This is a genomic window from Reichenbachiella agariperforans (genome assembly GCF_900142205.1).
GTDB classification, from domain to species: domain Bacteria; phylum Bacteroidota; class Bacteroidia; order Cytophagales; family Cyclobacteriaceae; genus Reichenbachiella; species Reichenbachiella agariperforans.
Window position 1 is genome coordinate 348,639 of record NZ_FRAA01000002.1, and the last position, 230,686, is coordinate 579,324.

The following is a 230,686-nucleotide window of genomic DNA, read 5'->3' on the forward strand; positions in this document are numbered from 1 at the left end:
ACACTCGCTCCGAATAATCATGAAAATCTAAATAGGCAACCTCACTTTTTTTAATCTGAGCACCCGAATGATTTAGCACGTCATAATTCAAGTAATAGATGTAATAATTATCCTCAGAATCCTCCGAAGTGTAAAATGAAATGTTGACCTGGTTGTGAATCAAAAAAGCTGTATCGAGTAATATCTGTTCTGGAACCCGACTATACGCACGAATCGTATCCCTGGCCGGACTGATCACTAACATACTAACTCCCGCTATATTCTCTGGCAGTCTGCGACCACTGCCATAGTTGTATATATACCCCGTCTCAGGCTCTACGAATAGACTCTGTCGCAACTCTACCGTGTCTTGATCTATGATATAAACATCAAAATCTAGGGAATAATCCAAAATATACTCCTCGAAAATAGGGGAGACCTCTGTAGCCGTAAGGTTATACAGTTCATCAGGGCGCATATAACACTCCACAAAGTACTGGTCATGAGGTTCGATATAGGGCGTCTCTAATTCTCTATTGAAATCACAAGCCCAGCACATAAAAACCAAAACTACCCAACCATGCCTACTAACCATTTTTCCCTCCTTTCTCGTTCAGGTAAAAAGTAATGGAGAGATAAGGAACAAAAGGCAAAACCATTCTACTCTTGGGGACGAAAGAAACCAAATAGGTGCTGGTTTGCTCCGCTTCTAGATAAATAAAATCGACATTTTTGTGATTGTAGGTGTTATAAGTACCTCCTGAAAATTTGATAGCGTGCTTGTTCTTAACAGGCCGCCTATAGCTAATTCCCAAATCAAGACGGTGACGCGCTGGTAAGCGGTAGTTATAGCGATCACCATATATCGGCACATAGTTAACCGTAGTCCCTGGATTGGTGATGTCCTTGGCCACCGCCACCCCTTCAGGAACAGTCACATAGATACCCGAAGTATAAGTCCAAAAAGCCGACATAAACCAATGTCGATTGAGCGCATAGGACAGACTGACGCCAGCACTAGAGGTAATATCAAAAGGTGGACTAAAAACATCTCCTTCATTGATCTCATCAAACTGTCTTTTTGATTCCAAATAGGTATAATTCACACCAGCTGACAATTTTTGGTGCGTCCATACTAGCTCTGCTTCTACTCCATAGGCATGCCCTTGCCCTTCTACCATTTCTATGTACTCAAATTCCAAATTGGACCGGCTGCTCGCACTGAAATCCTTTATATAATCCAGCCTTTTAAAGAAGACAGATGAAGTAAGTTTTAACCCTTCCAGTAGTTCATACTTAGCACCTAAAGATACCGCATCACAGCGGGCAGACTGGTTGTTATCGCCTAAGGGTACAGGGATATCCATTGGACTTCTAATCGCGAAAAAAGGGAGTTTTTCCTCGTACTGTCGCGTACGTGCATAATCTACCCACAGCTCCAAATCATCTAAGAGATATTCAACCTTCACGCGAGGGGAAACATCATAAAAAGACCTGAGACCTTCATAATAAGTCATGTTAATCCCTCCGGTCAATACCCAGTTTAAATTTGGGAAGACGATCAAATCCCCGTACAGGCTCTGCATGCTATTATTCGAAATGCTTTCGTCCCGTTCGTTTTTCGACAGGCTATAATCATTCCGCTCATAGCTGTAGCCCATATGATAAGCAAATGTTTGGGTCAGAGGCTGATCCCAACGTACGGAGACAGACTGATTGTTCGCCTCTGAAGAGATATATTGGTCATTTGAATCCTGTTCAAATACTGATTCGTTACCATTCACTCCTCCCAGTATTTTCAGCGAACCATTTCTCTTGAGTTTTCTATCCAAAGAAACTACAGCAGACTGTGCGTTCCATTGCATATGCTGATTATCATTTTGGGTTAGTTCGAATGGCAACTCATCTCCTGAGACCAAACCAAAAGCTGACAGGGACCACTTATCACTAATACGGCCATGGTAACTCAAAGAGTAATCTTGAAAACCATACTTGGGCAATGTACCCGTCTTGGACTTACGGTTGTACATTGTAGAGATTAGATGTAGATAGGTCTGTCTCGCAGAAAATTTAATCTGATTATTCCCACCCTTCCCGATAAGAATCGCAACCTTGGCCGATGAAGATATAATCCCCACAGAAAGCTCTGCCTCTACCTCCTCGATCTCAATGGTCTCATTATTCATATCCACGTACCCTGACAACCTCCCATTGTACATGGAGGGAAAACCACTTTTATACACGGTCGATCTACTCAGTACATAAGGATCAAAAGCCGTGACCAAAGAGGTAATATGCGTAGGGTCCGCTATTCTCATGCCCTTCACCAAAAAGGCATTTTCTGTGGTGCTCCCTCCTCTCACCGAAATACCCGCATCAAAAGAATTGATACTAGCGATCCCTGGCAATGTCACGAGATACTTAATGACATCACTTTCTCCGAAGAGCACATTCATCCTGCTAATCTCATGAAGGTCTACTCTATCCAAAGCTACCTTTGACTCATCGACGATGCTAACCTCCTCCAGTTGCCGTGATTTCAACTTTAACTCAACGACTATAGTCTCCTTCCTCTTCCTTGCAACAATGTATTTGCTCTCATAGTTAACGTGAGTAATAGTCAAAAGAGAATCGTTACTGATCGAAAGCACAAAAAAGCCATCATCATCTGACACAGTAGATTGGGTATTGGTGGATATCAATACGTCAGGTATTGCTATCCCTTCATCATCAACCACTCGTCCATTTAGAATCGTCTGTCCCATCATACTTTGAGATGAAAACAGTAACACAAAAGCAAAGAAGAAAAGGCTAAGCTTACTCATGCTATAAAATTAAAAACCTCAACCAAAAAAGGCTGAGGTTTCCAAAGGTTAAATTAGGTACTAATATCTTAAGGATTCTTTTTAACGTATTCCAACTTGTATTTCACAGCAACAGAACCATTGATTGGGATACCAAAATCTTCAAGCTCATCTGTCGCCTCCAAAGGCACATCGCTAGCAGATACCTGAAGATATGTTTTGATCTCCTCAGGATAGCCTCCTTCGTTAAAATTAAGGTACTCATTAAAAGTAGCGCTACCATGACCCGCCCAGCCGATCTCACTAATCGCATTAGACACGTCAAAAAAGGACGTTAAAGGATTAGCTGCCATAAACGTATGATTCATGAAGCTCTTCATATCATAGTTATAAGTGATATTAATCAAAGGGGTATAGGCATCTGGATAATGATACTTTTCTACTACCATCCCTAACGTGGGGTCATACTCATCGTAGGAGTAAATTAGTCCCAGAGATGCCAAGAGTTCGTTATCGATATTCCCCTCAACAGATTGCTCTTCTAATAACGATGGATTAACCGAAAACTCAATTGGATTACCCTGTCCATCATAGCTAACCATAACTATGTCATCAATAGCTTCATAGATATAATCAATAGAAGTTAGTTTATTATCCGTATAGTTAAAGCCTAGCATATCCTCTTTTTCTCCTTCATTAAAGAGTGCAACAGTAACAATTTTACCGTTATCAACAGTCACATAAAAAACGTCCTCTCCTTCGCTATCATCATATCCTCTGAAGTTCTCTCCTTCATAAGCATATACTAGAGAGTAGTTGTCTATCTGGTCACCAGGCTCGTACGTGCTATATGTTTTAAACAGTGTTTTAAAATCTCCCGAGAGTGCATTATCAGGATTTTCATAGTCCCCACTATATATACCTACATAATCATCCACTTTACCAGCAACACTGGTATCGTCTATAGGGTCTGTAATCGCTAATACTTGTTGCCCCCAAGGGTAATAAGTAATAGTCTCACTAGCTCCTAAAACATAGGTGCTACCATCATAATATATCGATCTATAATTATATGCTGAATTAGTGGTTTCGTACGAACCAGACCATTCCTCATTCTCTTCATCATATGGAGTTGTCCATACATATACTCCCTCAGGCCCTACTTCAATCATTCCAAATGGCTCAGTGGCATCAGTTTCACGAACCATGAACTTTCTCACGATAGTTTCACCATTGTCATCAAGTCCCATCACATATATAAGACTATCCTTGTACACGGCATTCCCAGTTAACGACAAATAAAATTCATCCGACAAGGTCTCATCGACTGACCCTGTCAATTCAAAAAACGCGTCTTCTGGAGTCATATTAATCCCTAACTCTTTTTCTGGCCATATTTCTCCTTCTTGAATCGCTTTTTTCTTGGTAGCCCACTCTGTATAGGTTTGAGATTCTATATCACCACCTACAGTGTATTTTCTGTCAATTGATAAGTATTTAACTGGTTGGTTTAACACTGTTGTATAATAAGTAACAGTTTCTAAGCGGTTATCTACAGTATAATCAAACATCACGAACGGCAGGTCTCCATTATAAATCGCAGAAACCATATATTCACCATTGAGATCGTTCAGTTTCACTGCTTTGAGTGTATCCTCATATGACAGAACAAAACTATAGACTGTAGCATCATCTAAGGTAATTGTCAATGTTCCAGAGGTTTGATCATACTCTACGGAGGAAATACCTATCCCATCCGCACCGTCTAATCCATTTGTTCCATCAACACCGTCTTGCCCTTCGGCCTTTATACCAGTATCATCCGTTCCAATCCACCAATTACCATTAGCTCCGACAAATGGGGTATTACCATCAACACCATCTGAGCCATTCGTGCCGTTGGTTCCATCAACACCGTCCTTACCGTCAGTACCATTCGTACCATCCACACCGTCTTTACCATCAGAGCCATTCGTACCATCTTGCCCTTCGGCCTTTATACCAGTATCCTCCGTTCCAATCCACCAATTACCATTTTCTCCAATATAGGGTGTCAATCCATTAACTCCGTCTTTGCCGTTGGTTCCATCCACGCCGTCTTTGCCATCCGACCCGTTTGTACCATCAACGCCGTCCTTACCATTTTGACCATCCGTAACTGCAAAACTCACCCCCGTATCTTCACCACCAATCCACCAATTGCCATTAGCTCCTATGATTGGAATTTCCGATTGTGCTGGAACACCCAAATCAACGGCTCCAATCCACCAATTGCCATTGTCGCCGATCTGTGGGATTTCGCTTTCAGGTAATATAGTGGTGAGCACTTCTCCATTCGCAAAAATAAGTTTCAGAACATTGTCTTCAACCAACACTTGCGAAATACTATTACTCTCTTCCAATAGCGCTTTGAGCGCATCTATCTCTGCTTGTAATTCTTCTTTTAGGTCTGCAATTTCTCCAGAGTTATCTTCGGTGATACATCCAGAAAAGGTCACGGTCATGATGACCAACGCGAGAAGCAATAAATATAACTGTCTCATAACATAAGGGTTAATAGGTTTTTCTAAAATAAATAGCTTCAACAAAGCTAAAAACAAAGCTCACTCAAGTCGCTATCAGTCATCGAATAATCCAGTACGTTCGTCAAAAAATGAAGTGATTTGGCAGGATAAGAAAGAAAAAGGCCATAGAATTTTAAACTCTATGGCCTTTTTAATTTTATAATCGAGTCCAAACTACCAACCCATACCGTAGTATGCTTTCTGGCCATTGCTGTAAATCCCTTCTATGAGGACACCAGATCCATCATTAGTTTGACTCAATGCACGAGACAAATCCTCCACATTGGCGACCGCTCCTCGGTCTATCCTTGTAATAATAAACCCTTCCTTGATGCCAGCGTCTTTCCATATTCCACTTTCCAACACCACCAGTTTTGCACCGCCTTTGATGCCCAACTTAGTCATATCCTCATCCGAAGCATCTTCGAAAGTGGCTCCTTGAATAATGACACTATTGTTAGTCGCAGCGACTGTAGCTGTCGTTCCTAGGGTATTTTGTAGAGTAGCCGTGACCGTTTTTTCCTTTCCATCTCTAAGCAGGGTTACCTTGATCTGGTCACCAGGCCTGTTGAGAGCCACCTTTTCCTGCAACTCAGACGTTTTGTTGACACGTCGATCATTAATGGCGATGATCACATCACCTTCTTTGATCCCTGCTTCTGATGCTCCACTATTGGCATTGACGCCACTGACATAGACCCCTTGTAAAACCCCAAGGTTTTCTTCTTCGGAGAGCTTCGCATTGACATCTTGAATATTGATACCTAACAATGCACGCTGCACGACTCCAAACTCCTTAATGTCTCCAATCACCTTCTTCACGAGATTGGCTGGGACGGCAAATGAATACCCCGCATAAGAACCAGTAGGTGTAGCAATAGCTGTATTGATGCCCACTAATTCGCCATTGAGGTTGACCAGAGCTCCACCAGAGTTACCTGGATTGACAGCCGCATCTGTTTGCAAGAAAGACTCGATCTGAAGTCTATTGCGGTTGCGCAGTATGTTAATATTTCTACCTTTCGCGCTAATGATGCCGGCCGTCACGGTAGATCTAAACTCAAATGGATTACCTACTGCAAGTACCCACTCACCGACCTGAATATTATCCGAATCACCAAACCGAACAAATGGCAATCCTTTCTCTTCTATTTTTAGCAGAGCCAAATCCGTCGTAGGATCCGTACCTATCAACTCTGCCTTATACGTACGGTTATCATTGAGGAGGATTTCTATATCATCAGCATTCTCCACCACGTGGTTGTTAGTCGCGATGTACCCGTCAGGGCTCATAATGACCCCACTACCTGTTCCGACCGAAGGGCGCTGCTGATAACCCTGCCCAGGCGCACCAAAAAACTCTCTAAAATACTGTTCAAAGGGATCACCAGAACGGCCATTGCTGGCCGTACTCGCCCCAACGGTGCTCCTAATATGTACTACACCAGGCGTCACTACCTGAGCCGCCTCTACAAAATTCATCCCCACAGGTGCCGTTGCCTTAGGCATAGTGTTATAGTTCGAAAACTGTACTCCCTGCTCAGACTGCGCATTTTCCTGAGGCAATGCCTCCTCCCTAATCAATTCATAGCCACCTATGGCTACTGCTCCTCCCAAAATGGAAGCAGCTATCATTCCGATAAAATTTTTTCTTACACTCATAACTATTCTTAATTTTTTAAGGAATCCGAACAATTAACGTAATAAAATAGAACTTGATCCAGCGTTTAACAATGTTTAACAAGGAAAACCCCGACCATTCATTCTTGCGAAATCCAGAATCGGGGTTCAAACCAACCTAACCTAAACTTATTTTACTGCTATACTTTTTTGCTGTACTTTCTTTACGTCTTTAGGTACCAAGATGTTTAGAATACCGTCTTCATATTTGGCATCCAGTTGCTCATCGTTGATGCTGTCTGGCAGTTGATACGCTCGCTTAAAAGATCCATATCGGGTTTCTACAGCATGGTAATTTTTGCCATCTTTTTTCTCTTCGAACTTTCTCTCTCCCGACACAGTCAGTACACCTTGATTCAAATCCACTTTAATATCAGATTTTTTGAATCCTGGCAATGCAAATTGCAACTCAAATGCCTTGTCGGTTTCAGAAATATCTACCTGCGGCACGAAACTCTTGTACTGAACGGCGTCTGTATTAAAAAAATTATCGCCAAAAATATCATCAAAGAATCTGTTAACACCTTGTGTTGTAGTTCTTGCTGGGTTGTAATGAATAAGTGACATATCTATAAAATTTTAAGGTTTAATAATCATTTACACCAACCCTATAGAGAATTTTATACCAAGTGTGCATCTTGCATTAAAACATGTCATTATGACTTAAAAATTCAGATCCCACTCTCTTTCGCAGACACTATGTCCGAATTATTCATAAACCATGTACTACAAACAGACACAACACTTACATATTCAAAAAAGATTTACACTTTTTTATGCTCGGATATTGTGAATCTAAAATATAGCTACTAACATTGCATTCCCAAATCGGGGAGGTCATAAAGATGACTTCAATACATTCCTCTTTAGCTCAGTTGGTTAGAGCATCTGACTGTTAATCAGAGGGTCGTTGGTTCGAGTCCAACAAGAGGAGCAAAAAGCTAAAAAAACAAAAACCCGTTAGAATTTATTTTCTAACGGGTTTTTTGTTTTAACACCTCTTCAATTCACACCAAAAACTAGAGAGGATCACGAAGTAAGGTATCCCTAGTCTTTTCCCTCTGAGCAAATGCACCGAAACACTCTCTGGTTTTAGCTTGCTCTGCCTGTATGTATTTTTCTCTCCCAAACTGCACAGCGTAAAACTCATTGATGAAATGCTCATACCTGACACACAGCTCTTCCGTATTTCGTCCCTAAGCAGTCAATAGCACATCACCTGGATCGAGATAGTCTATTGGTGTTTTGGCTAGTATGATGTTCAGCTTTTGGTGATGGGATTCAAAAAACTGTGTCGCAGAGAGGTATTTTGCTTTAACCTCTGCCAGCTCGCTTACTAGCACCTCGTCATGCAGGAGATAAAGTCACTTCAGTTTTTTGTACTTCCCCATGAAAGCAGCATACTACTAATTAGCCTTAAAGACAGACCCTAGCACTGTCTTTAAGGCCCCTGTCACTAAGCACATGAGCAGCAAAGGCAGCTTATGCGCATAAAATCTAATCGTATCTTGATATAAATAGAATCCGATTTGACATTGTACTTGCCACGATCATCGAGATAGGCGAAGTTGATGAACTCCCCCTTGTTTTATTTCACCTCTTATTATTCAAATAATTGTTAGTGCGAAAACAATATGAAAGTAAATCCTAAGAAGAGTCTGGTACAGGTGGAAAAAATCACTTTTTTCGCATTTGACATATTCGCGCTATTATTGATTTAGGTATTGTTAGCAGGATTAGTTGTATCCAGCTAAATTCGACTTTATTATTTACTTTGTCAAATCACGACATTTTGAACGTATTATATTTTCATCAATTCTTCAAAACCCCAACCGAAGGAGGAAGCATCCGATCCTACCTACTCGCTAGAACATTGGTAGAAAACGGGCATGAGGTCACGATGATAACCACACACAATGCACCTAAAACAGTGAAAAATATCGCTGGCATCCGAGTCATCTACCTTCATGTCCCCTATGACAATACCTATAAGTTTTGGAGACGAATCATAGCTTTCCTCAGCTATAGCTATTTGGCCTGTCGCACATCCATGCGGCACAAAGCCATCGACTGCTGCTATATCATGACCACTCCGCTCACCACAGGGATGATTGGACTCTTCAACAAATTCTTCTATAAAAGACCTTATTTCTTTGAGGTGGGAGACCTGTGGCCTTTGGTCCCCATAGAGATGGGATTTATCCGTGCTTGGCCCCTTAAGTATCTGACACGATGGATGGAAAAAACATTTTACAGACACTCGATTGGCAACATCGGTATGTCTCCACCTATCACCTCACACATCCAGTCCATCGCGCCCAGCGTGGCTACTGAAACCATCTACAACATCAGCGACTGTGCTTTCTTTCAACCAACTGAAAAACAGAAGTCAACGAATGAATTTGTCATCTGCTATACGGGCACATTCGGCTTGGCCAACGACCTCTTTCGGGTCATCTCCATCGCTGAGCAGGTTCAGAATCTCCCTATACGTTTTGTCATGGTCGGAGCTGGGGCAGACAAGCCTGCTATCGAACAACTCATCGCTGACAAGCAACTGAAGAATGTAGAGATTCGTGGCTTTTCGGATAAAAAAGCGATGGCAAAGCTCATGGAGCAATCAGATGCCATGTTGATTTCCTTTGCGAATTATAGCAGCCTATTCACAGGCAGCCCTAACAAACTATTCGATGCGCTAGCTGCTGGCAAACTCATCATCACCAACTTTGACGGGTGGATCGCTGAACTTATCTACCAAGCAAAGTGTGGCGTTCACTTTGTCCACGACTCTAGCGATAGCTTCAAGGAAAAAATCACGCCCTTCCTAGACAATCCCGAACTGCTCCACAGTTATCAAATCAATAGCCGTCAACTAGCCGAAAGACAATTTGATCTCAAACTCCAAGCGCCGAAGTTTCTATCATTTGTGGAGCGACTTGTACACGCTAAAGATTCCTAGGTTTGTACCCTGATTGTTGAAATATCTTATGCGCATCAGTCTCTCGCATGAGCTGCTGCAGAGACACATCAGAATTGTTCTCCATATACTTACGAACGATCTGCCAGCCAATCCATGCCCCTACTCGCCCAGGGCATTTCTCATCTATCTCATAGACATTAGGAGCTTCGCCGACAAACTTGTTTTTAATCGCATGATCCGTTTCATAGAGCACTTCATTTTGGATGAAACTCGCCCATATCACTTCTTGGTTTTGTTCTACTAAATTCATCTCCTCATCCGTATAACCAATAATCAATGAATCAGGTTTGCATGGTAGTGTCGTGGAGACAAAGTAATAGGACTTTCCCACGTTAATCATGTCCGCCAATAGCGTCCCATGCTGTGTGTCTATATAGTTGAACTCATTCGATACAAAACTGAGAACTATCGGAGCTACGCTCTCTTTCATGTACCGTTTGACAATGTACATAGGCACATCATTAGGTGGATACTTAGCATTCAATCCCATAAAAAAATCCAGTCCCAGTACAATCAACGAATCAGAAACATAAAGATCGTTGTACTGCCCAGTGATGATGGTCTGTATCCTAGGCATCACTACGTCTGGATAATGATGTTTGATCACACGGTATGCAGACTCTAACTCTGTCAGATTCTCCTGATCAAATTGCTCAAAGTACTCTCCAACCTCCGTAAACAATGTGTCGATATGAGGGTTTCTCATAAGGCCATATAGCCTCTTGGCCAATATCGTATCATTAGGGTATTGATTGGCATCCAAAAAATAGTCAGCCATCACTCGATTCGCACCCAAAAAAAGAACTACTTCTTCCCATGATTCCAGCTTTCCTAATTCGTCTTCTAAGTGCTCTACAGGGATCTCCACGGAGACCTCATTATAATCCTTCCATTGATCACATGCATCCTGCTGACATGCGCTCAACCACACTAAAGGAAGACACCAAAAACTAATTTTAAGAATTATTCGAAATATTCTATTCGTCTTCAATAAGATGGGCTTTAGATTTGTAATTTTATAACTATCCATAAGATCTGATTATCACCAACAAAAGTATTTATTTTATTCTCATGAAGAAATGTCTAGCCCTATTACCGCTCCTATTCTCGTGTGTTATCTGTATCGCCCAGCCTAATATTGGACTGACGGTCTCACCTGGTTTTTCCTTTACCAGAACAACCTATCAGCCTAGTGATGATAGTCAAGTATCCAAAGGGGACATGGCTTTTAGAGCCAAATTCGGATTAGAGATTGATTTTCCTATCACTGAGACTTATGCCTTTAGTACCGGCATCCTTTTCGCTCCCAAAAAAATATCTGTTGTTGCATCTGATTTTGATCAAATCACAACGAGCATAATCAATCAAAAAGAAGAGTACAAAGCACAATACCTTCAAATTCCCGCCACACTTAAACTGTTCACCAGTGAGATTCAGCCTGATTTGCGTTTGTTTTTCCAGCTAGGTTTCATGGGAGAAATTTTGCTCTACGACCAAGCTTTTGACAAAGACTATATCATGATTGAAAAATTCCGATTCTTTGACTTTTCCTTTACTGGAGGTATTGGTGTAGAGTATGGCGCAGAAATCAATACGCGGCTTTATGCCGGTGTGTTTTATGACCGAGGCTTGGTCAATGTTGTTCGTGATCAGAATGACGACCTAGCCGCAGACCTATCCATACGTATGGATATGCTGCATCTCAAGGTCGGCGTAAAATTTTAAGCAAAAAAAAGATCGCACTTAAAGTGCGATCTCTTCTCCTAGGCTATTGATGAAGTTGTACTCCAAAATCGCCATTGATGAATCTTCTACCACGTTGATCCAACGCTTGTACTTAAAGTACCATTTCCATTGTCTTGAAAACAAGCCTTTGGTATAGTACGCATACAAATATGGATGTAGGCTGATAGTTAGTTTCTTTTCATTCTGTTTAGTCATGATGTGCTCGACATCCTTTTCGATCTGATCAGTCACTAGAATAGACGCAGTGACTTTCCCAGTACCATTACAAGATGGGCAAACTTCCCTAGTCTTGATGTTTAGTTCAGGTCTTACACGCTGTCTGGTGATTTGCATCAAACCGAACTTAGACAGAGGCAGAATGGTATACTTAGAACGATCCGTTTTCATCTCGTCCTTCATCTTAGAGAAAAGAGCTTTTTTGTTCTCTATTTTTCTCATATCGATAAAATCGATAACGATGATACCACCCATATCACGCAATCTCAACTGCCTGGCGATCTCCTTAGCAGCATCCAAGTTCACCTTTAGTGCGGTGCTTTCTTGATTATCCTCTGCGTTAGACTTATTACCACTGTTGACATCTATGACATGCAGTGCTTCAGTATGCTCGATGATGAGATATCCCCCTCCATCTATGCTTACAGACTGTCCAAACAAACCTTTCAGTTGTTTTTCTATTCCGTAGGCTTCAAATATTTTGGCTTTACCGTTGTAAAGCTTTGTAATTTTCTCCTTATCAGGAGCGATTTCTCTGATGAAATCTCTGACATCATGGTATAGTGCTTTTTCATCAACCACTATACTATCAAACGATTCATTGAGAACATCACGAAGAATGGAATTAGCGCGATTCATCTCGCCAATCACCTTTTCGTTAGGCTTCACCTTCTTCAGTTTCTCCATTCCCTTCGACCACTTGTCTACCAAGCTGGTCAAATCTCTGTCGAGTTCAGCTACATCTTTACCTTGTGCAACTGTTCGAATGATGATTCCAAAGTTTTCTGGTCTAATCGAATTGATTAGACGAAGCAATCTTTTACGCTCAGCACTATCTGCTATTTTCTTGGAAACACTTACTGAATCCGAAAATGGTACGAGTACTATATACCTACCAGCAATTGACAACTCACTGGATAGTCTTGGCCCTTTTGTAGAAATCGGTTCTTTTACAACCTGTACGAGAACTCTTTGGTTTTTTGACAAAACCTGGTTCATCTTCCCTAGCTTATTAATATCAGGTAGTCGTTTAAAGCCGTTCAGATTTTTTCCGGCCATTTTGCCAGAGAGAATCTGTTTCGTGCATTTATTCAACGACTGAAGCTGGGGTCCGAGATCCAAATAATGCAGAAATGCATCTTTTTCATACCCAATATCAACAAAGGCGGCATTCAGCCCAGGCACAACTTTTTTCACTTGGCCTAGGTAAATGTCACCTACGTTGAACTGATGTCCATCATCGTCTTGATGAAACTCGGATAATTTTTTATCTTTTAAAAGGGCTATTCGACATCCGTTTTGAGTTGAATTAATTATCAATTCGTTACTCAATTCCTAAATGTTTAATATGAAAACTTGATTAACTCAAATAACCCAAGAAAGCACAATTACTTCTTCTTGTGTCTGTTCTTTCTTAGTCTCTTTTTTCTCTTGTGAGTAGAGATCTTATGTCTTTTTCTTTTTTTACCACACGGCATAACAAAAAATCTTTAATGTTCTAAAATTCATTTAACTCTTTCAAGTATTGATCTGTCGATGAAAGTATCGCTGGATCAGTACTAGTACTTTTTATATTTTCAAACCATTGCTTTGCCTTGTCACGCTGCCCAGTCTCAAAATAGCTAGTTGCCAAAAGAAAGGCTGCTTGCTGATTCGTCGCATCAATAGTCATCAATTTCTCAAATCGCCCTATGGCCTTGTCATATTGTCCAGATTGAATGGACAGCATACCGAGACTATATAGTGCTGTAGTATTGTCGGGATACTCGTCTAGTATCTCACGCAACATCGATATACCCTGCATCGGATTGTCAGAGATCACCATCGTCATGGCTAATTTCGCCTTGGTATCTGGATCTTCTTTCTCTTCGATTACTTTCTGAAAACACACTTGAGCCTTGTTAGCATACTTTGCTAAGTCTGCCTGATTCAGTGATATTCCAAAGAGTTGGAAGTATATCTCTCCTGCTTTTTGCTGTCCTACAATCGACTGATCATACTCCAAAATCACATCTGCGAAGTAGGAAGCACTGTCTAATTGATTGTAGCCCAGATATAGTCTAGCCAAAGAGTCGGCAAAGATAACACTTTTTTCTTTATCCGCATCAGCGAGCTGATTCTTCAAAAAGTCACGTCGTTTTTGATCCGCCTCCGAGATAGAAAAACCATGAGTCCCTTCCACGGGTGCCGCCGTATCAACTATCTCTGTATCTATGGCATCATTGTCCACCACGACCTTAGGCAAACTAAAAAGCACAAAGATCAGCGCAATCCCGCCAATCAAAACTAGCCATCGGTGTGTAGACATACTATACTTACCCTATTTTACCACTTGATTTGATTTTCTCTACAAACACTTTAGACGGCTTAAAACTTGGAATATAGTGCTCGTCTATTACCATTGCTGTGTTTTTCGAAATATTTCTTGCAATCTTCTTTGCTCGCTTTTTATTAATGAAACTCCCAAAACCACGTACGTAGATATTCTCTCCGTCTGCCATTGAACTTTTCACTACGCTAAAAAATGCTTCTACTGAAGCTTGGACATCCAATCTGTCAATTCCTGTTTTCTCGGCGATCTCGTTGATCACATCTGCTTTCGTCACGTTGAATCTAATTTATATGTAGTAGAAATCTTGTATATGGGCTATTTTAGCCGAACTGAACTTCCACGAATTCAGAAGCGCAAATAAAAACAAAAAATCCCTCACTTAGAAATAATCTTCTGGATTGAAACCTAAAACAGACCGTAAAAGACAAGACAAACTGAGTCGTAGACTACTCGATTGGTACAGACTGAATCACAGAGATTTACCATGGAGGCAAACCAAAAACCCCTATACCGTATGGATGTCCGAAATCATTCTACAGCAAACAAGGGTCGCACAAGGCACTTCCTACTACCTCAACTTTAGTCAGACCTACGAGACAGTTCAAGATTTTGCAACTGCCCCCTTAGACGACATTCTCAAGATGTGGCAAGGGCTCGGGTACTACTCCAGAGCGCGCAATATGCATAAGTGCGCTGGTCATATAGTAGAAAAACTAGAAGGTGAATTTCCAAACACTTATGACCAGCTCATAAAACTCACGGGTATTGGAAAATATACTGCGGGAGCCATCGCATCCATATGCTTTGATCAGGCTGTCCCTGCTATAGATGGCAATGCTTTTAGAGTCTATTCTCGCGTGTTTGGTATCTATGAAGACATAACGCTCTCTTCTACCTTTAAAACTTTCTTTGAACTGGGCAGTCAAATTATCCCTCATGATCAGCCTGGTGATTTTAACCAAGCTGTTATGGAGTTAGGTGCCACGATATGTCTGCCTAAAAATCCTCAGTGCAATAGCTGCCCTCTCGAAGCGATGTGTTATGCCCGTGAAAAAAAGGAACAAACATCTCTACCTGTCAAAACAAAAAAAATAAAAGTCAAAAGCCGGTACTTGGACTATATTCTCCTACATCAGGAAGGACAAGTACTCGTCAAACAACGAGAAAAGGGAGATATATGGCAAGGCCTATTTGATTTTCTCCTAATCGAATCAGATATGCACTCAAAAAGCAGTATTTTTGAACTTGTAGAACAAAACGACTGGGGAACACCAAGTGTCTTGTACAGTTCGGCAGAGTACAAACATCTCCTGACTCATCAAAAACTTCACTTGTATTTCCACGTTCTTGATATACCAAAAAGAGAGGATTTTAAATTAATTTGTCAGAATAATAAATTGAAAAGCCTGCATATTAGTGACTTAGTAAACTTGGCAGTCCCCAAACCCATTGAAAAATTTTTGGAAGCCGAGTTGCCTAATGTGTTAAATTTTCAATCCTTAAAACCTTAATTATGGCCGGAGTAAACAAAGTAATTTTAGTCGGAAACTTGGGAAAAGACCCAGAAGTAAGACACTTAGATAACGGACGTGCGGTGGCAAATTTTTCTATGGCTACCAGCGAAACTTACAAAAACAGAGAAGGTGAACGCGTGACGACCACCGAGTGGCACAATATGGTGCTATGGTCTCCACTCGCAGAGATCGCCGAAAAATACCTCAAAAAAGGAAGCCAAGTGTACATCGAGGGAAAACTAACCTCTAGGTCTTATGAAGACAAAGATGGAGTAACTAAGTATATCACCGAAGTAGTAGGTCGAGAGTTGACCATGCTAGGTGGGCGACCAGATGGCGGATCATCAGGTGAGTACAATGCGCCAGCGGCATCCAATCAAAACCAAGCTACCAAAACAGAAATCGTTGATTCTACAGTAGAAGAGAACAATGAAATTGACGATCTTCCTTTTTAACATTAACAAATAACAAATGGACGACCCTTTTCCGGGAACCTACCTATTAGCAGCACTAATATCCGGCCCTGAGATTTCTTTTTTAGCGATTAACCTCGCCTTGATCATTCTACTTTTTATAGGATCGGCTCTAGTCTCAGGGTCGGAAGTTGCATACTTCTCACTCTCACTCGATCAGGTAATCAGTGAAGGAGATGATTCGCCTCACAACAAGCGAATTATCCATCTACTCACCAACCCCAACAAACTATTGGCAACCATACTGATATTGAATAACTTCATCAATATCAGTATCGTCATGATCACCACCTATGCAACACTGAGGCTGACAGCACCTTATTTTTCCCCCGAGACGGTACTAGGTATACTGACCATTACGATCACCTTTTTGATCGTATTCATCGGTGAGATTGTCCCGAAAGTATATGCCAACCAAAACAACTGGTCATTCGCACAAAAAACCTCCAAACTACTATCCATCTCCAACGACATCTTTAGCCCACTATCTTGGCTACTGATCAAAGTCAGCCATGTACTAGAAACACGAATCGAGCGGAAGGGCTACAACGTCTCTGTAGAAGAACTTAATGAAGCGTTAGAAATCACCACCAATAAAGAGACAACAGAAGAAGAAAAAGGAATCCTAAAAGGGATCGTAAACTTCGGAACACTCTCCGTAAAACAAATCATGAAATCTCGAATGGATATCACAGCACTGGATATACAAACTGATTTTCATGAGCTCATGAACCAAATCAACAAAACCGGCTATTCGAGAATTCCCATCTATAAAGAGACGATCGATAATATAGAAGGCATCCTATATATCAAAGACCTATTACCTAATATCAACGGGGATGAGAACTATCAATGGCAAGATTTACTCAGGCCCGGTTTTTTCGTTCCAGAGACCAAAAAAATAGATACACTCTTCAAAGATTTTCAGGAGAGGCGCATACACATCGCTATCGTCGTAGATGAATATGGTGGCACATCAGGATTGATCACTATGGAAGATGTCATCGAAGAAATCGTAGGGGAAATCAATGATGAATTTGATGAAGAAACAGATGCTGAATTCAAAAAAATCGATGCAAACACATTCATCTTTGAAGGAAAAACATCCATCATGGATTTTTGCAAAATCACCAATGTAGACCACCGCGTATTCGAAGAGGTGAAAGGTGAAAGCGAGTCACTCGGCGGACTCTTGCTGGAAATAAATGCAACACTACCTTATGCTGGAGAAAAAATCATCTTCGACCGCTATACATTTGTCATCACCTCGGTCAACGAAAAGCGAATCAAAAAAATAAGAGTTGTAATCAAGAGATAAATGAGAATATTAGTCGGCTGTATTATCATCGTATCACTCCTCACAGGATGCGAAACCTCTACCTTTGTACCGAAACCCAAGGGCTACAACAGAATAGAGCTTAGCCCTTCGCAATACGTGCCCTTGCCCGATTCCTTCCCTTATCAATTTGAGTACCCTCAAGCTACCACTATCATCTTAGACAAATCATGGATCTCCGAGCGATATTGGATAGACCTCCATTATGAGCAATACAATGCCGACATCCAAATCACCTATAAACGCGTCAACAATTCTCGAGAAACCTTAGTAGAGCTATTGCAAGACTCCTACAAACTTACTTCCGAGCACGGTGTAAAAGCTTACTCGATCGACGAGAGTGTACTACGACTCCCTAGTGGCATGAATGCCACACTGATGGAATTGTCTGGCGAAGTACCTAGCCAGTTTCAGTTTCATGTTACTGACTCCACCAAGAACTTCCTACGTGGGGCACTCTACTTCAAAACCTCGACAGCCAACGACTCCCTGCGACCTGTCATAGATCATATCAAACTCGATATGGTTCATATCCTCAACACCCTGAAATGGGACGAATAAATACGGATGGCTTCTTTTCTCGAGACCAAAATAGAATTTCTAAAAGGCGTAGGCCCATCTAAAGCCAAGGCCCTACAAGAAGAACTGGGCATATTCACCTTCGAACAACTCCTCAATCACTTCCCCTTTCGCTATGAGAACAGATCTAAGTTTCATCAAATCAAAGACATAGTAGATGCAGAACAGGGCGTTCAAATCAAAGGAGTCATCACTTCCCTTGGCCTAGCAGGAGAACCCCGAAAACAAAGATTAACAGCGCAATTCAGAGACGAAACAGGCACCATAGAGCTTGTGTGGTTCAAAGGTGCGAGCTGGATGCTCAAAAAGCTAAAAACAGGCTTATCCTATGTCATCTATGGTAAACCTTCCGTTTTCAATGGCAAGTATTCTATCAGTCATCCAGAAATAGAAGTCATCACACCTAACAACGAGCAAAAAAGCACTCAATTTGTCCCCGTTTACTCCACGACAGAAAAACTAAAAAAACGCTACCTTGACAGCAAAGCGATAGGCAAACTAGTTAAAGAAGTTATCAACAACCCAGCCTTTCGGGTGACTGAAAATATAGACCCAGAAATTCTTCAAACCAACCATATCATTGGTTTGAAATCTGCACTGACATGGATTCACTTTCCCTCTAGCCAAACACAGCTAGAGCAGGCACAGTCTCGCCTCAAATTCAACGAACTATTCTTCATTCAGATAAAAATCTTTCAAGAACGAGTCGAAAGGCAAGACAAACACCGTGGAGTAGTCTTTAACAAAAGCCAGCTAGTCACGGAGTTTTATACCAAACACAAACCTTTCGAATTAACAGAAGCACAGAAAAGGGTCATTAAAGAAATCTATGCCGATCTACAATCAGGCTATCAAATGAACCGACTCCTCCAAGGTGATGTAGGCAGCGGCAAGACCATTACTGCTTTTATCTGCATGTTAGTCGCCATTAGCAACGGCTATCAAACCAGCATCATGGCTCCCACTGAGATCTTAGCCACACAGCATTATCATGGTCTGGCAGAGTTCAGTGAAAAGCTAGGACTCAATACTGCACTAGTCACAGGGTCTACAAAAAAAAGCCTCAAGATTGCCAACTTGGAAGCCCTTAGAGAAGGACGCCTAGACATCATCGTGGGCACTCATGCCCTAATAGAAGACAAAGTAGAATTCAAGAACCTCGGTCTAGCGGTGATCGATGAACAGCATCGCTTTGGTGTAGCTCAACGAGCCAAGCTCTGGTCAAAAAATGACCACTACTACCCGCATGTGCTCGTCATGACTGCAACACCTATCCCGAGAACATTAGCGATGACACTATATGGAGACTTAGAGATTTCGACCATCGATCAGCTACCTCAGGGAAGAAAGCCTATCAAAACAACGCATCTCACTGATTCAAACCGCCTAAAATTATTTGGCTTCATTAGAAAACAAATAGATGAAGGTAGGCAAATCTACATCGTCTATCCTCTTATCGAGGAGTCAGAAACACTCGCCTATAAAGACCTCATGGATGGCTATGAAAGTATCTCTAGAGCTTTCCCTCAGACACCCATTAGTATTCTTCATGGAAAAATGAAAGCCACTGATAAAGAGTTCGAAATGAAGCGTTTTGTGGATAACAAAACCAAAATCATGGTCGCCACCACTGTCATAGAAGTAGGTGTCAATGTCCCAAATGCCACAGTGATGGTTATTGAAAACGTAGAACGGTTTGGACTATCCCAGCTTCACCAACTCAGAGGCAGAGTAGGCCGAGGAGGAGACCAATCCTATTGCATACTTATGAGCGGCAGCAAAGTCTCCAAAGAAGCTAGAGAGAGAATCAAATGTATGGTTGATACTACCGACGGGTTCAAAATTGCCGAAAAAGATCTAGAACTGAGAGGACCAGGAGACCTAATGGGTACGCAACAAAGCGGAGTACTCGATCTAAAAATTGCCAATATCACGAGTGACGCCCACATCCTCAAGCTTGCCAGAGACCAAGCAAAACTAATCATAGAACAAGATCCAGACCTAAACCAACCCCATCACCTCTTACTAAAACAATATCTCGACACGAGTAAACGTCACCTACTATGGAGTAATATTTCTTAGGCACAAAAAAACCCTAACGATCCGCTAGGGTTATATTATATCTTAGAAGAGAACTTAAGAAGCTACCTCCTCAGTATCTCTTAATTTAGCGATGCTAAACGATTTCTTCTCTTTATGTCCACAGTATCCACAAGTAAAGAATTTAACCAATTCGCCTTCCTCAGTAGTGGTTGGTGATTGGACAATTTCTTCCTTATTCACTTTGAGTGTTTGGTAATTACACTCTGAACATTTTAACGCATGCAGTCTACCGTTATATTTTTCAATCTTAGTAAACCCTGACTCTTCATCTATCCATACATCATAATCCACAGAAAAAGCATCTTCTTCAGCCTGCATACCTTCGTCTAGGTAGACATCTTCTTCTTCCTCACTTAATAATTTCATCTTTCTTCCGTCAGGTGAAATTCTTGGTGTAAAACGAAGGTGCTTCAATCGCTTCTCAATGTAGAAAGGGTAGTAAAATTTAAGAATGTTTTGAACAATCACGCCAGCAATAATAGCGAACATAGTACTCACGAAAAGTCTAACTACGAACCACAATATTCCAGACTCTGTCACCAGTGTGTTAGCATACACTGCTCCTGCTATAATAATCAACAAAGCACTATACCAAAGCAAATTGATTTCATACATGTTGATGTAATCATATTTAACCTTGTACTCCTTGGTAATCAGAAGCTTAAGATAGTGACTAATGAGGATTAATAAGCCCACACCTGCAATCGCATATGAAACGTAGTGACCATACATGTTCCAAGTGTCTAGTAGGCTTTGATCGATTTTATTCATAGCGTTAAGCTTTAATTAGTAGTATTATGTGTTAAGGTTTATTGTCTAGATTCCTTTGCAAAAAGGAAATTAATCAAATATATACAAAATGCGTAATTCCCTTATCGGGGCATTGTTAAAATTACACAAAAAAACTTTACTCGAATCGTATAAGCGCTAGCTGAAATGAAAACCAAAAATAGTTCAAAATAAAAAACCGACACCTATAGATGTCGGTTTTTTAAAACATTATCCGTTCATTGAGATCAGAAACTCTTCATTGTTTCGAGTTCCTTTCATCTTGCCAAGTAAGAATTCCATGGCTTCTGCTGAGTTCATGTCGTCCATGAATTTTCTCAAGATCCAAATCTTAGCCAACTCGTCTTTGTTGATCAACAAGTCTTCTCTTCTCGTACCTGACGCTGGTATATCGATAGCAGGGTATACTCGCTTGTTGGATAATTTACGATCCAACTGGAGCTCCATGTTACCTGTACCTTTAAATTCTTCAAAGATCACCTCGTCCATTTTAGAACCCGTCTCTATCAGTGCTGTAGCTAAGATGGTCAATGAACCACCGTTTTCCACATTACGTGCTGCACCGAAAAATCTCTTTGGCTTGTGAAGTGCATTAGCATCCACACCACCTGATAGAATCTTACCACTAGAAGGCACCACTGTGTTGTGCGCTCTAGCCAGTCTCGTTATGGAGTCCAAAAGAATGACCACATCGTGACCACACTCAACCATACGCTTGGCTTTTTCCAACACGATGTTTGCTACTTTCACATGCTTTTCAGCTTGCTCATCAAAAGTAGACGCAATCACCTCCGCCTTTACGCTACGCGCCATATCTGTCACTTCCTCAGGTCGCTCATCGATCAATAGGATCATTAGATATACCTCAGGGTGGTTCTCAGCTATAGCATTTGCTACATTTTTCAAAAGTACCGTCTTACCTGTTTTAGGCTGAGCAACGATCATACCTCTTTGCCCTTTACCAATCGGTGAGAACATGTCCATTACTCTTGTAGAGTAATCACTCGGCTTATAACTCAAGTTTAGTTTCTCCTCTGGGAACAATGGAGTAAGGTACTCGAAAGGCACTCTGTCTCTAATTTCCTCAGTGGTTTTACCGTTAACGGTTGTCACTTTGAGGAGCGCAAAATATTTTTCTCCGTCTTTAGGAGGTCTGATCTGACCTATTACTGAATCACCAGTCTTTAGACCAAATAACTTGATCTGCGACGGGGAAACATAGATATCATCTGGACTCGCGAGATAGTTGTAATCTCCTGATCTCAAGAAACCATATCCATCTTGCATCATTTCGAGAACTCCACCATTTTCGATCACTCCGTCAAACTCTTTGACGTTGTTGTTGTATTCGTTTTTCTTGGTGTTTTTTTCCTGCCTTTTGTTGTCACGATCATTTCTTTCACGCTTTTCAACAGGCTTATCCTCATTTTTCTCTTTAGAAGAAACGGTCTCTTCTTTAGGCGCTCTTTCCCTAGATTCGTTTCTTGAGTCTCGTTGTCTTGGCTCCTTCGCTTTCTCGTGCTTTACAGGCTCTGCTTTCTTTTCCTTTCCTGATCCATCCACATCCAAATTGAAAGACTTCAATACATCATCAGCATTTTGATCAGCTTCCGTTTTCTTTGGTTTATCCTCAGACTTCTGCTTGTTTTCAGGTCTCTCCTTCTTCTCAGGCCTTGGTCTATTTTCTCTTTCTTGTCTAGGAGCTCTCTCCTGCTTTTCTTCTTTTTCGGGCTTATCAGCTCCTTCGGTCTCTTTTTTAGCCTTTGACTCTTGGGCTTTGATTTGCGTGGCAGGTTCTGGGTTGACCGCTTGCTCATCAAGGATTTTGTATATAAGGTCCTTCTTCGCGGCTCTCTTATAGTTTTTGATTCCCAGGTTCTCAGCTATTTCTTTTAGCTCAGACAATAACCTGTCATTCAATTCTTCGATGTTATACATAACTATTATTAAAAAGATCTGTGCTTAATTCAATAAGCCTATTTTGTGATGTGTATTGTTTGATAAAATACGGTAATGACTGTCTATCTAAGGGACTGCTCGAGAAGCAGAATAGATCAGACCACGTTTGATGCTGCCGCAATAATATGCTAACTGCCGCGTATTCACAAATATAAATTATTATTTCATCTAGGCATAAACTAGTTTTTATTAAGCTCATAATGAGATGATGCCTTAAATTTGCCGCTTCAAATTTAGAATACAGTAGATTATGTTATTGGTTTCAGAAGTAGTTGAACACAAAGATAGATTCGTAGCGGGCTTAGTAAAAAGGGGGATTGACAATGCCGCTGAACTACTAGACAACATCATAGCGTTAGACGACAAACGAAAAAGCACTCAAGCACAACTTGACGAACTGCTTTCAGAATCTAACAAGCTGTCCAAATCTATCGGTATGTTGATGAAGGATGGGAAAAAGGAAGAAGCCGAAGCTGTGAAACAAAAAACAGCAGACATTAAAGCACAATCTAAAGACCTAACACAACAGCTCGAAGACACTAAAAATGAGTTGCTCAATGAACTCTATCAAACGCCAAACATCCCTAACCCAGATGTCCCTGCTGGCAAAACAGAAGATGATAATGAGGAGATATTTTGTGTAAAGACTTTGCCTGACCTTGGAGAAGACGCAAAGCCACATTGGGATCTGATAAAAGAATACGACATTATAGATTTTGATCTTGGCATCAAAATTACTGGCGCAGGCTTTCCTGTGTACAAAGGCAAAGGCGCACGTCTACAGAGAGCCCTTGTCAATTTCTTTTTGGATGAAGCCGAAAAGGCGGGGTATCAAGAAATTCAACCACCAGTAGTTGTCAACGAAGCATCAGGTCTAGGCACAGGACAGCTACCTGACAAAGAAGGGCAGATGTATCATCTCTCTGACACAGACATGTATCTAATCCCAACCGCAGAGGTACCGCTAACCAATTTATATAGAGACGTAATTTTGGACGAAAAAGAGCTTCCTATCAAGAATGTAGGTTTCACTCCCTGTTTCAGAAAAGAAGCAGGCTCTTGGGGAGCACATGTGAGAGGTCTAAATCGTCTCCACCAATTTGACAAAGTAGAAATTGTTCAAATCGAACACCCAGACAAGTCTTTTGACACCTTAGACCAGATGGTAAAACATGTAGAGGGACTTTTGAAAAAATTGGATCTACCCTATAGAATACTCAAGCTCTGCGCAGGAGATCTTGGTTTTACTTCCTCTATCACCTACGATTTTGAGGTGTACTCTGCAGGACAAAAGAGATGGCTTGAAGTAAGTTCTGTTAGTAATTTCAAAAACTATCAGGCCAATCGTCTAAAGTTGAGGTATAAAGATGCAGACAATAAGAAACATCTTTTGCACACACTCAACGGCAGTGCTTTGGCATTACCGCGCATCATGGCTGCCATCTTAGAAAATGGTCAGAAGGCAAACGGGATTGAACTACCTGCTGTTTTGAAGAACTACACTGGCTTTGACAGAATAGACTAATGAGTGACTACATTATACGGCCTGGAGTACGCGCAGACCTTCCAGAGGTTCTAGATTTAATCAAGGAACTCGCTGTCTATGAAAAAGCACTCCATGAGGTATGCAATACGATTTCCATGATGGAGAAGGATGGCTTTGGTGACAACCCAGTTTTTGGTTTTTTTGTAGTACAGTCTGCGTCACAGCAAAGACTTGTTGGGCTAGCTCTCTACTATTATCGCTATTCTACCTGGAAGGGAAAAAGACTGTACCTCGAAGATTTGATTGTAACCGAGTCTGAACGAGGGAAAGGGCTCGGTAAAATGCTCATGGATGAAACCATTGCATTTGCGAAACAACAAAAATGTACTGGTATGATGTGGCAGGCGCTGGATTGGAACACGCCTGCTCTTGATTTTTATAAGACCTACGGAGCTTCATTTGACGAAGAGTGGGTCAACTGCAATCTCGATTTCTAACCTATGTGCTGATGCACTTGCTCTAACATTGTTCTAAATGACATCACCTTGTCCCCATATCGAGAAACAACTTCCATTTGTAATCTAGCTCCATGTTCTTCTTGATATTTTAGGACATCCTCATATGCATCTGCAAAGTACTGAAAAGCATAAGTGGTTCCCTGCGGTTCGTCGCTTATCAGTTGAAAGACTTTACAATCCACAAAGTACCCTGTCTCTATCACATTTTTGATATGAATGTCTTTCATCCACTGAAACCAATCTTTCTCAATCCCGCTATCCACGTTCATCGTTACATTATAAACTACCATAATTTGGCTATTTTATTTAAGCAAAAAATTCATTAGTCCACGTAATCATCAAAGTAATAGATTAATTCCCAGCATTCATCGAAGAAATCAAAATTGTCATTGTACAAAGATTAAATTTACTGACGTGCTGGATCATGCAGAATTATTAATAATATGGGATATCAGAGAATAGAAAGAATAAGTGAGGTTTGGAAAACCATAGAGGGCTTCTCCAACTACGAGGTGTCTAACCAAGGCAGTATCAGAAGAAAAGCAAGAAAGACGTGGCACGGCGGATCAAAAAAAGACATCTTTCTCAAGGAGAAAATAATGAGACAACGGTGGAACAAAAGCTGCAAATGTTACTTCCTTGACTTGCTCAACGACGAAAACCAACGCAAGACAGTGTATCCCCATAAAGAAGTCGCTAAAGCATTTTGCATCAATATCTTGCCAGAGGAATACACAATGATTGTTCACTTAGATAACAATCCAAAAAACAACGACTCCACCAACTTGGAGTGGGTATCTCCATCGGAGCACATGTCTTTCCAATTCGAAGTAGGCAACAAGAACAATTTTGAAGTCTGGAAAACCAGAAAAAAAAGATACAAAAACGGATTCAAAAGCCAACCTAAGGCTAATTTAAAAGTTGCCGAAGACACTCGAAAAACGGCATAATAAAAAGAGAGAGCTACTCTTTAACTAACCTAAACTTCTTTTTTACTTCCCTATCAGCACAAATGGAGACCAATAATATGGATGGGCAAACTGCCCCCCTTGCTGGATCATATTCATTTTAGCTGATTTGAGAGCATAGGCATAGCTGAGACTCTGGTGTATATCTTGCGGGATTTCCTGATCTAGAAAATTGTTGTAGTATGAAATCATCAATTGCTTTGTTGATTCATCAGACACCTTCCACAAAGAGACCGTGATATTCTTAGCTCCTGCATAAATCAGGGCTCTCGATAAACCTATAATTCCTTCTCCACTTTTTATTTTCCCAAGCCCTGTCTCACAGGCTGACAATGTCACAAGTTCCGCATTCAAGTTGATGTTATACACCTCTCCCGAAAACAAAATACCATCTTCCACTTTGGTTACAGAATCTCGCGTCATGAATATACCTGAAAACTCAGGCTCTTCCTGATTCACAAATCCATGTGAGGCAATATGAATGTAATTATATTCATCCATGGTTCCTGCCTTTGCTATTTCTTCCTTCGCGTCGTAGTACAGATACCCGTCTGCTTTCTTTCCATTGTCTGCAAACATCTGCTCTAGCGTTTTAGACTCTTCTTCAGTACCTGGCAAAGCAGGAATTTCATTTTCAGACATGGCGATTCCCTTTCTCAAGTTGAGTGCCATATCTGATTCTTCATAAGATTTTGCCTTTGCCTCTCTCAAAGCCTCCAGTGCATTGTCAAAGTTGACAGGAGCGATTACCATTCCATCCTTGCTTGCTTTGGCTCGAATGGTTTTTTCGTTCATGAAAGTTTTATAAAGCAGGTTTGCAGAGAAGGTATAGGAAATATTATAGTCCTTAACCAAGTAAGGTAAGGATCCATAGTCCATATTATTAACATCTACGTCTGCAGTGAGTAGCGCTTCGAATGGAATCGTAGACATAATCCCATCTTGTACAATAATCAAATTCTTGATATGACTAGGAATCTCCATAGGAAACAGCTGCTCATATAACGAACGGGCATAGTGTCCATATACACGATCACTTTTATAAAGAATCCCTTTTCTAACGGCCTTTACTGACCTTTCATAATCACTATCCTTAGACACTTTATTGATACGAAAATCGTCTTTTTCTATCTGAGACACATAGATACTATCAGAGGCAATATAATAAGAGACCATCATCGTAGAGTCATCCAAAAATGACTGTACGTCTGCCAAGGAAGTGATCTGAATGTCATACTTCAGATCGTAATATTTTGGATAATCATTTTCGAACTGATAGATCAAATCCTCATATTCCCGATTTGCCGCAAATAGCTCTCTTTGGTAAAATTCCAACATACTGCTGTCTGGGTTCGCAGCTAACTCTTGGGTATAACTATTAATTAGATCTTTGAGCTCGCTCTCCTGATAAAGCAACGTCTCGGGGATACCTCCAAAAGATTTGGCATTAGACTCAGCCAGTGAGGAAAATAATATGGCTCCCTTGTCCTTTTCTGTAAAAAAGAAAAACCGATCTTCGTACTCCTTTTTCTTCTCCTTAAATGACACATTAGCGCCTAGGTACTTAACATTCTCTTCATTGAGCAACCGTGTCAAGGAGTAAGAGGCATTGATAGAGGACTCGTATATAGAACTAGCCAACTCTCCCAACTGAACTTGATCTCTACGATCTGTGTAAGACTGTCTAATCTGATCTACGAGACTATCACTCAATACGAAACTATTTAGAGAAATATCCAATCCTTTGACGTTTTCACTCCTTCTAAAGCCCTCTTCGAGCAATTCTCCTTTATAGCTCAGATAATAGAGTAGATCCTTATTGTCAAAGAAGTTCACCAAAACAGGGTTAATAAAAACGTTTTGATCATCAAAATCAATGATACTAGAATTGATAGCGAACTGTATATACTTCAAAGCCGTCGGAATATCTCCCCTCTCTCCGTACACTCGTGCCAAGTTGTGATATGCATTCGCGACATTGGGGTGTTCGTTTCCATGAATAGCGATATCAATGTCTAGGGCATTGGTAAAATAACGCACAGCCAAATCAAAATCCCCAAAGAAATAATAAATACTTCCAAGGTTGTTATTAGCAGCGGATGAATTCACATGATTGGCTCCCACCAGTTTAAAATTGATATCAAGCACCCTGTTATAATACACCAGAGCCTCAGGGAACTTCTCCTGATACATATAAGTGTTGCCAAGCCCTAAATAACTGCGCACACTACTTTGGTGTTCTAAACCGATAGTTAACTCGAACAAATCCAGAGCTTCTTGATAATATTTCTCCGCCTCTAGATAATCTCCTTCATTCTTACTGACATCAGCAAAGCCCAAATAGATCGCTCCATACTTAGGGTTCTTCTCATGTAGGAACTGCTTGTATATATATAAGGCCTGACGGTAGTACTGCATCGCTAGATCATAACTCCCACTATTTTTGTAGATATCCGCCATCCCTACATAGGTAGTAGCCACATCTGGATGATTCTCTCCAAACACCTTTTTATTAATTCTAAGTGCCTGTTCGTAGTATTCTGTAGCTAGGTTGTAGGAGCCTTTATTTCTATAAAGATTCCCAAGACTCAGGTAGGAGTTAGCGACATAGGGGTGATCCTCTCCCAAAATTTGAATATTGGTCTCAAGAGCTTTTTGAAAATGCTTAAACGCTTCTTCGTATTGATTCTTACCAAAATAAACGTTTCCAATCCCTAAACTAGAAGGTGCCGAGAACAAAACGTCCTCATGAAATTCGTGATTGGCAATCTCTAATGCTTTCTCATATTCGGTTAAAGCCAACTCGTGCTGACCTGTGAGGTAATGAATGTTACCTATATTGTTAAGTGCATTAGCCTTCTCAATATCCCATTCTCCCAAGTGTACATCTCCTTGATCAAATGCTTCTTGTGCCAGCTTCATCGCACGCTTGAGATCAAAAGTCCCACAAAGGTTCTCTGCGATTTTATTATCAGACGCAATAATACCTCGCCAATACCCTTCTTTCACATATAGTTCCCGCGCCTTTTCAAAATGATAAATGGAACTATCGTGTTTATTGAATAACAAAAACGTATCCCCCTTATGGAAATGTTCATCTCCTAGCGCTTTTTGAGAGAAAGCAGAATTATAAATACAGAGTAATAAACAAGCTTGTACGAAAACAATTCTTAATTTCACTTTTAAAATTTTCTTTTGAAAAGACCCCTCTATAAGTCTGTTTTGTTCGTTTTTTTTTGATATTGCAGATGCAATGTATTTAATTGATTCTGTTATCTGAAAGTAAAAATAATTTATTATTAGTTATGAGAAAGGTTTTTACGATTCTTCTGTTCTGCCCCTTTGTTATTTTTGCGCAGGAAAAACAGAAGGTTGATGCCAACTACTATGTGGGGGAAGAAGGCAAGTTGTATTGGCACGGAAAAAAGCCTGTATATTTATTCATAGCAGACAATCCTGAAGGTACTAATGCACACAAGTTAGAAAGTCAGATTCACCCACAATTCACTAACCCACTCTACCTTGACACTGAAGGGATCAACTATTTTAGATCTAACTGGGCAGCGGATTCTACGCTCACCCAACATGTCCCTAAAGTAGAAGTACTCTTCGAAGTATACCGTGACAGCAACGCTCCTGAAACCAAAGTTAGTTTGACAGGTGCTCCAGTGTACAAGAATCAGGATGGGGTTCAATTTTTCGGGTCAGGACTAAAACTTAGCGCTGTTGCGACAGACCGCCACTCTGGCGTTCAAAAGACATTCTACTCTATTAACAATGCCCCTTTTAGTACTTACGCCAATGAAATAGATCTTGCTTCTGACAAGAAATACGATGTAAAAATCTATTCTGCCGATAACACAGGCAATGTCGAGGCGATCCAAATGTTCAACTTCAAAGTAGACCTAACCAGCCCAACCTCTGAATATTCAGTACACAACGACCGTAGTGGTATGGTTTTCTCTGAAAGAACATATTTGGAACTAAAGTCAGTAGATACAGGATCTGGGATCAGTAAAATTGCCTATCAAATTGATGGTGGAACTGAAAAAACCTACGGTAATCGAATCAACCTAACGGGACTCTCTGATGGCCAACATACCCTCAAGTACTATGCCTATGACAATGTAAAAAATCAAGAGACTCCCAAAACGGTAGATTTCTATCTAGACAAAACCGTTCCAGAAGTAGAAGCAACTATCGTCGGGGATCAGTACCAAAACAGAGGTCGTGTATTTATCTCTACCCGAACCAAAGTAAAATTAGTTGCCCAAGACAACAAAGCAGGAGTGAAGCAGATCAAATATTCTATCAACGGTTCAAAACCGCAGAATTACTACGAGCCTTTTGCACTCAACAAAGACCAAGGAAACCATACCGTTCTATACTTTGCCTCTGACAAGGTTAACAACACCTTTGAGGGTAAGCTAGAGGAAGCAAACTTGAGCAGAGCATCCCTAGACATAGACATGAAAGCGCCAGAAATTGCCCATGCATTTGGAGGCAAGCACTATACCTCTAGAGACACCACATTCGTCACCAGTACTTCCGAAATATCGCTGACCGCCGAGGACGATGATAGTGGGATCAAAGACCTAGGTTACAAAATCAACGGAGGTCAGGGTCAAACCTATGACGGCCCGATAAAACTAGAAGAGGAAGGGTTCTACACCATAGACTTCTATGGAACAGATCAAGTCAACAATAGGAACACAAAGTCATTCTTCTTTGTAGTAGATAATACTGGGCCTGCTATTGAGCATATCCTTAGTATGGAACCCATTGGCACCATTGCTTTGGATGAAAAAGAAGGTACACCGATTAACGTCTACTCAAAAGGTGTCAAATTGTTCCTAGCAGCCACTGACAAAACAATAGATACTGACAAAGTATTCTACATCATAGATGACCAACCAGAACTAGAGTATGTCAAGCCTATCAAACTTAACAACAAAGGCATGGTCACCTACAAAGTACGGGCTACCGATAAGCTCGGAAACGAAACCCGATCAGACACCTATGAAGTTTTCTTAAAATAGAAAATACCACAAAGTCATTACAAAAGAGCCCGACATCATGCTGATGTCGGGCTCTTTTGTGTAATACTCTAAATAGAAAAAAGGCTGGGTATTCCTTAGGTACTAACTGTCGAAATAAAAAACGGCTTCAATACTTCATTAAGCCTTTTTTAGAACCAAATTCAGATTACTGGTAATCTTTAAGACTTCATCATAAACCATTTGGCCAGCGTCTTATAGTTGACCTTCGTACCATGCATAAAGATTCCCACTCTATATATGCGACTTGCCAACCAGGTCGTAAATATAAAACCTCCAATCATGCTCACCATCGACAAAGCAATCTGCCAAACAGGCACATCAAACGGGATTCGCATCATCATAATAACTGGAGAGGTAAATGGAACGAGTGATAGCCAAAAAGCCAAACTCCCATGTGGGTCATTGATGACAGCTGAGAGTACTACCACCGAAAAGATCAGCGGTATGGTCACTGGAAACATAAACTGCTGAGAGTCGGCATCACTATCTACGGCAGAACCTATCGCAGCAAATAAAGCCCCATAGAACAAGTACCCTGCGAGAAAATAGAACACAAAACACGACAGCACCAGTGGAATATTGATTTGTCCGAGAGCCCCCATGGAATTCTCAATCGCAGCTTGTGCCTCTGACTGCTGTGGTGATGGCATACCTGATAATTGATCCACCTGCTGCATCGCTTCTATCTGTTCTGGGGTCATATCTGACGAAACCACCGCAGTGATACCCGTCACGATCGCACTGGATAGCGCCACCCACAATAAAAACTGAGTCAAGCCTACGCCTCCTACACCTATGATTTTTCCCATCATCAGATGAAAAGGCTTAACCGACGCAATAATCACTTCAATGATTCGATTCGTTTTCTCCTCGATCACCCCACGCATGATTTGCGCTCCATAGAGGAAAATGAAAAAGTAAATCAGAAATGCTCCGATATACCCTACGGCAGTAGCCGCTCCTGTGCTACTCTCACTCTCGCTCCCAGAGTCGGACAAGTTCACCGTCTGTATGGCTACATGTGATTTTAACCCATCCAAAAACTCCTGATTAAGACCAGAATTAATGAGTTTAATGTTTTCAATTCTTTCTCGAATTTTCTTTTCTAAATCTGCCTTTAGACCGAACCCAGGGTTCTGAGTAGAGTAAAACTTGACTCCCTCAGGTGCCTCAATCGTCATCTCAGGTATATAGAGCAGCCCAAAAACATTGTTGACTGCTAGGGCTGACTTAGCGGTTTCTAAATCCTCCGCTACATAGACATAGGTCATGTTGTCGGCACTAACGAACTCTTCGGCAAACAAACCCGACTCATCGATCACTTGAATGACTTTTTCGTCTCCACCACGAGTCGCCAGCCAGATCGGAACGATAAACAAACCCGAAAATAATATCGGCCCCAAAACAGTCATGATCAGAAACGACTTCTTCTTCACACGAGAGATATACTCCCTCTTGATGATTAGCAATATCTTATTCATGGCCAGATGGGTTTACAGTGGAAATAAAAATATCGTTGATAGATGGGATCTTCTCATTGAGCGAAACTAAAGTAGACTGAGAAGTAATATGTGTCACTAGATCATTGACGCCAATACCTTCGTCCAGTTTAAGCTCTGTTTTAACTAACTCCCCTTTTTTGAGGACAGACAAAACCTCAACACCTGCAAGAGGTCTCAATTCATCACCAATATGCTCTGTGATGAAAGTATTATCCCTGTACTGATTTTTGATATCTCCTTTCTTTCCAGATATAACCAGTTTGGAGTGATTTATCAGCGCTATGTCATCGCATAACTCCTCCACGGATTCCATTCTATGTGTGGAAAAAATAACCGTTGCACCTTTCTCTCTGAGTTCGAAAATTTCATCTTTGATTAGGTTTGCATTGACGGGATCAAAACCCGAAAACGGCTCGTCCAGTATGATCAGAGATGGTTCGTGTACCACTGTAGCGATAAATTGTATCTTCTGCTGCATTCCTTTCGAGAGGTCTTCGATGGCCTTGTTAGACCAAGAGCTGATTTCCAGTTTCTTTAACCAATGCTTGATCTTCGTAACCGCCTCCCTCTTTTCCATGCCTTTGAGCTGAGCCAAATAGAGCAACTGCTCGCCTACTTTCATTTTCTTGTAAAGCCCACGCTCTTCGGGAAGGTAGCCTATCTGCCGAATATGTTCAGGATCCAGTTTTACTCCATTAAAGAGCACTTCGCCCTGATCGGACATGATAATTTGCGTGATGATTCTGATGAGTGTCGTCTTCCCTGCACCATTCGGACCGAGGAGGCCAAAAATGCTATTGTCGGGAATAGCGAACGAAATATTATCTAAGGCCTGATGATCTCCATAGCGCTTAGAGATGTTTTGGATGTCGATTAGATTCAAGTGTAGTCAATTAAGTGATACACGAGTTTAGTATCATTTGACTAGAAATTATTACAGGAACGGAATTATTTAACGTATTCGAAGGTGATATTACCTAGTGCCACATCTACCACAAACTCCATAAGGTTTTCTGCATTTTCGTCATAGCCTTTGCTGACATAGACATCTGTATCGATTTTTTTAAAGCCTTGCTCCAAGGAATACTTGCAGAGCGGTGAACTTTTGAACCGAATGATAGCTGCAAAGTTGGACTCGGGAACGCGGACCTTTAACGTACCCGCTCCTATGCTGGCATTCACGTTACATTTTTGATTCACTCCCTTACTAAAATCCAAAACCGCTGTACCAAAACCCACTTCGGCGATTACGTGTTTCGCTTGAGATAAGTGCATACGCTCCGCCACCAATGTGCCCAAATCCACTACGACTGAAAAAGTGTCCATTTGGCATCTATTCATTCCTCCCTCATCATAGTTGATGTGGACATCAGCACTTCCAGATTCGATTTTGATTTTGGCAACTGCGACGTTAGACAAGTTGATGTAGGAGTCTCCTACCCCGTAGGATAGGTTAAGGTTGTAGATTTTTTCGTCGGTGAGATAGACCTTCCAGAAGTCTTTTTCTTCTTCATTTTTTTCACCTCCGAATACATTGTAGGTGATGGCGTGACTGAGGCCTTTTTTATTATAATCTTCGAGCTCTAGCTTGACGAAGTTGGTCGTGCTACGAATGGAGGATGTAAAAGTAGGATTGACCTCCGAAAGAGAAGGATTGCCATAAATGGTCAGCGGGTCGTTGTGATGAGAGGGCTTGACAAAGCACGTGCCTGATGTCGCTTTCATGACGAAATCGACTGTATCATAAGAGGCGTGAGACTTGACTGTATAAAACTTCTTCAGTTGACAATGCCCCTCCAACCCACACATACTTGCTGCCAGTGCAACCAATAAAATCCTTAACATGAGTGTAGTTACGGAAAACAAACTTTCTGGTTTGATTCAAAACCCGAAAATATAACGAAAGGCCTAGAATCAAAAATTCTAGGCCTTTCTAATCTCTGTTTTGGGAGTATTCTACTCCTAAAAGAACTCTTTGATCTTTTCAAAGAAGCCCTTGTCTGTTTTGGACGGGTTCGGCGCGAAGTTTTCAGACTCACGCATGCTTTCTAGCTTTTCGCGTTCGTCTTTGGTCAGCGTCTTTGGCGTCCACAGGTTGACGTGTATCAACTGATCTCCTTTGCCATAGCCGTTGAGGTCTTTGATCCCTTTGCCTCTGAGGCGAAGAATCTTGCCACTTTGCGTTCCTTCGTCGATCTTGATTTTCACCTTGCCATCGATCGTAGGTACTTCTACAGAAGTCCCAAGTACTGCATCGATGAAGTTCAAATAGAGGTCATAGACGATATTATTTCCGTCCCTTTTCAAGGTCTCTTCTTCTTTCTCCTCCACGACGATCAATAGATCACCTGGTACACCTCCACCGGGTGCTTCGTTCCCTTTGCCTGACATAGAAAGCTGCATCCCTTCTACAACACCTGCAGGAATTTTGACAGAGATAACCTCTTCCTTGTAACTCAACCCTGAGCTATCTACTCCTGGAGGCTTCTTGTCGATAGTCTGTCCGGCACCATTACAGGACGGACAGGTCGATGCAGAGACCATCTGCCCGAGCATGGTGTTGACCACCTTTTGCACCTGACCAGAGCCTTGGCACTGTGGACATGTACGGAAGGTCACGCCCTCTGCCGCCACGAGACGGTTGACTTTGATTTTCTTTTCTACGCCGTGCGCGATATCCTCTAGGGATAGCTTGAGTTTGATGCGTAGGTTCGAGCCTTTGCGTCGGCGCTGGCGACCACCGCCTCCACCGAAGAAGCTGTCAAAACCTCCGCCCCCACCTCCGCCACCGAAGATGTCACCGAACTGTGAGAAGATATCGTCCATGGACATACCGCCACCGCCGAAACCTCCGCCACCGCCAGATGCTCCGCCCATGCCTGCATGACCGTACTGATCGTAACGCTGCTTTTTATTCGCATCGCTGAGTATCTCGTAGGCTTCTGCTGCCTCTTTGAATTTCTCTTCTGCTTCCTTATCGTCTGGATTTTTGTCCGGATGATATTTGATGGCCATCTTGCGATAGGCCTTCTTTATTTCTTCTGGGGTGGCAGATTTGCTCAGCCCTAATATTTCATAAAAATCTCTCTTCGCCATCTTACGCTCCTGTTACTACTTTGGCAAATCGGATCACTTTGTCATTGAGCTGGTAGCCCTTTTCTACGACATCTACGATTTTGCCTTTCAAATCATCGGTAGGGGCTGGTATCTGTGTGATCGCTTCATGCCTTTCGAGATCAAAGTCTCCTCCAGCTACTGCCTCTACTTCTTTTACTCCTTTCGCCTCTAGTATGCCTTTGAGTTTGGTGAATACCAAATCCACACCTTCCTTGACAGATTTCACATCTGCCTCTTCGGTCATGGATTTTTCAGCTCTTTCGAAATCATCTACTACTGGCAATAGTGCCTGCAACAGGTTTTCGTTGGCATTGCTAATGAGCTCAAGTTTCTCTTTAGACGTACGTCTTCTGAAGTTCTCAAACTCTGAGTATAGTCTCAAGTATTTGTCCTGAGCCTCTTTTACTTCCGCTTTCAATTTATCCTCTGCAGAGAGTTCTTCTTCCTGCTCCTGCTGCTCTTCTGGTGCTTCAGTATTTTCTACTTGATCTAGCACTTCTTCTTTCAGTTCTTCTTGAGACTTATTGTCAGCCTTCTTTTCGCCTTTTGCCATTTTTGTCAAAAATTTTATGCTCCCATACTTTGGCAATTACTCTGCCAATGTCAGGATAGTGTCATAATGTCTTAAAAGTGAGTCAATTTGTACTACGCATTCAGTTTTTCCCAAAGCATGTCTTTGAGCTTGTCCAGATTATAATGTGCTACACTAGATATGAATATAGCAGGGACACCCTGGGGTAGTTCCTTGGTCATCTCGGTAATCAGATCCTCGTCGAGCATGTCTGCTTTGGTGACGGCCAGCATGCGCTGCTTGTCCAGCAACTCGGGGTTATATTTGGTGAGTTCCTGAAGCAGAATCTCATAGTCCTTTTGGATATTGTCTGAGTCTACTGGCACCATGAACAGAAGCATAGAGTTGCGCTCGATGTGTCGCAAAAACCGAATGCCTAACCCCTTGCCTTCTGAGGCTCCCTCGATAATCCCTGGGATATCGGCGATCACGAAAGACTTGTTGTCCCGGTAACCTACTACGCCTAGATTCGGCACGAGTGTGGTAAACGGGTAATCCCCAATCTCAGGCTTGGCTGCTGACATGACGGAGAGCAAGGTCGACTTCCCTGCATTGGGGAATCCCACCAACCCGATATCTGCCAGCACTTTAAGCTCTAACACAATCCACTGCTCCTGGCCGTCTTCTCCTGGCTGTGCATAGTAAGGGATCTGATTGGTCGCCGTTTTGAAGTTGTCATTGCCTAGTCCTCCACGTCCACCAGGTGTTAGGATTACTTCTTGTCCTTCTTCGAGGATTTCTACGATTTTCTCTCCCGTCTCAGCATCCTTGGCAATCGTCCCGAGTGGCACTTCGAGGATTACGTCCTTTCCTTCTAGCCCTGACCGGTTACCTCCTTCGCCGGGGTTACCATCATCTGCGAGGACGTGCTTTTTGTATCTCAAATGAAGCAAAGTCCACAGCTGCCTATTGCCTCGGAGGATGACATGACCACCCCGTCCACCATTGCCACCGTCGGGACCTCCTTTGGGTACGTGCTTTTCTCTACGAAAATGAACTGACCCTGCGCCTCCCTTTCCTGAGCGAGAACAGAATTTTACGTAATCAATAAAGTTAGATGATGCCATGGGCGATTGTTAAAATAGTTACTTGATATTCGTGACTGCAAAAGAACGCAAAAACATCCCCTAATCCCGATTGAAGTGCGGTTATTTCACCTGATGGTGAAATGACAGACGCTTTGGTCTCTTACCTCTGACCAATAATCCTTTGTAAAACAAAAAAGGTTGTCCCAAAAGACTTTGCTTTTGAGACAACCTCGTGTCATTATGTGGTGAAGTACAATTAGAACTGATCTACGACTCCTCTAATCTCAGAGAATATACCGTCGATCGTACCTACACCATGAATCTTGTTGAATTTGCCTTGCTGCTCGTAAAACTCCGCTACGGGCAAGGTCTCGTTTTTATACACCTGGATGCGGTTATTGATCTTCTCTTCGTTTTGATCATCTGCTCGACCTGAAGTCTTTCCTCTCTCCAATAGACGAGCCTTCAACTCTTCGTCTGGCACATCTAGCGCGACCATACCGCTGATGGTCGTCTCGAACTCGCCCAACATCTGATCCAAAGCCTCTGCCTGAGGAACCGTCCTAGGAAACCCATCAAAAATAAACCCTTTGGCATCTGTCGTAGAAGCTATTTTGTCTTTGACCATGTCGATCACCACTGAGTCTGGGACTAGGTTGCCATCGTCCATGTATTTCTGAGCCAGTTTGCCGAGCTCGGTGCCTTCGCCCAAGTGTTTTCTAAATAAGTCTCCTGTCGAAAGGTGAGCCAAATTATATTGGGCTATTAACTTCTCACTCTGCGTTCCCTTCCCTGCGCCGGGAGGGCCAAATAATACTATGTTCAGCATGTTATATCAGTTGTGCTTAAAGCGTAAATCAAAAAGGGGTCAAATATAGCAAAAATCCTTTCAGATACTTAGCCTTCCTGCTGATAGACATCTGGAAGTGTTCTCCCGTGCCCGTTATAGTCCATACCATAGCCCACCACAAAGTCGTTCGGGATGGCCTTGCCCACATAGTCTACAGGGATATCCTTTGAATAGACTTTAGATTTGAAAAACAAGGTTGCGATTTTGACTGACTCAGCTCCCTCGTTCTCCAATGCGGAAATGATGTGCGCGAGTGTGTTGCCTGTATCCACGATATCTTCGATGATCAGCACATGTTTTTGATCCAAGTCCTCATCCAGACCGATCAGGTCTTTAACCTTTCCAGTAGACTTACTCCCCTCATAGGACGCCAGTTTCAAGAAACTAATCTCAGGGTCAATGGTCATCTTTTTGACCAGATCAGAGAGAAACATAAACGAGCCATTTAATATCCCTAACAGTACCAGAGGTTTGTCCTCATAGTCAGCACTGATCTGATCAGCCATCTGACTGACGATACCTTGTACCTCGTCGGAAGTCAGATAGGGAACAAATTTTTTATCTTCGATTTGAATCATAATGCATAAATATTAACGGGTGAATTTAAAGGTTCTCCATGAGATATCGGTACATATCGATCATCGCCTGTATGTCCTTTTTGTGAACTTTTTCGTCCGGAGAGTGGACATGGTCCTCGGGTGCACCGATGAAACACCAATCTATCGGGTAGGGGGATGATTGAATTTCGCGCCCATCGCTCCCTCCGCTACGCTCCACTTCGATCTGATATGGAATACCCGAAAGCGCTGCCAGCGACAGCACTTTGTCTATATATGATCTACGCGGCACGCTCATGTCTCGCATCGAAATCGCTACACCCTGACCATGCTGTACGCCTTCGGTGACCCACGTGATATCGGAGATCAAAGCCTGTTTGACACGGTGGTTTTCATAGATGTACTTGCACAAGAAAGGCACCGTACCCCCTCCATGCTCTTCGCCACAGGAGAAGACGATCAGCCCGTCCTGTAGGGTCTCGGCTAGTTTGAGGACGTTGTAGATGCCGAGGCGATTGTCCAGATAGCTAGACTGCACATAGTCGTCTGTCTCTCTAAAGTCACACTCGAACACCAGCTCTGTCCCTGACTGTATCCCTCGACCAAAATCGTAAAACAAATACCCATCCTCTTCCTTGAGCCGACAGGCGATCGGGCCCATGCCGTCCTCGCCGACGAGGTGGTAGCCCGTCTCAGCTTCTGGGCTGCCGATAGGCACCAGTTGGTTTTCGTAGCGCACCGTAAAACCTATAGAATCCATGTGCGCAAACACGGCTGTGCGCGGCTCGCCAAACTTCAAGATCAGGCAATCCTGAAAGGCTGGACCATGAATCAAGTCGGGGCGGCTCTTCCATTTGGAACTATTGGCCTCCACATAATCAATCAAAAATCGCTTCATCGCTACTTCGTTGCCCGATGGGGCAAACACCTCACACAGGTCTCGGAGCAAATCGAAATCAGTATCTTTCATATTGTTTGTTTTCAGGACACAAAATTCATGGTTTTTCGTTGAGATCAAACAACATTCTTACTTTACTTCGCAGATTCAATGGCAACCGAAATCATCAAATACCTCACCGTCTATCTCAGCAGCACCATCAAGGTCATCTTTGGCTGTTTGCTAGGGACGGGCTATGGACATCACTTCCTCATCACAGGTGTGCTCACCACACTGGGCATGATGACGAGTGTCTACATCGTGACCTATTTTGGCACGAACATTCGTCATGCGAGTCAGGCGGTGCTGCGCAGAAAGCAAAGGAATATCTTTTCACGAAAGTCACGCCAGTACGTACGGGTTTGGCAAAAATACGGCATGCCGGGTATCGCCTTTTTGACACCACTACTCTTGATGCCCATCGGCGGGGCGGTGATCGCCAATGCCTTCGGTGCGAAGAAAAAAGACATCTTCAAGTACATGTGGATCAGCTGTACTTTCTGGGGGTTTGTACTCAGTGCACTCGTCAAGTTCGCTGGGCATTGGATTCCCTTTTTGGATTTGCCCTGAGCATGAAGCTTAGGGGTTTGAAAGTAGCACATCATACTGACGTCCAAAGGGTGATTTATCATCAAGTGACTATGTAGTAGACCCAGTGGATATTGAGTGAAGGAACATGCACTTACCTTGGGAAATCTCGAACTCTATGGGTTAAAGTGTATGCCTGGAGTCGCACTCGGATGGGAGGATGGGCAGTAACCCAGAGTCCTATCTTGAGAACGACCATTACCATCCCTAGACTTAAGAAAAGAGGCTATGAAAGTCTGGCTGGATGAACCGCCCAGTACAGCCTGTCCCGTACTTGATACGGGAAAAACCGTACGCTGGGTGGTGTGAGAGGCGCACTGGCGGTCATTTGACCGTCAGCCGTCTACTCGATTGGCAAACGTCATTAACACATCCAGCTCCAATATCTATTATTTATTAAAAAATCACGAAAGGTTATTTGTTGTATTTTTTCACCTTCATCTTTAATATAAAACTTTGATTCATTGCGATTCCAACCCAAAATCAGCTCATTTGTTTTTAGTTTACAATAAAGATCATAAGTATTTTTTAGCTGAATTAAATATTCTCTCATTTCTTCCATTGATTTAAAGCGGCTATCATCAGTTCCAATTTCTTTTGAAATCAACAGGTTATCCGTTGGTGAAATTTTATCAAATGAACCATTCAATAAATAATTAATCGTCTCTATATCTGACATTTCTTTCGCTACATCTCTAATTCCATATAGGTATTTATGATGATTTTCTTGTTGATATTCAAAGCAAATTAAATTTACGCCTTTAGGAAACAACCCAAATGGTATTAATTCAATTTTAACTTTTGTATCTGTTCCAATCCTTGGGATTTCAATTCCGAGAAAAAAAACTGAATAATCCATGTCGCTTTTAATCGGCTCTGATGTGAAATTGTTAATTCCAAAACCATCAGGCAAAATCTCTATAAGGTCATGATTTGATGAAATTCTTCTTTCCCAACAACATTCAACTTCGTCTGATTGAAGAATTATATAAGAGCCACTACTGTTTTTAAAGGCACCCACTTCTGAACTACATGAACATCCGCAAGTCGGCCAACTTCCTGAGATTTTTAAGTATCCATTTTTTGAATCGTCAATTTTATTAAAATCTGGAATCCCATCATCGTCCATGTCTTCAAACATTGAGTAACAACTATTCACTCGACTCCATAAAATTTCACTTAAAGTTTTCTGTGATTGTCCAAACCCTATTGCTGGAATTAGGATAACGAGAGTTAATATTATATTTCTCAAAACCTGAATTTTTCGGTCTTTAATGTTTGCCAACGTCACTGTATCAATCATGGCATGTGATTTAGTTTAAGTTTCGGTTACAAGATAGCCAAATCGCTGATTTGCGCTATTACTTTTTCATTCAATAGTGCCAATCTGAGATATGGCGGGACTTCCAGAAAGCAGAGAACTTTCGTTTACAGCTGAACCGCCATGATTTGATTACAGAATGTTAGCATTTTTTTCATCTCTGATAGTTCTTAATTGCCTTAAAGTGAAGACTGATGTGTTCGTCAATTTTAGCGCTTAGGCCTTTCAAGAATTTATTCGTGTCAATAACACTTTTAAGACTTGGGTTGAAATTTCGGTCTCCGTGTCCAATTGAATTCCTATTTGCCCTAAGATTATGAAATGTCTGGTTGTCATCTTCAGAAAGCTCAAAATGAAATGTCTTTTTCAAAAAATCAGGAATTTCATTTGCTTTTAAGTCTCCGTTTTTATTCTTAAGAAGTGTTAACATAGTTGATAATAATAGGTCTTCGGGTGGCTTGTAGCCTCGGCTATTTAGCTGGGTTGAGAATTTTTTATATCGATCAATTTTTCGTGGATCAAAATCCTTATTAAGTGTTTTAATATTCTTTTTTAAGTCTGAATTTACCTTTAGATTATCGAAATATTGTTCTGTGTTCAACCTTTCAATGGCATCAATAATCTCCATCACTAAATCTGAAATAAACGCTTCAAAATAGGAGAATAGTGAAAAGTATAAATATGATGATAATTTAGACTGATAATCAGTTGTACAATCTGAGATGTTGTTGATATAATTAAGTGACTGCCTTCGAATTGTGTTTCGGTGTTTTTTATAATGCTCTTCGCCAATTACATCAACCACAGTTTTTTTGAATTGTGAATGGCTAATTGGAGTATCAACTATTTTTTTAAGTTCTTCAATTTTATCTACCGGCAGTTGCTCTTCTGATAAGGAGGCTATTGTATCAGCAGTTATCTCGTAAATTACAGATGGCTCAAAAAAATCAGGTTCAGGAATTCGTGAAATAGTACCCTTTTTAAAAAGGTTTAAGCTCTGTTTAAGAACAGGGACGCTCGTCGTAACTAGAACGGCAAAGTTAAAAATCTCTTGAGTTCGTTCCTTAAAGGATAGATAGGCCTGTGATTGTGTCATTATAAGTAGGAAGATGCAGGACTCGAACCTACAACTTGGGCATTGACACAAGAACATATAGTTCACACGTCAGTGCCCTAGCTTTACCCGTTAAGCTAATCTTCCGTTTTTAAAGGTAATAGATTTATATTTCTTTATCATAGTACAATTTTCAAAAATCTTGACTAAACCACTATGGACCGAAAGCACCATAGGTTTAGGGGAGAATGAAATGCGCCAACTTCGTATGTAGTGAACTCGTCACAGAAAACACCCTTATTTATTGCGGCTTCTTTGCCGTCACGACCATTTTGTAGATATAGGGTTTTTCTTCATACAATTCAGGATATTCCTTTTTATCTCTCCTTCGTGGTGTGTACGAGTTGTTAATGCCGAACCCCAAGAGAAAAATTATTTTGGATGGTACAGGCCCAGTTTCTATCGCAGCGGGTATCCAGATGGGTGGCGCTGCTTTCAATAGGCCCAACAGTTCTCTCGCAAACCATCCTTCTTCTGATTTGATGATTTCAAAATTTGAAACCGCCCCTTGTTCATCAATCTCAAATGACACGGCAGCCTGCCCTGTCTTATTATTCGCTAATGGCACAGGTGGGTATGTTAGATTCTCTCCGATAAAAGAAAAGAAATCCATCTTGCTACCAAGATAATGTGGTGGGTTAACCACATGACTAAGCACCCAGTCACCTTCTTTTTTGATCAAGTATTTTGACGTGTCTTTTTCAAAAAAGATAATCTTACCAGTGGAGTGGTTCACCATTAACGACAGTTTGCCTGGCTCATCATAATATTGCCAGTTTCCCACTTTCTGATTATTCTCTAATTTTCCCCAGCTGGTTTTATTCTTAACCTCTTCAACTTGAGCCATCCCAAATTGAGAACAGAAAATCAAATGGGTCAGTATAATTAGTTTGTTCATTATGTAGGTATCCAGCTTATTTCGCGATTCGAGTTAAAACTAATTATAATAAGTTTGATGTCGAAATTACTTTACCACTCGTGAAACCATGACCACTGATTCCGTAGTTGTTGACCACTACAATACTAAAGAGCTAAGGCTCGTTTCAACTTATCCAATATTCTTTTGCATCGATTTAGACTCACGAGTATGATTCGTCTGTGCATATGAAATAATTCCAATGCTGTAAATTTAATTTTCGTCTCGTAGGATTTATGGAGAACCTAAACGCTGTATCACTGGACATTTGATCCTCTTGCTGGATTTTCCGACAAAATAGGCTCTTGAAAAACAGCTTACTTATACACACTCTGCATTGGTAAGGTTAAAGATCATTTCATCTACATGTTTTGGTATCGGGCTGCTTTTCTTATTAGTTTTAAACAACCGAGAACTACTATGAAAAATACCCTCCCTTACCTCCTCTTCTTTCTTTGGTCTGTATTCGCTCAGGCACAGTGTCCTGACGGCTACTCTTCTGGCCCCAACCTTATCAAGAATTCAGAATTTTGTATGGGGGATCAGCAGTTCGACTCTGATTACACCTTCACACGAGAGTCAGGAGGAGAGGCACTCTTGCAGAACGGACGTTATGCTACCGTTACCAATCCTAAATATGCCATGGGACTATATGCGTCCTGTCGAGACCATAGCTCTAACGGAGGCATCATGCTGGTATTCAATGGGTCCACATCCCCAAATGATGATGCTTGGAGCCAAACTATCGAAAACCTAAAACCTAATACAACCTATACTTTTAGCTTTTGGACTGCTTCGCTACTCAAATACTCACCTGCAGTCCTGGAGGTCTACATCAATGACAATGCCGTAGGATCAAGACTCACACTGGATAGTGCTCTATGCGAGTGGAAAAAACACAGCGTCGTATGGGATTCGAAACAAAATACGCAAGTCAAACTATCCGTTCGCAACACCAACACGGACTGTGTCGCTGCACATTTTGCCCTAGATGACATGTTCTTCGCTGCTTGCGAAAAAAGCAACCTGGGTCATCAACTGGAAAATGCCAAAGTCGGTCAAGTATTTCAGTTGGAAAACATCTACTTCGAGACCGCCAAATACATCCTCAAGTCCGAATCTTATGAAGAGTTAGACTTGCTCCTAGAGTTCCTGTGGAACCATCCCAATGCAGAGATCGAGGTAGCAGGGCATACGGACAATGTAGGCTCTCAGGTCAATAACCAAATTCTATCTGAAAACCGTGCACAAGCCGTAGCGAGCTACCTAGAAGAAAAGGGTATTAAACAATATAGATTTACCGTAAAGGGCTATGGCGAAGAACTACCCGTAGAAAAAAACACTACTCCAGAAGGACGTCAAAAGAATCGTCGGGTAGAATTTAAAATCGTTAAAATCTAAAGAAATTATACTACAACTTAGATCATCAACTACTAATACAAATACATTATGAAACAAATCAAATTGATCCTATCTATCGTGCTGGTCATCTGTGTCATGTCCACCGTGACCAATGCACAAGCAACACTCAAGCGCATCATCAAAAAAGGTGAACTCAGAGTAGGGATCACAGGCAATCAGCCTCCATTCGCGATGAAGGCCAAAACAGGTGAATATATAGGATATGAAATAGACCTGGCCACTATGCTAGCCGAATCCATGAGTGTCAAACTAGAGCTCGTACCTATGGATTTTAACAAGCTCATCCCTGCACTAGAAGATGGCGAGATTGACCTCATCATGTCAGGGATGACCATCACACCAGAGCGAAACATGCGTGTGGCATTTGTAGGGCCATATATGGTCTCTGGAAAGTCCATCCTAACCAAATCAAGGTTGTTGTCTAGATCAGAATCTACTGATGACATCAACCAGAGCCCCAACATGAGAATCGCTGTACTCGAAGGATCTACCAGTGAAATTTTTGCGAATGCCTACATCACCAATGCGGACATCTCACCTGTCAAAAGTTATGATCAGGCCATAGACATGCTCCGAAACGATGTAGTCAAAGCAGTAGTGGCAGACTACCCGTTTACCTTGGTATCTGCGCTCAAGTATAGCTACGAAGGTATCGTATCGCTAGAAGAGCCATTAACCATCGAGCCTATAGGTACCGCTCTAGCACAGGGCGATCCATTGTTCTTGAACTTGGTTCAGAACTATATGAACTCCATAGAGCTAGCGGGTATCTTCGATGAGCTGAACCAGAAGTGGTTGCAGAATGGCATGTGGCTGCTACAGGTCGAATAAGCTATCCCCCAACATAGAAATAATCTAAAAATGATGCTGCCCTGTGCGGCATCATTTTTTTTATGCTACAACCTTTCTTCCTAGATTTGGCTCAACTTTACTCCTATGAAAAGAGACGTCACACATCTAAAAAAATGGCAACAGAAAATACATGAAGTCATTTTCGGCTATGAAACCACAGCCGGAAAGCTATTTGATGTCATCTTATTGGTCGTAATTCTGGCCAGTGTCATGGAGGTCATGTTAGGCAGTGTCCCTCAGATCAAGCAAGAGTACCTGCTCGTCCTCAACATACTAGAGTGGATATTCACCATTCTCTTTTCTCTAGAATACATCGCAAGACTGGTATCTTCTCCAAACCCACTCAAGTATGTGTTTAGCTTTATGGGGATCATCGACCTGCTCTCGCTCATTCCTACCTATCTCGGACTATTTATTGACGGGACGCATGCGCTCTCTGTGATTCGTTCGATCCGTCTGATTCGTGTGTTTAGAATCCTCAAACTGACACACTTTATGGGAGGCGCCGAACAACTCGGCAATGCCCTGTGGAGCAGTCGTCACAAGATCATTGTTTTCCTTGGCACGGTACTTTGTTTGGTCGTGATCATCGGGACGATGATCTATACGATCGAAGGAGGAGAAAATGGATTCACCAGTATCCCCAAAAGCATCTACTGGGCTATCGTGACCATCACGACCGTAGGGTATGGTGACCTTGCTCCCGGCACATGGCTAGGACAGACCCTCGCCTCTGCGCTGATGATCATTGGGTATGCCATACTCGCCGTACCTACAGGTATAGTGACCAACGAGATCATGAGAACAGAGCTCAGCCGAAACTCAGGAAGTTGCCCAAACTGCAAAACAAAAGACCTGCCCCAGCGCTCCAATTACTGCCTACACTGTGGCGTAAAGCTCCCCTAACTGTTGAAATAGAACCCTTTAATAAGACAATCAATTGTAAAATGTAGCCAGTGTAATCACAAGCCATGAGCCCAATAGTAGCGGCCAATAGGCAAGTTTTACGATGAGGTTGTCTTCATAGGCCAGCAGATTAGTATCCTTTGCTTTGGCAAATGCCACCACGTTGACCGCCAATAGACCTATCATGATGTACATCGTAAAATAGAAAGTCTCCATATAGGATATCTCTGGAGTAGAAAGTCTTCGGCGAAGATCGATGTGTGCCACCAGCAGCACGAAAAAGAACCCTGCACAACTCTGCACTACGCCCATCATACTTACACCTGTATTGCTATCCTTTCGTTTGGAGTTACTGTAGAAGATCAAGAAAATCATAGATGCCACGACGAAAATCGGAATGATATTGATCACAAAAGCATTGAGAAAACGACGCTTTAAGCTGACATTGAACTCCATCACAGGGTACTCATCATCTCCTTTGAAAACAGGGTTACCAAAAGAGGTCTGATAGTTGAGCCGCTCAAACGAAAAGAAGGTAGATTCCAATACTGCTTTGGGGAAGTAAATGTCACGATTGATCCCAGGAAAAGCCGATGGGTTCAGCACCTTATAACCTTCTAAATCAGGTGTCAGCCATATTTTAGACTGAAAATCTGGGTACGCCAGTTCTATATTGATATCTCTCGAGTCAAAGGGGTACTTAGAATACTTCAGCGCCAGTTTGATAGTGGCACTAAACTGCCAGAGGTAATAATTTTCACCTGTTTCTTCATTGGTAGTCTTCGAGATCAACTCCTTTCGAGTCCCCCAGATCGGTGACTCCTGTACAAAGGCAAAATCTGGCTCGAACTCTTCATCCAGACCAATGGGCCATTTTTGCCATACACGACCTTTTACACTCAGGCTATACGAATCACGTATCGCAATCTCCTCCACGAATATCCCTGTACTGATAGTCATGTAGGGATCATAGCCTAGCTGCATCATACGGGTATTCTCATCGAGCACATATCTAAACAACTCCGTCTGATTCATGATCTTGACAGAGCTGTTATCATCTGCTGCATAGCCCATTTTGATATTGAGATACCAGACCACGGCTATATTGATTAGTATCAACACGGATGTAATCGTCGATATGATCCAAAATTTCTGATTAGAACTACGCGAAATCCTAATAAATACTGCCAGCCACATCAACACCAAAAAGGATCCCGCCAGACTAATGTTAACGATCTTGTTACCCAACTTGGCAGGACTACCCAACAAGTCATTCGTAGCAAATACAACCATGCACTTCCAACCACTAGTAGGTAGCGTCTCGAAAAACAAGTAAGAATCCGTCTCGGTATACAAACTCTTGTACTCCAAATACCCACTATCCTGCTCTAGGATAGTAGGCGAAAGTTTCGGGATATCAAATACTTCGCCCATGTCCTGAAGACTCACATTGAGAATGTACTTCGGCGTAGGGTGAGCGATGATTGTTCCTTTCGTAGATGCTAAAAATGAATAGCCTGTGTTTCCAATCGAAATGGAATTCAATGCCTTGTTTAAACTTTCCAGAGCAATCGTCAAAGTCACCGTCCCGACAATCACCTGCTCACCATCCCTAACGCCATACATCGGCACGCCAAAATCCGATACGATCTGTTGTGCTCCCTGTGCAAAATAAGGCTCTGACCAAAGTCCCGAGTCTAACTCGACCACCTTCGTGTACCACTGTGCTGTGGACAAAGTCGAATCAGTATAGTCATACACATCCGCTATATCGATGAGCGTATTTTGACGTTTGTCATAGTATGGCGCATACAACGGGATAGAGTCGCTGAACTGATACGGTTCGTAGGCAACGGTAATCCCGAGAATGAATTCAAACGCTCTACTCTCACCCTCGATCACTTCGACGAGTTGATCCTTTGTCATATCATAGGTCTCTAACAGTCCTTTGATACCATGCGTCACCTCGGCCACCTGTCTGAGTACTGAATCAAGCGAATGCGTGATCTGCTCATTGGATTCAAAACCAATTTTTACACTTTCTTTTTCCCGCTCTTGGGTATAAAAATACAAATCGGTCAACAGCCAGGTCACCAAAATCAGTGAAAAGACAGCAACCATGATATACGTTGATCTCTGAAAAACAATATTAGACATGAAGAAGTAGTTAAGTATAGTTAGTATCAAAAATAGCTGATACAACTCATCCATATCTAACAGACTGGCGAATTACCCAGTCAGTCAAAATCAAGTCCTAAATCAACTATTTGCTTGAATATAAAACTAAAATCGAAATTATTAGTTAACTAATCCAAGAATCCTATTTGTAGATTTTTGTAGAATGGGATGGACTAAAAAATAATGTGATATTTTTGTTTCTATTCTAGTCCGAAAGGTTCTAAATCATGCGAAAAAAAATCATCCTTTTATTAATGTTACCGCTACTCGCAGTAGGGCTTTGGTCATTCTCTAATGACGATCGCTACTTCGAGCTTGCCAAAAACATCGACATCTTTGCTGCCCTCTATACAGAAGTCAACACCTACTATGTAGACGAGATCAATCCGAACACCCTCATCAAAACCAGCATAGATGCCATGCTCAAAAAGCTGGATCCATATACGGTTTACATCCCAGAAGATGATATAGAAGATTTTCGTACCAATGCCACTGGGCAGTATGGCGGGATCGGCATCATGTCCAATAATATCAACAACCGGCACCTCGTACTAAACCTCTACAAAGAATCTCCAGCACAGGAGGCAGGTATCAAAATAGGTGACGAGATCGTAATGATCGACGGCAGATCCATCAAAGGCATGAATGATGACGAAGTAGGCAAACTCATCAAAGGCCAGTCTGGCACAGAGCTACTCATCGGCGTAGAACGAAACAAGAAAGACTACATAGAAATGGTCGTGAAGCGCAAAAAAATCACCATCCCAAACATAGCCTACCAGACCATTTTAGACGAAAACGTAGGTTATTTTAAACTTACAGAGTTTACGCGCAGTGCCTCCGAAGATGTCCAGAATGCTGTCACGCAGTTAAAATCAGCTGGGGCAGAGTTCCTGATATTTGACCTAAGAGGTAACCCTGGTGGATTGCTAAACGAAGCAGTAGCGATCTGCAACATGTTCGTCCCCAAAGGGTCGGTCATAGTCGAGACACGTGGCAAAACGCAAGCGCAAAGCATGTCCTACACTGGTCAAAATGAAGCATTAGATTTAGAGATTCCTATAGCCGTCATCATCGATGGAGGGAGCGCATCCGCTTCAGAAATCGTGTCTGGGGTCATCCAAGACTATGATAGGGGTGTGATTATCGGACAAAAGTCCTTCGGAAAAGGGCTCGTCCAAGTGACTCGACCTTTGTCCTATAACTCTCAACTCAAAGTGACCACTGCCAAGTATTACATCCCCAGTGGACGGTGCATTCAAGCGCTAGATTACCTCCACAAAAACGCTGATGGGCAAGCGCAAGAAATCCCAGATTCACTCAAGGAGGCATTCTTTACTACCAACAACCGCATCGTATATGATGGGGGAGGCGTAGACCCAGATGTAAAAGTACCCATGACCAAAGTATCTGCCTACACCGAAAACTTAATCAAAAGCGGATTGTTATTCGACTATGCTACTCGCTACTACTACCGTCATGACAGCATCGTAGAGCCTACTGCTTTTCAGCTTTCAGATCAGGAGTACAACGAATTCTCACAGTGGGTAGACAGACAAGAATTCGAGAACAGCTCCGAGATAGAGCACGCCATCAAGCTCCTCAGCGTGGCAGCTGACGAAGACAAGGTGTACAAACAGCTGACCGAAGAGATCAACACGATCAGCGAAGAGGTCTCCCGACTCAAAGCAAACGGGCAGACGCATTTTAGAAAGGAAATCAAAAGAAGACTTGAATTAGAAATCATCCGTCGATACTACTATAACCAAGGCGTATTAGAGGCTACACTAAATAGTGACGAGAACATCACGGAGGCACTCTCAGTGATCAGATCGGATGTTAATTACGCTAAGCTTTTGAACAAATAATCTTCTTAAATCGCATATATTGCGCGCTGACTATCGCTGATATATGGAAGAAACGTTGGATCATGTTGTCTTGAACTTTAGCAAAGACTCCCTTCTTTTGCTCAATGCATGTATAGCCATCATCATGTTTGGTGTAGCGCTGGAGTTGAAATTGGAGAGCTTCAAGCTACTATTCAAAGCGCCTAAGCCTATTCTTGTCGGTCTGGCTTCACAGCTAATTTTGCTGCCTTTTTTTACTTTTCTGATGGTACTCTTGATCGAACCTGCTCCTAGTATCGCACTAGGCATGATGCTCGTCTCTTCATGCCCTGGAGGTAATGTATCCAACTTCTACAGTTCCATTTCTAAGGCAAATGTTGCACTATCGGTTAGCCTGACGGCCATTACCTCATCGCTTTCTTTCCTCGTTACACCTCTTAATTTTTCAATATGGTCTAGCTTCTATGAACCCACCGCTCAGATCATCGAAAAAGTGCACCTTAACATCTGGGACGTCATCCTCAACATGATTACGATACTAGTCATACCGCTAATTGCCGGAATGACCTTTAGACATAAACTCCCCAACACAACCCAAAAGATATACAAACCCATTAAACGTTTGTCGATCGTATTGTTCGGTAGTTTTGTCGTATTTGCGCTCAAAGCCAACTTTGGCTACTTCCTAGAGTACATACATTATATCCTTTTCATTGTCTTTGCACACAATCTCATGGCGCTGTGCATAGGTTTCTTTTCTGCCACCGCTGCTAAGTTGGATCAACAAGATAGACGCTCTGTCACCATAGAAACAGGTATCCAAAATTCAGGACTTGCACTCGTGATCATCTTTGATTATTTCAACGGGTTAGGCGGTATGGCCTTTATCGCAGCATGGTGGGGTGTATGGCATTTGCTATCCGGGGCTGCGGTCTCTTGGCTTTGGTCAAAAAAACCAACAGAAGTCCCCGCTTAATATTCCACCGTGATCTGATAGAATCCTTCAATATTGAAACTGATTTGACTATTATTGTATAGACGATCCCACACCACCTGAATGAAAACTGAATACATCTGGTACAATCCAGCAGAGAAAGAATATCAATTTGGCGATAGGCAGACTTACTTAGCCATCATCAAAAACAGCAATCAGTCTCAGAATTTTGTAATCCTAGACAGCTTTGATGGCATCACCGCAGCCTTTAGACAAAAACTTATTTCCCGTTTGAGATTCCTTAATTCACTGCGTAGAAGCGATATTTTCGAATTCATTTAGGCTTTTTTCAAGGAATCACTCACTCCTCTCCGCTTTTATCTCCCAATTTTCGTCATCGATCAGTCCTACAACCCTACTCGTAGAACCACCTATAGAATCCCTTCAATGGTCGACACTTTAACTCCATCAATCGAATTAAATATTTAGGCTTAATTATCCCTGTTATACTTGCCTTGTCATCAACGCTTCAACCAGCTTAGATGACGGTCCTCTTGGACAGGCTTTCAACCAGCCACCTACGAGATCCCCAGCTATGATGAATATCAGGTTGTATGAATGTAACTAGCACTTCCCCCACAGGAAGTGCTTTTTTTATCCCTTCAGAATCTGAGCAGCCTCTTTCGCAAAGTAGGTTAGAATCACTTTAGCGCCTGCTCGTTTGATACTTAGCAGTGACTCCATCATGGCACGCTCACCATCGATCCAGCCCTTTTGTGCTGCAGCTTTAACCATCGCATATTCTCCAGACACATTGTAGGCCGCTATCGGTACATCAAAATTGTCTCGGAGAAGTTTAATCACATCCAAATAGGCCAAAGCGGGCTTCACCATCAAAAAATCTGCTCCTTCTTCCTCATCGAGCTCGGCTTCTATCATCGCTTCTCTCAAATTAGCAGGGTCCATTTGATAAGTCTTCTTATCTCCAAATTTAGGTGCAGAATCCAAGGCATCTCTAAATGGCCCATAAAAAGCACTCGCATATTTGGCACTATAGGACATAATAGACGTATCTTCATACCCACTCTCGTCCAACACTTCTCTGATAAACTCTACTCTGCCATCCATCATATCAGAAGGGCCGATGATGTCAATACCAGTCTCTGCCTGTGCTAGTGCCATTGATCCTAATATTTCAAGGCTCTCATCATTTAATATCTTACCATCCTCATCGACCAACCCATCATGGCCATCCACAGAATAAGGATCCATAGCAACATCCGTCATGATGCAAGCCTCAGGAAACTCTTCCTTTAACTCTCGGAGAGCTTTGAGATAGAAAAAATCAGGGTCATAGCTATATGTAGCTTCCTTGTCCTTGTATTTCTCCGCCACCACGGGAAAAATATCGAACGACTTCACGCCCAGTTCTAAACACTGTTCGATCTCCGCTCGCATGTTATCCTGTGAAAATCGATAGATACCAGGCATAGAATCTACTTCGACTTTTTTATTCTTTCCTTCCAACAAAAATAGTGGGTACATAAAATCTTTGGTGGACAAGCGTGTCTCCTCTATCATTCCTCGGATTACAGCCGATTTCCTGTTTCTTCTTGGTCTTCTTAGCATGATGCATGTGTTTGATGCAAAAGTAAAAATAACCACCTGATATCTCTAGAACTATCGTGACAAGTCGTCTCATCGCTTACGATACTACTGATTATCAAGTATCAGTAATAAAAATGAGCGATTTTATTCGTATATTAATAGGGAATGACACGCACTAGATCGTTTAGTGTTCAAAAGGGATCAGATGAAAAGAGTATTGACTATAGGCATCATATTAGTCATGGGGATTATTCCTTATGATGATGGTGCACTATGCCAGCACGTCGGTTTTGATCTCCCTGACCATGCCAAGCGAGTTCGAATAGATTTCGAGCTGCATAATAACCTGATCGTCATCCCTATCACTATCAACAATTTCATCAGGGCTAATTTCATATTAGATACTGGAGTACAGTACCCCATCCTCACCGAAAAGGCACTAGCCGATTTGATCGGTCTCACATATAGCCGTAGGATCATCATCCAAGGACCAGGAGAAAATGACTCGATCACTGCTCGTGTCGCCCTAGATGTAGACTTAGAATTACCGGGAGGTGTCCGATCTGGAATGAACCAAGCGATGTTGGTCATGGAGCAAGACCACCTCAACCTCCGGGAGACCATGGGTGTAGATGTTTATGGAATCATCGGGTATGACATCTTTAGTCGGTTCATTGTCGAAATCAACTATGACGACCGTTACATCGTCCTACATGAGCCAAAAAAATACAAACCAAGAAGAAGATATAAGAAAGTCGACATGCGCGTCTACAACACCAAACCGTACGTCGATGTAACTGTGACTAACAACCGTGGGCAAACCAACGTGATGAGCCTAATGGTAGATACAGGAGCCAGTCACTCCCTCCTCATCGACAACCCCGACGACAGAAGCATATTACCCACCTCTAATATTTCCTCCATTATAGGTCGAGGACTAGGAGGAGAAATAGAAGGAAAACTGGGGCGTGTCAAAAGCATAGAGTTCAACAAGTTTGAGTTTGAAAACCCAATTGTATCCTTCCCAAAAGAAGGTTCTTATGGAAGTGGTGTAAAAAGAGGTAGTAGACAAGGTACTGTCGGGAGCGAGTTTATCAACCGATTCAATGTGGTGTTCGATTATTTCTCTGGCACACTTTATATCAAAAAAGGCAATGGCCACTCTCGTGAGTTTGAGTACGACATGAGTGGTATGACACTAATTGCAGCTGGCGCAGATGATTTTGACCAATACCGAGTCAACTCCGTGCGCTACAATTCTCCCGCTTACTTGGCAGGGGTCAAACCAGGAGATATCATCCAATCCATCAATGGATTCAGCTTTGAGGATCTGAGACTATCAGGTGCTACAGCCATGCTGCGCAGCAAAGAAGGAAGAAAAATCACACTAAAAATTATGCGTGGTGATGAGGATTTCAAGACCTCCTTCAAATTAACGCGCTACATCTAATCATTCAGCGAAAATTCTCACCCTTAACATCCCGAAAAATATACTATCACTGTTTTTTCATCGAACCAATGTCTTAATTGGATTTACACAGCTTCTAGGAAGTAAGAACAAAGTAGCGAAAATTTTATTTTATCTACTTTTGGCGAAACTATGATGAAGACTATGCCAGATCAGGTACCACAGGTATATACCCCACAAAATCACATTCGAATTGTAACTGCTGCCTCTCTTTTCGATGGCCATGATGCCGCCATCAATATCATGCGTCGAATCATTCAGGGTACAGGGGTTGAGGTCATACACCTCGGTCACAACCGATCTGTAGATGAAATCGTCAACTGCGCTATCCAAGAAGATGTACAAGCTATCGCCATCACCTCCTACCAAGGTGGGCACGTCGAATATTTCAAATACATGTATGACTTGCTAATCGAAAAAGGGAGACCCGAAATCAAAATATTCGGAGGAGGAGGGGGCACCATACTTCCCGCTGAGACCGAAGCACTACATGCACACGGGATTAGTCGCATCTACAGTCCCGACGATGGTCGATCTATGGGACTACAAGGCATGATCAACGACATGATCTCTGCCTGTGATTTCCCTATCGGGGAAAAAGAAAACATACCGCTTGATCAGCTCTCTTCAAGGAACATACTTCCGATTAGCCGCCTAATCACTACAGTAGAAAACTACCCAACCCAATCAAAAGACCTTATCCAAAACATAAACACACTAGCAGCTAAAAAGACGACACCCATACTAGGAATCACAGGAACTGGTGGTGCTGGAAAATCCTCTCTAGTAGACGAGTTGGTCAGAAGATACCTGATGGATTTTGAAGACAAAACCATTGCGATCATCTCTGTAGACCCGTCCAAACGAAAGACAGGCGGTGCACTCCTCGGAGATCGCATTCGGATGAACGCTATCGACAATCCTCGGGTCTATATGCGATCGCTCGCTACTCGACAATCCAACCTTGCGCTCTCCAAACATGTACAAGAAGCTGTAAACATCGTCAAGGTCGCTGGATATGATCTGATAGTCCTAGAGACAAGTGGTATCGGGCAGTCTGACACAGAGATCACAGATCACTCCGACCTCTCCCTCTATGTCATGACACCAGAATATGGTGCCGCTACCCAGTTGGAAAAGATCGACATGTTGGATTTTGCGGACATCATCGCGCTCAACAAGTTTGACAAGCGTGGAGCACTCGACGCACTTCGAGACGTCAAAAAACAATACCAGCGCAACCATCAACAATGGGACACACCCACAGAGCAATTGCCCGTGTTTGGGACGATTGCTTCACAGTTTAATGACCCGGGCATGAATGCCCTATATGGCTGTATTATGCAACAGCTAACTACGAAAAATTCATCGAGTTTCGAACCCCACATAAAACTCGCACAAGGGAGTTCCGAGAAAATCTACATCATCCCACCAAAACGTGTACGCTACCTCTCCGAGATATCGGACAGTATTCGCGACTATGATCAGTGGGCTATCAGACAAAGTACAATTGCCCAGAACCTATACAGTATCACCAATACCAAAGCACTGAGTGACGAATCACTACACGCTGAGCTAGACAAACTCTACGATAAAACAGCGTTAGATTTTGATCCGAAAAACCAAAAAATCATCAACGAATGGTCTGACAAAAAAGCCAACTACGCAGCAGACCAATACACCTACCACGTCCGTGGAAAAGAGATAAAAGTAGAGACCAAAACCAGCACACTTTCTCATAGCAAAATTCCCAAAGTTTCACTTCCCCGATACGAAGCGTGGGGCGACATCCTCAAATGGTCGCTGCAAGAAAATGTCCCAGGAGAATTCCCTTTTACAGCGGGCGTATTCCCGTTCAAACGACAGGGAGAAGACCCTACGAGAATGTTTGCTGGTGAGGGAGGTCCAGAGCGCACCAACCGACGGTTTCATTATGTATCTATGGGACTGCCAGCCGCTCGGTTGTCTACAGCCTTTGATTCGGTGACCTTGTACGGAGCAGACCCTGCAGTACGACCCGACATCTACGGCAAGATCGGTAACTCTGGCGTCAACATCTGCTGTCTAGATGATGCAAAAAAGCTGTACTCAGGTTTTGATCTGACAGCTCCTACGACCTCCGTATCGATGACCATCAATGGTCCCGCTGCGACGATATGTGCCTTTTTCATGAACGCGGCTATCGATCAACAGTGCGAACGGTACATCCATGCCAATGGTCTGGCCTCAGAAGTCGAAGCAAAAATCGACCAGCTCTACCAAGGACATATTCGTCCACACTACCAAGGCGAACTACCTCAAGGAAATGACGGTCTGGGACTGATGCTACTGGGTGTGACAGGTGATGAGGTGCTGCCTACGGATATCTATGCACAGATCAAATCTGAGACGCTCAACAAAATCCGAGGCACCGTCCAAGCCGACATCCTCAAGGAAGACCAAGCGCAGAACACCTGTATTTTCTCTACAGAGTTTTCCTTACGAGTAATGGGCGATGTACAGCAGTACTTTATCGATCAGAAAATCCGCAACTTCTACTCCGTATCTATCTCCGGCTACCACATTGCTGAGGCGGGTGCCAACCCGATCACACAGCTAGCACTCACACTTTCCAATGGTTTCACATTCGTAGAATACTATGTGTCTCGTGGCATGGATATCAATGATTTTGCTCCGAACCTATCCTTCTTTTTCTCGAATGGGATAGATCCAGAGTATGCCGTGATCGGGCGTGTTGCACGCCGCATTTGGGCGAAAGCCATGAAACTAAAATACAATGCGGATGAACGCTCCCAAAAACTGAAATACCACATCCAAACCAGTGGACGATCTCTGCATGCGCAGGAGATCGATTTCAACGATATCCGTACTACGTTGCAAGCACTCTATGCGATCTACGACAACTGTAACTCACTGCACACCAATGCGTATGACGAGGCGATCACCACCCCGACAGAAGCTTCCGTTCGGCGCGCCATGGCGATACAGTTGATCATCAATCGGGAATTGGGATTGGCCAAAAACGAAAACCCGCTACAAGGATCATTCATCATCGAAGAATTAACTGATCTGGTAGAAGAAGCTGTCCTAGCAGAATTTGACAAAATCACAGACCGAGGTGGTGTCCTCGGTGCAATGGAAACCATGTACCAGCGCAGCAAGATTCAGGAAGAAAGCCTACACTACGAACATCTCAAGCACTCTGGAGAATACCCCATTATTGGGGTGAACACTTTTTTGTCATCCCAAGGCTCACCAACCGTCACGCCTGGTGAGGTGATTCGTGCCACACCTACAGAAAAAGAATACCAAATCAGTATGCTCTCTGTGCTACATCAGCATAAGGAAAAACATGCAACACAGGCTCTAAAAGCACTACAAGAAGTGGCCATCCAAAATGGCAACATCTACGAAGCGCTGATGGAAACGACCAAGCACTGTTCGTTAGGTCAAATCACAGAAGCTCTATACGAAGTGGGTGGTCAGTACCGAAGAAATATGTAAAAGGTCAATGCTGTATTAAAATCCGTATGCTTCAAAACCTGAAGAAAACTCATCTTCGTTAAAGGTGGGGTTGAGTTCTATGTCGAAGTACTCATAGAGTTCAAACAACCCTTGGTCATCGAAGATTTTCATCATGACTGGCAGGTGAGTCGTCTGATCTATGTAGATAATCATGCGAGGGGAATAATCTGTCGGGACGGAAATCGTCATTCCTGGTTGTACTTCGTCATAGTCTTGATCCAGGTTGTTTTTCTCCAAGATCATAAAGCCACTCAATTTCAAACTATCCTCGATGGATGCCAAAGTCTCCCATTTTTGGACTGTATGCTCACGGTATTGAAAATATGGATTGCTCAATTCTATGGCATCACAAGCGACCCCTCCAAAATCCACTGGGTCTAGTTTGGAGATCATGGTTTTGGATTCCTCTCCATATTTATCTACCAAAAATTTTAAGATTGACATCACATAGGTATATCCGCCATCACGAATCGTATGATGTTGGCCTTTTCGCATCAAGCTACCCATAGGGTCTAGTCTCAAAGTCACCCATGGAAAACTGACTGGGTTGATCAGTGCGTTTCCATCGTTTTGCCCTTCGCAGTAGAGTACCTCTAATCCCTTGTCTGGCGACAGTTGATTTGAATAAATCTTATACGGTGCTACAGATAACTTGGTGGCACTGACTTGTGTAATGAGTACTCCTTCCACGCGCTCGGTTTTCTGCATTGTGAACTTCATACTAGTAACCGACTCTGCAGCTGCAAACATGGATTGAGCCAGTTCATACCCCGTTTGCCCCATACTTATCGTTGAAATACAGCTCAACATCCCTAGGAATAAAAGCCTCTTTTTCTGTCTAGATAACAAGAAGGACAACACATCAAATTTTTTCATCCGTGCAAGATAGTTAAATGAGCCATGAGAGGATGATCCAAAGGTAAAAGACAAAAAAAGAGCAGCTCATGCTGCTCTTTTAACCTTACATTAATCAATCCACTATTATCGTCGGACCAACAGCTTTGTTGTTGTGGTAATATTTTGATCCGTGATTTTCATGAAATACAGTCCCGATTCTAGATGACGGATAGATACCTGATCAGATCCGAAAGACTTTTCTACCCAAACCTCTTGCCCTCTTGCATCAAATATTTGAATCTTAACATCTGCTGATTGTACCCCTTCTATACTAATTGTACTCGTTGCTGGGTTAGGATAGACCTGGAAAGAAACCTCATTTTCCGTAGCTAATACTGACGTACCTTTCTCGGTCACCTCGAAACTAACGGCTGTCTCTGCTGAATTATAATTGTCATTCCCCGCCTGACTAACCGTTATAGTCACTACACCTATCGTACCATCTAAAGTGATCGTCGTACCATTGATAGTCGCTGGACCAGACACTGTATAGATCAATGCCAGAGAAGAAGTCGTATTCGCGATCACCTCAAAATCCAAATCATCAACTAGCTTGTTTTCAATAGCTGTCACAGTAATGGTTTGATCTGCTTTCGCTACAGTGAAACTTTGTGTCACCTGAGATGCTGCATTGAATTGATCATTGCCCAACTGATCAGCAGCAATCTCAACCGTACCCGCACCAGTGATAGAAACGGTACGGCCAGCTACAACCGCAGGACCACTAATAACCGAGTAGATCACGTCTAACCCCGAACTAGCTGTGGCAGTTATATCAAAGTCTGCATCTCCAAATACCTTGTCTGAAATGGTCTCAAACGTGATGGTCTGATTAGTTTTGGCTGGATCTGAGACATTGAAAGTAGTTTGCTCACTCGCAGCGTTGAAATTGTTATTGCCTGCCTGACTAACAGTCACCGTGATCACGCCTATCGTACCGTCCAAAGTGATCGTCGTACCGCTAATGGTAGCTGGACCAGACACCTCATAGGTCAGTGCCAGAGAAGAAGTCGTACTGGCTATCACATCAAAATTCGAATCTCCTATCAACTTGTTTTCAATAGCCGTCACAGTAATGGTTTGATCTGCTTTTGCTACTGTAAAACTTTGTGTCTCCCGAGGTGCTGCATTGAACTGATCATCGCCAAGCTGATCGGCAGCCAGCTCAACCGTACCTGCACCTGTAATAGAAACGGTATTGCCAGTAACAGTCGCTGGACCACTAATGACCGAGTAAGTCACGCTTAAACCAGAGGTTGCTGTAGCAGTGACGGCAAAGTCCTCATCTCCAAACACCTTGTCTGTGATCGAATCAAACGTGATCGTTTGATTCGATTTGGGTTGGTCCGAGACATCAAAAGTGATTTGCTCACTCGCTGCTTTATAGTTCTCATTCCCAGCCTGAGAAACGGTCACTGTGACCATGCCGGCTGTGCCGTCTAATGTGATTTCAGAACCAACAATCCTCGCTGGGCCATCTACTGCATAGGTTAGATCCAATCCAGACGTGGTACTAGCGATCACATTAAATGGGTCATCAGTCGTCAATTTATCCTCTATCTCAGTGATACTGATCGTCTGCTCTGCGCGATCTACCACCGTCACTACAGCAGTAGCAGTAGCAACATTGCCTTGAGCATCCATACCAGTGAGTGTCACGGTATTTGCACCTACATTAGCAGTGGTAAAACTGTCGACATCCAAACTCAAAGTGACATCCCCGCAATTGTCAGAAGAAGCATCGTCTACATCAGCAGGCGTGATCACGGCAGTGCCATCTGTTGACAGATTAACCGTAATATCCTGAGTCGCCATCACTGGAGCCATACTATCCTCCACAGTAACTGTGGCTGTAGTCGTGGCTAGATTGCCAGACTCATCTACTACCGTCAAAGTGACGGTGTGCGCTCCTAGTTGTGTGCAATCAAAATATGCTTGATCTAAAGCCAAGGTGAGATTTTCTGATTCAGTACAGCTATCACTTGAACCATTGTTGACATCTAGTGGACTGACTACTACATTTCCAGTGCCATCGAGTTGAGCTGTAAAATCCTGTGCGATTGCCGTCGGTAAGGTCGTTTCCTCTACCGTTACAGTAGCCGTAGCAGTTGATTGATTGCCAGACGCATCTTCTACAGTCAAGGTCACCGTATTAGATCCTACGTCAGCACAAGTGAAGGCCGTATGACTCAAAGTCAACACCAAGTCGCCTGTGGCGGTGCTGTTGTCTTTTGATCCATTGTTGATTTGAGCTGGAGTGATAGCAGCATGGCCGTCAGCATCTAGTTGAATCGTTAAATTTTGAGCGATCGCTGTGGGTAGCAGATTGTCTGTGACCGTGACAGTAGTTTCTGCCGTCGATTCATTGCCGCTTGCATCAGTCACGGTGAGTATCACTGTATTTTCGCCCAGATTTGAACTGACAAACAACGTTTGGTCTATGCTCAACTCAAGGTCTTCATCTGCTGTGCAATTGTCTGAAGACCCATCGTTGATGTCGATGGCAGAAATAATAGCCTCACCGTTTGGATTGAGGCCTACTGTAATATCTTTCGCTACTGCTGTAGGTGCTGTTTCATCTCCAACAGTCAAAGTCACCTCCTCAGTCATTTGGAAACCACAGCCTGTTCCGCACGAAAGTTCTGGCCCTTCTGCCCAGGCCATTGCTTCATCGAAATTCACTAAAGCACCATTTTTACCAGCTTTTATTTCTGTCAGTTGCGTTCCTTCTCCATCCTCAAAATTGAAATAAGCTGACAGTCCACTTTCTGTTCCTCGCAAACAGTTATCCATCTCCTCAGAAATCTCTGCCGCGGTTTTGGCTACATTCCAGATTCTGAATTCATCCATTTTTCCATCAAAGTACTTAACTGGGCTTGCTCCGCCATGTACGCCTAGGTGCACAGGCCTTGAGCTACCAAGAATTCGAGTGACAGATGGGTTATTTTCAGAGGCTACTTCTGTACCATTTACCAATATTTTAGCCACCCCATTGTCAAAAGTCACTGCAATGTGATTCCACTCATTTAGTGTTAAGGATTGGTGAGCGTACAATTGGATATCGCTAGCCTCACCGTCCAAAGTAAATCGTACGTTTCGACCATTGTCAAGAGTCCCATCAGTATCCACAATAAAATCTCCTGCGGTTGACCCTAGACTGCTATAGTTCATGTTGGAAAACAGTCTACTCGAAGATGTGCCTCTTGGAAAAATCCATGCTTCTAGCGTGAATGTGCTCGTGGTTGACATGGTATATGTCGTGGCAACTCGATCATTGGTGCCGTCAAAATCCAATCCTCCCGATATACTGTTTACAGGAGGCACTTCTCCGTACACATTGAAAGTGGTGTTCTCAGTGACCGTTCCAGTATTGAAATCCAAAGATTCTCCTGTTCCCAACATTGGCCCATCTACGATGCTGTTGTCCGCACTATTTCTTAGAAAATAATTAATACCACTGACCGAACTGCCTGTTGTGACCGTCGTGCTCATTTCGTCACAACCAGTGTCTTCTGCTATGGTCACAGCTTCATCATCGATATTGGAAGTCACCGTGACGATGGCCTCTGCGGTGGCGATGTTTCGGCTGGCATCTTTCACCGTCAAAGTCACTGTATTAGCGCCCAAATCCTCACAGGTAAATATGGCTTTGTCCAAACTGAAAATCAATTCATTATCCGCTGTATCGTCATCAGTAGAGCCATTGTCGACCTGCGAAGCTGCTACAGTAACTTCTCCGTTGATTCCGAGCTCCACCGTGATATCCTGGGCAATGGCAGTCGGCGCTACGAGGTTCCTAGGTGAAGAACCACTTTCATACGCACCCATGTCAATAGTACCAGCATGGATTCTTTTGTTGCCCAAAATATCTCCAAACAAATCGCCGGGTAGTTGGTCATTGCTACCTGCATCTATCGCCGGAGAACCTGTGAATAAGGTGAAATCCTGAGAAATGGCATCCGTAAATAACGGGTCTTGATTGATGTTGTCTGAAACAACAGGCGCATTTGCTTTGGTACTGAAATCCGTTTGATTGGAAATGTTATACGTGAAAGTCAGGCTGTTTAGCTTGTTGGTAGGTCTGTTCATAAAACCGATAACTTGTTCATTCACCACCACTGGCGAACTCAGGTTGTTGTAGAAGATATTGTTGTGAAGTGTCGCGTGCGCTTTTGATGTTGCATCGTTGTTTAATCTTCTGATGACTATCGTCCCTTTGTCGTTGGAGGTATTGGTGCCCAAGTCCTTATTGTCAGTAAAAGTACTGTTGATCACTGCTACATCTATTTGTCCAGCATTGACCGCAAAGTACAAGCTACTTCCAGCAAAGCCATCTCCACTAGCTACATCTCCTGCCACATTCTCAAAGAACAAAGAATTGTAGACTTTCGCATCCAAAGTAGCGCCATTTTCCACAGAAGCAGCAAAACCACCACCATAACGTGCAAAATTGTTGTTGACGATACAGTTTTCAACCCTCAAAGTATTGTCGGCACCCGAGGTAAAAAGCACATGAATATTGCCTTCTCTGTTGGACACATTTTTGCGAATGATGGTGTTTTTTATCGTAAGGTTTTTAGCATCCGAGCTTTTGAATATTGCAGCTCCTCTGTTGTAGTCATTGTTGGCTGTATTGTTGGCTTGACCGCCTGTGATGATGACTCCATCAATCAGCGTATTGTCACCCGCTACATAGACTATTCGATAGGTGTTTTCGCTTCTAAGCGCATTGGTATAGGAGATGTCATTGTCATCATCTCCATTTAAGTCTCCAGACAATATTGTTGGGTTTGCTCTCCAGCTTCTTTCTGAAAGTTGCGTTTCTGTACCAGCAAAACCGCCAAACAGCTTCACGCCTTTTTGAAGCAAAAAACTGGCGGTCCGATCTGAAGCATCTGCTTTGTAGGTGCCTTGAGCGACCCAAATAGTATCTCCAGAGGCAGTGGCATAGTCTGTTGCGGCTTTCAAACTCGTATAAGCATTCGCCCAAGATGAGCCATCATTGTTTCCACTGGCATCACTTTTTACATAGATTTTGGCATGAGAAGTACGTTGGTTATAGATGGTAGTGATCTCTGCATCTTCTAGCTTCTGGGTGTACATTCGAATGTCATCAATTTGATCTTCATAGCTGAATTCAGCACTTTGATCCTGAATATTTCCTATAGACAAAGGAACGGCATCCACCGTGCGGCCTGTGCCTCCTGCAGTTGGGATCTCTACAGTGGTAAGCTGTTGCAGCACATTGTCGACATACAGCCGATGGCTTACATTGGGGAAGCTACCGTTGAGTGTGGCACGTGACCATGCAGACATGGTGAGCACTACATGGTGCCACTGCCCATCGGCAATGGTGCCTCCTGCTGTATTGATATTATTGGAGACAAAGTGTATGTTTTGATTGTATACATAAAATCTCCCGAATGCGCGTAATTCACCGTTTTCTAAAATGACACGGTAGCCGATTGGGCCTTTTCCTCCAGGGTTTCCACCCCACTGATCCAAGATATATCTTGGATTGGCGTCATTGGTACTGGTCTTGATCCAAAAACTGACTGAAAAATTAGTGCGGTTGACTCCACTTTGCTCCTGCAGTACGTCTCCATTCAGTGAGATTGCACCATTGGCAAAACCGTCCCGGTCTTCAGCTCCTGTAAGTGCATCCCCAGTTTGGGTGAGGCTATTTTCCGTACTGCCAGTATTTTGTAAAGCCCCATCTACAAAGAGGTATTCGGAAAATGGATTTTGTGCGTTGGTCGCTGCAGCGAAAATGAGCACAAAGAATAGTGAAAGGTATAATTTCATGGTTTTGTGTTTTGATTAATATCAATTCAAAACTATGACTGACTCTACCTTGATTCTTATGGTACTTTCTGAAATGGGGGTTTGAGTTGCTAAAGCATGTAAGTTGGTTGTTAAGCCAAAAAGTTAGATGTTTTGCATCAACTGCATGAACTCATCGGTACGGTCTTTTGAGATGGATACGGATCGGTCATTGTCCATCAATATATAGCCTCCGTCTGATTTGACGTACTTTTTTATAAACATGAGGTTGACCAAATATGATCGGTGAGGACGGTAGAAAACCTTGACATTTTGTAGCAGTTCTACGAAATGTTTGAGGGGCTTGCTGATCAGCATTTCACCATCAGTCGTGAATACTTTGGTGTACATGCCGTCAGCTTCGAGCATGATGATATCCTCGAAAGCGACGAACTCAATTCCGTCATTGACCGGCAGACCGATTTTTTTCAAAGTCTGGGATTTGAAAACTTGTTTGAGTTCGTCGAGTCGTTGATTGATTTTGGACTTGCCTAGAAATGTCAACGCTCGTTCCACAGCCGTCTTGACTTTGGATCCACTGATCGGCTTGAGTAAATAATCGATGGCCGACAATTGAATCGCCTGTATGGCGTACTCGCTGTACGCCGTAGTGAAGATGATCTCAAAATGATAGTCTTCCTTGTCGATAAAATCCAAAATTTCCAATCCAGAGTTGCCTGGCATTTCTATATCCAAAAACACCAACTGCGGCTGTTCTGACTTGATCAGCTCGACTCCTGACAATAGGTTATCCGCCTGATAAATTTCCGTAATGTTCTTACAGTTTTCTTGAATCAGCGTCTGCAAGAGATTTCTTGCTTTTTGTTCATCGTCGATGATTAATGCTTTCATGGTTTTTATATCAAGGGTATGGTCAATATGACTTGAGTTCCCAATGCTTCTTGATTATCTCCTAGTAGGTCTAGGGTCTCAATCCCAATTTTGTTTTTACTTTTCTCATTGTACAATTCCAAACGGCTGGCAATAGCCTCCATGGCAAATGACTTGTGCGTGTTTCCTTTTGCTTCATTTCGCTTTTTGGCATTGGCTCTGCCTATGCCATTGTCCGTGATGATACACTGGATCAAGTCCGTTTCTGGTTTTGTAAATGCAACCGTCAGTTTTCGATCACCAGACTTGTGAAATAAGCCATGCTTGATGGCATTTTCTACATAGGGCTGAATGATCATCGTCGGGATTTGAAACTCTTCTGGGTAAATCCCTTCATCTACTTGCAGGTCATAGCTAAAGGTATCTTCGAATCGCAGTGTCTCTAGCTCCAGGTATTTTTCGAGCGTGTCTACTTCGTCTCTGAGGCTAATCGAGCCACTGTTACTAAAATGCAGGTAACTCCGAATCAGCTCAGCAAACATCGACAAATAGTCGCTTGCCAAGTCTTTTTTGTTGAGAATAATAAATTCTTGAATCGAATTGAGCACATTGAAGATGAAATGCGGATTCATCTGTGCTTTGAGTGCTTTTAACTCACTATCTCTGTATTGTTTTTCGAGAGCCAGTTGCTTTTGGGAGGCGATCAACTCTAGCTTTATCAATTCCGCTTTCTTGGCTTGTTTGAGTTTGGAGAAGTAGAACATAGCAGAGATGATGATCAAAAAAGTGCCTATTACAGATGCGATAAATAAGGATCTGTTTTTTTCACTTTCTGCTTCTGCTATCTTAATTTGGTTTTCTGCTACTGCTTTTTCTCCTTTTAATTTTTCGGTCTCATACTTTATCTCCAGGTTTTTGATTGCTTTGATTTTCTCCTCGTTCAGAAATTTATTTTTCAGAGCAGACAATTCATCTTTCTTATTCAAGGCTTTTTCATATTCTCCTGTCTTACGAAAGACATCTACCTGATGTCTTAGAATTTCGATTCTTGCCTTTTCGTCTTTCTGTGCAAGTAAATACGCCTGTTTCGCTTGATTTTTTGCGGTGATCATTTGGCCTCTGTTGTAGCTGATTTTTGAAAGCAAGAGGAGGTACTTGATTTGAAAGGTTTTATTCGTACCATCATAGTAAAGCTTTGCTTCATTGAGATAAGTTAATGCACTATCGTAACTGGCTTTTTCTACAAACACTTCGCTGATAAGAACAAGTACTTCTCGGTAGCTGGAGGTTGGATCAGCCTTGGAAATATTTATAGCCTTTCGATAGTAATTGAGCGTAGAGTCAAGCATTTCTCTTTTAGCATAGATCGTTCCGATATATTGATAATTCCATGACTGCAATTGAAGATTATTGATAGTATCTGCATATTGAAGTGATCTTCGAAAATATTCTTCGGCCTCCTGATCATCGTTCATTGCCAAATAATTGCTCCCAATATTCATCATTGCCATTGCTTTATTGTAGCCTAGATTTTCATCTTCTGCATAATCAATCGCCTTTAGCAAGTACTGAATGGCCTTTTCATAATCACCTATATCTTGAAATATTTTCCCATAATTACTCATCATCCCAGTCAAGGCTCTTGTCTTTCTTAGGCCATCTGATTGTCTATTAACAATTGTCTCGGCTTTATTTAAAAAGAAAAGTGCGGAATCATACGCTCCTTGCCATCGTTTAAGAGATGAAAGCTGAGAGGCCGCTAACATCTCTCGTATCTCATTATTACCCTTAAGAGCAGACTGATAAGATTTTTTTAAATAGAACTCTTGTAGGCTATCACTTTCGAAAGTGTAGGTGTCAGATAATTGATAGTAAATCTTTGATTGGGCTGAGAAATCAACAGTTGTGTCTAGCTGATGTAGATATGCTTTTCTCAAACTATCAACATCGATATTCTGAGAAAACAATATTCCATTTGATAAAATAGAAAAAAGTAAAAGAAATATCTGTTTTAGGTTTGAACTCATCATACTGACGAAAATACAATGAAGAATTAACTCTCCTATGGAGAAACTTGCTGAAAGTATGATTTAAGTTGCTAAAGGTGAATTTGGTAGTCGTCCACCATTTGGATTTACCTTCTCCGTCAACACCACTCTTCCCCTAAGATCAAACAAGGACAATTGTAGATCCTTCACTACCTTTGTGCCACAACAAACCCCAAAAATAATGTGTTTTCTATTCGATAGTTTCGAAGGATGGAAGACCTATAGCCAAACTCATAATCAGCAGCTACATGAGGTAGTACTGGACTATGAGAAGGAGCAAAAAGGTGCTTCCGAATCTGACATCTGGTCGGGCTTAGCCAAAGCCTACCAGGTCATGAAAGATGCCGTCCATACCGGTACGACAGAGGAGATGAAATCCCGATCAGGCATGATCGACAATGGTGCCAAAAAAGTCGCCAACTCTGACATCACAGTCCTCTCTCCCGAATTCAAATTATTGATCTCCAGCGCTCTAGGTGCCAAAGAGGTCAACTCCTGCATGGGGCGAGTGGTCGCAGCACCCACTGCCGGTGCATCGGGCATCTTGCCGGGCGTGTTCACCACCCTACAGTCCATACATCATCTAGAAGATCAGACGATCTACGAAGCGTTGTTGATCGGGGCGGGCGTTGCTTTGATCTTGGAGCAGAAAGCTTCGCTGGCTGGAGCCGTCGGAGGGTGTCAGGCAGAGACAGGCAGCGCAGCAGCGATGGCTTCTGCAGGGATCGTATATTGCCTCGGTGGATCGACTGATCAGATCTTCAATGCCGCGGGCATCACCATCCAGTGCATGCTCGGACTGGTCTGCGATCCCGTCGCGGGACTCGTAGAAGTCCCTTGCGTCGTACGCAACGCCAGTGCAGCGGCCATAGCCAACTCATCTGCGCAGATCGCACTCTCTCACGTCAGCAGCGTGATACCTGTCGACGAATGTGCAGAAGCAATGGGAGAGGTCGGTCAGAGCATGGAGTCCCGCTACAAAGAAACTGCACAAGGGGGGCTCGCCGCTACCAAAACAGGCCAAGCGCTTGCCAAAAAGATATTGATTCAGGATATAGAAATATTGCCTTCTCAAGACGCTGAAGAGGATTAATGAGTTCTTTTATCGCACCTCTGTTGGTCAATTTCCAAAATGAGCCTTACGTACCAATCATTTCTCGGGCGTTTAGGATGAGGTTGCACTGAATGAGGGCGATTTTGAGTTCCTCGAACTCTTCTCGGGTGAGGTTGATCTGGAGGTCTGCAATAGGAGTGGATAGCAAGATTCGCTCACGGTTGTCAGGGAAGAAAACGGCGTGCTGGTTAAAATCTGTCTCGCTAACGCCGCGGATGAAGGTGTAGAAATCTCCTTTTTCGAACCCCATCAAGATGTTGTTGAAATGGAGGCCAAATCGATCGCAGTTTTTGCATTGGCTGATGTGATAGTTGGGGCCTTCTATGAGGGCATTGGGTTCGCACTTACTCATGATTGGTAGGGTTTTGGGTAGATGAAAAAAGTAAAGCGGATGCCCGTCTGGCACCCGCTTTTGACTCAATTTAAAGCACTAAGCAATTGATCGCTCTTTAAGTGTTTTTGGATGACTTCCTTGATTTTGGATTGTGCCAGTTCGGAGTTGTATGGGCTCACATCCATCATCTCTTTTTCTAATCCAAATAAACGCTGATAGAGAATTTTATCCTCTACTTTCATGTTGATGGCTATGTCCTTTTTGGTGGCAAATAATTCGTCCCAGACGATGCGTACATCGTTCCAATAGCTGGCATTGGCTGTCCACCATTCTTGAGCCACTTGGCATTGGCTGTCGTCTACTTTGGTATAGGTATTCCATCCTTTTTCCTCTGCGATCAGTGTTTCGCTATCCTCCTCGCGCAGGACTTTGTCATTGTCCTGCTCATGCAACCAGCCGTAGGAGGTGATCTCTTGGCGGTTGGTTCTGGTCATGACGTTATAGTCCTTTCGTTTGGTACGGTCTCTACGTGGCAGAGGAGCATCGGCAGTGTTTTCCCAGTAGTGACGACCATCGTAGTGCACCCAAGTAGCAGAGCCTTCGTATCTGGGGCTGTCATCTACTTGATACACTTTTTGTGTCCATTGCCCTTTGACCTCTTTGGCAGGTAGACTAGTATAGATCCACTGGCTGTTTTTGTCATAGGTATAGAGGTCGGTGTTTTCGTAGAGCCAGTCCTGTCTCCAGTGCTTGATGATCATGGTGTCACCGATGACAAGGAGATGTTGAAGGACGATTTTGTCTTTCTCTTCTTCCACAGGGATCACATATTCTAGCGCACCAGATCTATAGTTGTCATAGTAGGCGTAGTCCGCATTGGGAGAGAAAGTCTCAGCGAAGTTGAACGAGACTTTGTAGCAACCACACATGGCAGTGATGGCATCTATGTCTTGTTTCTTTTTGTTTTGTGCGATAGCCGTACTGGTCACGAGGATGAGTACAGCAGCGATTAATTGCTTCATGATTTAAATTGTTATTTGGATAAAAAGATCAATTTCAGTTTTGGATAGTCATAGGCGAGTAGACAAAGATTGGCACCTAGATAGAGACCGGTCATCATCAGTTCGCCCACTTCATGTGGTTCGAGAAATGCATGAAAGAGAAAGATGTTGAGTGTAATGGGTACCGACATGACGGCACCCATTAAGGAAAACACTTGACTGATTAAGAAGAGACCACATAGAATCTCACTCACACCGAGAAATGGCCAGAAGTATCCACTCTGTTTCATTCCTCCGATGAGGGCTTTGATCTTGACTACATGATCCGGCAAATCTTGTTTGACCACACTGGATTCAGCTTTTGGGGCTTTAGGGACGAACTTGGTCACGCCACCGTAGACCAACAGCACACCCAGTGCGATCCGAACAACAAAAATGATTATAGACTTCATGTCCTTCGATTTAGAGTAGCTCGTAGACAAACTGAGAATGTCCTCTTTCTCCCTCGTCACTGAGGAGTTTGGTGAACTTGAGCTTGAAGTAGTTGTTTTCGGTATCACGTATGACGAAATATCGATCATCTTTGGCTATCCCTGCACTACTGTCCCTCCACTCACTACCGATGATGGCTCTGTTGTCACTGATCAGACTTGCTTCGTCCACATCACTTAATGAGAAAGAATCGTATGATGGGACGTCATGAGTAGTCGTGACCCCTTCAGAATCCGTGGTATAAGTCGTCACCTGATAGAGCGCAGTACCGCCGAGAGTGTTATGCAAAGCATAGTCCGAATAGGTCAGTCCAGCACCAAACCCAAAATCAAAACCATAATAAGAGTATACACCGCTAAAGTTGATGTCCCATTGACTGGCACTAGGCTCCACCGCTACTTCTTTTTGGTCTACTATACTGAAGTAGGTATGGTTAGCGCTGGTATTCTTACTGAAGATAGCTTCCGAAATATTTGTTTCGTCAAGTGGTGCATACTGTAGTTTGTACTGGTCACCATCTAATAGTACTCTGATCTTATAGAAGCCTCTGTGGTCTCCTGTAGTTGTTAGTCCACCTTCTAGGTTGTGCTCTTCTGGGATTTCGCTACCTAGAGAGACTATATATACTTTGTTGTCTTCATCAGTTGCCGAGATTTCAGAAATAGCAGTACCCTCTAACGTACCTTCTTTGATATCTGTGTATGGGCCATACATACTATAACCAAGCTCTAAGCCTCCTAATAATTCTTCGACATTAGATACTGTCACGGGCTGGCCGAAAGAAGATAATTGAAGTGGCGTATCAAATACTGTTTCGGAGCTGACGATAGCTAGATCATTGTGCTCAGAAATTTCTACCGCTGTTACCAATAATGCTGCGTTGAGGAAGACTCTATTTTCAGCACCAGAGTAAAAAGCTAATTCCCATTGGTCCCTACGAACCGCCGTTTGTGCAAAGTTGCTGAGGTCTATGTAGCATTGGTTGGGCATATTTGAGCCTCCCGTCAACAGATCTATTGTGCCTCCTTGGGCAATCACCTCCTCGAATAGGACAGACACTGTAGTCGTACCTACGAATTCGGGACTTTCTTCTCCATCAATCGCTGCGAGTGTAGCTGTGAGGTCATTGCCTGAGGCGATGAACTCTACCAACCTCGTGATGCTGAAGCTGGCACTTTCTGAGCCTGCAGGAACGGTAACCGTCACTACGCCATCCGTAGCAGTCGGAGAGGTACTGTAGTCTGTCCCGTAGACTACACCATTTTCACTGAGGTCTATCGTTACAGTTGTTTCAGTCACTGTAGGGATAGAAAAATTGACTTGCAATATCGCTGTTTCGTCCAGCTGAGCCAGTCCTACCGTACTCGTCTGAAAAGAAGCCTCGAATATTCGTTCAACTTCGTTCTCATCGCAGGCAGAGAATCCCACGACAATGGTGAGCAGTAGAAGACCCGTTAATTTGTTGATATAATGTTTCATCGTTTTATGATAAATGATTTTTGTTATTTGTTATTTTTTGAAAGTGTAGGAAAGGTTGATGAAATAAGATCGTCCGTAGGCGAAGACCATGCTAGATGGTGAGCTACCCCCATGTGCCGAGGCAGAGGGTAAACCAGAAGCATTGACTTGCACCACATTGAGTAAGTTTCGTGCGCCTAATTTGATTCTAAAGGCTTCATCAAAAAAGCTCTTTTGGATGCTCATGTCCATCAGTGAATACGGATCCATGAGGACTTTATAAGCTCCTTCGTCATCTTGGTAATACCGTTCGCTCGACCCATTGTATTTGAAATTGACCGAAAACTGTGTTTCCAGCGGTCTGAGTAAATAGCTGAGGCTAGCTGTACCCGATAGCGTGTATACATAGTCTTCATTTTGGTTTTCGTTTTGTTCGAACTGGCGAGCACCGATGTAGGATGCGCCGATTTGGGCTGACAAAGCACGGTAGATCAATTGGTGGTTTGTAGAGATACCTATAGTTTGGTATTCGTCGATATTGAGATAGGTAGATCGCTGGATACTGCTCGGTGCATCAGGGTTTTCTTCAGTGATGATAGCCATACCAATTTTGCCATGAATGTCAAAGTATGATCCTTTGATTTCATTTTTGAGTAGTAGCTCACCGAGACTACTGGACTTGCTCAGATTGAGCACGACAGATATCCCGTCCTCTGGGTTCAAATCCTGATTGCCAGTCACGTCATGGTTCGCATCTACAAAGTACCGGAAAAGCTGTGTATAGGTAGGCGTCTTATAGGCCGACCCTACTACCAGCTGGGCGCTAAACTGTTTCGGTGCACGCCATAGCGTCGATACGGACCAGATCATGTGTTGATTATAGGCAGAGTTATGATTGAGCCGGAGACCTGGCGTGATACTGATAGCAGCAGTAGGCGTCCAAGTTGCTAAGGCGAAAGCATCTAGGTTACTCAGGCTTTGTTCGGCGATATCGCTGGAATAGGCTCCACTAGCGACTGCATCGTACCCTGTCTGATAGTCGGCTTCATAGCCCGCAGTGATCGACAACCACGACAGTTGATTCAGTATGTTTTTGAGTGTCCCTTTACTATACAGGTAGTCACTTGATTGTTCTAGGTTTAGTCCTCCTGACGAGGTTTTGGATTGTCTTTCTAGATCGTAGACATATTCTTCTTTGGACCGAGATTGCGCTTGATAGGAAAAGAACAAATTCATGGGCATGGAATCAAAGCGGTGGTTAATACTCAAGCGGTGGGCTTGTCTATCGGTGACGTATCGATTGTCTTGCGCTTTGTACTCTGGCAGACCATCTATGCCTACTCCTCCAATTAGAATCGTATCATGAATGAATAATTCTTCATGATAGTAGTCATACCCATAGGTTAGGATAGTTTTGGCAGAGAGGCTATAGTGCAGTTGCCCACCTAGATGGATCTGTTCTTTTGGATTCCATTCATAACCTCTGACTCCATCAGAGCCATAGTAGTTGACTCCTTGATGATCATTTTTGAAGCCTTTGAAATCATTGTGGTTGGCATTAGCAGTGACATGAAGCTTGCTACCGAGATGGCTCTTGACCGTTAAACGCTGGATGTGCCTGCCTTCGTCAGACCAGTTGTATTCACCACCTACCGTTTCTTCTTGGATGGCTGCTTGTATACTGAACCGCGTATCACCACCTTTTTTGGTGACAATGTTAATCACTCCTGCGACTGCATTCGAACCATAGAGCACTCCCATAGCTCCTTCGGATATCTCGATGCGCTCTACCTGATCCAAATTGATCTGTGTAATATCTATGTTGTTGCCAGCTCCATTGTCACTGACCATGGGGACATTGTCTATGAGGATCTTGACATACTCCCCCCCTAGACCAAACATGTTGACGGTTGATCGTCCAGTACTCGGATCAGGCATCACGTTGATATTGTTATTGAAGTTGAGCACATCGCTCAGGTCATTGCCTCCTAACCGCTGGATAGATTGACTATCCATCTGATCCACGACGAACAGTGTGGTATTGAGCGAACTACTTTGTTCGGTAGCGGAGGTGATAGTCACATCTTCTAGCAGGTCGCTACGTTCGGTGAGGTAGAGCGTGTGATTGTCAGATTGATCCAGACGCTGGCTGAGCGGGTCAAAACTAATGTGCTGTGTCTCTATCGTCAGCGGATAGGCGACCGAACCGAGCCTGACATGACCGTCTAAATCAGAGACACGTTGAATGGCTTTTGACTCACCATGAGGATAGAGTAGTACCGCAACACCTACGATGGGTTCGTTATCACTAGAGAGGAAACGCAAAGACTTTTCTTGCCCAAAAGTCTCCCCGAAGAGTAGGGTCAACAGTGCACATGCTAGTGCAAATATGTAAATGAGTTTTGCTTGCATTATTTAGATTAGTTCTAAATAATGCAAATGTGGGATGAGAAATGCTCCCTGTCAATCACTACAGCTAGTGATTCGTATCGCTAGTTCTAGTGAAATATTCTAATTTGAGAGGAAACACAGGAAATTCTTATGGTTTACTATCCCTGAATAATCTCGAAACTATGTGTCATTTCGATCTCTGGGGAGAGCGAAGAGGCCACACTACAGTAGCTTTCAACTGCTAGGTTGATGATGCGTTCGGCCTCTTTATCCGTGAGATCCGGAGAGGTGATAATGAATTTTTTGTGAATCTTGGTAAACTTGGCTGGGTGGCCTTCGGCACGTTCAGCGACAGACTCCACTTTGAGGTCTACGAAAGTTTTTCTTCTTTTTTTGATCATCGATACGATATCCACAGCAGCACACCCTGCCAGGCCAGAAAGTACTAAATCCATCGGGGATTGATTTTTTTTCTCTTCCTGTGGATACATGTCCATTTGGATGGTATTACCTGCCTGATTGGTTGCTTCGAATTCTTTGTCTGCTCTGTAGACTAATGTGGATGATATCGCCATGGTTACTTTTAAATTATGATCGTGATGCAAAGATAGTTGGCCAACTGAAACCATTGTAGCAGGCCATGAGAGATTATACGGTGAGACACAAAATTTATCCTTAACAGATTCAAATTATTGGTTCTACTTTCGTATTTTCATACGATTTTGTAACAAAATAATCTAACATGAACAATTTAATGAAAACCACTATAGTGGCCTTTTTTGTGCTTTTCGCATTTGCAGGGTATTCTCAAAAGCTGAAAGTAACCTCTGGTAAGCTCAAGGCATTGTCTGCTTACAAATCTTACAACATGGAGTACACTTACCATGAGGATTTGAAAATCGGAAAGAAGTCCGAAGAAGAATATCTATCAGAAAAACAAACGGACAAAAATGAGAAGGAAGCTGGATCAGGGGATGCTTGGGTAGCTGCATGGCATGAAAACAAAGAAGGCGGAAAATTCTTTGAAAAATTCGAGACTTTGTTCAACGATGTATTATCTGGTGATGGAGTCACTGCCAGCAGAGACAATGAGGGAGCAGACTGTACCCTGAAACTAGAAGTCTATTTTTTAGACCCAGGATACCACATTGGAATTTCGTCTAAACCAGCCTACGTCAGTATGACCGCTACATTCGTAGCAGATGGCCAAGAAATCGCAGTAGTAGACTTGAGCAAAGCGCCTGGTCAGGGAGCTGGAGGATACGATTTCGATGCAGCCTATAGAATCTCTGAGTCATTTGCCAAAACTGGAAAAACACTAGGCAAAGAACTTTCTAAGCAAGCGTACTGATACGCAGTGTAGTGTAAGAAAGTGAAGACCCTGATTCACCAAGAGTCAGGGTTTTTTGATGTTCAATTTTGCCAGACATCTCCAAACATTTTTGCTTTAGATCAGTTGAACTCCTTAACAAATAAGAATAACCCATGAAGAATTTCGAACTATACAATCCAACCAATCTAGTTTTTGGCAAAGGCCAAATCGCAAAAATAAAAACCCTCATCCCAGCAGATAGCAAAGTACTCATGCTCTATGGGGGAGGCAGTATCAAAAAGAACGGCTTATACGAACAGACGCTAGCAGCATTAGAAGGTCATGAGGTAGTAGAGTTCGCAGGGATAGAAGCAAACCCCGAATACCAGACTTTGCTCAAGGCATTGGCAGTAATCAAGGAAGAAAAAATTGATTTTCTGCTCGCAGTAGGTGGTGGTTCGGTGATCGACGGGACGAAATTCCTCTCGTCTGCGGCACTGTATGAGGGAGATTCGCCATGGGATATCTTAGCGAACAGAATCCGCACGGTCAAGGGCATGCCTTTCGGAACGGTATTGACACTGCCAGCGACAGGTAGCGAAATGAATAGTGGCGCGGTAGTCAGTCGCAAAGAAACCCATGAAAAGCTAGCGATGGGTGGGCCGGGGTTGTTCCCTCAATTTTCGATCTGTGATCCAGAGGTCGTGCGTACCATTCCTCAGCGACAGTTGGCCAATGGTGTAGCAGATGCTTTTACACATGTACTAGAGCAGTATATGACTTACCCGACGAATGCTCACCTTCAGGACAGAATATCAGAATCTATCATGCAGACCTTGGTCGAGGTAGCGCCTAAAGTGATTGCTGATCCGTCGAACTACGATGTAGCAGCCAACTTCATGTGGTGTTGTACGATGGCACTCAATGGCCTGATCCAAAAAGGTGTACCGACGGACTGGTCCGTACACATGATCGCCCACGAGATCACAGCACACTACGGAGTAGATCACGCTAGGACATTGGCTATTATTTTGCCAAGTGCCTATCATCATCAGTTTGATAAGAAAAAGGAAAAGCTGGCACAATACGCCGAACGCGTATGGAATGTGACCGAAGGTACCGTAGAAGAAAAGGCCAAATTAGCCATCGAAAAAACGGAACAGTTTTATCAATCTATGAACATCAAAACTCGGTTGAGAGATTATACCGAAGATTATGAGGGCTTTGCTGGTAAAGCGGCTCAAAGTCTAAAAGATCACGGTCTGGCTAAACTCGGTGAGCATGGAGACATCACGCCAGAAGTTGCCAAGAAGATCATCGAGATGGCTTACTAGTAAATTAAGAACGTCTAGAATGAAAAATCCCTCCTTCAAATTTATTGAAGGAGGGATTTTTCATTCATTCTATTGGTTTCAGTTCATCAGTATTCCTCTGATCAAAATATCACACAAACGGGTTGTGATATTTTGATCTCATTGCCTGTGAAGTGCATCATTCCCGTCGCATCATCTCGCTCAAACACCGTGATGTTATCAGATTTTTGGTTGGCGACCAGGATATGCTTATTGTCTGGAGTCAGGCAGAAGTTCCTCGGCCAATCACCTTGCACGGGCTCATTGGCGATACGTGCCAAAGCTCCTGTTTCTTCATCGACTGAGAATATGGCAATGCTATTGTGTCCGCGGTTAGATGCATAGAGGTATCTACCATCATCCGATATATGAATGTCGGCACAGTAGCTGTCTCCTTCGATATCTTCTGGTAATGTACTGATTTGAGCGACGGTTTCGAATGTACCATCTTCGTTGACCTGTGCAGTGGTCACCGTGCTACTCAGTTCACTGATCACGTAAACTAGTGCTTTGGTAGGATGAAAAACCAAATGTCTCGGCCCGTCTCCAGGTTCCAAATAGAGTGCCGTTTTGCCCGCTCCGATTTTACCTCCTGTCACAGGATATTTAATCACCTGATCTATGCCCAAGTCTATCGCATAGAGTTGGGTTCCGTCTTTGGAATATTGAGCAAAGTGTGCGTGTGGTCCTTCTTGTCTATCAGGATTAGTCCCTGTTCCCTCGTGCTGCTGAATATCACCAGCTGTAGCGATGACCCCTGACTTATCTATCGGGTAACTGATGACGTTGCCTGTGCCATAGTTCGCGACAGAGACTAAGGTTTCTGATGGGTTGATCGATACGTAACATGGGTAGTCTCCTTCACTGGCTCTGCGGCTGACCAGCTTTAGTTTGGATTTGTTTTCGTCCCAAGCAAATGAACTCACACCTCCATTTTCGGTTTCATTGACTGCATATACTTTTTGTTTGTCCTGGCTATACGCCAAAAATGACGGACTAGTCGTCTCTACGAGCAGTTGACTTTTGGACAGCACTCCTGTACTCGGATCGAACTGCACACTGTAGATACCATCACTTCCTTGACCTGTGTAGGTTCCGACTAAGAGTGTGAGCATTTCTGTAGCATTTTCTGTGGTGGAATCAACGGTTTTTTCTTCCGATTGGCTGGTACAAGCAAGTAGACTGCACCCTACTAGTAGTGATAGTAACTGTAGTTTCATAGTATTAGTTTTAGCTGGGTGCTAAACTAATGAAAGCCATTCGATATTCACCATTCTATCGCTGAGTGCTGGCCTATCATCGCTAAACCGCAAGAGTTAGCATATCGTCTACATACTACCAATCCAAACAAAGGCTAAACCAAGAAGGAGAAAAACGAAAGGAATAAAAAACAGAAAAAAGCTAAATGAAAAATCATAGTAATCCCCTGTATCGGTGACTTGTAGGAGATGAGGTTTCGAAACTTCTCCTTGGAGTGCAGTAGGTACATAGCGCACCATTTTGGTATCCCCGATTTGTGCACAGGAGGTTTCTTCTCGTTCATATTTGCTATGACACCAGCAGCATACTGTCGTCACATTCAGGACTCCTGATCTATTAAATTCTATATCCATCTGCACCTCGTAGGCCTTCCATGCTTTCACTTCTGACCGGTTATCACTCACTTCAGTCACACGACCTTCCACGACCACACTTTTGCTTTTCATTTCAAAATAATCGAGCATGTGTACCGTAAAATTGTAGCCCAGCCCGAGCCCTATGAGTATGAACAATATACCAAATCCTTTCATAACCTATCGTTTTGGAAGACTATATGGGCTACCAAACCACAAAGTCAAATTCTAAATTTTCTCTTCTACTGGTGGGGTGCTGTTTGCCATGGGTGAGTTCGGTCACTCGGTCAAATACATAGTCTTTGATCTCAGAGACCTGTACCTCCCCATTGCCATCAGCGTCTGACTTGCCAGACTTTAGCCCTTCGAGTAGTGCATAGGTGAATACGCCGTTGTTCCATTCGGGACTCTCGTAGGCGAACTCTACTCCAGAGGCAGAGGAGATGACCATGGCACCTGTGCCGCGTCGCAGGTCAGCAAATAATTCTTGCATGAGTTCGAAGGTATTGTTGATCCCGATGGGCTGTGGCTTTTTGGTAAATCCTCGGGTCGAAACATTGGAAGACGAGACGGTAGAGGCGATGAGTTTGGTGTCCTCCTTGTCTACTTCTCCGGAGTGACATGCATCGATAAGCATCAGTTTTTTGCGAGCAGGAATGGCGTCTAACAGGCCTTCGAGTTCTTCATATTTTAATCCACGTGCTGCGGGGTTGTTGAAGTCTATATCCTGTGTCGCAAAATAGTAATCCAGTTTGTCATCCAACAACCCATGCCCAGCCATGAAAAGAATCACTTCATCCTCCACCTTAGTTTGTAGCAGTTTGTCTTTGACTGCCAATATTTGTTCCCGCTGTGCAAGTGCATCGGTGAAACGGTGGATATGAATCTGGTTGTATTGCTGGTGATGACCAAAAAATAGGTTGGCAATATCTGTCGCATCCTTGCTCGCATAGGTCAGGTCATACTGGCTGTCTTTGTAGTTGGATACGCCGATGGTGACCACATGTAGATCGGGCTTGGGGCTCTTCCCGTCGTAGAATATCTGTACGGTCTCTTTCAGGGATTCGATACCCGAGACATTCATAGCGGATACTTGAATTTTGTTTCTCCCCTCTGTTAGTTCTATGGATAGGGCTTTGGTGATCTGCTGACGGTTTTTTTCGTTTTGTACCGAGAGCCCGTGAATACCGTAAATGGGTATGTCATTGACATAGATATTGATACGGTCGAGCATGAGTTTTTCATCATGTGCGAAGAGTGTCAGGTCATAAAACTTGTCTGAAACAGTCTGACTCGCACCAGAGATTTCTACCGTCGGCAAGTTGAGTTCTCCCGACATATCCTCTTCTTTCAATCCCATCTTTTTGACTCGTTTTTGATAGGCTTTGTAGAGCAAGTTATGAAGTTGATCGGTACCCATACCGAGGATTTGTAGGACTTGATCGGGACGGTTGTATTTGAGATCAAAATTTTCGAAAGGGTAGAATTTGGCCTCTGATCGGAAACCTTGATTCTGATGAAACCCAACATACTGCCCTCCTCTGGTAGATGACATGTAATAGCCCTGATTGGTCACGACGATCCATTCGCCTTCTTTGCTAAAGAAGCAAGTTGCCGTAGGTTCTAGCTTTTCTTGTTTCCCTAATTTTTTGGCATCCCAAAGTCTAATACTCTGGTCGTGAGAACCTGAGATGACCCATAGACTATCTGTAGATAGGTTGACGGTGAATACAGCGTCTTCGTGTCCTTCTAGTCTAGTAACGACCTGTCCACTGAGATCATAGGCGCGCAAGTAACCGCCTGTCCCTCCGACTAAAAGTAGCGAGTCAGGTGTGAAAGCAAGTGCATATTTGGTGGCGTGATCTGTGATAGAGACAGGAATCTCTCCGAACTGTAAGTCTTTGAATCTACCTTTGGGTTCTATCCGATCCAAGGATGGATCAGGTAGGTATTTGACAAAAAAGGAGTTGCCGTTTTTGGAGGCTCGTAAGCCACCCAGCGTTTCTACAGGCACTTTGTAATCATATTTTCGCCCCTTGAAAATAGACGTTCGTTCGGTGAAGACTCCTCCCATAGTCGCTTTGAAGATGTTATTGGCTTTTTCCATCTGACCATATTCTCGACTAACCATATTGAACCCATGAGAAAAATCGACATCCTTGAGCCCCGCAATATACCCGCCAGGTTGACTCCCCGTCGAGAAGGCCAACATGTCACCGTTAAGCCCCGCACCCCAGACTTTTTGGGTACTACCAGCGATATTGGTCAAGCTATCGACACCTCCTTCATGGAGTTGGTAGACGGCTATGTTGCTCTCTGTCCCACCTGCACTAAAGATTCGCTGATCTGCTGTGATGGCGATACCTGCTACAAACGCCTTTTGATGCGGCTGGTAGCTCGTGAGTTGGGAGAGTTGTCCTTGATCGAATCGGTACACGGTGATACTCCCGTTGTTGAATCCTACGAAAACGAATTTTCCACTGGGGTCAAAGGACAGCGCCGAGGGCACCTCATCCAAATACAGTGCGCTCAAAAACTGGAGGTCAGCATCGTAGACATTGACTTGCATATCGTCGGCACCAGAGACAATGAACTGTCCTGTAGGGTCAAAAGCAACCCGGATGATAGCCCCGACATGGTCGTAAGAAGTGTTTAGTATTTGATCTGTCCGTTTATCATACAGGTAGAGCATATTGTCCTGAGAGGCACTTACGATTTTGTCTCCAAAGATGTCTGCACACCAGATGGCATCTCCATGTCCAGTGAGCATTTTATCTAATTCAAAATTTTTCACATCCCAGACTCCAACCTTCTGATCACTAGATGCAGAAATCAAATACCGACTATCCCGACTCCACCGAAGGTTGTTGATAGATTTATTGTGACCATAAAATGTATGTACAATTTGTTGAGTCTGGAAATCGTAGACTCTAATATCTGCGAGTGTTTTGTAGTCTTCACTATCCCCAAAGTATCCAGCAGTGGCGATGTATCTTCCATTCGGAGAGACACGCGCCGTGTAGACACTACCGTGTGCTTCTACACCGATATGCCCTAGTATCTCCCCTCGTTGTTCGTAGCTATTTACGTCCCAAATTTTGACGGTTTTGTCACGACCACAGGTGATAATCTGTGTACCATCGGGCGTTATACTCAGATCCTGAATGAGACCTTTGTGCCCTTTTGGTTTGAGCACAAAGCGTAGCTCATGGCCGGGCTCTTGAGCTTGTGCTACCAAAGAACAGATTCCAATCCAGAAAAAGCCACAAAGACCAAACAATCGTCGCATGTTCATAAATTAGTTGCTTCGTGATCTACAATAGTCTACAAATGGCTTAAGCTCGGTGCTCAATGAAGGGTTGATGGCTAGTGCTTTATCATAGCATTCGAGTGCGTTGGTATAGTACCCTGCGCTATATGCAGAGTGGCCTGCATATTTGATAGAGACGATGTCTTGGTCATCAAAAGCGAATGCTTCATAATAGAAACCATAGGCTTCTTCGTATTTTTTGGCAGAGTAGGCTTCTCCTCCTGCGGTTCGACAGAGGTAGGTGTAGAAGCCTATAAGCTGGCTGCTTTTGGGGAATTTGCCTAATCCCTCCTGACATACACCTAGAGCTGATGACATACCATATTCGTAGTAGTTGGCGAGTGCGAGTTCGGTATACATCCACCCTGTAGGATAGCCTGTTCCGATTGCCATGGAGGCAAAGGTCATGGCGCCCCTGTGATCTTTTTTGAGGTTCTTGACATGTGCTACGTTGACCCATGCCGTTGCTTTGTTTTCATTGTCGTTTCGGTCTCGGTATAGATCGCCTATCTCGATGTAGAGATCATTAGCTTCTTGATATTTTTCTTCTTTAATATATTGCTCTGCTTCGGCTGTTTTGGCTTGTATGCCTTGCCACTGTACGTCTTTGGCTAGTGCTGCTTTTTGTTGTTCGCGGTAGTCTATGTCGAACTCAGACTGTAGATAATAGATGGCACTGCTTGCACCCAGCTCGGCCATTAGTTTTAGGTCAGCTAGTGCCTTGTCTCTTTCGTCAATTTTGAGGTAGGCACTCGCACGGCGATATAGGTTAGCTACGTTGGGAGGAAACACCTCGATGGCCTTGGTGTAGGAAGCGATGGCTCCCTGCGTGTTGCCATTACTACTCATTACATTGCCACGGTTGGAATAACCTACGGACAATGCCTGCTTGTCATCAGGCCTGAGCTGTATGAGCTTGTTGTAGTTTTGGAGGGCTTTGGTGTAGTCTTTCAACTCATGATAGATGTTGCCTCTACCAGACAGAATATCATAGTGACTATGAACATTAGTCTCAGCAGTCATGAGTGCCTCGGCTTTGTCATAGAAGGCAATCGCCTCTAACGTACTGCCGTGCTGGATGGCTTTGAGTATGCAATCGTTCGTATCGAAACAGTCCTGAGACCGTACCGAAAAAGACACAAGAAATAGGATGAACAGGAGGATAGATAATGATTTGAGCTGCAGTTTCATAGATTGAATGTTTAGATAAACAAAACAACCTATTAACCCCAATAGATACTATCGGGGCAAAAGTGTATTTGGACATACCCACCAGCACGGATAGCACGAACTATCTTACTACTTATAACCTTACTGATTCCAAACGACTCGCTGTAGGGTTCGGTGTGTCTTGGTCGTGACCTCTACTAGGTAGATTCCTGAGCTTAACTGACCCGTGGGTGACCAAATAAACTCGTGAATACCCACAGATTTTTGTTCATCACATAGTGTATCGAGCGGCCTGCCGTATAGGTCTATAACCTGAACTTGAAGTGGGCCATTTGATGTCATCTCTACCGAGACGGTCACTTCGTGAGTAAATGGATTCGGATAAGCGAGGACATGAAAGTCCATAGGGTCTCCCACAGCTAACGTGACACTATTATCCTCTCCGGGGTTGCCATTGTTTCCAAGAGGATACCAGCTGCTTGCTTTGGTGTTGTCGTAGTTGGGGTTTTGGAGTGCCAGCGAAGCGCCTTTGCCATCGGGTGAGGAGGGCCATGGGGCTACCGATTCGTAGCATACCTCCTCAGCGAGGTTGCCGTCTGCATCGAAGATTCGGACACACTCGGCTTCATTGCCCAATCCGAAATCAAAATCCCCCACTGTAGGGATATTGCCCTCGTAGTGGGCTGAGAAGTTTTCTACACTGCGGCAGAGTATCAAGAAGCCTCCCGAGGCTAGTGTTGTTTGATCTGGAATCGTAAAGATGTGATCGTCCTCTCCATCCTTCATCATCCAGCCACTGAGGTCTAGGGTTTGGCCACCCTTGTTGTACAGCTCTACCCAGTCCTCTATGTCTGGATCGTCTGCGGATTTGTAGAATATTTCATTCACGATCAGGTCATTGAGCGGATTGTCTACCTCTTCGAATACCGCAGTAATTGTTGTGCTCTCGGTCAGAGTAATGTGGGTTTGCTCGTCGGTCTCATCTATCCCCTCCCATCTGACAAAACGATGACCAGGTTTGGCAATAGCCGTCAGAGGAACAGGTACATTTCTGAAATACTCTCCTGTCCAGTTGGCTTGATCGATGGTCAGCGTGCTGAGCTGGACAGATCCATAGCTATTGTTGTTGATCTCAACAGTGACCGAAACGGATTGACCGACCGAGAGTGTAGAACTGACGATATTTTTCATCACAGCAGGTCGCTTCTGAGCAAAGTCACGCATGACATCCGCACGCTCCTTCCAGTAATTGTAGTCTCCATACCACCGGTTCATGTGGGCTTGGATTTCGTTTTCGATAGTGGCGATTTTCGCTTCCAGATTTTCACTGATATTGGCAGGGAGCCAAGTTGTGTTGAGTTGATCAGCGATGGTATTGACGAACTGATGCTTAAAGCTGTCGTTGGTCATCAGCCTGCGGAGGATGAGTGTAGACCAGGGGGGATTGGGCCAGTCTGGTCCGTTGGAAGCCAGTGCAAAACTCAGCGTATTGTTGCTGTGATCATTTTCTTCCCAAATGCCAAAACCAAAATCAGTATCATAGGCAATCCATCGCCATTTGGCTGTATCATTGGCTTCTCGCCAATATTTGATGTTGTTGCCGGGCCAGTCCGTATTGTTGATGAATATGTTGGCACTCTGATAGTAGATGAAGTTTTGGATATCCATCTGAGTGGCGATATAGGCTAGATCTTCATCTGTGATGGTGCTGTGGTTTTCGAGGTATTGGACGAGTGCAAGGTAGTGCGCTTCGTCCCCATGAACAGGTATCCCTGAGGTTTCGAGCATTTCGATCTCGTCACTGTCTACATCGTGGTTGTCGGCGAGGAAATGTTCGTTGACTTTCTCACGCATGTTGTGGATGCCCCAGTACTCACCGTTGATATAGAGCACTGCAGGTTGGTAGCCTTGTTTGTCTACACTTTCGTGAAAAAGTGACGTGTTGAACCCATCTCTTAGCATGGTGTTGTTCCAGTCGTTACCGGAGTTGCGTAGAACGATACTTGAAAATTCGTCCAGATCTTTTTGATCGAAGAGCTCGTACTCGATAGGTCCGTCTCCGTAGGATTTTCTGAAATGTATGGCGAGGGACTTTTGTTCATTGCCCCGGCTATATGCGCCGAATATTTTGGCCCCTGCATGCGCAGAAAACGCAATGTCTCCGTCGGTATCGATCATAGTGAGGTGTACGGGTTTTTCCCAGTCCTGCCAAAAATTCGATCCAAAATAGGGAAAGTCGTTCTCTGCGTTGGGGCCTTTGACATACATGCCCGTCGTGGGATCAAAGAAGTCGTCATGATCCACGATCAGGGATAGTACGGGTATCTCATGGCTGATGTTGATCATATAGGAAGCCGACGAGATCGGACCCGCCAAGGTGTTAGGAGCCAGTACTCTGGCACGGATGACGGTACTATTCGATACGGTGATCGCGGTGCTGTAGATAGCATCGGTACCCGTCGGTTCGCTACCGTCTGTCGTGTAGTAGATCGTGCCTGCCACGTCCTCGGTGTTCATCTCTACGGTGACATTGCCTTGGTAGAGGCCACTTGGTTGAGCGAGTATCACCTCGCCCGCGATGGCATCATAGGCGGTCGTGTTGTTTTCTGTTCCAGGTGTAGCTTCTGCAAAATAGTGTAATTCGTCAGATCCTGATAAGCGACCGATAGAGATCCCAGCGCGGAGCGAACCGGTGTAGAGCGTATCGATGATTTCCTGTACACTGTTGCGTAGAAACAAAGAATCGCCCGACGAAGAAATTTTGAAGTCCGTATGAAAACTGTTTTGGTAAAGGGAGATGTCGTCGGAGATCACTCCGGCATGTGCAGCGGCTGTACTGCCCAGCGTTAAGATAGGAATGATCGTCAGGTCAGAAGATCCCGAACCAGCGTTGTGCAGTTGGATGGCCAGGAGATTCTCTCCCTCCACCAACAGATCGCTGTGATCGGATACATCGTAGCGTTCGGGTGCTCCACCGTGGTACATGGTCGCTTCGCGCAACGCTGAACTTTCGTCAAAGGCTGGCGGAGTACCTGTCAGTCCTGAGCGAGCGATCTCTGTCCCATTGAGATAGGCAACAAAACCATCGTCATAGTCAATATCAAGGAGTAGACGGTCTATGGATGCAGCCCCATCTACTGCAAAGGTCTTGCGGAGGTAAACAGCGTTAGTCGCCTCGATGATCGTCTGGTCGTCATCGTCTCCATAGCCGATACTTGTTGGGCCTTCTAACCACCCCGATGCATCGAAGCTATCGCTGGTCCATTCGCTACTCGGTTCTGCAGTCGGGACGAAGTATTGCCAGGTGTCTCCCTGATCGATCACGGTGCGCCAGTAGGTCGGAGGGGTTTTGCGGTCTTTGTCTGAGGCAAATACCACCAAGTAGCCCCCAGCTGCGAGTTCAAACTCGGGGAAGGCCCAAAAGCTATCAGGGGCGGAGCTATCTGAGACTCCGTAGCCCGAGAGGTCAATAGCAGCATCGGTCGGGTTGTAGATCTCGAACCAGTCTGAGCTTTCGCCATCTTCGTCGTAGATGGTCTCGATGTTGGAGGCCATCGCTTCGTTGAACTGTAGCCCTTGGGCAGAGAGGGTCTGTGTCGTGAGTAGAGCGAATCCTGTTACTATCCAAAATTTAGTCATAGCTATCATGTTCTTTTTAGTCGAATCAATTGCGGTTGATTATAGGTTGGAAGTCTCGGGAAAGGTAGTTGATCAGAGGGCTGTTGGCAAGTAGGCCTTTTTGGTCGAGGTATTCGATGAAGGCGATCCTAATTTTCTTTTCCAATTGGGCCAGCTCCATGTCCAAATCCAGGTGGTAGTTCTTCAATTTAGACAATTCGGTCCAGTCTACTGCTATGTTGGCATTGACCTGGATCTTTTGTGCAAGGGCTTGGCGCTGGCGCAACATTTCGTATTGTGCTATCCAAGCGTCTAGTTGGAGGGTGTTGAGTTTGGATTCGTTTTGTACGAGGCTTTTGGTAGCCTCTACTTTGGCCGCTTCATCGATGAGCTTGACCCGGTCGCGGTTGAGCTTTGGTTTGTCTGGGTTCACGATAGGTAGGCGTATCCCCACCTGAAAGCCCAAGTGGTCGTTGATGTCAGTGCCACGTTCGGTATCGATGTTGCCTTGGATGTAGCCAATGTTGCTGCGGGCTTCTGCTTTGTCGATTTTGAGCATTTGCTGGTTGAGAGCAAGCTCTTGTTCTGCTTCGATAATGGCTAGATTTTGATGGTCGGCTAGCGCAGTGCTCGTGAGGTAGTCTTTGATCTGAGCTACTGTGATGAGATGATCTGTATCTATCGTGAGGGTGTCGGAGATACCATAGTCTAGCCCGATGTAGTAGCGTGTGACGAGGCTTTGTGTTTTGATTTCCTCGTACTGAAGGAGATGCTTGGTTTGGTTGGATTGGAAGACGATGATGTCTTTGAGCTCCATGCCTTGTTGTGCGTTGTTTTGGAGGATTTTTTCTTCCAGCTGGATGCGTTCGCTCAGGTATTTTTCTTGCTGGGTCAAGTCTATCAGGTCAATGACCATGAGGTAGCGGTTTTTGAGCGCTTCGTTGAGGACGATCTGGTGTTTGGTGGTGAGGCTCTCTAGATGTTGATTGTAGTAGATTTTGTTGGCTTTGATCTCAGCGGGATTGGTGGGTGATAGGCGTAGACGGTACTCGTTGAGTGAAGCGTTGGCGTCTTCACTACCGACGCGGAGTTCGACACGGTTGAGCCAAGGCGATTTGTAGTTGTTGTCGCTGAGGAACTGCTTCTGCGCTTGGTATCGCTCCAATGCCTGATCTTCTAGCGCCGTGGCTAGGTAGCCTTCTATGGAGAAGGTCATTTGGCCGTGTGCCTGATAAGTGATGGCGTACATACCTATCAACAAAAGAATCAAGTAGTGCATCATTTCAGTTTTACGTAGACTTTTTCCCCATGGAGGAAATTACTTTGGTCGGGGATTTTGATGAAAATCTCTCGACCGTACATCGGTAGTTCTTGGTTGATTTTGAGCCGTGAGGGATACTCGATGATGCGTGATCCGATCTCGGAGATGGTACCTGATACGTGGTAGGCTCGGTTGGTTGACTCGACAATGACGGATTGACCGGTGTTTAGTTCTGCATTTTGACGCTCGTTGATCAAGGCGCGGATCACAGAGGGGTCGTGTGCATAGATGGTCATCAGCGTGGTGAAAGGCGAGGCGAGTTCGTCCTGCTCGATGAGGATGTTACCGACCGTACCGTCTTCTTTGGCGACTTGGTAGAGTTCGCTTTCTTCTTGCTGGAGCAGCACCAGTTGATCGTCGTATTGCTTCATTTCATTTTCGGATTCTTTGATTTTGAGCTCATAGAGTGTGTTGAGTTTTTTCTTTTTCAGCTGGTATTGCTGTTTGGCATGGCTGATTTCTTCGCGGAGCACTTCGATACGGAGTTGGACATAGGAGCGGTCTGTGGAGGTGTTGCCACTTGGGCTGATATTGAGGCTTTCGATGCTTTGGGCGATCTCTGCTTGCTGCTGCAGGAGGAGTTTGAGGCGCTCGATTTCGGCCTGATTGTCACTGGTGATTAGGTCTACGTCCATCTGTGCCAGGTCCATCTCATGTTGTTTTTCGATCTGATAGATGGAAATCTGTGATTGGAGGCGTTCCAGATTATTTTTCATGTTATCCACTTCGAGGAGGAGGTCTTGGCGCTCGACTTTGAGTAGGGGGTCACCTTTTTTGACTTCCTGGCCTGGAAGGACAAAAATTTCTTTGACGCGCACCGCTTTGTGGTAACTGATGGCGTGTTTTTGGGGCTCGACCTGTGCTAGGATGGATGTCGTAGAGTTGTAGGATTGAAACGAAACCAAAGCCAACAGTCCACCGATGACAACCCAAAGGACGTATAGGAGATTTTTTTTGATCAAACTCATAGCTGTGTCAGGTTATCACTTCTTTCCAACTTGATGCTTTCGAATCCCTCTTTGGCTTTGAGCTCGGTGTAGAAGGTGTCCTTGCTGTGTCCAGTGCTCAGGGTCAAGAAGAATTCGTAGCGGTCGCCACGGCTTCTGCTAGAGACGGAGAGCATGCGGTAGTCTTGGCATTTTTCTTTCAAGAAATCATGCATGGTTTTCTCAGACGTTTCCGTCAGGAGGAGAAAACCAAGGCTGAACTCCTGATTGAGTTGTTTGCTACCATAGGGGGAGAAATAGAGAATGCCAGCGATCACACAGTAGACCAAAGTCCCCGCTATGGCAATCGAATAGCCATAGACCCCAGAAGCGATCCCGACGGAGAGTGCCGCGAAGATGAATATGATGTTTCGTGGGTTTTCTATCCTGAGACGAAAACGCACAATGGCGATCGCTCCCATGATACCGAATCCAGCTGCGACGTTGTTGCCCACAGCCATGATGACCATACAGGTCACGATAGAACTCAAGATCATGGCTTGGATAAAATTGCGCGAAAGCGCAGTCCCTTGGCTGGTCAAGTGATACGTGAAACTAATCGCGCTACTCAGCACAAAGGATAGCAAGATAGAAAAGAGTGCTACCTCAAAGGAGGGGAATTCATAGAAGTCCCCGTCAGTCAATACATCAAACATGCCCTTAGTAATTATTTTTTGGTAGGTATATCTCTACCCACCATTCACAATGTTAACAAATTATGATGGATAATCTAATTTGTTAACATTTTCGTAACTGACTGATTTGTCGCCGTACGGACGTGTACAAAATAGACCCCCGGTTGAAGAGCAGTGAGTGTCAAGGTGGCCGAGGGACTATGGGGCTGCATCATGAAGACTACCTGGCCGTTGAGGTTGGTGATGTGGAGTTCCGAGATGTCTTCTTGGGCTTGGACGTGGATTGATCCTGTGCTTGGATTGGGGTAGAGCAGCACCTTGTCACTGCTTTTTTTTTCACCCGTCGATAGCGGCACAAAGTCCACGTCCTTGGTACGTATCCAATTACTCGCGACATTGTTGTCACTGTTGGGATCACTGAGCTCTAGGTAATAGCCACTGCCATCTGCATCAGGCCAGTCACCTTCATCGCTGTAGATCACTTCGTCGATGGTATTGCCGTAGGCATCTAGGAGCTGGATACGTTGACCGCCGTTGGATAGGCTTCTGTAATACTGATCGTCAGCTGCCGAGCCATATTTTTGCTCGTAGATGCTGGCGTTGCTAGCGAGTGTGGTGGTAGCTCCTGCTGCGAGTGTACTCTCTGCAAACTGATAGACGAGCCCCGTCCCTCCAAAGTAGACGCCCGTCAGATCGACTGTTGTGCTGCCGTTGTTGAGGATTTCGATGAACTCTAGTTCTTTGCTTTCCACCGGGTCTTGGTCTTCGGGATTGTAGTGGATTTTGGTGATGACGAGTGGAGGAGTGGTGACTGCTGCACAGGCACTGTAGTCGCCCAACTCTGTGGTCATCCAGGTGATTCTCTCGGAGAGAAAATCTTTGATCTGTGTGATGTGCTGGTCATGATCGACTATGGTGCCCCAGCGTGCCTCTTCGCGAATGGTAGCCTCGCTGATTTTTGCTACGATTTCATCGATACGGGTATTGAGGCGAGTCTCGTTGAGTGGCTGGTCGGGAGTAGTGAGTTCGTTCCAGCGTTTGGATAGGTAGCAGCGGTAAGTGTCGTCCTCGTAGAGATCAAGCCAAAACTTGGAACCGACATTGTCTCCATTGTCAAACTGCCATATATCTGGTTTGCTTCTGTCCAGTCCCCAAAAACGGAGATCATTGTCGAAGGTCAAATTCAAATCCCAGATCGGTCCTGCACGTAATTTCCCCATCTTGTCCTTGTGAAAGTAAGTGCTGTACTGGTAGGTATCCGAATTGGACGACAGCTCATTGATCAGCATAAAGTCGATGAATGAAGGTATGTCGATGAGAGAGGGGTAACCGTCGGCCTTATCGCTATTTTGATTGCGAGAGGTACTCGCCAGTTGGATGAATACTGATTCGATGTAGGAGGTCTGGGTATTGGTGGCGTCTTCGGGTTTGGGTACGACATGGACATAGTCTACGTTTTGACCTGTGTTGGTAGACATACTCCATGCGAGGGGGTCGTCATCTGCTCTGTCTGCTTGGGTGATATAGCCACCACTGAGGTCAGGTTGTGTCGCAGCGGATTCCTCTATTTGGTCTATGTCTACCCGGTTGTCATCTGCTTTGATTTTTTCCATCAGGATGTATAGGCCGTTGTAGGATCCGTTGAGGATAAGCTCGCAGTATCGCGTGCGGGGGGCGTAGTTGCCCAGCTGACGAGAAAGCTCGTAGCAGAGGTAGTCTCGGATGAGCGAACTGTCATAGGCAATCCCGCTCAGGATCCAGTCGTTTTCTTTGGGCATATCGAGCAGGCTGACATTGTCTTTGTCTGAGCCATCTATAGTATAGGTGGTGAATCCGTATTGCTTTTTGGGGAGCTCTTGCGAGCTAGAGCCTCGGATTTCTATTTTGATTCGACTATCAAAGTCTAGGTAATCATCCGTGTTCTGATCGTTGAGGTAGTTTCTTTCTCCCTCGCCTCGATAGATGATTTTCATGTCTGCCCAGACTTTGGGTTCGTCGGGGATCGTCTGGTCATTGTCGGTATCGACAAGTACGATGGGGAGGTTGCTGTCGGTGAAAGTCTGCGCCATAGTAGTACAGCACATCGCCCATACGGCGAATAATAGTAATGTAAATCGTTTCATGCCCTTAATCTTTGTCCCGAATCTACGACGAACTATCTAGGATTCAAATGATGCGGTAGTTGGTTCAGTGGATTGGCCAGCATTAAGATTTGTCTATTTGCTCCTCATGTTCTAAAAAGAAAGAACCAAACGCACAGTACGCTTGGTTCTTGATTCGTTATTTTCTTATACTTGGTTTACTCCTCCGAAATATTCCATATTTTGTCGTATCCCATTTCTATTTCTTTGGCACGCATGGTGGTGATACCGGCTTTGAGTGCGTCTAGGATGACTGGCATACTACATACTCTGGCGAGTTCGTTGGGGTCGGATTTAAGTTTGGATTCGTTGAATGATTCGCCTGTTTTGCGGGTGATCTGCCCATCAAAATACTTCCCTTCTCTATCGTCCCTTGTTTCGTCTCTACCACTGATGGAGATGGTAAAGCTGGGGTACAGCACCACGTTTCCATCCTTGTTGCCTCCGACCATCAGATTGATGTGCATGGATAGGAGTCCATCTATATCTCCGGCTGCCTTCATCATGTTGACACGTGGATTGTCTGTAGTGATGTTAGAACTGGTTGATCCTAGGATTTCACCTATCGTACCTGGCGTAGATCGTTTGGTGCCATTGTAAGATTTCATGACTCTCTTGGCGTTGTTTTTATCTGCCGCCGCGAATAGGTCGTTGTACTGGGGTGTCCCAGTGACAGCTGCCACTGGGACAAACTCCACGTTATACTCTGATTTGAAGAATGCCACGACCTCTTGGTAGATCTGATCGAGGGCAGTGTTCCACGTCTCATCGGATAGTTGCGGGAACTCATAAGTGGTCGTCGTGGTGGTGGTCTGGGTATATTTGGTATTGCCTACTGTCCATGACTTGGAGTCAGTTTCTACCTCACGCTTGTATGTACTGGCCTCCATGGTGAAAGAGACGAGACCAAATTTGGATGCTTTGGATAGTGGGATACCGTAGGTTGCATTGGGCTTGTAGAAGGCGTACCCTAGGGTTTTGTCTGGAGTCTCTGCTCTCACGCGTAGTACCGTCATCACTCCTTCGTCCTGTTTGCCTTTGACGATCACGGGAAATGAGGCATAGTTGCGTGTGTACAGTTCTGTAGCTATCACTTTTCCAGGGCTTTGATCTGTACCAAAGTCCTCTTTTACTTTTTTGACTTCCCGCTCAAGGATCAGGTAGTTGTCACCTTTGTCAAAGTTGCCCATGTTGAGATCGCCAGCTATCTCCGGGTTGGCGAGTGCTTCTTTGGGAATCGTGACTTTGACCTTACCAGGTTTGGTGACTTTAAAATCTGCAAAATGATTGAAGGCTCTTACCCCCATAACCTTGGTCAGCATGGAAACTTTGATAGTTGTACCCTCTGACCCTGGTGGGTTATAGTACTCTAGTGTGATGTCCTCAGATAGGTCTAGTATGGGGAGTGCTGTTTCGCCATTGACACTGAGTATCTCTACATCTGGGATAGGCTGAAAGGTGTAGTGGGCTTTGTCTCCATTCTTGGCAGTGATGTCGATCTTGATCGGACCAGCGGGTGGATAGTTGTAGAATCTCCCGTAGGAACCAAGACCATAGTATTCCATGGGTTCACCGTCGGCGAGTACTTCTCCATCTGCGAGTTCGTACATGCCTACCCCTTCGTTTTTGAAAAATGAGATGAATACCACATAATCCCCTTCTCTCGCTCCGGGAGGAAAATACTTCGCTTCGGTTGTCTCGATATCCGTAGAGTAGAGACCATTGATGTAGTTGGCCTTGACGACTACTCCTTCTAGGGTTTCGGTTTTGCCTGTCATGAGATTGCCTGTGACGTCCCCGATTTTTTCCATCAGGTTAAATTTCTTTTTTTTCTCTTTGCCCTCCCCACTGTCTTTCTTCAATAACTGACCGTAGGAAGTACTTAGCACAAATGCCATGCATAGGAATAGTATGGTTTTTTTCATCGCTTTAGATTTTATACAGAATCAAAATTCAACTTTATATCTCAAATGGAATATCCGTGCTAGTGGGTATTTATCCATGACTTTTTGATCGGGTTGGCTTTTTTCAAAAAAAAGATCACAGATAGTGCAAGTTTTGGGTATAGATATTCATCTAACAGAAAAAGTAAAGAATTATGAATAAGAAAATATACCTATTTCTCATCATGACGATGAGTTTGTTTTACGTTGAATCCCAAGCCCAGCCTGGGGGACGCATGAGTCCTGAAGATAGGGTCATGCGTGAAAAGCAAAACCTATACAGTAAAATTGATGATCTATCTGATGATCAAACCATGATCATCGACGGGATCTACGACGAGTACGCTCAGTCGATCAAAGAGAGTTTTGAAGAGATTCGAAAGAATAGGAATTGGGAGGAAATGCGGGCCAAAATGGAAGCACTCAACGAAGAGAAAGACGGGTTGATGTTTGACATTCTCAGTCAAGAGCAATACGTCATCTACGAAGAGATGACGACCGCTCAACGTGAGCGTATGAAAGAGAGACAAGGAAACAGAAAGCCAGGAGAGGGAGCGCAATAATGAAAAGAATCGCATTAGTCATCATCAGTATGACCATCGGCTGGGCCACTTATGGTCAGGAAGTCATCAAGAGCAAAGTATATGGTCGTCTAGTAGACAAAACAGACGGGCCAATGCTGATCGGCGCGACTGTGCAGCTCTTTAATATTAAGGATTCAACAAAATCTCGCTATGCCGTCACAGATGTGGAAGGCATCTTTTTGATAAAAGATGTCGAGAGTGCCTTTTACAAAATGAATATCAAAAGCCTCGGATACAAACCATACTCACGTACCGTGCGGATCTCGATAGAGGAGATGAATTTTGGAAACATATTCATGGAGCAGGATGAGAAAGTCCTAGAAGGCATAGAGGTTCAAGGAGCGGTCGTGGCGATGGAGGTTAAAGGCGATACAGTACAATACAACGCAGATGCCTACAAAGTAAACCCGGATGCGAGCACCGCAGATCTCGTCAAAAAGATGCCAGGAATCGTCATCGATGAAAACGGTGTCAGTGCCAACGGCGAGACGGTCGAGCAAGTATTACTGGATGGAAAACGGTTCTTTGGACAAGATCCTTTACTCTCCCTCAATACGATCCCAGCCGAGGTAGTACAAAAAGTAGAAGTATTTGATCAGAAGAGTGAAAGATCGCAGTTCACAGGCTATGACGATGGCAACACGACCAAAACCATGAATGTCGTCACCAAAGAAGGCAAACGCAACGGACAATTCGGAAAAGCCTACGCAGGCTATGGCACTGATGACCGATACAAAATAGGTGCAAACGTAAATTCCTTCAAGGATGATCAACGCTTGACCGTGATCGGAATGACCAATAACATTAACCAGCAGAACTTCAGCGGTGAGGATTTGGCAGGTATCAGTGGTGGAGGCGGTGGGTTTCGTCGCGGCAACAACAGTCTCATGACAGGTACGCAAAGCGGGATCACCCAAACCAATTCTCTAGGATTAAATTTCACTGATGAGTGGGGCACAAAGGCCAAGTTCGAGGGGAGTTATTTCTTTAACCAAACCAACAACAGCCGAGACGAAACGACCAACCGCGAGATCTACAACGGAGACAGCATTCAGTACTATGATGAAATCAAAAATGCCGATACCGACAACCTCAACCATCGTCTCGATGCGAGGATTACCTATGACATCAATGATGACAACAAGCTAACGATCCGCCCAAGAATCAGCTACCAAAACAATGAGAGCCTGACCTTCACCGACGGAGCGACAGTTAACGGGGCAGGAACGGAAATAAACCGTACGGAAAACAACTACCGCAGTAGCAATGAGGCGTTCAATATCGACAACTATATCAGCTACATGCATAAGTTTGACAAAATCGGCCGTACTTGGTCTCTAGAATTAGAGACCAACTATAAAGAGACTGATCGTGAAAACTACTATGAAGACATCGCACAGGACTCTATCACACAGTACCTGACTGATGAGACTGACTATACTATAGAAAGTACGCTAGGCTATACCGAGCCTATTGGAAACACCGCACAGCTATCTGCAACATACGAACTCAGCTATAGAGAGAGAAATTCGGATAAAAACACATACAATATCAACCCTGATTCTGGAGCGAAAAATTTCAACACACAGTTGTCCAATCATTTCGTGAGCGGATATACCCAGCATAAAACAGAGGTCTCACTAAGCAACCGTTCAATGGGAACATTCTATCGTTTTGGACTAGCGTATCAATATGCCGAATTGGCAAATAAGCAGATTCAACCTGAGACGGGAAATTTTGTCAATAGATTCAACAGCATCTTGCCCTTTGCCATGGGACGCATCGAGCTAGGTAGCGAAGCAGACGTGTTTATTAGGTATCGTACGAGCACCTCTACTCCATCTATCAATCAACTCCAAAACGTGATCGATAACAGCAACCCTCTTTTTATCTCCACGGGTAACCCTGAACTAGATCAGAGTTATTCACATTCGTTGATGATTCGGTTCAACAAACCAAACCCGGACAAGAACCGCTCGATAGCCAATTTCACCCGTGTAGAGACCACCCAAAACTACATCACCAACGAAACCACTTACGCACCACAGGACTCGGTCTATGCGGGGGGAATTATCGTGCAGCAAGGGGCACAGGTGTCCAAACCGATCAATATGAACGGCTACTGGAATGTAAACAACAATACTACGCATAGCATCTTGATCGAAAAGCTAAAGTCTAATTTCAACACCTCGTTGGGGTTCAACTACCGCAGGCTGCCCGGCAGGACCAATGAGCAAACCAATATCTCCAGTACCTATTCGGGGAATATCAAGTTTGCCCTTGCCAGCAACTTTAGTGAGAACTTCGATTTCAATATCTACTACGATGTGAGTAGCAACTTGGTCAACAACTCCATCGAGTCGATTGCCAATACCAACTACACGACCCAGACAACGGGTGCCAAACTCAACTGGATATTTGGTGGAGGGTTTGTCTTCCGAAACGATATCTATTATCAGAAGTACAACGGGATCGAAGACTCCTTCGATAGCGAGTATGTCCTCTGGAATATGAGCGTCGCACGTAAATTCTTGAAAAATGACGTGGGAGAATTGGAGCTGTCAGTGTTTGATTTGTTGGGCCAGAACCAAAGTTTCTCTCAGAGTGTCAACCCTGCCTATGTGGAGGAAGTACGTACCGAAGTACTCCAGCAGTATTTCATGATGACCTTCACTTATCAGCTCCGCAGATTCTCTGGAGCGAAGTAGGCTTGCTAATTTAATTAGACAGAAAACTATTAATCGGGAATCAAAGGGGGCTTAGAAAGTCCCCTTGAACTGATTGAGGAATCGCACGTCATTCTCAGAGAAGAGACGCAGATCATTGATTTGGTACTTGAGCATCGTGATGCGCTCAATTCCCATTCCGAATGCGAACCCTGTGTATTCTTCAGGATCGATTCCACAGTTTTTGAGGACGTTCGGATCGACCATCCCACAACCGCCGATTTCCACCCAGTTGGTATATTTGCAGACGTTGCAGCCCTTGCCATTACAAATGAAACAGCTGATATCTATCTCCGCACTCGGCTCGGTGAAAGGAAAATAAGACGGACGGAAACGAATCTTCGTGTTCTCACCAAAAAGCTGCTTCACAAAGTGATACACCGTCTCCTTGAGGTCTTTGAACCCGACGTTTTTGTTGACATACAATCCCTCTACCTGATGAAAGAAACAGTGTGCTCTCGCAGAGATCGCTTCATTTCTAAACACACGCCCTGGCATGATCGATCGGAAAGGAGGCTTTTGTCCTTCCATCAATCGAATCTGCACATTGGAAGTGTGCGTACGGAGAACCTTGTCTGGATCTTTTTCGATAAAAAAAGTATCCTGCATCTCACGTGCTGGATGATTTTCTGGAAAATTCAACGCAGTGAAATTGTAAAAATCTTCCTCGATCTCGGGTCCATTGGCCACATTGAACCCCATACGCTCGAAGATCTCTATGATCTTGTTGGTGGTGATCGTCAGTGGATGGATCGAACCCGTCTCGTTGGGCACATTGGGCAGGGTCATGTCCAAGCCAATATCCGCTGTGCTGCCTGACTGATCCGACAGCCCGTCTGCGAGCGCCTGAAACTTCTCTTGAGCAAGGTCCTTGAGTTCGTTGAGTGCCTGACCAAAAGCCTTCTTTTGTTCGTTAGGAACATTTCTGAAATCATTGAACAGCTCAGTGACGACACTTTTCTTGCTGATAAATTTCATTCTGAATTGCTCCAGTTCCTCTGCAGCTTTCGCTTCAGCAGATTGGATCATGGCTTTGTACTCTTCTACTTTCTCAAACATATCTCTTGGACTTGAAGATGCGAATTTACCACGGGCTAAATTAAAATGGAACTTTTGAGTCGGAAATGGAGAAGCCCTAACTAAACGAGCTTTTCAAACCTGTTTTGATGGATCGACACATTCTAAAAACTAAACATTATAGTTTATACTAATTATTGTAGTATTTTTGTTTCCTCAATTTACTTTTATGGCACACGAAAAATCAATTGTCCACATGGACTTAGATACGTTTTTTGTCTCTTGTGAGCGCTTGCATGACAAGCGCCTGCACAACAAACCCGTACTTATTGGCGGTACTTCGGATCGGGGAGTGGTGGCGTCATGTAGCTACGAGGCACGTACTTTTGGCGTACACTCTGCCATGCCCATGAAACTAGCCCGACAACTCTGCCCTGAGTCCATCATCATCAAAGGCAATGCCGCTACCTACAGTCAAAAGTCCAAAGAGGTCACCGAGATCATCCGAGAGTCCGTCCCGCTCTTTGAGAAATCCTCGATCGATGAGTTCTATATGGATCTGACAGGTATGGATCGCTTCTTTGGCTGCATGCAAATCGCCAGCGAACTGCGCCAACGCATCATCAAGGAAACCAAACTCCCGATCTCTTTTGGTCTATCCGAAAATAAAACCGTCTCCAAAATCGCTACTGGTGAAGCCAAACCTAACAACCAAATGCAGATCAATTATGGTCAGGAGAAGCATTTTCTAGCTCCTCTATCGGTCAAGAAGATCCCTATGGTCGGCGAAAAAACCTACCACACATTACAGCAACTAGGCATCCGTTACATCAGCCATTTACAACAGATGCCTCTCGACTTGGTAGAAAGTGCCTTCGGCCGGCATGGCACCAAGATGTGGCAAAAAGCACAAGGCATAGACCCTTCTCCAGTCGTCCCCTACCAAGAGCGAAAATCTATCTCCACCGAGCGGACTTTTGACAAAGACACCACCGATACGATCAAGCTCAAAAGTATCATGCTCGTCATGGCAGAAAACCTCGCCTTTCAACTCAGAAGAGGGCAGAAGCTCACCTCTTGTGTCACGGTCAAGATTCGCTATTCTGACTTCAATACTCACTCGCTACAGTCCAAAATCTCCTTCACTTCGGCAGATCATATTTTGATCCCCAAAATCATGGAGCTCTTTGACCGACTCTACAACAAACGACTACTCATTCGGCTCATAGGTGTACGATTTAGTCAACTGGCCGAGGGCAATTACCAAATCCACCTCTTCGAAGATACCGAAGAGATGATCCGTCTCTACCAAGCACTCGACACCATTCGTGACAAACACGGCGACCGAAAAATCCTACGTGCAGCAGGCATAGAGGCCAAAACCATCAGCCGCTTCAATCCCTTCTCTGGAGAACCGCCACCTCTGTTGCCCAACCGACGCAGCTGATTTTCCCTTTAGACTCATTCACGATGTTTCTCAATACACACTCCTTTTTCAGTTTTCGCTATGGCGTCATGCACCCAAAGTCGCTCCTACAAGAAGCCCAGCGACTCGGGTTGACAAGCCTCGCCCTGACAGACATCAACAACACCTCCGGGTGCATGAACTTTCTGCGACTAGCGCCTGACTATGGTATTCGTCCACTGGTCGGCGTGGACTTCAGGAATGGTATCCAACAGCAATTTGTCACTATAGCACAAAACAACGAAGGCTTCCGTGAAATAAACAACTACCTCTCACCGCTCCTCCATGCCAAAACAAAGGTGCCCGCTGTTGCCCCAGCCTTCCAACACGTATTTGTCATCTACCCTTTCTCTTCCCAAAGGGCTTATTCCTTACGGGAAAATGAATACATAGGCGTCAATCCTCGAGATGTTTTGAAAATCCCATTTTCAAAATCCAAAGACCAAATCCATAATATGGTCGTGATGCAAAGCGGATCCTTTCGTCATCAACTCGACTTCAACATCCACCGGCTACTCCGAGCCATCGACAACAACACACTACTAAGCAAACTACCCAAGAGCGAACAAGCGTCCGTAGACGACCAACTACTCTCCGAAGAACAACTCACCGCATGTTTCAAGGACTACCCACAACTGATCCAAAACACCCAGAACATCCTCGACAGCTGCTCCGTCAATTTCGAGTTCGGTACCGAGCATCCCCACAAAAACATCCAGTCCTACAACTCCTCTCCTTCAGAAGACATCCAGCATCTCCGCAGGCTTTGCCTCCAAGGCATGCCTTACAGGTTTGCTCAACCCAGCATCAAGATCTACCGAAGGCTAGCACTAGAACTAGACATCATCCAAAAAAAAGGTTTTGTCTCCTACTTCCTTGTCAACTGGGACATACTCAAATATGCACGCAGCAAGGGCTACTTCTATGTCGGTCGTGGGAGTGGTGCCAATAGTGTCGTAGCATATTTGCTACGCATCACCGACGTAGACCCCATCGAGTTGGATCTATACTTTGAGCGCTTCATCAATCTCTACCGTACCAATCCCCCCGATTTTGATATTGATTTTTCTTGGCGAGATCGAGAAGACGTGATCCGCTACATTTTCGAACGTTTTGGGGCAGAAAGAGTCTGTCTGATCGCCACATACAGCACCTTCAAATTCAAAGCCATCGTTCGGGAGCTTGGCAAAGTCTTCGGCCTACCCCCCCATGAAATCGACAAGATAAGCGACAACCCAACCCAACCTTCCGACCATGTCACCCAACTGATACTCAAGTACGCCACCCATATGGATGAGATCCCCAGTCACTTGAGTGTCCATGCAGGAGGGGTCATCATCTCCGAAAAACCCATACACAGCTACACTGCCACCAACTTGCCTCCCAAAGGCTTCCCTATCACGCACTTTGACATGGTGGTAGCAGAAGACATCGGTCTCTACAAGTTTGACATCCTCAGCCAAAGGGGGCTGGAAAAAATCAAAGATGCGATTGCCATCGTCCGAGTCAATCGCCCCAATGCCCCAACCATAGATATCCACGACACCAAACGGTTTTTTGAAGACGAGAAAATCAAACACCTTTTACGCAACGGACAGGCCATTGGCTGTTTCTATGTCGAATCTCCCGCCATGCGTATGCTCCTCAAAAAACTCAAAGCAGATACCTACCTAGGTCTCGTAGCAGCAAGTTCCGTCATTCGTCCTGGAGTCGCCAAATCAGGCATGATGCGTGAATACATCCTACGGTTTCGTATGCCCGAAAAACGAAGCGAAGCACACCCCATACTCGCCCAACTCATGCCGGAGACCTTTGGAGTCATGGTATATCAAGAGGACGTCATCAAAGTCGCTCACTACTTTGCAGGGCTCGATCTCGGTGAAGCAGACATCCTTCGTCGCGGCATGTCTGGCAAGTTTCGGTCAAGAACAGAATTTCATCAGGTCAAGCAGAAGTTCTTTCACAACTGCATCCAAATGCATCGTGGAGAAAAGCTCACCCATGAAGTCTGGAAGCAAATTGAAAGTTTCGCTGGCTATGCATTCGCCAAAGGCCACTCAGCCTCCTACGCCATCGAGAGTTACCAAAGTCTATACCTCAAGGCACACTACCCACTCGAATACATGGTAGCCGTCATCAACAACGGGGGAGGTTTTTACAGCCGTGAAACCTACATCCACGAAGCACGACAACAAGGTGCCATCATCCAGCCTCCCTGTATCAATACTTCCCATCAACACACACACATCATCGGAGACACAATATACCTCGGCTTCCATGTCATCCAACAACTCAGTTTGAAAAATGCAGCACGAATCATCTCCCACCGCACAGCTTTGACAGCCTTTGACAGTCTGGAACAGTTTCTAGAAACCGTCCCCATAGGTATCGAGCACACCAAAACCCTAATTCGTATCGGCGCATTCCGTAGCATCGAGCCCAACAAAAAAAAGCTCCTTTGGAAGTTTCTCTTCCTCACCAACCAGCATAAAAAACCCAACCAGTTGTACCCTATGTTTCCTCCCCAAAACAAAAAAGTACAATTGCCTGCACTCTTCTACGACAAGCGAGAAGACATCTACGATGAATTAGAAATCTTACATTTTTCACTAGAAAGTCCATTTGATTTGGTCAATCAACGACCTATTGACCTCATCATCTACGCACATGAAATAGCACAGTACAAAGGAAAAATCGTCACCATGTTGGGCTACTTGGTCACAGCCAAACGCACCACCACCAAATCTGGTACACGCATGTACTTCGGAACATTCCTTGACGAAAAAGGACAGTTCATCGATACGGTTCATTTCCCACCAGTAGCCAAGCAATACAGCTTCAGGGGTCAAGGTATTTATGAATTGACAGGGAAAGTAGTAGAAGAATTCGATTTCCTCACACTAGAAATCATCACCATGACCCGCAGCAGCTACGCCAACATGGAAGACGTAATGAAAGATGAGTTGCTAAATAACCGCTAATAGACGTTTTCTGTCTCGAAAATGATAGAATAAATCGTCAAGAAGATAATCTTGATATCAAACCAAAGACTCCAGTTCTTGACATAAAACCGATCGAGTTTTACACGTCCATACATTTCACTAAAGCGCGCCGTTTCTCCACGATAACCCTTCGCTTGTGCGAGTCCAGTCACACCTGGTTTCACTGCATGACGCTGGATAAAACGATCAATTTTTGGGGAGAACTCATTGTTCAGTTTGATCGGGTGAGGTCGTGGACCTACTACAGACATGTTGCCCAAAAAGACATTGATGAATTGTGGCAATTCATCCAAACTGGTTTTTCTAAGAATCCCTCCAATCTTAGTGATACGTGCGTCATTCTTCGTCGCTTGCTTAGAATCCGCTTCGTTGTTGACCACCATCGTCCTAAACTTCCAACATGGAAAATACTTATTGCCACGCCCATGTCTATTCTGAATAAAAAACACAGGGCCTGGAGATTCTAACTTGATCAACAAACCTATAATAGGCACCAACCAAGAAAGAATAAAGATCATGACTAGAGAAGAAAAAGCAATATCGAATGCTCGTTTCAATACTCTGTTATAAATCCTATCCAATGGGATATTACTAACGTCTAAAACTGGAATATTCCCATATCGCTGAACTTGTAGGTTTTTGTTGGATACCTTGCTAAAATCAGAAAGCAGTTTGATCTTAATTAAATTGTTCTCTGCAAAATCCACCAACCGCTTTACATCATCATCATACAGCTTAGGCAAACAACAGAAAATAACATCAATACTGTTGTCCTTTGAAAATCCCTCCACATCCTCAATAGACCCTGCAACTGAGGGGTGTTCTACCTTATGATCAAAAAAACCTTTGAAAACATACCCCATCTCTGGGTTTTGAAGAAAATGCCTCTTCAAACTTCGACCAATCGGGCCATATCCCACTATAGCTACGTTTCGAAGGTTATAACCTTTCGTACGATAAAATCTTAGAAGATTGATAAATCCAACTCTCCACCCAATGACGAATACTGAGAAAATAAGATAGGTATAAAAAAGATGCTCACGCGAATAAAAATAGGCTCGTGTAGAAGCCCACATCGCAAAAACGACGGCCAGATTAATCGTAAGCCCTAAAAGAATTTGAGAAATGTAATCAACAATGCTTTTTTCTCGCTCAACCTTCTCCAGCTTCGTTACGAAAAAAATGACTACCCAAGCGACATTCAAAAAAGCAAATAAAAATGGATACCGATCGCCATGAAACCAAAAGGTATCAAAACGAATATAATTTGCCACCACAAACCCAACATTCAAGAACAAAAGGTCTATGAAAAGGAATATGGCAGGAAAATACTTAGAAAACCTCTTCTTTTGCATGTGTTAAAAGCTAGGTAGAGTGCGAAGATAGGGAAAATATTCTGATAATATTTACCACTCTGATTTATCCACAGCAGCATAAACTGCTTCAACACCTTCTTTCAACGAAATCTTTGCTGACCAACCCAAATCATTGATTCTTTCGCTGCTCATCAATTTTTTAGGTGTTCCATCTGGCTTATCCGTATTAAATACTAACTCCCCTTCAAAGCCCACTACATATTTTATTGTCTCAGCCAACTCTTTAATAGTCAAGTCTGACCCATAACCAATATTTATTGGTTGCCCCTCCGAATAATTTTCCATTAAAAATGAGCACGCTTCTGCTAAATCATCCACGTGTAGAAACTCCCTCATAGGGAAGCCAGTGCCCCATATTTCCACTTTTGATTCGTTATTAACTTTTGCGGTATGGAATTTTCGTATCAAGGCAGGTAATACATGAGAATTATTCAGATCATAATTATCATTTGGTCCATATAAATTCGTAGGCATCCCACTAATGAAGTCCACTCCATACTGATCCCTATAAGTTTCACAAAGCTTAATGCCAGCAATCTTAGCAATCGCATAAGGTTCATTAGTCTGCTCCAATGATCCAGTTAGCAAACTATCTTCATGAATAGGCTGACGGGCTAGTTTGGGATAAATACAGGAGCTGCCTAAAAACAAAAGTTTCTTCACCTTATAGACATAAGAAGCGTGAATCACATTGGCTTCTATCATAAGGTTATCATACAGAAACTCCCCTCTATAAACGTTGTTTGCATGAATACCTCCTACTTTTGCCGCTGCTAAAAAAACAAACTCTGGTTTCTCTTCTTCAAAAAACTTATTAACCTCTCTCTGATTTTTTAAATCTAGCTCTTTGGATGTCTTATAAATTATTTTAGAAAAACCCTTTAGCTCAAGGTTTCTCACAATGGCAGAGCCAACCATTCCTCGATGGCCAGCCACATAAATTTTCGAATCTTTATCCATTTTACTCTGCCTGCTTCAATATTTCGTGACCACCTTCGAGCAAATATTTATCTTTCTGAAAAAGTTTCAAATCAGATTCCATCATCTCATTAACTAGTGCCTCCAAATCATACTCAGGCTTCCAACCCATTTTTGTGTTGGCTTTAGTCGGGTCTCCAATTAACAAGTCTACTTCAGTGGGTCTAAAATATTTTGGATCAATTTTCACCACTGCCTGCCCCACTTTAAATGCGAAATCAGCGTTTTTAGAAGACTTCACGATTGCTACTTCGTCGATACCCTCACCTTTGAAATCCAACTCTACTCCTACATAAGAAAAAGACATCTTAATGAAGTCACGAATAGTAGTCGTTACGCCTGTTGCCAAGACAAAGTCTTCTGGCTTATCCTGCTGCAACATCATCCACATACCTCTTACATAATCCTTTGCATGCCCCCAATCTCTTTTAGAATTCAAATTACCCATATAAGTGCAATCTTGAAGACCCAAAGCCATCTTAGCCACAGCTCTCGTAATTTTTCTTGTCACGAATGTCTCACCACGTAATGGGGACTCATGATTAAAAAGAATCCCATTACAAGCATACATATTATACGCCTCTCTATAATTAACTGTAATCCAATAACCATACATCTTAGCCGCCGCATATGGAGACCTTGGGTAAAAAGGTGTCGTTTCTTTCTGAGGCACCTCTTGAACCAAACCATACAATTCAGAAGTAGAAGCTTGATATACCCTTGTTTTTTCAGTTAACCCTAATAATCTTACAGCCTCAAGCAATCTTAAGGTACCTATACCATCAACATTAGCCACATACTCAGGCGTATCAAAACTAACTCTCACATGAGACATGGCTCCAAGATTATAAATCTCATCTGGTTGAATATCTTGAATCAACCGAGTCAAATTCATAGAGTCCGTCAAATCTCCATAATGCAATATTAATTTAGCATTGTCCACATGAGGGTCTTGATATAAATGATCTATTCTATCTGTATTAAATAATGAAGACCTTCTTTTTATTCCGTGAACTTCATACCCCTTATCTAAAAGGAGCTCTGTTAAATAAGCTCCATCTTGCCCTGTTATTCCTGTTACTAAAGCTTTTTTCATAAATTTAATACTCACTTAATACGTCAAATTCCTTTCAATTTCCAATCAACAAGGGCAGTTTCCAATGTATATTCAAATTTATACCCACTATCAATAGCGTTTTGTGGAAATATATTTGTAGAATAATATAATTTTTGAATCCTACGATGATGCATCGAGTTTTTCAAACCAATAGAATCCATTATTTCAAAAAAGTAGGCCAGTACTAGCATAAACCTATATGGCAGTACTGGTGTATATACTTTCAACTCAAACTCTTTCTTAAATAAGTCAATAATGTTTGATAATTCACTATTTTCAGGAAAGCAAAAATTAAAGACGTCGCTTTCATTTTTTGTTTTCAATAAGAATGCGATAAAATTAACTAATTCAAGTACATATATATTCGCCTTCACAGTTGATTTTCTTCCAATATAAGGGAAAAATCCTTTTTTTAATTGAAACAATAATTTGGTGAAATTCCCATTTTCATTCTCTCCAAACACTACAGCAGGTCTAACAATTTTGAGAGTTCTTCCTTTCTCCTTTTGACTCCAATTCTTCAATTCTTTTTCTGCCAATAATTTTGAAATCCCATACGCAGAGTCAGGCGCAGTTAATGAATCATCAAAATTCTTTTTGTCACCTGCTTTAAACACCATCATTGTACTGGTAAATAAGATTTTCTCAACTCCTTTATCTTTACATAGTCTTATTACATTTTTAGTACCCAAATAATTAGTATTAAAATACTCGTCCCATTCAAACCCTGGTTCTTTACAAAGTGCTGCAAGATGAATACATGTATCTATTTCAAAAGGCTGTAGTGCAGTCACCATTTCTTTATAGTCACGTATATCAGCAATAATATTTGTTACCCCATTAATTCTGGAGGGTTTCAAATCTACATTTATAATCACTACATTCTCGTAACGTAATCGGAGCAACCCAACCAAATGGCGACCTATAAAACCCGACCCTCCAGTTAATAATATGTTTTTCATCTCCAATATGATTTATTCATCCCTATTCTAAGTTTAGTTTTTCTTGATAATACTTGTTCAATCATACCTAACCTAAACGCTGCAAATTTTGCTATTACACGGCAAAATGCATAAGGTATCAAGTAAAACAAGTTACTTTTTAGCAAAAAACGAATTTCTGAGATAACGAACTTTAAACCCTCACCTCCGGCACTACCAAAACTCTCCCTGATCCAACTTTCCCTATTATAAAATACCCCTACATCAAAATATCTTCTAAACTCCTCAATAATAGTGTATGAGTGGCTGTGATACACAGATGCTTCGGCACAATAAGCTACCTTATACCCTTTCAGTAACATTTTTGCAGCTATAGACATGTCTTCAGCAAAGATCGTGTCATCAGGAAAACCGTTGACATCTTTATAGGCCATATAATTGTATGCTGCAAATGAGTTAGACATAAAAGCTGTTTTTATTCCATATCTAAGAATGTCCTCTTTCGATTTAATTTTAGATTCCGTTGAATAATTAAAATACCTAGCATGAGCCTCTAAAGGTTGAGCATTGACATGAGGTATCTGCCTACCACACACTGCACCAATTTTTTCATCAATTAAGATTTTAACCAAATTACCCAGTGAATTGGGATTGGCTAGTACCGCATCTTGGGTCAGAAAAACAATGAATTTAATATTCTTCGAGGATCTAATCACATAATCCACACCTAAATTACGAGTTGCCCCATGGTTAAAATCTTTTTGTGAGATACTTATACATTCAAACCCTGCATCTTTACTAGCCTGAAAGGTATTATCCTTAGAACCAGAATCAATAACAAGTATTAACTTAGGTCTAAGTTTCTGCATCAAAAGCGACTCAATCACTTTACCCCATAATAATCCTCCATTATATGTTGGGATTACTACCGCAAAACTATTACTCGAAACTAAAGACATAAATTAATTTTATAAGAGAATAAAATACCGTAATATTTTTGAACTTGTAATTCATATATAACTCATTCTTGGCAGACATAATTTTCCATTTCTTATCCACTGTTTTTCTGTCCTTATTCCATCCCCTACAATGATAAGCCCATAGTTTATCTTCAATTAAATGATCCAGTCCCAAATTTGTAACTCTTATGGATAGGTCAATATCCTCCTTGTACATAAAATAATTAGAATCAAATAACTCATCATCATTTTTAAGGTCGTCTACCAATGACATTTTCATTACCATCAGAGCACCACATACCCCTGCTACTTTGATATCCTTTTTTACTCTATTTTCAATAGTTTCTCCTTGACCGATATCGAACCATTTGCCATAAACTGTTTTTCCTAAACCTAAACTATCATACTTTCCAGTAGCTCGAAGCTGTTCGATATCATACCCCAATAAAGGACCTGAAAGAATACCAAAATTGACATCCGACATTAATTTCTGCTTCAATACGTAAAGCCATTCATCCCTTAAAAAAACATCATGGTTCAAAAAAACTATATGAGTAGCACAAGTAGATTTTTCGTTTAGCCCTAGGTTATTAGCTCTACCAAAACCCAAATTATCTTTTAAATACAAAATACGAATATTATCGTTATCCTCCGACTCAAGATACTTTTTGTCGGTTGAGTTATTATCAACCACAATGACTTCAACGTCCGGTACTCCTCTCAAAGGTTTCAAGCATTTAGCCAAGAATCTCTCGCTATTATATGTAACGATTATTATAGAAATGAATATTTTCATAACATACCTGGGTTCTCATCCAAAAGAACTTTTCTAAACTTAAATCTCAATAATATAGGATAAACTAACTGAAGACTCATTCCAGAAAAAGAAAACATATTATCAAATATTAGGAAACAATACAAAGAACATACTATTGCCGATGCAGTTGAATAGTACTCACTTCCTTTCTTAATTAACCCAAAATAAAAAACGGGAAAATAGAGTAAAAAAACAAACATAAAAACAATGCCGAACCAACCAAAGTACATAAAACTTTTAGTGTAAACACACCCAACGGTAAGGAAAGGTAAAAATTTGAATATCCCAGTTTTTTGTACTCCTCTTAACTCATTTATTCTTTTGGCAATAAAATCAAAATTTAGCTCATTTGTGACGAAAGTAATGAAAGTGTTCAAAGAACTACCTCTTGGTTCCCCTTGGTTAATATTATGCTGGAGATTTCCTATAGGAGATCCAATATATAAATACGACCAAAAATATTCATCCGGAATAATACTTTTCTTGAAAGATGCATCTGCTTTTCCAATTTCTAATATATAATTAGTTTCCACGCCTTTATACATATTAGTAGTTCTAACATTTCCCAAATAGCCAAAGCCAAAAAGAAGGGTGAATAAAAAAACCATCGCAACACACTTCTTATAAAACCTAAGGCCTCCTTTAAATTGATAGTAAACAAAAAAACAAGAAACTGTATTAATCATAAACATTCCTCGATTAAACAAAAGAATAGGTATAAAAAGTAGAAGTATAGAGTATAATAAAATTTTTCTTTTCCCTGTAGATAAAAAAATACTAAAAAAATGGACCGTTAAAAATGAAGTATAAGTAACTACAAACACATGAAATGTAGGTATTCCAAACCGAGTATAATCATAATCGGCCCCACTTAATATTAAAACCAAAGGTATCCCTTTGTTGTAAATAAACTCTATGCTCCATAAGAAAAGAGAGAATATAAATAACCATTTTTTATCACTAGAGATTGTAATTATTTCGTATTTGATTACATTTTTTCTCTGAAACCAAAAACCGAATAATCCAGTCAAAATAAAAGTAAAAAATAAAAATACTAACAGATTTGCTTTCAACTCAGGAAACGCACTTGACCAACCAAATTGACAAACTATCAGAGAGGCTCCAAACGCTAAGCAGTAGATGTAATAAGGATTCGCCATTTATAACAGCATTTTTTTTACCCACATTACAGCGAACTGCTTGGTCTTAAACATTTTAGACAACTTAAGCATGCGTATAAATGTAACCACAATTAATAGTACTCCACTTTTTTTATACAAAGAAAACTCCTTGGCACCTTCACAATAGAATTTAAACCTAAACAACCTACTCTTAAGATTATTATCGCTATCATCCGAATAATTTTGAGAAAGAATCAAGTTTACAACAACAAATTCTGAAAATTTTGCTTTTACTTTTTCAAAAAAATAAAAATCACTGAAATCCAACTGAATCTTTTCATTGTAACCTCCCACTAAAAAAAAAGCATCCAAGTCAATTAAACATCCACTATTTATCAATGACCTGCCTTTAAAACTCATTAAACCATCTTTCACTCTATTAAGAGTAAAACCACGATTAAATAAAAATCGACAAGGAGATATTATCTCCTTAGATTTAATTATAGGAGCATATATAGCTTGTAATGGATACATTTCAACTGCATCAACATAGGCAGATATAGAATTAATTGGGAAAAACGTATCTTGATCGGCTATTAACAGCCTGCTCTTTTTTAAAATGTCCTTTGCGTATCTTGCTCCTATATTGTAGGCCAAACTAATACCTGAATTAAGTGGGTCTCCAATATATTTTATTCTCCAATTTTCAAATTCTTGTAGTCCAACATTCAATTCTGGTGAATTATCATAAACAATGAGATCCATTTTACAATCAGTTCCCTTTAAAATATCAGAAAACGAATTAAAAGTTATAGATTCAACAAGTCTTGTTTTATACAATACAATGATAAGAGCATTTTTTTTCGAAAATTCAAATATGTCATTCATATAATATATCTAATTATTCATGTTGATTTTTTCGATCAAAAATTGAAAGACGTAATAACAAAAAGCCAGCCCCGTAAGATAAATTCCGTAGTTATGCCGGACTACAGACAAAGATTCTTTCCAATTAAAATGATGACTAACTCCATCAGGTATGGCAGACGCCAATAAATTTGGACAAGAAGAAAAAACAGCTCCCGACTTCAAAAGTCTTTGATTCAAATCAAAATCAGCATACGTTTTGAAATTTGTATCAAAAGGAGATGCTTTCAAAAGACTCTTTTTAACCAATAGGGCTTGATGATGTAAGGTATTTCCCAATTTCAATCTAAAGTCAGCCTTAGAGATAAAGGTATATCTGCCTTCAAGAATCACATTGCCATATAAAACATCTGAAAATCTCAAAACAGATTCTTTAGGTAATTTCAGTATTTTATCTCCAGCACCAAGATATAAAACATGACTGTTTTCACTTGCCATATTCCATCCTTTATTGAACGCATCATAAATTCCATTATCCTTCTCACTAATCCAAGAATTAATAAAGTCATCATGTCCTTTTATAATGTCTAATGTACCATCATTAGATTTCCCATCTACTACTATTAACTCAACCTTTCGATTTAGACTCTTAACACTTTGGATGGTTTGGTTCAACTCATCCGCTTGATTTAATACAACACATATGATTGTTATCATAATTCTAATTAGTTCACAATCGATGAATATAAATCTATATATTTTTGTACAACTACACTTCCATCAAAAACCGAATTAGTTTTTTCTAAACATTTCTCTTTGATACTGCTACTATCATTTGCCAACACCCATGAGATACCAGTTGCTAAATCCATCGGATCAAAAGGAACAGCCAAATACCCATTCTCCTTATGGTCGATAATATCTTTATTCCCTCCTATATCAAACGATACAACCGGTGTTCCACAGGCCATCGACTCAACAATCACATTAGATAAATTCTCTTGTAAGGAGGGAACGATTACGACATCAGCCGCACTAAGCAAAATAGCCATTGTCACATCATCATTAATTTGCCCAAAATACTGAATATTATCCCATAATATATCAGGCCTCTCTGGTTCTGAACTACCAAAAACACCTAATAATAGATCACTGGAACTTAATTGATTAAGCCCAAGAACTAATTGGTCGAAGCCCTTTCTCTTATCTCCAGTTGAATTCATGGCTCCAAACACAACTAATTTCTTATTCTCTGGTATCCCTAGTACGGATCTTGAATATTGCTTATCTAAAGGCTTATAAATATTACTATCAATAGGGTTTGGTAGATTAACAATTTTTCTTCCTTTGAAAAGAGAACTATCTATAGCACACTGTGCAATCCACTTACTCAAACCTACTATGACTAATTTTTTAATATCAACATAGTCCTTAGCCTTTTTCGCTTGTGATCTACTACTTAGATCAATGTTTTTTGTCGAACCCAAAACTTTACAAGAACCGCAATTTCTCTTGTATTTTTCACATTCTTCAGTATAATGGCATCCACCCGTAAAAGGCCACATGTCATGCAAACTCCAAACTACTGGCTTATTTAGCGCAGCAAGTTTACGTATTTCAAACATGCCAGGAACCCAATGCAAATGAATAATGTCAATGTCATTATCCTCAACAATTTTCCTAACATTGTTAAAACTAACGATAGGCGCACTAAAAGTAGTTTGCGATCTTTTTGAATACCTGCTTATGGCATATGTGTTTAGCCTATTAGTGAATACTTTAGAGAATTTGATAATGTCTCTTGAGTCAGACACTACGGTGTGATCGTCACTACTTTTGGAATTCGCCCAAAACAGCGAATCAATATCCCTTTCAATTAATGATCTATGAAGTCTATATGCAGCCCTTGCTGCGCCTCCAACCGTATCACTTTCATTTATATGAAGAACTCTCATTATTTTTATTTAAAACAAAACGACTGGTCTTTTGCGACATCTTGTAAAGAATACATAAGATCTAAATTATTATGATCGTCTAATAAGGCCTTGATTTTTCCACCACCTGTGTAGTCAATTGCATAAAACTCAGTCTCAAGTGTTTGAGCAAATAGCACTGAATGGAACCTCATGCAAAGGTTAACCTCAGAACTAACCATCCCTTCCAAAACCATGTCAACTGTAGAAGGCCTCTTTTCAAAGTCATATTCAATTCCTTGAAAATGTTCAGACAAGAATCTTCGATAGAAAACCCTGTCATCTCCACCTATATGAAAAGTGTGCATACTATAAAACTTAGGTTTAAGCCCTCGTTTTTGACACACTTTTTTTATCCCATTTGCCAAATTTGTTTCAAAGTCCTTTTTCTGCTTTTCAAATTCCTCTTGAGATAAATCTCTAGCATATTCATAACTCCAATCCCTTAAAAAACATGCCAATATTTTGTCTTTTTTTTCTGCCTTAAAGTGAGTGGACTGATTAATAACATAATTATAAGCTGGATCACCATTCAAACTAACACTCTTGTTTGGCACCAATTTATTGGCCAAAGAAACAGATTTACTATCCCGGAGCTTAATTACATCAGCCAAAGATAATATCTTCTTAACCACCTTTTCATACTTCTGGTTGAATATTGGACCTATACCACAACCATACACAATTGTCTTTTTGCCATTCTTTTTAGCTAAAAGAAATGCATTAAGAGGTATATTTAATGCGTCCATTTCCATTAACGGCCCTCCACCCATCACTACTTCATCAACATTAGATGCATAAGTCACGAATTCTCGTGAATAAAAAGCAATCACCTTCGCTTTCATATCTAACTCTTTCATCGTACGAACGGTAATAAAAGGGTTTAACGAGGCAATAATAATGTTTGTCTTTTTATCAATAGCTTTATAATCTTCTATAATAGAAGCCAAAATTGCTTTGTCGCCTACAGTTTCTGTACCATACCATCCTACAATCAAAACTGATTTTTCATTACTTACACTATCAGCTATCTTGCCTCTTTTAAAAAATGGTACAGTATATTTTGAGATTTTCAAGCTTAATAAAGCATTCCACTTCCATCTATTAATTATAGGTCTATACTCTTCTATCGTTGGCGGTGCATGATAATCATGCACACAAGTGTCACAATTTTCACTTTTTATTCTTGATCTTTCATCCAAATTTTGGTCATAAATTGACCGCGCTGATACCTTAAGGGTAGAACCTAATTCTTTTGACTTTGGTGCACAATACAATAATTGACCTTTACTGTCTAGAACTACTCCATCTTCATGGTATGGACATCCAATTGTTCTAGACCCACCATTTAATACTGAAATAATACTGTCATAGGTTCTTTTAAACATTGGAGATGTTTCGTAATCATACCTTAAGCGATGAAAAAAGCAACTCAGGTGATATGTTTCATCTTCATTAAAATTTCTAATCTCGTCTAATAGCTCATTATTGTACAAACGAGTAATAAATTCACCGACTCTAAAACGACCATACAATTTTTCCTCTATCATCCAATCCAGAAGAGCATCCACTTCATAAACATTGGATTTAGTGATAGTGCATCCAATAGCCAGAGGAATATTGGTGTTGTGCCTTATGTGGTTAATAACTTTAAGGGCAGATTCAAAGTTACCTTCTCTTCCCCTATGTTTATCATGGACATCACCATATCCGTCTAAAGAAACCATAACAGAGAAATCCTTACCGTACCCAGACAGTACTTCGTTAACTTTTTCAATCTGTTCTATCACATGCTCATCTTTTATTGCATTAGTGATAATACTCATCCCCCCCAATTTTGGTAGACTCTCACAACAAGCCTTATAAAGCTCAGGTAGGTCATCTCTCATAGTCGGTTCACCTCCGGTAATACCAACACCTGTAACTTCACCAAACAAAGGGTCCTTTAATAGTTCCGTTAATTCAATCGGCGTAATTTCAAAATCAAGCTTTTGCTCCCAAATATTACACATTGTGCATTTGGAATTGCAAATATCATTTGCCAGAAGATTAATAACATTTGGATAAGACTTTTTGTCAGTGCCTTCATTTCTCGTAATATATGCTCTTATAATCTCCTTTAAGTAAGGGGATTTAGAACTATACTTTGACTTTATTAATCTTATTAAACCCATCTTTCTTTTTCTTAAATATTCGATAACCTATTACCCACCTTATTTATAAACTTTTTAAGCAAGCTTTTATTTATTATGCGAGGGGACGCATTCTTATATGCTTTTGGTCTCCCTCCTGATAATACAACAGGTACACATCGAGGAGAAAATAATTGTTTAAATCCCTGTACGGAAAATCTGTATGCTCTTCTAGGCTCATCAACATCCACCAAGTCACTGCTATGAATAACCAAATGATGAAAAATCAAAACATCTCCAGCTTCCATTTCCCCGTGTATGTAATTATCCAAATCTACACCGTCCAACTTAAGCCTAGTATGATGTGTTTCCCCTTTCACCTGAAAATAAGGAAGAAAACCATTCTTATGTGAGCCAGGAATAAATTTCAATGCCCCATTTGCAATTGTCACATCATCTAACGCGACCCAAATAATAAACTTTGAAGGCTCATCCGTTCTATTCATAAAATCTTGATGCCAAGGAACAGCGTTCTTCTTTCCTTTGGGCTTATAGACTAAAGAATTCTCATATAGAAAAAAATCTTCCCCAACAATCTCTCTCAATGCCCCAATAACACCTTTATGGGTTGCCAATTGCTGAAATTCTGGATGACGAAAATACAAATCATATAGAGTACCTTGATCAACTCTATGATTCATAAAAAACTGATCAAAAGGATCAGTGTCCGTATGATCAAAGTAATCAATGATATCCTCAGTAAGATCCTTTGCCTGCTCTATTAGGTCTGTGCTTACAACATTTTTTAAAATGACGAATCCATCATTATTGAATTTTTCCTTCAAATTCATAATTAAATTATTTTATAAACAAAAAACTTTTCAGTTTGATCCAAAACAAACGTCGAGATCTTGATGAAATTAAATCAATTAGAAAGAATGCGACAAAATAGGAAGCCAAGCTCGTGAATGCAGCTCCAATTCCCCCATAAATTGGAATGAAATAAAAATTTAACGAAACATTTATAGCAACTCCAATTAAATTACGGTAAAGATCATACTTATTCCATCCTTCAGCAATTAACCACCTCCCACTCGCAATACCTTGAAAAACAAAAATTGAACTAAAAGCATGGATTCTCAGAATTACAGCAGCATCCATATAATCGACACCAAATAATAATTCGATTAAGTAATGAGATGAAAAAAGCATGCCTAATGCGAAAACAAATGACAAACCATTCAACAAAATGAATAAGAAAGAGAGCCTCTTATAATAAAAATCCTTTGAGACTTTTTTAGAATTGATTATAGATGGAAAAACAGAGTTACAAATAACAATACCCATCGAATACCAAACTTCACTCAATTTTATTGCAGATGAATACAACCCTACTTCTCTATTTCCAGATATTGATTGGATCATGACTTGATCAATTCTCATATACAACGTGTTCAGAGCAGCAGCAAGAATCAAAGGCCAACTTTGAACTATCAATCCTTTTCCAATTCTCCAATCAAATTCCCACTCTTTAACTCTGTTACCACTTTTTTCATACAAATACAAAAATGTCAAAACCAAAATAAACGTATCAAGAGCTATTGTAAATGAGAAACTAATCAAAGGAGCATTAGATACTACTAGCCAAAATTTGACAAATGAAGAAGTTACCAATGAGACAATATTTGCTATAAGGATATATTTGTTTTGTATTGTACTTTGAAAAAAAAGATCTATTACATTGAAACTCTGGAAAATTAAGGACGAGGAAATAATGAATACGAAAAGAATCTCAAATGAATCCTTATTAGATAACAATAAGAAAATATAGAGTATCAAAACAACACTAAAAGAACTCACCAATTTAATTATAAATGCAGTCCCTAGATACCTGTTCTTATCTTCTGGATTCTCAATCAAATGCTTGGTAATTACTCTATCCATCCCAAGAGTAGCAAAAGTCCCAAAGATCAGTACCAACGACTGAGAATAATTAAAAAAACCATAATCTTCTGGCCCAAGGTAACGTGCAACCCAAACACCAACCAAAACGCTCGAAATAATTCTTAATAATTTTTCCAGTAGCAACCATGAAGTATTGAAAAAGTATTTCTTTATTCCTTCTGCCGGTAATTTCTGAAATATTATTTCTTTGAAATTATTAAACATCAATAAAATTTCTTGTATTGTTAACCTATTGATCCAGCATCAAGTTTTTAACACATTTAGCGAGACTATTATCCCAGTCAACAATTTCAATACCCAACTCTGATCTAATTTTTGATTTGCTCAACACACTATATTTTGGCCGAGTAGCGGCGGAAACATATTCAGAAGACGAGATAGGCTCAACTGTAACATCCAACTGTGCTAAGTTGAATGTTTTCTTGGCGAATCCATGCCATGATGTTTCTCCATTATTACTGAAATGATAAAGGCCAAAGTTAGAGTTTCTCGATGAAATAATATTCAAAATAATTTCAGCCAAATCTGACGCGTATGTTGGTGTTCCGAATTGATCACTAATCACCCTTAATTTATCATTATCCTTTCCTAATCTAAGCATGGTTTTTACAAAATTATTGCCATACTCAGAATATAACCAAGAGGTTCGGAGAATAAAGTAACTCTCAAGCTCCTTTTTAATTGCCTCCTCACCTTCAAATTTGGTTTTCCCATAAACAGATAAGGGATTCACTAAATCATTCTCATTCAGAGGCTCCTTAACGCTTCCGTCAAACACAAAATCTGTTGAAATATGAATCAGCACTGTTTTTTGAGAAGCGCATATTTTCGCAAGGATAGAAGGTATTCCTTGATTTAGTAATTCAGCATTTTCAATATCGCTTTCAGCCTTATCAACATTAGTATAAGCGGCACAATTGACAATATAATCATACTCATTCTCCTTGAAAAATAATTCTATGGCATCTAAATCGAAAAGATCTAGTTCCTCGATATCGATAAACTCAAAAGTGACTTCATTAAAAGCTGAAATCATAGCTTTAATTGATGAACCCAATTGTCCTTTAGCGCCTGTAACTAAAACCTTGATCATTTTATTGATTTAATTTTGATAACTTTTCATCTTTCTCAGATAACTTCACATCAAGCGGGTCAAATTTCCAATCAATGTCCAAGCTTGGATCATTAAAAATCACTCCATCATCGTATTCCTTTGAGTAATGATTGTCAACCGCATACATCAATTCTGCATCATCTGTAAGTGCCACAAAACCATGTGCAAATCCTCGTGGGATGAAGAATCTTTTTTTATTTTGCGCACTCAAATACTCTCCATGCCATTGGCCATAAGTCTTAGAATTTTTCCTCAAATCTACGGCTACATCCCAAACCTCACCATTAATTACACTAACCAATTTCGCCTGAGCTTGAGGTGCTCTCTGAAAATGCAACCCTCGCAACACTCCTTTCGAAGATTTAGAAAAGTTTAATTGGACAATCTTAAAATCTTGATTAGTCAATTTATTGAATTGCTCCTCATTAAACCCTTCAAAAAAATAACCTCTATCATCTCCAAAAACAGCAGGCTCAATGATAACTGCATCCAATAATTTTGTTTTTACAATCTTCATTTCAATATGTCCATTAAATACCTTCCATAGCCACTTTTCATCAAAGGTTGGGCCAGCGCTTTCAGTTCATTATTGCTAATAAAACCCATCTTATAGGCAATCTCCTCTATGCAAGCTACCTTAAGTCCTTGTCTCGATTCTATGACCTCAACAAAAGTACCCGCCTCCATAAGAGAACCAAATGTACCAGTATCCAACCACGCTGTTCCTCTATCAAGGATTTGAACGGATAAACTTCCCCTGTTTAAATATTCATTATTAACAGAAGTAATTTCCAGCTCTCCACGTTCACTAGGTTCAATTGATTCGCTTATCTCCACCACATTATTATCGTAGAAATACAACCCTGGTACAGCATAATTTGACTTTGGCTTTTCAGGTTTTTCAACAATTGAAATTGCTTTATTATTTTTATCAAATTCAACTACTCCATACCTTTCTGGATCAGCAACATGATATGCAAATACTAAACCACCAGTCACATTAGTGGCACTTTGAAGTTTTTCTGATAATCCTGAGGCATAAAAGATGTTATCTCCTAAAATTAATGCTACTTTATCTAACCCAATAAATTCTTTTCCTATGATAAAGGCTTGAGCTAACCCTTCTGGCCTCTCTTGTACTGCGTAAGAAAATTTGCAACCAAGGTTCTTCCCGTCACCAAGTAGACTTTGAAACAATGGCAAGTCTCTCGGAGTGGATATAATTAGAATTTCATTAATTCCCGCCAGCATCAAAGTTGCTAACGGGTAATAAATCATTGGCTTGTCGTAAACTGGTAGCATTTGTTTGCTTACGGACAAAGTAAGTGGGTGAAGACGTGTCCCTGAGCCTCCTGCTAAAATAATTCCTTTCATGATTAATAATTATTTTTAAAGTAGTCCAAATATTCCCCTGTAGTAATATTATTCAGCCATTTAGAGTTAGACAGATACCAATCCACCGTTTTCTCCAGCCCTTCTTCAAATTGCAAGGAAGGTTCCCAACCCAATTCATTTTTAAGTTTTGAAGCGTCGATCGCATATCTTTCATCATGACCTGCTCTATCCTTTACAAACGTTATTAGTTCTCTTGATGAACCTTTACTTCTTCCAAGTTTTTTATCCATAACATCACAAACCAATTTTACTATGTCAATATTCATCCATTCATTAAATCCTCCGATGTTATATGTTTCTCCTAAAACGCCTTTATGGAAAACCACATCAATCGCATTCACATGATCCTCAACATATAACCAATCCCTGATGTTCTCTCCTTTTCCATAAATCGGCAGGGGCTTACTGTTTTTGATATTATTAATGCATAAGGGTAATAATTTTTCAGGGAATTGATTAGGCCCATAGTTGTTTGAACAGTTAGAGACAACAATTGGTAAATTGTATGTGTTTGCATACGCTCTAACAAAATGATCAGAGCTAGCTTTCGAAGCGGAGTAAGGTGATTTGGGGTCGTAAGGTGTCGTTTCCTTGAATAACCCTTCATTACCTAGTGAGCCATACACTTCATCAGTGGATACATGATAAAAAAGCTTGTTATCGAATTCATTTTTCCAAGTAGCTATCGCTGCATTAAGTAAATTCACAGTCCCAATTACATTTGTTATTACGAATTCCATAGGGTTGGATATTGATCTGTCTACATGTGATTCTGCCGCCAGATGAATCACACCATTAATTTTGTACTTAACAAAGACGTCTTTCACAAAATTTTCGTCGCAAATATCGCCCTTCAAAAAAGTGTAATTTGCACTACTTTCCAGAGAATCAATATTTGCCATATTACCTGCGTAGGTCAATTTGTCAAGATTATAAATATCATAATTAGGATATTTATCTACCATCAATTTAACTAAATGGGAACCTATAAAACCTGCTCCTCCAGTTATAAGAATTTTTCTTTTCATTTTCGATTTAAAATATAATGCCTAAAAAAAACATGCGTACACCCCCATATAACACCTAAAATAATAAATGAAACAAGTATTACGAATCTCTTCGGCTTACTTTTATCCTCAGGAATTCTGACTGGCTCTAATACTGTAAATACCGGCGTTTCCTCCTTCAATTTTATTTTGGCCTGTTTCACCTGAGAAGCTAATCCCTTATACACTTCAAATGCCACATTGTATTCATTCTCAATTCTGCGCAATTGAATCTGAGCCGTTGCAGAGTACACATTCATATTTCTATCGGTAGCTCTTGCCAACCGCACTTGTACCTCTTCAAATTCCGTTTTAGCCTCTTCGAACGTCTCAATTACGAAGGAAAGATTTTCTTTTGCTTTGTCTGTTTTATATTTAATAACTGATGATGTCACTTCCTTTTCAATCCTTTTTGTAATTTGTGCTGCTGCATAAGCGTCTGGCATCTCTACCTCTATTGTAATTAAACCATATTCCTCATTTATACTCAAAGAAATCCTTTCTTTGAATTTTTCTACAAGTTTCCATTCATCCTTAGTCAAGCGATAAAATCCTTGATTTTCTCTACTTTCAGAAACCTGTTGACCTCCTACAATAGCCTTTTTGATTAACCCTGGTATACCGATCGTATATCTTATCACATAACCTAAAAATGAAGGCTTCGCTATATTATCAAAATAATCAAAGGATGTTGTTCGAACATTCAGACTCTCAAAATAAATGGTGTCATTCATTACAGCCAGAATAAAAGGCAAGCTATTGACAATTTCTGGGTATAGCTGAGTGGAAAGCACCCCACCACCACCACCACCTTTCATCCCACCAAGGTCAATTCCTGCTAAACCTGCTAGACCACCAAGACCACCTAAACTCGGAGAAGCCCCCTCTGTAGCCTCTGGCAAGAGCTTGGTCGACGCTTCATACTCCACTGGGCTAGTAAAAGCCACGATTAAACCAATGATGACAAACACACCTGTTACTTTGGCAATAAACCAACGCCCAGCCCAAATCGTTTTGGCCAGTTCTACCAAATCAATTTCATCATCCTTTATGATTTCTTTTTCAGACATCTATTTCGCGTTGTTTATGATCTGCGTAATTACTAATGCCAATGTCGCTACACCAGAAGACAATGCTATCCAGCCCTGTGCACTCATTGGTGTTTTATTAGGTTTCTGAGGAATTACAATCTCCGCCCCGGGCTCTATCTTAGGGTAATTCTTTATCCATAGAAAACTACTTGTCTGTGCTGCGGAACCATTAGCATAAATCACGTAGGACTTAGATTTCTTAGCCCTCTGGTCAAAGCCCCCAGCTAAGCCTACATACTTTTTAAAACCTGACCCTTTATTAAACCTGATATTTGAAGGATATAAAACACTTCCTCGTACTCGTACCGTTTGAAGTTGTCTTGGTATACTAATAATATCACCTTTCTTCAAAATCAGATCATATTTAGAACCTGGGTCAGCCATGATTTTATCCAGCTGTATTCCAATCGCCTCCTCTTGTTTAAATACTACTGCTTCATTTGTAAACAAGGTGTCTCTTTTAAATATTTCCGTCAAATCCTGCTTTCTCACACGTATCGCATCATTAGCATAGCCCGGATCACTCACATTTTTTTTATAATATTCTGATTTTCGAATAAGTGTAGCCCCTTCAACATAGGAGTAATCAGATACTCCACCAGCTCTTTTCAGAATAGAAGATATCCGCTCATCCTTTCTCTCGATTACATATTTACCAGGAAACTCAACCTCCCCCTCTATCTCGACGGTCTCTTGTTTAATGTAGAAAGGGCTCTTACGAATAACCACCAAATCAAATGGTTCAAGTTCAAACTTAGAATCCTTCTCCGATATATCTAACTTTTCGCTTATTGGGAAATTGAAAATTTCAGCCGAGCTGTTTTTATCTGTTGTACTGTCTGGGTCTATCCTTCTGGCTACTTCCACAAAAGACTTGGCTGCAGATTCTTTGAATCCTCCAGCAAGAAAGATTAAATCTTTCACCTTCATCCCATCTACATATACAAACTCTCCTGGCTTTTGTACTTCTCCCTCAATCATCAAATTATATCGTTCCCGCAAATCATAAATGGACTGTAACTTTATCACATCATTACTTTGTAGAACTACACTCTCTTCTCCGTTCAGTAACTTTCTAGGGTTAAATGAAATATTAGCTAATGAAAAGTCCTCGTTTTGACGGATAATTACCCCTCTCTCCATAAAAGTATCTCCACGAACACCGTCCGCTAACTCAATCAGAGTAAGCAAAGTCATCCCTTCTTCTAACTGATATTCACCTGGGTTCATTACAGGCCCTTCTATTGTGACCCTATTGATAAACTCATTCGTGATTTTACCAACTTCTATTTCATCCCCGTTGTACAATTCGAATTCTCCTGCTTTATCAATTTCAAGAGAACGCACTGTTTTAAAATTTTTATCAATTCGACGTAGACTAACCACGCCCTGATATGCCATATTGGTCAAGCCTCCAGAATAAAACAATAAATCCTCAAATGTTTCTCCTTTCGTTAATTCATAAACCGCTGGGTTCTTGACTTCACCAGTAAATTTTACACGGCTGATATAAGGTCTTACTATTATTACATCCTGATCTTGTAAAGTAATGTTCTCTCCAGTACCACGAATCATAAATTCATATGCATCCAACGTTGAGATAAGTTCCTTTGCTCGATAAACTTCAATCTGACGCAAAGAACCATCTTTAGATGGCCCACCTGCACTGTACAATGCATTAAATGCTGTCCCAAAAGAGGATAAGGTAAATGTGCCTGGTTTTTTAACTTGACCAATTACATGTACATTGATCGAGCGTATTTGTCCTAAAGTCACATCAGCATTGGAACTTCTTCCTATTGTACTATATATCCTTTTCAGTCTGGAAATAATTTTGACCTTGGCCTTATCCATGGTTAAGCCCGTAATGTAAATAGGGCCTAAATTAGGTATGCGAATTGCCCCTTCGGGCGAAACGACAACTTGATAGGTTTTTTCTGACGCTCCCCATATATCAATAATCACTTCATCTCCTGGTCCTATTACATAGTTTGCTGGAGTTGGCATATTGAGTCCCGTTTCAAATGATAAAGAGCTGTTTTCAAAAAAACTTTGACCAAAAATCGTCAACCCATCGATAGAATCTGGTTTTTGATATTTAACTACATCAAAAGGATCAAATGCTCCTCCATTTTCTTGAGATCCTTGACTTTGGTTTGTATCTCGCAAGCGATCAATATTTGCAGTTTGAGAATTATTTGACCCTGACTTCAAATCGCTTACTCTTTTTCTGAGTTTCTGTATTTGTAACTCACTCATACCACGAGTCTTGGCCATCATCATCAGTTGATCCTCAGAATAGCCACTAGACTCTGCCTTCCCTATGAACTGCTTTATTTGTTCATCTGATAAATCATCTACATTGACACTACTGATGTTTTGTAAACTAGGACTCTGAGCTAGAGTTTCATTGCTCAAAAACAACACTGTTGTGACCAACAGCATACACGCTATATGCCTCATAGTTAATTTAAATTTTGCGCAAGGTAAAAAATTCTATCGAAGGGATTCGTCTTTTAATTTGAAATTAATGTTAAAGCTCCGCTCTACCGCCTCAGCTCTTACATCACCTTTTTATGGTACAAGAAACTAAGAAGTGTGGGTTCAGCAAATCTTCTTTATTGTAAAGCACTGACTGTACACTTTCCTTGATTGTCACTACACCCCCAGCGGCTTCCACTATAGCCTGTGCTGCGGCAGTGTCCCACTCCATGGTAGGGGCGAATCGTGGATATAGGTCGGCTGCTCCTTCTGCCACAGCCAGCAACTTGAGAGAGCTCCCCATACTCACGATCTCTGGATGATTTAGTCCATCCATAAAGACCTGTGTCTCGTCCGAAAGATGCGAACGCGAAGCAACTACTTTCAAGCCTGAGTCCTGCAGGTTGATTCTATTTACTTTTAGTTCGGTTGTTTCATTGTTTAGTTCTTTGAAAGCCCCTTTACCTTGAATTGCAAAATACAATTCGTCCTTTACAGGTACTTGTACTACGCCAAGAATAGATTGTCCTTGGTGAATCAAAGCAATATTCACCGTGAACTCCCCATTGCGCTTGATAAATTCCTTGGTTCCATCCAATGGATCAATCATCCAGAAATAACCCCAGTCCTTTCGTTCACTGTATGAAATAGCTCTGCCTTCCTCGCTTAAGATTGGCAAACCGGTCTTCTCCAGATGTGCTAAGATGGCAAGGTGTGAGGCTTTGTCTGCTTTCGTCAAAGGAGAGTCGTCAGACTTAGCTTCTACGGAGAAGTCCTCTGTTTCGTATATTTTTAAAATCTCAACAGCGGCATCTTTGGCAGCTACTTTGGCGACTTCTAAAAGTTGGTTCAAATCCATAAGAATAGAAAAACCATTGACTACTTGAGTCAATGGTTCGTTAAGTATTTTCAATTCGATTAAACAATCATCCCTGCAGCGACAGTCTCATTCGTCCCTTCGTCTACTAGAATTAAACTTCCCGTAATTCTATTTTTGGAATAAGAATCTGCCAACAAAGGCTTTGTGGTTCTCAACTGCATTTTACAAATGTCATTTGCACCGACTTCTTTGTCCTCCTCATTTCTATGGAGTGTACTGATATCCAATTTGTAAGTGATGTCCTTGATCATCGCTTTCACCTCTGAAGTCGTATGTCTCAGGATATACTTTGCGCGAGGTTTTGGTCCTTTGCCATTGAGCCAGCAAACCATCACTTCGATGTCTTGTATTGCATCTGGTTTGTTGTTGGTACGAACGATCATGTCGCCACGTCCAATATCGATCTCGTCTTCCAACTGTATCGTTACTGACATAGGTGCAAATGCTTCATCAATTGCTCCATCATAAGTGTCGATGGATTTGATCTTGGAACTAAAACCAGAAGGCATCACTGTGACTTCATCTCCAGCTTTGAACACACCACTAGCGATACGTCCGGCATAGCCTCTATAATCATGGTATTTGTCGGTCTTTGGTCGGATGACATTCTGCACCGGAAAGCGACAATCGATGTGGTTGTGATCACTACCAATGTGAATGTTTTCTAAAGTATAAAGCAACGTAGACCCCTCATACCAAGACATCTCCTCACTTCGGTTCACCACATTGTCGCCGTTGAGCGCAGAGATCGGAATGAAACGAACGTCCTTCACCTCTAGCTTTGACGCAAAGGCTTCATAATCTTCTTTAATCTGCTCGAATACCTCGTTGCTGTAATCCACCAAGTCCATCTTGTTGACACACACGATGACGTGCGGTATTTTCAACAAAGAAGCAATGATAGAATGCCTTCTGGTTTGCTCGATTACTCCTTTTCGGGCATCCACCAACAACAGTGCACAGTTGGCAGTAGAGGCTCCTGTTACCATATTCCGAGTGTACTGGATATGACCAGGGGTATCGGCAATAATAAATTTTCTTTTCGGTGTAGCGAAGTATCTATAGGCCACATCAATGGTGATGCCTTGCTCTCTCTCGTCTTTCAACCCATCTGTCAGTAGGGCCAAATCTGTATGATCGAGACCTTTTCGCTCACTTGATTTGGCTACTTGCTCTAGTTGATCGGCAAATATCGATTTTGAATCATATAGCAATCTACCGATCAGGGTACTCTTTCCGTCATCGACACTACCTGCAGTAGTGAATCGGAGAAGTTCCATGTTCAGGTAACCTTTGTTATCGTGAGGTGTTGTTTTTTCTTGTGTCATAATATTCTATTCACCGTTAACTATTGACTGTTAACTTTAACTATTATTTCAAGGAATTTCTTAAACCATTTAATTGTTTGCCAATCGAGTCTAGTGCTAAAATGCTGTTACTGAAAGCTCCTTTTTCAAGAAGGTCTAATTTGTTGGCAATTATCATTTGTGTTTTCAATTCAAAAGAGGATCCTAGTGAAAATTCTAAGAACCTAGAGAATTCTTTTTCTGAAGATCTACTTGACCCTTCGGCAATGTTTGAAGGAATTGATACAGCTGCCCTCCTCATCTGTGACACCAATCCGAATTTTTCTTCTGACGGAAATTTTTGGGTGTTTTGATACACTGAAACAGCAAAGTCTACAGCTTCATTCCAGACTTGATATTGCGAATAATCTCTCATCTTAAATTCAGGTTAGTTAGTGGTTAAAAGTTAGCGTTGCTTAAAAATAACCCTGCTTCTTTCTGTCCTCCATGGAGGTTTCTGAGCGTTTGTCATCCTCTCTGTTACCTCTTTCGGTTTGTCTGGCAGAAGCTACCTCGTCTACAATTTTCTCCAATGTATCCGCATCTGATTCATCTCCTCCGGTGATGGTAATATCTCCCAAGGTTCTGAATCGAATTTTCTTAGTAACTACTTCCTCGTCATCCGCTATCGTGATAAAGTCAGAGACAGGCAACCACGTATTGCTTCTGCGGATGACTTGTCGCTCGTGCGCGAAGTAAAGCGATGGCAAGGCGATGTTTTCCGACAAAATGTACTGCCATACATCCATTTCTGTCCAGTTGCTCAATGGGAAAACTCGGAAGTTTTCTCCCTGATGGCATCTGCCGTTGAAGATGTTCCATAGCTCTGGTCGCTGGTTTTTAGGGTCCCACTGACCAAACTCATCTCTGTGTGAGAAGAATCTTTCTTTGGCACGGGCCTTTTCTTCATCCCTACGTGCACCGCCAATACAAGCATCAAACTGATGCTCTTCGATGGTGTCGAGTAGTGTGACCGTTTGAATGGCATTTCTGCTGGCATTTTTACCCTTTTCTTCTGTAGCAGCACCGTCATCGATGGACTTTTGTACCGATCCTACAATCAGCTTCACACCAAGTTCCTCAACATACTGGTTTCTAAATTCCATTGTTTCTGGGAAGTTGTGCCCAGTGTCCACGTGTACAAATGGGAAAGGAATTTTGGCAGGGAAGAATGCCTTGCGTGCTAAGTGAGCGACACAGATCGAGTCTTTCCCTCCTGAAAACAGGATCGCTGGATTTTCAAACTGTGCGAAAACTTCTCTTAATATATAAATCGCTTCCGCTTCAAGCTCTTTGATATGCGTAAGATTGTAGTTACTCATGTATGTTGATTTTTTCTTTTACAATTTTATAAATAGCCTCTACGCCCTCGGCAATAGATACCTTGTACGATTCCACCACGACATCAGCGTTGATCGGCTTTTCGAATGGAGAATCTATGCCCGTGAAGTTCTTGATTTCTCCTCTTCTCGCTTTGGCATAAAGTCCTTTGACATCTCGTTTTTCACATTCTTCCAGCGGACAATCCACAAACACCTCCAAATAATTGTCTGAACCTACCAATTGCTTGATTTTCTCTCGCTCTTCGGCAAAAGGAGTGATGAATGCCGTCAAAACCACCGTCCCCGCATCGACAAACAATTTAGACACTTCGGCGATTCTTCTGATGTTCTCTTTTCGGCTTTCGTCCGAAAAATCTAAATCTTTATTGAGACCACTACGAATATTGTCGCCATCTAGAATATAGGTGTTTTGTCCATCCGCAAATAGTTTTTCTTCGAGAGCGCTGGCAAGTGTTGACTTTCCTGAACCAGACATTCCTACAAACCAGATCAAAAAAGGTTTGTAACCCAGTTTTTTAATGCGATCCGCTTGAGTGATCGAGTGGTTGTGTGGAATAATATTTTCGGTCATGATGTTGCCTTATTTTTTTCTCTATTGTCTAGGCCCAAATTGATGCGATACCATGCTTCTTCGTGCCCATAATAAAACAACAACTTAAGTGCTGATTCTATGAGTGCTATATAGGTTGCTTTTTCCATCGCATCATCATGACCTCCAAATATTAATAATGCAAGTACAAATGTAGTAGCAGATGCAATGACACGCCAGGTAATCGCCTTGGCTATATGCCTCATTTTGTTATTAAGCTTGGTGCTAACTTTGAACCAAACTCGCTCGTGCACATAATAAATTGCGATTTTGATCGTGGTTTCTGCTACTGTGAGCCATGATGCCATGGCAATTTCAGCTTTGCCAAAAAAGATAAGTGTTAATGTAAAAGTCGTTGCTGACGCAATAACTCTCCAAGTTATACTTTTGGCAATATGCCTGACCCTACTGTCCATTATTCGTATGATATTATTGTGAATTAAATTGAATTTTAAGAATTGCGCATGAATAGGTTATCAACAACAGAGTGTTGTAGACTCATGGTACTTATAAATGCAATTCTTCTTCAAAACAGTCCTATTTGCAGGGTTAAATGCGCCGCAAAGCTAGCAACAATAATTGTATTCTTAAAATCTATTCCCTTCCTACAAAAACCCGGAAACCAATCCTCGTGGCAAAATCCCTTTCACATCATAGATAAGGCTACTTTCAGATTGTTTCTCCCAATCAATTTCCGTAAATTCTTGGTGAGCTACAGCCAATATCTGAGCACTATATTTTCCTGAAGCATCAGAAACCAACTCTATTCCATACTCTTCTTTCACTTCTGCAGCATCGGCTAGCGGATCAAAAACCTCTACTTGGATGTTGTACTCCTGTAGCTCTTCAATGATATCAATGACTCTAGTATTGCGTACATCAGGACAGTTTTCTTTGAAGGTAATGCCATATACCAGCACACGAGCATCCACCAACTCCACACGATTCTTTGTCATCAGCTTGATGACCTCCTGTGCGACGAACTTGCCCATGTTGCTATTGATGCGGCGACCTGCCAAGATCACTTCAGGCAAATAACCTACACTCTCTGCTTTGTGCGTCAAATAGTAAGGATCCACTCCGATACAATGCCCACCGACTAACCCTGGTTTGAATGGCAAGAAATTCCACTTGGTACCTGCGGCTTCTAGTACCTCAGCCGTATCGATATCCAGTCGGTTAAAAATTAATGCGAGTTCGTTGACAAAGGCAATGTTGATATCTCGCTGAGAGTTCTCGATCACTTTGGCTGCCTCAGCAACCTTAATAGAAGACGCACGGTACGTTCCTGCCGTAATAAAAGAGGCATAAAACGCATCGATACTAGCGGCAATTTCCTCCGTACTGCCACTTGTGACTTTCAAAATTTCTTTGACACCTCGCTCTTTGTCTCCAGGATTGATGCGCTCTGGAGAATACCCTAGATAAAAATCTTGGTTGAAAATCAAACCAGATTCTCTCTCCAATATCGGTTTACAAATCTCATCTGTACATCCTGGAAACACTGTGGACTCATAGACTACTATATCTCCCTTTTTGAGATACTTCCCTACCAAAACAGAAGCTTTCTCCACCAACGAAAGGTCTGGATTGTTGTTTTCATCTATAGGTGTAGGAACGGTCACTATATAAAAGTTGGCAGATGCTAAATCCTGTGCTTCCGCACTAAAACGTACTGAAGATGAAGACAAGCCTTGCTGACTCACCTCACCTGTTCGATCATGACCTGCCACCAATTCATCGATACGCTTTTGATTGATATCAAAACCAATCACCTCGTACTGTTCTGCTGCTGCGACTGCTAGCGGCAAGCCAACATAGCCTAAGCCAATAACGCCAACTTTTATATCCATTTTATTTCACTTTATCCTTAAAATACTCCAAAGTAGGCTTCAAACCTTCACTTCTTGAAAATTGCGGTGACCAACCCAAAAGCTCCTTTGCTTTGGTGATGTTCGGTTGACGCTGCTTCGGATCATCTGTTGGCAATGGCTTATAGATAATCTTAGACTTGCTACCCGTCAATTTCAAAATTTCTTCCGCAAACTGATTGATCGTGATTTCATCTGGGTTGCCAATATTGACAGGGTCAGCACAATCACTCAATAGCAATCGATAAATCCCCTCTACTAAGTCATCAACGTAGCAGAATGATCTCGTCTGCGAACCATCACCAAATGCGGTCAAATCTTCGCCTCTCAATGCCTGCCCGATGAATGCTGGCAATACACGACCATCGTCCAATCGCATTCTTGGACCATAGGTATTAAATATTCTCACGATACGAGTCTCGACACCATGGAAAGTATGATACCCCATTGTCATGGCCTCTTGGAAACGCTTCGCCTCGTCGTATACTCCTCTTGGCCCGACAGGGTTTACATTACCCCAATAATCTTCCGTCTGTGGGTGAACCAAAGGGTCACCATATACCTCTGAAGTAGAAGCAATGAGCATTCTTGCTCCTTTAGCCTTAGCTAACCCTAACAAATTATGCGTACCCAAGGAACCCACTTTCAAAGTCTGAATAGGCATCTTCAAATAATCGATCGGACTAGCTGGCGATGCAAAATGCATGATGTAATCCAAATCTCCTGGTACATGGACAAACTTCGACACGTCGTGATTGTAAAACTCGAAATCCTCTCTGTGAAACAAATGTTGAATATTGTCCAAAGAACCTGTAATCAGATTATCCATGGCAATCACGTGACACCCTTCCTTCAAAAAACGATCACAAAGATGTGAACCAAGGAATCCCGCTCCTCCTGTAATAAGTACTCTTTTCTTAGCCATTGTATTGAAAATTAAATGTTCTTTTAGTTAGTGGTTCGTATAGTTTATCCTTTTCCGAAAGGATAATTTCATTTTCTGGCAACTGCCATTCGATACCGATAGAAATGTCGTTGTACATAACCCCACACTCGTGCTCTGGTGAGTAGTAGTCATCTATCGCATAAAAAATTTCTGCTGTCTCAGATAACACCAAAAAACCGTGAGCAAAACCCTTTGGCACAAATAGTTGATTCTTTTTCTCTTGACTAATCACCTCCGAATAATATTGACCATAGGTCGGAGAGCCTTCTCTCAAGTCTACAATCACATCTTGAATCTCTCCCTGAGTCACGCCGACTAGTTTAGCTTGGCTAGAAGGCATTTCTTGAAAATGAAGCCCCCTTAGTACCCCTCTCACCGATCTAGAACTATTAAACTGGATAGGCTTAAAGTCAACCCCAGTTAACTTTTTAAAGTTACGAGCATTGAACCATTCGAAGAAATATCCCCGGTTGTCATTAAACAGTTTCGGTTGTAGAGAATACGCTCCCTGTAAATGTAAAGGCTTAATCTCCATTCTTTCAATTCAATAATTTCATCAAATACTCTCCATAACCACTTTTAACCAATGGAGTTGCCAATTGCTCTAGTTGAACCCCATCTATATAGCTCATCTTATAAGCCACCTCCTCTATGCATCCAATTTTGAGGCCTTGTCTATCTTCTATCACCTGTACAAAGGAACCCGCCTGCATCAGCGATGCAAAAGTACCCGTATCCAACCAAGCAGTCCCTCTGTCCAATATCTCAACACTCAGCTGATTTTGTTTCAAATATTCATTATTGACCGATGTGATCTCTAATTCTCCTCTTGAACTTGGTTTGATCGACTGGCTAATTTCTACCACTTGATTATCATAGAAGTAGAGTCCTGGTACTGCATAATTAGACTTAGGTCGCTCTGGTTTTTCGACAATCGATATCGCCTTCTTGTTGTCATCAAATTCCACCACTCCGTAGCGCTCAGGGTCATTGACATGATAAGCAAATACGAGCCCTCCGGTGACATCACTTGCCGCCTGTAGTTTCTTAGAAAGGCCTGAAGCATAAAATATGTTGTCGCCTAGCACCAAAGCCACCTTGTCCTGTCCAATAAAATCTTTGCCAATGATAAATGCCTGTGCTAACCCTTCAGGCTTTTCTTGCACCGCATATTCAAACCTACACCCCAAATTCTTTCCGTCTCCTAGCAAGTCCCTAAATAAAGGGAGGTCTCGTGGTGTAGATATGATGAGAATCTCTCGAATCCCCGCCAACATCAAAGTAGACAAGGGATAATAAATCATTGGTTTATCATATACAGGCAGTATTTGCTTGCTAACCGAATAGGTCAAAGGGTGTAATCTAGTTCCTGAGCCCCCCGCTAGGATAATTCCTTTCATAGTTAGCGTTAGGTTTTAGGCCTTATAATATTCTTTGTACCAATCAATGAAAGCTCCTATTCCTTCTTCGATCGTGGTATTAGGTTTATACCCAACATCTTTCATAAGAGCGTCCACATTGGCATAGGTATCAGGTACATCTCCAGGTTGCAGCGGCATCAAATTCATTTTGGCTTTGATACCCAGTTTCGCTTCAATCGCTTTGATGAAATCCATCAACTCTACCGGCTCGTTGTTGCCAATATTATATACTTTGTATGGAGCATAACTGGACGAAGGGTCAGGGTGAGATCCATCCCAATCTCTATTCTTCTTAGCTGGTTTTTTTAATAATCGATAAACCCCCTCGACAATATCTCCAACATAAGTGAAATCTCTTTTCATTTTTCCCTCGTTGAAAACATTGATTTCTTCTCCTGCCAATATCGCTTTGGTGAATAAAAACAGAGCCATATCTGGTCGACCCCATGGGCCATATACTGTGAAGAATCTCAGTCCCGTCACTGGCAGGTCAAACAAAGACGCATAGGAATGCGCGATCAACTCGTTGGATTTTTTTGTTGCCGCATATAGAGACATCGGATGATCCACATTGTCTCGTACCGAAAAAGGCATGTTCTCATTGGCTCCATATACCGAACTCGAAGAGGCAAACAGAAACTGCTTTACTTTATGATTCTTGCTAATTTCAATAATATTGGCAAAGCCGACCAAGTTAGCATTGACATAGGCTGCTGGATTCTCAATCGAATACCGAACCCCAGCTTGAGCAGCTAAATTAACGACATAGTCCACTGTGTTTTCAGTGAAAACTTGCTCCAAACCAGTTTTGTCTTCTAGACCGATTTGATAAAAAGAAAACTGATCGTACGCTTCTAATTGAGCTAATCTTGCTTTTTTCAGATTGACATCATAGTAATCATTCAGATTGTCTACACCGATGACTTTGTAACCATCATCAAGCAATCGTTTCGAAAGGTGGTAGCCGATAAATCCGGCACTGCCAGTTACGAGTATAGTTTCCATTTATTTCCTTATACTAAATAAACACAATGCTAAGGGGATTGACCCGCAATCCAAAGCTTTAAATTATCAAAGTGAAAAGTTATAGCAAATCTTGCTCTAAATTTGCGTCCTGTTATGCTCAAAGAGATCAAAGCACTGCTGTGGAAAGATATCGTACTCGAATGGAGGCACAAATATGCCCTCAACGGCATACTGCTGTATACTTTTTCTACGATCTTTATCTGTTACCTATCCTTCGAGGTGCTACATGCCAGAGTCGATCAGTTCAGCTGGAATGCGCTCTACTGGATCATCATCCTGTTCACCTCCATCAGCACAGTCGCCAAAAGCTTCATCCAAGAAAAGGAAGGTCGGCAGCTCTACTACTTCAACCTAGTCCGCCCACAAAGCATCATCCTCTCCAAAATCATCTACAACTCTGGCTTGCTAGTGTTACTTGCTGTTTTGGCTTTCGGTGTGTTTAGCCTTGTGCTCGGCAATCGTGTCCAAGACCCCGGTTTCTTTGTACTCATCATATTAGCGGGTACGGTTGGGTTCGCCACGACACTCTCGCTGATGTCTGGGATCGCCTCCAAGGCCGACAACAACGGCATGCTCATGGCTATCCTTTCCTTCCCAGTCATCATTCCAGTCTTACTCATGATTATTAAGCTTTCGCGAAATGCAATAGATGGGATTGCACGCTCCGAAAGTCTCGATGAGTTACTAACTTTGCTCGCAATTGATATGATCGTAGGGACGCTGGCCTATCTGCTGTTTCCCTACTTATGGAGAAGCTAATATGTTTTCAATTAAAAAATCTTGGTGGAAAATCTTGGGTGTGCTGCTCACGGCCTACGCCCTCTTGGGCGGGTTACTGATGGAGGTTCCCCGTCTTGCCATCCTCAACGAGACCATTCGAAACCTGTACTACCACGTCACCATGTGGTTTGGGATGATCATCCTGCTGACAGGATCCCTAGTCTATTCGCTCCGATACCTGTCGAGCAAAAATGAGCACTTTGACATCCGAGCCGAAGCGTATGCCAAAGCAGGTTGTCTATTCGGTGTGCTCGGTATCGTGACTGGCATGGTCTGGGCTCGATACACCTGGGGAGAGTTCTGGAGTGGAGACCCAAAGCAAAACGCTTCTGCGATCGCACTGCTGATCTACTTTGCCTATTTCATCCTCCGCAGTTCTTTCGAAGATCCCCAACAACGCAGCAGAATCTCTGCGGTCTACAACATCTTCGCGTACTTCGCGATGATCCCGCTGCTGTTCATTCTACCACGCCTGACCGATTCCATGCATCCAGGCAACGGTGGCAACCCTGGTTTCAACTATTTTGACCTAGACGGAAAACTAAGAATGATATTTTACCCAGCCATCATCGGCTGGACACTCATGGGCGTATGGTTTGCCTCGATCAAAATCCGTATTCAAGACATTCGCCTCACACAAGACCTTTGATGATCACATGAAAAAATTACTTTTTGTACTCCTCCTCACACTGAGCCTGCAGGCTGCAGCCCAAGATGAAAAATACCAAGTCACCGAAGGCGACTACACCAATCAACGGGTGGAAATGGCGGATACCATGCGACAAAGCGGTAAGATTTACGTAGTAGTTGCGGTGGTAATGACCATCTTTGCAGGCATGGTGATTTACCTCGTCCGTCTGGACAAAAAAGTCACCAAACTCGAAGACGAATTGACAGAAGCAAAGCAGGATTGATATGAAGAAGTCTCATATTTTTGGAATCGTAGTGATCGCAGCAGCCATCATGGTGATCATCTCTACCGCTGGAGACGCCAGTACTTATGTCGGATTTGACGATGCACGTGCCATGGCAGAGGATGGTGACAGCAAGAAAATCCACGTGGTAGGTCAGCTCAAAAAAGATGCGCACGGTGAGATCGTCGGCATCCAAGATTCTCCCAACAAACTGGCCTTCTCTTTTGTCCTCGTGGACAACAACAACGAAGAACAACGCGTATATTTCAATGAACCCATGCCAGCGGACTTTCTACGATCAGAGCAGGTCGTGGTAGTTGGCAACTTCCAAAACGACCATTTTCTCGCATCTAAAATATTGATGAAGTGCCCTTCCAAATATCAGGAAGAAACCATCGAAGTGAACGACGTTTAATTTTCCCCTATGCATTATTTCATTGGCTCTCTGGGTCACTTTTTGATCATCGCTGCATTCGTTAGTGCTTTGGTGTCGGCCTACGGCTATTTTCGTTCTGTACAATCTACTGAGATTGCAGACAAAGACTCTTGGATGCGTTTCGCCCGGATAGCTTTTTGGGTACATGGCGGCTCGGCTCTTGGGGTCGTCGCTACGCTCTTCACCATCATCAACAGGGGTTACTTTGAGTACCACTATGCCTACAGCCACAGTTCGACTGTCCTCCCCGTCTACTACCAAATCTCCGCCTTTTGGGAAGGGCAGGAGGGGTCTTTTCTCCTTTGGATCTTCTGGAATGTCATCCTAGGGTTCGTCCTCATCCGTACCAACAAATTTTGGGAAGCCCCCGTGATGGCCATCTTCGCTATCGTACAGGGATTTTTGCTATCGATGATCCTCGGTGTGGTTCTTTTCAATCTCAAAATCGGCAGTTCTCCATTCATCCTCCTACGTGATGCGATGGATGCACCGATATTCAAAACCAGCCCGGATTTCATCCCCGAAGACGGCTCTGGACTAAACCCGCTACTCCAAAACTACTGGATGGTCATCCACCCTCCTACCTTGTTCTTAGGTTTTGCGACGACTCTGATTCCCTTTGCATACTGTATCGCTGGGCTATGGTTGGGCAAATTCAAAGAATGGATCAGACCCGCCTTGCCTTGGTCGCTATTCTCAGCAGTCGTCCTAGGCGTGGGGATCTTGATGGGTGGCTACTGGGCCTACGAAACGCTCAATTTTGGCGGCTACTGGAACTGGGATCCTGTAGAAAATGCCGTCTACGTACCTTGGCTCGTTCTCATCGCAGCGATCCACACCATGATCGCCTTCAAGAAAAGTACCACTGCACTCAAATCAGCCATCATCCTTGCGGTATCGGCTTTCTTGCTGATTGTATATTCTACATTCTTAACCCGAAGCGGCATCTTGGGTGATTCGTCTGTTCACTCCTTTACAGACTTGGGGCTCTCCGGACAATTGCTCGTTTATCTTCTGGCCTTTGTCCTTGGGGCGCTCTTTTTGATCATCAGATCATGGAAAAAACTCGAAAGCGACGAACAAGAAGTCTCGACCTACTCTCGTGAGTTTTGGATATTCATGGGTGCAACTGTACTCTGTCTGATGGGATTCCAAGTTATCATTCCTACATCCATCCCTGTGTGGAACGCCCTCGTGGGGCTCGTCGGGATTGACTCCAACATGGCTCCTCCTGTAGATCAAGTGGAATATTACACGCAGTATCAGCTTTGGGGAGGCGTATTGATCGCTCTTCTATCGGGTACGGGACAGTTTTTTTGGTGGAACAAAATGGACAAAACCAAACTCAAAGATGCACTACTGCTACCCATTGTGCTCACATTGGCCATCACTGCAGCGATCATCATCCTTTTCAAAGTCCAGAACATCACCTACATCCTCGTACTGACAGCAGGAACCTACTCCATCATCGCCAATGCCAAGATTTTATTGAATCGATGGAAAACCAATATCAATTTGTCAGGTGGAGCCATCAGTCATATCGGTATCGCCATGATGCTCTTGGGAGTATTGTTCTCCTCAGGCTACTCCAAAATCGTCTCGCTCAACCAAACAGGACTGGTATGGAGCAAAGAATTTCCAGACGAAGTGAACCAAAAGAATCTATTGCTCTTCCAGAACGAAGACCGCCAGATGGGAGAGTACTCTCTCAACTACAAAGGCACACGCAAACGCATCGAGGGATTCCCTGGCTATGTCAACATCCATGACATCAATCAAATCAACGAAACACAAGCCATCGCTGGAGTTGACTTATCTTCAGATGAAGAAGTTGTTTTCCATCAGGGGGACACTCTCACCCTGATCACACCTGAGACGAGCTACTTCGAAATCGCTTATACCAAGGAAGAAACATCATTCGACCTCTACCCGACGGTGCAGATCAATGAAAAGATGAACATGACGGTCTTTTCTCCTGACATCAAGCGCAAACTAGGGTTTGACCTTTACACGCATGTGCGAACCTTCCCAGACCCAGATCAAGAGACAGACTGGAGCGAAACAGAAATCATCACGACTCAACTCGACGAACCCTTCTTTGTCAATGATTTTGTAGCCACACTCGAAAAGGTACAACGGGTGACCGAACTGGACGGGCTGACACTAGGAGAAGGAGATGTCGCCATCAAAGCAGACATCCGAGTGAAGGGCAGTGATCGAGACTACCTCGCAGAGCCTTATTACATCATCAAAGACAACCAAGCAGGTCTGCTCTCTGATATCATCCATGACCTAGGCGTCAAGCTCACCATCACGGAAATCGACCCCAAAAGCAACAGTTTCAAAATCGGGGTAAACAAAACACAAAAAGACTGGGTGATACTAGAAGCGGTCGAAAAACCAATGATCAATGTGCTCTGGATAGGCACCCTCGTGATGGTGATTGGGTTCATCATCGCGATCACTCGACGCTATGGTGAGTTCGTCAAAATGAAAGAGAAAGGACTCGAATCCTAAGTGAACAAAGAGAAGGTAAATTACACCTTCTCCATTTCTACACGTACTTTGCAACTATTAGACTCAGTATTGAGTTCTATAGTCATACTATCAAAATCTGAATCAACAACAGGTACATCATAGCAATCACTCTCTAGTTCGTAAGGACATAGTTTGATCTTTCCACTTGAGATTTCGTACTCTCCAGCCTCTGCTATGGTAGCCCCTCCGTCTAAACTCACATTCAACGTGTATACATCTGTCTGACGCAAATTTAAGGTAACACATGCTGTTGTACTACTTGTGCGCGGACAGCTCACAGGGCCATCGTTGGACTCTAAGTCGCAACCAGATCTAACCACTCCGTCTTCCTTGGCCAGCCAAAGACCTGCTTGAGCCGTGTGATCATCATCATCTCCACAAGACAATGTAAAAGGAACCAGTAGAACGAGCAATAATTTGTTTATCGATTTCATGATGTAATAGTTGGTGAATTTTAGAGTTCAAAGGTAAATCACAAATTGCTTTTCATGCGCATGATTCTCTCATAGGATTTTTTGATTCGCTCCTCAGATATTTCACCACGCTCGACATAGTCCTTTATGATAGCATGTATGTCTGTTGCAGACTTCTTTTCATTGTCAGGGACATTACCCGCGAACATGACGACATCCACCCCTGCGTCGATCGCCAAACGAACTGACTCAGCTATACCATAATTCTTCGAGATAGCATGCATCTGCATATCATCCGAAAACACCACTCCGTCATAAGCCAACAAACCGCGTAATACTTGCTGAATAATCACTGGAGATAACGTAGCAGGATAACCACTCGGGTCAAAGTGCCTATTAACAATATGTGCGCTCATGATGGCATCCACCATGCCCGAATCCAACATGTATTTGTACGGCATTAGTTCGCTCATCTCCCAATACTTTGTCACGTCTGCTACCCCCAAATGTGAATCTGCATGCGAACTACCATGACCCGGAAAGTGTTTGAGTACAGTCAAAACCTGATTCTCTCTGTGAGTGCCTACTACCGCACTCGCATGTCGAGCTACCTGATAGGGGTCAGCCGAATAACTTCGACCAATTTCACCAATCACGGGGTTTTCTGGGTTCACGTTTACATCTACATCTGGTGCATAATTCAGGTTAAACCCTAACTCATGCAGCGTATATGCTGTCGCATTAGCATAGAACCTAGTACTATCTAGGTTGTCAAGCTTACCAAGGTATTCTGCCGTCTTAGTTTCTGGAAAACCATATTTGGGTTTCAGTCGGTTGACCCTTCCTCCTTCTTCATCGATACTCACGAATAGAGGGATGTCTGCTTCCTCCTTCAACATCGTGATAGCACGTTTGAGCTGGCGAGCAGGACTTTTACTATTGATATTTTTTTCAAAGAAAATCACCCCTCCTACTTTTCCTTCTTTGATTTCATCCAAAATAAGAGCATCAGATTCTAAATAAGATTGATCACCTATTCCTGTCATGATCATTTGGCCAATCATCACATCTAAACTCACGGCAGCCTCTTTGGATAAACTGTCTGTCTCACTCTGCTGTGCCATTGTCACAGAGCCAACCAATTGAAGCATAATGAGAAACAATATTCTGTATATCATAATTTGAAAATTTGAAGTTGTAAATTAAATAACTTATTCTGTTTATTTTTGCTCCCCCAAAACCAAATGCTCCAATATAAGGTACATTTTTGGCGCTTTGGTTTTATCATCTTAGATTTAAAGTCATGCAAGTAGAGCCGGGAAAGTTGTTAGCAGGAATCGATACACCTGACGACATGAAAGACCTAGATGCTGTCCAATTGGTGCAGTTATCGTCAGAATTGCGCCAGTATATCATCGATACGGTTTCGGTTTATGGCGGACATTTTGGGGCAAGTTTGGGCGTGGTAGAACTCACCGTCGCACTGCACCACGTATTCAACACGCCGGTGGATCAGCTCATCTGGGATGTTGGGCATCAGGCCTATGGACATAAAATACTGACAGGGCGAAAAGAAAATTTTCATACCAACCGCGTATATGGCGGTCTGTCGGGATTCCCAAAAAGAAAAGAAAGCGAATATGATGCCTTTGGCGTAGGGCACTCTTCTACCTCTATCTCCGCAGCACTAGGCATGGCCGAAGCTTCATTCTACAAAAACGAGACAGACAAGCATCACATAGCCGTCATAGGCGATGGTGCGATGACAGGAGGAATGGCATTCGAAGCGATGAACCACGCTGGAGTTTCTAACTCCAACCTGCTCATCATACTCAATGATAACTGCATGTCTATCGATCCTAATGTCGGTGCACTTAGAGACTACCTGACAGACATCACTACCTCTCACACTTACAACAAACTACGGGACGAAGCGTGGAAAGTCCTTGGTAAAATCAGTAAGTTCGGCCCAAATGCCAGAGAGATCGCTGCGAACTTTGAAAGCAGTATCAAATCGTTTTTGCTCAAACAAAGTAACCTCTTTGAATCTCTCAATCTAAGATATTTTGGACCGGTCGATGGTCATGATGTCAACCACATGGTCAGCGTCCTAAAAGACCTGAAAGACATCAAAGGACCCAAAATCCTACATGTCCTCACCAAAAAAGGAAAAGGCTACTCACTCGCCGAAAAAGACCAAACCAAGTGGCATGCACCTGGTACCTTCGACAAACTCACTGGTGAGATATACAAAAAAGTGTACGAGACACCACAGCCACCCAAATACCAAGAGGTTTTTGGGCATACGCTCGTGGAGTTGGCGGAGACCAATGACAAAATCATGGGAGTGACTCCAGCCATGCCTTCTGGGTCATCACTCAATATCATGATGAAGGCTATGCCAGAACGTGCCTTTGACGTAGGTATTGCAGAACAACATGCCGTGACCTTCTCTGCAGGCCTTGCAACACAAGGTTTAGTTCCGTTCTGTAACATCTACTCGACCTTTATGCAGCGCGCCTATGATCAGGTCATTCATGATGTAGCCATCCAAAACCTACACGTGGTCTTCTGTCTCGACAGAGCAGGGTTTGCAGGCGCTGACGGACCTACCCACCACGGATGCTATGATATTGCCTATTTTAGATGCATTCCTAACATGGTCATCTGCGCTCCAATGAATGAAAAAGAACTCCGCAACATGATGTATAGTTCTCAGTTGCCAGAGAATGCTAGACCTATCTCGATCAGATACCCGAGGGGCAATGGTGTGATGCCAGTATGGAAGTCTGCTTTCGAAAAGATAGAAATCGGCAAAGGTCAAAAAATAAAAGATGGTGACGAACTAGCTTATCTAACTTTCGGACATGTGGGCAACTACGCCATAGAAGCTACTCAGCGTCTCTCCCAAGAAGATATTGCTGCAGCGCACTATGATATGCGATTCGTCAAACCTTTGGATGAAAAACTCCTCCACGAAATATTCCAAAAGCACAGCCATGTCATCACCGTAGAAGATGGATCTTTGCAAGGTGGATTTGGCTCGGCGATCTTAGAGTTCATGGTAGACCATGGCTATCAATCCAAAGTCGTGAGACTCGGAATACCCGATGAAATCATTGAGCACGGTACGCAACTCGAACTACAGCGCGATTGCGGATTTGATCCAGAAGGGCTTTACCTATCTGCCAAAAAAATGTTAGACACCGTCCCTGCTTAAACCATGAATATCAAAATATCTGGTTCTGGAACGAGTATCGTTTTCCTTCATGGGTATTGTGAAACGCATGCAATCTGGAAAGACTATGCCGAAGCACTATCCGAACACTATGAAATAGCTTTAGTAGACCTCCCAGGTCATGGTTCTTCCTCACTAACCATAGAAGATTTTAGTATTGACGACATTGCAGATCTCGTACATGAAGAACTCTCTATGAATGGGATCGACGAATACTTCGTCATCGGTCACTCACTCGGAGGATATGTAGCACTATCCTTAGCAGACAATTATGCTGACAGCATCTTGGGGTTCGGCTTGTTTTCATCCTCTACTTATGCCGACGATGAAGAAAAAAAGAAAGTCCGAGACAAAGTCAAAGAATATATTCTCGACCATGGTGTAGAAAGCTTTATGAACTCATTCGTGGACGGTCTATTCGCGCCTGAAAATCGCCAACGGCTAGCCAATGAAATCGAAGAGATCAAACAAGCAGCCTGCAAGACTCCCGCCAAAAGTGTCATTGGTTATGCGATGGCCATGAAACACCGGCCTGACCGCACCTCTATTCTAGCCACGTCGGACACGCCTGTATTTGTCATAGCAGGAGAACGAGATATGGCAGTACGGCTAGAAACATCCCAACAAATGATAGATCTGATCCCGCAAGGAGATTCCATTATTTTACCCAAAGCTGGCCACAACGGATTCCTTGAAAATAAAATTGAGAGTATAGACTTTATCAAATCCTTTATAAATCAGTACCTTTAGGCTACCTGTAAGTTTATTGTCCCATAAACTTCAACCTTTCACTGATATATGAAATTTAACTTTATACCCCTTCTACCTCTATTTTTCCTGTTCTTTTTGGGCTGCCAAAGTCCTAACAATCAGTCCACCGATTTGGAAATCCAAGAGATTGATCCCGATGGGGCTATAGCATTCGATCTAGCTGCAATCAAGGAGCGAGGCTATCTCACAGCCATCGTAGAGAACAGCTCTAGCGGAATGTTCCTATACCGAGGCGAACCCATGGGGTATGAATATGACCTCATGTCATTGTTCGCTAGTTCCATAGGCGTAGAGCTCAAATTCAACATCACAAGAGACATAGCAGAAAGTTTTCAAAAACTAAACAAAGGGGAAGGAGACGTCATCGCTCGTAACCTAACCATCACCTCAGGACGAAAAAAACACATCGATTTCACCGAACCACTGCACCTCGTTAGACAAATGCTCGTACAGCGCAAGCCTGCCAACTGGCGAGACATGAAACTACATGAAATTGAAAAAACGCTGATTAGAAACCCTGTTGAACTCAAAGACAAGACCATACACGTTAGGCCAAATTCTTCATACATCCCTAGATTAAAAAACCTATCGAATGAAATCGGAGGAGATATCAAAATCGTCATAGAAACAGAAGATTTGGAAACAGAATCCATCATCGAGATGGTAGCAAACGGAGAAATCGCCTATACAGTAGCAGACGAAGATATTGCCCAAGTCAGTGCCAGATATCATTCTATACTCGATGTGGAGACCGCTGTGAGTTTCCCACAAGAAATAGCATGGGGTGTGAGAAAAACTTCTCCCGAACTCCTAAAAAGTATCAACGACTGGCTAGTCAAAATGAAAAAAACCAATGACTACTATGCACTCTATGACAAGTACTATAAAAACTACTCTGTCAATAAAGTCATCGTCAACAGCGCCTACTACTCTACAGATAGTGATAATCTATCTCCTTACGATAGCCTGATTAAGCACTACGCCGATAAAATCAACTGGGACTGGAGACTATTAGCAGCACAGATTTCTAAAGAGTCACGCTTCGATCCAAGTGCCAAATCATGGATAGGTGCCCGCGGCCTATTACAGATCATGCCTCGAACTGGAGCCGCTTACGGTGTATCTAATTTGTTTGATCCGAACCAAAACCTCAAAGCAGGCACGGATCACCTATTATGGCTAGAGGAAAAGTGGTACAAGATTCCAAACCCTGACGAACGTGTCAAATTTGTCCTAGGCTCCTTCAACGTAGGAGATGGACATGTCCGAGATGCTGTCAAACTAGCTAGAAAATATGGTGCTGACACCCTCCTTTGGGATGGAAATGTAGCGAAGTATTTAAAACTCAAATCAAAGAAAAAATACTTCGAAGATCCAGTCGTCACCTTTGGGTACTGCCGAGGTAGTGAGCCTGTCGAATACGTAGAAGACATTCTCTACCGGTACGACCGCTACTTGCAAATGGTGCCACTGGTAGACAGCCTGACCGCATCCGTCGAATAAACCCGCTATACAAACGTAATAATGGTGATTTTAATTAATTTATGCTCAAATCAACAGTTACATGGACGAGCAAATTCACCAACTCTACAAAGAGTACATTCACAATCGTAGAATCAATATCCCCAAAGATCAGTTCGTCTACCTTACCAAACTCTACCCAGCACTACTCGTCTGCATGAGCGATGGAGTGTTAGATAGAGAAGAGTGGGACGGCATCATCATGGCGACTAGAGGACTTGCCGCTGAATTCGTAAAATCCCCGAATGACGACCGGGACATGATAGCATTATCCTTTCGCACAGAGATTCGGTATCTTCTAGATAATGTAGACAAATGGAAGAAAAAATTCCTCAACGCTCTACATCATAGTATTAAAGAGAGTCCATTAGATCAAGAGTTTGTACTAGAGACTATGTATCTCTTTGCAAACATTGCAGATGGCATCTCAGAAGAGGAAGAAAATGCAATTCAAGATTTGGCAAGACGGTTGGATATCAGAGCCTAAACCCATTGTGGTAATTTGATCTGATCGAGATAAAAACCTATCGTACTGCTCTGGTAGTTCAGAGGTGTGATTTTTTTGATTTGAACATCTTTGTGAAACACAAATACCTCATAATATACCCCTTCTAGTAAAAACAAATTGATCTTGTACTGGTAGTATCGAATATCAGTTACAAAACTAGCATTCTCATACAAATGTTGAATCTTGTCTTCTAAAGAGAGATTCATAAACTTCACTAGTGCCATACGCGTAGGTAATCGTGTGACTATAAGTTACAAAAAAAACCAAAAACCTACTTCTCTTACATGGAAATTTAGGCTGCCCCTTTTCAGGCTTGATCCATATCTGTATATTAACATAAACAAGTATCTCAATGATCCCAATAGACATCATAGACCTCCAGTTCAAAAATCTAGATCACGCTATAGCAGCCTATCTAATCCCTACCACGGATGGGCCAATACTAATCGAGACTGGGCCACATTCTACTTTTCCTGTTTTAAAACAAGCCATTGAGGCAAAAGGCTTTCGACTAGAAGACATCAAACACGTCCTACTCACCCATATTCATTTAGACCATGCGGGTGCAGCATGGGCATTTGCTGAGACAGGAGCCAAAATCTATGTTCATCCATTTGGCGCTAGAAACATAGAAGATCCCAATCGTCTCATGGCATCAGCACGCCAAATCTATCAGGATCAGATGGACAGCCTTTGGGGAGAGATGAAACCCATCGCTAAATCACAATTGGTAGAAGTAGACCATGACGAAATGCTTCAATTCGGAGATACACAAATCAAAAGCCTACACACACCTGGACATGCCAAACACCACATCGCGTGGCAACTAGGAGATAATATATTCACAGGAGATGTCGCGGGCGTCAAAATCGGTAACGGTCCCGTACAGCCTCCCTGTCCTCCACCAGATATCAACATCGAGGACTGGATCGATTCTATTGCTATTATCAGTCGACAGAAACCCAAACGGCTCTATCTGACACACTTCTCCTACATAGAGAATCCCGAAGAGCATCTGGGAACCCTACACAAAGTACTCATGAGCTGGTCGGAGTTCATTCACGACAAATGGAAAGAAGGTCTGACCAACGAACAAATCATTCCTCTATTTCAGACCTACACGACTAACCAGCTCAAAGCTGCTGGTCTCTCGCAGGTAGAAATCGACCAATATGAAGCGGCTAACCCTACTTGGATGAGTGTCGCAGGACTAGTTAGATATTGGACCAAAAAATCACAACAAGCCTAAACCCATGCAGAAACTAACCAACCACCAAAACATCATCTTCCTAGATATAGAAACCGCCTCTGCTGCTGATAATTTTGGCAACTTGGACGAGAAACTCCAAGAACTCTGGGTTCGGAAAGCTGATCAGCTCAACCGTAACCAGGATTACGACCTGGAAGCTTTCTACTTCGAACGTGCAGGCATCTATGCCGAGTTTGGCAAAATCATTTGTATCTCGGTAGGTATGCTCTACCACGACAAAGAGGGTCAACTCAACTTCCGTGTGAAGGCATTAACCTCCGAAAACGAACATGAACTATTAGAGACTTTCATAGAACTATTTTCATCCATGGACCAGAGCAAAATCCAACTCTGTGCGCATAACGGAAAAGAATTTGACTTCCCTTATCTCTCCCGACGCATGCTCATCCATCAGTTACAACTGCCACTTTATCTAGAACTATCAGGAAAAAAACCTTGGGAGGTACAGCATCTGGATACACTACAGATGTGGAAGTTTGGGGACTGGAAAAGCTACACTTCCCTAGATTTACTCACCAAAGTTTTTGATATCCCCTCTCCAAAAGGCGACATAGACGGTAGTGATGTCAATAGAGTCTACTACGAAGATCATGACCTAAAACGTATCGGACACTACTGCAACCGTGATGTGATCGCTACCGTTCAGGTTTTTCTAAAAATGAAAGGGCTAGAAATTATTCCAGAAGAGAAGATTACTGAAGTGACCTAAAAGGCATAAGTCAACCGCATCCCATGTGCTCCTTGCTTGTTGAAATAAGAAGCACTGAGATTATCCAGTTTACGCATATAGGACTTTTCCTTATAGTTACCAATGATGGCCAGCGTCGTGCCTCCTGCTATCAAAGGAATCCCAGCATAAACTATAGCAATAATGCCGTAACCTGCGTTCGAACTATCCGTATAGTACTGTCCAGTATAGGGATCTTTTTCCCAATCTGAGCTGGCGATCAGCCCTGCACCTATTAGACTGGCTAATACACCACCACCCAACATTGTAAATCCCGTTCGTTTCAGTTTACTATATTGTTCCACTTTTCTTACGGCATGTTGCTTTTCGGGGTCTTCCATCTCCATGTATTGTGCATGAACACCTAAATGCAAACTCAATGATAAGAAGAAGGTCAAGATCAGTGATTTCATAATAGTTGGAATTTGAGTCCCAAAAATAGAAAGATTTGGTGGAATCCACATTCCCTTGAAATATTAAAGCATTGTGTGGCAAGCTGATTAGATTTACCTATAATTATATACAACAGCCCTTATGGCAAAAAAGAAAAAAAGCCTACGAAAATCTTCCCCTAATGGAAGAAACCCCAACGTACCGGCAATCAGAAGAACTATCCAAGAACTATTTGAAGCACAAGGAGACAACAGTCTCTCGGTCAAACAGATCTTTGCAAAAGCGGGTATCCGCGATAAGAACAGTAGAAGAGAAACCATGACCTTCCTCCTCGAACTCGAGCATGAAGGCCTACTCAAACAACTGCAAAACGGACATTTCGTGAATACCGATCCAGCTAGTGCAGCAGCAAGTAGCGGCCTAGTCGGTAGAGTAGATCATGTCAACAAACGCTTCGCATACGTGGTACTGGACAATGATACCGATGAAGAAATCGATGATGTCTGGGTCAAAAGTGAAGACCTCATGAACGCCATCGATGGTGATCGTGTAGAGATCAAATTCAAAAGAGGAGCCAGTAGAGGTTCTAAACCAGAAGGAAAAGTCATCAAAATCATCGAACGTGCTCGAAATGAGTTCGTCGGAAAAATAGAAGTACTGCCCAAATACGCCTTTGTCGTCCCAGACAATAGAAAAATCTATGTCGACATATTCGTCTACCCAGAGAAAATAGGTAAGGCCAAAACTGATGACAAAGTACTTGTCAAAATCAAAGAATGGCACGGGGGAAAAGCCAAAAACCCCGTCGGCCTAGTGACCAAAGTTCTGGGCAAAGCGGGAGAGAACGAAGCAGAAATTCACTCCATCATGGCAGAGTTCGAACTGCCTTTCGAATTTCCTAAAAACGTCGAAAAAGCTGCTGAAGCCATCGATACAGAGATCACCAAGGAGGAAATCAAAAAGAGACAGGATTTTAGAGACATTACGACCTTTACGATAGATCCAGATGATGCCAAAGATTTTGATGATGCGATTTCCATCCAAAAACTAAAAAATGGCAACCATGAAATCGGTGTGCACATCGCAGATGTCTCCCACTATGTACAGCCAGGCAGCACCCTCGATGAGGAGGCCATCAACCGTGCCACGTCCGTCTACCTCGTAGATCGTACGATACCCATGCTCCCAGAAAAGCTATCCAACGGCGTCTGCTCACTGAGACCATATGAGGAGAAACTCACATTCTCCGCTGTATTCGAAATCGATGATAACGCCAATATCAAGAAAAAATGGTTTGGACGCACCGTCACATACTCTGATCGCAGGTTCACCTACGAAGAAGCCCAAGAGCGAATAGAAAGTGGCGAAGGAGACTTCCATGAAGAAATCAACCTCCTCAACGGACTAGCTAAAAAATTCAAAAAGAAACGCTTTGACAAAGGCGCTATCAACTTCGAAACAGTAGAGGTCAAATTCAAACTCGATGAAAATGGCAAACCGCTTGGCATCATCCCGAAGGAAAGAAAAGATGCACACAAGCTTGTGGAAGAGTTTATGTTACTCGCCAACAAACACGTAGCAGAGTATGTTTTCAATCTCAATGGCGGCAAGGACACGTTCGTCTACAGAACGCACGACAACCCTAACCCCGACAAGTTGGAAAGCTTTACCAAATTCGCCGTGAAATTCGGTCATAAGGTTACAGGCATCAATCATGATGTATCCTCCGCACTCAACAAGCTGATGGACGACATCCAAGGCAAACCAGAGCAGAATGTACTAGAGTCTCTCGCGATTCGCTCCATGTCCAAGGCGGTCTATATCACAGACCCCAAAGGCCACTTCGGACTGGCTTTCGACCACTATACGCACTTTACCTCTCCGATACGGAGATACCCTGACGTGATGGTTCACCGGCTACTTCAGCACTATCTATCCAAGAAAAAATCTCCTAAAGCTGAGGAATACAAAGAAATCTGTAGACACACCTCCGAACGAGAAAAACGTGCCTCTGACGCAGAGCGCGCTTCGATCAAATTCAAGCAAGTAGAGTTCATGCAATCTGTCGAAAACAAACCATTCGAAGGGGTAATCTCTGGCGTGACGGAGTTCGGCATATTCGTGGAGATCACCGAGACCAAGTGCGAGGGCATGGTACGTGCTGCCAGCATGACGGACGACTTCTACGAGTTCGACGAAAAGAACTATTGCATGATTGGCAAACGCAATAAAAGAGTATTTACTTTGGGCGATAAAGTGACGGTAATGGTAGTTGCCACAGATATAAATCGCCGTACGATTGACTTAGAGTTTGTTGAATTAGATGACTGAAGAAATAAAAGCTTATCAAAAGAAATTGAATGAGGCCATTGCCCAGATTGATTTTGATAAGCAACCCACAGCGCTATATGCGCCACTTGCCTACACGCTAGATTTGGGAGGCAAAAGGATGCGCCCCATCCTAGCGATCATGGCCTATTTGATCAAAAAATCCGATTGGGAAAAGATCATAGTGCCAGCTCTATCGATCGAGTTATTTCACAATTTTACTCTCATCCATGATGACATCATGGACGAAGCGCCACTTCGAAGAGGTCGCGAAACGGTCTACAAAAAGTGGAACAAGGATGTTGCTATTCTGTCCGGCGATGCGCTCATGATCATGGCGTATGACCTCCTACTGGAGGCGGAGCACGAGGATTTCAAATACATCGTCCGTCTCTTCAACAAGTGTGCGATAGAGGTCTGCGAAGGACAACAGTTCGACATGGATTTCGAAGCATTACCGACAGTGACCGAGGCAGCCTATATCAAGATGATCAGGCTCAAAACTGCTGTACTCCTCGGATATTCGCTAGAACTAGGCGGACTACTCGCTGGGATGACCAAAGAAGAAGCGATCCATCTCAGAGACTTTGGGGTCAACATAGGCATAGGCTTTCAGCTCAAGGATGACATCCTAGACGTCTATGGTGATGCAGACAAGTTTGGCAAGCAGGTCGGGGGCGATATCATCGCCAATAAAAAAACCTTTCTGCTCCTAAAGGCCATCGAAAAGGCAGACGGAGAAACTGCCGAAAAATTGAAGTACTGGCTAGCACTAGAAGATTTTGATGCACAAGAAAAAGTCACTGCCATCAAAGAAATCTATGCACAACTCGACATCCACGCGATCGCTGAGACCAAAATGAATCATTACTTTGAATTAGGATTTAAACAACTCGACGAGCTAGATGCCGATACCTTGAACTTAGATCCCCTCAAGGCTTTTACACAAGCACTGATCGCAAGAGATCACTAGTCCTATGATATACATCACGCAACTCATCTACATCAAAGCAGGCAAGGAGCAAGAATTTCAAGAATTTGAAAATCATGTCATCCCATTGATGGAAAAGTACACAGGCAAAATAATTCAGCGTATCAGACCCACTGTAGAGAGTTTTGTCTCTGGAGAGGAAAATCAACCTTACGAAATTCACTTTCTATCCTTCGATAGTCAAGAAAAACTGGACGAATACCTCCGCGACGATAGCCGTCTACAATACATCCATCTCAAAGAAGCATCCATACAATCTACCCTTCTCGTAAAGGGGACCAAAATATAAACATTCATGTCGATCACTCTTATTCTCATAGTCATCACGGTAGGTATCAGCTATTTTGGATTCCAGAACCCTTCGCTACAATACCGCCTCATGTTCAACCCTGTACACATCGAACAGAACAAGCAGTGGTATAGACTGATTAGTTCAGGTTTTGTCCATTCGAACTGGGTACACCTCGGTTTCAACATGTTTACTTTCTACTTCTTTGGGCGGTTTGTGGAGCAGATTTTTGTCTCCATCAAGGGTTCGGCGGGGAGTCTTTACTTCATCGGATTCTACATACTCGCCATCATTGTTTCTGATCTTCCTTCACTAATCAAGCACCGAGGCAATATCAACTACAACTCTCTCGGCGCATCTGGTGGCGTATCGGCCATGGTCTTTAGCAGTATTCTATTCTTCCCGATCAACCCGATCTGCCTCTATGGTTTCGTCTGTATCCCGGGGTTTATACTCGGCGCACTGTACCTAATATATTCGTACATGAAAGGGAAAAACATGTCAGACAACGTCAATCATAACGCCCACTTGTTCGGGGCAGTCTTCGGTCTGATCTTTAGTGTGCTCATCCGCCCGTCGGTATTGATGGAGTTTGTGCAACAGATCGCCAATTGGCAGCCGTTTAGTTAAAACTATACCCCTCAAAAGTATCTAGAAACTCTACCTCTTTAAATCCAGGGTTGAGCGTCACGTTTTTGAACTCGTATTTCTCGAAAAGACCTACTTCATCGTAGATATCGATACGGAGAGGGATGCGTCTATCTACGTCTATGTAGAGTGCCATCTTAGAAGCATAGTCGGTCGGTAGTTTGATCACACTGCCTTCTTGGAGTTCATCCATATACATGTCTCTGTTTTTCTCTTTGATCATATACTCACTGAGACGGTATTTTTTGGCAATACTCGCCACAGTCTCACCGCGCGAGACAGGGTAGTTGATATACTGAAACGACGGATTTTTCATCACGACTAGGTCGCACGTTCTACCATCATAGAGCGTGAGCCCTTTGTACTCGACTAACTCATCGAGCTCATTCTTGTATTTATAGAACAAATACTCCACCACTGAAATCACACCATCATAGCCCGCATCCAAAATAGAATAATGCTGGTTTTTGGTCATCAAATCACCTCTAGGGTCCAGTTTCATATTCACATAGGGAAAGCCGTTAGGATTGACCAAAGCTTGGCTAGCATCTTCTGGGTGAGGATATAGCACTTCTAGCCCCTTGTTGGGAGAGGCCTCTCGGTAGTAGATTCTAGTTGGCTTCTTCTGCATTTTGATGAACGCTGTATTCTCGTACATCTTGCCGTTGATACGCTCGTGTCTCACGAAATCATAAGACATACTACGTATCTCTTGGGTCGATTTAAAAACCGCTTTGACTTTCTCAGTCACCGATAGTTTCACTGCTCCATCAAATGAGGTCAGGATAGCTAATATCCCTATGGCTAAAACGAATTTTATTTTCATGACTTGGGTATTTGTCTATTTGATAGTCAATAGATTAGTTTGGTCAATCACCTAAGTGACAACCAGCTAGGCTGTCACCCCCAAATCATTTATCACGTATGTCGTGCGTTGTACATCACGAAGCGAACTGATACCTAACCCTTTCGGTATTTTTCCTGTGGATTGTTGGCCCAGATAGCGGCTATCGTCAGTCCAAAGAACAGTGCCAAACACACCCATCCAGCTCCCTCATAGTTGCCGAAATATGCCAAGGATTCGCTAAACAATATCGGTCCTATCGCACTACCCAATACCACAAAAGTAATCGAGCGTCCAGAGATCGCTCCCAAGTGCGTCCGACCATAGAACCTAGGCCAGGTTACAGACAAGATGACGCTGTACAAACCCATCATGATGCCATTGCCCAGTATCATAGTACTCAACGAAACATCGATAGTGCCCAGTAACCAGATGTCTACATGCCACTGACCCAAATAGATCATCCCGACCAGTGCAATGCAAGCACTAGTTCCCATGATGTACAATAAATATTTCAGTTTGATAAAATCACTCAAACTACTCACGGACAGGGTCACGACGATGGCGATAACCGAGGATGGTAAAAAAATAGACACAGCCGTCTCACGATCATAACTCGCGTGCTCAAACAACGACACGATATTAAAAGTCACACCCGTCCAATACAAAGCCTGCATAGCCAGCATCATCGAAAAGACCCAAAACGCAATTGTCCGCTGCGCCTCAGGGAGGCTATATTCCTTAACCACTGGAAACCGATTGGCTTTGCTTTTGGCACTTTCAATATAATGGCCATCGGGTTTTAATCCACTGTTTTCAGGGCTGTCTCTAAAGAAGGCCAACACAAAAAATGGAAAGACCACTCCCGTGATCACCGCCAGTATCATCCAAGCCCCATCCCAGTCATATCGCTGTATCAGAATCTCGAAAAACACTGGTGCGGAGGCAAAAGTCAATGAGGTCGCAACATTGCTAAAGCCCATCGCAAACCCTCGGCGCTTTTCGAACCATTTCATCATCATGTTTCGGGAGACCAAAGTCAACGCGCCCTGACCTGAAAACCGCAGGGTAAAAAAACCAAAAGCCATGATCGCAAAGTTCATCACAACTGTGGAAGTATTACCTCCTAGGTAAGATTGGATATTGTCTACCTGACTGAGATAGATCAGTACGATACCTAGCCCAAGCGTTGAGATCAGTGCAACTCGTCGCGCACCGTATTTGTCATATTTTCTACCTACCCAAGTCAGCATAGATGCACTGAGCACCGTGCCACACATATAGGCAAAACTGAGTTGGGTGCGACTCATACCCATCACATCGATCAGGCTATCGGTGAATGTCGATACACCCATCGTCTGACCTGGGATACTCATCGTAATCCCGAACGTCCCAGCGAAGATGATCATCCATCCATAATAGAATGGCCATTTGTTAGGGTTAAATGGCCAGTTACCTAATTTTTTGTGATCTATCATGTGGCAAAACTAGCGGTTTATGATGGGTTTAAAAGAAAGGCGAACTAGGATAACCAGATTACCTGACTATCGTCTGGCCTTGTCGAGTAGCTCACTGAGTTGGAGGGATTCATCCTCCGTCAGACCAAAATGCTTTTGGCGCACTTTGTCCATTTTTATGGTTAATTTTTTGAGGATGGTCTGCCCGAGTTCGCTGATAGTAATATCCATACTTCGGCGGTTTTCGGCATTGAGACATCGGTCGAGTAGCCCCATATTGACCAGCTTGTCGATGAGTCGTGTGATATCTGGCCCTTTGTCGAGCATGACTTTCTTGATGTCTCCGGGGCAAGTAGGTTCGGGATGTCTACCATTGACGATACGCAGGACGTTGTAGTGCTGAGGCAGTAATTTGTCTTCCTTCAAGATTTCTTTGTTCAAATCTCTCAGCCAATTGGCCGTGTACATCACATTGACAATCGCCATGTGGCTGTTGTCCTTGAAGTTTGTTTTTATCTCGTCGCTTATCTTCATACCATCATTGTTGCAACAAATATACGCTTTGAATCCCAATTAGTTACATCTTGCAGATAAAGCTTCGTTGAGGGAAAATGAAAAACCATTTGATCCAAACACAGTATAAGTAATCTCAAACCCTATACAAACTTTCCATTCATGACAGAACCTTTACTACTCGCTCCCTTCGGTTTTCTATCCCAACTCCGACAACACAATGACCGTGACTGGTTCAATGCCCACAAGGACCAATACCTCGCGGTGCATCAGCAGGTCATCAAGCTGGCTGATCGAGTACTCGAAGGCCTGACCATACATGACGACCTAGAAACTCCAACAGGTAAAAAAAGTCTACACAGAATCTACCGCGATGTAAGGTTCTCCAAGGACAAAACACCCTACAGTACACACTTCGGTGGGAGTTTCAAAAGAGCGTCGGCAGAACGTCGGGGCGGATACTACTACCATCTCGAACCTGGTAATACTTTCGTAATTGGCGGTTTCTGGAGCCCAAGTGCTGAGGATCTACTACAAATCCGCAAACAAATCCAACAAGACCCTGAACCGCTCCGAGACATACTAAATTCCAATGCATTTCAGAGCCAGTTCGGTGAGCTTCTCGGCACACAACTCAAGACCTCTCCAAGAGGGTTTGACCCAGAGGATAATGCCATCGAACTACTACGTTACAAACAGTTTCTTATCCAACATAAGTTTACCGATGAAGAAGCCATGCGTACAGATTTTGACCAACTGATCGTCGAACAATTCACGCACATGCGCCCTTTCTTTGACTACATGAGTGAGATACTCACCACTGATCTCAATGGAGAGTCTTTGTTATAAATAGTTGAAAACCTCAGCTTAAGAATTTAATCTTTGATGCGTTGCATTTTGATTTTGAGTTCCTTTTCGAGGAAACGAATGGTCTTCTGCTCTTTCTCCTCAATGATACAAAGCGAGAGTCCCTTCTTACCTGCACGACCTGTTCGACCCGCTCGGTGTATGAAATACTCCAGATCCTGTGGCACCTGATAGTGCACCACATAGGCCAAATCTTTGACATCTATGCCACGGGCTGCTACATCCGTCGCGACCAGTACTTGCACTGCCTCATTTTTGAAAGCACGAAGCACTTTGTCTCTCTCTTTTTGCTTCATATCGCCTTCTAGTGCCGCTGTCTGAATGTTCTTAGCAAGTAGCTGCTTGGACAAAGTCTGTGCGACAGCTTTGGTATTACAAAATATCAGCCCACGGTTGGCCTGCTGTGAGTTGAGGAAGGATAGCAAAACCTGAAGCTTCTGTGGTACTTCGGTGACCACATAGTTATGTTCGATGCTCTCGTTGACGAGGCTTTTCTTTTTGAACTCCACTTTCATCGCTTTTTGAGATAAATAGGTGGAAATAATTTTTTTCACATCAGGAGACATGGTCGCCGAAAATAACCAAATGTTTCGCTCACCAGCAGTTACGTCTAAGATCTGATTTAATTCTTTTTTGAACCCCATACTAAGCATCTCATCTGCCTCATCCAGTACGACAGTTTGAACTTGACTCAGATTGATCGCGCCTTTCCCGATCAAATCAACCAATCGGCCAGGGGTCGCTACGACGATCTGTGTCGGTCGACGTAGACGACTGATCTGCTCGTCGATCTTAGCTCCGCCATAGACCGATTCTATGAACACCTTGTCGGTGTACTTAGTGAATTTGAACAGCTGTTTGGCGATCTGCTGACATAGTTCACGCGTAGGGGACAGGATGAGTGCCTGTACCTTATCGTTTTTGGGGTCAATGTTGGACAGGAGGGGAAGACCAAAAGCAGCGGTCTTGCCTGTACCGGTCTGTGCCTGACCAATGAAGTCCATGGGTGTTGAGATCAAGGCTGGAATAGTTGCCTCTTGGATTTCGGATGGAGTAATGATGTCTAGTTCTTTCAATCCCTTCACGAGATCCTTAGATACGCCTAATTCTAAAAATGTAGCCACTGTACTGTTGTTTGTGAATGGCAAAGATAGGTTTTAAAATAACGAAGTATGGACAAAAAAATAGCCGGTATAAAAACCAGCTTCCTTAGGGCGTCCTATTGGTAAAACCCTGTTCGCGACTGTCTGCATTATACTTGGCCACAGCCGCTGTGACTTTGACAATGGACTTGCCATTGTTTTCTGGATGTAATAACGGCAATATCAATACTAGAGTTAGCGCTTCAGTATTATCATACGGTTAACAAATAGATCAGGTCTCTACCAGATTCTCCAACCAATCAATCAAATCTTTGGCCTCTAACTCGTCCGACTTGTAGTCTGAGATATACGAAAACACCGTCAAAACAAACCCATCTTTGAACAAGACATTAATTTCACGCTTGTACTCCTCGGTCGTATCTCGATCCGAAGAGGCATACCCACCGATATGCTCGGTCGTACTCACTACACTAAATACCCCCTCGAAACTATAATTGGATTCCTTCTTGCCATGCCTAAGCTGAAATCTCCGCTTATCCATATCTATAAGCAGTTTTCGGACATCTCGCTGCCTACGCCCTAATTCTAGTAAATAAAGGATCAAAGCTAGAACCGTAAAGATGCCAACTGCCATAATGTTCATAAAATAGAACAAGAAAAAAGAGATGAGAATTAAGGCAAAAATAATCGACCCAAAAATGAGATGAACACAGCCTGCTGTTCCCGACTTATGTCTAATCATAAAAAAGGAATCCCCTTCGAATATCCGGTACCCATGCTTGTCCAAGAACTCGTTCATTACTAAAAATATTAATTTTTAGGGACTTACGCTAGACAAACTTCCGTTACACAGAAAAAATAATGGTTTTAGGGGAGAGCAATTATCGCAATCGGGACTCCCAATCTCTCGCCACCCGTTGCTTTTTGATGTAGTCGAGTTGATCTCGGAGCACCTCGTTCATCGGTCCACGAGAAGTAAAATGATAAGAACCACAGTCATCACATAGGTAGATATTCTGCGGGCCTGCATCATCACTATGATGGTAGCGAATTCTGTTTTCGATCAAGGCTTGCTCACCCTCGGCCTGAGAATGGTAGCAGTTTTTTCCTGTCACACAAGCGCTCATTACTTTTTAGACTTTTTCTTAGTCGGACCATAGGTCTCTTCCATGGTAAAGAGACTCTTTTTGAAGATTTCCCAAAGTAGGTTGAGGCGATAGTGATTTTCTAGAGGAGCACCTGTTATCTCATTTTGCAGCTCCATTTTCCTAAACTTACTGACGAGCTTGAGATAGATTTCTTCTCCTAGACGTGTCCTTTTGGTGAATCCCAGTGGCATCAACCCCATCATCACACTAGGAGACCCGTTCAGCATTTCGATATTATGATCCTCGATCAGCCCATGAGACTCCAGTCTTTCTAAAATCTCATCGATGAACGATCCCACCAAACTCTGATGCTCCAGTACTGGATTATTGAACTTAATACGAGAGGTGTAGAATAGCACAGACTCCAGCGTTGCGAGCATCCCCTCTATCCCTAGTGCTCGGTTGTTCCATCGCACTTCGTTTTTGGTCATCAATGAATTGAGCGATAGCTCGATAAACACCTTGATGTCTTCATTGGACAGGTCTGTAGATCTAATAAGATGAGACAGCACAGGAATCCAAAAATAAGTAGGCTTAGAAGTCATCACAACTTCTATTTTGTTGTTCAGCTCGTCATCCAGATAGAAAGAATTGGTGAAACACAATATTCCAAATTCTTCCATGGAGAGCATCTCCGCATGTTCTAGTTCCTTTGCCATTCTTTGCTTTTCTGGTCAATATTATCCGATAGGTAAAATTAACCCAAAGTGGTTGACTTATACCTACATCCTAACAATCTAAGGCTATTTTAAAATAAAATCACGTGATAAACTGATAAATTACTAGCAGGAAACACTGATACACCGAATCCATGCAAAGCAAAGCAAAAACCGTCACAGAATACTTGGAAGAACTACCAGACGATCGAAGGGAACAAATAAGTGCCGTGCGAGAGACGATCTTAGAAAACCTACCTGCCGGCTATATCGAAACCATGAACTGGGGCATGATCTCCTACGAAGTGCCGCTCTCTGTCTACCCTGACACCTACAACAAAAAGCCCCTGCTTTATGCCGCACTAGCTTCTCAAAAAAACCACATGGCAGTCTACCTAAACGGTATCTACTGTGACAAAACATTAAAAGAACGTTTTGAGAAAGACTACCTCGCTACGGATAAAAAACTAGACATGGGCAAGTGCTGTGTGCGTTTCAAAAAACTAGAAAATCTCCCGCTAGAGGTAGTCGGCCAGGCCATCGCGGCACTCCCCATGGCTGACTATGTCCAGTTCTCTAAACAGAGTCAAAAAAATAACAAGAATTTAACCTCTAGTAACGCAACCTTTTCTTCCCTTTTTGCATCTTAATAGGGAATCAAAGTTCCGTGTCTTTACACTTTGATTCTGAAAAGACTATCTAAATTCGCATTTCATAACCTATTCATTAATCTGATCTCAGAATGAAAAGACTTCTATTGGCTCACGTGCTAACGCTGTGGGCGCTAGTTAGCCATGCTCAAGATTATTCCATCAGTGGATATATCAAAGACGCCAGCAATGGCGAAACGCTCATCGGAGCAACAGTCCTAATCCAAGGCACCTCCAAAGGGGTCGTGACCAACGTCTACGGTTTCTATTCGCTCACTCTCCCAGCGGACACCTACCAGATGGAAGTCCGCTACATCGGCTATGACAACACGACGCAAATGGTAGACCTGACCCAAGGCAATCAGCGTATCGACGTAGAACTATCCAGTGGTGGTCAAGAGCTAGAAGAAGTAGTCGTCAGCGCAGATGCTGCAGATGCCAATGTCACAGACATGCAGATGAGTAGCAACAAGCTAGACATAGAAACCATCACCAAAATCCCTTCCTTCTTAGGCGAAGCAGATGTGATACGTAGTTTGCAACTCGTCCCGGGTGTCAGTACGGTCGGTGAGGGTGCTTCTGGGTTCAATGTTCGTGGGGGTAGTGTTGGTCAAAACATGGTTTTGCTAGATGAAGCTCCAGTGTATAATTCCTCTCACCTTTTGGGATTCTTCTCGGTGTTCAATCCAGATGCAGTCAAAGACGTGAACCTGATCAAAGGGGGGATTCCTGCAAGGTACGGTGGACGTATCGCCTCGGTATTGGACATTAGGATGAAGGAGGGAAACAACAAAGAATTTCATGGACAGGGTGGAATCGGAACCATTTTTAGCCGACTGGCACTAGAAGGCCCCATCGTCAAGGACAAAGCCTCCTTCGTCATAGCAGGCCGTCGCTCCTATATCGATGTGCTTGCTAGGCCGTTCACCGATGTGTTCGATGGGGGTGCCGCGCTCAACTTCTACGATCTCACTGCCAAGGCCAACTACAACATCAATGACAACAATCGTGTCTTTGTCTCAGGATACCTCGGTCGAGACAATTTCAAATTTGATGAGCAACAGGGTTTCAATTGGGGGAACAAAACCGCGACCATTAGGTGGAACCATATCTTTGGTGACCGATTATTTGCCAATTTCACCACCTTCTTCAGTGACTATGACTACCTCTTGTCTTTTGGTGAGGATGCAGACGATCAGTTCGATTGGAACTCTAGAATCAGGACTTATGACTTCAAGCCCGAATTCAGTTTTTTCTTGAATCCCAACAACGAGCTGGCATTTGGTGGAGAAATCGCTGTACAGCAGTTCGATCCAGCAAACGCTACCATCGTGAGCGAAGGGCAATCACAAAACATTAGTTTAGACCCCAAGTATGCCTTCGAAACAGCACTTTACCTATCGAACAACCAAAAAATAGGAAAGTCACTCCAGGTCGAATATGGTATCCGGTACTCTAACTACTCGCTAGTCGGTCCAGGTCAAGCGTACTTCTATGGTGACACCCTCGCAGGCAAGCGAAAACCACTAGAGGAAGTAAAAGAGTATAACAAAGGGGAAATCATCCAAAACTATGACAACTTCGAACCAAGGCTCTCTGCCAAATACCTGATCAACTCGCAAAACAGTATCAAAGCCAGCTACAACAAAACCACGCAGTACATCCATCTGATCTCAAACACAACTGCCTCGAACCCGCTCGACGTTTGGACGCCTAGCAGCAACAACATCAAACCACAGATCGGTCATCAGGTAGCGATAGGCTGGTTTAGAAATCTCGGTCCAGAAAACAACTATGAACTGTCCATCGAGAGTTACTACCGAAAAACCAAGAATCAAATCGACTACATCGATGGTGCAGAATTGCTCATCAACGAAGAAATCGAAGGAGACCTACTGAGTGGTGACGGCCGTGCCTATGGACTAGAGCTGATGCTCAAAAAGAATACTGGCAGACTCTCTGGATGGGTTAGCTACACACTAGCAAGGACAGAGCTACAAGTGGATGGAATCAACCGTGGCGAATGGTACGCAACACGCTACGACCAACTGCACAATTTCAAAATAGCAGCATTCTATGACGTCACCCGCCGTGTGACAGTTTCTGCCAATTTCACTTTCCTATCAGGTACACCGACAACCTACCCGAACTCCAAATACGTGATCCAAGGGTCCTATGTCGTACCACACAACAACAACGACGAACGAAATAATGTCCGTATACCGAATTATCACAGACTGGATTTGGGCGCGACGATAGAACTCGGAAAACTAGTCAAGCAGAAGAAATTTCATAGCGAACTCGTCATCTCAGTCTACAACGTCTATAGCCGCAGAAATCCGTTCTCTATCTACTTTACCCAAAGTGATACTAAACCTCAAGCCGGATCATTGGCAGAGACGCAGGCTAGACAGGTCTCTATCGTAGGCAGCTTTGTTCCATCTATTTCTTACAACTTTAGATTTTAATCCCGATGAATCATATAATCAAATATAGCCTCGTACTCCTCGCTTTAACTTGGGTATCCTGTGATGATCAGATCTACCCGACACTGGAAGACAAAGATCCGATACTAGTCATAGATGCCTTCATAGACAACAAATCGTCGGAGCAACAGATCACGATATCTAAAACACAACCCTATTTTGATGAGACCAGAATCGTGGGGGTAGATGATGCGATCGTGCAAGTGTCCTATGGTAGCCCTGCGACAACCGTCACTTTTACTCATACAGAAGATGGCGTCTACACCTATCCCGCAGGTTTTGGGCAGGTAGGTGATGATTTTGTACTCACGGTGAGCGGAGAGGGAGAGACTTTCACTGCGACCTCTCGCATGAACCGTGTCCCAGTCATCGATAGTGTGACATTCACGTATGATACCTTCAGTGGATTTGGGGAGGAAGAGGAGTTTTATCTCGGCGAATTCTGGTCCACCGATCCCGTAGGAGAGGGAGACACGTATTGGATCAAAGCCTACAAAAACACGGAGTTTCTTAGCCAACCATCCGAAATCAACCTTGCGTATGATGCTGCGTTCGGCTCAGGAAATGGAGACGGAACGCCTTTCATCCAGCCGATCAGGCAGGCCGTCAACTCCTTCGGTGATGACGATGCTGAATTCGAATCTCCCTATGCAGATGGGGATTCTTTGTATGTAGAAATCTATTCTATCTCCAATGAAGCCTTTGAATACCTGCAGATTCTGATCTCAAACACCAATATCCCAGGAGGTTTCGGCGCACTATTCGCTGGGCCACTCAGCAATACCTACGGCAATATTCAAAATACAGACGAAAGCTCAACGGAAGAAGCTCTCGGTTTTTTTAGCGTCTCAGCAGTAGAAGCCAATGGCAAAAAGCTAGATGTCTCGCAAGTGCCTAAGGAAGAGTAATTCCTTGGGCACGGTAGGTTTCTAGTTTGTAATTGAGGATTACATCGATTTGTTTGTATCGGGTATCGAGCAATTTTTGATGCCAAAAATACTCCTTGCGCTTCAACGGGTCTACCTTTAGCTCATCGTCTATGGTACGTGCACTGAGGTAATAGTTGATTCCCTTCACTGCAGCACGAGCACCTACTTTGGCTTTCTTCTTTTTCTCAGGCTTGAGCAAATCACTGACACTTACACGCAGGTTAAACCCTAGGTTGACTTCATTGTTATGATAGCCCATGAACTCGATATTGGTGACATTAGATGAGAATACAGTGCTCGGCACAAGGATTTCATCATTGTGAAAAAGCACATCTATCTCTTGGTTCGCCATGAAAATGGTATCCAGCGTAGATTTTTTGAGAAATTTCAGCGAATGGGTAATTGGTTTAAAATCAATCAACTCACCATCATCTAACTTCAGTTTTATACGACCTATCATATCCTTTTGCTGATGTACTAGATTCTCATCATAGCTCAAAATCAGCAAACCATCTACCTCCAGTATGCCTTTGACATGATCTGCACTTATCATGTTTTCGGTATTAGGTAGTGATGCCACCACTTGACTCGCATGGATGTTCTTCGCTGATAGTCGAGCAGTACTCATGACATGTACGGTGTCACTATGTTCGAGCAAGCCAGTTAGCTTAAACTCACCACCAAACAATCCAAAATTCGCCTGGGTCAGTTTCATGTTTTCATTGTATAACACTAGGTCTGTAACAAAATCTGTCACAGCTATCTTTTTGTGTCTAATCATCGGCGAACTCACATGGATGTCAACATCCTTAATCTCAAATTTTCGCGCTTTTTTTTCTTTCGCGCTATCCTTCTTAGGAATCAGGTCGGCATAGTATGCTCTCATCGTGATAATATCCACCGTGTCAAGTGTCAGCCGAGCATGACCGTCCAAAACCGGTTTAGTATCAAGCTCACTGATCTTCCAAGCCGATGATAGTCTCCCAAAATCAAAGCCCACATTGATATGATCTATGTTTAAGTTATGCCGTTTATAGGTTGCCATGAGATCAATATGATTAAAAACTTTCCCATGGTAAATGAGTTTGTCCACATCGATATTAGCCAGTAAGTAGAGATTCTCTGGAATAGAAAATCCTTCTTTGGGTTTGGCAGACTTGGGCAGTGCCTGAGTCATGAGCGTGTCGATATTGAGATAGCGAAAGTCTGCATCAAAGGACACTCCGTTTCTCACATTGATGCCATTCTTGAAATGTCCAGCGCCTCTCATACGAATCTCACCATTGCGAAACCAAAAATGGAACCTCCGCAGCAACACTGAGTCAGCGTTCATCTTCACGCCCATCGTGACGCGCTCGATATTAATATCTCCAAAGCCTATTCGCTTAGAGCTCAGTTTCAATCCTAGGTTTAGGTTTTTAGGGAAGAAAGAATAATCAAAGCCCAACGTATCTGGTATTTGATCAGGTTCTTTGAGTGTCTTAGGGATATCAAACTCATCCAAGTCAATCACTAAATCTGCCTGCGATATATTCGCTGACGAATCATTGATCAACGGAAAAAAATTGTCTACCAGCCCATTCAGACCAAAAGTTGAACCGTTAAGTTTTCCGCGGATGTGATCGAAACGAATGTTCTCGTTTAGCACTTCGACCTTACCATTCAAATCATTCATCACAAAAGTCAACGAATCTGCCGCACCATTCACATTAATGAACTCAATCAGCCCATTAAAATGACGCGTACTCATGTCGGTGAAATTTTCTCTATCCGATAGCTTCCCTTCCAAATCCATCTTGACACGAACCAACCCCTCCAGATGAGCTACCTTAGGTAGTGTAAATATTTCATTCAGTTCCTTTAGGTTCAGTTCGGTCTGCAAATCAAGGTCGATCATCGGATCCTCAAAATTCACCAAGCTCCCAAACAACTGCACAAAGCTTTCTTCTATGCGCGCTTCACCGTTTTTGATCACGAGATAACTCGTCTTAGGCCCTTTTTCCTCCCCATTAGAGTAAGCTCCATTGATATAGACATCTCGGATGACATAGGGGCTGCCCACTTTGGCGAAATTGGCATAGTTGAGTTTAAAATCCATATCCATACTAGGATAAGACACAGGATCCACATAGCCCGTCACCTTTAATCTAAATGTAAGCCTCGCGTCTGGATTAGTCTGTTTAAAATGGAAAGATTTCATGTTCGGAATCAACGCCAGATAGTTGTTCAGATCAGCTTCAGCACCTTCTAGAGTGACGTCCATGATGTTGCCATTAGAGACTGGCTTGAGCACCCCGTCGACTTTTACATGTGCTTCGCCCAGCTTGAGTACCCCGTCGAAGAAATTTCGTCTATCTACTTGCCCGATCCTAAACGCCGAGTTCTCTGCTGCTACTTTCACATCCGTGACCATCAGTTTCCCCTTGTTAACGAGCGTGTCTAAGGTGCCTAATGCATCCCCTTCAAAAGAGATCAAATCACTACTCGATCTCATGTTGAACAACCCCTCATCGATAGAGATTCTCATATGGTTCTTTTTGAACGCATTCGTTACGATAATGCTAGCATTTACAATGCTGATCTCTGGTATATGGAGCATAAACGCTCTGCTCGCCTTATCGGGATGAGCCGTCCCTTTGATCATGTGCTTACCTCCGAGAGAGTCTATAAAGACATTAAACTCCGCCCCGTCCAACTCGACACGATTAAAAATATAATGCTCTTCCAAAAGATCGAATAGATTCAACTGTAAGGCGATTTCACTAGCACTCAATATACGATGACTACCCTCGCTGATCACCAAAGAGTCCACGGTGATGGTCGCCGTAGGAAAATTCCTAAGCGTAGAAAGCCTCGCATCTTTAAAGCTAACCTGAGACTCGATATTCTCATTGAGTAGCAACTCTATTTCTGTGAGTATTCTATCGTGAAAAATAACGTTAACCACCCAATCTTGTAGAACCACTACACCGACGAGAATGACTAAAATTATCGATATGACTTTTACAGATTTTTTCACGTTGAATCGAAGGTAGATATAATCTGTCTTTTCTGTAACGCTATTAGTTAATCACCTCAAATTTTAATGCTAAACTTTGCCCTTCCTCATCGAGTACATAGAGGGTATGGTCTCCAGCCTCTGCGACAATACCCATCTGGTGGGGTACAGTTGTCTGTCCTAGATAGTCTCCATCCATATGCCAATAGACCTGCTGATGGATATCCTGATGCGCGATCTCAAAAATGGCCTGACCTTTCTTCCCGTCGATTTCATTGGGGATATAAATTTTGGACTGGTCTTTCGGATAGATAAATGACATGTGCTTTCGGTCGTCGGTCTCTTGACACGCAGGCATAAACTCAGGTACTGCCCGATAGTCTGAGTGATACCTACGATAATACCACGCCTGCACTGGTGGCAAAATAAACCAATTGCTTTGTACCATATTCTGTACCGAATAGCAAGCGCTATTGACTTGATACCTCTCAGTACTATCTAGATGCAGTTGTTCATGGTAAGGGCATATCTCAGATTGTCCAACTGATAAGGGTACACTCTCAGCGCGTGTCGACTCACAATAGTCCCCCGCACGATGACCACTCAAAATACAGATTTCTGCAGCGATCGTCTCATGGGTCGGTGCAGAAAGATCCAACGTCCCGTCCAACGCTTCGAATACATCAAACATCAAAGGAGCAGCAGCCCGCACACCCACCAAACCAGATCGGCCTTCCCCATCAGCATTGCCTACCCATACGCCTACCACATATTGGCCATTGATCCCTATCGACCATGCATCTCGAAAACCATAGCTCGTCCCAGTCTTCCATGCCACATCAGATGATCCATTCAACCGCTCCCAGTTTTCGAAATCCTCGGGGCGGTTCAGGTCAGTCATTGCTGTAAGTGCCGACCAGATACCTCCAACACTCAAAGGTGACGTACGAACATCCATATAGCGATTCTGATCTACCTCTGTATCGTAGCTCAAAAGACCATAGTCACGACTATCATAGGTGCGTGTGACAGGTCGTGTTTTTCCTCCATCATATACTCTGTACATATTGGTGTACATATTGGTCAACTCCCAGAGACTAGACTCTGAGCCACCTAATATGATGGACAACCCATAGTGGTCTGGACCGAATCTCAGACTAGACATACCCAGTTCCTGAAGCTTGTGGTGAAACCGCTCATACCCATAGTCGATGAGTAGGTTGACAAAAGGCAAATTGAGCGATCTCCTCAAAGCCTCATCTGCAGACACTGCCCCGCGATACTTCTTGTCAAAATTCTTGGGAGAAAAACCTTTGTGAATCAATGGGTAATCTTTGGTGAGTTGGCGGGGCGCAATCTGACCATCATCGATAGCCGCCGCATATAGAAATGGTTTTAGCAAGCTACCCGTACTACGCTGTGCCGTGATCACATCTACATGTTCTCCATGTAAATGCCCCGCATCCGTATTGCCAAGATAGGCTTTGGCCTCTCCCGTTGCGATCTCCACAACTAGTACCGCAGCATTGTGAATGTGGTTTTCTACCAGTGCCTCCATGTGCTCATGTGTCTTTTGGTAGACATAGCGCTGTAGCCTCGTGTCTAACGTCACAACAGTCCGCTGGCCGAGTTTCCCATCCTTGATCGCACGAGTAAGAAGGTGAGGAGCCAACTGCGGAAGAGGCTTTGGTCTCCCAGGCAACTCCTCCACGAGAGACAATCGGTAGGTCAAAGAATCAATGATCCCACGGTCTAAAAGCTTAGCCAACAAGAAGGCTCTTTTGTTTTCCAGCAACTCATCATTTCGTCCTGGGAAAATCAAGGCGGGACTATTCGGTAACACCGCCAGCGCGGCAGCCTCTCCCCATGACAACTGATCCGCCGATCGACCGTAGTAGCGCCATGCCGCAGCATCCAGTCCCACGACATTGCCACCGAATGGAGCATGTGCACTGTACATCACCAGTATCTGTTCTTTAGAATAAAGCAACTCCAGTTTCAGCGCCATGAAGCTCTCCAGAATCTTCTCCCCAAACGTCCGAGCAGGATTGTGACGAGACATTCGTATCACCTGCATACTCAGTGTACTACCTCCACGGCGGATACTGCCTGCACGTATGTTCGAAAGTAGCGCATGAAATATCGATACAGGGTTGATTCCTGGATGATAATCAAAATACTCATCCTCGAACAGCCGAATACACTGAGCAAAACGATCAGGTACTGTATCCCGCTGCGGAAACCTCCACTGTCCATCATCCGCTATAATGGCTGCTAGTAACTGTCCATCACGTGTCTCCAGCGTCGTAGCATAGTGATCTTCGAAGACCGGATCAGAGAGAGGGACGACCCAAAAGAAAAACAACGCTACCAAAAAGCACAATGCGAGTGCCTTTTGGTAGCGCTTCCACTGACTGATATGGAGAATGATTTTATTCCACATTGACCCAACCACCAGCCGTATTGGCGTAGATATTGTCATCGTACATCGCTTCTACTACGACAGCTGGCATGTAGTACTTGCCTTTGTAAGCAGAGTTCAGCTTGATCTCAAAGGTCTTTTTTTCTTTTTCTTTCAGGTCAAAATACAGCATTACTCTATCATCACGAATGTCCGCATACTCTGGTGAATCATAACCAGTATTGATCAACTCACCGTTTAGACGTTCATTTAAGATTTCCCATCCTGAGGGGAAAATCTGTGTCAATGCGATCTCTTCATAGTCCCCACTCAGACCCGTATTCTGAACTGAAATGATCGCTGAGAAATCAGTATTCTGCGCGATATCTTTTACTTTGACAGGCGTTCCTTCCTTGCTCACATATTGGATATCAAACGCAATATTTCGCTGCTTGGCTTCTTCATCGCCTTCTAGTGGCACGCCTTTTCTGATCAAGCGCACATAGATAGGCGAACCGCCCTTGTTGTTGACATAGAGCGGTTGCTGCTTGTCTACATTCTTTAGCTCCACAGTCGTGACATAGGTGCCTGGGTTAAACTTCACATTGGCTCCATCTTCTTTCACCTCGAAACTCACATGACTCGCATCCATATCTTTGGTATAGCTTTGGATACCTATCAGACTAAAAGCAGTGGTCTGAGTACTCATCCACTGATTCTTATTAGACATTTTCTCCGCTATTTTTTCGAGGATAGGAAAAGCTTCTTCCTTGCGCCCTAGATATGCCAACGTCTCCAAAATCATCGCACGATCCCTGATCCCAGATCCATAGGTATAGGACATCTCTCTATAGTCCTCTACCTCTGTCGTAAGACCTTTGATCAACTCATTGGCGACATCAGGAAATCCAGCTACTGCGTAAGTCAGTGCTAGTCTCCATTTAGATACGGTAGACAATTGATCCGTCTGCTTCAGTCTGTTCATTGATCCGACGACCTTCTCGCCGGCAAGTGCTAAACCATAGAGTCGATAGGACTGCACCAAATCACTCCTACGTCTACCCCCAGATGACCACTGGTTCGCCTGTCGCTTCTGATACTTGACCCAACTGGTCAGCATGTTCTCTGGCACGGCATAACCGGCTTTCTTTGCTTCCAGCATAAAGTGTCCGGCATAGTTGGTGCCCCAGTCGTTCTCTTGTACCTGACCTGGCCAGTAAGCAAAGCCGCCATTGGTGGTTTGGAAAGTCCTCAATCTCTGAATAGCTGCATTGATATTTCGCTCAATCGCAGTACGACTCTCAGCGGTGATCGCCGTTAGCTCTCCCAGATATAACTGTGCAAATACGGATGATACCGTCTGCTCGATACAGCCATGAGGATACTGGATCAAATACTGCATGCGCTGCTCCAAGTTGAGCGGGGGCAAGGTACTGATTTCTAAGGTCGCTTCATTCGTACCCAACATACCCAGTGGGTCATAAGCCATTTGCCATTTTTCACCCGCGTTGAGGAACTTGTCACTGACATCTGTCATCGGAGGATTCGGTGCGCGTAGGTTCATCTCCACGTCATACTGTGCGACATGCTTTCCTGCTTTGGCAGTGACACCTAGTTTGGCTATCCCAAAATCCCTCGTCGCTTGGGCTTTGAAATACACGACTTTCTCTCCATTCTCTGAAAAGGTTACCTTTTGGCTACTGCTACCGATCATGCGTAGACCTTGCTTGCTTTCTAAACTAACATTGACCGATTTGACCGAAGCGTCGTTGACAAACAAAGTCACTGGAATACTGATCTCCTCATCAGGACCGACTACTCTCGGCAGTGTCGCTAGTACCATGACTGGCTGCTTGACGGGAGTCGTCACATCAGTCGATCCATAGGCACCGTCATAGGCCGCCACTACCATCGTCCGAACGCTGCCCACATACTGCGGCATTTTGATTTTGTGCTGCGCCGTCTTGCCAGCTTCGAGTACGAATGGCCCGAGGTATTTCACGACAGGTTTGAATCGGTTGGCGGTGAGGTTTTTCTTGGCTGCATCATCCAGACCACCACCTCCTCCTACGGCAAGTAACCTTTCGATTTTGCCTCCATAAGCGCCAATCACCTCATCATACACATCCCACGTTTTGATCCCAAGAGACTCCTTGGCATAGAAACTAGACCATGGCGATGGTGTTTTAAATTTCGTCAAATCCAACAAACCATCCTCTACCATAGCAATGGTGTAGGCCATTTTTCGGCCTTTACTTTCCTTTACTTCGATAGTGAACTCTTGCTCGGGTCTTAGCTTTTCGGGCATTTTGATTTCTGGATGCAAAACCGTCGCAGGATCTGTCACCTTGATGGATTGGAGCCCATAGAGTCTAATCGGTAGGTCGTTGGCACTTTGGGCATGTGGCTGGATCAAAGTCACGTTCGCATAGAGATTGGGCGCCATATCAGCGGTCGCTTCGAACGCCAATGTCGTAGACTCCTCCTCGCTATCTACCCAAAACGATTGGATGATGCGGTCGCCCGTTTCCAGGCTCACCAAAATCCGCGAACCTTTGCTGCTTGGGATGTTAATTTTGACTTGCTCTCCGACTTTATATTCTTCTTTTTCCAAATCAAAACTGAGCATATTCGCTCCGCCTCGATCACCACCTTTGGCTTTTCCAGCCCACCCGGGCCAGTCTACATAGACAATCTTACCGCCACTGTGACCAGATTCTGGATCTGTCACTCTTACATAGTATCTACCCCAGCTCGGATGATTAATTCTCAACTTCCACTCGGCACGTCCGTTTTCACTATCCACTTTGGCTGACTTGATCGGTCGCTCGTAGGACGACCCTATATAGTTGCTAACCTGGTTCGCGGACTGATCCCACCACCATTTCCACTCTAGTTTGTACAGTTCTACTTCCAAATCATCACGGCTGACAGGCCTGCCCTCTGCATCTACAGTTGCGATTTGTATGATGTGATCCTCATCCGTCAGTAGCATGCCACGCTTGTCCCCTTCAGGTGCTTTCACCCCGACGAAAGAAGCGTAAGGGTAGTAAGGAATAGATACCTTATCGATGCTAAAGTTGCCACCTTCTTCGTAGACCTTGCCAGTAAAAACAGCCAATAGCGCACCTGGCGCATCCTCTTGCTCACCCATGGTGACATTGACCTGAGCATACCCTTCACTGTTAAGGTTACCAGAAAAGACTTCTTCGGTTCCTGAATAAAACTGCTTGGACTGGTCATCAAAACTGTAGTTGGGGAATTTGTCAAAGCTCGTCGTGATAGGATAGACTGTCATGTCAAACTCAGCCTTGAGCCCTTTGGCTACTGCACCATGCAGCCATTTTACCGTCAAGTCACCGGCTATATTTTCGTCCAGTGCTGTAAGCCTTTCCTGATGAAAATCTAGATCAATTTTTAAGCGGTTGGGTTTGACCGTCTCGATACGAATGTCCTTGGTGAACTTCACGCCACTAGCCGTGACCGTGGCACTCCACCTCCCAGTGGGTGCATCAGGGTGCGTCCTCACGGTGAAGTCGAACATACCCTCTGCTGATTCCGTTTTGACCAGTTTTTTGACTAACTGCCCTTGTGGGTTTCGTAGCTCCATCACCACAGGGTATCCCTCTGGCAATTGCTTTTGGCCGTCTTCTAGGATGAATGAGAGATGAATATCATCCCCAGGTCTCCAGACTCCACGTTCGCCATAGATGTAGCCTTTGATCCCTTTGCGAATGTCCTGCCCCGTCACGTTGAAATTACTCAGAGATAAGGAGGATGCATCGTTGAGTTTGAGATAAGCGTACTGCTTTCCTTTTTTGGCCATCAGGACAAAAGGCTTTCCTGTTAGTTTGATCTTCGCCTCTCCTTTGCTATTGGAGATTCCTGACCCCACGAGCTGCTGTTGAAAATCATACACCGCAAAATTAACCTCTGCCATGGCTTTGGTATCTAAGATATTGTTGGCATAGACGTAGAGCTCGCCCTGATCTGCACGCTTGGCAATCAGTCCTATATTCGAAGAAAAAACAAGCTTGCTCGCCTCATCTCTGTACATATAATAGGAGACATGACAAGGGTTTTCTCGCTCTCGCCAGTCATAGTCATTGCTATAAAAATTCTGATACGAATCCCAGTTGCTGCCCTCTTCGAGTTCTTCCCAAGTTTCTTCTTCTATGACTACTTGATTGTTCTGCTCATCTGCATTGGCACAAAAATAAATCGAGTGCTGCGGTCTAAAACCGATGCGTACATCATACATGGCTCCTGGATCGATCTGAAAAATCTCGGCTAGATCTAGAGTATAGCGGTTCCAAGCATTGAGATCCGTGACACCTTGGCCTCTGAGGTTAATCGTCTTTTTGATGACGGGCCGACCGACACGATTCATTTGACCACTCGACCCTAGGTCGTTGACCTGTAAATACTGGAAGATGTTGTCTTGAAAAATCTGCACGACTGTCACATCTACAGCACTCAAGCCCACCGCCTCAAAGGGCAGTATCAGGTTTTTCGAATCGGGAATGATCACACCTGAGTTTGCTACGATCTTGACATCTGGCTTGGATTGCGTGAGAATGAATGTAGTGGTATAATCCTCTTTGAGACTAAAACCTGCTACATTTTTCACTTTCCTAAATATCTTCAACTCTACCTTGCCTGACAGTTCTGCCGTAGGGTAAACCTTGAGGACATTTTTGTCAATCACATGACGGGGCTCATTGTTATCTATCGTGATGAATCCATCCAAATTCTGCTTGGCCATCAGTGGGTCACTAAAGACCACCGAGATATATTTGTCTCCACCACGGTTCAAAAACACATTGGTCACCTTAAAATCATTAAGTGCTGGGATCGTATAGTCTTCGTCTCCATCACGATCCACACCTATCGGTTCTCCTTTCCACAGTATCTGCACCTTAGATTCCTCATTGGCACGTCGAATATCCTGTATGGTAAAACTGTAGTGTCGCTTGGCAGCATCATGATTCCATTGGATTTCCAAAGACTTACCAGCTTGGGATGCGCTCAGGATTTTCTCCACCGATTGGCTCTCGGCGATATCTGCCGTCTGTATCACACCTTTTAGCTGGACACGCGTCAAGTCCTCTACATCATAAGGCACGAGCTCTTTGAGTTCTACTTCATAGTTCTGAACCAGCGTTACAAAGCTAAATTGGAAAACTTCTTTGTCTGCTGGTGTATCGAGGAGATCTCCTATTTTGAATGACACTTGGTAAGTCTGGCCTGATTCGAGCCTACCCTCTGGCTCAAACACAACGGTACGATTATCCTCCCAGAGCACGGTTCCTTCTATGGCTGGATTGAACTGAAACAAACCCGCTGATCCTACATCTCCTGCTTTGATACTATCGAGTGCTTTGGACAGTTTGATTTTGATGGGAGAGGAGGTGCTAATCACCTCTGAACTGTACTCCGATATATAATCTACGAATAGACTTTTAGGACTATCAAAACTAGGTTCATTCTCTTTTTTGGCATGGTCTGCGCAGGCAGTGAAAAGCAAAATGCCTATCAGTAGGATTGCAAGGTTTCGCATAGGTTAACAGGTCTGAATTAATTCGAGTGGTTCAATTTTACACAAAAAATCATCCTCGGGACAAGCCCATAAGAGGTATTAGTTTTCTAATCGACAAACATAACCCAACAGGCTATCTCTCTGAGATTAAAAACGAAAAGTTAATGGTTAATCTTCTGATATAATAATGTAGCAGGAATGTTCCTTACTTTTTTGGGACTCCCAAAAAAAATAAAAATGAATGTGCTAAAACCAAAAAGAGGAAATGCATCATGCATTTCCTCTTTTTAGTTTTATTGCCTTTAGTTAATTAATGCAAAGCCACCTCGAATATCCCTGCTAACAACTCTGACGCACCGATAAAAATACCCACACCATAAGTAATATGTTTGGCGGATAAATTCGCGATCGCAAAAGGAATACCCACAAGATTGATTAACGCAAAACCACTTGCCACGATTACTCCAGCAAACAACGTGAAGTATAGGTTAGAAGTAGCCATAATACAAATAGACCCCACAGCGAGCAATACGAAACTAATTACAATCACACGCTGAAGCCCCATCTGGACTACTTTCTTACTCAGTGCAAATGCCATAATCGCAGCGAAAGCCAATAGTCCCAATGAAAAATATGCTCCTAAGCCCTCATGATCTGGGAAGTTGAGCGCGATGTACTCTGGGTAGTACTCTACCAACACCGCCTTACCAGCACCAAGAATAAAACCTACACCGATAATCGCTACATAGGTAGAGATGCCTACTGGCTTTTGGACATTGGCTACAGCATCCTTTCTGTAATTGATGACTTTGGACGAACAGATTTTGTGGAAGAAATAACCACTCACTGAGATCAGCACACCCCCTACTATAAAAGTCAGCGTATCCCCAAAGAATCTAACCAACGCCACTACCACAGGCTCTAGCGCATAGATCAGCTCCGTCACCAAGAACAAGAATCCCACTACTACTGGGAGTTGTTTAGCTGGCGCAAATGCCTCGATCATAGAATATGCAGGACTGATAAACAGATTCATAGATATCAACCAGAGTAAAATCATATAAGGCAGAAACACCCGCATCTCGTTGGCTGGACCAGCACCGATGATAGATGCCACGATCATAAAAATCATCGCAGTAGCTCCAATACCGACTGTAAAGACGACAAAGAATTTTCCGTTTTTCTTCAAGAAATAATCAGCCGTTAACCCTGCCAACGGAGGAATAATGACCAGAACGAAAGCCTTGGCCACTACAAGAAATGAGGATAGTTCCGTAAAATTAAAATTCTCTAATACGACAGGTTGATACTCGTGATAGGCTATCCAGCTGATCACCAGCGCGACGTTCAAAGCAGCCAAGCTCAAAATCTCAGGCCACTTTACTTGATTAGTTTGTTCCATGTTTTAGTTTTTTTATTAATCTCTTGTCCTATGTACGACTATCTGTAGCTACATAGATTTTCTACCTCTTGAAATATTTCAAGTTTTATTTAAAATGCTAGTTGAAAGGGCTTAATTCTGTTTTAGAAAGGCTACTTAAATTGGTTAGTTTTTTTCAAAATATATGGCACATCAAATGATTTGACAATCAATATATTACATAGCCAAGTATAGTAAGCTAATCATAAGCTCGACCAACTGAAACTTTATGACATTCGTTTAATCCCTATATTTGTTTTATCCATTTTAAAAAAACACTGATTTGAAAGTTACAGGACGTCTATTTACACTGGTTGCGATGCTGGCTATTTTGAGCTTTAACTCATGCAAATCCTCACAATACCCTCAAGAACGAAAAGCTCGAAAAATCAAGAAAGGTAAACCAATCCCTTGCCCAGTCAAAGACTGTTGATACACCTAAATCACACAAACAATCCCACTCATGAAAAAAATCATCATTGCCATAGATGGCTACTCAGCCTGCGGCAAAAGCTCCACTGCCAAACAAGTCGCATCAAAACTCAACTATAGATATGTAGATACTGGGGCGATGTACCGGGCGGTCACGCTATATTTCATGGAAAACTATATAGACAAGACCAATCCCAAATCAGTCGAAAAGGCACTGGACAAAATAGAAATCACCTTCCACCACAACGAGCATACAGGTCAAAGCGAGACCTATCTCAATGGCCTCAATGTCGAAAAAAGAATTCGTGAGATGGAAATCTCCCAAAATGTCAGTGAAGTCAGTGCTATCAAAGCAGTCCGCATAGACCTAGTCAAGCAACAACAAAAAATGGGACGATCCAAAGGTCTAGTCATGGACGGCAGAGATATCGGCAGTGTCGTGTTCCCAGAGGCAGAGCTCAAGATATTCATGACAGCAGACTTTGATGTACGAGCAGAGCGCAGACAAAAAGAACTCTTCGACAAAGACCAACTGGTAGATCTCGATGACGTCAAGGCCAATCTCAAACAAAGAGACACCATTGATACCACACGAGCCGAGAGTCCACTGACCCGTCCCGAAGACAGCGTAGAAATCGACACCACACACATGTTCTTCGAAGAGCAAGTAGACCGCATCGTGCAACTAGCAGATAGTAGAGCTATTAAGAAGTTGTGAAAACTATCCTAATACGTTCATTCATCACAAGCGATTTTGACTAGTCTGCCTTATATACTTGTTTTTCCTCAAGAAGCACTCTCTGCCTTTACCAAATCCGTAAAACCTGTTAATAGACTAATTTTATTTGTTTTAATTTTGCAATAGCACTTAGGCAGTCGCACCATGAAAATAGAAATCGATAGCAATTCAGGATATTGTTTTGGCGTGGAGTACGCCATCGAGATGGCCGAGGACGAGCTCAATGAGAACGGCACCCTCTACTGCCTCGGTGATATCGTACACAATCACATGGAGGTCGAACGCCTAGCCGCCAAAGGACTCAAAATCATCGATCAAGAGGATATGAAAAATCTCCACGATTGTAAAGTCCTCATCCGTGCCCATGGCGAGCCGCCAGAAACCTATAGGCTAGCCATCCAAAACAACATTGAGCTCATCGATGCATCCTGTCCAGTCGTACTGAAACTCCAAAACCGAGTTAAAGGATCTTTCGACCAAATGGAAGAGATAGCAGGTCAGATCGTTATCTATGGCAAGCCTGGCCATGCAGAGGTCATCGGCCTCACAGGCCAGACCAAAGAAAAAGCCATCATTGTGATGGAAGATGAAGACTTGGAGCAAATTGATTTTTCTCGTCCCATCACCTTATACAGTCAGACAACTAAAAGCACCAAAGGCTTCTATCGCCTCAAAGCGATGATAGAAGAACGCATCGCTGCAACCAAAGGAATAGAAAACACCAGCCTAGAAGTCACCGATTTCAAAGCCAATGACAGCATCTGCCGTCAGGTCTCCAATCGCGAACCAAGCATGGAGAAGTTCTCACAAAAGCATGATGTCATCATATTCGTCAGTGGTAAAAAAAGTTCTAACGGACGAGCACTTTATGGTGTTTGCAAAAATTTCAACGAAAGGAGTTATTTCATCGGGAGCGAAGAAGAACTAGACCTAGACTGGATCAAAGCAGAAGACTCAGTCGGTATCTGCGGCGCAACCTCTACGCCCATGTGGCTCATGGAACGGGTAAAAAATTATATCGAAGCACAATTCAGTGCTGCAGCTATATAATAACTACCTCCCATTCATCACCACTCCTATAGATATCTCCAACCCCTCCAGCATCAGATTAGCATCTGAATAGTCCACGGGGCGGGTTTCTATCATGCCCCCATAGCTGCCTCCACTATAGTCACCTTTCAGAGTCATTCCAGATTGGCCAGATAGATACTCTACTTCTGTGGTGATAGAAAATTTTCGATTGACATGAAAGGCTAGTTCTACACCAGCCATCCATCCAGCGCCGAGTTTACTCTTCATGTCCACATTAGCATTGGCCACATCCCAGCCTTCATAGTCCGCAATCGCCCTATCCAGATTGCCATAGTTGAGGCGCGGACTGATGTGCCACATGCCAAACCCTCCTGCCAGCAACTGAAACGACATACGATCACCCTCTATGCCCAGTGTGAGCTGCAGTGGCACGAGCACCGACCAAAATGGTCCTGCCAGTGGCTTATCAGACTCGAAGGGAAGACCAGACATCGGTAGTCCAGGCATATTATAGAGTGAGGCTCCCGTTGCGAAACCAATCATTCCCCATTTGTATCCCAAACCCCGCACCGAAAGCGGACTAACAGGAGCAGAAAAATATCCATCTTTAGGGATGATAAAAGACATAGACACCCCCTGCCCAACAGCAGGCATGACAGAAACTAAAGCAAGTACTAGGATCAATATTTTTGGCCTCATTTTCAACACTTTTAAGCACAATTTAGGGAGGAAAAATTGATTTCAAATCAGAGCCCTTACCATTCGATTCCAGCCCTGTGAATTACTTTTATCTATAATTCTACGTATTCCCGCATTTGATCAATTTTTTGTTACTTTTGCAAAGTTTTCAAAACAAGATTTATTGCACTAAAATATGTCTCAGAATATCAAGCTTAAGAAAGGTTTTGACATCAACCTTGCTGGAAAAGCTGAAAAGAAAATCGCGGAGCTCTCTCAGCCAGAGACTTTTGCTATCAAACCCGTAGACTTTGTTGGGATGAGCCGAGCTAAATTGCTCATCAAGGAAGGAGATACTGTCAAGGCAGGATCACCGATCATGATCGACAAACTCGTGGAGGACGTCATGTACTGTTCGCCTGTCAGCGGAGAAATAGCAGAGATCGTTAGAGGAGCGAAAAGAAAAATTTTGGAAGTCCGAATCCTTGCAGATAAGGAAGTGGCCTTCGAATCTTTCGAAAAGCACACAGATGTCAGCGGTATCTCACGAGAAGCTGCCATTGATCAAATGAAAAAAGGAGGCGTATGGCCCAACATTATCCAAAGACCGTACGGCATAGTAGCCAATACGGAGGATAAGCCTAAGGCTATTTTCATCTCTGCATTTGACACGCACCCCTTGGCACCAGACCTGAACTTTACACTTCAGGAAGATGCCAAATACTATGAGGCTGGTGTAGCGATCTTGTCAAAGCTCACAGAAGGGAAAGTTCACATCAACGTCAATAAAGACAGTGCGGACTTCTTCAAAAGTGGAAAAGCGCAAATCAATACTGTTGACGGTCCACACCCAGCAGGAAACGTCGGGGTTCAGATTCACCACATTGATGCAATCAACAAAGGCGAAGTAGCCTGGACCGTATCGCCATACGGTGTAGTACAGATCGGAAAACTCTTCCTCGAAGGAAAATACGACGCATCTAAAATCATCGCATTGACTGGGTCGGAAGTAAAAGCGCCACAGTACTACAAAACCTACACAGGTGCCGCTATCAACAAGCTAGTCGATGGCACAACCAAAGAAGGTCACATCAGATACATCTCTGGTAACGTACTGACAGGAAAACAAATCAACTCTACAGGGTACATCGGGTTCTATGACAATCAAGTCACGGTAATACCAGAAGGTGACCACTACGAGTTCTTTGGTTGGATCACACCGACCACTAAGAAGTTAAGTTTTCACAGAGCCTTTGGACTTCTGTCGTTCCTAGGAGGAAAAAACAAAGAATATGTACTCGACACCAATACCAAAGGACAACACAGAGCCTTTGTACAGACAGGTGCTTTCGAAAAAGTGCTCCCAATGGACATTTTACCGACACACCTGATCAAAGCGGTACTAGCAGAAGACTATGACGACATGGAAGGCCTAGGGATATACGAAGTGATCGAAGAGGATTTGGCTCTTTGTGAATTCATCGATGTATCTAAGAATGACATCCAGTCGATCTTGAGAGAAGGAATAGATTTAGTAAAAAATAGTTAAGAGCATAGATGAAATTTATAGAAGACATTTTTGCAAAAGTTCGCCCTAACTTCGAAAAAGGAGGCAAATGGGAGAAGTTTTACTATATATACGAAGCACACGAGACCCTGTTTTTAGTCCCGAATAGCACAACTGGTGCGACTGGGGTACAGGTACGTGATGCGATCGATATGAAGAGAATGATGATGACCGTGATCATCGCCATGATACCTTGTTTACTTTTTGGTATCTGGAATGCAGGTCATCAGCACTACCTAGCGGTAGGAGAAGTAGCAGCACTAGGGGATAAGCTGTTGACAGGAGCGATACTCGTCGTGCCTATCATCGCAGTATCTTATGCAGTAGGGCTAGGCATAGAATTTACCTTCGCTACGATCAACAGACACGATGTGAATGAAGGCTTTTTGGTGACAGGGATGTTGATTCCATTGGTCATGCCAGCTTCTATTCCATTATGGCAAGTAGGGTTGGCTACAGCATTTGCCGTGATTATTGGCAAAGAAGTATTCGGCGGTACTGGGATGAACATCCTCAACGTGGCATTGACAGCAAGAGCCTTTTTGTACTTTGCGTATCCATCACAGATATCTGGTGATGTATGGTCATACATCGGAGACGGTACTGCAGTAGCAGGTTTTTCGGGAGCTACACCACTAGCAGTAGGTGCAGCGGCAGTAGAAGGTACTACACCGATGGTCGAAATGCTCAACAATAGTTGGTCTACCGGCTTATTTGATTTCTGGAATATGTTCCTCGGTATCATGCCAGGATCTATCGGAGAGACCTCTACTTTGATGTGCTTGATCGGTGCAGCGATATTGATCGGTACAGGCGTAGGTAGCTGGAAAATCATCTTCAGTGTATTTGCAGGAGCCTTTGTCATGGGAACTGTATGTAACCTAGTCGGAGCTAATGAATACATGCTACTCCCTGCACAGTACCACCTCGTAATTGGTGGTCTAGCATTCGGAGCGGTCTTTATGGCTTCTGACCCTGTGACTGCTACACAGACCGAAACAGGCAAATGGATATATGGTTTCCTCATCGGGATACTAACAGTAATCATCCGAGTATTTAACCCAGCTTACCCAGAGGGAATTATGCTGGCTATATTATTAATGAACGTATTTGCTCCACTAATCGATTATTACGTGGTAGCAGCTAACAAGAAAAGGAGGTTGAAACGTGCAACGGTCTAATTTATACATCATCATTTTCTCTGCAGTATTGACAATCATACTCGGAGGTTTGCTATCTGGAACATCAGTCGTCTTGAAGCCACTTCAGGACAAGCAAGTAGAACTAGATACAAAGAAAAAGATTTTGGGAGCCGTGATGGACATTTCTGACATCAAGGATTCAAAAGAAATCTTAGCACTATACAAGGAAAGAGTTACTTCGACCGTCGTTGATATCAATGGCGAACCAATGGAAAAAGATGCCAAAGGCAATCCATTGGTTGCGGAGAAAATCGATTTCGGTAAGAATCACAAAAAAGATCCTCAAACGAGACCATATCCTGTATTCATGTTCATGAAAGAAGGAACAGAAGAGGTAGATTCTTACATTTTACCCATGTTTGGCGCAGGTCTTTGGGACTGGATTTCAGGTTTTGTAGCTTTGGATAGTGATCTTAACACAGTCAGAGGGGTAGCTTTTGACCACAAGTCCGAAACACCTGGTCTAGGTGCTAGAATCACAACATCTGTCATTCAAAGCAGATATGTCGGCAAGAAGATCTTTGATGAGCAGGGCAACATCGCTTCTGTCTCTATGGTCAAAGGTGAAAAAGGTGAGCCACTAGATGATCACCACGTAGACGGCATGTCTGGAGCGACATTGACAGGAAAAGGTGTCAACGCCATGCTGAAACAATACTTGACTTTCTACGCTGCCTACATCGAAAAGGTGCAGTCAGGAGACAAAGCTCAGGCAGTAGCAGCACCGGTAGAAGAGGCAGCAGTCACTGAAGAGCAAAATATTTAATTGATATTTACTTGGGTCTAACCCATCAAAATAGATAAAGAAATGAGTACAGAAACTTTGGAACAACCGATCGTCAAGGAGCCATCGGAACCTTTACTTTCCAAAAGAAGAAAGAAATTCATTACTGACCCGCTGAACGATGACAACCCGATCACCATACAGGTATTGGGGATCTGTTCTGCACTGGCCGTCACAGTCAAGATGCAGCCAACACTCGTCATGTCCATCGCGGTAGTGTTCGTAATCGTATTTTCTAACCTCATCATTTCGATGATGAGAAATATCATTCCAGGTCGAATCAGGATCATCGTACAGTTAGCGATCGTTGCTACGCTCGTGACACTGGTAAGTGAATTCCTCAAAGCCTATCTCTTTGATATGTACAAGGTACTGGGTGCTTTCGTAGGACTGATCATTACCAACTGTATCGTCATGGGACGTCTAGAAGCATTCGCCATGGCCAACAAAGCCTACGACTCTGTACTAGACGGGCTAGGTAGTGGTTTTGGTTATGCGTGGATCATCTTGACGGTAGCGTTCTTTAGAGAACTATTCGGGTCAGGGTCAGTGTTTGACTTTCCAGTATACGGAACTATCGAAAACCTCACTGGTTTCGCCATCCCTACCAATGGATTGATGGTCGATTCGATTGGCGCATTTATGGTGTTGGGTATCATCATTTGGATACAAAGAACTAAAAACGGATACGTAGAACATTAAGAGACATGGAAGCAATTAATATATTCATAAAAAGCGCATTTATTGACAACATGGTCTTCGCATACTTCTTAGGTATGTGTTCGTTCCTCGCTGTGTCAAAGAAAGTATCTACCGCACTGGGTCTAGGTGCAGCCGTGATTTTCGTATTGACAATCACCGTGCCGATCAACTGGCTACTACAAGAGTATGTATTGAAAGAAGGTGCACTAGCTTGGCTAGGTAGTAGCTTCGAGACGATAGATCTGAGTTTCTTGACTTTCATCATGTTCATCGCGATTATCGCTGCGATGGTACAGTTGGTTGAGATGATTATCGAAAAAGTATCTCCTTCATTGTATGGATCACTGGGTATCTTCTTGCCCCTGATCGCAGTGAACTGTGCGATCCTCGGAGCATCACTCTTTATGGTTCAGAGAGACTATACAATTGTCGAGGCTACAGCTTATGGCTCTGGCTCTGGGTTCGGGTGGTTCTTAGCGATCATTGCGCTAGCAGCTATTAGAGAAAAACTGAAGTACAGCAACGTACCAAACGGACTGAAAGGTCTCGGGATCACCATGATCCTCACAGGTCTCATGGGTATCGCCTTCAAATCCTTTATCGGTATCGTACTGTAAGTACAAAAGATAAGCATGATTACAGAACCTCAGTCGGATGGCTGAGGTTTTTTTGTGTCTATAAATTTGTATAACTAAGCTTTTAGTTTTACCTTCATTCTGCCGTTGAGACACATCGGCATTTTTTAAACCCCATATAACTAAACAATTAGTTATGAAAGAACTTACTAAGGCCGAACAACAGGTCATGCAAATACTTTGGGATTTAGACCAAGGATTTGTACACGACATCATCGAGAAAATACCCGAGCCAAAACCCGCCTACAACACAATCTCCACTATTGTAAGAATTTTGGTCAAAAAAGATTTTGTGGGTTTCACAGCTCACGGCAAAACACATGAGTACTATCCCAAAATTTCAAAAACTGATTACAGCAAACAATTTCTACAGACCTTCATAGGCGGGTACTTTGGCGGTTCTTTCAAAAACCTAGTTTCATTCTTTGCCAAAGAAGAAAACATGGATATCGATGATCTAGATGCACTCATGACACACGTGAAACAAAACATAGCAAAAGATGAAAATAGCACTGATTAACTATCTGCTTGAGGCCAATTTCATACTGATTACCACAGGTATCATATACTATGTCTTCCTTCACAAGGAACACAGTTTTCAGCTGAAACGAGTATACATTCTTATGAGCACCTTAGCTGCATGGGGCTTACCATTCGTTCGGCTCAACTACGACAATAATACAGAACCAGCACTAGCTGATACAATACCTATTCTGCACCTGCCTCCTATACAGATAGGAGAATCACAACACATAGTAAATTCAATAAGCTCAATCGATGTAGGACTTTCACTCTATGTTATCGTTAGTTGTATTACGCTAGGAGCATTTCTTTATCAATTGCTTAAAATCATTCAACTTTCATTCCATGCCAAACGGCTAAACGAATACCCCAATTCAGCAGTTTTCATGACCGAATTGCATCCGTCCTTTTCATTCTTTCGGTTGATATTCATAAACAAAAGTGAAGTAGAAGATTCAAATGACAAACACCAAATCATAGCGCACGAAAAAGTACATAGCCAACAATGGCACAGCCTCGACATGATGATACTCTATCTAACTAGAGCAGTGTTTTGGTTCAACCCAATCATATGGCTGTACAAAAATTCCCAGCAAGAAACCCACGAATATCTCGTGGATCAAGAAATAATAAAACGTGAAGACAAATCAAGCTACCAACAACTATTGGCTCAGATGACCATTCGAACCATATATGCTAGTGGTAACTACTTCGCAAAGAGTCAAACTATAAAACGAATAAACATGATGAATGAAAAACTAAAAAAGACCCATTGGTTAAAAACCAGTACTGCCATCGCAGGTTTTACGCTACTAAGTCTGATGGTTGCCTGTAACGACGACTTAATAAACGTAGTAGATTCTGCCGAAATGGTAGCTGATATTCCAGAAAACGCGCAAATGGAACTGGACAGACTCAGAGCTGAATATCCAGATCAAAAATTTAATTACATCCAAGTCGACGCGCCTTCAAAAAGTATAGATATGGATCAAATAGGAATTGACCCCAACACCGTACAATGGATGGATGTCAATAAAAATGAAAACAAAGTTGGACTAATACTAGTCGCCAATGATGATTTTGCACAATTGGTAGAGCACAAAAAAGTAGCTGATGATGTATTCGATATCGTAGAAGACCAGCCAACCCCATCAGGAGGAATGAAAGCATTCTACGAATACATCGGCATAAATCTGAAATACCCTATCGCAGCTAGAGAAGCAGGAGTAGAAGGCATAGTATTCGTCCAGTTCGTTATTGATACTGAAGGAAATGTAACTGAAGCCAAAGTTGTGAAAGGTATTGGAAGTGGCTGTGATGCAGAAGCGCTGAGAGTTATTCGAAACAGCCCCAAGTGGAAACCAGGAATGCAAAGAGGAAAAGCAGTCAACGTAAGAATGATTTTGCCTATTACGTATTCATTAGGAAATCCTGCAACAGAAGAAAGTCTAGATATTAAAGTGGAGAAAATAGATGAAAATGTAGAAGTAGACGAAAGGAAAAAATAAAATTTTACCTCGTATAACTAAATAATTAGTTCAGGTTTCAATCACGGGTTGAAACCTGAACTTCACCACAAACCATTACCTAAACTCTATTAATTCTGGCCCCTCCAAATCAAAATCCCTAAAACTCAACCTATTGTTGGTTGAGAGTTCATACCAGCTAGAATTCGCATTGAGGGGGAGATTAGGGTAATACCCCAAACGCATAGTGATTGTAGAAATCGCCAGGTTGTCATTGCTAAAAGTCAACCCTACACCCACACCGGCATATACGTCAGTATCAAAAAAATCATTGACTGAATTACCTACCATGGTCGCTTCTCCATAAATCAAAGCAGCCATACGAAAACTGAGAACATTAAAAGGGGTGAACATCAACGCTTCATACTTGACATTTAACTTACTCGTACCTTTCAGATAAAACCCTGAGACGTTTCTAATCCCTAACTCATTTTGTCCCCGGATATAAATATCCTCTGAGGGATTAATCGCTTGTGAATAAGCAATATCCACAAACTGCCGTAGACGAAACGAGCCCACCCGCTGTAGAGAAGTGAAATAATCGAAGTTCGCATTGAAAGCCCCGTCTTCAATATGGTTACCATCCAAAAATGCTCCTAAGGAAAACTTGCTATTCAGATACCCAAACCCATGAATATAACCCCCTCGACTGTAATTACCGCCTACAAAAAATCTATCTACAAACTCTCTACGCTGAAATCCTACCACCAAACTAACAGCCGCTCCGGACGGAATATCTTCCGTACGACCGTAGTTAATTACATATTTATCCTTGTAGTAGTTCCGTGAGGACAAGCCCACCTGCATCAGATAATTATAGCGATCTTGAAAAATATAATTGCTATCCGTACTTACAAAAGGCTTGTCATAAAAGTCCTGCATATCCAAGCCAGCAGACACGACAAAGTTCGTACTATTAGAAAATCCTAACCCTCCTAATCTAAAATCTACGGGTATAGCATGTCCAAGCCACAGCATCGCACGGTTAACACTGAAGTGAAAAGTCTCTGTAAAATCAGCTATAGGGTCATACCTATAGTCACCATAAATGAATTTACTAAGCTCCATACCTCCTGCATATCTAATGTTCTGCGTCAAGAAACCTCGATAGCCCGTAACACCAAATCCCTGCTTTCTAAAATGATACGACCAATCAAAGCCTATATCAATATACGTCGCAAAGAGGTTGTTGATATCATAGTAGATTTCACTCCCTCCATCAGATATATAATTATACTCCAGCTTATGCCCTAAGCCAGCGATGTTGACATTGCTCAGCCCCACCAAAGCCCCATTGCCATTATTAGGACGTATCGCCAGAGCAAATGGGAATACATCTCGCGTGACAACATGTACCTCCACACTATCCTCACCATAGACAGGGTTCAACATGATACGAGAGGCTCTAATAAAACGCCTAGAACGAAGCAAACGCTCCGAATCTACCAATGCCTGTGCATTGATATAATCCCCTTCCTTAAAAGTCAACATACTCCGAATCACCCATTTTTGGGTATGGATATGGGTTTTGTTGATGAGATTAGTATACTTGTCAACTTTATTCCTCGTGGTATCGTTAAAACTCGACCCGAAGATATTGATGTGCTTGAATTTAAGAGGTGAAATAACCTTATCCTCATAGGCTAAGAAGCGAAATTCACTCATTCCGTCATCGTATTGTCCGCTTTTTCCATCCTTAGGGTTGACAAAAAGAGCGTCATAAACCATACTAGACATCTTAGATCGTGACATCTTAGTCTCTATAGAATCATAGAAAACCTTGGAACGGTCAAGATCTTTTTTTCGAATATAATAATCTGTAGTATCCCAAATCGGAATTATTGTATCACGACGGATATAAAACACCTCGTCCCCCATGAACAAAAAGCGATCAGCTTTGATCTTTACAGAGTCTACGTCATCTCTAGCTGATGATTTTATAATTTGAGCATAGGCGGGAGTCATGCTCCATAAACAGCAAGAGAAAACCACCAATCTCCAAAAAATGACCCTCCTACTCACACAGTTCCTCTGATTACTTCTCTAACCTAAAAATGATACCTCCACTAAACTCCCCATGCACAATAGGCACTGCAAACGATGAACCACCACCACAACCAGAGCCCGAAGCACAATAGATGCCCACTCCATCGAATAACAAAGGCATAAACATTCTAGCTTGCATTTTAAAACCTATTTTCTCTGTTGGAAAAATTTTCACTCCAGCTCCAAGTCCCATCGAAAAAAACACCCGTGTCTCATAGCCCTGCTCCTGCGGCGCATAGCTCGTGAGACCGAGACCAAACACCCCATAAGGACGAATAACTTCATCGCCACCCAATGACTTTTCCACGCCAATATGAAAGTTTTCCATTTTGAGCGTGAGGTTATGATAGGGATATAGAATCGCATCGTAATCCACTGTCTCCGAGTCCGCAGAACTATTAGTGTACAAAAACTGCACTTGGGTACCATTCCCCATATCATAGCCCAAGGTTAGACCCCAGACTCCTGTATTTTTAACGTCCACCTCTCCGCGGTAATATTCAGCTTTGCCGCTGAGCATATACCCTCCATAGCCTGAAAACTCAATCGCTTGAGCGTGAATAAATAAAGGTGTTAACAGAACCCCAATCAAGGCAATCATTGATTTCATCATAATTCTTCTTTTAGGTAAGTGATTGTATAAACTTAATAAATATCTGTGTTTCGAATCCCTATACCCTGACTAGATTATAGGACATGTTTTACAAAATAATGAGTAAGTTAAATCCAGAAACGCTAAAGCCTGTAATCTTCAACCTTGATTAACTTAAATTACACTAAAATAAGATTCATGCGTATCCTATATACACTATTCCTATTGTTGACGATGACCACTGTGCTTCATGCCAGCGATGGCGACAGCACAACTACGAAGAAAGATCGAAAACTCTCCATCATCCCATTGCCAGCAATCGCATCTAACCCGACCAATGGCTGGATGTTCGGCTTAGCACCAGGGGCTAGCTGGTATATGGGAGACCCCGAGACAACACACATCTCCTCAGGGCTAGGGACGATAATCTATACCACCAAAAAACAATGGATCATCACCGCCAAAACCAATATGTTCTTAGCCAACGACAGTTGGAATCTGCTCGGTGACTGGCGCTATTTTATCACCTCGCAACCTACCTATGGTCTCGGTACAGGTCCTCAGTCTGCCAAACCAACCAATCCTGGAAGTATTACCTACGACCCAAGCCTATTTAGCAGCCCTATACCAGACGAACAAATGATGGATTTTCACTATTTAAGAATTCACGAAACAGTCCTCAAACGGTATCAAAGCACTCGTTTCTATTTTGGTCTCGGTTATCACCTCGATATGCATGCACAGATAGAAGATAGGCTTCTAGATCTTGATAGTATACCTCCTGTGATTACCAGTCACTATGCTTATAGTCGTTCCAAAGATTTCTCTCCAGAAAAATATACTACTTCAGGCATCAGTCTCAATACCCTCTACGACAGTCGTGACAATGCGATCAACCCCTATCATGGTCGGTATGCCTTCGTCAACCTTCGCGTCAATCCAGCGTTTTTAGGAAGCGATCAGTCCTCCAGCCTACTCTGGATGGAGTATCGTGACTATTTTAACCTGAGTCAAAAAAGACCCAGACACATGATCGCCGTATGGACGTATGGCTGGTTCGTGACCTCTGGCAATGTACCCTATCTCGATCTCCCAGCAGTCGGCTGGGACCAGTTTGGCCGATCGGGACGAGCTTACACTCAGGGACGTTTTAGAGGTGAAGATCTCGTCTACGGCGAGATAGAATACCGAGTGCCCCTACAGCGAAACAAAGAAACTTTTGGAGCCGTCGTATTTGTCAACACCACTACGGCAAGCTATCGAGATGGTGATATATCGTTGTTCGAATATTTAGATTTCGGGTTCGGTACAGGTCTACGTGTCATGATTAATAAAAAATCACGCGCCAACTTAAATCTAGATATAGCCTGGGGAGAAGGGGGTGCGTCTGGTTTTTATTTCGGGATAAATGAAGCATTTTAGAAACTATGAAAACTTTACTAATCACCTGGCTATTTTCCTCCGTGTTTTTGTTTGACGTCTTCGGTCAAGAAATCGTACAGCCTACGAAATCATACAAAGGTGGAGAAATCATACTAGCACCTCACTATGGGCTACAATTAGAGATTCCATCTCACTGGACAGGCTACCTCTCTAGAGGCACTGGTATTTTCACCCTGTATAGCGACTCTACCAATGAAGCAACTGCGCTCTATTTTGTCAACGAAACGAGTTTAGACAAAATCAAAAATAACTGGAAATCTGGGTTCGAGTTAGCTCCTCAGTTAGATATCCAGCTTCGCGCTAAACCTACCATGACAGAAGACCTTCTCATCGCCCCCGTTCAAACAAATACGAACAATATGTACAAAGGCTACTTGATAGCTAAATGTGGGCCATACGGCTACTGTGTCACCGTGCTCATGTACACCCCACAGCAATACATATCTGAGTTTGAAAACAAGATCGAGCCCCTGCTCAACCAAGTCTCATTCACCAAGCCAAGGGTCACCGATGCGAATCAAACGTTCGATTGGCGTAAAAACCTGACGGGAAAAATGATTTTCACCTTTGAAAGAGAAGAAAGTTCCAGTCAAGAAAACAAAATATGGCTCTATTACGATGGTTCGTTTAAAAGCAAAACCAAGCGTACTGGAATATTCATAGGCTCAGCAGGCAAATACCACGGCACCAAAAAAGGGAACTACACCATCATCAATACTGAAGGGGATAAACCAGCTACCTTGCAACTAGATTTCTACAAACAACCCGCATTGACTCTACCACTACATATCGTAAACGATCAGTATTACATCAACGACCATCTAGTCTACTTCATGGAGCTAGACTAGACTATTTAGACCTGACCGTCTCGTCGATCACCACCGTGTAGCTATCTATCAGTCTTTCTATTTTTATCTGATTCACCCGTGCTACTTTGATCGTCTGTAGGTCTTGAGTCACTTGATCGGCTACCTCCTCATAGTTTGGATACCTACCTTCACTTCGAGCAGTGAGCATGATCAAATGGTATCCCTTGTTAGACGCATACGGCCCAGTCCAATGCGTATGCGAAATAGGTGCCTTATCGATTTCATTCACAAAATCCTCTCCGAAATGATTGGCCACATACTGACTATTGCGCTTGGTATAAAACGTATGGTATTTAAACAAATCACCACGACCCGAGGCATCATCAAAGCCAATATCGTTTTGATTCAAATCTTCACGCTCCAGATGAGCTAGTTCCATCGCATGCTTCGCTCCGTGCTTTTTGCTATCAAAAAACACATGCGCAAAAGTGTAATTTGGTAAAATGAAATAGTCTTCTTTGTTTTCTTCAAAGTGTGCCCGTTTTTCGTCCTCAGTCATCACCACTCGCTCCAGCATCATACCATGTACCAACAACTCCATCTTCTCGATTAACCAAGCGCGTATCACAGAATCCTTCTCGCCCAACTCTCGATGGTTGGCCTCTCTAAACATCACCTCATCCCGCACATAATCTGCCACCAAGTCATCCAGATGCTCCCCATCCAAATGTCCCAAACTATCATTGAAACTATCGTGCTTCGTACCATAGCGAAATAGAGAATGGTAGTACAGCGACTCCTTGTCCACAACGATCGTCTTATCATCAGTCACTTCCTGATGAATAAAAAAGTACATCACAGCAGCACCCAGACAGAGCAGTACAAAATAGAGAAATATATTTTTGACAGAAAACATAGAAGAGTGGGTTTGGTTACAGATTGATTCTATTCAAAACTACTTAACTGATCGGATTAAATAAAAATGATTTGACAATTCTCCTTCATCCTTGACAACTAGAAACTAAAAGCATGCAGTTATCAATATTTCACTATTACCATGTTTTTTCCTACCGATTTACAACAATATGTGAAATAGCAGGCCTTCTATTTAATAAAATCAAAGCATGCTTACCTATATTGCAATCAGACAGAACCGCAACGAGCAGATGACCGATACACTACCTAGTCCTCTTGACCAACTGATGCCCAAAGGGGAGATAGTCATTCGAAAGAAGGGAGACATTCTCAAAAAGCAATTCAGCAAAGTAGATCAATTTTATATCCTACTAGAAGGCACGGTACACTTCGATCAGAGCCTACACAGCAATGACAAAGAGCTGCTAGCCGGCATGAGTCAGTCCAAATATGCCCCCATAGGTATGGATGCTTTCATCGCACCCTACCGAAACGAAACCACTGCACGTGTCGCATCGGATGAGGCTCGACTGATTATGTGGCAAACCAAGGACTTAATCACGTTACTCGATGATGACATAGTACTCTCTATTGCTTTTTATACCTTCCTCAACATACAGTCGCACAAATTCGTCGAGGATACCAGTGAGCTATTTGCCAACACCTCCGCGGCATTACAGTCACTGGCGACAGAAACATCATCCGAAGGCTATCTGGCACAACTCGAACGGGACGAAATCGATAAAGTGATATTGCTGCTACAGTCTCCTTTCTTCGAGGCTTTTGACGAAGAGGATTTGGCTGTACTAGCTCAGTCCATGCAGCGCCGAGAATATCTCGTCAATGATGTCATCATCAAACAGGACGAAGAAAAGAAAGGAATCTATCTACTAGAGTCTGGAGAGGTACAATACTCCCGTATGAACTTCAGTATCGAAACCAATAAACCCTATAAAGTCCCCTTTCGGTCGATCTCTACACCTGGCTACCTCATCAGTTCATCAAGCATGCTAGGCATCAAAAGTGCCATGACCTCTCATGTCACCAAGGATGCTATTGTCCTTTATATCCCAGAGGACAACTTGGAAAAGCACTGTGAGCAGTATCCCAAATTCGCCCTCAGTTTTCAAAAGCGCATCCTCTGGCTGATCAACAACCAGTTGCGGGCAGTTCGCACGCGACTCATTGCTACACAGTTCAACGAAGAGCTGCTAGTCGCCAGCACACTCATCAACAGCAACAGTACCAAACTCATGGTGCACTCTCCGCTCCATGCGGTACCGCTACTGCTAGAGAACAAACTAACCATCCCACACGCCATCGAAATCCTCCACCGTACGGAGCTCAAAGGAATCGGTCCCGAAAAAAACCTAGCATCACTCTGCCTAGATAACCTTCACCAGACACAGCGAGAGTCCAACTTCTACCGTGCACTACAGGACATCTATAGTAGTGTAGCCGAAAACACGGAGGGAAAATCAGTAGACCAAATACAGTTAGATTGTGTCAAGGCGAGTAAAAAAGCATTTTCTATCCCATCCATCTACCTGAAAGGGTTAGAGAATATGCCTACGGAACAAGGTTGCATATTTATCTACAACCACCTACTCAACGAGCCCTACTACACGCTACCCAACCAGTTTCAGATCACGCTCGACTCTCACTACCTCAGTGCACTCGTCTATGAACAGTATGGAGCACATGCCCAACGCATCGTGAGACTAGGTAAATCTGAGGAATACGCACATGAAAACTACTACGACAACCTCGGGTTCATCAGTGTAAGTACAGCCGATTCGGAGGCACTTGTAGAAACAATAGAAGAAAAAAAGATTCGCCACCAGAAATTCTACCACCAGATCAATGATGCCCTCAATGAAGGGAAAAACATCATCATTAGCCCCGAAGGTAGCTCTCACCCGACAGAGCACTCGCCTAGTCATTTCAAATCAGGCTTCTTCAAAGTACTACAAAAAGTCAAGAAAGAACCCCTGATCGTACCGATCGTCATGGCCAACTTTGACAAACGAATCACTGCTTACAAGTTTGCATGTGAGATCAAGAAGCCCTTCAAGCTCAGTGAAAAAATGAAGGAGTATGGTTGTACTGAAGTCAAACCCTTTCTACGAAAGTATCAGATGGACTTCAGAAACGACACCCAGCAGCTAACCAACGATATCTCTAACGAAACGAGTGTCGAATTTCTCTTTGAAGATGAAGTCGATGCATTGATAGAAAAACTAACAACACATGACGAGCAAGACTGTATCTCTTTCTATGGTAGCAGCACGATACGGCTATGGGATACTTTGGAAAGTGATCTCGCAGACAAAAAAGCAATTAATCTCGGTTTTGGAGGTTCGTCCTATCAGTGGTGTTTGTTTTACTTCGACCGTTTGTTTGAGAATTTTCGTCCTAAAAACTACGTTCTCTACGGTGGAGACAATGACCTAAGCAATGGGCAATCACCAGAAGATATCCTCATGAATTTTTCTCTCCTAACCGAGAAAATAAAAAATCATAACCCAGCAGCACAGATCACTGTAATCTCCATCAAGCCTAGCCCTAGTCGTGAATACCTACTAAGCAAAATCATCGAAACCAACGAACTTCTACGTACACACACTGAGGTCAATGAACACATGCACTGGATAGAAATCTACGAGCACATGCTGACACCAGACGGCAGACCAAGGACGGATCTATTCGTAGATGACATGCTCCACCTTAACCCTAAAGGATACAAAATTTGGAAACAGCACGTGCGTGATCAACTACCATTCTAATCATCGGAATTTTCATCAAAATACGGCCTCTCTGAAACGACCTTAACAGTGCCTTTAATAGAATCTTCATCCGCTGGCAGCCCGTTCAGAATTTTGAGAAGGTTGGGGGAAAGCACATTGTTGGTCCGAGCAGTTAGCTCAGCTATAGATTCTGCATCTACAGACTCTACTAGAGTTAGACGTTTTTGGTATAATCTCGCTTTTTCGGATGGTGTCAGCGGATGCAGGGATAGACTAGCTTGTTTAAGTCCCTCTTTGAAGTCTTCACTCCTGATCGCAGTGATCTTAAACACCTGATCGCCATACTGTATCCAGATAAAGTGTACATGCATCTCCTCCCCATCTACCTGCTCCACAGTAGATATTAGGAATGCCTCTCTGTTGTTGACCTGTACCGATTCACTTTTCACTTTTTTGTTCAGGTTGTGCGCTCTTTCGATCACTTCGATACCATGCTGCTCTGGTGATTTGACAGTGTCTGCTAGCATCAGAAAGAGAAAAGCATCCTTGGTTTCATTCATTGCCCCGACAGCATTATGCTGATTGATATATGTCCATCCTGATGGGAAAACCATGCTAAAATCCATGACGGGATGCAAAAACAGACTATCGAAAAATATTCCCTTATCAGGATTCTCACCGAAGGGCAAGTCTGATAAAACCTCCAATATCGACTGCTGATGCATCTCATTTAACTGAACTGTCAAACCTGCTGTGGCATCATTCAGGTTCTGAATCCGGTCGGGAGTATAAGGGTGACTACTAAAATAATTCTTCTCCTCCACACGCTCGGTACGAGCCTCCTCCCATTGCGTTATCCTTTCCAAAATCGGGCTAAGGGCATTAGGATCGAAACCTCCACGTGTGGCGAGCTGCACACCCAAATCATCCGCCTCCGTTTCATGCTTTCGACTATACTTCGCCTCAAAAAAACTCGATCCCACAGCGATCGGAGTATTGATAATCTGACCTACATCCTCTCCCGCTACTGCTCCAATCAAAAGCCCTGGTAGCTGTAAAACTGCTGGCCAGAAACCCCTTTTCATCTGCCTCACACTATGCCTGCGATGCACATGGATGATCTCATGACTCATCACACAGGCCAGCTGATCCACATCGTCTATCAATGCTAGCAGCCCACGTGTCACATACACATACCCGCCGGGCAGAGCAAAGGCATTAGGGATGGGCTCGTCTAAGATGAAAAACTGATAGACAAAAGGATTATTACTTAGCTGCCTGGTGAGACGATTGCCTACCTCACTGACATAGGCGGTCAACTCTTCCTCCTCATAGAGGCCGATTGTCGTAGCAATCTGCTTTGCGCCATCTTCTCCGAGTTTTTGATCATAACTCGGTGGCTGTGCAAAAGTGAGAGTTGTAACACCAATCCAGATCAAGCAGATCAAAATTTGCTTTTTCATTCCTGTATCTCCTTTCTATTTATATCTAAATAAGTGACCTTTATTGATTGATAACTACTTCCTTCATAACCATGAAACTTTCTATCAAACCTCTCATTGTCATTCTATTATTCTCTAGCCACTTATCCTACGCACAGGCAGAAGAAGAAACTGTAGAAACGGAAGAATTCAAACGACATAAACTTACATTATTCGCAGGTACTAGTTGGATACCCGAGGGCAGAAATGTAGAAACAAATCAAAAAGAAACGACGCTGGCGCCTACTTGGGGGTATGCCTACGAGTACTGGTTAGGCGAAAAATGGGCCATCGCCAGTTATGGTGACATAGAACTCGTCAACATCAAAGTAGAGGACAGTGATGCCAACCTCATCGAACGTGAAAATGTAATTGTGTTCACACTAGGAGCCACCTACGAAATCCTGCCCAAGTGGACAGCCTACCTCGGCGCAGGCTTAGAGACAGACCCACACGAGACCATCGCTGTGGCTCGATTCACTACAGAATATGCACTCATCGAATCTAACGGATGGGAAGCCGCGATTTCAGGAAGTTATCTACTAAAAGATTTTTATGATGTTTTTTCTATTGGTCTGGTGATAGGAAAAAGGTTTTAAGCCAATGGTTAAGTGTTTATCTGCTCTCTATTAATTTTAGCAAATGAAAAAATATGTCTTGCTCCTGCTAGTGCTTTCTATGTGTCAAGGACTAGCCGCACAAAAGATCTTCACCCGACACCAAGGCTGGACAGACCTGACGCTATGGTACAAACTGGGGGAAAACACCAAGGTAGGAGGGGACTTTGGCTACCGAACCTCAATGGGCGACTACAAATTTCATCAAATGTACTACAGACCTACGATCAAGTGGTCCAACAATTCCTTGTACAATCTCTGCTTCGCGATTTCTAATTTTCAAACCTTCAATACCGAATCCTCGAACCTCAATGAACTTCGTTTTGCTCAAGAAGCCATGCTATTTTGGCCCAATACCAAAATCCTAAAATTCAACCACCGCCTACGATTTGAGGAGCGCTTTTTCTATATCAACGAAAACAAAGAAAACCAAACTCGAATGCGCTACCGCTTAAGTCTAGCCCCACCAAATTTCACCCTCTTCGGCAAAGAAAACTTCTATGCAGAGCTCACATGGGAGACCTTTGTAACCCTCACCAACAGTATACAATACTCACTAGGAAGCCAGCACCGCTGGGAGGCAGTCTTGGGCAACAAAATCACCAAACGGTTCAAAATAGGCCTCCACTACATCTGGCAAACTGTGCGAGTGACAGATTACGACTATGGCCTCAACGACAACATCATACGAATCCGGCTCAGCTATACGCTCAACTAGCTTCGTAAAAAATTATCTATAAAAATAATTTTAAACACTTGTTTAAAACAAACATTCAAATTACGTTTGCTGTCCAATAGATACTATGTCCCAAGAATCACTCGATAGCACCGAAATAAAAATCAAAGAAGCAGCACGTGAGCTGTTTTCAGAGCTAGGTATGAAAGGGGCAACCATGCGAAAAGTAGCCGAAAAGGCCGAGGTAAACGTCGCACTCGTCAATTATTATTTCAGAAGCAAAGAGAAGCTATTTCTGTCCATTTTCGAGGAGAAATTCAGATCCTATACCAAAGACGGGCTGAGCATCCTCAACGATACCTCACGCGACTTACTAGACCGAATCAAAACATACATCGATCGGCTCAATCATCAAATCAACAATGATCAGGGCTTACCCATATTCATACTTAGCGAGACACACTATAACCCAAATCTGCTCGACATGCTCTCTGACCTCAACAAAGAGCAAGCGGCAATAGAAACACAGCAGCTACAAGCGACCTTAGACTTAGATTATCACAGCGGCAAGATTCGACCAATCAAAGCCATTGACTTTCAGATGGCCCTATTTTCTATGATTGTCTTTCCTATTATCTCCAAAAAAATACTGACGAAAACAGGAAAACTAGCAGCGGCTGGATTTGAAAGCTATGAAAGCTACGAACCACACTGGAAAAACACCACGCTCAGCATCATGGAAGCATTTTTGAAACCCTTGTCATGATCTAAAAAAATTTATTCCTGAGTTAAACAAACGTTTAAAACAATTAATCAAAATGAAAATCAACATTGCAACATTTATTATGCTACTGACGCCACTGCTAAGTCACGCGCAAAAAGTCTACACACTTGACGAATGTGTAAGCCTTGCTCTGGAGCAAAACCTAGAAATAGGAAACAGCCTCTACGACCAGTTGCTCTATGATGAGCAGGTCAAAGAAGTGAAACGCACCGCACTACCAAAAATAGGTTTCGGGGCAGAGTATGACCTATATACCCAGCTACCCACCACGGTGATCCCGTCAAGTGCCTTCAGTCCAGAGGCAGAAGGATATGCCGCTGCAAGTTTCGGTACGCCACATCAGTCCACCTACGCACTGCAACTGGAACAGGTAATTTTCGACCCTAGTCTCAACGTTGGCATCAAAGCGGCCCAGACCATCAACGAAATGGGAGAAATCCAATACGTACAGACCAAGGAAAATATCACGTTTCGGGTAGCATCTACCTACTACAATGCACAGGTAGTTGCCAAACAAATCGAAATGCTGGAAGACAACAGTCAATCACTCGATACGCTCATTGCTTCTACGCGCATGATGATGCAGAGCGGACTAGTCAATACGACCGATGTAGATCGACTCGTCATCAACAAGTCCAGCTTGGACAACCATACCGCTACACTACAGGCTGATTACATCTACCTGATCAACTCCCTCAAACTCCTGCTCAATATGGATACCGACGAAGGATTGACGATCGAACATCAGCTGAACCCAGGTTTATCTGCACTCAGTTTTCAGGATGCATTCCACTACGAAAACCGTAGTGAAGTACAACTACTCAACAAACAAAAAGAAGTCCTAGATCTACAAGAGAAGCAGATCAACTCAGGCTACCTGCCACACCTATCGGCTGTCGCATCCTATGGAGTGATGGGCTATGGTGACCAGTCCGAAAACTACTACGAGCACTATGACTTTAGCTACGTGGGGCTCAAACTGAACTGGATGTTATTTGACGGCATGGTCAAGAGCTCTCAAAAAACACAAAAGAAAATAGAAATGAAACAACTCAACGCACAATTGGAAATGACCCAGAGAAGCATTGAAAACGAAAGGATCAATGCCCTCTCTAAGCTCAAAGTCCACCAACGTGAGGTTGCCAATCAAAAACAGTCCATGGAGCTCGCTACCAACATCTACCAAAACATCCAGATGCAGTACAGTGAAGGAGTCGTGGGGGTGCAGGAGATCATCGAATCAGAAAATGAACTTACAGAAGCACAAACCAACTATCTCAATTCATGGGTACGCCTCCAGCAAGCCAAACTAGACCTAGCCAAAGCAGAAGGTCACTTATTAACCCACTACAATTAAGTCTCATCATCAAGTCAATCATAAAGAAATGGAAATCCAAAAATCTAAAACAAGCAAAATCATCGTCGCAATAGCGGCAGTCACACTACTCGGAGGGTGGACCATCTATTCGCTACTAGGCAACGCTGAAGAAGTCAAAGCACGCGTGTATACTCGGGATTTCTCGATCAAAGTGCCCGTCAAGATCGCCAAAGTAGAAGAAACCCAACTGGAAGAAACGAGAAGATACTTGGGAACCTTTGAGGCCAATAGAGCCATCACCATCACCTCTCAAACACAGGGAGAAGTACTGGCCATCTCTGCCCAAGAAGGAGACCAACTGCCCAAAAATGGATTGATCGCTACCGTGGATTCTGAACAAATACGTTTTCAGCTCATCGCAGCAACCGCTGCCTACGAAGATGCCAAACGCGAATACGATAGGTACCAAAAACTAACAGACAACAACGCAGTAGCCAAAATCAATCTGGAGAAAGCAAGCTTACAACTGGCCAGCGCAGAGAGCAATCTCAAATTGCTCAACAAACAACTCCGCAACACCAAAATCAAAGCCCCCTTCGCTGGTACTCTAGCTACGCGCACCTTCGATGTAGGGTCAGTACTCGCGCCGGGCAGATCACTCGGGTCACTCATAGACATCTCCCATCTCAAACTCGTCATCAGTGTACCCGAAGATCAAGTGATGGATTTTGAAAAAGGCAAGCAAGTGACGGTCAAATCCGATGTATACCCTACACACTCCTATACGGGTACCATCACTATGGTCAGTGATCAAGCAGACGAAGCACACAAGTTTGACGTACAAGTCAAAATCCAAAACACAACAGAATACCCGATCAAATCAGGGATGTATGGATGGATAGAGCATACAAGCCATCCTCACGGCACAAGTCACACCATCCCAGCGACCGCCATGATGGGTTCCTCCAAAGACGCCAAAGTCTACAAAATCATAGAAGGCAAAGCCATCCTCCAACCCATCAAAGTCGGCATGACCTCTGAGCAAAAAATAGAAGTCAAAGAAGGCCTCACCCTAGACGACATAGTAGTAACCAACGGTCAAATCAACTTGAGCGATGGTGTCGAAGTATCCTACTAATCATAACTCAAAATACTGAAACATGAATATTGCAGAATTTTCGATCAAAAGACCGTCATTCATCCTCGTGATCTTTTTGCTCACGTCGATCGCGGGGCTTTTGTCATTCAACAAAATCGGCTATGAACTCCTCCCAGAGATGTCTCGCCCTACCTTGACGATCACGACCATCTACCCTGGAGCGGCACCCTCAGAAGTAGAGTCCTCGGTCTCCAAAAAAATAGAAGATGCCATCTCCGAATTGGACAATCTCGATGAGATCAATTCCAAGTCCCTCGAGAGCGCCTCGATCGTGATTGTCAACTTCAAAAGTGGAACAGATCTAGACCTGATGATGCAAGATGCACAACGTGAAATCAACAACGTCATCAGTGATCTACCAGACGATGCAGAGAACCCATCGATCTCCAAAATCTCACCCAACGATCTACCCATCTTGCAGATCAGTGCAACTTCCAACATGGACGGCAAGTACTTCTATGCCCAGATGGATGACAAACTCATCCCTCAACTCCAGCAGCTCAAAGGAGTCGCATCGATAGACATACTAGGAGGAGAGCAGCGCACCATCAGCGTGAGCGTAGATCCCGAAAAACTTACGTACTACAATTTGTCCCTACTGCAGGTCACTCGATCGATCTCTTATGCCAATTTGGATTTCCCTACAGGGAAAGTCAAAGGAAACGGAGAAGCGGTGACGGTACGGATCTCGGGCAAATTTGCCAATGTAGAGGAAATCCGAGAGCTCATCGTCTCGACCACCGAAGACGGCGGAACCGTACGGCTCAAAGACCTCGCAAGAGTCACCGACGACATAGCAGATGCCGAAAGTATCGCCCGACTCAATGGAAAAAGTGCCATCCTACTTCGCATCAAAAAACAAGGAGATGCAAACACGGTAGAAGTATCCGAATCCGTACTCACCAAACTCGAAGAACTAGAAGCGCATTACGACAAACAGGACCTCCACTTTGCCGTCGCACAAAACGACGCAGAATTCACCCTCGAAGCGGTCAATGCCGTCCTTCACGACTTAGAGATCGCCATTATACTCGTTGCGGTAGTGATGCTGCTCTTCTTACACAGTTTTAGAAACGCACTGATCGTCATGATCGCTGTACCAGCGTCCTTACTTGCGACAGTTGCCTTTATGTTCGCCATGGGATACACATTCAACCTCATGACCCTACTCGCCATGTCACTCGTGATTGGAATCCTCGTGGACGACTCAATAGTAGTGTTGGAAAACATCTACCGACACATGGAAATGGGCAAGTCTCCCAAAAAAGCCGCCATCGATGGTATCGCAGAGATTGGATTGACAGCAGTGTCTATTACTTTGGTGATTGTCATCGTGTTTATTCCTGTCACCATGGTCGAGTCCTTTGTCGCAGATATTTTCCGTCAGTTTTCGTGGACGATCGTTGTAGCGACCTTATTCAGTCTCTTGGTCTCTTTCACATTGATTCCATGGCTGATGTCCAAGTTTTCTAAAATCACTCACCTCAATCCGAAAAACCCATTTCAATGGATCTTGATCCAATTCGAATCAGGACTGACCTGGATCAACGATGGATACAACAATTCCCTGAAATGGATCATGAACAAAAAATGGGTACTCTTTGCTATCCTCCTCGCTCTATTTGGTATGACAGGATGGATCGGAAGTCTGGGAGTGATCGGATCAGAGACTTTCTCATCTGGAGACAAAGGTGAATTCAAACTCAACCTCGAATACAGCAAAGTCACCAGTATAGAAGCCAATAATCTCCGTACTCGTGAAATTGAAAACTGGATCGCCTCCAAACCAGAGGTCAAGATGATCTTGACCAACGTAGGCGGGCCCTCTTCTGGAATCGGAGGCACGGGACTCGGAGACCCCTACAAGTCTGAGCTCAATGTCATATTGGATCAAGAACAATTCAAAAATGTGAACACTGAGGCATATATGATCGAAACAATGAACCAAATCAGAGCGCAATATGCAGGTGTCAAAGTAGGTGTTTCGTTGGTAGGCATGGTCAACATGGGGACTGCACCAATCGACGTATCTGTCGTAGGCGAAAACTACGACGAAGTGATAGAGGTAGCGCATCGCGTCAAAGATATGATCGAACATACACCAGGAGCCAATGACGTCAATGTATCCGTAGAAACAGGCGTGCCCGAAGTAGAAATCAAAATCGATCGAGACAAACTCTCCATGCTCGGACTAGATGTCGCCACAGTCGGTGCTACGCTACAAAATTCGCTTCAAGGCAATGACGACAATGAGTACCGAGAGGACGGTCTAGAATACCCCATCATGATACAACTCACCAAGTTTGATCGCAAAAATGCCGAGGATGTCAAGCAGATTCCTTTCATCAACACCAAAGGTCAGCTAATCACCCTGAGTCAGTTTGCCGAAGTGAATCAAAGTACATCAGCCTCTATGCTGGAACGAAAAGATAGAATCAAATCAGTCGGCGTTACAGCCTTTGCACTGGGAGTACCGGTCGGCAATGTCACCCAGTCTATCCAACAACAAATGGCTGCTGCTGATTTTCCTGAGACTGTGAGTTTCGTATGGGGTGGAGATGTCAAAAACCAAGAGGAAAGTTTCGGTGCGTTAGGTGGTGCTTTTGGCATTTCTCTATTGCTAATCTACTTCATCTTAGTCGCACTCTATGACAATTTCGTCTACCCGCTCGTGGTACTACTTTCCATACCTGTAGCCGTGATCGGTGCGATGCTTGCCCTAGGTTTGTCAGTCTCGACGATGAGTATATTCACCATCCTAGGTATGATTATGCTCCTAGGGCTTGTCGCCAAAAATGCTATTCTGATTGTGGACTTTGCCATCAAGCTCAAAGGAGATGGCCTATCCACTCGTGAAGCTGTCGTACAAGCAGGCAACGATCGATTGAGGCCAATCTTGATGACAACCATCGCCATGGTGATTGCGATGATTCCGATTGCAATCGCCGCAGGTGCTGGTGCTGAGTGGAAAAACGCCATGGCTTGGGTGCTCATCGGTGGACTGATGTCCTCTCTCTGCCTGACGATCTATCTTGTCCCTGTAGCCTTCGAGATCGCAGACAAAGCCACGGCATGGGTACAATCCAAAACAAAAACAACTACTTCAAATTCAGCGAAAAGCGTCGAACCCGCTTAACCAGGTTCATTATTTCTTTCACGATAGCATGCGGTAGACGACTGCATGCTATCTATTTCTCTTTTCTCGCTAGAGCAAAAATCATTTAGCCAAACTTATAAAACGGAAGAGAGAAGCCCACCAAAAAGCGCCAACGCTCCCACAGCACATCAACTCTTTCATCTGGGTTAGAATTATCCCCTGGCAGATTGACAATCTTTCCAATAGACTGAGTTCCTCTGGAATAAGTAGTACCTAGGGTCACCTCTATTTTATTGAAGTTCAGCATAAAACCACCCCCATAGTGGTAGATGTTGGCCGTGAAAACCGAGTTATCAAAATTATCTGTGACTACACCTGATATACCTGTTTCGGGCTGATCCAGCGTAGAATAATCAGACGCTACACTCATAAAACCTTTCAGTCGCTTGACCAAACTCAATTCCAACCCCACGCCCCAGTTGATGACCGAATTTCGCTCATCGTAGAGCCTGTCCTTGACTTCAAGTTTTTCTTCTCCGTCCAACAAGTAATCAGGAACCTTCTGCGCATAAAATGGTGCTGGCACCATGACAGCATAGCGGCTGACCTTGTCAAACCACTCAGCACTCACATGCACCTTGACAGGGCCAAAATCATACGCAGAACCAATACCAATTGAAAATGGCGTTCGGTATTTCACATCCACGTCACTGGTAGTGTTTTTCATCAAACGACCATCATCGTCATATTCTCCGTCCTCATCAAAATCAAACCCACTCAGTACTTCGTCATACTCTGTGCCTCCGCTCGTTTTGAATACGAGATAAGGAGACGTGACCGTGATCCCAAGGCTAAAGTTCTTTGTTTCATAATTTCCCGCAGCCTTGAGGACGATACTAGATGCACTAAATTTCTTAATGCGCGTCCTTTCAAAAGACGCTACGGCACTACTATCATTACTCAGTCCATCTTGAAATAAAGTGTATGATCTTTTCTGATTGAACACAGAGTAAAAACCTGAAAAACCAACACTAAATCGATCCGAAATAGCGTAGGCCCAACTACCTCCCATCCAATCATCCTTGACGGTCTTGTTCACATTAAAATCTATGTACAAGGTCTCCTCACCCAGCCATGTATCATTGAACTCATACACCATCTCAGAGCGCGTACCTAAATTGTAATCTACCTGCTGCCTAGACAAAAACGCATAAGCAAATTTATGATTGGGCAAAAACGGCACTTCAAAACTCCCAGCAGCCAACGTCGGCGCATTCCCAAAGGAAGACTCGTTGAGGTCAGCCTTTTGTACGCCGTCCTTAACCCCCAGCGTAATCAACTGATACGCCTGCGCACTAATCAAAAAACTCGGATCATCCTGCAATGCTAAGCGAGCAGGGTTATAAAAAGTAGCGCCTAGATCATCGACGCTACCGATGACATTGCCACCGAGTAACATAGATTTGTTTCCGAATTGTTCCGTCCAGTAGTGAGCATCTTGCCCATAGACAGTCACTATGGCAAGCCACATTACACAGATTGTTAGGTTGATTTTTTTCATAATTTCTTATCTACGGCCTCTGCTCATACCACCACCAGCAGGCCGAGACCGCTGATAGGTTTGTGCTCTTTGCGTGCCCCGTTGTCTGTTTTGATAACTTTGATTCATTTGTCCATTCGACGGACGTTGCGAAGGTGCTGACCATCCATTGTTGCTACGCTGCTGCCACCCATCACTTGATCTCTTGTACACATTGCCTTTCTTATCGCCATACACATCGTTATTTCCTCTGCCAGCCCCAGTAGTCGCAGGCCGAGTTTCAGGTCTATTGGCTGGTCTAGTAGCTGGAGATGTCGTTCTACCTGGTTGAGTCGTCGGTCTCGTACGGTTTCCTGATTGTGCGACATCTTGACGGTGATTATAAAGGTTGTTGCCGCGAGGTACAGTCGCAGGTCTCGTGTCTGGTCGATGCTGTGTTCCTCCTCCTGGTCGATTGCCTCCGCCAGCAGGAGGTCTGTTGCCATGTGGGGGACGCTGATAAGGAGGCCTGTGATGCGGTGGACGATAATATGGCGGCCTATAGTATGGAGGGCCATACCAGCCTCTGCCACCATACCAACCACCGTATCCTACACCAAAACCTACACTCCAACCCGCATAAGTAGAATAGTGTACCGAAAAGCCATAGGTCACAGGACGTGGATAATAGTAGCGCCCATACCAACCAGGATAATAAAAGCCGGTACCATAAATAATAGTAGAACCATACACATAGCAGCCTACATAACCTGGCGTATAGCCCACATAGATTACCTCAGGTGTGCTCTCATAGATATACACATACTTCACATTATAGTTCGGGTTCTCAGATGGCAACTTGTCTATGTCAACGGGCCTCACGTCAGATACGACCCATGGCCCAGTGGCATTTTGTGAATTGAACCAAACGGCATTGTCACAGAGAAAGTAAACATCCTTGGACTTGAAAACTGAACTCGCCGTATTCACTCCATAGGACAAACTCGTTCCCTCTATTTCTTTGAATATCGGATCTCCATCGTACGTCACACTAGCCGTGGCGGTCTTGCGATCAATAGCAGCTGTCTGTGGAATATTCGCATCTAGCACAGCCTCTCGTGCTGCTGCTGTACCAGGTACGCTCGCTAGTACGTCTCCTTTAGATGACTCCTCAGGGATATTTTTGAACTCTTTAGAAATCTGATCCGCTGGCACATAAGCCCATACACCATCCAATGACTCAGTTCTGAACCATCGACCTGAGATCAGTAGATAAAAGTCCTGAGTCTCCACTTCCATAAAAAGATCTGCGGATGTATTATCCACATACATCAGTCCACTACTCGGAATAGGGACCCAATCCATCTCACCTTCGGTCACAATCAATTCAGTAGGAACTGTCACCACGATAATTTCTGGGTCTTGCTTTTTGTCCTCAGATTCAGAGATCGTATCATCTGCAGTTTTATTGTATTTTTTTTCTGTAGCACTGAGGCTCGTCGGTGGATTTTTGATTCTACTCCATTTACCCTTTAACAAATCGTCCGTTTTGTACCAATCATTACCTCCGTAGAGAAAAAATTTCTCCTTCTTTCTGAGGAGAAAAACTGGCGTATTGACCAGTTGATCATAACCCTTTTCCAATTCATTGTATTTGGGATCACCGTCTATCATCACCAGTACGGCGGGTTGAGATCTAAATAAAATAGTAGGGGCTTGATGCTGAAAATCGTCTGTAACCTGTCCCTCCACCTCTTCCAAAGTCGCCAACAAGCCATCCAAAGGGAAGGTCAAATGCCAATTAGGAATCTCTGATTCGAGAAAAGCTTTAAATTTTTGAATCTTAAGAGAATCTACTGCATCTGGAAAACGAACATCTCGTACCTCCGCTGAGGTGAGGGTAACCATTCTTTCTTCTCGGTCAACCTGTAGGTAACTCGTCACCCACATCACCCCAAAGGTCGGTGCAGCAGCTTCGGTGGTCTTAACTGAAAATGCTGCTCTCGACTGGAGCACATCATCTTTTAGGGATTCGGATTGGGGTTGGTAGATGACAATTTTTCCCTTGTCAGTCTCTATCACCTTGGGGAAAAATGAATAATCACTCTCCTGCGCCACAACTGAACCCAGCAAGCCAAAGACTATGGCGATCAAAACGGAATAAATTTTCATAGCAAAATTGTTTAGGAGCAGAGTCCTGCCCGCCTAAAATTAATCAATAATGTCTAAGACAACAGCAACCATGCCATAGGGCTTACACCAATTTAGTTTGAATTTGATCGTTTTTCTTTTATCATCGCAGCGATTTACTAGACCTTTTTAGATTCTAACCTTAACCGATCGAAACAGTGAACTCGAGATCATTTACACATGGAGCTGTATTGCTCATACTTTCCCTTGTCAATGCCTGTAGCTCCAATACACCCTCAGCGACACAAAGTGAACAGCACATCGAACAAAAAACAACTGTCACACAACAGCAAGAAAAACCCGAGAACAACCGTAATCTAGGCTCTACTGAGTACCCGCTTAAAATCTATCTAACTCCATCTCGAACCAGTGAGCTCGTAGAAAAAACTGGTGCTACCCTAGTATCTTTCCTAGAAAAAGAAACTGGGCTAAACTTTGCGCTACATGTCCCAGAGAGCTACGAAGAGATGATAGATGCCTTTGCCTCCCAATACGGAGATATCGCCATGATGAATTCGGCGAGCTACATCAAAGCCAACCAACTCTATGGCGCTACTGCCAAACTAAGAGCGGTACGATATGGCAAGTCCAATTATTTTGGACAGATAGTCGCGAATACTAATAGTGGTGTTTTGAGCCTATCTGATCTGAACGGAAAATCCATCGCCTATACGGATTCTCTATCTGCATCTGGCTACCTCTTTCCAAAACACATCTTAGAGCAGCAGGGTATTTTGCCTGGTCACATGGCTTTTGCTGGGACACATGATCGTGTCATCAAAATGGTATACAAAGGAATCGCAGATGCTGGCGCAACTTTCTACTCTGAACCCTCTAGTGATGGTGAGATTCGTGATGCCCGTTCGCGCCTTGTCAAAGAATACCCAGATGTCGCAGACAAAGTAAAAATTATAGAAGTTACCGAGCCAATACCTAATGATCCTGTCGTATTCGGTCAGCACATCAGCAAGGATATTTACTACCCTGTTTCGTTGGGTATTATCAAGTTTTTGGAAACCGAAGAGGGAAAAGCAGCAATGAGTGATTTGTACTCTATAGAAGGGTATGTACGCTGCAAAGACTCAGATTATGATGGCTTGCGAGCGGTTCTGAATTGAACACGCTCACAAGCCTCCAAACCTTAATTGAACCTATTAATTAATCAGGACCTTTTGGACCTGCAGAGTTTCTCCTTTGTCCGTTTTGAAGTTCATGAGGTACATACCTTTTTTGATCGTAGTATGAGTCAGATCTAGTCTAAGTTGCCCAGACTCAAGATCGCTAGACGCTACCTCTTCCCTCACTACAAGCTGACCAGAGGTGTTGCGCAACTCTATAGTCAGCGCACTTCGTATAGGCTCTTCCCATTGTAGGTTAATCATTCGATCCGTCACTGGATTAGGATATACCAAAATAGATGACGATACCGTATTCGAGCTCGTTCCTAAAACTTCCTCCGCCTGTATCACCAAATTGTCTATTGCCCAACCCCAGCCATTGACAGACGCGTTGCTATTCAATCGAAAACGGATCAAGACCTCATCTCCAGCCTGAAAATGATCTGTCAACACAATGCTTTGCGCTCTATAGTTATCAACAGTTGGAAAAGAAGTCGTCCCAAACAAACTGTTCCATGCTTCATCCATAGACGCATCAAACCTCTCTGATATCTCTACCCAAGTCTTGCCATCTAATGAAGCTTCTACTACTACATAGTCATTAGCAGGTTCAACAATCACAACCTGATCAAACTCGACCTTGTTGAGCTCGGGATCAGACGAGACAATGATTGGGCTACTTAGTGTGTAGACATAGTTAGCATTGTCTTCATAGCCATCTAAAGTCACAATAGACCTACTTCCCAAGCCAAAATTAACAATGGTAAAGCCAACTCCAGAAAAATCACTGGATGTCGTTTCAAAGTCATTCGAATAACTATCAACAGGCTCGCCATAACTCAATACTTCTGGTGTAGAATATTGAGAAACATATTTTTGACCTCCGCTATAAGCAATCACAGCAATTTCAGAACCTGTAGCCAATGGCTCATCCGACACATATTCATAACTGCCCAAAGTCTTCGCTGTCTTATCCGTGTACACCAGTTCTCCTCCAATAGTTACTTTAACAGAGTCAACATCCATTTCTAGATTATAGTTGACACTAGGACTGCCATCTAACGAGAACCCTACATAAGTAATGACGGGATTGAAACCCTGTGTGGGTAGTTCGTTTATGGTCACTGACCATATTCCTCTACCATGCGTCCCGACAACCACTTGGTCATCTATATTTCTCAACTCCCAAACGGATACCGCTGGAATATCACCGTCGAGCATGTGCCAAGATGCACCAGCATCAGTCGATTCGAAGATCCCGATTTCAGTTCCTGCCCAAATCGTAGTAGTCACATGCGGCATCACTAGAAGGTCATACACTGCCACATCAGGAAAGCCATTAGTACTCACAGCTCCAGTTCCAAACCCAGATAAATCAACCCAAGTCTGACCCAAATCTTCTGTCTTTAGAATTTTTGGCCCTTTGGCAAAGGAATAAATAACATATGCCGTAGAGTCTTCTGTAGGATGTGTCGCTAGACCTGAAATCTGCCCCAACGTCACTTCATCGTAATTGCTCGTCGCAGCAAAAGTCTGTCCCCTATCTATCGATACATGCAAGCTTTCGCTGTCCGTCATGGCTCCTCCAGCCCAAACGATATTGTTATTGGCTCTAGAGATTTTTACATCCATAAAAGTCCTCAGAGCCCACTGCTCACTAATAGCACTGAGGCTCCATCTTCCTCCAAAATTAGTAGATTTCCATACTCCGCTAGCACCAACTGCATAGACCAAATCTGGGTCTGATTTTACATTTTCAATTTTTGTATTGAATGGGGCGTTCGTCTCATCCGAGTCACTAAGCCCTGTAGTCGCGTTAGAAAAAGTAGCTCCTCCATCACTCGATTTTTCTATTGCATTATAGTAGACAGAAGTCAACAATAAGTCTGCGTTCTTATAATTCCAAGCAACACCGAAACCATCGCCTCCATTTGCTCTTGCATATAAAGACGTAGGACTGCCCTCATCATTTTGTTGTGACATCCAAGATCCGTTATCCTGAGCACCTGCAACGTATCTACTCTCTCCTCCCATCTTATCCACAGCATAGAACTGAGTCGTATTAAAGCCGAGCCCTGAGAAGGTCCAATCTCCCTCTTCAAACCCAGGGTTTGTTCCTACTGCTGTTTTGTACAAGCCTCCATCACCTGTCAAGATGATTTGGAACTCTTGGGCAGTAGCATCAGAAATGACAGCAGTCAAACTATGGTTGTCAGGGTGTACCCCTTCGGTAGCCGTAGCTCCTTGTGTCTGTGAAAAACTATTTTTACCACCATTCTCCCCGTATGCATCTGTGATCACATCACGCTTTTTGTATCTCTTGACCAACTGACCATAATAAAGTTCAAAAGTAGAAGTAGGCAAATTCGTATCATCCCATGTAGCTCCTTCTACCAAGAATGGCCAGAAGAAATACATGTCTTGAAACTCATGGCCACCATTGACCGCAATACTCGAATTAGCAGCAGCCCCATCATAGTTGACTTTGTGTACATAAAGATACTCTCTAGACTGGACTGAAGCATCACCCTCAGAATTTTGTGCTAACAAATTGAATTTTCCGTCTCCCTGTTGATCACGGAACGAAACCATGAGCTGTTGGTCATTGTCCGTGTCCCACACTTCAAATGGTACATCGACATAATCCTGATAACTGTAATCCCCAGCACCCACACCAGATGTTGCACCCTCTGGTACTTCGAATCGGTGAGCCTTTTGACTCAGGCCAGCTCCAAAACGAATCTCTATCGAAACAAACTCAGACGCATCAATAGACCCAAGAGCTATTTTGTTTCCATATACTTGTCCACTATCAAAATTAACCAGTCCCATAAATGCATCCGTGCCGTTTTCATTCGCACCAATAAACTGCGGTTCACCTTCGATCTGCCCGTCTTGGATAGTAAACAAAAACAAATTCACTCCTCCGACATACACTTTGTCCTTATCAAAAGGGTGTGCCAAGACCGTATTGTCATACCATCCCTGTCCACCCAAGAACTCTAAATCTTCACCATCCTTTTCTGTCAATATAGACCAATTGGCTCCTGCATCATCACTTAAATATAAATCAGCTCCTGTCCCTGACACATCACCAACCACCGAAGCAAATAACCTGTTTGGGTCTACAGGGGATACTGCTATCTCGAGACGGCCATTAGGTAAAAGCCCCTTGCTGCTACTGACCCATGTATCTCCTGCATCAAGGGATTTATAAACACCTACTCCTCGTACGGATACATATTGCGTATTAAAATCACTAGGGTCTGCGACGATTTGCTGAGCATATCCGTCAGTGCTGAGTACTTTCGTCCAGTTAGCACCCCCATCCGTAGACTTCAAAACACCTGAATTAAAAAATTTGGCATACAATGGGTCATTGCTGTTCGCAACTAGCAATACATTTTCGTCCTGAGGGTCAACGATCAAACGGTTGACCATTTGAAAATTATCATTGGCAGCAGTGGCTGCTATTTGTTCCCATGTCTCTCCTCTATCAGTGGATTTATAGATCCCACTTCCTTTAATCATTCCTCCAGATGCTCCCCAGCCTTCACCTGTACCTGCGTACAGCACATCGTGATTAGATGGTGCCATGACCATGCATGAGATCGCAAGATTGGTCAAACCTGTAGACTTATTCGTCCAAGACTGTCCTCCATCTATTGTTTTCCAAATACCGCCACCAACAGCTCCAGCGATCCATACGTCCGCATCATCTGGATCTATCACTACCGCTCTTGTTCTACCTGGTACATTGCCCGGCCCTCTCTCATCAAAATCATAACCAGCAACGGCCTTTGTTCTAGCCTTTGACAAAGTTAGGCTGCTCTGTACTTTAGCCTTAGTTAACTCGACCTGCTGATAGTTTGATCCATATCCTGTCGTCGTTTGTCCTTCTCTTGTCATCAACGCATTTTTCAGCAGGATATACTGGCTTGGCTTATCACTTTTTTTGTAGCCTTCTTTTTTATGCTTAGCCACTTTGGCCTCATGTTCCTCCTGCCATTTTTCATGACCCGTTTTGGAATCGCTCTGATCACTACTGACAACTATGGTAGTAACTGGCGCTAGCTTCACAGTCTGCCAAATGCCAATCAGGGCAATAAAAGCAACTATGCTAATTATGGTTATTGTAGAAGTTTTATTCATTGTTATTCGGGTTATATGTTGTTTTAACTTTCTTTTTCAGGTCATACTTATAGGTAAAGTTCGGGTTAGATGCTTCTATAATTCCTGGGGTATCTTTATATACTATCTCATCAGCATTAAGCCACTTGACATAGCCATCCTTGACTGTTCTTTGATAGAGGATGGCCTCTGATTCTTTATCCCAAACTAAAAATGTAGTCATCAAGAGACCCTCTCTATCTTCTTCTGAAAAAACAAGAATGTAAGTTTCGTCCTGATTAGGGAAAGTTTGAAAATCATCACCCAAGTGTTGTTTAACGACCTCTTGAAAAGTCGATTGATCAGACTTTTGAGCTGGGCGACAGGAAAAAAGAGTCAACAAGAAAAGTGGTAAATAAAAGATTGGTTTCATGCTACTAATAGATATAATGAGTTACAAGAAATTCAAAAATAGAATTATTTTAATATAAATACGCTTCGATTAAAATAATTCCACTCTATACCAACACTTTACATTCAATACCACAGAATATTCTGCGCTAGCCCATATCCTCCCAACGTTTGATGATCGAGTAAGTATCCATTTGAGCATTATAGAGGCGCTGACCCTGCTTGACCTTGATTGGGATATTATTGATGTTTTGGTCTAGCATCACCGCTTTGGTATTGTCCTTTAGCTGTACTCGGAGTAGTTCTTTGACTTGATTTCGGAGCTCTTTGTCCTTGATCGGGAATTTCACCTCTATACGACCTTTGAGGTTACGCTTCATCCAGTCGGCAGAACCCATGAAGAGTTCATCTTTCCCGTCATTGTGAAACCAAATGATACGCCCGTGCTCCAAAAACCGCCCAACAATTCGGCGAATCGTGATGTTCTCACTCATCCCTGGTACTCCAGGAATGAGGCAGCAGATACTGCGGATGATCATATCAATTTTCACTCCTGCACGGCTCGCTTCGTAGAGCTTGTCTATCATACCTTTTTCTTCGAGATTATTCAGTTTGATGATGATATAAGCTTCTTTACCCTGACGTGCATTCGCTATCTCACGATCGATACGAGAGACAAATCCATCGATGATGTTGAACTGAGACACCAAAAGACTTTTAAACGCTCCCGGATCTTTTCTCTTGTACAGATATTTAAACAAGTCATCAAGCTCTTCACCCATTTCTTTGTCACAGGTGAGCAAACCGTGGTCCGCATACATCGAGGCTGTTTTCTCGTTTAGATTTCCTGTCCCAAAAAAGCAATAATTCTTGATCATCCCTGTCTCAGTCTTCTTTTTGACCAAAGCGACCTTAGCATGTACTTTCAATCCAGGAATACTGTAGATGATCTTGACACCTGCTTTTTGCATCCGCTCGGCCCACCTTAGGTTATTCTCCTCATCGAATCGCGCTTTGAGTTCCATAAATACAGTGACCTTCTTTTCATTTTTGGCAGCACTCATCAGTGCATTTCCGATCAATGAATCTGATGCCATTCGATAAAAGGTCACTTTGAGTTCACTCACGTGGGGGTCAATCGCCGCTTGATTGAAAAACTGCAAGATGTAATTATAGGTGTGATAGGGAAAATGCAGCATCTGATCCTTCTCATCTATCGCTGAAAAGATCGACCTATGCCTATCTATCCGCACATTACGCAAAGGTGTCATAGGTTCAAACTCAATCGATTTACCAATCGGGTTGGGCAGTTGAAAGAAATCAAACAAACTATGGTAGTGCCCCCCAGGCACGAGATCCTCATCCATTAGATCAAATGCACTTTTGAGATAACTCAATAAATCCGCAGAGGTAGTCGTGTCATATAAGAAACGGGCTGGAACACCTACATTCCTCCGTTCAATTTGCTTCTGAATTTTCTCCACAAGGTCTCCGCTAAACTCGTCCTCAATATTCAAGTCTGCGTCCTTGTTCATTTTGATACTCTGACATTCGAGGATGTCATAATCTGGAAACACAAAATCCAGATTCATCCGAATGATGTCGTCCAAGAACATATAATGAAACTGAACATTAGGAGAGGGCAGTTGAAAAAATCTAGCAACCCGATTAGATGGAATATTCAAATAGGCAAAATCAATGTTACCTGAAAATTTGTTTTGAATCCGTAGCGCAAAATACAGCTCACGGTTGTTAAGAAACGGTTCTCGGCTAGAGTAGCCGAATATATAAGGCTGTAAAAACGACAGCACCTTTGTCTTGAAAAAGTAGAGACAAGCAGCTTTTTGGTCTTCATTCAGCAACTCAGGAGCAAGTATGAACACGCCATTTTTCTCCAACTCTACCAATACCTTCTTACGGAGCGTCTCACCAAACTCGATCATCTGATCTTGGACACGCGCATGGATATTGGTTAGAAGTGCCTTTGGGTCATACTCCAGTGCCTTGTTGATCTTTTTCTTATCCAACTTGATATAGTTGCGCAGGTTAGCTACCCGAACACGAAAAAATTCATCTTGGTTAGAGGAATAAATCGCAAGAAATTTGAGCCTCTCAAAAAGAGGAACATCATTGCTCTGCGCTTCTTTGAGCACGCGATAGTTGAATGTCAACCAACTCAAATCTCGGTCAAAGTATTTGTTCGTTACTTCTGTAGTGTCTAAAGTTTGCTCTTCCAAATGATAAGGGATTATAATATTATGGGTGAATTTATCGAAAAGACGATTGATAATAAACAATGCGAGATTATCATTTTATCAAGTTGCCAAACAAGCTTGATTTAATATACTGCTCTTAAAATTAGATGTCGAAATATTAAATTATTTAGTCTTATTCTAAATAAGGCTTTTCATTCTCATTGCTTAAGTTCATATTTGCATCTATTTATAACAAATCTAAATAATTCTGTTTTTGAGACGGTTAAGGATAGCAGTGAGTTGCCTGTGGTTGGTATTGTGTGTAGGGGAGGTCGCTTTAGGGCAAACATCTGATGGGTCAATAGTATTTGGCAAGGTGAAATCAGCCGGAGGAGAGGCTCTGCTAGGTGTCACGATCATCATCGATCACGGTACCACCGGGACAATATCTGATGAGGATGGTCGCTTCGAGATCACCAATATTCCCGCTGGTACGCATACGCTAACGGCCCAATTTTTAGGGTTCGACAAGCAAACAAAAACGCTAACACTCAAACCCTCGCAAAAGACAGAAGTCAACTTTACTCTCAAAGAAAACACTGTAGAAATGAGTGCCATCGAAATCGAAGGAAAATCCATGGCACGAGAAATCAACGAACAGGCCTACTCAGTCACTGCCATTTCGGCTAAAGACCTACTCAATACAACTTCTGACGCACAGACCATGCTCAACCGAGTAGGGGGGGTACGCGTGATGCAAGACGGAGGGCTTGGCTCTACGCTCAACTTTTCTCTCAATGGCTTTTCGGGTGATCAGGTCAAATTCTTCATGGACGGCATCCCAATGGACAACTTCGGTTCTTCGCTAAGTCTCAACAACATCCCCGTCAACATGATCGAACGCATCGAAGTGTACAAGGGAGTCGTCCCCGTATGGCTCGGTACCGATGCGCTCGGTGGAGCAGTCAATATCATCACCACCAGCAAGCGCAACTACATGGACATGTCCTACACCGTAGGCTCATTCAACACCCACCGGCTATCTCTCAATGGTGCCTATACCAACAAAAATACGGGATTTACAGTCCGTACCAATGTGATCGGCAACTACTCGGACAACAACTACAAAGTCTGGGCTCAAATCCTCGAAAACAACGCCATCGTAGATACCACCAATGTAGAGCGCTTTCATGATCGCTACCGATCGGGGACACTCAGAATGGAAGCTGGTTTTGTCGACAAGCCTTACGCTGATCAGCTCCTGATCGGGGCGATCCTCTCTGGCAATGACCAGCAAGTACAGACAGGAACTACTATGGAAACGGTCTATGGCAAGATCATGCGAAACAGTCGATCGGCTATTGCCACTTTGAAGTATGCCAAACAAGATCTATTCGTCAAGGGATTAGACCTGAGTCTATACAGTGCCTACAATCGCACGCACAGTGAAGTCATCGATACACTCAGAGGCTACAATTACAATTGGCTGGGCGAGGCAATCCCTAATCCAGGAAAACTCGGAGAGTCGTCGCTCACCCAAAGCACACTCGACGACCAAGAGCTATCGAGCCAGCTCAACCTTGGCTATGAGATAGGAGCAAAACAATCCTTGGCTCTCAACTATTCGTTGACACATTTTACACGTGAGACCTTTGACAAGGAAAATCCCAACCGCATTGCCAATCAGTTTCCCAATACCCAAACCAAACAGATCGTAGGGCTAGCTTACAAAATCGACCCAACGAAAAAATGGAGTGCCACGGTATTCGGCAAGTACTTCTTCTTAGGTGTCGAAAGCTCCAAACAGCTCGACTTTGGACTCTCCACACAGCGAACCGAAGCAGTAGAAAGTCACAAAAAGAACTTCGGATACGGGATCGCATCCTCATACTACCTACTTCCCAACCTAGAAGCCAAAGCCTCCTATGAACACACCTACCGTATGCCATGGGCCAACGAAATCTTCGGAGACGGGCTATTTGTGCAGCCCAACCCAGACTTAGGCCCTGAGCAAAGCGACAATTTCAATTTTGGATTGGGTTATGATTTCAAACTCCGAGAAGTCAACAGGTTTCACTTAGAAAGTAGTTTGATCTATCGAAAATCCAAAGACCTCATCTACCAAGTAGTAAAAGGAGGCAATCCAGAAACCAACTATGCCAACCTCAGCGAAGCACGCAATATTGGGATCGAAGGAGGAGTCAAATACCAATGGAAAAACATCCTAAACCTCGGCGCAAGCATCACCTTCCAAAACATCACGGATCAAGCCGACTCTGTCTACAACGAATCCTACACCAACACGGGTTGGCAAAAAAACTACCAAAAGGGCTTTCGTCTGCCCAATACCCCCTACCTCTTTGGCAATGCCCATGCTGGACTGACCTTCAGTGATTGGATGCCGTCAGGCAGTTCTTTGAGTATCAACTACAACTTCAGCTATATAGAGCAGTACTTCCTAGACTGGGCGGAGCTCGGGTCCAAGGACAACAAGAAAGTCATCCCAACCCAAACCGCACACAATGCCGAAATATCCTACGGTCTCAAAGAGGGCAAATACAACCTGACTCTAGAATGTCGCAACCTCGCCAACGCCCGATTGTACGATCGGTACTACCTACAAAAACCTGGAAGAGCTTTTTATCTCAAATTGAGATTCGTCCTCTAAACTGAGGGCAAGACGATGTATTAATTTTTAAAAATGAAACGTAATTATATGAATCTGATCAATCGTGCCAGACTACTGTCTTTGGCTATTGCAACATTGGTATCTGCGAGCATACTGAGCTCATGTGACGAAGGAGACGATGTCTCTCCAGCAAAAGGTGACTTTGCTGTAACTCTTGCTATTCAAGGTAGTGAAGGTGGTTTTACCTATTACACCGTTCCCTTTTTGGACGTGATGACCGGTACTCTGAGCGCTCAAAACACTGAAGCGATCGAGCAACCAGGATACTACGACTATACTCAAATCGATCGCACGCTCTATAGCATCGGTGGATTAGGTGCTACAGATGTACACAGCATCATCCAAAACCAAGATGAATCACTAAGCGAAGTAGGTTCTGCTACCTTTGCAAACAGTCTCTCGGATCTCGTGAGAGCCGATGACGACAACTTGCTCGCTGTATCACTCAGTAGCGAATCGGATCAAGTGGTTTTCTACACCATTGACAACAACACGATTTCTGTCAAAGAAACATTCTCTAGCCCTGCCTCCAACTTGACTACAGAGTATGTAGCAGCCTACTCTGGTCTCGCTGTGAGCGGAGACCACGTGTTCCTCAGCTACTACATCAGTGACCGAGACACCTACAACACCCCGTATACGGACAAAGCTCAAGTAGCAGTATATAGTTATCCAGAATTGGAATTCATCAAAGTAATCGAAGATGATCGCGTAGGTCCATTGGGTGGCTTCAATATCAAAGCAGGGCTATTCGCTGACGAAGATGGGAATATATACGGTGTGTCTCACTCTAACCCTGCCAACGGATACAGCCAATCTACCAAGCCCGCTGGCATCTTGAAAATCAACAAAGGAGAGACGGAATTTGATGCAGACTACTTCTTCGACGTGGCAGCTTTGACAGATGGAAAAACCATTTCTCACCTCAAATACCTGGGTGATGGCCGTGCTTTTGCTCAAATCAATCGTGATGAAAGAGCACAACAAGGCCGCTGGTCAGACAGTCCTTTGGAGACAGCAGTTGTCAATCTAGAAACGCCATCCGTAGCCTTCATCAGCGATGTGCCTGAGCACTCTGGAGATGGTCGTAGACTCGCTGTACTACACAACGGAGACTTTGTCTATCAGTGTATTCCAGAAGACACCGGGATCTATGTATACAAAATCGATACAAAAAACTTGACTGCCGAAAAAGGCGCATTGGTTGAAGCCAACTTCGTCGCTGGATTCTTCAGGTTCGATTGATAACAAACTTAGTAAGCCAATAGTCTCTCGACTATTGGCTTACTTTATCACCCTAATTACATTACCCATTGATGACAATCGTCCGATGAAAAACAAAAAAAGCACACTCCGCCAGCTAAATGATTGGTTACACCTCTGGCTAGGACTAGTTTCAGGTTTGGTTGTATTCATTGTCAGCATCACGGGCTGCATCTACGTTTACCACGACGAAATAGAGCGAGCGCTCGGTTCAGAGCCTTGGAAATATGTAGAAGTACAAGACAAAGAATATATCCCGCCAAGTGTCGTTCTCGAAACCGCCATGGCACAGATGCCTGACAGCAAACCTACAGGGCTCACCTATGCCAATAGAGATGGAGCAGCAGCAGTCGGTTTTAGCAGTTTTACTGATGGCAAGCGCTCATTTACCGCCGTATTCGTCAATCCCTACACAGGCGAATTCATCAAAAAGCAGAAATTCCTCGGCAAGGACCACTTCAATTTCTTTCGGTTCATCCTCGACGGTCACCGTGCCCTATGGCTACCCTATGATATAGGCCGACCTATCGTTGGAGTTTGCACTTTGATCTTTCTCTTCTTGCTGGTCTCTGGTCTCATCATGTGGTGGCCCAAAAACCTAAAAAAATCCAACCGCAACAAAAGCTTCAAAATCAAATGGAAAGGCACGTTCAAACGGGTCAACTATGACCTACACAACGTACTAGGCTTCTACAGCCTATTGTTGGCTTTTGTGATTGCAGTCACAGGACTAGTTTGGAGTTTTGAGTGGTTCGAAGATGGCCTTTACTATGTGACCTCAGCTGGCGACAGCAAGCCAGGACATCACCACCCCCACTCGGACACTACACAGATAGATACTGCCACAGACAGTGTCTCGGTACTAGACTTGGCGTGGTACAAGGTCATGGCAGAAGAAAAAAATCAAATGGCGGGCATGTACATGACTCCTCTTATGGAAGATCCAGATGACGCCATTGAGATCATCGCCTACCAAGACGAAGGATCGTGGTTCAACAGGAACATATACTACTACGACCAGTATACACTGGAGCGCTTTCGGGTACAAGGAGACCGGTTCAATGAGGCCAATTTTGCGGATCAGCTCGATATGCTCAACCTAGACCTCCATATGGGCAGTGCTCTCGGATTGACAGGCAAAACCATTGCCTTCTTCATCAGTTTGATCTGTGGAAGCTTACCGATCACGGGATTGATCGTTTGGCTCAACAAAAAGAAAGCACCCGGCAAAAAGAAAAAAGCAAGCAAGGCATCAAAGAAAGGCAAGTTAGAAATTCGCGAAAACCTAGAGGAGCAACTCGTATAATCCATTGCAAACAAAAAAACCTCAGACTGTAATCTGAGGTTTCAATTTCTTTAACGAAGAGGACAATTAGTGCTTCTCTTCTTTCTTGTTTGAGTTTCTGAAATCTATCAATGATACAGCCGCACCAAAAGCCGCCAAGCATACTACGATATTCACAAATAAATTTACTCCGTCTGTAACTGCTGGATTAAACATAGCCTTTTCTTTTTAAATTACCTCTGCGAAGGTAATCAAGATTGCGCAATTGTCAATTTCATCCTTTCAAAAGTTCATGATAGCGGTAGCAATCCACCGTATGGTCGTTGACCAAACCAGTCGCTTGCATGTGCGCATACATGATTGTACTACCGACGAACTTGAACCCTCGCTTTTTGAGATCCTTGCTCAGTGCGTCGGACTCTGGAGTCGTAGCAGGCACCTCAGACATCTGCTTCCAGTTTCCCACGATCACTTCCCCCTTGACAAATGACCAAATGTATTGGCTGAAGCTTCCAAATTCCTTTTGAATCTCTATGAACAAACGGGCATTGGTGACCACTGATTTGATCTTGAGTTTGTTTCGGACGATCCCCTCAAAACTGCGAAGCTCCTCCATTTTTTCATCCGTATAGGTGGCCACCTTCTGCACATCAAAATCTGCAAAAGCTTGACGATAGCCCTCGCGCTTTTTGATGATCGTACTCCAGCTCAACCCTGCCTGAGCACCCTCCAAAATCAAAAACTCAAAATGCACCTTATCATCATACACAGGTACTCCCCATTCTTCGTCATGGTATCTTTCGTAGGCCTCAAAAGAATCTCTTGCCCATTGGCATCTATTTTTACACATTCTGCTTTATTTAATCCTCTTTTCTATCGGCTAGTTAATCAATTTATCTAATTTTCAATTTGAACTAAAATACTTTGTCTTTGGGTTATATGTCAGAGAATAGGAACAAATTCTTACGGTGGGTCTTCTGCTTGCTTTTGCTTGTCATATATAACCACAGTAGCCAAGCGCAAATGGTCGGAGCGGCTGCCATGGACTTCAAGGAACTGACCTATAGAGACAATCTCCCCAAGTACCTTCTCTCTCGAAAATCCATTGTGCTACTTTCAACTCCTAGATCCGAAGAAGATCCACGGATCCGGTCGGATTGGAAAGAACTCTCTCGATTTGTCCACAAGTATTTTAGACAAATGAAAATCGATCCTGTTGCCTACTTTTACATCGACGATGTCTTTAGCAACGTGGAAGCCAACCGTATCTTTACTGAACAGCTAGCAGCCCGCGAAATCAAGTATGTCATACTAGTAGATCAGAAACGCATAACCGGAAAACCCGAACCCACATACCAATACAAAATCACTGTGACTCCCTTTGATGACGAAAACACCTTTATTAGCCAAGGGCAAAATGCATGGAAAATTGAAGGTCAAGATTTAACCAAAATTCTCGTAGAGATGAACAAGGAGATCATCAGAGAAGAGATGGAAATGTCCAACTATCTCATTCCAGACTTTCCCGAGTTCTTTGCACAAGCAGATATCATCCAAGGTCGCAGGATACCTAGCTATGCCATGGATCTCAAAATAGAAACCCTCGTCGTACCACGGTTTCAGAAGTTCATCGTTCAGGACAGTAGAGCTGTGGATCAGGCCTACCTCCAGCGAGTCGCAAAATTCAATCAGGAAATAGACCGAAAGAATCGAAAACTAGAGCAGATTCTCTCTAGTTATAGCCCGCTCAAATACCAACTGACCGATGAGGTCACAGCACTGGCCATCTATAACGACGGTCATCAATTTGCACTCATGAGAGTCGATGGTACAGGCGAGATGATCAAAAAATCGCTGGGGTTCGAAACACAGCCCAAAGAAACAGACTACATCACACTCAAAGCCTCGGCAGTCGGCGCAGAAGTCTACCCACTACCTGTAGATGCAGTCGTGACGAAGTACTACGTCCAGCACGTCTTTACCAAAGATACATACGTCGGTCTCAAATGGGATGCGGATTTGACATGGGAAGAGTCCCTTCAAAACTTCATCTTTCATATGAAAGATGTCCTACGTATCAAGTAATACCCATTTTAAATCCGCCATCCAAATATTCACATAATAACGTATCTTACACCCAATCAGTAACAACATTCGATGAAAGACATTCGCACCCATCTACTCTTAGTATGCCTCATATTCTCCCTGTCGGGAATGGTAGTGGCCCAAAAAGAATCTTCGAAATTCAAGAAAGGAGATCAAGCACCTAACTTTACGGGAGAGGATCAATTCGAAAAGCCTTTTGACCTTTCCAAGCAATTGAAAAAAGGACCTGTAGTCCTCATGTTTTATAGAGGCTACTGGTGTCCCTATTGCAACAAACAACTCTCACAGATGGAGGACTCGCTTGGCTTCATCTCTGAAAAAGGAGGCAGTGTCATAGCAGTCACTCCCGAAAAACCTGAATACATAGAAAAAACTGTTGATAAAACTGATGCTTCCTTCAAAATCATCTATGATAAGGATCTCCAAATCATGAATACCTATGGTGTAGCATACCAAATGGAGGAAGCGCTCGTTGGAAAATACAAAAAGAAATACGACCTTGATATGGTTGAGATTAACGGCTCTACTCAACCAAATTTACCCGTCCCCGCCACTTATATCATTGCCAGCGATGGCAGCATACTTTATGCTTTTTATGATCCCGATTACACAAAAAGAGCTACGGTAAAACAGATTCTTGAAAATCTATAATTAAGCAGTTATGTTAAGTCCAATTCAAATTCAGAAACAAACACATTTTTTTAAAGTCCTCGATTTTGATCGTAGCGGCACCATCGAGCGAGAGGATTTTGAGGCGATAGGAGAGAACCTATGCATCGTACGGGATTTCGACATTGATACCGAAGAGTACAATACGGTCATGAATATGACCGAAACCATCTGGAACAGCTTACTCCCGTTTATAGATGGTGACCATGGTACACTAGAGCAATGGCTCAACTTCATGTCTTCATTGTTAGATCCTAAAAATGAAGAGACCTACAAAAAATATGTCCTCAATTTCACCTCTACGATCTTCAAGCTATTTGATCTAAATGATGATGGATACATCTCTCAAAACGAATATATCGATCTATTCATCGGAATGAGAATCGAGGTGCGTTTTGCACCGAAAGCCTTCAAAAGCTTGGATGACAACAAAGACGGCAAGATCTCACACAATGAGATGATCAGATCAGTAGATCAGTTCATGCGAAGTAGCAAACCAGACGCACTTGGCAACTGGCTATTTGGTGGCTGGGATAGAGAAGAATAGTTCGTCAACCACAACCGTATCAAAAAATAACCAAGCATCAAGTTTATCTCATGATGCTTGGTTATTTTTTGTCCAGAAAACAAACTACCCACGAAGAGTTCTAAAGCTTAAAAGCCATCATCTTCCTCCTCCTCCTCTTTCTTGACAGGAGGCTCCTCAGATGGTTCCTCTTCCTCATATACCTCTTCGAAAGTGTCCGCAGCACCTTCTTCATAGGGTTGCTCTTCAGGACTCGCTTCTTCCTCTATCGTCTCATAGGCATCCTCCTGATGCTCTAAGTGCGCATCGTCAGGGAACTCCAAATTGTAGTCATCATGTATATCGTAATACTTGCCGCGGAAACCATTAATAAAACCCGTCACTTCAAACTCATCCCCCACTACAGTGGTGTAGGCACCAAAACCCGTTTTAGCTACAGTAGAGTTTTCAGCCACTAGGTTGTTGAAACCGTCATTCGACGAAAACATCATCAAGCGACCATCCTGGTAGCTAAAGAAATACCATGTTGACGGTGCAAACTGGAAAAACAGATGTAGTATATCTCCTCCTTCATCGTCTTTCTTAATTTCCAAAAAGCCCTCAGCTTCTGCATTAATATCTACGTGATTAAAATTAGAGATCCCAATTCGAGAAGTGTTGTACCAAGCCCGATGCTCTGCTGACCATGTCAAATCTACATTAGAGATCAATATGCTCTTCACTAGCTTCTCTGATAACTTGTATAGTGGTTTATAGTCTGCCAAAAGACTGTTTTCATATTCCTTAGTAGATTTATCTCCGATCACGTTGGACAGTTTGATCATCAAATCAAGGCTGTTGTCATGGGCAACATCAGGCCCCAGTCGCTCTATAATGTCCTGTACGTCTACGGTCATCGCACTCATGACATCCTTGTGGAGATCCATGTGGATTCCCATCAAAGCATCCATACTGTACTGGTTGGAATCGGGCCGTGCCTCTCCTAGCATGGAGGTCATCAGGTTAAACTCAGGCTTATTCTTTATCAAATCAATTGGCCCATCGAATTTTAGCTCCTGCGTCTCATCATTAAGCACAAAAGACTTTCCTGCATACCCATTTCGCTTTCGCCTGTTTGGCATCTGTATCCTAAACTCATTGGTGGGTAGATCATAAGATAGAATCCCTTCGGCTTGGAAGAAGTAGTCATCTTCTAACCTCTGCCGGTCTCTCACAAAGGCCATGTAAAGATCAGAAGTCAACTCATCACGCATAATTCCAGCTGTAACTGCGACCCCATCTTCTGTCAAGGACTGTGCTATATCAATCTCCACATCTGCGGTGTCCCCAGGCGTATTGTAGCTGATCCAGTAGTTATACCTTCCCTGACTTTTAGAGTCCAAAGTGATATAACCTTTCTTCTCCAAAGACCGCTGATTGGCGTACATCGTCACGTCACCTTTGAAGAAGAACCCTGGCGAAACACGGAAATTCTGTGTCTCAGGAATCACCCCCCCCGATACTGTCATAGAGTCTACTTTTCCACTGGCTAGCGTTGGTACACCCTTCAGCTCAAACTTCTCAAACTTGATCGCGAAAGTATCTTTGACAGCATTAGTGTACTGATAAGTAGCGCTCCCTTCGAACTTCTTACGAGAAATCACGGTTAGATTTCCATCGTACAAATTATGGTATTGATTGAGCGTATCGATTTGTAGCTTCGCATTATTAAAAGGCTGCAAGACTGAGTTTTCCAATATTGTCGTTTCATTATTATCAGGGATAATCTCAACATCCGCCACACGGATATAGGGAATCCCTTTAATATTGAGATCATACGAATTCATATTATAGATTGCCTCTGTTGCTGAAAAAGCCAAAGAGTCCAAATCTTCTCTCGTCGTATAAAAGTACGAATCCTCAATGTCGATATAATCAGGCTTAGACATCACTACTTTGGCCGAATCGAGATACCAAACCGCATCTGGGATAGAAGTTTTCATCTGAGCAAAAGGAAAACTAATCGCCGCAACACCCTGCTCCTCAGGGTGAAGGTTGGCAATGTTATCTACCAAATCAAAGTGAAGGTCAATGTCTTCACCTGCCATTGCAGGCTTGTCTGGGTTGTCCGTCAAGATTTCAAACTCCGCATGTCTACCTAAGTATTCTGTCTGACTAAATTGAAACTCTTGAGATACTGAACGTGACCCTCTCGAGAGCATTTCTCCCGAACCAAAAACCCCCTTTAGTGTGATATTCGCCTTTCCATCCAGAGATGCCGTGGCATTGTAAAACTGGAAAGGATCTCCCGTGTTTTCAATATACATACTGTCCTTGAGTGGGCGCCATAGCATTTTGAACCCAGCTAAAACCGCTTCTGGGTATGATGCATCGCCGATTTTTCCGTCCCGAATCAATCCCTCTTGACCGACTGCAGAAACAGAATCCATATAAAATATAAAATCATCAGAATTAACAGTCGCAGTTCTAAAGTCTATACGACCATCGGCACGCAACCCATCTGCGTTTAACGTCAAGTCATCATATAGCACACCTTCTCCTTTGTAGAGCTGATAACCCTCCGCAGGTATCTCATGTGAGAAACCAAGAGACTTGTCTGGCATGATGCTCAACTTTTCTTTGATAGGAGGAATAATTCCCCCAGAATAAAATGTCCCTTCAAACCCTATCGTCCCAGCATCACCTCGGTTGATACTGTCCATCTCAAAAGGTGGAACAACAAAATACACGGAGCGGTCATAGGCACCACCGAGTACATCTTTACTATCGAAGTAAACAATTGCCTCAGATTTAGACACGAAATATGGGTATTGAACAAATTTTCTTAACCCCGCTTTATTTTTCGGGTGATTGATATAAAGCGTCCCTGAAGTCATCTCTAGATGATTGTTCAACTGAGTCTTCTCATGATCCTTACTTTCTGCCAATTCTACTTGAATGTTAATCGAATCAATACGAGGCATTTCTACCAAATACTCGTTGTAGTTAAGTACCATTTCCTTACCACTGTAACGAAAGTCACCGGCATTGACCATGCCATCAAACAACATCCCCTTATCCTTGGTCAAAGTCAATACACTACTGTCTGGTTCTATAAAAACATCTGTATCAGGCGTGATGTACACACGCTTAACGCCACGCACATCCATTTTTCCTTCATCGAAATTCAACGTCGCATTCGATCCTCCCTGAGGCGCAACTGAACTAATCAAAAAGTTGTCATAGTCCTTTTTGCCATTATAAGCCAACTGATAATGAAATGCCTTGCGCAAAACCTGTACTTGACCCGATTCCTGATCATAGGTGATGTATTGGTTTTGTTCCAAAAACACTGCTGCTGCCTCCGCCAAAGACAACTCGATCTCATACGCATCGACTAGCTCCAACAGGTTAAATTTCGAATCCTGAACTTTTCTCGCATATTGTACGACCAGCATGATCGGGTGAAAGCCAAAAAGCCCCGTCATCTTCTTGTATCGAATGGGGTTAAAATATTCCTCGGATTCAAAAAGTGCAGGTACTCGATTGGCAGCATTCAAAATAGATACATCGAGCGAACTAGAATCAAGATTCCAGTCCACCATGTCTGCCTGAAATTCAATCTTGAAGAAAGAAGAATAGTAGTACGTATGCCTATAGCCACCATCGTCTTTGATCAGTGTTAGTTTAGGCACGCCCGCATCAAATGTCATGCCTACCACAGGGTGATATATCGAATCAGATCGGTGATGAATCACTATCGAAGAACGCTTAGCACTAACCAACGAATCCTCAAAGATGTACTCATAAGACTTGCTCACAAATCGACGATCGCCCGCTCCTGATACTTCAAGTGTAGACAGTTCCTTAGAGATAGACCTGCCATATTTTTTGGCACCTCGCATCGCAAACCCTCCTAGGTATTGTACATTCTTGCCAGGAAGCTTAAGTACCACGTCAGATTTCAAAGACGTGAATACTGGATAATTCTTCTCCGCTCTTTTATTCCTTTTTCCACTTTTGAAATAAAACTCACCCAGTACAGAGCCATCGAACATCTCTGGATACTTCATCTCCGCTCGCGTAGTTTTTAGTCTTGGAATATTCGTTTTGAATGAGTAACCCTTGAGTTCTACTACAGCACCATCGGTACCCTGTAGATCGTCTGGCCAATCGACCGTCCCGCTCGTCCCTACGAACTCCTGCGTCTTGAGCATAAACGATCCCGACACGTCTTTGATCGTCAATGTATCATAGGGAGTAGCTATTTTGAACTCCATGCCCTCTACCTTGATCACAGGCCCTCCGATGACAGGATCGTAATCGTTGGACTGAGCGAGAGCCACCAAATCTGGTTTTTCGAACGCATAGTTTTTTCGCTCATACACTTTTTCTTCTTTGTAGTCTTGGTCATCTTCTAAGAAGCCATCGTCACTCGGCGAGTCCCAAGACGTATCATCGGCTCCCCACCCATCGTCTGAGCCCCAACCGTCATCATCACCCCATCCATCGTCACTGCCTCCACTACCCCAGTCATCAGATGCCCAACCGTCGTTAGCCGTGTCATCTGCTACTGGTGCTAAGTCTTCCTCCGTGATGAACTCCTCCTCGACAGGCTCCTCGACCAAGTCCTCTTCCGTAGGAATAGCGGAGTTGGTCGCTACAGTCTCTTCCATCAACGCAATAGTAAAACTGCCGCCTGTGCTCATCACCTTGTTGTAGTGAGAGTGGTAGATACTACCCTGGGCAAAGAAGAACGCTAGGTTCTTATAGACCGTGATGATTTCTTCCTTTCCATACAAGTCTACCGCCTGATGACAGATATCCAACACGCCCGAAAACTGGTCTCCCGTCAACCCTTCTTGCTGATGTGCGTGGGTCATAACACTAAAAAACAGGGTATAATAAGGGCGAGTAGAGAGCCGACGTTCGTCCATTTTTTCACACACCGCGATGATGGATGCCTTTTGCTCATCATTGATTTGGGAGTCCCAAATGTTGCGAAAATCATAAGCGATCTTGTTGGTCTGCTCTGTATGGAGCCCGCGAAGATTACGTACCACATCTATGGCAAAACTATCTGGTTGTGAGGCAAAACCGAAGTATTGGGCTGTCGCCAGATGCGTGCCGAGGGTACATAGCAGAACAAGAAATAAACACCTGTTTTTGAACATTAAAAATGATTCTGTATGAACTGCTAAAGATAAGTAACGTGTTACGATATTTTTAAAAAATATCAGTATTTGGTCAATTTTAGTGCAGCCCAGTTGTCCTTTACAACTGATTTGTCCAACGAAAGATTATACTCAGCAGCCTTATTTTGGATATCCATGATATCTGCCTCATAGAATCCACTCAAATAAAGTGTTCCCTTGGCTTCCAATAATTTGGCATAACTGGGAATCTCTACCAAAAGCACATTCTTGTTGATGTTCGCCAGTACTACATCATAGGTCGTGCGATTCAACTTGATCTCGTCGATTACTCCTTGATGCACGGCAATGTCACTCATTTCATTGAGACCAAAATTCTCAGTACTGTTTTCGATGCACCAGTCATCGATATCCGTCGCTTCGATATAGCTTGCGCCGAGTTTATCCGCCATGATGGCCAGTACGCCCGTTCCAGTACCGATATCGATGACAGACTTACCCTTAAAATCGTTTTCCATCTCCAGCGTCAGCATGTTATAGGTCGTGGCATGATGCCCTGTACCAAAGGACATCTTTGGGATGATGACTATCTCATGCTCGAACTCAGGCTTTGGTTCGTGAAAGACTGCTCTCACACGACATTTCCCTTCTACCTCTATCGGGTGATAGTTTTTCTCCCATTCCTCGTTCCAGTTTTGTTTTTCGATCTCCTGATAAGAATACTTCGCTGGCGCCAAGGTTTTGTAGCGCTGTATGATTTCGCGTACGGCCAACTCTTGAAACAATTCACTGGCGATGTATGCATCTACCGTTGTTTCGTTTTCTTCGAAGGTATCAAAACCAATTTCCGCCAATTCGGCGATAAAAACCTCATTGTACTCAGGAGCACAGGCTATAGATAGTTGTATAAATGTCATCGGTTGCACCCCGCGAAGGATTCAGTTTCTGTATAATAAATGCTAAAATCGGCCAAACTCCTATTTCGTTCCAAATAGATGTAGATATTGGCAAAACCAGGATTGTCAACTCTAGCCCAGTGTCCAGGACGGTCTGCGTATAGCGCGTTCGTCTCTTCATAGACCACTACGTCGGCAAATGACTCAGACTCCTCCACATATACACGGTAGTCTGCACGATTAGGGTCACGCGTTTCGTAGTAGACTTTGCCATATATCTGGCATGGATCATCTTGGTAGGTAGCACATTCGGCATCACCAAAGAACATAATCATAGACAGTAAAACTGTTATCATAATGGGTCGAGTTTTGTCTCCTAAAATTAAAAAGAGCCAAGAACCCTTTGTTTGGATGCTTGGCTCTATAATTTTGTTACGCTTAGAAAGAGTTCACGATCGCTAGGAAGTCGTCTGCGTTCAACGAAGCGCCACCGATCAACCCACCATCTACATCTTCCTGAGCAAATAATTCTTTTGCATTGCCTGGCTTACAGCTACCGCCATAAAGAATAGGGCATGCATCTGCCGCCTCCTGACCAAATTTAGTCGCTAGGTGTGCTCTCAATTCTGCATGCATTTCTTGTGCCTGCTCAGAACTCGCTGTTTTACCAGTACCGATTGCCCAGATTGGCTCATAGGCGATAGACAATTTAGCAAAATCCTCCGCTGACAAGTGGAAAAGGCTCTCTGTCAACTGCTGCTTGACATAATCATACATACTACCTGCCTCACGGATTTCCAAAGGCTCACCACAACAGAAAATTGGAGTCAAACCATTTGCTAATGCGATATCTACTTTGCTCGCGAGAAGTGCAGCTGACTCGTTGAAGTACTCTCTTCTTTCACTGTGTCCGAGGATCACATAGTTGGTACCTGTAGACTTGACCATAGATGCCGATATCTCACCTGTATAGGCTCCTGATTCTTTGTCGCTACAGTTTTGCGCTGCGATTTCGATTCCGTTTTTACCGCCTAATGCCTCTACGACTGTAGTCAGATGGATGAAAGGTGCCCCCAAAACGATTTGTGCTTTTTCAGAACCTGTAGATTTTTCTAACACCTCCAAAGCCAACTTTTTACCTGCTTCTAGGTCATTGTTCATTTTCCAGTTTCCTGCTACGATTTTTTGTCTCATTATTATGTGTATTTTAAAGAATCGAAATATTGATTGGACAAAGTTGTAAAAATTATGGCATTAATTGATGAAATTTCATCATTTTAGCGATTGGATTGAATGGCTCGTACTCCCCCTAATTGTCAGTTTAATCATATGATTTTGAAAGGTTTTTTCCCACATTCTAAACATGGAATATATGAGTAGGCACACCTATGATTTCGGAGTAATAGGCAACTGCGCATTCAGCGCGCACATCAAAACTGACACCAACATCTCATGGATGTGCTGGCCTAGGTTTGACAGTTCATTTATCTTCGGTAGGATGATCGACGAAGAAAAGGGAGGCGAGTTTTCTGTACTACCCGTAGACGGCAAATTCGACTCTAAACAGTACTACATCGAAAACACCAACATCCTCTGTACGGAAATGGAATGTGCCTCTGGCAAATACAAAGTCACAGACTATGCGCCGAGATTCGAACAACATGAGCGCCATTACAAGCCTCTGATGCTCATTAGAAAAATCGAACCCATCTCTGGCCACCCCGTCATCAAGGTCAACTGTAACCCTGTCGGTGACTATGGCAAAAACATACCCGAACGCAGCATTGGCAGCAATCACATCCGATACATCGGGCTCGATGCACAGGTCAGACTGACGACCAATATCTCGATGAACTATATCATCAACGACCAAGAGTTTGTCCTCAACGAAACCAAATACTGTGTCCTAACCTACGGCCAGCCTATGGAAGCTGAGCTCAAAGAAACTTGTGAAAATTTTCTCAATCGCACCACACTATATTGGCGAAAATGGGTCAAAACTGCCAGTATAAACCACTTCCAGCAGAAAGCCGCGATTAGGTCTGCCCTCATCCTCAAAATACACCAGTACGAAGACACAGGTGCTATCGTAGCAGCACTCACGACGAGTCTACCAGAGGCGCCCCAGTCTACCCGAAACTGGGATTACCGATTCTGTTGGATGCGTGACACCTATTACACGCTCAATGCTTTCAACAACATCGGGCACTTCGAAGAACTCGAAAAATACTTCCACTACATCATGAATATTACCAGTGCGGAGACCGAGCGCTACCAGCCACTCGTAGGGATCGGAGGTGAAAAAAAATTGATCGAGATAGAAACCGATCTCAAAGGCTACATGGGCAACAATCAGCCCGTAAGAGTAGGAAACCAAGCCTACGAGCATATCCAGAATGATGTATATGGTCAAGTGCTCGTTTCACTTTTGCCACTATACTACGATCAACGTATCATCTTCACCGAGACTTTCGACAGTGGAGATTTGATTTTCAAAACACTGGGACTGATCGAAAAAACCATGGAGCAAGCAGATGCTGGACTATGGGAATTTAGGAACCTAAAGCAGTACCACTGCTACACTTACTTGTT

181 protein-coding genes and 2 tRNA genes (2 of these 183 only partly in view) are annotated in these 230,686 nt (G+C 43.1%); 73 read left to right on the top strand and 110 right to left on the bottom strand.

Going from position 1 to position 230,686, the window contains the following annotated elements; translation table 11 throughout:
* The 5 genes from BUB99_RS07895 to BUB99_RS07915 form a co-directional block, all read right to left on the bottom strand.
* A protein-coding gene (locus BUB99_RS07895) for a DUF4249 family protein (RefSeq protein ID WP_084190437.1) crosses the window boundary here: on the bottom strand, positions 1-574 show its 5' portion. The gene continues 260 nt to the left of window position 1, outside the view; 574 of the gene's 834 nt are visible here — the first part of the coding sequence; it begins with the start codon at positions 572-574; its stop codon lies beyond the left edge, outside the window.
* Entirely contained in the window at positions 567-2,804 is a 2,238-nt protein-coding gene (locus BUB99_RS07900) for a TonB-dependent receptor (protein WP_084190438.1), read from the bottom strand. The genes BUB99_RS07895 and BUB99_RS07900 overlap by 8 nt, the downstream gene beginning before the upstream one ends.
* A 68-nt stretch (positions 2,805-2,872) precedes the next feature.
* Positions 2,873-5,326 (bottom strand): collagen-like domain-containing protein, encoded by a 2,454-nt coding sequence (locus BUB99_RS07905; protein WP_139280942.1) that lies wholly within the window; start codon positions 5,324-5,326, stop codon positions 2,873-2,875.
* Between the two features lie 195 nt (positions 5,327-5,521).
* On the bottom strand, positions 5,522-7,009 hold the full coding sequence (locus BUB99_RS07910) for a Do family serine endopeptidase (protein ID WP_073121248.1): 1,488 nt from the start codon (positions 7,007-7,009) through the stop codon (positions 5,522-5,524).
* A gap of 147 nt (positions 7,010-7,156) precedes the next feature.
* Positions 7,157-7,594, bottom strand: coding sequence for an Hsp20/alpha crystallin family protein (locus BUB99_RS07915; RefSeq protein WP_073121249.1), 438 nt, complete (start codon positions 7,592-7,594; stop codon positions 7,157-7,159).
* Between the two features lie 293 nt (positions 7,595-7,887).
* On the opposite strand from BUB99_RS07915, the gene BUB99_RS07920 reads away from it, so the two are divergent.
* A tRNA-Asn gene (locus tag BUB99_RS07920) sits at positions 7,888-7,961 on the top strand.
* A 262-nt stretch (positions 7,962-8,223) separates the two neighbouring features.
* On the opposite strand, the gene BUB99_RS20370 is transcribed toward BUB99_RS07920, so the two are convergent.
* A complete protein-coding gene (locus BUB99_RS20370) occupies positions 8,224-8,370 on the bottom strand; it encodes a hypothetical protein (protein ID WP_170863757.1) in 147 nt (48 codons plus the stop codon).
* Positions 8,371-8,819: 449 nt separating this feature from the next.
* Between BUB99_RS20370 and BUB99_RS07925 the strand changes: the two genes are divergently transcribed.
* Positions 8,820-9,986 (top strand): glycosyltransferase family 4 protein, encoded by a 1,167-nt coding sequence (locus tag BUB99_RS07925; RefSeq protein WP_073121253.1) that lies wholly within the window; start codon positions 8,820-8,822, stop codon positions 9,984-9,986.
* Here the strand turns inward: BUB99_RS07925 and gldB are convergent.
* Positions 9,973-10,938 (bottom strand): gliding motility lipoprotein GldB, encoded by a 966-nt coding sequence (gene gldB, locus BUB99_RS07930; protein ID WP_073121254.1) that lies wholly within the window; start codon positions 10,936-10,938, stop codon positions 9,973-9,975. The two genes, BUB99_RS07925 and gldB, sit on opposite strands and share 14 nt — an antisense overlap.
* Before the next feature lie 140 nt (positions 10,939-11,078).
* Here gldB and BUB99_RS07935 point away from each other — a divergent pair, with 140 nt between their 5' ends.
* Entirely contained in the window at positions 11,079-11,732 is a 654-nt protein-coding gene (locus tag BUB99_RS07935; protein WP_073121255.1) for a porin family protein, read from the top strand.
* A gap of 18 nt (positions 11,733-11,750) precedes the next feature.
* On the opposite strand, the gene BUB99_RS07940 is transcribed toward BUB99_RS07935, so the two are convergent.
* From BUB99_RS07940 to BUB99_RS07950, 3 genes are all read right to left on the bottom strand, one after another.
* Positions 11,751-13,301 (bottom strand): Rne/Rng family ribonuclease, encoded by a 1,551-nt coding sequence (locus BUB99_RS07940; protein WP_073121256.1) that lies wholly within the window; start codon positions 13,299-13,301, stop codon positions 11,751-11,753.
* A gap of 166 nt (positions 13,302-13,467) precedes the next feature.
* Positions 13,468-14,277 carry a tetratricopeptide repeat protein gene (locus tag BUB99_RS07945; RefSeq protein WP_073121257.1) on the bottom strand — a complete coding sequence of 270 codons (810 nt, stop codon included), beginning with the start codon at positions 14,275-14,277 and terminating at the stop codon, positions 13,468-13,470.
* A gap of 7 nt (positions 14,278-14,284) precedes the next feature.
* Positions 14,285-14,575, bottom strand: coding sequence for an HU family DNA-binding protein (locus tag BUB99_RS07950; RefSeq protein WP_073121258.1), 291 nt, complete (start codon positions 14,573-14,575; stop codon positions 14,285-14,287).
* Positions 14,576-14,699: 124 nt separating this feature from the next.
* Between BUB99_RS07950 and mutY the strand changes: the two genes are divergently transcribed.
* Genes mutY through recG form a run of 5 tightly spaced genes read left to right on the top strand, consistent with a single transcriptional unit; the run spans position 14,700 to position 20,285 of the window.
* On the top strand, positions 14,700-15,812 hold the full coding sequence (gene mutY, locus BUB99_RS07955) for an A/G-specific adenine glycosylase (protein ID WP_073121259.1): 1,113 nt from the start codon (positions 14,700-14,702) through the stop codon (positions 15,810-15,812).
* A gap of 2 nt (positions 15,813-15,814) precedes the next feature.
* Positions 15,815-16,270 carry a single-stranded DNA-binding protein gene (locus tag BUB99_RS07960; protein WP_073121260.1) on the top strand — a complete coding sequence of 152 codons (456 nt, stop codon included), beginning with the start codon at positions 15,815-15,817 and terminating at the stop codon, positions 16,268-16,270.
* Positions 16,271-16,286: 16 nt separating this feature from the next.
* The gene (gldE, locus tag BUB99_RS07965) at positions 16,287-17,606 is read left to right on the top strand and encodes a gliding motility-associated protein GldE (protein WP_073121261.1); all 1,320 of its coding nucleotides are present in this window, start codon (positions 16,287-16,289) and stop codon (positions 17,604-17,606) included.
* Complete coding sequence (gene gldD / locus BUB99_RS07970) at positions 17,607-18,185, top strand: gliding motility lipoprotein GldD (protein WP_073121262.1); 579 nt, start codon at positions 17,607-17,609, stop codon at positions 18,183-18,185.
* Between the two features lie 6 nt (positions 18,186-18,191).
* Complete coding sequence (gene recG, locus BUB99_RS07975) at positions 18,192-20,285, top strand: ATP-dependent DNA helicase RecG (RefSeq protein WP_073121263.1); 2,094 nt, start codon at positions 18,192-18,194, stop codon at positions 20,283-20,285.
* Between the two features lie 54 nt (positions 20,286-20,339).
* Here the strand turns inward: recG and BUB99_RS07980 are convergent, their stop codons facing one another.
* Together BUB99_RS07980 and rho are read right to left on the bottom strand one after the other, a co-directional pair.
* Positions 20,340-21,077 (bottom strand): hypothetical protein, encoded by a 738-nt coding sequence (locus BUB99_RS07980; protein ID WP_073121265.1) that lies wholly within the window; start codon positions 21,075-21,077, stop codon positions 20,340-20,342.
* A 228-nt stretch (positions 21,078-21,305) separates the two neighbouring features.
* Positions 21,306-23,033 (bottom strand): transcription termination factor Rho, encoded by a 1,728-nt coding sequence (gene rho, locus BUB99_RS07985; RefSeq protein WP_073121267.1) that lies wholly within the window; start codon positions 23,031-23,033, stop codon positions 21,306-21,308.
* 271 nt (positions 23,034-23,304) lie between these two features.
* Between rho and serS the strand changes: the two genes are divergently transcribed.
* Positions 23,305-24,579, top strand: coding sequence for a serine--tRNA ligase (gene serS / locus BUB99_RS07990; RefSeq protein WP_073121270.1), 1,275 nt, complete (start codon positions 23,305-23,307; stop codon positions 24,577-24,579).
* Positions 24,579-25,037 (top strand): GNAT family N-acetyltransferase, encoded by a 459-nt coding sequence (locus tag BUB99_RS07995; protein WP_073121272.1) that lies wholly within the window; start codon positions 24,579-24,581, stop codon positions 25,035-25,037. The genes serS and BUB99_RS07995 overlap by 1 nt, the downstream gene beginning before the upstream one ends.
* On the opposite strand, the gene BUB99_RS08000 is transcribed toward BUB99_RS07995, so the two are convergent.
* Positions 25,034-25,348, bottom strand: coding sequence for a DUF4286 family protein (locus tag BUB99_RS08000; protein ID WP_073121274.1), 315 nt, complete (start codon positions 25,346-25,348; stop codon positions 25,034-25,036). The genes BUB99_RS07995 and BUB99_RS08000 overlap by 4 nt on opposite strands.
* Positions 25,349-25,501: 153 nt before the next feature.
* On the opposite strand from BUB99_RS08000, the gene BUB99_RS08005 reads away from it, so the two are divergent.
* Positions 25,502-26,008: an NUMOD4 domain-containing protein gene (locus tag BUB99_RS08005; RefSeq protein WP_073121275.1), complete on the top strand. Its 507-nt coding sequence runs from the start codon at positions 25,502-25,504 to the stop codon at positions 26,006-26,008.
* 42 nt (positions 26,009-26,050) lie between these two features.
* On the opposite strand, the gene BUB99_RS08010 is transcribed toward BUB99_RS08005, so the two are convergent.
* Positions 26,051-29,206: a CHAT domain-containing protein gene (locus BUB99_RS08010; RefSeq protein WP_139280943.1), complete on the bottom strand. Its 3,156-nt coding sequence runs from the start codon at positions 29,204-29,206 to the stop codon at positions 26,051-26,053.
* Between the two features lie 125 nt (positions 29,207-29,331).
* Here BUB99_RS08010 and BUB99_RS08015 point away from each other — a divergent pair, with 125 nt between their 5' ends.
* On the top strand, positions 29,332-31,065 hold the full coding sequence (locus tag BUB99_RS08015) for an OmpL47-type beta-barrel domain-containing protein (protein ID WP_073121279.1): 1,734 nt from the start codon (positions 29,332-29,334) through the stop codon (positions 31,063-31,065).
* 179 nt (positions 31,066-31,244) lie between these two features.
* Here the strand turns inward: BUB99_RS08015 and BUB99_RS08020 are convergent, their stop codons facing one another.
* From BUB99_RS08020 to BUB99_RS08060, 9 genes are all read right to left on the bottom strand, one after another.
* Positions 31,245-32,567: an ABC transporter permease gene (locus BUB99_RS08020; protein WP_073121281.1), complete on the bottom strand. Its 1,323-nt coding sequence runs from the start codon at positions 32,565-32,567 to the stop codon at positions 31,245-31,247.
* Positions 32,560-33,471 (bottom strand): ABC transporter ATP-binding protein, encoded by a 912-nt coding sequence (locus tag BUB99_RS08025; protein WP_073121283.1) that lies wholly within the window; start codon positions 33,469-33,471, stop codon positions 32,560-32,562. The genes BUB99_RS08020 and BUB99_RS08025 overlap by 8 nt, the downstream gene beginning before the upstream one ends.
* A 65-nt stretch (positions 33,472-33,536) precedes the next feature.
* A complete protein-coding gene (locus BUB99_RS08030) occupies positions 33,537-34,433 on the bottom strand; it encodes a hypothetical protein (RefSeq protein ID WP_139280944.1) in 897 nt (298 codons plus the stop codon).
* Between the two features lie 117 nt (positions 34,434-34,550).
* Complete coding sequence (dnaJ, locus tag BUB99_RS08035) at positions 34,551-35,684, bottom strand: molecular chaperone DnaJ (protein WP_073121287.1); 1,134 nt, start codon at positions 35,682-35,684, stop codon at positions 34,551-34,553.
* 1 nt (position 35,685) lies between these two features.
* Positions 35,686-36,258 (bottom strand): nucleotide exchange factor GrpE, encoded by a 573-nt coding sequence (locus BUB99_RS08040; protein WP_073121289.1) that lies wholly within the window; start codon positions 36,256-36,258, stop codon positions 35,686-35,688.
* Positions 36,259-36,350: 92 nt separating this feature from the next.
* Positions 36,351-37,343 carry a GTPase ObgE gene (obgE, locus tag BUB99_RS08045; protein WP_073121291.1) on the bottom strand — a complete coding sequence of 331 codons (993 nt, stop codon included), beginning with the start codon at positions 37,341-37,343 and terminating at the stop codon, positions 36,351-36,353.
* A gap of 217 nt (positions 37,344-37,560) precedes the next feature.
* Entirely contained in the window at positions 37,561-38,133 is a 573-nt protein-coding gene (locus tag BUB99_RS08050; RefSeq protein ID WP_073121293.1) for an adenylate kinase, read from the bottom strand.
* Positions 38,134-38,201: 68 nt separating this feature from the next.
* On the bottom strand, positions 38,202-38,732 hold the full coding sequence (gene hpt / locus BUB99_RS08055; RefSeq protein ID WP_073121295.1) for a hypoxanthine phosphoribosyltransferase: 531 nt from the start codon (positions 38,730-38,732) through the stop codon (positions 38,202-38,204).
* A gap of 25 nt (positions 38,733-38,757) precedes the next feature.
* On the bottom strand, positions 38,758-39,681 hold the full coding sequence (locus BUB99_RS08060) for a M20/M25/M40 family metallo-hydrolase (protein WP_073121297.1): 924 nt from the start codon (positions 39,679-39,681) through the stop codon (positions 38,758-38,760).
* A 78-nt stretch (positions 39,682-39,759) separates the two neighbouring features.
* On the opposite strand from BUB99_RS08060, the gene BUB99_RS08065 reads away from it, so the two are divergent.
* Positions 39,760-40,218, top strand: coding sequence for a hypothetical protein (locus BUB99_RS08065; protein ID WP_073121299.1), 459 nt, complete (start codon positions 39,760-39,762; stop codon positions 40,216-40,218).
* Between the two features lie 382 nt (positions 40,219-40,600).
* Here the strand turns inward: BUB99_RS08065 and BUB99_RS08070 are convergent, their stop codons facing one another.
* The 4 genes from BUB99_RS08070 to BUB99_RS08080 all read right to left on the bottom strand — a co-directional run bounded on the left by BUB99_RS08070 (position 40,601) and on the right by BUB99_RS08080 (position 43,518).
* Positions 40,601-41,539 carry a hypothetical protein gene (locus tag BUB99_RS08070; protein ID WP_073121301.1) on the bottom strand — a complete coding sequence of 313 codons (939 nt, stop codon included), beginning with the start codon at positions 41,537-41,539 and terminating at the stop codon, positions 40,601-40,603.
* 172 nt (positions 41,540-41,711) lie between these two features.
* The gene (locus BUB99_RS08075) at positions 41,712-42,653 is read right to left on the bottom strand and encodes a HEPN domain-containing protein (RefSeq protein ID WP_073121303.1); all 942 of its coding nucleotides are present in this window, start codon (positions 42,651-42,653) and stop codon (positions 41,712-41,714) included.
* A 7-nt stretch (positions 42,654-42,660) separates the two neighbouring features.
* Positions 42,661-42,758: transfer RNA gene (locus BUB99_RS20375), tRNA-OTHER, on the bottom strand.
* 154 nt (positions 42,759-42,912) lie between these two features.
* Positions 42,913-43,518: an energy transducer TonB gene (locus BUB99_RS08080; RefSeq protein WP_073121305.1), complete on the bottom strand. Its 606-nt coding sequence runs from the start codon at positions 43,516-43,518 to the stop codon at positions 42,913-42,915.
* A 489-nt stretch (positions 43,519-44,007) separates the two neighbouring features.
* On the opposite strand from BUB99_RS08080, the gene BUB99_RS08085 reads away from it, so the two are divergent.
* The 3 genes from BUB99_RS08085 to BUB99_RS08095 all read left to right on the top strand — a co-directional run bounded on the left by BUB99_RS08085 (position 44,008) and on the right by BUB99_RS08095 (position 46,767).
* On the top strand, positions 44,008-44,988 hold the full coding sequence (locus BUB99_RS08085; RefSeq protein ID WP_073121307.1) for an OmpA family protein: 981 nt from the start codon (positions 44,008-44,010) through the stop codon (positions 44,986-44,988).
* 48 nt (positions 44,989-45,036) lie between these two features.
* Positions 45,037-45,840, top strand: coding sequence for a transporter substrate-binding domain-containing protein (locus tag BUB99_RS08090; protein ID WP_084190441.1), 804 nt, complete (start codon positions 45,037-45,039; stop codon positions 45,838-45,840).
* A 105-nt stretch (positions 45,841-45,945) separates the two neighbouring features.
* Entirely contained in the window at positions 45,946-46,767 is an 822-nt protein-coding gene (locus tag BUB99_RS08095; protein ID WP_073121311.1) for an ion transporter, read from the top strand.
* A gap of 30 nt (positions 46,768-46,797) precedes the next feature.
* On the opposite strand, the gene BUB99_RS08100 is transcribed toward BUB99_RS08095, so the two are convergent.
* The gene (locus BUB99_RS08100) at positions 46,798-48,924 is read right to left on the bottom strand and encodes a PDC sensor domain-containing protein (protein WP_170863758.1); all 2,127 of its coding nucleotides are present in this window, start codon (positions 48,922-48,924) and stop codon (positions 46,798-46,800) included.
* A gap of 248 nt (positions 48,925-49,172) precedes the next feature.
* On the opposite strand from BUB99_RS08100, the gene BUB99_RS08105 reads away from it, so the two are divergent.
* The 3 genes from BUB99_RS08105 to BUB99_RS08115 all read left to right on the top strand — a co-directional run bounded on the left by BUB99_RS08105 (position 49,173) and on the right by BUB99_RS08115 (position 52,068).
* Positions 49,173-50,813 carry a S41 family peptidase gene (locus BUB99_RS08105; protein ID WP_073121314.1) on the top strand — a complete coding sequence of 547 codons (1,641 nt, stop codon included), beginning with the start codon at positions 49,173-49,175 and terminating at the stop codon, positions 50,811-50,813.
* A 43-nt stretch (positions 50,814-50,856) separates the two neighbouring features.
* Complete coding sequence (locus BUB99_RS08110) at positions 50,857-51,768, top strand: bile acid:sodium symporter family protein (protein WP_073121316.1); 912 nt, start codon at positions 50,857-50,859, stop codon at positions 51,766-51,768.
* Positions 51,769-51,849: 81 nt separating this feature from the next.
* Positions 51,850-52,068, top strand: coding sequence for a hypothetical protein (locus BUB99_RS08115; protein WP_073121318.1), 219 nt, complete (start codon positions 51,850-51,852; stop codon positions 52,066-52,068).
* Between the two features lie 312 nt (positions 52,069-52,380).
* Here BUB99_RS08115 and hemB read toward each other — a convergent pair whose 3' ends face one another.
* Positions 52,381-53,355 (bottom strand): porphobilinogen synthase, encoded by a 975-nt coding sequence (hemB, locus tag BUB99_RS08120; RefSeq protein WP_073121319.1) that lies wholly within the window; start codon positions 53,353-53,355, stop codon positions 52,381-52,383.
* Between the two features lie 184 nt (positions 53,356-53,539).
* On the opposite strand from hemB, the gene BUB99_RS08125 reads away from it, so the two are divergent.
* Positions 53,540-54,784: an aspartyl protease family protein gene (locus BUB99_RS08125; protein WP_084190442.1), complete on the top strand. Its 1,245-nt coding sequence runs from the start codon at positions 53,540-53,542 to the stop codon at positions 54,782-54,784.
* Between the two features lie 150 nt (positions 54,785-54,934).
* Positions 54,935-58,306, top strand: a complete 3,372-nt coding sequence (locus BUB99_RS08130; protein WP_245816814.1) for a methylmalonyl-CoA mutase family protein — start codon at positions 54,935-54,937, stop codon at positions 58,304-58,306.
* A gap of 15 nt (positions 58,307-58,321) precedes the next feature.
* On the opposite strand, the gene BUB99_RS08135 is transcribed toward BUB99_RS08130, so the two are convergent.
* The 4 genes from BUB99_RS08135 to BUB99_RS08150 form a co-directional block, all read right to left on the bottom strand.
* Entirely contained in the window at positions 58,322-59,203 is an 882-nt protein-coding gene (locus BUB99_RS08135) for a LysM peptidoglycan-binding domain-containing protein (protein WP_084190443.1), read from the bottom strand.
* A 105-nt stretch (positions 59,204-59,308) separates the two neighbouring features.
* Positions 59,309-65,029 (bottom strand): LamG-like jellyroll fold domain-containing protein, encoded by a 5,721-nt coding sequence (locus BUB99_RS08140; RefSeq protein ID WP_073121326.1) that lies wholly within the window; start codon positions 65,027-65,029, stop codon positions 59,309-59,311.
* A 123-nt stretch (positions 65,030-65,152) separates the two neighbouring features.
* Entirely contained in the window at positions 65,153-65,899 is a 747-nt protein-coding gene (locus BUB99_RS08145) for a LytR/AlgR family response regulator transcription factor (protein WP_073121328.1), read from the bottom strand.
* A gap of 5 nt (positions 65,900-65,904) precedes the next feature.
* Positions 65,905-67,815, bottom strand: coding sequence for a tetratricopeptide repeat-containing sensor histidine kinase (locus tag BUB99_RS08150; RefSeq protein WP_170863759.1), 1,911 nt, complete (start codon positions 67,813-67,815; stop codon positions 65,905-65,907).
* A 292-nt stretch (positions 67,816-68,107) separates the two neighbouring features.
* Here BUB99_RS08150 and BUB99_RS08155 point away from each other — a divergent pair, with 292 nt between their 5' ends.
* Complete coding sequence (locus tag BUB99_RS08155) at positions 68,108-69,019, top strand: L-serine ammonia-lyase, iron-sulfur-dependent, subunit beta (protein WP_073121332.1); 912 nt, start codon at positions 68,108-68,110, stop codon at positions 69,017-69,019.
* Positions 69,020-69,065: 46 nt separating this feature from the next.
* Here the strand turns inward: BUB99_RS08155 and BUB99_RS08160 are convergent, their stop codons facing one another.
* From BUB99_RS08160 to BUB99_RS08185, 6 genes are all read right to left on the bottom strand, one after another.
* Positions 69,066-69,392 carry a DUF6686 family protein gene (locus tag BUB99_RS08160; protein ID WP_073121334.1) on the bottom strand — a complete coding sequence of 109 codons (327 nt, stop codon included), beginning with the start codon at positions 69,390-69,392 and terminating at the stop codon, positions 69,066-69,068.
* A gap of 65 nt (positions 69,393-69,457) precedes the next feature.
* Positions 69,458-70,396 carry a DUF6607 family protein gene (locus tag BUB99_RS08165; protein ID WP_073121336.1) on the bottom strand — a complete coding sequence of 313 codons (939 nt, stop codon included), beginning with the start codon at positions 70,394-70,396 and terminating at the stop codon, positions 69,458-69,460.
* 11 nt (positions 70,397-70,407) lie between these two features.
* Positions 70,408-70,827, bottom strand: coding sequence for a DoxX family membrane protein (locus BUB99_RS08170; protein WP_073121338.1), 420 nt, complete (start codon positions 70,825-70,827; stop codon positions 70,408-70,410).
* A gap of 10 nt (positions 70,828-70,837) precedes the next feature.
* Positions 70,838-72,346: an HmuY family protein gene (locus BUB99_RS08175; protein ID WP_073121340.1), complete on the bottom strand. Its 1,509-nt coding sequence runs from the start codon at positions 72,344-72,346 to the stop codon at positions 70,838-70,840.
* Between the two features lie 30 nt (positions 72,347-72,376).
* Complete coding sequence (locus BUB99_RS08180; protein WP_073121343.1) at positions 72,377-74,737, bottom strand: TonB-dependent receptor plug domain-containing protein; 2,361 nt, start codon at positions 74,735-74,737, stop codon at positions 72,377-72,379.
* 137 nt (positions 74,738-74,874) lie between these two features.
* Positions 74,875-75,291: an OsmC family protein gene (locus tag BUB99_RS08185; protein ID WP_073121345.1), complete on the bottom strand. Its 417-nt coding sequence runs from the start codon at positions 75,289-75,291 to the stop codon at positions 74,875-74,877.
* A gap of 167 nt (positions 75,292-75,458) precedes the next feature.
* Here BUB99_RS08185 and BUB99_RS08190 point away from each other — a divergent pair, with 167 nt between their 5' ends.
* Positions 75,459-76,067, top strand: a complete 609-nt coding sequence (locus tag BUB99_RS08190; RefSeq protein ID WP_139280946.1) for a hypothetical protein — start codon at positions 75,459-75,461, stop codon at positions 76,065-76,067.
* Positions 76,068-76,201: 134 nt separating this feature from the next.
* Positions 76,202-77,362 carry an iron-containing alcohol dehydrogenase gene (locus tag BUB99_RS08195; RefSeq protein WP_073121349.1) on the top strand — a complete coding sequence of 387 codons (1,161 nt, stop codon included), beginning with the start codon at positions 76,202-76,204 and terminating at the stop codon, positions 77,360-77,362.
* Positions 77,363-77,463: 101 nt separating this feature from the next.
* Here BUB99_RS08195 and BUB99_RS08200 read toward each other — a convergent pair whose 3' ends face one another.
* The 10 genes from BUB99_RS08200 to BUB99_RS08245 all read right to left on the bottom strand — a co-directional run bounded on the left by BUB99_RS08200 (position 77,464) and on the right by BUB99_RS08245 (position 94,099).
* Entirely contained in the window at positions 77,464-78,600 is a 1,137-nt protein-coding gene (locus tag BUB99_RS08200; protein ID WP_084190446.1) for a lactonase family protein, read from the bottom strand.
* A 108-nt stretch (positions 78,601-78,708) separates the two neighbouring features.
* The gene (locus tag BUB99_RS08205) at positions 78,709-79,170 is read right to left on the bottom strand and encodes a DUF3592 domain-containing protein (protein ID WP_073121351.1); all 462 of its coding nucleotides are present in this window, start codon (positions 79,168-79,170) and stop codon (positions 78,709-78,711) included.
* Positions 79,171-79,198: 28 nt separating this feature from the next.
* Positions 79,199-82,282, bottom strand: coding sequence for a caspase family protein (locus BUB99_RS08210; RefSeq protein WP_170863760.1), 3,084 nt, complete (start codon positions 82,280-82,282; stop codon positions 79,199-79,201).
* 9 nt (positions 82,283-82,291) lie between these two features.
* A complete protein-coding gene (locus tag BUB99_RS08215; protein ID WP_073121355.1) occupies positions 82,292-83,494 on the bottom strand; it encodes a tetratricopeptide repeat protein in 1,203 nt (400 codons plus the stop codon).
* 120 nt (positions 83,495-83,614) lie between these two features.
* Positions 83,615-87,112 carry a CotH kinase family protein gene (locus BUB99_RS08220; protein ID WP_170863761.1) on the bottom strand — a complete coding sequence of 1,166 codons (3,498 nt, stop codon included), beginning with the start codon at positions 87,110-87,112 and terminating at the stop codon, positions 83,615-83,617.
* Between the two features lie 25 nt (positions 87,113-87,137).
* Entirely contained in the window at positions 87,138-88,370 is a 1,233-nt protein-coding gene (locus BUB99_RS08225; protein ID WP_221407493.1) for a hypothetical protein, read from the bottom strand.
* Positions 88,370-89,380 carry an HlyD family secretion protein gene (locus BUB99_RS08230; RefSeq protein ID WP_073121361.1) on the bottom strand — a complete coding sequence of 337 codons (1,011 nt, stop codon included), beginning with the start codon at positions 89,378-89,380 and terminating at the stop codon, positions 88,370-88,372. Before BUB99_RS08230 ends, BUB99_RS08225 begins: the two co-directional genes overlap by 1 nt.
* Positions 89,377-90,054: a DUF4956 domain-containing protein gene (locus BUB99_RS08235; protein ID WP_073121363.1), complete on the bottom strand. Its 678-nt coding sequence runs from the start codon at positions 90,052-90,054 to the stop codon at positions 89,377-89,379. The genes BUB99_RS08230 and BUB99_RS08235 overlap by 4 nt, the downstream gene beginning before the upstream one ends.
* Positions 90,055-90,128: 74 nt before the next feature.
* Complete coding sequence (locus BUB99_RS08240; RefSeq protein ID WP_073121365.1) at positions 90,129-92,156, bottom strand: CotH kinase family protein; 2,028 nt, start codon at positions 92,154-92,156, stop codon at positions 90,129-90,131.
* 176 nt (positions 92,157-92,332) lie between these two features.
* On the bottom strand, positions 92,333-94,099 hold the full coding sequence (locus BUB99_RS08245; protein ID WP_073121367.1) for a hypothetical protein: 1,767 nt from the start codon (positions 94,097-94,099) through the stop codon (positions 92,333-92,335).
* A gap of 173 nt (positions 94,100-94,272) precedes the next feature.
* On the opposite strand from BUB99_RS08245, the gene BUB99_RS08250 reads away from it, so the two are divergent.
* Both BUB99_RS08250 and BUB99_RS08255 read left to right on the top strand, forming a co-directional pair.
* A complete protein-coding gene (locus BUB99_RS08250) occupies positions 94,273-94,680 on the top strand; it encodes a hypothetical protein (RefSeq protein WP_073121369.1) in 408 nt (135 codons plus the stop codon).
* Positions 94,680-97,409, top strand: coding sequence for an outer membrane beta-barrel protein (locus tag BUB99_RS08255; protein WP_084190447.1), 2,730 nt, complete (start codon positions 94,680-94,682; stop codon positions 97,407-97,409). Before BUB99_RS08250 ends, BUB99_RS08255 begins: the two co-directional genes overlap by 1 nt.
* Positions 97,410-97,460: 51 nt before the next feature.
* Here the strand turns inward: BUB99_RS08255 and pheS are convergent, their stop codons facing one another.
* The gene (gene pheS, locus BUB99_RS08260; protein ID WP_073121373.1) at positions 97,461-98,486 is read right to left on the bottom strand and encodes a phenylalanine--tRNA ligase subunit alpha; all 1,026 of its coding nucleotides are present in this window, start codon (positions 98,484-98,486) and stop codon (positions 97,461-97,463) included.
* 187 nt (positions 98,487-98,673) lie between these two features.
* Between pheS and dinB the strand changes: the two genes are divergently transcribed.
* Entirely contained in the window at positions 98,674-99,891 is a 1,218-nt protein-coding gene (gene dinB / locus BUB99_RS08265; protein WP_073121375.1) for a DNA polymerase IV, read from the top strand.
* A 23-nt stretch (positions 99,892-99,914) separates the two neighbouring features.
* A complete protein-coding gene (locus tag BUB99_RS08270; RefSeq protein WP_073121377.1) occupies positions 99,915-102,890 on the top strand; it encodes a DNA polymerase III subunit alpha in 2,976 nt (991 codons plus the stop codon).
* Here the strand turns inward: BUB99_RS08270 and BUB99_RS08275 are convergent.
* The 30 genes from BUB99_RS08275 to BUB99_RS08420 all read right to left on the bottom strand — a co-directional run bounded on the left by BUB99_RS08275 (position 102,887) and on the right by BUB99_RS08420 (position 133,685).
* On the bottom strand, positions 102,887-104,266 hold the full coding sequence (locus BUB99_RS08275) for an undecaprenyl-phosphate glucose phosphotransferase (protein ID WP_073121378.1): 1,380 nt from the start codon (positions 104,264-104,266) through the stop codon (positions 102,887-102,889). The genes BUB99_RS08270 and BUB99_RS08275 overlap by 4 nt on opposite strands.
* Before the next feature lie 51 nt (positions 104,267-104,317).
* The gene (locus BUB99_RS08280; protein WP_073121380.1) at positions 104,318-105,247 is read right to left on the bottom strand and encodes a GDP-L-fucose synthase family protein; all 930 of its coding nucleotides are present in this window, start codon (positions 105,245-105,247) and stop codon (positions 104,318-104,320) included.
* Position 105,248: 1 nt separating this feature from the next.
* Positions 105,249-106,361 carry a GDP-mannose 4,6-dehydratase gene (gene gmd / locus BUB99_RS08285; protein WP_073121382.1) on the bottom strand — a complete coding sequence of 371 codons (1,113 nt, stop codon included), beginning with the start codon at positions 106,359-106,361 and terminating at the stop codon, positions 105,249-105,251.
* Positions 106,362-106,384: 23 nt separating this feature from the next.
* Positions 106,385-107,344, bottom strand: coding sequence for an NAD-dependent epimerase/dehydratase family protein (locus tag BUB99_RS08290; protein WP_073121384.1), 960 nt, complete (start codon positions 107,342-107,344; stop codon positions 106,385-106,387).
* A complete protein-coding gene (locus BUB99_RS08295; protein ID WP_073121386.1) occupies positions 107,341-108,282 on the bottom strand; it encodes a glycosyltransferase family 2 protein in 942 nt (313 codons plus the stop codon). The genes BUB99_RS08290 and BUB99_RS08295 overlap by 4 nt, the downstream gene beginning before the upstream one ends.
* Entirely contained in the window at positions 108,263-109,078 is an 816-nt protein-coding gene (locus tag BUB99_RS08300) for a glycosyltransferase family 2 protein (protein ID WP_073121388.1), read from the bottom strand. Before BUB99_RS08300 ends, BUB99_RS08295 begins: the two co-directional genes overlap by 20 nt.
* Positions 109,075-110,259: a hypothetical protein gene (locus tag BUB99_RS08305; protein ID WP_073121390.1), complete on the bottom strand. Its 1,185-nt coding sequence runs from the start codon at positions 110,257-110,259 to the stop codon at positions 109,075-109,077. The genes BUB99_RS08300 and BUB99_RS08305 overlap by 4 nt, the downstream gene beginning before the upstream one ends.
* On the bottom strand, positions 110,260-111,108 hold the full coding sequence (locus BUB99_RS08310; protein WP_073121392.1) for a glycosyltransferase family protein: 849 nt from the start codon (positions 111,106-111,108) through the stop codon (positions 110,260-110,262).
* Between the two features lie 9 nt (positions 111,109-111,117).
* Positions 111,118-111,804, bottom strand: coding sequence for a glycosyltransferase (locus BUB99_RS08315; protein ID WP_073121394.1), 687 nt, complete (start codon positions 111,802-111,804; stop codon positions 111,118-111,120).
* Between the two features lie 8 nt (positions 111,805-111,812).
* The gene (locus BUB99_RS08320) at positions 111,813-113,042 is read right to left on the bottom strand and encodes a glycosyltransferase family 4 protein (protein WP_073121396.1); all 1,230 of its coding nucleotides are present in this window, start codon (positions 113,040-113,042) and stop codon (positions 111,813-111,815) included.
* Between the two features lie 5 nt (positions 113,043-113,047).
* Positions 113,048-115,234 (bottom strand): polysaccharide pyruvyl transferase family protein, encoded by a 2,187-nt coding sequence (locus BUB99_RS08325; protein WP_073121398.1) that lies wholly within the window; start codon positions 115,232-115,234, stop codon positions 113,048-113,050.
* A gap of 11 nt (positions 115,235-115,245) precedes the next feature.
* Positions 115,246-116,043: a phytanoyl-CoA dioxygenase family protein gene (locus BUB99_RS08330; protein ID WP_073121400.1), complete on the bottom strand. Its 798-nt coding sequence runs from the start codon at positions 116,041-116,043 to the stop codon at positions 115,246-115,248.
* A 7-nt stretch (positions 116,044-116,050) separates the two neighbouring features.
* The gene (locus BUB99_RS08335; protein ID WP_073121402.1) at positions 116,051-117,361 is read right to left on the bottom strand and encodes a flippase; all 1,311 of its coding nucleotides are present in this window, start codon (positions 117,359-117,361) and stop codon (positions 116,051-116,053) included.
* A 25-nt stretch (positions 117,362-117,386) separates the two neighbouring features.
* Positions 117,387-118,250 carry a dTDP-4-dehydrorhamnose reductase gene (gene rfbD, locus BUB99_RS08340; protein WP_073121404.1) on the bottom strand — a complete coding sequence of 288 codons (864 nt, stop codon included), beginning with the start codon at positions 118,248-118,250 and terminating at the stop codon, positions 117,387-117,389.
* Position 118,251: 1 nt separating this feature from the next.
* On the bottom strand, positions 118,252-118,788 hold the full coding sequence (rfbC, locus tag BUB99_RS08345; RefSeq protein WP_073121406.1) for a dTDP-4-dehydrorhamnose 3,5-epimerase: 537 nt from the start codon (positions 118,786-118,788) through the stop codon (positions 118,252-118,254).
* Positions 118,785-119,645, bottom strand: coding sequence for a glucose-1-phosphate thymidylyltransferase RfbA (gene rfbA, locus BUB99_RS08350; RefSeq protein ID WP_073121408.1), 861 nt, complete (start codon positions 119,643-119,645; stop codon positions 118,785-118,787). Before rfbA (BUB99_RS08350) ends, rfbC (BUB99_RS08345) begins: the two co-directional genes overlap by 4 nt.
* Positions 119,646-119,647: 2 nt before the next feature.
* On the bottom strand, positions 119,648-120,694 hold the full coding sequence (gene rfbB, locus BUB99_RS08355; protein WP_073121410.1) for a dTDP-glucose 4,6-dehydratase: 1,047 nt from the start codon (positions 120,692-120,694) through the stop codon (positions 119,648-119,650).
* The gene (locus BUB99_RS08360; RefSeq protein WP_073121412.1) at positions 120,691-121,782 is read right to left on the bottom strand and encodes a Wzz/FepE/Etk N-terminal domain-containing protein; all 1,092 of its coding nucleotides are present in this window, start codon (positions 121,780-121,782) and stop codon (positions 120,691-120,693) included. Before BUB99_RS08360 ends, rfbB begins: the two co-directional genes overlap by 4 nt.
* The gene (locus BUB99_RS08365; protein ID WP_170863762.1) at positions 121,783-124,221 is read right to left on the bottom strand and encodes an SLBB domain-containing protein; all 2,439 of its coding nucleotides are present in this window, start codon (positions 124,219-124,221) and stop codon (positions 121,783-121,785) included.
* A 148-nt stretch (positions 124,222-124,369) separates the two neighbouring features.
* Complete coding sequence (cysQ, locus tag BUB99_RS08370) at positions 124,370-125,197, bottom strand: 3'(2'),5'-bisphosphate nucleotidase CysQ (RefSeq protein ID WP_317041712.1); 828 nt, start codon at positions 125,195-125,197, stop codon at positions 124,370-124,372.
* Positions 125,198-125,202: 5 nt separating this feature from the next.
* Positions 125,203-126,492, bottom strand: coding sequence for a sulfate adenylyltransferase subunit 1 (locus tag BUB99_RS08375; protein WP_073121418.1), 1,290 nt, complete (start codon positions 126,490-126,492; stop codon positions 125,203-125,205).
* Between the two features lie 43 nt (positions 126,493-126,535).
* Positions 126,536-126,886 carry a four helix bundle protein gene (locus BUB99_RS08380; RefSeq protein ID WP_073121420.1) on the bottom strand — a complete coding sequence of 117 codons (351 nt, stop codon included), beginning with the start codon at positions 126,884-126,886 and terminating at the stop codon, positions 126,536-126,538.
* A gap of 40 nt (positions 126,887-126,926) precedes the next feature.
* On the bottom strand, positions 126,927-127,832 hold the full coding sequence (gene cysD / locus BUB99_RS08385; RefSeq protein ID WP_073121422.1) for a sulfate adenylyltransferase subunit CysD: 906 nt from the start codon (positions 127,830-127,832) through the stop codon (positions 126,927-126,929).
* Positions 127,825-128,424: an adenylyl-sulfate kinase gene (gene cysC, locus BUB99_RS08390; protein WP_073121423.1), complete on the bottom strand. Its 600-nt coding sequence runs from the start codon at positions 128,422-128,424 to the stop codon at positions 127,825-127,827. The genes cysD and cysC overlap by 8 nt, the downstream gene beginning before the upstream one ends.
* Positions 128,421-128,858: a DUF2061 domain-containing protein gene (locus BUB99_RS08395; protein ID WP_073121425.1), complete on the bottom strand. Its 438-nt coding sequence runs from the start codon at positions 128,856-128,858 to the stop codon at positions 128,421-128,423. Before BUB99_RS08395 ends, cysC begins: the two co-directional genes overlap by 4 nt.
* Before the next feature lie 189 nt (positions 128,859-129,047).
* Positions 129,048-130,295, bottom strand: coding sequence for a nucleotide sugar dehydrogenase (locus tag BUB99_RS08400; RefSeq protein ID WP_170863763.1), 1,248 nt, complete (start codon positions 130,293-130,295; stop codon positions 129,048-129,050).
* A 1-nt stretch (position 130,296) separates the two neighbouring features.
* On the bottom strand, positions 130,297-131,238 hold the full coding sequence (locus BUB99_RS08405; protein ID WP_073121427.1) for a UDP-glucuronic acid decarboxylase family protein: 942 nt from the start codon (positions 131,236-131,238) through the stop codon (positions 130,297-130,299).
* Positions 131,231-131,794, bottom strand: a complete 564-nt coding sequence (gene rfbC, locus BUB99_RS08410) for a dTDP-4-dehydrorhamnose 3,5-epimerase (RefSeq protein ID WP_073121429.1) — start codon at positions 131,792-131,794, stop codon at positions 131,231-131,233. The genes BUB99_RS08405 and rfbC (BUB99_RS08410) overlap by 8 nt, the downstream gene beginning before the upstream one ends.
* Positions 131,795-131,798: 4 nt before the next feature.
* A complete protein-coding gene (gene rfbA / locus BUB99_RS08415; RefSeq protein WP_073121431.1) occupies positions 131,799-132,659 on the bottom strand; it encodes a glucose-1-phosphate thymidylyltransferase RfbA in 861 nt (286 codons plus the stop codon).
* 15 nt (positions 132,660-132,674) lie between these two features.
* A complete protein-coding gene (locus BUB99_RS08420; RefSeq protein WP_073121433.1) occupies positions 132,675-133,685 on the bottom strand; it encodes an NAD-dependent epimerase in 1,011 nt (336 codons plus the stop codon).
* A 114-nt stretch (positions 133,686-133,799) separates the two neighbouring features.
* Here BUB99_RS08420 and BUB99_RS08425 point away from each other — a divergent pair, with 114 nt between their 5' ends.
* From BUB99_RS08425 to BUB99_RS08445, 5 genes are read left to right on the top strand one after another with little or no spacing between them, the layout of a single operon-like run.
* Positions 133,800-134,465, top strand: a complete 666-nt coding sequence (locus tag BUB99_RS08425) for a heme exporter protein CcmB (protein WP_073121435.1) — start codon at positions 133,800-133,802, stop codon at positions 134,463-134,465.
* 10 nt (positions 134,466-134,475) lie between these two features.
* Positions 134,476-135,135 (top strand): cytochrome c biogenesis protein CcsA, encoded by a 660-nt coding sequence (gene ccsA, locus BUB99_RS08430; RefSeq protein WP_073121805.1) that lies wholly within the window; start codon positions 134,476-134,478, stop codon positions 135,133-135,135.
* Between the two features lie 7 nt (positions 135,136-135,142).
* A complete protein-coding gene (locus tag BUB99_RS08435) occupies positions 135,143-135,400 on the top strand; it encodes a CcmD family protein (RefSeq protein ID WP_073121437.1) in 258 nt (85 codons plus the stop codon).
* 1 nt (position 135,401) lies between these two features.
* Positions 135,402-135,815, top strand: coding sequence for a cytochrome c maturation protein CcmE domain-containing protein (locus BUB99_RS08440; protein WP_073121439.1), 414 nt, complete (start codon positions 135,402-135,404; stop codon positions 135,813-135,815).
* A 9-nt stretch (positions 135,816-135,824) separates the two neighbouring features.
* A complete protein-coding gene (locus tag BUB99_RS08445; protein ID WP_073121441.1) occupies positions 135,825-138,353 on the top strand; it encodes a heme lyase CcmF/NrfE family subunit in 2,529 nt (842 codons plus the stop codon).
* Positions 138,354-138,373: 20 nt separating this feature from the next.
* Here BUB99_RS08445 and BUB99_RS08450 read toward each other — a convergent pair whose 3' ends face one another.
* Together BUB99_RS08450 and BUB99_RS08455 are read right to left on the bottom strand one after the other, a co-directional pair.
* Positions 138,374-138,808 carry a hypothetical protein gene (locus tag BUB99_RS08450; RefSeq protein ID WP_073121443.1) on the bottom strand — a complete coding sequence of 145 codons (435 nt, stop codon included), beginning with the start codon at positions 138,806-138,808 and terminating at the stop codon, positions 138,374-138,376.
* 38 nt (positions 138,809-138,846) lie between these two features.
* A complete protein-coding gene (locus BUB99_RS08455; protein ID WP_073121444.1) occupies positions 138,847-139,965 on the bottom strand; it encodes a glycoside hydrolase family 3 protein in 1,119 nt (372 codons plus the stop codon).
* Between the two features lie 125 nt (positions 139,966-140,090).
* Between BUB99_RS08455 and dxs the strand changes: the two genes are divergently transcribed.
* The 4 genes from dxs (at position 140,091) to BUB99_RS08475 (ending at position 144,804) form a co-directional block, all read left to right on the top strand.
* Positions 140,091-142,007, top strand: a complete 1,917-nt coding sequence (dxs, locus tag BUB99_RS08460) for a 1-deoxy-D-xylulose-5-phosphate synthase (RefSeq protein ID WP_073121446.1) — start codon at positions 140,091-140,093, stop codon at positions 142,005-142,007.
* 3 nt (positions 142,008-142,010) lie between these two features.
* The gene (locus BUB99_RS08465; RefSeq protein WP_073121448.1) at positions 142,011-142,775 is read left to right on the top strand and encodes an alpha/beta fold hydrolase; all 765 of its coding nucleotides are present in this window, start codon (positions 142,011-142,013) and stop codon (positions 142,773-142,775) included.
* A gap of 48 nt (positions 142,776-142,823) precedes the next feature.
* On the top strand, positions 142,824-144,299 hold the full coding sequence (locus BUB99_RS08470) for an MltF family protein (protein WP_073121450.1): 1,476 nt from the start codon (positions 142,824-142,826) through the stop codon (positions 144,297-144,299).
* A 61-nt stretch (positions 144,300-144,360) separates the two neighbouring features.
* Entirely contained in the window at positions 144,361-144,804 is a 444-nt protein-coding gene (locus BUB99_RS08475) for a tellurite resistance TerB family protein (protein WP_073121451.1), read from the top strand.
* On the opposite strand, the gene BUB99_RS08480 is transcribed toward BUB99_RS08475, so the two are convergent.
* Complete coding sequence (locus tag BUB99_RS08480; protein WP_073121453.1) at positions 144,801-145,049, bottom strand: hypothetical protein; 249 nt, start codon at positions 145,047-145,049, stop codon at positions 144,801-144,803. The two genes, BUB99_RS08475 and BUB99_RS08480, sit on opposite strands and share 4 nt — an antisense overlap.
* Before the next feature lie 128 nt (positions 145,050-145,177).
* Between BUB99_RS08480 and BUB99_RS08485 the strand changes: the two genes are divergently transcribed.
* Together BUB99_RS08485 and BUB99_RS08490 are read left to right on the top strand one after the other, a co-directional pair.
* On the top strand, positions 145,178-146,074 hold the full coding sequence (locus BUB99_RS08485) for an MBL fold metallo-hydrolase (protein ID WP_073121455.1): 897 nt from the start codon (positions 145,178-145,180) through the stop codon (positions 146,072-146,074).
* Positions 146,075-146,078: 4 nt separating this feature from the next.
* A complete protein-coding gene (locus BUB99_RS08490; protein ID WP_073121457.1) occupies positions 146,079-146,804 on the top strand; it encodes a 3'-5' exonuclease in 726 nt (241 codons plus the stop codon).
* Here BUB99_RS08490 and BUB99_RS08495 read toward each other — a convergent pair.
* Entirely contained in the window at positions 146,801-147,235 is a 435-nt protein-coding gene (locus BUB99_RS08495; protein ID WP_073121459.1) for a hypothetical protein, read from the bottom strand. The two genes, BUB99_RS08490 and BUB99_RS08495, sit on opposite strands and share 4 nt — an antisense overlap.
* A 121-nt stretch (positions 147,236-147,356) precedes the next feature.
* On the opposite strand from BUB99_RS08495, the gene rnr reads away from it, so the two are divergent.
* From rnr to BUB99_RS08515, 4 genes are read left to right on the top strand one after another with little or no spacing between them, the layout of a single operon-like run.
* Positions 147,357-149,546, top strand: coding sequence for a ribonuclease R (rnr, locus tag BUB99_RS08500; RefSeq protein ID WP_073121461.1), 2,190 nt, complete (start codon positions 147,357-147,359; stop codon positions 149,544-149,546).
* The gene (locus BUB99_RS08505) at positions 149,539-150,516 is read left to right on the top strand and encodes a polyprenyl synthetase family protein (protein WP_073121462.1); all 978 of its coding nucleotides are present in this window, start codon (positions 149,539-149,541) and stop codon (positions 150,514-150,516) included. The genes rnr and BUB99_RS08505 overlap by 8 nt, the downstream gene beginning before the upstream one ends.
* A 4-nt stretch (positions 150,517-150,520) precedes the next feature.
* On the top strand, positions 150,521-150,823 hold the full coding sequence (locus BUB99_RS08510) for a DUF1330 domain-containing protein (RefSeq protein ID WP_073121464.1): 303 nt from the start codon (positions 150,521-150,523) through the stop codon (positions 150,821-150,823).
* Between the two features lie 6 nt (positions 150,824-150,829).
* Positions 150,830-151,453, top strand: a complete 624-nt coding sequence (locus tag BUB99_RS08515; protein ID WP_073121466.1) for a rhomboid family intramembrane serine protease — start codon at positions 150,830-150,832, stop codon at positions 151,451-151,453.
* Here the strand turns inward: BUB99_RS08515 and BUB99_RS08520 are convergent.
* From BUB99_RS08520 to BUB99_RS08530, 3 genes are all read right to left on the bottom strand, one after another.
* Positions 151,446-152,297, bottom strand: coding sequence for a DUF1571 domain-containing protein (locus BUB99_RS08520; RefSeq protein WP_073121468.1), 852 nt, complete (start codon positions 152,295-152,297; stop codon positions 151,446-151,448). The genes BUB99_RS08515 and BUB99_RS08520 overlap by 8 nt on opposite strands.
* A 134-nt stretch (positions 152,298-152,431) precedes the next feature.
* Positions 152,432-153,793: an MFS transporter gene (locus tag BUB99_RS08525; protein WP_073121470.1), complete on the bottom strand. Its 1,362-nt coding sequence runs from the start codon at positions 153,791-153,793 to the stop codon at positions 152,432-152,434.
* A gap of 66 nt (positions 153,794-153,859) precedes the next feature.
* A complete protein-coding gene (locus BUB99_RS08530; protein WP_073121472.1) occupies positions 153,860-154,306 on the bottom strand; it encodes a MarR family winged helix-turn-helix transcriptional regulator in 447 nt (148 codons plus the stop codon).
* 141 nt (positions 154,307-154,447) lie between these two features.
* Between BUB99_RS08530 and BUB99_RS08535 the strand changes: the two genes are divergently transcribed.
* The gene (locus BUB99_RS08535) at positions 154,448-155,134 is read left to right on the top strand and encodes a DUF2461 domain-containing protein (RefSeq protein ID WP_073121474.1); all 687 of its coding nucleotides are present in this window, start codon (positions 154,448-154,450) and stop codon (positions 155,132-155,134) included.
* A 26-nt stretch (positions 155,135-155,160) separates the two neighbouring features.
* Here the strand turns inward: BUB99_RS08535 and BUB99_RS08540 are convergent, their stop codons facing one another.
* The 4 genes from BUB99_RS08540 to BUB99_RS08555 form a co-directional block, all read right to left on the bottom strand.
* Positions 155,161-156,276: a DEAD/DEAH box helicase gene (locus tag BUB99_RS08540; protein ID WP_073121807.1), complete on the bottom strand. Its 1,116-nt coding sequence runs from the start codon at positions 156,274-156,276 to the stop codon at positions 155,161-155,163.
* A 250-nt stretch (positions 156,277-156,526) separates the two neighbouring features.
* On the bottom strand, positions 156,527-157,054 hold the full coding sequence (locus BUB99_RS08545; RefSeq protein WP_073121476.1) for a hypothetical protein: 528 nt from the start codon (positions 157,052-157,054) through the stop codon (positions 156,527-156,529).
* Positions 157,055-157,136: 82 nt separating this feature from the next.
* Positions 157,137-157,382 (bottom strand): hypothetical protein, encoded by a 246-nt coding sequence (locus BUB99_RS08550; RefSeq protein WP_073121478.1) that lies wholly within the window; start codon positions 157,380-157,382, stop codon positions 157,137-157,139.
* Positions 157,382-158,062, bottom strand: a complete 681-nt coding sequence (locus tag BUB99_RS08555) for a hypothetical protein (protein WP_073121480.1) — start codon at positions 158,060-158,062, stop codon at positions 157,382-157,384. The genes BUB99_RS08550 and BUB99_RS08555 overlap by 1 nt, the downstream gene beginning before the upstream one ends.
* Positions 158,063-158,214: 152 nt before the next feature.
* Between BUB99_RS08555 and BUB99_RS08560 the strand changes: the two genes are divergently transcribed.
* The 3 genes from BUB99_RS08560 to BUB99_RS08570 all read left to right on the top strand — a co-directional run bounded on the left by BUB99_RS08560 (position 158,215) and on the right by BUB99_RS08570 (position 162,103).
* On the top strand, positions 158,215-158,709 hold the full coding sequence (locus BUB99_RS08560; protein ID WP_073121482.1) for a DUF1801 domain-containing protein: 495 nt from the start codon (positions 158,215-158,217) through the stop codon (positions 158,707-158,709).
* Between the two features lie 92 nt (positions 158,710-158,801).
* Entirely contained in the window at positions 158,802-161,177 is a 2,376-nt protein-coding gene (locus BUB99_RS08565) for a TonB-dependent receptor (RefSeq protein WP_073121484.1), read from the top strand.
* 5 nt (positions 161,178-161,182) lie between these two features.
* Positions 161,183-162,103 carry a DUF4249 domain-containing protein gene (locus BUB99_RS08570; protein ID WP_073121486.1) on the top strand — a complete coding sequence of 307 codons (921 nt, stop codon included), beginning with the start codon at positions 161,183-161,185 and terminating at the stop codon, positions 162,101-162,103.
* Here BUB99_RS08570 and BUB99_RS08575 read toward each other — a convergent pair.
* The 4 genes from BUB99_RS08575 to BUB99_RS08590 all read right to left on the bottom strand — a co-directional run bounded on the left by BUB99_RS08575 (position 162,090) and on the right by BUB99_RS08590 (position 174,464).
* Positions 162,090-165,143 carry an AsmA family protein gene (locus tag BUB99_RS08575; RefSeq protein WP_073121489.1) on the bottom strand — a complete coding sequence of 1,018 codons (3,054 nt, stop codon included), beginning with the start codon at positions 165,141-165,143 and terminating at the stop codon, positions 162,090-162,092. The two genes, BUB99_RS08570 and BUB99_RS08575, sit on opposite strands and share 14 nt — an antisense overlap.
* 43 nt (positions 165,144-165,186) lie before the next feature.
* Positions 165,187-167,604, bottom strand: coding sequence for a penicillin-binding protein 1C (gene pbpC / locus BUB99_RS08580; protein ID WP_084190449.1), 2,418 nt, complete (start codon positions 167,602-167,604; stop codon positions 165,187-165,189).
* Positions 167,555-173,083, bottom strand: coding sequence for an Ig-like domain-containing alpha-2-macroglobulin family protein (locus tag BUB99_RS08585; RefSeq protein WP_073121495.1), 5,529 nt, complete (start codon positions 173,081-173,083; stop codon positions 167,555-167,557). The genes pbpC and BUB99_RS08585 overlap by 50 nt, the downstream gene beginning before the upstream one ends.
* 289 nt (positions 173,084-173,372) lie before the next feature.
* Positions 173,373-174,464, bottom strand: coding sequence for a hypothetical protein (locus BUB99_RS08590; RefSeq protein ID WP_073121497.1), 1,092 nt, complete (start codon positions 174,462-174,464; stop codon positions 173,373-173,375).
* Positions 174,465-174,945: 481 nt separating this feature from the next.
* Here BUB99_RS08590 and cmk point away from each other — a divergent pair, with 481 nt between their 5' ends.
* Both cmk and BUB99_RS08600 read left to right on the top strand, forming a co-directional pair.
* On the top strand, positions 174,946-175,632 hold the full coding sequence (gene cmk / locus BUB99_RS08595) for a (d)CMP kinase (RefSeq protein WP_073121501.1): 687 nt from the start codon (positions 174,946-174,948) through the stop codon (positions 175,630-175,632).
* Between the two features lie 165 nt (positions 175,633-175,797).
* Positions 175,798-176,703, top strand: a complete 906-nt coding sequence (locus BUB99_RS08600; protein ID WP_073121504.1) for a 4-hydroxy-3-methylbut-2-enyl diphosphate reductase — start codon at positions 175,798-175,800, stop codon at positions 176,701-176,703.
* Between the two features lie 3 nt (positions 176,704-176,706).
* On the opposite strand, the gene BUB99_RS08605 is transcribed toward BUB99_RS08600, so the two are convergent.
* Positions 176,707-177,384: a hypothetical protein gene (locus tag BUB99_RS08605; RefSeq protein WP_139280947.1), complete on the bottom strand. Its 678-nt coding sequence runs from the start codon at positions 177,382-177,384 to the stop codon at positions 176,707-176,709.
* A 175-nt stretch (positions 177,385-177,559) separates the two neighbouring features.
* On the opposite strand from BUB99_RS08605, the gene BUB99_RS08610 reads away from it, so the two are divergent.
* From BUB99_RS08610 to BUB99_RS08640, 7 genes are all read left to right on the top strand, one after another.
* Positions 177,560-178,912, top strand: coding sequence for a Na(+)-translocating NADH-quinone reductase subunit A (locus BUB99_RS08610; RefSeq protein ID WP_073121509.1), 1,353 nt, complete (start codon positions 177,560-177,562; stop codon positions 178,910-178,912).
* 8 nt (positions 178,913-178,920) lie between these two features.
* Positions 178,921-180,111 (top strand): NADH:ubiquinone reductase (Na(+)-transporting) subunit B, encoded by a 1,191-nt coding sequence (locus tag BUB99_RS08615; RefSeq protein WP_073121512.1) that lies wholly within the window; start codon positions 178,921-178,923, stop codon positions 180,109-180,111.
* Complete coding sequence (gene nqrC / locus BUB99_RS08620) at positions 180,098-180,898, top strand: NADH:ubiquinone reductase (Na(+)-transporting) subunit C (protein ID WP_073121514.1); 801 nt, start codon at positions 180,098-180,100, stop codon at positions 180,896-180,898. Before BUB99_RS08615 ends, nqrC begins: the two co-directional genes overlap by 14 nt.
* Before the next feature lie 42 nt (positions 180,899-180,940).
* The gene (locus BUB99_RS08625) at positions 180,941-181,618 is read left to right on the top strand and encodes an NADH:ubiquinone reductase (Na(+)-transporting) subunit D (protein ID WP_073121517.1); all 678 of its coding nucleotides are present in this window, start codon (positions 180,941-180,943) and stop codon (positions 181,616-181,618) included.
* A 5-nt stretch (positions 181,619-181,623) separates the two neighbouring features.
* A complete protein-coding gene (gene nqrE, locus BUB99_RS08630; RefSeq protein WP_073121519.1) occupies positions 181,624-182,235 on the top strand; it encodes an NADH:ubiquinone reductase (Na(+)-transporting) subunit E in 612 nt (203 codons plus the stop codon).
* A gap of 154 nt (positions 182,236-182,389) precedes the next feature.
* Positions 182,390-182,773, top strand: coding sequence for a BlaI/MecI/CopY family transcriptional regulator (locus tag BUB99_RS08635; RefSeq protein WP_073121521.1), 384 nt, complete (start codon positions 182,390-182,392; stop codon positions 182,771-182,773).
* Complete coding sequence (locus tag BUB99_RS08640; RefSeq protein ID WP_073121523.1) at positions 182,754-184,283, top strand: TonB family protein; 1,530 nt, start codon at positions 182,754-182,756, stop codon at positions 184,281-184,283. Before BUB99_RS08635 ends, BUB99_RS08640 begins: the two co-directional genes overlap by 20 nt.
* Before the next feature lie 75 nt (positions 184,284-184,358).
* Here BUB99_RS08640 and BUB99_RS08645 read toward each other — a convergent pair whose 3' ends face one another.
* Positions 184,359-186,053 carry a BamA/TamA family outer membrane protein gene (locus tag BUB99_RS08645; RefSeq protein WP_139280948.1) on the bottom strand — a complete coding sequence of 565 codons (1,695 nt, stop codon included), beginning with the start codon at positions 186,051-186,053 and terminating at the stop codon, positions 184,359-184,361.
* A gap of 283 nt (positions 186,054-186,336) precedes the next feature.
* Positions 186,337-186,960 carry an outer membrane beta-barrel protein gene (locus BUB99_RS08650; protein WP_073121527.1) on the bottom strand — a complete coding sequence of 208 codons (624 nt, stop codon included), beginning with the start codon at positions 186,958-186,960 and terminating at the stop codon, positions 186,337-186,339.
* 177 nt (positions 186,961-187,137) lie between these two features.
* Between BUB99_RS08650 and BUB99_RS08655 the strand changes: the two genes are divergently transcribed.
* Positions 187,138-188,361, top strand: a complete 1,224-nt coding sequence (locus BUB99_RS08655; RefSeq protein WP_073121529.1) for a BamA/TamA family outer membrane protein — start codon at positions 187,138-187,140, stop codon at positions 188,359-188,361.
* 5 nt (positions 188,362-188,366) lie between these two features.
* Positions 188,367-189,230, top strand: coding sequence for a hypothetical protein (locus BUB99_RS08660; RefSeq protein ID WP_073121531.1), 864 nt, complete (start codon positions 188,367-188,369; stop codon positions 189,228-189,230).
* Position 189,231: 1 nt separating this feature from the next.
* On the opposite strand, the gene BUB99_RS08665 is transcribed toward BUB99_RS08660, so the two are convergent.
* Complete coding sequence (locus BUB99_RS08665) at positions 189,232-190,107, bottom strand: peptidyl-prolyl cis-trans isomerase (protein ID WP_073121533.1); 876 nt, start codon at positions 190,105-190,107, stop codon at positions 189,232-189,234.
* Between the two features lie 208 nt (positions 190,108-190,315).
* Here BUB99_RS08665 and BUB99_RS20120 point away from each other — a divergent pair, with 208 nt between their 5' ends.
* The gene (locus tag BUB99_RS20120; RefSeq protein ID WP_084190450.1) at positions 190,316-192,892 is read left to right on the top strand and encodes a GDSL-type esterase/lipase family protein; all 2,577 of its coding nucleotides are present in this window, start codon (positions 190,316-190,318) and stop codon (positions 192,890-192,892) included.
* Here the strand turns inward: BUB99_RS20120 and BUB99_RS08680 are convergent.
* Positions 192,889-194,316 carry a M48 family metalloprotease gene (locus BUB99_RS08680; protein WP_073121535.1) on the bottom strand — a complete coding sequence of 476 codons (1,428 nt, stop codon included), beginning with the start codon at positions 194,314-194,316 and terminating at the stop codon, positions 192,889-192,891. The genes BUB99_RS20120 and BUB99_RS08680 overlap by 4 nt on opposite strands.
* Positions 194,317-194,387: 71 nt before the next feature.
* Between BUB99_RS08680 and BUB99_RS08685 the strand changes: the two genes are divergently transcribed.
* The 6 genes from BUB99_RS08685 to BUB99_RS08710 all read left to right on the top strand — a co-directional run bounded on the left by BUB99_RS08685 (position 194,388) and on the right by BUB99_RS08710 (position 202,024).
* Complete coding sequence (locus BUB99_RS08685; protein ID WP_073121537.1) at positions 194,388-194,933, top strand: hypothetical protein; 546 nt, start codon at positions 194,388-194,390, stop codon at positions 194,931-194,933.
* Positions 194,934-194,976: 43 nt separating this feature from the next.
* Positions 194,977-195,669: a DUF2490 domain-containing protein gene (locus BUB99_RS08690; RefSeq protein WP_073121539.1), complete on the top strand. Its 693-nt coding sequence runs from the start codon at positions 194,977-194,979 to the stop codon at positions 195,667-195,669.
* 85 nt (positions 195,670-195,754) lie between these two features.
* On the top strand, positions 195,755-196,393 hold the full coding sequence (locus tag BUB99_RS08695; RefSeq protein WP_073121541.1) for a TetR/AcrR family transcriptional regulator: 639 nt from the start codon (positions 195,755-195,757) through the stop codon (positions 196,391-196,393).
* Between the two features lie 52 nt (positions 196,394-196,445).
* Entirely contained in the window at positions 196,446-197,768 is a 1,323-nt protein-coding gene (locus tag BUB99_RS08700; protein WP_073121543.1) for a TolC family protein, read from the top strand.
* A gap of 28 nt (positions 197,769-197,796) precedes the next feature.
* Positions 197,797-198,867 (top strand): efflux RND transporter periplasmic adaptor subunit, encoded by a 1,071-nt coding sequence (locus tag BUB99_RS08705; protein WP_073121544.1) that lies wholly within the window; start codon positions 197,797-197,799, stop codon positions 198,865-198,867.
* 22 nt (positions 198,868-198,889) lie between these two features.
* On the top strand, positions 198,890-202,024 hold the full coding sequence (locus BUB99_RS08710; protein ID WP_073121546.1) for an efflux RND transporter permease subunit: 3,135 nt from the start codon (positions 198,890-198,892) through the stop codon (positions 202,022-202,024).
* An 85-nt stretch (positions 202,025-202,109) separates the two neighbouring features.
* Here the strand turns inward: BUB99_RS08710 and BUB99_RS08715 are convergent, their stop codons facing one another.
* Both BUB99_RS08715 and BUB99_RS08720 read right to left on the bottom strand, forming a co-directional pair.
* On the bottom strand, positions 202,110-203,546 hold the full coding sequence (locus BUB99_RS08715) for a hypothetical protein (RefSeq protein ID WP_139280949.1): 1,437 nt from the start codon (positions 203,544-203,546) through the stop codon (positions 202,110-202,112).
* Between the two features lie 6 nt (positions 203,547-203,552).
* Positions 203,553-205,676 (bottom strand): hypothetical protein, encoded by a 2,124-nt coding sequence (locus tag BUB99_RS08720; protein ID WP_073121549.1) that lies wholly within the window; start codon positions 205,674-205,676, stop codon positions 203,553-203,555.
* A 176-nt stretch (positions 205,677-205,852) separates the two neighbouring features.
* Between BUB99_RS08720 and BUB99_RS08725 the strand changes: the two genes are divergently transcribed.
* Entirely contained in the window at positions 205,853-206,812 is a 960-nt protein-coding gene (locus BUB99_RS08725) for a phosphate/phosphite/phosphonate ABC transporter substrate-binding protein (protein WP_158584286.1), read from the top strand.
* Positions 206,813-206,848: 36 nt separating this feature from the next.
* Here BUB99_RS08725 and BUB99_RS08730 read toward each other — a convergent pair whose 3' ends face one another.
* The 3 genes from BUB99_RS08730 to ppk1 all read right to left on the bottom strand — a co-directional run bounded on the left by BUB99_RS08730 (position 206,849) and on the right by ppk1 (position 213,570).
* Positions 206,849-210,964: a VPS10 domain-containing protein gene (locus tag BUB99_RS08730; protein WP_084190452.1), complete on the bottom strand. Its 4,116-nt coding sequence runs from the start codon at positions 210,962-210,964 to the stop codon at positions 206,849-206,851.
* Entirely contained in the window at positions 210,957-211,355 is a 399-nt protein-coding gene (locus BUB99_RS08735) for a hypothetical protein (protein ID WP_073121552.1), read from the bottom strand. Before BUB99_RS08735 ends, BUB99_RS08730 begins: the two co-directional genes overlap by 8 nt.
* Positions 211,356-211,482: 127 nt before the next feature.
* Positions 211,483-213,570, bottom strand: coding sequence for a polyphosphate kinase 1 (gene ppk1, locus BUB99_RS08740; RefSeq protein WP_073121555.1), 2,088 nt, complete (start codon positions 213,568-213,570; stop codon positions 211,483-211,485).
* A gap of 334 nt (positions 213,571-213,904) precedes the next feature.
* Here ppk1 and BUB99_RS08745 point away from each other — a divergent pair, with 334 nt between their 5' ends.
* The 3 genes from BUB99_RS08745 (at position 213,905) to BUB99_RS08755 (ending at position 218,786) form a co-directional block, all read left to right on the top strand.
* Positions 213,905-216,196, top strand: coding sequence for a TonB-dependent receptor (locus BUB99_RS08745; RefSeq protein WP_245816815.1), 2,292 nt, complete (start codon positions 213,905-213,907; stop codon positions 216,194-216,196).
* A gap of 33 nt (positions 216,197-216,229) precedes the next feature.
* Positions 216,230-217,462, top strand: coding sequence for a DUF4374 domain-containing protein (locus BUB99_RS08750; protein ID WP_245816816.1), 1,233 nt, complete (start codon positions 216,230-216,232; stop codon positions 217,460-217,462).
* Between the two features lie 85 nt (positions 217,463-217,547).
* Positions 217,548-218,786, top strand: a complete 1,239-nt coding sequence (locus BUB99_RS08755; protein WP_073121560.1) for a PepSY-associated TM helix domain-containing protein — start codon at positions 217,548-217,550, stop codon at positions 218,784-218,786.
* Between the two features lie 253 nt (positions 218,787-219,039).
* Here BUB99_RS08755 and BUB99_RS08760 read toward each other — a convergent pair whose 3' ends face one another.
* Positions 219,040-219,615 (bottom strand): DNA-3-methyladenine glycosylase I, encoded by a 576-nt coding sequence (locus tag BUB99_RS08760; RefSeq protein ID WP_073121562.1) that lies wholly within the window; start codon positions 219,613-219,615, stop codon positions 219,040-219,042.
* An 89-nt stretch (positions 219,616-219,704) separates the two neighbouring features.
* Between BUB99_RS08760 and BUB99_RS08765 the strand changes: the two genes are divergently transcribed.
* From BUB99_RS08765 to BUB99_RS08775, 3 genes are all read left to right on the top strand, one after another.
* Positions 219,705-220,850 (top strand): hypothetical protein, encoded by a 1,146-nt coding sequence (locus BUB99_RS08765; RefSeq protein ID WP_139280951.1) that lies wholly within the window; start codon positions 219,705-219,707, stop codon positions 220,848-220,850.
* A 72-nt stretch (positions 220,851-220,922) separates the two neighbouring features.
* Positions 220,923-221,522 (top strand): peroxiredoxin-like family protein, encoded by a 600-nt coding sequence (locus tag BUB99_RS08770; protein ID WP_084190455.1) that lies wholly within the window; start codon positions 220,923-220,925, stop codon positions 221,520-221,522.
* Positions 221,523-221,532: 10 nt separating this feature from the next.
* The gene (locus BUB99_RS08775; protein WP_073121568.1) at positions 221,533-222,087 is read left to right on the top strand and encodes an EF-hand domain-containing protein; all 555 of its coding nucleotides are present in this window, start codon (positions 221,533-221,535) and stop codon (positions 222,085-222,087) included.
* 107 nt (positions 222,088-222,194) lie between these two features.
* Here BUB99_RS08775 and BUB99_RS08780 read toward each other — a convergent pair whose 3' ends face one another.
* From BUB99_RS08780 to tpiA, 4 genes are all read right to left on the bottom strand, one after another.
* Positions 222,195-227,219 (bottom strand): hypothetical protein, encoded by a 5,025-nt coding sequence (locus BUB99_RS08780; RefSeq protein ID WP_073121569.1) that lies wholly within the window; start codon positions 227,217-227,219, stop codon positions 222,195-222,197.
* Between the two features lie 62 nt (positions 227,220-227,281).
* Complete coding sequence (gene prmA / locus BUB99_RS08785; protein WP_073121571.1) at positions 227,282-228,115, bottom strand: 50S ribosomal protein L11 methyltransferase; 834 nt, start codon at positions 228,113-228,115, stop codon at positions 227,282-227,284.
* Entirely contained in the window at positions 228,112-228,450 is a 339-nt protein-coding gene (locus BUB99_RS08790; protein WP_139280952.1) for a DUF6150 family protein, read from the bottom strand. Before BUB99_RS08790 ends, prmA begins: the two co-directional genes overlap by 4 nt.
* Before the next feature lie 82 nt (positions 228,451-228,532).
* On the bottom strand, positions 228,533-229,288 hold the full coding sequence (tpiA, locus tag BUB99_RS08795) for a triose-phosphate isomerase (RefSeq protein WP_073121575.1): 756 nt from the start codon (positions 229,286-229,288) through the stop codon (positions 228,533-228,535).
* Between the two features lie 178 nt (positions 229,289-229,466).
* On the opposite strand from tpiA, the gene BUB99_RS08800 reads away from it, so the two are divergent.
* Positions 229,467-230,686, top strand: the 5' portion of a protein-coding gene (locus BUB99_RS08800; RefSeq protein ID WP_139280953.1) for a glycoside hydrolase family 15 protein. Its footprint extends 568 nt past the window's final position; 1,220 of the gene's 1,788 nt are visible here — the first part of the coding sequence; it begins with the start codon at positions 229,467-229,469; its stop codon lies beyond the right edge, outside the window.

What these genes read in the sequence shown, in the direction of transcription:
- BUB99_RS07900 (WP_084190438.1), bottom strand. Translation starts at nt 2,804, where the DNA reads ATGAGTAAGCTTAGCCTTTTCTTCTTTGCTTTTGTGTTACTGTTTTCA.
- BUB99_RS07905 (WP_139280942.1), bottom strand. Translation starts at nt 5,326, where the DNA reads ATGAGACAGTTATATTTATTGCTTCTCGCGTTGGTCATCATGACCGTG.
- BUB99_RS07910 (WP_073121248.1), bottom strand. Translation starts at nt 7,009, where the DNA reads ATGAGTGTAAGAAAAAATTTTATCGGAATGATAGCTGCTTCCATTTTG.
- BUB99_RS07915 (WP_073121249.1), bottom strand. Translation starts at nt 7,594, where the DNA reads ATGTCACTTATTCATTACAACCCAGCAAGAACTACAACACAAGGTGTT.
- BUB99_RS07935 (WP_073121255.1), top strand. Translation starts at nt 11,079, where the DNA reads ATGAAGAAATGTCTAGCCCTATTACCGCTCCTATTCTCGTGTGTTATC.
- BUB99_RS07945 (WP_073121257.1), bottom strand. Translation starts at nt 14,277, where the DNA reads ATGTCTACACACCGATGGCTAGTTTTGATTGGCGGGATTGCGCTGATC.
- BUB99_RS07960 (WP_073121260.1), top strand. Translation starts at nt 15,815, where the DNA reads ATGGCCGGAGTAAACAAAGTAATTTTAGTCGGAAACTTGGGAAAAGAC.
- gldE (WP_073121261.1), top strand. Translation starts at nt 16,287, where the DNA reads ATGGACGACCCTTTTCCGGGAACCTACCTATTAGCAGCACTAATATCC.
- gldD (WP_073121262.1), top strand. Translation starts at nt 17,607, where the DNA reads ATGAGAATATTAGTCGGCTGTATTATCATCGTATCACTCCTCACAGGA.
- recG (WP_073121263.1), top strand. Translation starts at nt 18,192, where the DNA reads ATGGCTTCTTTTCTCGAGACCAAAATAGAATTTCTAAAAGGCGTAGGC.
- BUB99_RS07980 (WP_073121265.1), bottom strand. Translation starts at nt 21,077, where the DNA reads ATGAATAAAATCGATCAAAGCCTACTAGACACTTGGAACATGTATGGT.
- rho (WP_073121267.1), bottom strand. Translation starts at nt 23,033, where the DNA reads ATGTATAACATCGAAGAATTGAATGACAGGTTATTGTCTGAGCTAAAA.
- serS (WP_073121270.1), top strand. Translation starts at nt 23,305, where the DNA reads ATGTTATTGGTTTCAGAAGTAGTTGAACACAAAGATAGATTCGTAGCG.
- BUB99_RS07995 (WP_073121272.1), top strand. Translation starts at nt 24,579, where the DNA reads ATGAGTGACTACATTATACGGCCTGGAGTACGCGCAGACCTTCCAGAG.
- BUB99_RS08000 (WP_073121274.1), bottom strand. Translation starts at nt 25,348, where the DNA reads ATGGTAGTTTATAATGTAACGATGAACGTGGATAGCGGGATTGAGAAA.
- BUB99_RS08005 (WP_073121275.1), top strand. Translation starts at nt 25,502, where the DNA reads ATGGGATATCAGAGAATAGAAAGAATAAGTGAGGTTTGGAAAACCATA.
- BUB99_RS08015 (WP_073121279.1), top strand. Translation starts at nt 29,332, where the DNA reads ATGAGAAAGGTTTTTACGATTCTTCTGTTCTGCCCCTTTGTTATTTTT.
- BUB99_RS08020 (WP_073121281.1), bottom strand. Translation starts at nt 32,567, where the DNA reads ATGAATAAGATATTGCTAATCATCAAGAGGGAGTATATCTCTCGTGTG.
- BUB99_RS08030 (WP_139280944.1), bottom strand. Translation starts at nt 34,433, where the DNA reads ATGTTAAGGATTTTATTGGTTGCACTGGCAGCAAGTATGTGTGGGTTG.
- dnaJ (WP_073121287.1), bottom strand. Translation starts at nt 35,684, where the DNA reads ATGGCGAAGAGAGATTTTTATGAAATATTAGGGCTGAGCAAATCTGCC.
- BUB99_RS08040 (WP_073121289.1), bottom strand. Translation starts at nt 36,258, where the DNA reads ATGGCAAAAGGCGAAAAGAAGGCTGACAATAAGTCTCAAGAAGAACTG.
- obgE (WP_073121291.1), bottom strand. Translation starts at nt 37,343, where the DNA reads ATGGCATCATCTAACTTTATTGATTACGTAAAATTCTGTTCTCGCTCA.
- BUB99_RS08050 (WP_073121293.1), bottom strand. Translation starts at nt 38,133, where the DNA reads ATGCTGAACATAGTATTATTTGGCCCTCCCGGCGCAGGGAAGGGAACG.
- hpt (WP_073121295.1), bottom strand. Translation starts at nt 38,732, where the DNA reads ATGATTCAAATCGAAGATAAAAAATTTGTTCCCTATCTGACTTCCGAC.
- BUB99_RS08060 (WP_073121297.1), bottom strand. Translation starts at nt 39,681, where the DNA reads ATGAAAGATACTGATTTCGATTTGCTCCGAGACCTGTGTGAGGTGTTT.
- BUB99_RS08065 (WP_073121299.1), top strand. Translation starts at nt 39,760, where the DNA reads ATGGCAACCGAAATCATCAAATACCTCACCGTCTATCTCAGCAGCACC.
- BUB99_RS08070 (WP_073121301.1), bottom strand. Translation starts at nt 41,539, where the DNA reads ATGATTGATACAGTGACGTTGGCAAACATTAAAGACCGAAAAATTCAG.
- BUB99_RS08075 (WP_073121303.1), bottom strand. Translation starts at nt 42,653, where the DNA reads ATGACACAATCACAGGCCTATCTATCCTTTAAGGAACGAACTCAAGAG.
- BUB99_RS08080 (WP_073121305.1), bottom strand. Translation starts at nt 43,518, where the DNA reads ATGGCTCAAGTTGAAGAGGTTAAGAATAAAACCAGCTGGGGAAAATTA.
- BUB99_RS08085 (WP_073121307.1), top strand. Translation starts at nt 44,008, where the DNA reads ATGAAAAATACCCTCCCTTACCTCCTCTTCTTTCTTTGGTCTGTATTC.
- BUB99_RS08090 (WP_084190441.1), top strand. Translation starts at nt 45,037, where the DNA reads ATGAAACAAATCAAATTGATCCTATCTATCGTGCTGGTCATCTGTGTC.
- BUB99_RS08095 (WP_073121311.1), top strand. Translation starts at nt 45,946, where the DNA reads ATGAAAAGAGACGTCACACATCTAAAAAAATGGCAACAGAAAATACAT.
- BUB99_RS08100 (WP_170863758.1), bottom strand. Translation starts at nt 48,924, where the DNA reads ATGTCTAATATTGTTTTTCAGAGATCAACGTATATCATGGTTGCTGTC.
- BUB99_RS08105 (WP_073121314.1), top strand. Translation starts at nt 49,173, where the DNA reads ATGCGAAAAAAAATCATCCTTTTATTAATGTTACCGCTACTCGCAGTA.
- BUB99_RS08110 (WP_073121316.1), top strand. Translation starts at nt 50,857, where the DNA reads ATGGAAGAAACGTTGGATCATGTTGTCTTGAACTTTAGCAAAGACTCC.
- BUB99_RS08115 (WP_073121318.1), top strand. Translation starts at nt 51,850, where the DNA reads ATGAAAACTGAATACATCTGGTACAATCCAGCAGAGAAAGAATATCAA.
- hemB (WP_073121319.1), bottom strand. Translation starts at nt 53,355, where the DNA reads ATGCTAAGAAGACCAAGAAGAAACAGGAAATCGGCTGTAATCCGAGGA.
- BUB99_RS08125 (WP_084190442.1), top strand. Translation starts at nt 53,540, where the DNA reads ATGAAAAGAGTATTGACTATAGGCATCATATTAGTCATGGGGATTATT.
- BUB99_RS08130 (WP_245816814.1), top strand. Translation starts at nt 54,935, where the DNA reads ATGATGAAGACTATGCCAGATCAGGTACCACAGGTATATACCCCACAA.
- BUB99_RS08135 (WP_084190443.1), bottom strand. Translation starts at nt 59,203, where the DNA reads ATGAAAAAATTTGATGTGTTGTCCTTCTTGTTATCTAGACAGAAAAAG.
- BUB99_RS08140 (WP_073121326.1), bottom strand. Translation starts at nt 65,029, where the DNA reads ATGAAATTATACCTTTCACTATTCTTTGTGCTCATTTTCGCTGCAGCG.
- BUB99_RS08145 (WP_073121328.1), bottom strand. Translation starts at nt 65,899, where the DNA reads ATGAAAGCATTAATCATCGACGATGAACAAAAAGCAAGAAATCTCTTG.
- BUB99_RS08155 (WP_073121332.1), top strand. Translation starts at nt 68,108, where the DNA reads ATGTGTTTTCTATTCGATAGTTTCGAAGGATGGAAGACCTATAGCCAA.
- BUB99_RS08160 (WP_073121334.1), bottom strand. Translation starts at nt 69,392, where the DNA reads ATGAGTAAGTGCGAACCCAATGCCCTCATAGAAGGCCCCAACTATCAC.
- BUB99_RS08165 (WP_073121336.1), bottom strand. Translation starts at nt 70,396, where the DNA reads ATGAAGCAATTAATCGCTGCTGTACTCATCCTCGTGACCAGTACGGCT.
- BUB99_RS08170 (WP_073121338.1), bottom strand. Translation starts at nt 70,827, where the DNA reads ATGAAGTCTATAATCATTTTTGTTGTTCGGATCGCACTGGGTGTGCTG.
- BUB99_RS08175 (WP_073121340.1), bottom strand. Translation starts at nt 72,346, where the DNA reads ATGAAACATTATATCAACAAATTAACGGGTCTTCTACTGCTCACCATT.
- BUB99_RS08180 (WP_073121343.1), bottom strand. Translation starts at nt 74,737, where the DNA reads ATGCAAGCAAAACTCATTTACATATTTGCACTAGCATGTGCACTGTTG.
- BUB99_RS08185 (WP_073121345.1), bottom strand. Translation starts at nt 75,291, where the DNA reads ATGGCGATATCATCCACATTAGTCTACAGAGCAGACAAAGAATTCGAA.
- BUB99_RS08190 (WP_139280946.1), top strand. Translation starts at nt 75,459, where the DNA reads ATGAACAATTTAATGAAAACCACTATAGTGGCCTTTTTTGTGCTTTTC.
- BUB99_RS08195 (WP_073121349.1), top strand. Translation starts at nt 76,202, where the DNA reads ATGAAGAATTTCGAACTATACAATCCAACCAATCTAGTTTTTGGCAAA.
- BUB99_RS08200 (WP_084190446.1), bottom strand. Translation starts at nt 78,600, where the DNA reads ATGAAACTACAGTTACTATCACTACTAGTAGGGTGCAGTCTACTTGCT.
- BUB99_RS08205 (WP_073121351.1), bottom strand. Translation starts at nt 79,170, where the DNA reads ATGAAAGGATTTGGTATATTGTTCATACTCATAGGGCTCGGGCTGGGC.
- BUB99_RS08210 (WP_170863760.1), bottom strand. Translation starts at nt 82,282, where the DNA reads ATGCGACGATTGTTTGGTCTTTGTGGCTTTTTCTGGATTGGAATCTGT.
- BUB99_RS08215 (WP_073121355.1), bottom strand. Translation starts at nt 83,494, where the DNA reads ATGAAACTGCAGCTCAAATCATTATCTATCCTCCTGTTCATCCTATTT.
- BUB99_RS08220 (WP_170863761.1), bottom strand. Translation starts at nt 87,112, where the DNA reads ATGACTAAATTTTGGATAGTAACAGGATTCGCTCTACTCACGACACAG.
- BUB99_RS08225 (WP_221407493.1), bottom strand. Translation starts at nt 88,370, where the DNA reads ATGCACTACTTGATTCTTTTGTTGATAGGTATGTACGCCATCACTTAT.
- BUB99_RS08230 (WP_073121361.1), bottom strand. Translation starts at nt 89,380, where the DNA reads ATGAGTTTGATCAAAAAAAATCTCCTATACGTCCTTTGGGTTGTCATC.
- BUB99_RS08235 (WP_073121363.1), bottom strand. Translation starts at nt 90,054, where the DNA reads ATGTTTGATGTATTGACTGACGGGGACTTCTATGAATTCCCCTCCTTT.
- BUB99_RS08240 (WP_073121365.1), bottom strand. Translation starts at nt 92,156, where the DNA reads ATGAAACGATTTACATTACTATTATTCGCCGTATGGGCGATGTGCTGT.
- BUB99_RS08245 (WP_073121367.1), bottom strand. Translation starts at nt 94,099, where the DNA reads ATGAAAAAAACCATACTATTCCTATGCATGGCATTTGTGCTAAGTACT.
- BUB99_RS08250 (WP_073121369.1), top strand. Translation starts at nt 94,273, where the DNA reads ATGAATAAGAAAATATACCTATTTCTCATCATGACGATGAGTTTGTTT.
- BUB99_RS08255 (WP_084190447.1), top strand. Translation starts at nt 94,680, where the DNA reads ATGAAAAGAATCGCATTAGTCATCATCAGTATGACCATCGGCTGGGCC.
- pheS (WP_073121373.1), bottom strand. Translation starts at nt 98,486, where the DNA reads ATGTTTGAGAAAGTAGAAGAGTACAAAGCCATGATCCAATCTGCTGAA.
- dinB (WP_073121375.1), top strand. Translation starts at nt 98,674, where the DNA reads ATGGCACACGAAAAATCAATTGTCCACATGGACTTAGATACGTTTTTT.
- BUB99_RS08270 (WP_073121377.1), top strand. Translation starts at nt 99,915, where the DNA reads ATGTTTCTCAATACACACTCCTTTTTCAGTTTTCGCTATGGCGTCATG.
- BUB99_RS08275 (WP_073121378.1), bottom strand. Translation starts at nt 104,266, where the DNA reads ATGCAAAAGAAGAGGTTTTCTAAGTATTTTCCTGCCATATTCCTTTTC.
- BUB99_RS08280 (WP_073121380.1), bottom strand. Translation starts at nt 105,247, where the DNA reads ATGGATAAAGATTCGAAAATTTATGTGGCTGGCCATCGAGGAATGGTT.
- gmd (WP_073121382.1), bottom strand. Translation starts at nt 106,361, where the DNA reads ATGAAAAAAGCTTTAGTAACAGGAATAACAGGGCAAGATGGAGCTTAT.
- BUB99_RS08290 (WP_073121384.1), bottom strand. Translation starts at nt 107,344, where the DNA reads ATGAAAAACATATTATTAACTGGAGGGTCGGGTTTTATAGGTCGCCAT.
- BUB99_RS08295 (WP_073121386.1), bottom strand. Translation starts at nt 108,282, where the DNA reads ATGTCTTTAGTTTCGAGTAATAGTTTTGCGGTAGTAATCCCAACATAT.
- BUB99_RS08300 (WP_073121388.1), bottom strand. Translation starts at nt 109,078, where the DNA reads ATGAAAATATTCATTTCTATAATAATCGTTACATATAATAGCGAGAGA.
- BUB99_RS08305 (WP_073121390.1), bottom strand. Translation starts at nt 110,259, where the DNA reads ATGGCGAATCCTTATTACATCTACTGCTTAGCGTTTGGAGCCTCTCTG.
- BUB99_RS08310 (WP_073121392.1), bottom strand. Translation starts at nt 111,108, where the DNA reads ATGAATGACATATTTGAATTTTCGAAAAAAAATGCTCTTATCATTGTA.
- BUB99_RS08315 (WP_073121394.1), bottom strand. Translation starts at nt 111,804, where the DNA reads ATGATAACAATCATATGTGTTGTATTAAATCAAGCGGATGAGTTGAAC.
- BUB99_RS08320 (WP_073121396.1), bottom strand. Translation starts at nt 113,042, where the DNA reads ATGAGAGTTCTTCATATAAATGAAAGTGATACGGTTGGAGGCGCAGCA.
- BUB99_RS08325 (WP_073121398.1), bottom strand. Translation starts at nt 115,234, where the DNA reads ATGGGTTTAATAAGATTAATAAAGTCAAAGTATAGTTCTAAATCCCCT.
- BUB99_RS08330 (WP_073121400.1), bottom strand. Translation starts at nt 116,043, where the DNA reads ATGAATTTGAAGGAAAAATTCAATAATGATGGATTCGTCATTTTAAAA.
- BUB99_RS08335 (WP_073121402.1), bottom strand. Translation starts at nt 117,361, where the DNA reads ATGTTTAATAATTTCAAAGAAATAATATTTCAGAAATTACCGGCAGAA.
- rfbD (WP_073121404.1), bottom strand. Translation starts at nt 118,250, where the DNA reads ATGATCAAGGTTTTAGTTACAGGCGCTAAAGGACAATTGGGTTCATCA.
- rfbC (WP_073121406.1), bottom strand. Translation starts at nt 118,788, where the DNA reads ATGAAGATTGTAAAAACAAAATTATTGGATGCAGTTATCATTGAGCCT.
- rfbA (WP_073121408.1), bottom strand. Translation starts at nt 119,645, where the DNA reads ATGAAAGGAATTATTTTAGCAGGAGGCTCAGGGACACGTCTTCACCCA.
- rfbB (WP_073121410.1), bottom strand. Translation starts at nt 120,694, where the DNA reads ATGAAAAGAAAAATTCTTATAACTGGAGGAGCAGGTTTTATAGGTTCC.
- BUB99_RS08360 (WP_073121412.1), bottom strand. Translation starts at nt 121,782, where the DNA reads ATGTCTGAAAAAGAAATCATAAAGGATGATGAAATTGATTTGGTAGAA.
- BUB99_RS08375 (WP_073121418.1), bottom strand. Translation starts at nt 126,492, where the DNA reads ATGACACAAGAAAAAACAACACCTCACGATAACAAAGGTTACCTGAAC.
- BUB99_RS08380 (WP_073121420.1), bottom strand. Translation starts at nt 126,886, where the DNA reads ATGAGAGATTATTCGCAATATCAAGTCTGGAATGAAGCTGTAGACTTT.
- cysD (WP_073121422.1), bottom strand. Translation starts at nt 127,832, where the DNA reads ATGAGTAACTACAATCTTACGCATATCAAAGAGCTTGAAGCGGAAGCG.
- cysC (WP_073121423.1), bottom strand. Translation starts at nt 128,424, where the DNA reads ATGACCGAAAATATTATTCCACACAACCACTCGATCACTCAAGCGGAT.
- BUB99_RS08395 (WP_073121425.1), bottom strand. Translation starts at nt 128,858, where the DNA reads ATGGACAGTAGGGTCAGGCATATTGCCAAAAGTATAACTTGGAGAGTT.
- BUB99_RS08400 (WP_170863763.1), bottom strand. Translation starts at nt 130,295, where the DNA reads ATGGATATAAAAGTTGGCGTTATTGGCTTAGGCTATGTTGGCTTGCCG.
- BUB99_RS08405 (WP_073121427.1), bottom strand. Translation starts at nt 131,238, where the DNA reads ATGGCTAAGAAAAGAGTACTTATTACAGGAGGAGCGGGATTCCTTGGT.
- rfbC (WP_073121429.1), bottom strand. Translation starts at nt 131,794, where the DNA reads ATGGAGATTAAGCCTTTACATTTACAGGGAGCGTATTCTCTACAACCG.
- rfbA (WP_073121431.1), bottom strand. Translation starts at nt 132,659, where the DNA reads ATGAAAGGAATTATCCTAGCGGGGGGCTCAGGAACTAGATTACACCCT.
- BUB99_RS08420 (WP_073121433.1), bottom strand. Translation starts at nt 133,685, where the DNA reads ATGGAAACTATACTCGTAACTGGCAGTGCCGGATTTATCGGCTACCAC.
- BUB99_RS08425 (WP_073121435.1), top strand. Translation starts at nt 133,800, where the DNA reads ATGCTCAAAGAGATCAAAGCACTGCTGTGGAAAGATATCGTACTCGAA.
- BUB99_RS08435 (WP_073121437.1), top strand. Translation starts at nt 135,143, where the DNA reads ATGAAAAAATTACTTTTTGTACTCCTCCTCACACTGAGCCTGCAGGCT.
- BUB99_RS08440 (WP_073121439.1), top strand. Translation starts at nt 135,402, where the DNA reads ATGAAGAAGTCTCATATTTTTGGAATCGTAGTGATCGCAGCAGCCATC.
- BUB99_RS08445 (WP_073121441.1), top strand. Translation starts at nt 135,825, where the DNA reads ATGCATTATTTCATTGGCTCTCTGGGTCACTTTTTGATCATCGCTGCA.
- BUB99_RS08450 (WP_073121443.1), bottom strand. Translation starts at nt 138,808, where the DNA reads ATGAAATCGATAAACAAATTATTGCTCGTTCTACTGGTTCCTTTTACA.
- BUB99_RS08455 (WP_073121444.1), bottom strand. Translation starts at nt 139,965, where the DNA reads ATGATATACAGAATATTGTTTCTCATTATGCTTCAATTGGTTGGCTCT.
- dxs (WP_073121446.1), top strand. Translation starts at nt 140,091, where the DNA reads ATGCAAGTAGAGCCGGGAAAGTTGTTAGCAGGAATCGATACACCTGAC.
- BUB99_RS08465 (WP_073121448.1), top strand. Translation starts at nt 142,011, where the DNA reads ATGAATATCAAAATATCTGGTTCTGGAACGAGTATCGTTTTCCTTCAT.
- BUB99_RS08470 (WP_073121450.1), top strand. Translation starts at nt 142,824, where the DNA reads ATGAAATTTAACTTTATACCCCTTCTACCTCTATTTTTCCTGTTCTTT.
- BUB99_RS08475 (WP_073121451.1), top strand. Translation starts at nt 144,361, where the DNA reads ATGGACGAGCAAATTCACCAACTCTACAAAGAGTACATTCACAATCGT.
- BUB99_RS08480 (WP_073121453.1), bottom strand. Translation starts at nt 145,049, where the DNA reads ATGGCACTAGTGAAGTTTATGAATCTCTCTTTAGAAGACAAGATTCAA.
- BUB99_RS08485 (WP_073121455.1), top strand. Translation starts at nt 145,178, where the DNA reads ATGATCCCAATAGACATCATAGACCTCCAGTTCAAAAATCTAGATCAC.
- BUB99_RS08490 (WP_073121457.1), top strand. Translation starts at nt 146,079, where the DNA reads ATGCAGAAACTAACCAACCACCAAAACATCATCTTCCTAGATATAGAA.
- BUB99_RS08495 (WP_073121459.1), bottom strand. Translation starts at nt 147,235, where the DNA reads ATGAAATCACTGATCTTGACCTTCTTCTTATCATTGAGTTTGCATTTA.
- rnr (WP_073121461.1), top strand. Translation starts at nt 147,357, where the DNA reads ATGGCAAAAAAGAAAAAAAGCCTACGAAAATCTTCCCCTAATGGAAGA.
- BUB99_RS08505 (WP_073121462.1), top strand. Translation starts at nt 149,539, where the DNA reads ATGACTGAAGAAATAAAAGCTTATCAAAAGAAATTGAATGAGGCCATT.
- BUB99_RS08510 (WP_073121464.1), top strand. Translation starts at nt 150,521, where the DNA reads ATGATATACATCACGCAACTCATCTACATCAAAGCAGGCAAGGAGCAA.
- BUB99_RS08515 (WP_073121466.1), top strand. Translation starts at nt 150,830, where the DNA reads ATGTCGATCACTCTTATTCTCATAGTCATCACGGTAGGTATCAGCTAT.
- BUB99_RS08520 (WP_073121468.1), bottom strand. Translation starts at nt 152,297, where the DNA reads ATGAAAATAAAATTCGTTTTAGCCATAGGGATATTAGCTATCCTGACC.
- BUB99_RS08525 (WP_073121470.1), bottom strand. Translation starts at nt 153,793, where the DNA reads ATGATAGATCACAAAAAATTAGGTAACTGGCCATTTAACCCTAACAAA.
- BUB99_RS08530 (WP_073121472.1), bottom strand. Translation starts at nt 154,306, where the DNA reads ATGAAGATAAGCGACGAGATAAAAACAAACTTCAAGGACAACAGCCAC.
- BUB99_RS08535 (WP_073121474.1), top strand. Translation starts at nt 154,448, where the DNA reads ATGACAGAACCTTTACTACTCGCTCCCTTCGGTTTTCTATCCCAACTC.
- BUB99_RS08545 (WP_073121476.1), bottom strand. Translation starts at nt 157,054, where the DNA reads ATGAACGAGTTCTTGGACAAGCATGGGTACCGGATATTCGAAGGGGAT.
- BUB99_RS08550 (WP_073121478.1), bottom strand. Translation starts at nt 157,382, where the DNA reads ATGAGCGCTTGTGTGACAGGAAAAAACTGCTACCATTCTCAGGCCGAG.
- BUB99_RS08555 (WP_073121480.1), bottom strand. Translation starts at nt 158,062, where the DNA reads ATGGCAAAGGAACTAGAACATGCGGAGATGCTCTCCATGGAAGAATTT.
- BUB99_RS08560 (WP_073121482.1), top strand. Translation starts at nt 158,215, where the DNA reads ATGCAAAGCAAAGCAAAAACCGTCACAGAATACTTGGAAGAACTACCA.
- BUB99_RS08565 (WP_073121484.1), top strand. Translation starts at nt 158,802, where the DNA reads ATGAAAAGACTTCTATTGGCTCACGTGCTAACGCTGTGGGCGCTAGTT.
- BUB99_RS08570 (WP_073121486.1), top strand. Translation starts at nt 161,183, where the DNA reads ATGAATCATATAATCAAATATAGCCTCGTACTCCTCGCTTTAACTTGG.
- pbpC (WP_084190449.1), bottom strand. Translation starts at nt 167,604, where the DNA reads ATGACAATATCTACGCCAATACGGCTGGTGGTTGGGTCAATGTGGAAT.
- BUB99_RS08585 (WP_073121495.1), bottom strand. Translation starts at nt 173,083, where the DNA reads ATGCGAAACCTTGCAATCCTACTGATAGGCATTTTGCTTTTCACTGCC.
- BUB99_RS08590 (WP_073121497.1), bottom strand. Translation starts at nt 174,464, where the DNA reads ATGGAACAAACTAATCAAGTAAAGTGGCCTGAGATTTTGAGCTTGGCT.
- cmk (WP_073121501.1), top strand. Translation starts at nt 174,946, where the DNA reads ATGAAAAAAATCATCATTGCCATAGATGGCTACTCAGCCTGCGGCAAA.
- BUB99_RS08600 (WP_073121504.1), top strand. Translation starts at nt 175,798, where the DNA reads ATGAAAATAGAAATCGATAGCAATTCAGGATATTGTTTTGGCGTGGAG.
- BUB99_RS08605 (WP_139280947.1), bottom strand. Translation starts at nt 177,384, where the DNA reads ATGAGGCCAAAAATATTGATCCTAGTACTTGCTTTAGTTTCTGTCATG.
- BUB99_RS08610 (WP_073121509.1), top strand. Translation starts at nt 177,560, where the DNA reads ATGTCTCAGAATATCAAGCTTAAGAAAGGTTTTGACATCAACCTTGCT.
- BUB99_RS08615 (WP_073121512.1), top strand. Translation starts at nt 178,921, where the DNA reads ATGAAATTTATAGAAGACATTTTTGCAAAAGTTCGCCCTAACTTCGAA.
- BUB99_RS08625 (WP_073121517.1), top strand. Translation starts at nt 180,941, where the DNA reads ATGAGTACAGAAACTTTGGAACAACCGATCGTCAAGGAGCCATCGGAA.
- nqrE (WP_073121519.1), top strand. Translation starts at nt 181,624, where the DNA reads ATGGAAGCAATTAATATATTCATAAAAAGCGCATTTATTGACAACATG.
- BUB99_RS08635 (WP_073121521.1), top strand. Translation starts at nt 182,390, where the DNA reads ATGAAAGAACTTACTAAGGCCGAACAACAGGTCATGCAAATACTTTGG.
- BUB99_RS08640 (WP_073121523.1), top strand. Translation starts at nt 182,754, where the DNA reads ATGAAAATAGCACTGATTAACTATCTGCTTGAGGCCAATTTCATACTG.
- BUB99_RS08645 (WP_139280948.1), bottom strand. Translation starts at nt 186,053, where the DNA reads ATGTCACGATCTAAGATGTCTAGTATGGTTTATGACGCTCTTTTTGTC.
- BUB99_RS08650 (WP_073121527.1), bottom strand. Translation starts at nt 186,960, where the DNA reads ATGATGAAATCAATGATTGCCTTGATTGGGGTTCTGTTAACACCTTTA.
- BUB99_RS08655 (WP_073121529.1), top strand. Translation starts at nt 187,138, where the DNA reads ATGCGTATCCTATATACACTATTCCTATTGTTGACGATGACCACTGTG.
- BUB99_RS08660 (WP_073121531.1), top strand. Translation starts at nt 188,367, where the DNA reads ATGAAAACTTTACTAATCACCTGGCTATTTTCCTCCGTGTTTTTGTTT.
- BUB99_RS08665 (WP_073121533.1), bottom strand. Translation starts at nt 190,107, where the DNA reads ATGTTTTCTGTCAAAAATATATTTCTCTATTTTGTACTGCTCTGTCTG.
- BUB99_RS20120 (WP_084190450.1), top strand. Translation starts at nt 190,316, where the DNA reads ATGCTTACCTATATTGCAATCAGACAGAACCGCAACGAGCAGATGACC.
- BUB99_RS08680 (WP_073121535.1), bottom strand. Translation starts at nt 194,316, where the DNA reads ATGAAAAAGCAAATTTTGATCTGCTTGATCTGGATTGGTGTTACAACT.
- BUB99_RS08685 (WP_073121537.1), top strand. Translation starts at nt 194,388, where the DNA reads ATGAAACTTTCTATCAAACCTCTCATTGTCATTCTATTATTCTCTAGC.
- BUB99_RS08690 (WP_073121539.1), top strand. Translation starts at nt 194,977, where the DNA reads ATGAAAAAATATGTCTTGCTCCTGCTAGTGCTTTCTATGTGTCAAGGA.
- BUB99_RS08695 (WP_073121541.1), top strand. Translation starts at nt 195,755, where the DNA reads ATGTCCCAAGAATCACTCGATAGCACCGAAATAAAAATCAAAGAAGCA.
- BUB99_RS08700 (WP_073121543.1), top strand. Translation starts at nt 196,446, where the DNA reads ATGAAAATCAACATTGCAACATTTATTATGCTACTGACGCCACTGCTA.
- BUB99_RS08705 (WP_073121544.1), top strand. Translation starts at nt 197,797, where the DNA reads ATGGAAATCCAAAAATCTAAAACAAGCAAAATCATCGTCGCAATAGCG.
- BUB99_RS08710 (WP_073121546.1), top strand. Translation starts at nt 198,890, where the DNA reads ATGAATATTGCAGAATTTTCGATCAAAAGACCGTCATTCATCCTCGTG.
- BUB99_RS08715 (WP_139280949.1), bottom strand. Translation starts at nt 203,546, where the DNA reads ATGAAAAAAATCAACCTAACAATCTGTGTAATGTGGCTTGCCATAGTG.
- BUB99_RS08720 (WP_073121549.1), bottom strand. Translation starts at nt 205,676, where the DNA reads ATGAAAATTTATTCCGTTTTGATCGCCATAGTCTTTGGCTTGCTGGGT.
- BUB99_RS08730 (WP_084190452.1), bottom strand. Translation starts at nt 210,964, where the DNA reads ATGAATAAAACTTCTACAATAACCATAATTAGCATAGTTGCTTTTATT.
- BUB99_RS08735 (WP_073121552.1), bottom strand. Translation starts at nt 211,355, where the DNA reads ATGAAACCAATCTTTTATTTACCACTTTTCTTGTTGACTCTTTTTTCC.
- BUB99_RS08750 (WP_245816816.1), top strand. Translation starts at nt 216,230, where the DNA reads ATGAAACGTAATTATATGAATCTGATCAATCGTGCCAGACTACTGTCT.
- BUB99_RS08755 (WP_073121560.1), top strand. Translation starts at nt 217,548, where the DNA reads ATGAAAAACAAAAAAAGCACACTCCGCCAGCTAAATGATTGGTTACAC.
- BUB99_RS08760 (WP_073121562.1), bottom strand. Translation starts at nt 219,615, where the DNA reads ATGTGTAAAAATAGATGCCAATGGGCAAGAGATTCTTTTGAGGCCTAC.
- BUB99_RS08765 (WP_139280951.1), top strand. Translation starts at nt 219,705, where the DNA reads ATGTCAGAGAATAGGAACAAATTCTTACGGTGGGTCTTCTGCTTGCTT.
- BUB99_RS08770 (WP_084190455.1), top strand. Translation starts at nt 220,923, where the DNA reads ATGAAAGACATTCGCACCCATCTACTCTTAGTATGCCTCATATTCTCC.
- BUB99_RS08775 (WP_073121568.1), top strand. Translation starts at nt 221,533, where the DNA reads ATGTTAAGTCCAATTCAAATTCAGAAACAAACACATTTTTTTAAAGTC.
- BUB99_RS08780 (WP_073121569.1), bottom strand. Translation starts at nt 227,219, where the DNA reads ATGTTCAAAAACAGGTGTTTATTTCTTGTTCTGCTATGTACCCTCGGC.
- prmA (WP_073121571.1), bottom strand. Translation starts at nt 228,115, where the DNA reads ATGACATTTATACAACTATCTATAGCCTGTGCTCCTGAGTACAATGAG.
- BUB99_RS08790 (WP_139280952.1), bottom strand. Translation starts at nt 228,450, where the DNA reads ATGATAACAGTTTTACTGTCTATGATTATGTTCTTTGGTGATGCCGAA.
- tpiA (WP_073121575.1), bottom strand. Translation starts at nt 229,288, where the DNA reads ATGAGACAAAAAATCGTAGCAGGAAACTGGAAAATGAACAATGACCTA.